Raw genomic sequence first — 230,686 nt, 5'->3', positions numbered from 1 at the left:
TAAGAAAAATTCAAATACCCCATTCTTTCAGAAATTTCCTTGCTGGCTGCGATCACTTGTTTCGCCATCGCTTTAAGCTTGTAAGAATTGATTCGTTGTTTTGGACCGACTACAGAAAGTGCTGCAATAACCTTTCCGGTATAATCATAAATCGGGGCGGCAATGGAATTAACTCCCTCGGACAATTCTTCAATGCTAACGGCATACCCATTCTCCCTTACTTTTTTTAAATGATCTCTCAGCTTCTCAGGATCCGTAATCGTATTTTTAGCAAAACGCTTTAACCCTTTAGATATAATTTTTTCGACCGTTTCATTTTCCGAAAATGCAATTAAAACTTTTCCAGAGCTCGTGCAATAAGGCGGATTGCGTCTCCCGATATGGGTTAAAAATCTTACGGGGTGATTGCACTCTACTTTTTGCAAATAAACAACTTCTAAATTGTCCAATACAGAAATATGGGCAGTTTCACCGGTTGCTTCGACCAGTTTATTTAGTACAGGCTGCGATTCTCTGTAAATATCCATATTGCTGAATAGCACGCCGCTTAAAGATAAAATGGATAATCCCAATCTGTATTTCTTCGTTTCTGAATCTTTATAAACAAATCCTTCACTTGCCAACGTCTTCATTGTCCTGCTGACTGTGCTTTTATTTAATCCTAGAGAATTGGATAAATCGCTTATTTTTTTTTCTGGCTCTTCCATTGTAAAGCTTTTCAATATTTTCAGCGCATTTTTGATGGAAGAAAGCTGATTTTTCTCGTCTTTTCCATTCAATGTACACCCTCCCCCTCTACATCAATTTTCTTTATACGAGAATATATCAAATATATGAACAACTGAAAAGTAAAAAATTAAATATTTCGATATTTTTAAAAATTTTTATATTTGTTGCATATATAGCAATTTAGAAGTTGAAAGTGCAACATAGGGAAACTACCATTAAAGTCACAGTTGAAATTTATGATGATATTCGGGAGGGTGAATCATGCCAATCAACTCAAACGGAACGATTAACTGCTTGCATTTTATTAACGGACAATTTGTTGAATCCGATAACAAAAGGACCTTTGACAATATTAATCCTGCAACTGAGGAAGTAATCGGAACAGTCGCTGAAGGAGGAAAAAAAGAAGTCGACTATGCCGTTTCCGCTGCCAAAAGGGCTTTGAACGGCCCTTGGAAAAACATAACATTAACGGAGCGTTCAAAAATTTTGCGGCGCATTGGCGATTTAATCCAAGAAAGACAGGATGAGCTGGCACGATTGGAATCATTGGATACAGGAAAACCGCTATCTCTTGCAAAAAAAATTGACATTCCCCGTGCTGCCTATAACTTCCACTTCTTCGCTGACTACATCATTTCGATTACGAATGAAGCTTATCAGCAAGATGATCAGGCCATTCATTATGCACACAGGCGCCCAGTCGGAGTAGTGGGAATTATCAAGCCTTGGAATTTACCTCTTTTATTATTGACTTGGAAGCTGGCTCCATGTTTAGGAATGGGCAACACAGCTGTTATTAAACCTGCAGAGTGGACTCCTTTAACCGCTACTGCATTAATGGAAATTTGCAAAGAGGCCGGTGTTCCGGACGGAGTTGTCAACCTTGTTCATGGCTTCGGTCCAAACTCCGCTGGGGCAGCAATTGCCGAACATCCTGACATTGACGCCATTTCCTTTATCGGTGAACCGGGTACAGGAGCAGCCATTATGAAAGCAGCATCTAATTCCTTGAAAAAACTTTCATATGAATTGGGCGGCAAGAATCCAAACATTATTTTTGCCGATTCAGATTTAGATGAAGTCATTGAAACTACCATCAAATCAAGCTTTATTAACCAAGGCGAAGTTTGTCTTTGCGGTTCAAGAATTTATGTAGAGCGCCCAGCTTATGAAGAGTTTTTAGAAAAATTTGTAAAGAAAACAAAAGAATTAAAGATTGGCGATCCATTTGAAAATGGCACAGATGTCGGCGCACTCGTAAGCAAGGAACATTACGAACGCGTCAACAGCTACATCGACATAGCCAAGCAAGATGGGGCAGAAATTTTAACAGGCGGAAAGCGTCCAGACGGATTAGATAAGGGTTATTATCTCGAACCTACAATCATAACTGGTTTGGATCGAAATTCCCGCTGCGTACGGGAAGAAATATTCGGCCCAGTTGTAACTGTCTCTCCGTTTGACATGGAGGAGGAAGTTATAGCCCAAGCCAATGATACACATTACGGATTAAGCGCAACTATTTGGACAAATAATTTACGGCGTGCACACAGGGTGGCACATCAAATTGAAGCAGGCATCATTTGGGTCAACACCTGGTTCCTGCGTGATTTACGAACGCCGTTTGGAGGAATGAAGCACAGCGGAATTGGCAGAACGGGCGGCATGCACAGCTTAGATTTTTATACAGAGCTTTCAAACATAACGATAAAGCTATAATTTAAGGTGCCGTTGAAACATAAGGAGTATGTTAAAATAGCCTGCTTACCAAATCATTCTGTCTGAATGAGAAAGGAAGGAAAAAATGTTAACAACGAAAATTGCCAACTTTGCCAATCAACTGCAGGAAGCTGAAGCTTTAAACAGGGCGACAGATCCTCTTACTTCCGTTGATCCGAATCTGACTGCCGAAGAAGCTTATCTTATACAACTGGAAAATATAAAAAGAAAGGTCGATCAAGGTCAAAAAATTGTCGGAAAAAAAATCGGTTTAACATCTTTAGCAATGCAAAAGCTGCTTGGAGTCGATGAACCGGACTATGGACATTTATTAGATTACATGGTCGTTGAAAACGGCGGAAGCATTTCCATGAAAAAAGTTTTGCAGCCGCGAGTAGAAGCTGAAATTGCCTTCATTTTAAAAAAGGAGCTTAAAGGTCCAAACGTAACCGCTTTAGACGTGATCTTAGCAACTGACTATATTGTTCCGGCATTAGAAATTGTCGACAGCCGCATTAAAGATTGGAAAATCAAGCTGGCTGACACCATTGCCGACAACGCTTCATCCGGATATTTCTTATTGGGAGGAAAACCGGAAAAAATAGAAAATGTTGATCTCGAATTAATTGGAATGAGCTTGACAAAAAACGGGGAACTAGTCAATACCGGTGTCGGCGCAGCAGCATTAGGCAATCCGGCAAACTGTGTCGCATGGCTCGCCAACAGGCTGGCTGATTTTGATATTTCATTACGTCCCGGAGAAATCATTTTATCAGGCGCTCTATCCAGAGCCGCTGATGCACAAGCTGGAGACGTCTTTACGGCGCGGTTCGCTCATCTCGGGCATGTAACTGTATCATTTACAGAATAATAGATTGAAAGGAGAATTTTATGAATAAAGTAAAGGTTGGAATTTTAGGGTCCGGCAACATCGGAACAGATTTAATGTACAAAATCCGTCGATCAGATGTGTTGGAGCTTACAACGGTCATCGGAATTGACCCCTCATCGGACGGATTAAAAAAAGCAAAAGATTTCGGATATTACACGATTGATACCGGCATTAAAGGTTTTTTAGAAAATCCCGATCTAGCGGATATTCTATTTGATGCCACCTCCGCAAAAGCTCATATACGCCATGCAAAATTGCTGAAGCAAGCAGGGAAAAAAGTTCTTGACTTAACACCTGCTGCCGTCGGTCCGTCTGTCATACCTCCTGTAAATATTGATAAACATTTGGATGCCGACAACATTAATTTAATTACATGCGGAGGCCAAGCGACGATTCCGATCGTTCATGCCATCAACAAAGTTCAGCCTGTCAAATATGCAGAAATTGTGGCAACGATTTCAAGCAAAAGCGCCGGTCCCGGAACTAGAGCAAATATTGACGAGTTTACCGAAACGACAGCGCGCGGAATCGAGGAAATCGGCGGCGCTAAAAAAGGGAAGGCTATCATTATTTTAAACCCTGCTGAACCGCCGATTATGATGAGAGATACGATATATTGCCTTGTAGAAAATGATTTTGTCGATCAAAAAAGGATTACTCAATCCGTCAAAGATATGGTGGAAGTAGTCCAATCTTATGTACCGGGCTATCGCTTAAGACAAGAACCTCTCTTTGACGGAAATAAAATAACAGTTTTTATCGAAGTGGAAGGCGCTGGAGACTATTTGCCGACTTATTCAGGCAATTTGGATATCATGACAGCCGCAGCAGTGAAAGTGGCGGAGGAATGGGCGAAAAATATTACTTCTAAAGTGAATGTTTAAGGAAGGAGTGAATATCGTGGGAGAACGTAACATACTGATTACTGAAGTCGCTTTAAGAGACGGCAGCCACGCGATTCGACATCAATATACTGTGGATCAAGTCGTAGCCGTCGCAAAAGGGTTGGATGATGCCAATGTACCTTATATTGAAGTTTCGCACGGAGACGGTTTAGGTGGCTCATCTCTGCAATACGGACTTTCTTTAACAAATGAAATGGAATTGATCGAAGCCGCTGTATCTACTGTCACAAATGCCAAAATTGCTGTTTTGCTTTTGCCGGGAATCGGGACAATGAAAGAATTAAAACAAGCTGCACAGCTGGGGGTAAAAATGGCGAGAATCGCCACTCATGTAACAGAAGCGGATATTTCAGCACAGCATATTGCTTTCGCAAAAGAATTAGGATTGGAAACTGTCGGTTTTTTGATGATGGCCCATATGGTCCCAACAGAAAAACTGGTTGAGCAAGCAAAGCTTATGGAGAGCTATGGAGCTGATGTTGTATACGTTGTCGATTCAGCTGGCGCCTTTCTGCCGCATGAAGTAAAAGAAAGGATTCAAGCTTTAAAAAACAGCTTGTCAATTGAAATCGGATTCCATGGCCATAACAATCTTTCCCTAGCAATGGCCAATACATTAGCAGCCATTGAAGAAGGAGCGACGCGGATTGACGGAAGCATCCGCTGCTTAGGCGCCGGTGCAGGCAACACTCAAACGGAAGTATTAATCGCGGTGCTCAACCGTTTAGGAATCAACACCGGAATCGATTTATACAAAATTATGGACGTAGCCGAAAACATAGTAGCCCCCATTTTGGAAAAGCCGCAAGAAATTACAAAAGATGGACTAATACTCGGATATGCTGGAGTATATTCAAGCTTCCTGTTGCATGCGCAAGCTGCCAGCAAAAAATTCGGAATTGATTCGCGCGACATATTAGTTGAGCTTGGCAAAAGAAAGGTTGTTGGCGGTCAAGAGGATATGATTATTGATGTAGCTGCTGAAATTTCAAAACAAAAACAAACGGCACATACTTAAGGAGGATGCAGCAAATGGCTGGCGCAGATATAAAAAAAATTGCTGACTACTTAGTAACAGCGGAAAAGGAAAAACGTGAAGTAAAAAAGGTAACGGCCTCATTAAAACCGGATTTGTCCGTCGAAGAAGCCTACGCCATTCAACAAGAGATTGTCAATATGAAAATAAATGAAGGTCACCGTATCATCGGTCCAAAAATGGGTTTGACAAGTTTTGCTAAGATGAAGCAAATGAAGGTCAATGAGCCTATTTACGGCTATGTATTCGATTATATGGTGATCAATAACGGCGGAGCATTGCCTTTTCATGACTTAATCCACCCAAAAGTGGAGGCGGAAATCGCTTTTGTATTAAAAGAAGATATTGAAGGACCTGGTGTCAATGGTGCACAGGTGCTTGCGAAAACAGATTACGTGATGCCGGCTCTTGAGATCATCGACAGCCGATATGAAAATTTTGATTTTACGCTTCCTGATGTAATCGCTGACAATGCGTCAACATCCCGGGTTGTATTCGGAACGTCTTTGAAAAAGCCGGAAGGATTAGAACTTGATTTAGTTGGATCGACTCTTTCCATAAACGGCGAAATAAAAGAGTTAGGAGCCGGAGCCGCTGTGCTTGGCCATCCTGCCCATTCCGTCGCTCTGCTTGCCAATATGTTATCACGAAAAGGACAAAAGCTGCGTGCAGGTGATGTTATTCTAACAGGAGGAATCACGAGCGCCGTCTTGATAAACAAAGGCGACTATGTCACAGGAAAATTTGACGGATTGGGCGAAGCAAGCTTCCATGTTGTTTAAATAGCGGAAGAAAAAAATTTCTTACCTGATAGGAGGGATGACATGCCTTTTGTTACTATTCAAATCATGGAGGGCAGGCCGCCAGAGAAAATAAAGGAGTTAATTCAAAATATAACAAATACTGTATCGGAAACGCTCGATTCACCAAAAGAAAACATCCGCGTTTTAGTGACAGAGGTGCCAAAAACCCATTGGGGAATTGCGGGCAAACCCGCATCTGAAGTAAGAAAATAATTTTAAAGGAGGAGAAGTAGCTATGACGATTGAGCTGGCTTTGTTAGCGCCTCATGTGCCAAGCATGTGCCATTTTGACCAAGTCCCCGACTTTCAAAAGGATATGGCCATTGAGATGCAAAAGATGTCAAAGACAATTTATGATTTAAAACCGGATGCCATCGTTCTTGTTTCCTGCCATTGGCCGTCGACTTTTTTCCATTATGTTGATTGCACTCCTGTCCATAAGGGCATTTTAACCGCTTTTGAATGTCCTGATTTAATTCGTGATGTTCCATATGAATATCCCGGAGATAAACAGCTTGGTGATGAACTAGTAAAAATCGGTCAAGATGCTGGACTGCAAGTTGTAGGAATAGACGACCCTTACTATGTTTGGGATTACGGAACGGTTGTGCCTCTTAGATACCTTGTGCCGAATGAAGACATACCTGTTGTGAATTTGTCCGTGACGATGGCTGCCACTTTAGATGAAACGTATAAATGGGGACAGCTGATTGCAAAAGTATTAAAAGAAAGCGAAAAGAAAATTGTATTTGTTTCAAGCGGCGCACTTTCCCACAATTTAGTCCGCGGCAGACACAATAAACCGACCGCTTCAGAACATGCACTAGATAAACAATTCATTAGTTATATATTAAACAAAGAATATGATGCAGCCTATCAAATGCTTCCTCAATACGCCCGTCTGGCAAAGGTAGAATCAGGAGGAAGACATCTCGCCATGCTATTAAGCATGCTTGAAGACGATGACCAACCGAAATATTGGGCAGACGGCCAATCTTCCGGCAGCTGGAACGCACTGATCACATTTGAGAAAGTAAGTCAGCCGGCAGCCCCAAAAGTTAAGAACTAACATTCAATCAATAATAAAGAAACATGCCGTCGTTTAAAAAACAACAACGTTTTGAAAAAAAATATTTTGAACCTCCTGTTTTGTAAGCGTTTACTGTTATTTTATAAGGCTATTAGAATTGGAATATTCCCTGAAATGGCATCTTTTTTTGCCTAGTTTCAGCAATTCTCTTAAAATCGCATCATATAAAAAATGTTGCGGGGCTGTCCAAAAAGTCAGGATTAACTGACTTTTTGGAGCCCCTTCATTTTAGGAACTTATCGGACAGGTCATTTTTTCTATCTTGTTATATCCTTCAGAAGTCTATGAAGGACTTTTCTTATGCTCTCTTTCTGAATTCGGTTCTTCAAAAGTTTTATGACAGACATTCAGCACATACAATTGCTTCTAGTTGCCTTCATGCCTCTATGAAGGACAGGATTTTTTTGTCCTTCACAGTAGTATTGCTCCAAAATCCTTCATTTTAGGAACTCATCGGGCAGCCCATTTCAGAAAAGTTATAACTACATCAAATATCTGCTATCAGAGAAAAATAGCAAGCTGTCAGCAAAGCTGATAGCCTGTTTCGAGAATCCGCAATTCATAAACATCGTTGCTTTTATGACAGCATAAATAACATTTCTGAAAAAGGAGTCTGCCGCTCTCAGATCTCTTCCCGAACTGAAAAAGTTAAACAGTAATGATAGTTGCCGAAAATAACATATTTAAAATAAAAGAACTACATTTCATTCTTTATCTCAGATAAAATACGGTACGAATGCACGCGAGCCGAATGGTCGTATATATATGAAACAACCATTATTTCGTCTACCTGAGTGTCATCCAAAAATTTTTGAAGCTTCTCTTTTATTGTTTGCTTAGATCCAACAAACGAAAAATAAAGCTGATGGCGTACCGCTTCTTTTTCAAATTCATTCCACTCTCCATCCATGCTTTCAACAGGAGGCTGCAACAATCTAGAAGTTCCTCGGATCACGCCCAAAAACATTTGATACAAGCTGGTTGCAAGATACTTCGCCTCTTCATCGGTATCTGCTGCCACGACATTCACACACGCCAACGCATACGGCTCCTTCAAATGTTCTGACGGCTGGAACTGGTCACGATATATTTTCAGTGCTTCATATAAGTGATTCGGTGCAAAATGACTTGCAAACCCAAAAGGAAGTCCAAGCTTTGCTGCAAGCTGAGCGCTATACGTACTTGATCCAAGCAGCCAAACAGGAACATTTAATCCCTCACCAGGAACTGCGCGTACATATCCTTTCCGCTTCTCTTTCGGAGCAAAATAATTGATGAGTTCTTGGACGTCGTTTGGAAATTCTGATACTGACCCATGTAAATTTCTTCGCAATGCCATGGATGTCACCTGATCTGTTCCAGGAGCACGTCCTATCCCTAAATCAATTCGACCTGGATACAACGACTCTAATGTCCCGAATTGTTCAGCAATCACAAGAGGAGCATGGTTCGGAAGCATGACGCCTCCAGATCCTACACGAATCGTTTTCGTACCTCCTGCAATATAACCTATTAATACAGAAGTAGCTGAGCTTGCGATGCCCTCCATATTATGGTGCTCTGCAAGCCAATAACGTTTATATCCAAATCGTTCAACATTTTGCGCAAGGTCTAAACTGTTTTTGAATGTGTCAGCCGGCGTTTTCCCTAATAAAACAGGAGCCAAATCCAAAACTGAGAATTCAATCTCTTCCAGTCTTTTTTTCTGAGAATTCGTCATTTTTTCAACTCCTTTTAAACTCTCCTTATAAGGATTGTAAAAAACTGTTCAATGGTATTACAAGGAATTTGCCTGCCGCACAACTTCTCACGGTGAAAAATGCTTTGTGATTTTTTTTGGTTCATTGAAGTCTAACGTGAAAATCTGTCTTTTCCCATAAACGTTGAAAAAACACTTTTAAGTCTCGCGCTTTCAGTTTTCCAATGCTTCTTCTGTTTTAAAGTTGAAATGTTGTTTGTTATACGCTTCCCTGACAAGCAAAACTCTCCTTGTAAATGATCAGCCACTTAAAATTGCGAATGTCCTCTTTTACAAAATAAAACCTCACACCTACTATAAAAAAGAAGTGTGAGGCTTATTCATATAGTTCATCGAAATGGTTATATCTAGAGTTTTTAAAGTTTGGCAGAATAAGTCTTTAAAACATTGTAAAAAACAACAGATTTTTTGAGTAATTGGTCATTTATTCATTAATTCATAATTATTCTAACAGCGTTACAGACAATTGACCTACCGACTCATCCATTCATCATTATCCTAAATAGGCAGTAAAGTTCTTACAGATTTCAGACTCCAAATAAAAATGCATTGCTGGTTTGATTTATTTTCTTTCATTCTCATTCCAAAGATTCAACGGCAATTCTAATAAAATTTTTGCCACTTGGTCGCGGGCGATATTATTAGATGGAGCCATTGGGATTCCTGCCCGGGCATCGCGGTAAAGCCGTTCAAAAGGTCCTTCAATATAGCCATAACCGCCCGCTACATCCATCGCAATTCGTGCAGCAAAATCTGCTGTTTCGGATGCTTTCACTTTAAATTCTATGACTTCGGATGCCAATGAGCTTATAGGTTGCCCTTCTGCCAGCAATTCATCATAATGTCTTGCTAAATCTATCTGCCATGCTTTTAAACCTGCAATTCTTATTTTCACTTCTGCCAATTTTTCACGAATGACTTGATGGTCAGCCAAACTATTATTAAATCCTTTGTTAACTGCGTTCTTAACATGTTTAACAGCCAGTTCTAGTCCACCTTGGGCAACACCGAGCCAAACAGATGCAATACCCAGTATATAAATAGGGTTTGCGCCTTCATCCATGATTTCTCTTCCTAACCCTTCGTATCCCACTAGATCGCGGCCGCTTACTTTTATATTGTTAAACGTAATTGGACCACTGTGGCTTCCTCTTACACCTAATGCATTCCATGGCTTTGCAACTATACCGTCATTATGGCCGTCAACGATAAAGAAGCTAATGTTACTAGGGTCGTCAGAATCAGGTGTTCTCGTTTGCAAAATATAAAAATCTGCTTGGCCTCCGCTTGTCGTAAAGGATTTTTCAGCATTAATGATATAATCGCTGCCATCGCGCTCAGCCTGGCTTAAGCTAAACCATACATGACCTCTTGTAGCTTTTTCACTAACAGCAAAGGTTCCGATCGCACCATCTCTGATAGGGAGCAGCCACCGTTTCTTTTGATCATCGTTTCCATATAAAACAATTACTTGTGCTGCTCCAACATGCATGGCATATACTAAAGCTGTTGACGCATCAACTTTCCCGATTTCTTCAGCCACGATGGAAAATCCTAAATATCCTAAATCTAATCCTCCCCATTTTTCAGAAAATGTTACTGAATTCCATCCTTCTTTCGCAAGGGCTAACAAACTTTCACGCGGGAACTCCCCACTCTTGTCAATTCGTTCAGCGCTTGGTTTAATGACTTCTTCAATAATTGGCTTAACTTTCTCCCTAATTTCCTCAATAAATGCTCTTGAATACTTTTTGTTAATTGTTTCATAGTTACTCATTTTTAAACGCTCCTTTTTATATATAAAATTTTTAAAACATCCTTAAAAGTAAACCTCTCTTATTGGAAGATCTGTACCGTTCACGACGTAGTCGCCAATAGCTCTAGCTTTGTAAACTGTTGGATTATGCGAAGCAAGAGTGCGAATATTACGCCAGTGACGGTCAAGATGTTTTGATTGTCTCGTTGCGGATGCCCCTCCAACCTCGAAAAGAAGCGTCGAGGCCTGTAAGGCAAGTTGATCTATTATAACCTTGGCCTGTGCAGCTCGCAGGGAAGCTTCATGGCTCAGAGAATAATCGATCACTCCATTAACTGCTGTTTTCAAAGCAGCATCAATTGCATCTGCGGCAGCTAGGACAATAGTTTCTGCGGTAAACGCGCTGCTTGAGAGCTGTCCAATGACATGCTGAAGTTGCGGATCTTGTCGAGGTGTATCCGCAGCAGCAAAACTGAATGTCCGTGATCTTCCATGAACTAAAGTTTTAGCGTCTGTCACCACATTCCGCAAGATGCCCGCTATCACTCCATGCAAATAGAGCTGCAGAAAAGAGTTGAAAGGCGTTTTGGAGCCATCAATATATGTTATTTCATCTTGATTGACATACACATTGTGAAGACGTGTAGTACCGCTTCCTGTCCATTTTTGTCCGATGCCGTCCCAGTCATCTTCAATGATGACACCTTCACGATTTGTCGGAATTATTACCGATGCAGGCCTTCCTTCATGAGTTGATGCCGTAACAACTACCCAGTCTGCATACAGTGTGCCGGTACTAAAGTATTTTTTGCCATTCAATAGGAAGCCTTCACCATCCGGTGATAAAGTTGTTTCAAAAACCAAATTTCCAGCATTATTTGATGAAATTTCAGCAGAAGCATTGCCGATGATTTCTCCATTGGCTACTCTTTGCAGCCACTTTTCACGGAGTTTTTCATCCGTAAGCAGCAAAAATTTCTCCACTTGGGAAAAGTGTGAACGAAGGCTGTGTGCGACATCTGGATCAGCTTCCGCTAAACGTATTAAAATTTGAAAAAGATCACGAATATTTGCACCGCTGCCGCCAAGTTCAACAGGTAATCGCAATGCACCCAATCGAGATTTTCGGATTAAATCAAAGGCATAATATGGATGATCTTTACTCCCAGTACTTCTGCGTTTTTCAGCATCTTCTGCAATTGCAGCAATTAAGTATTCTAATTCTGGTGAATCAACTTTTACTGGGCTGGTAAAAGTTAGAGAATTTGATTCATCTTTATTTTTGAAGTTAATCCTTTGATTTAATGGTTTTTGGCTTGACATTCATCAAACACTCCTGTTTTGTTTTTTAAATTTACCAACCACATCTTTTTCGCTGTATTACCGCAAAAAATAATGTGAAAGTTCAAACGTTCAACTGTTTCATCAATCCGTTTGTTTTACACCGCAGCTTACACCACGATTGTTTTGATTCAGGAAATGGATGTCCATTTACCAAGCTCTGATGTTCATCATTAGAATACTTAAGTCCACCATCCCGTAAGAAAAGATTGCTCCAACAGCTTTTCACAAATTGCCATTAAAGGAAAAGACAGCATAACCATTCTCTGATTTCAAATTTGTCAAAGTGTGAAATCGATTCTTATGCTAGATTTTTAAAACACTAGCACCGTTTCCTCTGGATTACTTTCTATATTTGCTAAATAAATCCTCATCTGGACTATGATCCGTTGGTAATGGAGGCTCATCTGACAATGCGGATATCTGTTCTCTTTCACTGGCAGTTAAAGGGATTTCTGCCCCAGCAATCGATAGGGCCAGTTGTTCCGGATTACGCGCTCCTATAATTGGAGCAGTTACAGCAGGATGATGTAATACCCATGAAACTGCTAAAGAAGCAGGATGATATCCAAATTGTTTCGCCAGCTCCGTAAATTGATGTGCAACAGTAAAATAATACTGATGACTATATCTTTTCTCATAATTCTTTTGTTCTACTAATCTTCCTTGCTCCGGCTTGTTTGTACTGTTATATTTTCCGGTTAATAAGCCTCCGCCGAGCGGACTGTAAGTTATGGCACCTAATTGCTCTGATTGAGCTAACGGAAAAATTTCTACCTCCGCTTGCCGTTTTACGAGATTATACATCGGTTGAATTAACTCAAATCGTGCTAGCTGTTTTCTTTCAGATATTCCTAGAGCTTTTGCAATTTGCCAGGCAGCCCAGTTACTTACAGCGGGGAATAAAATCTTCCCTTGTTTTTGTAAATCATCTAAAGCTCTAACGACTTCTTCAATATCTGTATACTCGTCAAACAGATGAACAAAATAAAATTCAATCCGATCAGTGCCCAATCTTTTTAAACTTTGTTCAACTGATAAAAAAAGATTTCTTCTCGATAAACCTCCGCTATTTAAATCTTTGCCTGTAGGCAAGCCTGCTTTAGAGGTTAAAACAATCTCATCTCGATGACCGGCAATACACTTTCCAAGAATTTCTTCAGCACGTCCATCATTATAAACATTCGCTGTATCAAAAAAGTTTATCCCGGCTTCTCGACATTGCTTATACATCATAATGGAAGTTTCTTCATCTGCAATGCCGCCGAATGACATTGTTCCAAAGCATAAATTTGAAACATGAATGCCTGTCCTTCCAACTGTACGAAATTCCATTATTACCTCCAACATTATGAGCTGAAGGAGAAGCAAACTTTAAAATTGTTAAAAATTCCGATATTTTGCGCCTGTATGATCATCTGGCAGCAGCTTTTTCCCTGTACCAAACAGTTTCTCCCTCAGTGTTCCTTTCTCGTATTCTTTTTTATAGATTCCACGTTTTTGCAGCTCCGGAACAACGAAATGAATGAACTCTTCAATGCTTCCAGGCGTTATAAGATGTGCAAGATTATACCCGTCGATTCCAGTTTGTTCGATCTGGAATTGAATGCTGTCAGCTATTTCAACGGGATTGCCGACTAATACATTACTCCTTCCGATCGTTTCAAACTTGTTTAACACTTCTCGAACAGTTAATTTTCTTGGCGCATCTTTCGTTAATGAAGCAGCTCGAGACTGACCATGTTCCGTATGCTTATATTCAAAAAAAGCGTCTTTATCTTCATATTTAGATAAATCATAGCCTGTTGAACCGCTATATTGAGCTTTTGCCGCTTCAGCACTCCACAATCGATTGTATTCCTCATATTTTAATTCAGCTTCTTCTGTCGTTTCTGCCACAATGACATTTAAAAACGTAAATGCTTTAATATTATCAGGATTCCGTCCGTATTTTTCAGCCCGTTCTTTAATATCTTGAATATAAAATCTTAATTTTTCGGGCGTCGACCCGCCAACAAACACACACTCTGCATGCTTGGCGGCGAAATCTCTGCCGCGTTCAGAAGAACCTGCCTGAAAAATAACAGGTGTCCGCTGTGCAGAAGGATATGTTAAATGCGGGCCTTTTACGCTGAAATACCGCCCTTTATGGTTTATTTCATGAACCTTTTCGGGATCAAATAAAATTTCATTTTCCGCATCGCCAACAAACGCATGCTCCTCCCAGCTGCCTTCCCAAAGCTTATAGGAAACCTCCATAAATTCATCGGCAATATCATAACGCTCGTCATGTTTAACAATTTCTTTATGGCCGTAGTTTTGCGCAGCATTTGGCAAATATGAGGTGACAACATTCCAGCCAATTCTGCCGTTTGTAAAGTGATCTAATGTGGAAAAACGACGTGCATTTGAAAACGGATGTTCATACGTTGTGCTGACCGTTACTACAAATGACAAATGCTCTGTAACAGCTGCCACCGCTGGTACAATAAAGGCCGGATCATTTAGCGGAACTTGAACGCCGTCTCGAATCGCAGCATCTTTACTATTTTGATAGACATCATACACTCCTGCTACATCTGCAAAGAAAATGGTGTCAAACTTCCCTTTTTCCAACAATTTCCCTAACTCAATCCAATAATGTAGATCATTATAATAAAGATGACGTTTATTTTGAGGATGCTTCCATAATCCGTGAGAATTATGCATAGCTCCTGCCATATCAAAAAGATTTAATATTATCTGCTTTGCCATATTTCTCACTCCAGCATCTTTTCAAAAGTACAAATTCCGATTCTATCAGTCGATTGTCATCAAATTCAAATGCAGCCTTGCTCGCAAATAAACAATTCCTTTCTTATGTTATTCTTTTCCTTGTTTTATATTTTCAACTAAGCGATCTAATTCTTTTTGCAGTTCTGGTACTGGCACCTTTGTGACAATGCTTGCACCCTTCGTATCTTCTTCTACTGCTTTAGCTACTTCTTCTGTCTGATAAATTTCCGCAATGGTCTTATATGCCTCATTGTCTTTATTCTTTTCTAAAGTGGCAAAAACGTTAACATACGGCAGTGTATCTTTGCTGTTTGGATCATCATGAAAAATGGCATCTGCTAAAGTGTAACCGGCTTGACCAGCTATTCCGCCATTGATAATAGATGCGGCTACATCAGGCAGCACTCTAGGAGTCTGTTGGGCAACGACTTCTACTATTTCAATATTTTTTGGATTTTTAACGATATCTTTTACTGTTGGATAAAGACCGACATCTTCCCTTAACTCAATTAATCCAGCTTGCTGCAGAACCTTTAGCCCTCTGCCTAAATTAGCCGGATCATTTGGAACCGCAATTTTTGAACCATTTGGGATCTCGGATACATCTTTATATTTTTCCGAATACAATCCTAAAGGAGCAACAACAGTTGAGCCAATCGGCACAATATTCACATTATTTTCCGCGATAAATTGACTTAAAAATGCAAGATGCTGGAAGGCGTTCACATCTACCTCGCCATTGACAAGTGCAGTATTTGGCAGCACATAATCGGAAAATTCGACATATTCTACCTTAATATTTTTTTCTAACGCTTTTTTCTTAATGATGTCCCAATACTGTCCATCTGATCCGGTAATCCCCACCTTAACAGTAACGACTTTTTCTTTTTTATCACCAGATGCTGAATTGCTGTTGCAGCCTGCCAAGAGGCCAATCACCAAAATTGTTACTAGTAAATGGAATAGTTTGATTTTCATAAAATAATAATCCCCCTAATATATGATTGATCTATCTGCGTAAAAAGAAACGTGAAAGCATGTTGCCAATAAATTGAGCAATTTGAACAAGAATAATTAATATGACAACCGTAACAATCATGACGGATGTATCAAACCGCTGATAACCATATGTCATCGCAAGATCCCCAAGGCCCCCTCCGCCGACCGTTCCAGCCATGGCGGAAAAATCAATAAGTCCTACGGTGATAAATGTAATTCCTAAAATTAAAGGCCCTAATGCTTCGGGGATTAGTACCCCAAATATTATTTGAATGGGTGATGCCCCCATCGCCTTTGCAGCCTCGATAATACCTGGATCAATTGAGACTAAATTATTTTCTACCACCCTGGCAATGGCAAAAGCTGCAGCAATGGTCATCGGAAAAATAGCCGCTGTCGTTCCAATTGTAGTTCCCACAACGAATCGCGTAAGCGGACTGATGGCAACTAAAAATATGATGAACGGTATAGGTCGAATAATATTGATTAATAAATTCAAAAATGAAAAGATGAATCTATTTTCTAAAATATTGCCTTTACGGGTGACAAATAGCAGTAGTCCCATGATAATTCCTAAAATACTAGCAAAAATCAATGTGAAAATGACCATTGTAATCGTTTCACCTGTTGCTTGAAGTATTCTAGGCCAAAACGTCGTCCAATCAACTTTCACCGTTTGTGACCTCCCTTACTTCAACTATCTCTGTCAACTCTTTTAATACTTCTTCAATTTGAGAATCAGCTCCAATGAATTCCACGATTAAATTGCCAAACAATTGATTTTGAAGTTCATTGATGCTTCCGTAAATGATATTAAAGTGAATATTATGTTTAGCTGTTAATGTCGATAATATAGGTTGACTCGCAGTGTCTCCTGAAAATACAATTCGATAAAGCTTTCTTTCATGATCCTTCCTTAACTTTTCAAGCAAGCTCGAAGATAATTTTTCATTTACAACCGAACTGATAAAATTTTTCGTCGTTTTTTCTTGAGGATTTGAAAATATATTAAAAACCTCACCCTCTTCAATGATTCTCCCGTTTTCCATAACCGCTACGCGATTGCAAATTTTTCGAATCACGTTCATTTCATGTGTTATTAATAAAATCGTAATATTGAATTCTTCATTCACTTTTTTCAATAGATTTAATATTTCATTAGTGGTTTCTGGATCTAAAGCCGAGGTAGCCTCATCACATAACAGAATGTCTGGTGAAGTTGCAAGCGCTCGTGCAATCCCTACTCTTTGTTTTTGACCTCCAGACAACTGTTCTGGAAATTTGTCAGCTTTGTCTTCAAGACCAACAAATTGTAATAGCTCTGTAACTCGTTGATGGATTTCCTCCTTCGATTTATTCTCCAATTTTAAAGGGTAAGCAATATTGCCATATACCGTGCGAGAATTAAATAGATTAAATGTTTGAAAAATCATTCCAATTTTTCTTCTTAATTGCCGCAGATCTTTCGAAGATATGGAATTCAAATCATAATTATCGACTATAATATTTCCTTTTGTCGGACGTTCGAGTAAATTCACTAACCTAAGCAGTGTACTTTTTCCGGCTCCGCTAAAGCCGATGATTCCAAAAATGTCGCCTTTTTTAATGTGAAGCGAAACATCTTTTACAGCTTCTACTTTTTTCCCACCGGACTCGTATATTTTGCTAACTCTCTCTAGCCTAATCATCAATTTCCTCCACCAACCGAAAATTTATCCAAATCTATATACAATATCCCCTTTGTTCAAAACGTTTAATGCGGGAACTACTCGAGCGTTTGGGGATGGTGCTTCTCCCATCTTAACTCTTTATGTTTAATTTAATTTGTTTAACTTGGAAAAATGGCGATGAACCATAATACTTTGACACATTTGTGCAATGCAAAAAATTTTTTTCCTTGTCATATTGTGAAAAAGAAAGGCCTTAATTTCATTTTTCATGAAATTAAGGCCTCTGGTGTTCCAGTCAGCAAATATTATGCACTTTTCTGCTCAGCAGCAGAAAATGCTCCCACAGTCTCCAGCATCCTCCTATTTAAATTGCACTTCTTTCAAACTATTTCGATATTCTTCAATCACGGATTTCGAAATTTGACTCACGACCATGTCATTTAAAGGAGGATTATATAAACCACACTGAACATCCCTAAAATGTCTTTCTAATGGCAAATCTTTCGATAACGAATGACCGCCTGCGATTCTCATAGCCAGCTCTACTATTTTGATCGCATTATTACATACTGTATATTTTGTAATAGAGACTTCATTGCTTAACTTATCTCGAACATGTAAATTTCGGTCCCATTTTTCAGCTAAACCGTATAACAGGTATCTTGATACAGCGATTAAAATTTCGATTTCTCCAATTTTATCCTGAACATGCGGCGCCTCTAGAATAACATCTCCTAGACTTGGTGAAAATTTCTCAGCCGCATACTTTAAAATAAAATCTCTGGCAGCAATCGCAATCCCTAAATAAATGGCTGGCAACTGCAGCGTGTAGGCACTGCTGTTGCCCTTAAAGCGGTTGTTCTTCCCCTTGTCAATGTAAGACAATAACGCCTCTTCCGGCACAAACACATCATGCAGTTCGATATCATGGCTGCCTGTTGCTCTCATTCCCAAAACATTCCATGTATCTATCAATTGTACCGAATCATTTTTTTTAATTAAAAATTCGGCCGTTTTATCTTCTTCTTCGACATATGCCAAAATCGTAAAATGCGACACAATTGGCGCCAATGTTGCAAATGCCTTTCTTCCTGAAATGATATATCCGTCTTTCGTTTTTCTCGCAATTGTTGATGGGGTTCCGCCTCTTACAATATTGCCTGATGTCCGCTCCGTGACAAAAACATTTAATAATGAACCTTCCTCAACGGCCTCTCTGCATATTTTCGCAAAAATTTCTTCTTTCCAAGGCCGGAAATCCCTAAGGCTAAAGAATGCCATTAAGTGCCATCCTATCGCCAGTGCCGTAGAACCACAGGCTTTCGCTAATCGTTCTTGTACAAGCAAAATTTCATATAATGAAAGTTCTTCACCGCCATATTCTTTAGGGATTGTTAGCTTATGATAACCCTCTTTTTTCAGGATTTCGATATGCTCAAACGGAAATTCTCCTGTTTCATCATATTTATCAGCTGTCTGTCGAATTTTCTCTGCAATGCGCTCCGCATATTCTACGAGCCTTGCATCTCGTTCATTTCGAATCGTCTGATTGCTTGCGTTAAAATCCATTGTGCATCCTCCAATAAAATCCTTAGAAGTAAACCTCTCTTATCGGAAGCTTCGTACCATTCACAACATAATCGCCAATAGCTCTTGCTTTGTAGGCTATCGGATTATGGGAAGCAAGTGTGCGAATATTGCGCCAGTGGCGGTCAAAATGCTTGGATTGTCTCGTAGCTGAAGCGCCGCCAACCTCAAAGAGAAGTGTAGCTGCTTGTAATGCAAGGTGATCGATAATAACTTTCGCCTGAGCAGCTCGCAGGGAAGCCTCATGACTTAAATCAAAGTCTATTTCTCCATTAACCGCCTCATTCACTGCTATGTCTAATGTATCTGCGGCAGCCAGCACAAGTGCTTCTGCGGCAAACGCGCTGCTTGAAAGCTGCCCAATAATTTGCTGAAGCAGCGGATCAGCCGCTGGCGTATCTGCCGATGCAAAAGTAAAGGTTCTGGATCTTCCTTGAACTAAAGCTTTAGCGTCTGTCACCACATTCCGCAAAATACCCGCTATCACTCCTTGCAGATAGAGCTGTAAAAATGAATTGAAAGGCGTCTTCGTCTCATCAATAAATGTTACTTCTTCTCGATTGACATATACATTGTTTAAGCGTGTTGTACCGCTTCCTGTTAATTTTTGTCCGATACCATCCCAGTCATCTTCAATGATGACGCCATCACGATTTGTCGGAATAAACGCGGAAACAGGTTTTCCTTCAGGGGTTGATGCCATAACGATTACCCAGTCGGAATATATGGTACCGGTGCTAAAATATTTCGTACCGCTTAATCGGTACCCTTCGCCATCTTGAGTCAAAGTTGTTTCAAAAATCAAATGACCAACATTTTTTGATGAAATTTCCGTAAAGGCATTCCCAATAATATCTCCTTTTGCCACGATTCCCAACAATTGCTCACGTCGTTCTTTATCCGGATTTCGAAGTATTTCTTCTACTTGCCAATAATGGGCACGAAGGCTGTGCGCCACATCCGGATCGGCTTCAGCTAAACGGATTAGGACATAGAAAAGATCACGAATACTAGCTCCTCCACCGCCTAGTTCAACAGGCAGACGTAAAGCACCCAATCGAGATTGCCGAATTAAATCGAAGGCATGATAAGGCAGTTCTTCACTGCCGGCATTTCTTCGTTCCTCAGCGTCTTTAGCAATTACATCAATCAATTGATCTAATTCAGGCGAATCAACTTTTACCGGACCGTTAAAAGTCAAAGAGCTTGCTTCATTTAATTGATTTTGAATTGACATCTTTTATGCACTCCTTTAATCGTATTTTAAATTTCACTATTCACATCTTTTTAGTAATATTTATTTGTAAAAAAAAGAGCCAAACAGCAATTACAAGCACCTCAGATCAATTTACAGGGCTTTTCTCTGCAAATGCACCTCGGTATTTTGCAGCAGGATGACGCTCATTGAGACGATCTGTCCCAAACAATTTGCGCCGCAATGTTCCTGGCTTTCCATATCCATTGCGCGCTAAACCGCGCTTTCGAAGCACAGGCATGACTTGATCAATAAATTCTTCATAGGAACCGGGAATCGTCGCATTGATGACATTGATGCCGTCAACACCTGCATCCCTCCAAAGCTCAAGCTGGTCTGCAATCATTTCAGGAGTGCCGACAATACGGTTTGTTTTGCTCCTGAGCCTAGCAAGATCTCTAACTGTAGGAGTCCTTCCCGGCGTGCTTTGCTTTAGCCATTCATATGTGCTTCTGATCCCTTCAGTTTTGATATCTTCCAATGGAGTATCTAAAGTAGCATTCCCTAAATCAATTCCCATCCCCCCAGCGGAATGAGCGATCATCATATCGAAATCAATCTTATTTTCAAGTTCATATTCTTTTTGCCGAGCTTCTTCCTCCGTCTTTCCGACCACAAAGTACAATCCCTGATAAAAGTGGATATCCTCACTCTTTCTGCCATTTTCAACCGCCAACCTTCGTGTTTCATCGATCAGCTTGCGGGCATTTTCAGGATCAGGTGCTCCAATGAAGATCGCTTCAGCATTGCGAGCCGAAAAATCTCTGCCAGTAGGGGACGAACCAGCTTGAAAAAGCAACGGTGTGCGCTGCGGTGATGGAGCCACTAAGTGCGGTCCTTCCACCTTGTAGCGCTTGCCGACATGATGAATTTTATGGACTTTCGCCGGATCCGCATGAATTCCGCTTTCACGGTCCTGCAAAAGCGCTCCTTCATCCCATGAACCTTCCCAAAGCTTATATAAAACATCAACATATTCATCCAGCCACTCATATCGTTCATCATGCGGAACTAAGCCGTCATAGCCAAAGTTGCGAAAGGCATTTGCTGAGTAGCTGGTAACCATGTTCCAGGCAATTCGTCCTTTGGTGATGTGATCTAATGTTGATACACGGCGTGCAAAGTTAAAGGGAGGTTCTTGAACCGGAGCCGCCGTAAAAGCTAAGCCCAAATGTTTTGTATTTACTGCAAGTGCTGAAAGCAGTACCATTGGGTCATTACTAGGTACTTGCAAGCCATTTTCAATATGGAAATCCCATCCTCCTCGAAAGTCATTGTACAGCCCGACGACGTCGGCGAAAAAGATGACGTCAAAACCTCCCTCATCCAGCCGTTTCGCTAAAGAAACCCAAAGATTTACGTCATTAAAGTTAAGCTGATGACCTTCTTGATCACGCCACATCCCGTGAAGAATGTGAGAAGGTGTATTCATAACAAAAGCAGAAAATGATAATGGCTTTGTCATATTCCCTATATCTCCATTTATCCTAAAAATTTGTTTAACCAAAAAAAGAATTCATTTCATAAACGACTTAAAGGACTTATGAATCCGCAGCAAAATTGGCAACAAGTCAAATAAAGATGATGCAAAAGTAATACTGACTAACGACTAACCTACAGTTTCTTTTTTTCAAGGCTGATCATATGAAGTTCAAAGCTTCTTTTGATACAAAAAAGTAAGGTTAATCCTGCAGTTGATAGCTTAAATTTCTATATTTAGCTCCAATATGGTCTTCCGGTAAACGGGACTGGCCTTTGCCAAACAATTTTTCCCGCAAAGTTCCTTCTTCATATTCTTTTTTCACGACTCCACGTTGTTGAAGCTCCGGAATGACAAGATCAACAAAATCTTTAAAAGTTCCCGGCGTTATTGCATAGGCGAGATTAAATCCATCGATATCCGTATCTTCAATCCATTCCTCAAACGTATCAGCTATTTGCTTTGGTGTTCCGACTACTACAGGACCCATTCCGCCTATTCCAGCAAAATTCGCCAGCTCGCGGACAGTCCATTTTTTATTTGGACTTGCTTTCGTTAATGATTCGAGCACTGATTTGATGGCGTTAGTATCAATGTATTCAATTTCTTGATCAGGATCATATTTTGAAAAATCAACACCTGACCAGCCGCCTAATAAAGAAAGGGCCCCTTCATAGCTGATATATTGCGATAATTCTTCATATTTCGCCCACGCTTCCTCCTCCGTCCGCCCAACAATCGGTGTGAACAAAGCGAATACTTTTATGCTTTGCGGATCCCTGCCAAATTCAGCAGCCTGGGCTCTTAAATTTTTAACATATGAAGCGATAGGCTCTTTTCCTGGCATCGAAACAAATGTGCACTCAGCATGTTTTGCTGCAAATTGACGCCCTCTCGCTGAAGCGCCTGCTTGATATAAAACAGGTGTTCTTTGCGGCGACGGCTCGCACAAATGAATGCCTGGCACATTAAAATATTTGCCGTGATGATTTATTTCATGAACTTTCGCTGGGTCTGTGAAAATTTTTCTATCTCTATCTTTTATAACAGCATCGTCTTCCCAGCTGCCTTCCCATAATTTATAGCAAACTTCCAAATATTCTTCCGCAATATTATATCGTTCTGAATGGAGGAACCGATCGCCAATATCGATGTTTTTCGTTCCGCTTTCCAAATAGGAAGTAACAATATTCCAGCCTACTCGGCCCTTTGTTAAATGGTCTAAAGTCGACATTCTGCGTGCAAATGTATATGGATGCTCAAATGTTGTAGAGCATGTGATCCCAAAGCCTAAATGCTCCGTTGCATGCGCCATTGCAGAAACAAGTAAAATAGGGTCATTGACTGGAACTTGGGTTGCTTCACGTACTGCTGTTGTTTTATCATTTCCATACACATCATAAATGCCGATTACATCTGCAATAAATAATCCATCGAACCGCCCTTTTTCCAGTAATTGCGCCAGCTCAACCCAATATTCAATATCTTTATATCGGTATGACTGATCTTCAGGATGCACCCATAATCCCGGAGATTGATGCGCCACACAATTCATATCAAAAGCGTTTAAATAAATTCGCTTTTTCTTCATATGATTTCCTCCCGACTAACCGTAAATTTGACATTGTAGTTTAGTTATCATTCCATGGACCGATAATGTCTGTGATTCTATATATCAAAACTGAAATGGAGTGGGATCATTTTTGAAAGGTACGTGTCTCTTTCTCAAATACTTGTTGTTACATCTTTTTCTTCGTTTTATTTAAAGGTTTATAACGAAAAAAAACAGAGACTATCTTTGCAAGTACGAAACTTGCGATGATATGTCTCTGGTCGTCCAGTCAACATGATACATTTGATCGTATGAAATTTTTGCTAAAGTAATATATTTCCCTATACAAAGGTAAGTTTTTTTTGGTTGGAATCAACGGCAGCTTAAGCAATTTATTGGCGACAGTTCTGGCACCATTATTTTCCATCTCCGTGAGCAGGATGAAACATCCTTTCTGTTCGGTGCAAACAATATATAAATCACTATTTTAATTGTTCAACTTTTAACCGGCTTAATAGATCATTCAATGATGTTTGTAATCTCGATTCTATTTCCGCATCAATAAAAGTAACCTGATCTTCGTGATAGCCAATTTGAGAATCTACGAAATACACTCCTTTTAAAATCTCCTGGCTGCCTAACACAGAAGCAATCGGCTTAATAGCATATTCCAATGTTAAAAGATGAGCTGCTGTTCCGCCGGTAACCACTGGGAGAACAACTTTATCAACGAATCCTTTTTCAGGAATGAAATCTAACAGGGCTTTTAACACCCCTGGATAGCTTGCTTTATATACAGGACTTACAATAATAACTGCCTGTGCTTGTTCAATCTGTGCTAAAACCTCTTGAATTTTGGGGCTGTTGAAGTTGGCAAATAAAAGATCTTCTGCCGGCAGGTCACGAACTGAAATGGTAGACGCATTCAGCCCTTCAGCCTTGATCCTTTTTTCTAAATAAGCTGAGATAGCTAAGCTTCTTGATGGTTTAGATGGACTTCCGGAAATAATCACGATATTTGACATAATGTCATCACCTTTCTTCAATTAAATTCGATCGTTTATACATTAAGAATACGGTGTAATCTCAGGCAATTTACCGTTAAGAGCCCATTCTCCGATATCACGGATTTTATATTCAATGGGATCATGCAACGTGTGAGTCCTTACATTTCGCCAAAAGCGGTCAAACCGATATTTTCCTAAAGTTGCCCTTGCCCCCATTACTTCAAACATACGGCTGGTAACCTCTAAAGCTGCTTTTGCTGTTGCAACCTTTGCAGTCGCAATGATAATTCCACACTCTCCACGTTCCTTTTCTGTTAATGCCCTTTCTTTATCCCATGCTTCTTGCAGAGCATTTGAAGCGTCTTGGGCCAATGCAGCTGCAGCTTTTAACTGCACATATAAATCTCCATACTGGCGAATCGTATATGGATCGCTCGTCGCCTGATCTACTTTAGAGGTCAGCCAAGGACGAGTGATATTTTTCGTATAGTTTTTCGCTTCTTCAAATGCTCCCTCCGCAATTCCAAGAAGAACATGAACTAAAATGGTTTGAGCAGTATGCGTCCTTATAGTAGGGAAAAAGCTTTCAGGTTCTTGTTCATAGAAATTTAATATCTCTTCTTCCTTCAGCAGTACATCTTGAAAAACAACAGTGCCGCTGTCCGTTTGCCGTTGGCCGAAGCTATCCCAATCATCATTAATGATTATTCCTGTCCGATTAGTAGGAATAACGGCAATAACAGGGCGATCTTGATTTGGACTTTTAGCTGATATAAGCAGCCGCTCTGAATCTTTAGCACCCGAGCAAAAGCTTTTTTTCCCAATTAGCTTTAACTGATCCCCTTCTCGCTTTACGAGCAAGCTTTCATCAAGAGGATTATAGGTATTTCCCCAAAACAAATTATTTTCAGCCGTTTCCTTATAATACTTCTCTTTCTGCTGAGGGGAACCGAATAGATGTACGGATGTCAAGCATAAGAAATGATAGCCGAATAAGTGAGCCAATGACCCGTCTACTTTTGCCAGCTCACGCGTAATTTGCAGCACAGCTTTCCAATCCTTCCCCAGTCCGCCTAAAGACTTCGGGATGATAAGTGAAAGTAATCCGCTTTTTCTAAGCAGGTCACGTTCTGCTTTTGCTGTTCCTCCTCGTTCATCCCTTTCAATTGCAGTTTTAGCAAACTCTTTTGCTAACTGCAAAGCTGTGTCAAGGTAATGACCTGTTCCTTCTGCAACACTCATTCATTAGTTACCCCTTTGTCTTCTTTATCTAAATAATGTTTGTGATTAATAGTTTACTGACATAATCGTTCTATTGTTCCATTATTTCATTCATAAATTGATGAAGCTTCTTTGAAAGACCTCCGTTTCCAAAACGGATATATTTGCGTTTTTTAAAATCTACATCTTCTCTTTTGACAAATTCCAGAAAAGCTAAAATATAAATTCGACGATGAATAATAGAAACGACTCCATTTGTATAAAACCAATTGTCAATCGTATTGAAAACACCTTTATTTATCCGATAATTCTTTTGGCACCAAAGGAAAAATTGTAAATCCGGCAAATTCAAATATTCATTTTCTCGCAAAGATTTTTGTTTTTCCGCTTTATAATCCAATATGTTCACATAACTATTTGCCACCGCTAATCCACCTTTCCATGTTTGTAAAAAAAGGAAAGAGACTCTCATTTCAAGAATATGATCTTGAATTGAGAGCCTCTAGTTGTCCAGTCAGCATTCATCAAACTATTTTGTTTATAACTAAATTAATACATATTATTCCTATATGTCAAGTATTATTTAAAGAAAGAGACTCCTCATTTCTTGATGTTGAATGCCCAACATCATTCGTATTCATTTGTTAGTTGTTCCGAAAGCTTACTCATTTCGAGTCTTATGCTTCTTTATATTAGTTGGCTAGGATTCCCTCCAATTTTGCTTCTTTTTCTCTTACGAGCGGAATGACTTTTTCACCAAAGGCTTTTAAGTCTTCATCGTAATGTAAAAATCCTGTCAAAACAATATCGACTCCTATTTTTTTCAGCTCAATGATGCGATCCGCCACTTGTTCTGCCGTTCCAATCAAACCTGTTTTGAAACCGTCATTATATTGCACAAGATCTTCGAAGGTGGATTCCGCCCACATTCCTTCACCTTCAGGAGAGGCTTTCCCTGCGAATTTCACTTGACTTTCAAAGCCTTCCACAGCTTCTTTATCTGCATGTAAAACAATATCTTTTAAAACTTGTTTTGCTTCTTCTTCTGTATCACGAACAATCACGAAGCCATTAACACCGAATTGGATGTTTCTTCCGTTCGATTCAGCCAATGATTTCACATGATCAATTTGCTTTTTCAGATTTTCCAGCGAGTTTCCATTCATGAAATAAACATCTGAAACTCGTCCAGCCATTTCTCTTGCTGCTTTCGAGTTTCCGCCTTGGAAAATTTTCGGGATATTAATAGGTTTAGGCTTTAATGGCGCTTCATTTATACGATAAAAATCTCCTTTAAAAGTAGTGGTTTCCTTTGTCCACAAATCTCGTAGAACCTGTATAAATTCTTCAGACCGTCGATAACGTTCATCATGGTCTAACCACGGTTCCCCATAACCGATAAATTCATTTTTAAACCATCCGCTGACAATATTAATTGAAGCACGGCCATTACTGATATGATCAATCGTTGAAATAATTTTTGCTATGACACCTGGATGCCATAGGCCGGGCAGCACAGCTGTAATAATGTTTAATTTTTTGGTACTAGCGGCAAGTGCAGAAGCAAGCGCAGCGGCTTCTAATTGTTTTTCAGCTCCGTAGCTGGCGAAAAATCTTGTTTGCAGCAGGACGTAATCAAAACCATTTTCTTCAGCTATTTGTGCATAACGTTTGTTATCCTCAAATGACCAGCCTGTTTTCTGTGGCAGATTAGAGATCACAAGCCCTCCACTAACGTTTGGCGCCCAATAAGCAAATTGTAAACCCATTGATTTTCCCTCCTTAAATTTTAATAAAAAAGGCTCATATCAGATCCTAATATTAGGAACTGATATGAGCCTCTGGCGGTCCAGTGGGCAACCGGATAAAAGTAAAAGATTTAAGTATGATATTAATTCCATTATTCCTATTTGTCAAGTATGTTTTTAAAAATTTCGACTTTTCTTGCTAGTTTTATTAGATCAGTCCTTAGAATTAGACATGAGGGAAAGGCAGAATGGAAAATGGGTCATGGAGCGAAAGGGAATATGATTATATATAATGGAGCAGGGAAATAAATAATTCTTTCTTGGAAAGCGTGGAGGATCGGTCAAAAAAAAAAAGCCGAAGGAGCTTTCTCCGACAATTTTATTATGTAAAAATAACAAAAAAACAGTATTGATGGATATTCAAGATTAAATGTCTAATCACAAGCCTTTTTCCATCATGATCAAGTCCTGAGGACAAAAACAGTTTCGACAAAGCATAAAACATAGAAAAGATGAAACCAATAATTGGTCTCATCCTTTTCTTTATAACGGCATTGGTGTGTCTGTCGGGTTCGCATAGCCTTCTTTGTATTTTTCAACTATATATTGGCGAATTTCTTTTACCGTTTTTCCATCTTGCTTCATTTTGATTGCTTCTGCTGCAATTTCTAAGCAGACGTTGCAGCGTGTTCCATGGTCATCCCATACAACAGAACCATTTTGATTTACTTGCTTAACAAAACAATTTAGACTGCTCCGATGTCCGGCATGGTCGCCGCAGCCACAATAACAAGGAATCCATTGCAGCAGCTCCATTGATTTTCCGGCTGCTTGATAGATGATTTGAATGTTTTCGCTATATTCATTTAAAAAGGTCGGCAGTTCATCCCTTGAAGCAGTTGTTTCCCACAAGTCGCCATTCGGCGCGTGCTCCATGGTTGATTGTTCTTTATTTGAACTGCAAGCAGAAATGATTATTGTAATAAATAGTAATACCAATAATTGTTTGGCTTTCACAACGTCACACTTCCTTTTATAAAGTGTAATGAAATCCTTCTTTTCTGTTCATCAACTAATCACAAATTGCATTCAGCTGCCGAACATAGAACCATCTAGCGGCCGATGTTACCCTTACAATATATATTCCTATTTCCCTTCCTTAAAGTTTTTCTCTCAATTAATAAAGTCTAATGAACGGCATACATCTTCAAAGCTTCTGATATCATTCCATTATATTGTAAAGGGGATACTTCTAGCAGCTGCTAAAATATCCTTTATTTTTAAATCCGAACTTGCGAAGGGTGGATAGACTTTAACCTCTACAAAAAAAATACCATAATCACTAAATAATAAAAAGAATCTTCCTTTACTTTATAAAAAATTGTCAATGGTCAAGTTTGATCAAAAAAAGGAACCTTCCTTAAGAAAGTTCCTTTTTTATAGCTTGCAAAAATTCAAACTATTCTTTCTATTATTATAATAGAACATTTTACGCTCTAACAGTTGATTTGGCCTGAACCCTTCCGACAATACCTGTAATAATAATGACAATGATCGCTGGAATAAACCAGCCGAGTCCTTGATTATAAAATGGCAATACTTGTTCATAGAACGAAACAATCGGTACCATCCATCCGAAATAATCAATTCCAAGTGAATTACATAATGATTTCAAACCATCAAAAATACTAATTAAAAATGTAACTCCAGTCGTTGAAGCATATACAATACGAGCATGATTGAAAAACGGCGACAAGAACGTTAATAACATCAAAACAATCGCAAGCGGATAGATGAACATTAAGACAGGGATAGAAAATGAAATAATGTTCGTTAATCCAAAGTTTGCTATTACAAAAGTAAGTAAGCTAAAGAAGACAACCCACGTTTTATAGCCGATTTTCGGAACCAACTTATGAAAATATTCAGCATTCGCCGTTATTAAACCAATGGCAGTCGTTAAACATGCAAGAATGATAATAATAGCCAGCATAATTAAGCCGAATGTGCCAAAATAGTGTGAAGCCGCTTTGCTGAGAACTGGTCCGCCTGTTTCAAAAATTCCGAAAGCTTCTGTACTTGTTGCTCCTAAATAAGCAATTCCTATATAAATCAGTGCAAGCAGTGAAATGGCAACAGTTCCTGATTTTGCTGTAGCTTTCATAATATCTTTTTTTGATGTTACACCTAATTTGCGAATGGCATTGATCACAATAATGCCAAATACAAGTGATGCAAGGGCGTCCATTGTATTATAGCCATCTATAAAGCCTTGAGCGAACGCATGAGTTTTATACACTCCTTGCGCTGAACCAATATCCCCAATAGGATTCACAACTACCATAAATAAAAGTATGGCAAGAAGAATCACAATTCCAGGCGCTAGAAGTTTTCCAACATTATCAACAATTTTAGCCGGATATAAAGAAAACCAAAAAGTCACAGCAAAAAATAGCAGTGTATAAATAAGCAATCCAACCTGATGAAATTCCTCTGCAACAAACGGCGCAATACCGACTTCATACGCAACAGTTCCAGTCCGCGGTGCTGCAAAAAAAGGACCAATTGTTAAATAGAGCAATGATGTGAGAAAGACGGCATAAGTCGGATGAACTCTACTAGAAAGCTCTTGTAAATCACTGCTTCCAGAAAAACTCATCGCAATAATCCCGAGGAACGGCAATCCGACTCCAGTAATAATAAATCCAGTCACAGCAAACCACAGATTCTCCCCGGCATTTTGTCCAAGCTGAGCTGGAAATATTAAATTCCCCGCCCCAAAAAATAGGGCAAACAACATAACACCAATAACAGTAAGTGATGAAAATGATAGCTTGTTATCCTTATCCATAATTATTGATCCCACCATGAGAAATTTTTTAAAATTAATTTATTAAAATAATTTACATGATTCGTACAATAAGTCGTATTATACTATTTTTTTATGAAAATTTCAATGAATTCATATACTTATAATACGTACATTCACTTGAAAAAAACGCTTGAAGCAGGCGAAAATGAACGCCCGCTTCAAATAATCGTAAGTCATCATCGCTTATTCTTTAAAATCTTGCTTCAATCTTTAGCCGAACAAAACTATATTCTTATTTTTTGTCTCAAATAATAAAATTTGCAGGTCTTTTTAACCGGAACATTATTCTTATAAAAAGTTTAGCCTCCATAATAGAAACCGGTTTCTTTCAATGTTAGCGGATCGCCTTCCCGATGCACGCCGGCATTGATCACTTCACCGACGTAAATATAGTGGTCACCTTTTTCTATTTTTTCCACCACTTTACACTCAAAAAAGCTCAACGCATCTTTAAAAATCGGGCATCCTGTTTCTTCCGTATAAAATTCGTATCCAGCCAGCTTGTTTCCTTCCGGTTCAATGGATCGGAAAAAGGCAGTAACCATGTCCTTCTGACCCGTCTCCAAAATATTGACGCTAAATACTCCGCTTTTGGCAATTTGTTGTTGTGAACGTGTACCCGCTTTTGCGGCAACTGCAACTAAAGGCGGTTCAAAAGAGGTTTGCGTCAACCAATTTCCAGCAAATCCATTGGCACCGTTTTCATCTTTCGTTCCGACAATGTACAAGCCATATGTAATTCCACGTAAAGCCGTTTTTTTCGCCTTTGCATCCATGTTGAGCATCACCTTCCTTTGAAAACAATTTTTTGGATTGTTTTGGTATTTCCTTTAGCTTCATTTTAGGCAAACGATTAAAATATGTCCAGTTTCAGCTTATAGTTTGCCTAGAATATCGGCCAATTGTTCCATACTGCTTCCAATTTTCTCATAACGGCTTAACTTAAAGTGTCATATCATACAATAGATGAAAATCAGCCTATTAACATATGAAACGCTGGTATGCGGCGGGCATACCAACGCAGAAGGTGATCTGATGCTTTTAAGGCTTAACGGTACTCATTGTGTAAGTCTATATTGTATGAAAATTAAAGCAGCTAATATTTAGATTCGTTCAAAATGTTTAATGTCACTCCATCACCAAAAATATCTCCATTGATCAACAATTCTTCCCATTGCCGAATCAGCCAATATACCGATAAAAATCGCAAACACGATGGAAAATATAGCAACATAGATAAAAAATGAGTATAAAGGATCTATTCCTTTTGAATATTTCGTTAGCAGTACACTTATCAAATAATATGGAATTAAAACGATCGCAAGCAAAAGTGAAATGATCAGCACAATGTTTCCATAAACATGGGATTTTAACAAAACTAGCAATAACGCGATAAGCGAAACAATGATCGCAGTGGTAAGATGTGCTCCATATATAGCTGTTACCTCTTGAAAAGATGCACTTGATCCAAACAATTTATTAACAATGAACATACACAATAACACGAGCGCAACAATAAGAAAAACAAATATAAAAACATGAAAAAATACCGAAATATACGAAGGTCCATCATAAAACTCATTTATCAGTCCTTGAGTACCATGAATTGCCGATTTAAATAGATTGCGGACAAAAACGCTAACCGTTAGTGTGACAATGAACACAAATAAAATAATGCTGATAAAGCCATTCACCCATTCATTTTTTTCTTTGCCAAAAATGGATGACGGATGTTTCAAAAAATGAACGAAATAGCTTCCATATACTTTTGACTGCTTTTTAACCTTTTCTACATGTTCATTCATTTGCGTGGAAGCTGCTTGGCCATAAGACGGTTGGGGATTTCTGTTAATTGAAGCCTGATCCCCGCCGCCTCCTGCTGTTTCTTGTAGATTTGGATCATTATTCAATTTTGCCCCGCATTTCCCACAAAAATTTCCTTTTTCTTGTTCATTTCCACATTGATGACAAATCATTTTCCTCTATTGGTCCTCCTCTATTGATTGGTATATCATGGGCAGCCGCCTACAATCGGCTTGCCCAAACATTGAATGAAGATCTTCTACGAATTTAATTGAATCACTGTTCCTTTGTATTCATCCAATTTTCGATCAGTGTTTTATGCTCCTTGCTTCCAACTGTTTCTTTCGCATATTGCGGATCAACGATCGGATTTTGAATAGTGGATAATTTATGGATTAGCACTCTTGTCACCGCTTCGTTGATGCGCTTTTCTTGAATTTTTCCGTCTTTCACTGCTTTCACTAAGCCATTATAAACCTCCACTTGATGCTCATATTCATGGCAAACAAGCAGCAAATCCGCTCCGGCATTAATCGCTTCGATTGCCATATCTTCATATGAATAATATTTATTTACTGCGCCCATTTCAAGATCATCCGTGACAACAATTCCTTTATACCCCAGCTTTTCCCGAAGCAGCTTTTGAATCATAACAGAAGATAAACTTGCTGGTTTGCTAGGATCATAACTTGGATATTTAATGTGAGTCATCATAATGAAGAATTGATTGTGATCTGTATTTTCAATGAGCTTTTTAAATGGATAAATATCGGAATTCTCCAAATCCAATTTGTCCGCTTTTACAGAAGAAGTGTCAATATGCGGATCAACACTGCTTCTTCCGTTGCCGGGAAAATGCTTGAGCGTTGCTGTAATCTTCGCTTCATGCAATCCTTGAACCACTTTTGCACCATACGTATAGACCGCTTCCGGATTTGTACCAAAAGATCGGCTGTCAGTCTCTGACAAATCCAAAACGGGTGCAAAATTTAGATGAAATCCCATGGCAGCCAATTCCCTTCCGTTCAGAAGAGCAATATCGTACACCGCTTTTTCATTTGCAGCTTGCCCTAGCTTCTGTTGGGACGGGATGGGAGACACTTTTTCTCTCATCCGCAAAATGTCTCCCCCTTCTTGGTCCACTCCGATCATAAGCGGCACTCCAAACCGCTTTTTCAGCGCGAGCCTTTGCAAAGAATTATTTAATTGCGCAACTTGTTCCGGAGTCTCCATGTTGCGGTCAAACAAAATGACAGAACCGATATGTTTGTTTACGATTAAATCGGTTATTTCCTCGTCTTTTTCCGTGCTTTTAAAGCCCACCATCAAAAGCTGGCCGACCTTCTCGCCCAAAGACATATCATCCACTATTCTAGCTGCTTTTTCTTCGACCGTTTCTTCTTTCTTATCGTTTTTTTCTTCTTGCAAAGCTGCAACATTACCCGCTTCTTTTACTTCCGGTTCTTCATGCTGGTCTTGAATCTTTGTTTTTTGATTTTCCTGAAAGAGCGGCAATTTCGGGATTGATATAATGGCAAAAATACTCAAAATAAATATGGCGAAAATGAGAAGCAAAGATTTCCATTTCATTCCGTTCTAGTATTTAGCTTTTTAATTTCAGGCGTTGCTAATTTCCAGCCGTCTGATTCCTTCACTAAATACCATTTCCCTCCCCATTCTTGTACTAATGTGGAGCCGTCGTCCTGTTTGTCATAAGAAGTTAATTGAAAACTCACTGTCGCTTGATCATTTTCTATACTTTCCACACTTACATTCGTAACTTCATTTTTAAAATTGTTTTTTAGCCCTTTAGACCATTTTTCATAGCTAATTTTACTGCGACGGCTTGAGGAAAACATTGCATATGCAGTTTCGTAGTCACCGCTTGAGATACTAGTATAATGGCTCATAATCACATTTTCGATCTCCGATTGTTCATCATGATAGTCTTTTAATGAATCTCCAACATCTTCGAAATCTTCCATTGGAATTTCTTGTTCAAATAATAGATCAATCGTTTCCCCGGCTTCTTTAATTGTCTTTTTATTGCTTTTCACCGTACCATCAGCAGTTTTTATTTCGGCATGAAGCGTCATCGAACCGTCTGTTGCAACTGGTCCAAACTCTTCTACATCCGAAATTTTTAAACCTGTGCTCTTTCCATTGACGAATAAAGTGGCATCTTCAATATTTGAATATAAATATACATAATCTCCAGTTAAATCAAAATTTATGTACACTTTATTTTCTTCTGCATCACTTGGCGAAACTTCTTCCACTTGCTTTACGTCTGCGTATTCTCCTTTGTATACTGCTTGCACTTTATGATTGATTGGCAAAAACGGCCCGTAAGTCCGTTCTTCGTCTTTTTTTATAGGTTCATATTTTTTTCCATCTATGTAAATATGGCTATCATGATTTGCCGTTACGACAATATATAAATTTTTAGGTATGAGTGCATAATAGTCAAAAAATAACCATTTTTTTCCTAATTTATTGATCGAAATATCTGCATCTGTATGCTCAGGAAATGCCCCTTTTTCATAAATAACGGCTTCTTTATGCAAGCTATTTTTCAGTTCAGAAAATTCCGATGGGTTCATTTGATAATGGTCAATTAATTGTTTGGCCACTTTTTCATCTATTTTTATATCCGATTGCTTCGAGTTTAGTAAATGAGCCACTTTTTTTGCATCATGATTGTTGATCGCTAGAATAAAATTTTCCGCCAGTTTTGTCGGTTTATAGACCGATTTTACAATAAAAAATGAACTTGCAATTACTAAAATTAATAGAACTCCAATACTTGCAAAAATCTTAGATTTTTTCGTTGCCAGCACCGGTCTTCTTGATCCTGATCCCTCCCCTGCCTTCATTACATTTTGCGATTGTACGGCGTTTTGTGATTCTACGACTTTCGCGCCGCAATTCGTACAAAATGTTTGATTTTCTTCTAATCGGTGTCCGCATTGTTGACAATAGTTCAACGATATCACCTGCTTTCTTCATAAAATTCAAGGAGATTATATCATTTCATAAGGCTTTTGATAGATTTTCTGAATAATTAGACATTAAAACAAACAGCACTCTTCTTAGAGGTTTTTCAAACATTTTTTAAGCTTCTATCAATCGGAGTAGAGACTTTAAACAAAAGGGTGTTATATTTGCCCCTTTTTTCATTAAGTATAGTAAAACCCCCGACTGAGTTGAAATTCATACATTTTACTTATATAAGAAATTTTGTTATAATATTTATTAGCAACCAGTAGGTTTGAGTGCTAACAATATACACCACTTTCATTTTTCATTCATCCATCTGTTATGAACTTCATAATCATAGACTAATGGAGGGATGACAAATGAAAACATTACTGTTAGCTGGTGGTTTAGGAACACGTTTACGCCCATTAACTGAAAATTTGCCGAAACCGATGGCACCCATTGCTAACCGGCCATGGCTCGAACACCTCATCACTTATCTTCGCGATCAAGGAATCAACCAATTCGTAATAGCCTCACATCACTGTTCAGATGTCATAAAAAATTACTTCGGAGACGGCAAACGTTTCGGTGTAGACATTGAGTACTCTGATGAAACACATCAAATGGGAACAGCAGGAGCTATCAAAAATGCTGAAAGATTTTTGAAGGAAAGATTTCTTGTTGTAAATGCCGACATTGTTCACTTGCCAAACTTGATTCCTCTTCTTGAATTTCATGAACAAAGCGGCGGGATCGCCACAATTGCACTGACGGAAGTAGATGACCCTTCTTCTTACGGTGTCGTTCAACTGGACGATTCCAGCCGGATTTTGCGTTTTGTTGAAAAGCCTCGTCGTGAAGAAGCACCATCAAATTTGATCAATGCTGGTTTGTACATTCTTGAACCAGAAGTAATGCGCTACATTCCAGCAGGACGTGAAGTTTCTATCGAACGTGAAACATTTCCCACCCTTATTCAAAAAAGCAAAAGTGTATACGGAAAAATAAGCAGCGGTTACTGGTTTGATATGGGAACACCAGAACGTTACCGGAAAATTCATTGGGACGTTCTTGAAAATCGGAACCCGTTGCCTACTCGCGGAAATCAAGTTCAACCGGGCGTTTGGTTAGGAAAAGACACCAAAATCGGATCTGGCGTCCGCTTTATCCCTCCTGTTTTAATCGGGGATAATGTCGAGGTAGGCGATCAGTCAGTAATTGGCCCGTTTGCAGTGATTGGTGATCATTGCCGCATTGGCTCCAAAGTGCATTTTTCAAACTCTATTCTTTGGGATCAATCAAGCATAAGCGATAATATTCGTGTCAACAACAGTATTATGGCTTACAAGACATTCTTAAATGAAGGTAAAGTGTACGACAACTTGATCTTGAACCAATATGAGAGGGTGATGCAAGCATGAGTCGAATTGCATATGTCAGCACATATCCTCCGCGCCGCTGCGGTATTGCTACCTTCACTGAACATGTATTTACAAACGTAAGCGCTGCTGGCAAACGCGGTAATCGTGATCCAATCATTGTACTTTATAATGAAAATGATGACAGAAATGTATATGAAAATAATCCGAGATTTTGGCCTTTGCCAATGCAAGATCGTTCAGCTTATGTGAAGATGGCCAAACGGGTCAATCGAAGCGATATTTCTGTTGTAGTTTTGCAGCATGAATTCGGCATTTTCGGCGGTGAAGCGGGAGAGTACATAGTCGACTTTGTACGCGCATTAAATAAACCGCTCGTCACGACGTTTCACACGATTTTCTCTGATCCTAAGCCGCCATATCGGCAAGTCCAGCAGGAAATCGCCGATTTAAGCGACGCTATAGTCGTCATGAACCGCAAGGCTGTCTCTTATTTAGTCCGAGCGTATAATTTGCCCGAAAATAAAATTATCTACATTCCACATGGATCGCCTAAACCTCGAGATAACGAGCGGGTTCAGCTTCGCCGCCAGCTGGGATTTGAAGGCAGAAAAGTATTGCTTACATTTGGATTACTGAATCGCGGCAAAGGAATCGAGTCTCTAATTTCAGCCCTCCCAGAAGTTGTCCGTGAAGTACCGGAAACGTTATATATTATCGCGGGACAAACGCATCCTGAAGTGAAAAAGCGGGAAGGAGAATCATACCGTGAAGAGCTGCAAAACATGATTCGTCAGCTCGGATTAGAAGAGAATGTCCGAATGATTGACCGTTACTTTAATGAAGAGGAGCTCGTCTCCTACTTAACAGCGTGTGACCTATATGTAACTCCTTATCCGGGCTTGCAGCAAATCACAAGCGGAACGCTGGCTTATGCCGTTGGAATAGGTCGTCCGATTCTCTCCACGCCATACGAGCATGCGCAAGATTTATTAAAAGGCTGTGAAGAACTGCTTCTTCCGTATGGCGACATCAAAGCATGGGAACAGCGATTAAAAGAGCTATTAATGGATGACAATGCATTACACCAATGGGAAAATCGAATTCGGCAGATTGGAAAGGCAACCCATTGGCCAACTGTCGGGATGCAATATTTGAAGCTGTTTGCCAAAATCGGCGAAATGGACTTGGATGAGAAGGGTGTGAAAGAGCCGAACGAAAGCGTGGTGAAACACGTTGCCCCAACCAAATATTAATTTTGATCATTTGGAACGTTTAACTGACGATACAGGGTTGATCGAGCATTGCCTCGGCCGGATTCCGCGCCGTAAAGAAGGATATTCAACAGACGACAATGCGCGCGCCCTTTGGCTATGTATTGAATGGATAGAGCTTCTTCAAGATGAACCGTCTGAATTGAAGAGACTCTACGGAATGCTTGATCGGTATTTAGCCTTTTTGCTTTGGGCTCAAAGGGATGATGGATGGTTTCATAATAACTTTTATTATGACCGAACACCTGAATCGGAAACTCGTTCTGAAGATTGTCTTGGTCGATCAGTTTGGGCAGTGACAATGGCCTATTTAAAACTTAATGACAATGCCCGCCGCTATGTGGCAGCAGAAATTTTGCGCAATGCCCTTTCTGCATGCCGCAAGCTTCGTTTTGCCCGCAGCCAAGCATGGGTGCTGGCCAGTTGCAGCAAACTGCTCATGGAAAAGAAAAACAGCATTTCCTCTCTTGAAATAGCAGAAGATGAACTTAAACAATTGGCAGAAACATGCGAACATAGTTTATTAACAGCATACAAAGAGCACCGAACGGAAGATTGGCATTGGTTCGAAAAACAAATGACATATGCCAATGGAATTTTGCCTTGGGGATTATTTTTATCCTATCGATACAACCGTCGCAATGAAACATTGCGAATTGCCAAAGAGAGTCTTGATTTTCTCATCGAAAAGATGGGCGGATTCAACAGCTCCTCCATTCGTCCAATCGGCAACCGGGGTTGGTGCAGTCGCCACAATCGCGCCGACTGGGATCAGCAGCCCATCGATGTTATGAAACTAGCTTTAGCTGCAAACGAAGCTTATCATATTTTGGATGATTCTGCTTACTTACAAGTTGTACTGCGCTGCCGAGACTGGTTCTATGGCGGAAATGACCATCACATTCCTTTAGTCGATCCTAGCGATGGCAGCTGCTGTGACGGTCTGAACTCCGATGGCCCTAATCAAAATCGGGGCGCGGAATCAACTCTTTCCTATTTAATGACTGAAGCTTTAGCACATCCGCTAAAATTGGAAGTATTCGAAAAGATTTAATAAAAAATCTTTTTTTCAGTTGTTCAAAAAAGTGCAGCCGCCTTTTCCTCTATTCTTCGGACGATATGGCGATTGCATTGGGGAGATCATCATCTCCCTAATTTTTTTGCTGTTTTCTTTTCCTCCAAGTTATTTCCTCGAGCTGGATCTGAAAACGTAAATGAATTTTTTGTTATTCCACAACCTTTTGCAATTTTTTTAAAATGTTCATCCAGCCATGATTCATCCGTTCACGAACAACAGAGCTTTTTTCATTTACTTTAGGCAGCACATCGTCAGGATGCTTCCATCCGCTGTGAATAAGAGTAAATTCAGTTTTATCCCCTAAATCCTTCAAAATAAATGAAACAACCCAGCCTTCTGTATCCCATGTGAAAGAGAGGCGGTAAGGCGGTTCAAGTTCTACCACTTTACATGGAGACGGCCCGAAAGGAGATTGCAGATGGAATTCATGTCCCAGCTTTGGCTGAAAATCATTTGGCATGAACCATGACGCAATCCCCTCTGACGTAGCCGCCGCCTCCCAAACTTTTTCAATTAAGGCTTCTAATACAATTGATTGATGAATGTCTTGTAATGGATTTTGATGATTTTTTTCCATAGTCTTGCTCCTTTTTACATCATTTAGTTTCAAATTATATGAAACCACAAGGTATTATGTCAAATGCACTGACTCATGAAATAGAAATTCTTAGATATAAATGAAAAAAACCGTTCCGAACTAGAACGGTTCTTTATATTTGTAAACGCTATCATTTTTTGTATTAATTTCAAAGGATCATAAAAACAAATCTTTATTAATGGGCAAATTATTTTTCTCGCAATAAGTTAAGTAATGATCGATAAACCAAAATACATCTACCGTTTCAATGATACGGTCTTGATCATCGAGAAATTCAAGCGGTCCGTTTAAATGAAACACAGTTTCCATCCCTTCGTCGGAAACGAGTGTATGTGTCCTGCCCGGACTTTCTCGAATAAAATCTCCCGGTTTTGCGATCCAGTCGTATTCTTTGTAGTACCAGCTTCCTTTAATTACATAACCAGTGACAGGACCTCGGTGGCGATGCCTGCCAAGTGTACCGCCAGATTCAACACGAAGAACATTGACGGAAGTATTGCTGCGAATATCAAAAGACAAATGGCGTATCCAAACGTTTTCTACAAACGGGACCCATGGCGAAGTTTCTAAAGAAGAATGAATATAACCTTCAGAAAGTGCAAATTGGTCTCGCCTCACATCTATTCTTTTTTCCACCTGTACATAATGATCCACAATATCCCCCCGCACCTTTTTATTTTTCTTTTAAAACAAGGTGAAAAAATTCACTAAATGTATATGATTTCTTCATCCAAATATGACAAATTCTTTTTAGTCTAGAAGAAGGAAAGGTACTGCTAAAATTTACAATAATTAACATATTTGGTTATAATCTAATATGAATAAAAATTATTCATCTTTATCATTTCATTTAGTTCATTTTCTCCCCTGCTTTATGGGCATATGCAAAAATAAAGATCAAAACAGAGGTGAAAGCAAATGAGAATAAGCTTAAAAGCAAAAATGTTGTGCGGATTTCTTTTGCTGAACAGTCTGCAGCAGGAATTGAACAAACATCTGCCGCATCCGAACAGACGAACAGCTCGATGGAGGATATTTCAGTAAATTCCATGAAGTTGGCAAATCTGTCAGAAGAGCTCAACGGGTTCGTTCAACAGTTTAAACTATCTAACTAATTTCTAATACCAATTATTTCAAGCTGGTCGAATACGTTTCATGCGAATGGCATGCCAAAATACAAAAAAAGGACAGCCTTTGATTAAAGAGGCTGTCCAAAAATCCGTAAACGCCCAAGCGATCGCGCTTTATTTTCCTTGTACGACGGCTTCAATTGAACTTCGGCGCCAGCAAATGATCCATTCCCGCACTGTTTAAAAAAGTTACGGGTTGGAATCAATTTTCCCAACGAGAATAGATTTTTACAAGCCTATTCATCTTGTCACTTCGGTCTAAAAAAGGTGAGAAATAACAACAGTTCTTAGCGTTAACTAGACGACTTGGATTTGGCCAGTTTCGTATTTTTCAATGACTTGTTTTGCCAAAAGACAGTAATAAAAAGTGTAAACACTAATAAAATGCATCCTAAAATGAAAGGATACAAAATTTGAATATCATATAATATTCCCGCCAACATCGGCCCCAATATATTTCCTATACTCATATAGGCGTTGTTTAACCCCATGGCAAAGCCTTGTTCATTTCCAGCCATCTTTGAAATAAGAGTGTTCAAAACAGGACGCAAGATGGATGTTGCAAGAAAAATCAAGAGGGTGATGACAAAAAACAGAGAATAGCTGTCGGCAAACAATGAAAGGAAAAATCCAATTGCAACTACGCCTAAAAAGAAATTTAAAACGGCTCCTTCCCCAAAGCGGCCGACAAGCTTATCGACCACAAACAACTGCACAATCACACTTATCAGTCCAGTTAATGTAACCATCCAAGCAATTTCTTGCGGTGTTGCCCCAAACTGATCATCCATATATAACCCGATGACAGATTCATAAGCCATTAAACCAAAGCTCATAACAAGAGTAATAATCAACAGCATAAAATAAGGCTTATGAGCGGACGAAACCAATTTTTTTAACATCGGCTCATCATTGATTTGCGTTTTTTGTTCCGAGGTATGTTGTTGTTCAACACTTTCTTTTAAAACTGTTAATGAAAAAATAACAGCAGCTAAAGAGACGATCGTTGCAACAAGAAAAGGCATTTTCAACCCAAAATCAGCAAAGAAACCGCCAACCCCTGGTCCTATTACAATCCCAAGCGACATGGCTGCTGATATGAAACTGTTGCCTTTAGCCCGCTGCTCAATTGTCGTAATATCGGCAATATAAGCAAAAATAGCGGGTACCAGAAGCGCGGAGCCTATCCCTCCGACTACACGCGAAGCGTACAGCCACCAAATGGAATCAAATGCGTAAAAGATAAACATAGAAACAGTTAAACCGATTAATCCTAAAACAATCATTTTTTTCCGTCCATACTGATCTGTCCATTTCCCTGCAATTGGAGAAAACACAAGCTGGGCTCCTGCAAATATTGCGACCATTAAACCAGCTGCCGTACCGCCTTGACCAATGGACTCCAAATAAGCAGGCAATATGGGGATAATAATGCCGAAGCTTCCAATAGTTATAAACATGTTAATCATTAAAATAATCATTTTTCTCCACTGAGACATTGACATAGTGAGTACCTACGCTTTCTTCCGGTCTATTTCAAGCACATAGAAAACCTGCTATTCCGTTTTCTGGACAGCAGGTTTATTCTACAGGCATACTGCGGTGATTTGTATTTAGCATTTTCAAACACATACTAATCCTATCCAGAAAATATATTCGCTTCCTTAAAAATGCAGCTTAAAGATAGAATTAGTTAGTCATATCCAAACCATCATCCTTCCGCTTTTTTACAGATTTATAATATCTTATAACATCAAACAAATCAAATAAAAATTTAAATTCAATGCAGGCAACATAATGCTGAAAAGGGAAAAAACAGAAATCCCGACCGAGAGCCTGAGGAAAAAATCCGAGCGTTGAAAAAGAAACTCGGCATAGACGGTACGAATGAAAGCAAAATGATGTGCCATCAACATAAAAACTAACGTATATTATAATCAATACAGGCATTTAAACTTAGCAGACGCACTATCCGGCATGCTTTAAGATCCGCTGTCTTTCATTCTACTTGAAGTAAAATGTATTCGCTTAGAATTTGAAGATCCAGCGAAAACTCAAAAGGGCAAAATACATGTGGTTTTGCATGATACCAACTTTTTCCCCGTTTTGTTCGGGGGCTGTCTATGATAATTCATTTGATGAAATAAAATCCTCTGAAATTGATTCATTTGAAACGAATTTTTAGCACATAAAAAAACCCCCTCAAAGTTGTGAGAGAGTTTAACCCCTTAAACAAACGTTTGATTAAAACCCTGCATGACTTAAAGTCCCAGCAAACTTACCTCCATAAACAGCACTCTCATCAAATTTTGTATTTGGTCAATATTATCGTTTCATGGGCATGTTTGGACAATTTTATTATCGACATTTAAAATGAATATCCTACATGTTTTCATCTTCATCAAACGTTTAGATGCCCCACGATGAATACCTCCCTGCCTTAATCTAAAAATGCCTTCCGCAATTTCTTCTTTTGTTAAATTTCCATATCCTAAAATAATTTTGTTTTGATGGATTCCTTTTTGAATAGCATGAACTTCTACAGGATAAATTTTCACTTTATGCTTCTTCATTATTTCATTTACTACTTGATTAAAAACACGATGTTTTGAAATTGCGACTAAATGCAAACCGGTGGAATCGCCAAAAATTTTAACTGTGTCGCCAAATTGTTCAGTCAAACATTTTTTTACATAGTCACGCCGCGCTTTATATATTTTTTTCATTTTCCTGTTGTGGCGCTCTAAATGCCTTTCATCAATGAAACGCTTTATAACTGAAAGGGCTGAGGTGAAGGAAGTGGCAAGGTCTTCATATGGATTTGAGTTTATACAAAAACCGTAGCGTAAATCGCTAATCGCTGGATGGATGATAAGGCTTACCGGTTGCTGAAACGGACATCCTGTATCAAAAGGCTAATAAGCATGAAACTTGTATCAATAATAAACAGCTCTTGCACCTATACAAGCTGTTATGAAATCTTTATATTAAATTTTCAAAAATTTATAACAAAATGACAATTTATTTCTTACTTCGACATTATCGCTATGCTAAATTTTAAACAGTTATATTTTATTCCAATAATGACCATTTTTAATTGGAAGGAGATGGGATTATGGAGAAGCAAAAAAAACAGTGGGAGCCAACAGCTATCAAGGAACTGAAAAAGCCAGCAGGCACCTCGATTGTGAAAGCGGCTGGATGTATGAGCTGCTGGGCCTCAAAAAGTATCTCGATGACTAGAGTCTGCTGGCTCCCACATCCGGCAATGCGCCTGCTATAACCATTATATTCAAAAGGATTGCAATGGAGCAGTTTTTTAACTGCTCCCTAAAGTAAAGGAGTAGTGGCAGTGAAGCGCACCCATCCAATGTCATATATATACAGATTTGAGAAACAAAGTTAGAAAACGTGTCGAAAAAAAATTTTTTGACACCCCTGAAAATGGCTACAACCATTGATATATCAACATTTATAGAGGGAGGATTTTATGTCAAAATTGTTAGAAACGGCAACTAACACTTCACCAGAATTTGCGATCCACTTCCAACCTCATGGGGCCATTTTGCTTGACAGAAAAAGCATGTTCTATTTTAGACTTAGCGGCAGGGGAACAGAATTAGCTTTAATGCTTGCCAAAAATAACAGTGTTCAAAAAACGGCAAGAATTTGGGAGATTCTTTCAAAAGAAAAGGTAAGTGAGGAAGAATTAAATAACGAGCTAGATTCACATCCATTTACATCAGCGTGGAAAAAAGGCCTGCTAAATCACCCTTTGATGATCACCGGATCTACAGAGTACTATTTGCCAATCAGCTGCACCCTTCAATTAACAAATATGTGCAATTTGAAGTGTCCTTTCTGTTATGCAAGCTCAGGAAAACCGTATCCAGATGAACTATCATCTTCCCAATGGATAAAAGTGTTGCAAAAACTCGCATCTCACGGTGTAGCTGACATCACCATTACAGGCGGAGAAGCAAAGCTAACAAAAAATTTCTTGAAAATCATTGCCACAGCCAGTTCTTTATTTACGAACGTCAACCTTTTTAGCAATGGCCTAAATTGGCGCGACGATGAGATTGAACTGATCAGCCACTTGGGAAATGTCAGTGTCCAAATAAGTATAGATGGAAACAGCAGCACCCATGACAAGTTAAGAGGGAGAGAAGGAGGATTTTCCGAAAGCTTGAAAAATGCCGAACGTTTTGCTCAATCATCGGTTCCCGTCCTCATTGCTATGACTGTTAACCAACTCAACTACAAAGAAGTTTATGAAGTAATCGAAAAATCGGTGGAAGTTGGCGCAGTTGTATTTCGTGCGGGTCAAACTATTCCCGTAGGCAGAGCATCTGAATATCAAGACATGACAAGCGAAATGAAGGAGAAAGTAAAGCAGCAGTTGGCAGACGCCAAAAAAAGATGGAGTGATCAAATCATTATTATGGATTGGGAAGACCACCATCAAAATGATAGTCTTACAGATTTCTGCACGCCGGGATTTTTGTCATGGTATATTCGTGCGGATGGACAAGTTACACCTTGTCAAATTGAAGATACATCCCTTGGAAACGTCTTAAAAAACAGCATGCAGGAGATCGGTTCACCGGAAAGGCTAATGCAAGCGAAGCGACTTGCTAAACAATGTAGATGTATAGGAAAGATAGAATTACCTGAAGCCGATTTGCCTTTTACCATTCAAAAAGAAGCTGAGGTTAAACCATGATGACGACCATCATCCATTTATTATGGATCATCCTTCCTATTGCAGGAACCTTTCTGTTTTACAAATTCAAACCAAAAACGTACGAATCGCTATTATTACATAAAAAAGAAGCTCGGGAATTGGCAGTGCAATTCATTAAACGGTATTCCGGCATTGATGTATCAGATTGGGATTTTTATGCGATGTATTGGTACGACCGAAATACCGTCAATATGCTGCATCACCTAGGATTGTTAAGCAAAGTTCGCCATATTTTATATCATTGGGGTTTAGTCGAATCATGGAGAATTAGATTCGTTCGAGAAAACCGATCAGTCATCATTGGCATCAATTCAAATGGAGAAATTACGTTTTACACCGCGAACCTGTCAAAGAAAGAAATGGCGAAACATAAAGGCGCTTTTTCCTCTCCGGAACAATTAAAAAAAGAGCTTGCCGTCTCAGATAATGGATTATGGGCTGCATCTCAATTCACAGGTGCAGGCAGAAAAGAAGAAGACTTGGAAAATATTGAAACGTACTGGTATATTGCCGAATCTCAACCAGTAAGAATGAAAATAACGGTTGAAATCCATAACGGGCAAATATTCTATATCGGTTCAGAACAAGAGATATTGACAGAAGACATCGAAACAGCGGTTAAGAAAGAGCAAATGGAATCTACCTTAAATATGACGGGAGTATTAGCGTCATGCCTGGCCGTTATTGCAGCGATCATCATCCTTATCAACCTTCGCCAAAATGCCGGCATCACTGCAAGCATCTTGCTGGGGGCGGTTCTATTCTTTTGTAACATCATAACAATAAAAGAAGACATTCAACTGAGCATCGTCAATACTTATGATTCCCGCCTCAGCATAAAAACGGTTTATGCTCTTGGAATCTTATCGGCAATTTTAGCAGGATTGGCCACAGGTTTCGTCGTATATATATGTTCATTGGCAGGGCACTCTTTGAGTAATGTTCTCCAAATAGCTTTTTTTGATAATGCTGTATGGCAGTTTTTCGTCGGCTTAAGTGTCGGCATCGGCTGCTTAGGTTTTTTTTCAGCAATTTTTTCATGGCTGGAAGAGAAAAATTGGCTGCGAATTTCTCCCGAGTTGTCCAATCGTACCATTTACTTGTCAGGCTTTACATTTAAACAAGGATTAAGCATCGGCCTGCAAAGTTCCATTGCAGAGGAAACAGTCTACCGTTTGTTGATCATTCCGACGATATGGTGGTTGAGCGGCAATTGGGCTTTGGCGATCATCATTTCCTCCATTCTATGGGCCATTATGCACCAAGGAACAGGATTTCATCCCAGATGGATCAGATGGATCCAATTAGTGATCTTTGGCATTATACTGGGATTCTTTTTCATCCAGTTCGGTTTTCTGTCCTCCTTAACCATTCATTTTATTTACAATTTTATTCTTGTCATGAAGCCGCTTTGGGATTACACTTTCCAGAAAAAATTGAAGGCCAGTGAAACCTTCAAACAACCCTCAGTATAACAATGGAGGAGAGGCATGAAGATCATCCAAGTAACCAATTTGAAGAAAAAATATCGTAACGGTGATGGTGTAGAAGATATAACTTTTTCCGTTCATTCAGGAGAAATCGTAGCCTTATTAGGGCCAAACGGGGCAGGTAAAACAACAACCATTAGGTGTCTCGCTGGATTATACACCCCTGATGATGGGACGATCAAAATTGCGGGGCATTCCCCTGGTACGGTTGAAGCGCAGCAATCCGCTTCGCTAATTCCGGATCACCCATATTTGTACCCTACCTTAACCGTAGCGGAACATTTGCAATTTCGCGCCAGAGCCTTCAAAGTTGAAAAAAAAGACCTTCAAAAAAAAGTTTATGAAGCTTTAAAAGCGGTAAATATTGAATCGTTGGCGGATCGATTAAGCGGGCAATTGTCAAGGGGACAAAAGCAAAGGGTTATTTTGGCTGGCGCCATTATACAAAACGCTTCTATATATATATTGGATGAACCAACAATCGGTTTGGATATTTCTTCCAAACAATGGCTTGCCAACTGGCTTGTCCGTAAATCAAAACATCATAGCGCCATTCTCATATCCACCCACAGCCTCGAATTTGTATTGGAAACGGCTAATAGAGTGTTATTAATTCGAGAAGGCCGTATTGTAAAAGAAATGGCCGTACCAAAAAACAACGAAGAATATCCAGCCTGGAAGCAAGAAGTCATACGCAGTTTAGGGGATTGGTCAAATGATTAATATTTGGTCATTTTTGTTCCTTCAAGCGAAAAGAGAAATCGATAGCCAAAAACACGGGATAAAATTCTTTCTGTTCATTTTTGTTTTATTTATATGGTTTTTTCTGTTTCAACTTGAATGGGGGGCTAATTCCAGAAGTTGGGACATTGCCTATACAGGATGGATTTGCTCAGGAATTTTTATTGTCATGACCATTTTTGGGCTGCTTTCCAACCGCATACCTGGGCTCATGCAAGACGTCATATGGCTTTATACCGCCCCTTATTCTTTCACTAAAATCGTTTATTCCATATTATTATGGCGATTGTCTTGGAAAGGGTTGCTCTGTCTTCTCTCAGGAATCACAGCTGATGCCGTTTATTTTTTGGCAGGAAATCCATTTGGCCGGTTAACAGCACAATCAATCCGATTACTTTGTCTCATTGTTTTATTAGAATCATGGATAATGGCTATGTCCTGTGCCAGAACTGTAAAAGGAACAAAAATTGCTTTCTCCTTTGTTGCCTTCATTCTCACCGTTATATATGGTATTGCTCTCTATGGTTCTTTTTTTCAAGCCAATGAATTGATTTGGCAGAAGTATATTAGCCACCATATCGGCTTTATCGGCTATTTATTTACAAACAGCTTTTTGCTGCAAGGGTTTCTTGCCTTTCTAATCATGATCGCCCTTTCGTTCATGATTATTCGAATAACAACGAAAAAATCGGAATGCAAAGAAAAATTGGTAAAAGAAGCTGATTTTTGGGCGGAGTTTCAAGATCATCAAACCGATTTTTTTAAAAACAGCCTGAAAGAGATGCACACATGGTGGGGGCTGAAAGGATTAAACGGTATTTTTTCTTTCCTTTGGCTCGAAATATTGCTTGCCAAGAAATACATTTTTTTTCATGCTACTCATTTGTTTGTTCTTCTCATCTTAGTTCCCGTTTTCATTGCAAAAAACATTTATTGGTTTTATATTTTGGTCGTTTTAACAATCGGAGCTTTTTTCAGCAGTTCCTACTATTCAGGATTAATTAGACATGCAAAGTCTGGAGATCTTTTTTTGCTGCCGGGAAAACTATGGAAAAAAGCATTGCTGCTGGAAGGCTCGAATACCGCTTGGATCTTTCTATTTTATCTTTATTGCGTGGGTATGTGGCATTTCCATTTCAACACTGCTTTTACAGATTTCCTTTCATTTAGTTTGTACGGGCTTGGAGGATACATGCTCATGCTTTCCATCCGCTGGGCGGCATTTGTTAGAACATATAAAAAAGACCCCTCTCTCAGCCTGATTTCATACTATAAAAATTTTGCTTTCATTTGTATGGGGAGCACCCTTTGTTACATCCTTTTGTTTTTTCTTTTCAAAAACCTTCTTTTCTATTGGCTGCCTCTTTTCATGATCGTGTTAAGCACGATTTTATTCTTATCTTTCTATCAATATGAACGTTGAATCAGAAGGGATTTAATACTTTTTCTTAAGGAGATGAATTTTCATGAGTTCAAATGAAATAATCTCTCAAGCCTTAACGAAACTAAAAAGCAGCGATGAAGCAACGGTATTTCAAGGAGTGAAAGAGCTAAAAAAAACGGGAAAAGCCGCTGTCCCAATACTCATAAAAGCCTTAAAAGATGAGAAATCCCTCCGAATGATTTCATCCGTTGTGCTGGGGGAATTTGGTGCAGATGCAAAGGAAGCAGTTCCCGAACTCGCTTCGCTTTTAAAAGATGACGACGAAGATATAAGAATGTCAGCTGCTTTATCCTTAATGAGAATCGGACATCACAGTCTGAACGCCCTCGTTGAAGTTGCACGAAATACAGAAGGAAAACCGCGTTTTTGGGCATCATGGGCAATCTCCTTGATCGATCCGTCTAAAATTGAACCTCTTATGTTGAAGTGTCTAAAAGAAGAACTGGATAAGCCGTCCGGAATGGTCAGTCCTTTTGCCGCGGAGGAAGCAATTGGTAAAATTATCGCTATGCAACTAAAGGATCAATGAGGAGGAACAGCACATGGATTTAATACAAACAATGACAAAAGACTTGCCGTGGCTGAACGTTCCAAAAAATGGCCATGATTTTCCATCATCCAATCGGCTTTTGTTTTATTTTTGGTCAATTAGCTGCCCGTATTGCAGTGAATTAACGGATCAGTTATTAGAAGAAACAGTTAATCTTGAAACCTTTCATGTCATTGCCGTTCATGTACCTTATACAGCTGAAGAGAAAGCGTTGGAGCTTGTGAAAACACGAGTAGAGGAAAAAAAGATTACAATTCCTGTAGTTTTAGATCAAAACTATGCAATCGCACAATCTTTTGGTATTCAAGGAATCCCTGCTTTTTGCCTAGTCAATCAACAAATGAAGAAAGAATTATTAACAATGGGAGAGGAAGGTTTTCACAAAATGATGAAAAAAATTAAACAGCTAAAGTAAAGTCTTACCGCTTTTTCTTGACTTTTTCACTGTAAAAAGAATCGGTTTACCTTTTTAAATATTTCTCTATTAAAATTTATGTTCAACATTCCGTTAACATTTTTCTTGGAGCAATAAATTGAGAGAAAAATTTTTTTGGTTCCTTTTGAAGTTCATTTATTTGCCTTTTGGAATAGTGTCTTTATTCTAAAATCTCTTTTATTGTACATGATCCGATAAAACAGCAGCTAATCTATTAAGACCATCAAAAGGAACCTTTCCATATTCTGTTTCATTTTGCGCCCCTAAGTTTAAATGAAATTTTTTGAGGCTGTTGGAAATGCTATTCCCCAACTCGATGTACTTTTTAATGATAATGCATTCCAATTGCTGGTGAACATAAATTGGAGCGCCGCTCATTCCTGATGTAACATAGGCACTATGAGTTATTGTGTTATGATCAATTTTTCTTATGGAGCCGGTACTCTGTACATATCCAGGAGAAAACAGCTTGTTTAAATTGTTCTTTTAATGCATCGTTTCCGCTTTCTCTTGGATCAAAACGCTTAATAGAAAAAGAGTTCAAGACTAGATTCCGTCCTTCCTGTAAATTTGCAAGCTTTTTCTCCGCTATTAGCTGAATTAAAATATTTCCTACAGCCGTTGCTTCAGAGGGACCGGCAAAAACCGTTTTTCGGCTTACAGCAGCGGTCATTTCGTTTATGAAATCATTTTGCGAGCCGCCTCCGACAATATATAATGAATCGATTGTTCTGCCCGATATACTTTCAATTTCATCAATTGACAAGGAATATAGTATAGCCAGATTTGTAAATACACATCTCGCAATTTCTCCTGTTGATTGCGGCACAGGCTGAAGCGTTTCCCTGCAATATTTCTGAATTTCTTCTACCATATTGTCCGGATTAAAAAATCGCTGATCGTTAAAATTGATAAATTGTTTGCACGGAGGCGCCTTTCTTGCCTCATCAACCATTTGGGCAAAATTGTAATCTTTCGTTAAATGTCTTCTCACTTCTTGAATAATCCACATGCCCATAATATTTTTTAAAAAACGGTATGTCCCAAACACTCCCCACTCATTTGTATAATTGTAAAATAATGATTTTTCTGTAATGATTGGCGCATCCGATTCAATCCCAATCAAAGACCAAGTTCCGCTGCTTAAATACGCCCAATTTTTTTCAGCAGCAGGTACTCCTGCAACTGCGGAAGCTGTATCATGAGAACCGACTATAATCACTTTTGTTTCGGGCAGATCGTAATCAGGAAAATATTCGTTTCTGACATATCCGAGCATGTCCCCGGGGTAAGAAAACGGCGGAAACTGCTCACGCTCAATTGACAGCAGCTGAAGCAAATCTTGATCAAAATCTTTTTCTTTCACGTTTAAAAGCTGAGTACAAGATGCGCTTGTCACTTCCGTCACTGCACATCCAGTCAGTTTGTATCCTAAGTAATCAGGAACTGTCATAATCATTTTCGTTTTTTCAAGATTTTCTTTTTTTTCTTCATATAACTGGTATAAGGTGTTGAAGGATAAAAACTGAATGCCTGTTTTTTCATATATATCTTTTTTGGAAATATGCTTCGTAATCTTCTCAATCGTCCGTTCTGTTCTTTTATCTCTGTATGCTATGACCTCTTGCACCCTTTTTCCTTCTTGATCGACCAGCACATAATCTGTAGCCCAAGTATCGATTCCAAGTGTACACCTTTTCACTCCCAATGTTTTGGCATATGCCAATCCCTTTACAATTTCCGTCAGCAAATGATCAATATCCCAATAATACGTTCCATTTCGTTCCGTAAAACCATTGGCAAATCGGTGTATTTCTTCAATTGTCAATTTTCCATTTTTTATATCCCCTATGACAAGCCGTCCGCTTGATGCACCGATGTCAACTGCGATATGTGTCATTTTATCCCTCCTAAAATTCACACAATCTATGAAGCTGCTAAATGTTTCGCTTAAAAATTAGGATAGCGTTCCATAACTAGACATTTTCTTGCTGCTCATGCAGCAGGTCAAAATCTGAGTAAACATTTGTAAACAACTTTTCTTCCATTCTTCAAAAAATTCATTGGCAGTAACCATTAAAAAAATTTTCCCTTTCCACAAAGCAAGAAAAATCTCTTTACGTTTCCTGCCAATAAAAATATTGATATTTTAGCCTTCACTTTTTTATTGCAAGGCAAAGAACTTACCGGATCTGCAAAAATAGCAATACTTTCTAAAATAACGAAACCCCTCTCCAATTGCAAAAATGTGAGAGGGGTAATCTCTTTAACGAAAATTAAAAGTCATAGTCTTTAGCATTATCCTTTGTAAAGTCTGTAGGCGGTCCCATAATGACCGTTTTACCATCCTCCCAAACTTCCACTTCTCCTACACCATCTATATTTTGGCCGTTTTCAGGCTTTTTGCCATCAACAAGATCTTTAGCTAAAGCGACTGTCAAATATCCTAATTTGTCAGGCTCCCAAAGGATTGCTACATCTAATGAGCCATCCTCTAAAAATGGAGCTGAATCCTTCGGAAGTGCTGTTCCGACAACAGCGATTTTGTCTTGAAGACCTTTCTCTTGAATAGCTTGAGCTGCGCCAAGAGGAGCAGGAGTTGAAAATGCCATAATCCCTTTAAGGTTCGGATATGATTTAATTAAATCAAGCGTTTTTTGGTATGCCACTTGCTGCTTTTCATCAGTCGCAATTTTATCTGTTACTAGCTTTATTCCTGGATAATTTTCTTCAAGCTCCTTCTTCGCTGCATCGATCCATGAATTTAAGTTTGCTGCCGCAAGACCACCTGTGAGAATGGCGATTTCCCCTTCTTCAGTCCCCATTTGTTCAATTAATGATTTCGCGATATGACGGCCATAAGCTTCGTCATCAATTTGGTGGACAGAAAGTTCAACTAAAGATTGATCTGCTGGTGTATCCCAGTCCATCACGATAATTCCTTTATCCTTCGCTTTTTGTAATACAGGCGATAATGCAGCTGCATCATTCGGTGCAACAGCAATTACATCCACATCTTGACTAATTAAATCTTCAATCACCTTAACCTGCTGGGCAGCATCTGCCTCTGTTGGACCTGTATAAATCACTTCGACTCCAAGATCTTTTCCCGCTTGAATTGCTCCTTTTTCAGATGCATTGAAATAAGGAATGCCAATTAGTTTAGGAACAACGGCAATTTTGATTTTTCCATCGCCCCCGCCAGCCTCATCTTTTCCATCTTTAGATGAATTTGAATTCCCCCCTGCACCCTGCTGAGAAACACATCCTGCAAGAAGACCAAATACAAGCAATAAAGCGACAAATAAACCTGCAATTTTTTTCATACTGTTCCTCCTTGTAAATTTATAGTTTATAAATCTTTTAACCAATTAAAGAAAAGTCATTATGCTGTTTCTGCAAGCTTTTTTTGCTTGTTTTCATCAGCCTTTACTTTAATAAAGTTAATAATTAACACCGCGATTAAAATAACCCCCATAATCACTGTCACAATCGGTCTCGGCACTCCCATTAGATTTAAGCCGCTGGATATCATTTGAAAAATCATAACTGCATATAACGTGCCGATCACTTTCCCATAGCCTCCTTGGATTTCAGTACCGCCAAGAACGGCTGCTGCAACGCTTTGCAATAAATAGGATGATCCAAGATCAACTTTTACTGTGTTATATCTTGATGTCATGATGATAGAAGCAATTGCCGCTAACAAAGCACTATATAAATACACCTTCATTAAAACCTTGCTGTTATTAACCCCTGAAAACAAGGATGCAACCGGATTGCTTCCAACCATATAAACTGATCTTCCCCATACTGTTTTATTCAGCAGTACGGAAGTCAAAATAGCGACAAAGAGAAAGATTATAATCGAAAGCGGAATGAGCCCCAGATAATAACCATTTCCAATCAGCGTGTACTCAGGGCTGAATCCGGATATTGAATTTCCTTTTGTAATGCTGAGAATAAGCCCTTCAAACAATACCATTGTCCCAAGGGTTACAAGAATCGGTGATACTCCGATCTTGGCAATAATAAATCCATTCATAAAACCGCAAAGAAGTCCAACTGCAATGCCTCCTAAAATCGCAATGATTATCGGATATCCATTGCTTGATAATATCGCAATTGCTACCCCTGCCAGCGCTGCCGTATACGTGATCGACAAATCGATTCCGCCTGTTACGATCACCACCATCATGGCTAAAGCAAACAAACCGAACTCAGGCAGCTGAAACATCATATTTGTCAAGTTATTGCTTGATAAAAATCCCGGAACACTTATGCTCATCAAAACAAATAGACCGATGGCAATGAGTCCGAGTATATTTTCTTTTGAAAGCGTAACCTGTTTCATCCTCTCCCCCCTTATGCTTCCACTTCAATTTTTGAAAGCTGCTTTTGCGAGCGTTTATATTGAATATGGTCATACGATACAGCGATTAATATAATTGCCCCTGTAAAAACCTTTTGCCAGAAAGTATCAATTTTCGCTAATATTAATCCATTTTGTATAATTCCTAGCAGAAGAACACCTAATATCGTTCCAAATATTGTTCCGCGTCCTCCCATTATATTGGCTCCTCCCAGCACCACTGCAGCAATAACCATTAATTCCAAGCCAATCATTCCGTTCGGATCTACCGCTTTTGTATAAGAAGTTTGAGCAATCGCAGCAATCCCTGTTAAAAAGCCCATATAAGAAAAAACAAATATTTGAACTTTGCTGTAGTTAATTCCGACTCGGACAGCCGATTCTTTGTTTCCGCCAATAGCCATTACTTCGCGGCCGATTAATGTATATTTAAGAATGTACCATGTCAAAGCTGCTGTAATGATAAAAAGCCAAATAATAATGGATATTCCAAAAACAGAGAAATTCGAAAATTTCAAGAAAACAGTTGGGAAGTTGCTGCTGTTCAAGTATTGGCCGTTTGTAATATACAGAACAAGTCCGTTAATAATACTCATCATCCCTAAAGTAACGACAATCGCCGGAATTTGAATTTTTGCAACTAAAATTCCATTGATGGAGCCTAACAGCACTCCGAAAAGCGGAGCAATGACAAAAATTAACACAATGGTCAGTGGGCTATCAGGCAAAAACATCATCGTCTTGCCCAAAACGACACATACCGCGCTTGTCACTGCTGCAACAGATACATCAATCCCCCCTGTAATGATGACAAGCGTCATTCCAATAGCCAAAATGCCTAATACTGCATTTCCTTTCACAACATCCAACAAATTATCTGCTGTTAAAAATACCGGGCTAATGAAGGCCAATATGATGCATAGAAGTAAAATAATGACAGCAACGCTCATTTCTTTTGATTTTAAAAACGCTTTCATAATTGTGCCTCCTCGCGGACCTTACCCTTTTGCCCAAGCAATGCAAGGTTCATGATGCTTTCCTGTGTCGCTTCATGAATCCCGAGTTCGCCTGCAATTCGTCCATGGCGCATAACGATAATGCGATCGCTAACAGCAAGCACCTCAGGAAGTTCAGAAGAAATCACAATGATTCCCATTCCATTTGCCGCTAATCCTCTTAAAAGCTTATGGATTTCTGACTTGGCACCGATGTCAATTCCGTTAGTCGGCTCATCGATAATCAAAATTTTAGGATTTGTTGACAGCCACTTTCCTATGACTACCTTTTGTTGATTTCCGCCTGACAAATCGCCGGCAGCCCTGTATGGCAGCGGCGGTCTGACATCTAATGATTGTATATAATGCTCAGCTAATTCTATTTCTTTTCTTCGATTAATCAGCAAAAATTTATTTTTTAATTTTTTCAACACAGGAAGCGAAATATTGTTAATGATTGATTGTCTTAAAATAAGCCCTTGCGTCTTCCGGCTTTCAGGAATATAAGCAATTCCTTTTTTTACTGCCTCTTCTGAAGACTTGATCACAGTCTTTTGACCGTTAATGATGATGTCCCCTTTGTAAGGACGATTAATGCCAAAAATAGCTTGCGCCAGCTCGGTGCGACCAGAGCCTACTAGCCCTGTAATTCCAAGAACCTCCCCTTCCCTCAGTTCAAATGAAATATCTTTGAAATTTCCTTCTTTCGCAAGGTTTCTTACTTCAAGCAATGTTTTGCCTGAGGCTGCCTTTTCTTTATTTTTTTCATATAAAATTTTCCGGCCAACCATTAACGTAATTAGTTTTTCTTCTGTTAATTCATTTGCATGATACGTACCGACATATTTGCCATCTCTTAGAACGGTGAATCGATCAGAAACTGTAAACAGTTCTTTTAATTTATGGCTTACAAAAATAATTGAAATCCCTCTTTTTTTCAAAGAAAATATAACTTCGTACAGCTTCTCTACTTCACCGGCGGAAAGTGATGATGTCGGCTCATCCATGACGATTAATTTCGCATCAAACGCAAGCGCCCTCGCTATTTCGACCATCTGCTGCTGGGCTATGCTCAGTTTTTCTACCGGTGTTGAAACATCAATCTCAAAATCAAGCTCTTTTAAAGCCTTTTTGGCCGTTTTTTCCATAAGAGCCCAATCAACTTTTTTCCAAGAATGCTTATCGCTGTCTCTTCCTATATAAATGTTTTCTGCTACCGATAAATTCGGAAATAAGCTTAAGTCCTGGTAAATAATTGATATGCCGCGCATAGTGGCATCAATTGGTCTTCGTATTTTTGCTTCCTTTCCTTCAAAGAAAAACTGGGCTCCTGGATCAGGCTGATAAACTCCAGCTAGTATTTTAATGAGTGTGGATTTACCGGCGCCGTTTTCTCCAATAAGGGCATGAACTTCCCCTTTCTTTACTTCAAGCTTCACGTCATCTAATGCTTTTACACCAGGAAATGTTTTGCTGATATTTAACATTTGAAGCAAGTATTCACTCATGCTATCACCTTATTTCTAACCAGTTGTTATTCCATTTTCTTTACAATATTGCTTTACTTCCTCAAGTGTCGGAATGCCGTCTTGCGCACCCTTTCTAGTTACTTTGATGCCGGAGACAATAACAGCAAATTTGGCAGCTTCCTCTAATGTTTTTCCATCAGCAATTGCGCATGCAAGAGCCCCGGCAAAGGAATCTCCAGCTCCAACCGTATCAATAGCTTTTACCTTTAACGGCGGTATGAATAAAGTCTTGCCTTCATCATAAAGCACGAGACCGCTTCCGCCCATTTTAATAATGCTCTTTTTCATTCCAAAATGAAGGTGGAAATGCTCTGCTGCTTTGATTGCGCTTTCTTCTGAATCAGCTTTAATGCCTGTCAATGTATAGGTTTCCTGTAAATTCGGCGTTATAATGTCGGCATACTGGAGAGCCTCGAGTACTATGCCTTCTGCAGGAGCCGGATCTAATATAACAAACATCCCTTTTCGTTTTGCTGCTTTCATCGCCTGGATAACGGCTTCAACAGGTATTTCCATCTGAATGAGAAGCACCTTGCTGTCCTCAATTGTATGGATCCTTTCCAATATATCTTCAGCGGTTAATGAATCATTTGCGCCTTTTATCACGAGCATTGTGTTTTCAGCTGATGAATCAACTGTAATTAAGGCGCTGCCTGTAGGAACGTTCGGCACTATTTTGATTAATGTCGTGTCGACACGGTTTTGTACTAGTCTTTTTGTTAGTTCGGCACCAAAAGCATCTTCTCCGATCGCACCAATCAAATAAACTTTTTTTCCAAGCTTTGCACAAGCTGTTGCTTGGTTGGCGCCTTTTCCTCCACTAAACAAAACCATGCTGTTCCCGAAAACTGTCTCACCATGGCTCGGATATTTGTCTGTCATCGCAACAATGTCCATATTAATGCTGCCAACTACTGTAATTGAAGACATATTAATCCCCCGTTTTTACCTTGGCTGTTCCTTCAATAAATTGACGAAGATGAATAACAGCATCATGAAGAGACCCTTTGGATTTAAACAAGCTGGATGTGCCGCAAACGAGCATTTTTGCTCCATTTTCCAAAACTTTTGGGATCGTTTCATAACCTATATTGCCGTCAACTTGAATCAAAATATTGTAGCTTTCTTTTTCAATCAATTGATGAAGTTTCTTGATTTTGTTATACATCGTCGGTATGAATTTTTGACCGGCAAAACCGGGGTTCACTGTCATCAATGTGACATAATCAATCACATCCATCACATATTCAATCGATTCAATTGGAGTGGAGGGGTTTAAGGCCACTCCCGCTTTTATGCCTTTAGATTTGATCGTTTGCAAAACGCGCTGCAAGTGAATAGTTGATTCAATATGAACCGAAATCATATCCGCACCGGCATCAGCGAATAAATTTATATGCTCCTCCGGCCTCATAATCATGAGATGAATATCTAACGGCTTATCCGTTGCCGCACGGATGACGTTGACCATATCCGGCCCCATCGTAAAATTCGGAACAAACGAACCGTCCATAATGTCAATGTGAAAAAAATCGACCCCGGCCTGATCAAGTTCTTGCACATCCCTTTTTAAATTTCCCATGTCTGCACACATTAGCGACGGTCCTATCATCGTCACTGAAAATTCCCCCGTTTTCACAGATAAATTCAAGTGTTATCTTTTTATAAACATATTAATGAAATCACTTACTTATGGATAGGGGGTAAAATTCGGATTGGTGTGACAATATTCAGTAAATTTTAAAAAAATAAAAAACGTACTGGAAACAAATTCAGCACAGCTGCCGATACAAAGTTCGGTATGTGCCAACCGTCTTCAGTACGTTCTTTTAAAAAGGTTTCAAGTATTTTTGTATTTCAACGATCAGTTTTCAACGCCTTCAGTGCGTCCTTTTAAAAGCTCCCCCGTTTTTCCCTGTATTGCGACGGTAATAAGCCGGTCCATTGTTTGAATAATCTGCTGAAATATTTTGCATCTTGATATCCGACATGAACAGCTATATCATAAATTTTCATTTCCGTAGCAGCCAATAATTGTTTCGCCTTTTGAATTCTCGCATTCGTTACATAATCCAGAACTGTTTCTCCTGTCTGATTTTTAAAGTATTCGCAAAAGTAGGTTGGGTTTAAATGAACATGGTCCGCAATACGTTTAATGGTAATATTTTCGCCAAGATTAGAATGAATCCATTCTTTTGCTTTAACAATTGGGTCAATTGTATTTTTCCGATAATATTCTCTCATTTTTCTAATTTTCATGATCCAGTTAATCATTTCCTGTCTCAAAACAGAAAAGGAAGCCGGTTCATCCGTAATCGAAAACGCCTCGCTAAGCAGTGTAGGAAGCTCGCTAATCCCATCATCCTGTATCCATTGGTTTATGACCCGGATGCACAAATAACGAACAGATTCTTGAAGCAAAAAAGGAGAGGTCATTTTTTTAAGCTCGTCAAAAAATGAGTTGATTGCTGTTAAAACATTTTGCTCTTCATATTTCATTGCTTCAACCGTTTGTTCAGCCCATTTGTACACTGCCGGCGGAACATCCATAATCTTATTATAGGTAAGGTGCTTTAAAGATTCCGTTTTAAAAAGCTTATTCCCCCCTTGAATCATCCTATATTTCATTGCCTCTCGCAGCTCGTTCTTCACATCCACTAACATTGATAAATCCACAAATGACTGTCCTAAAACAATCGATGCCGTAAAAGGCGTTGTCCTCTGAATGGTTGTTTTGAGCGACAAACAGCTTTGTTCAATTTTCGCTTCTTCCCCGTTATAAATAAGCACCCAATACGAATATTGGTTGTTTTTCCAAATCCAATTGCGTTCCTTTATAAACGATTTTCGAATCGATTCTTTGATGGTGACATCCCATTTCTTCCATTCATCCTTATTTTCGAAGCCGTTTCTAGAAAACGCATTATCTATACCGATATAAAGCAAATTATACTTTCCATCTGGAAAATCACGTGTCCAGTCCAAATACGACACATCCATATTTTCAACTGCCGTTGTATCGCTTAATAATTGGATTTGCTTTTCATACGTCAATTTTGTTTGAATTTCTTCAGCCTCTTCGATTAATCTTTTGTTTTTCTTGTCAGTTACTATAAGCTCCTCTGCTTTTTGTAAGTGGGATTCAAAATTCTCTCGATCTATCGGTTTTAAAATGTAATCAATTGCCCCTTCCCGCAGCGCTGTCTGGACATATTTAAAATCATCATACCCGCTGATAATAATGGAATAAAAGTTATACCCTTTTTCTTTCAGTAGACTAATTAATTCCAATCCGTTTATAACCGGCATTTGCACATCGGTAAATATAAGATCGAAGGCGCCAATTTTTTCATGAATTTCTCTAAAAGCTTCATCTCCGTCTGAGAATACCCCGCAAATGTGCCAGTTTGGCCTAAACTTTTTAATTAGTCTTTCCAGCCCCTGTCTAATCCGCGGCTCGTCATCGACAATTACAACCTTTATCTGATCCGTGATCATTAATCACCTCCTCCTTTCAAAAGAAGCTGGTTTGCTTGATAGGCGTTTATTTTTGGTATTCGAATTTTAATCATAGTACCTTTATTTACGTGACTAGTAATCGATAATCTGTAATGATCCCCAAAAATCATTGTAATTCTGGCATTTACATTGATAATTCCTATGCCGGAATCCCTTCCTAACATTGGATCAGCCATCAATCTTTCATTTAACTCTTCCAGCTTTTCCTTGGCGATTCCAGGACCGCTGTCCAAAACAGTTAAAATGAGGTCCGGATGCTCTTCACAAACTGAAATTTTCACTTTTAGTTCTCTCTGTTTTTCAAGTCCGTATTTGATTGAGTTTTCAATGATTGGCTGCAGCACAAATTTAGGAATATAGTATTCTAGTAATTTCTCTTCTTTTTCAATTTCAAAGTGCAGTCGTTCTTCAAACCGGAACTTCTGTATGCGTAAATAATCTTCAATATGCTGCAGTTCATTCCGTATCGTGACTAATTTATCTTTGTTATTTAAAGAATACCGAAGCATTCTTCCAAGCAAAGTCAGCATTGTTACAACATCTTCTGTTTTTTCTTCTTCGACCGACATGCTGATTGTTTCTAATGTGTTATACATAAAATGAGGATTAATTTGAGATTGCAATGCATATAATTCAGCTGTTTTTTGTTTAAGCTCTACATTATATTTCTGCTTAATCAGCTCTCGAATTTCCATCAGCATTGAATTAAAGCTTTTAGCCAGCTGCCCGACTTCATCATTTGAATGAACAGGTATATTAATGCTTAAATCTCCTTTTTCAACTTCCTTCATCATTTTGCTTAAATTATTTAAAGGACGGGTTACATTCATTGCAAAAAATATGGAAATGGCGGTCGTTATTAAGGCAAACGCTATGAAAATGAGGATTGTCACGTTTCTTACTAAATCCGTTGTTTCTGTTAAATTTTTTATTGGCATGCTATGAGCCATCACCCACGGCAATACACTCGACTCATTTAAGCTAACCAGCAGGCGCTCGCCGTGCTTTTTTATAGTAAAGCTGCCGTTTAAAATTGGATATTTGTCAATTCTCCTATCGACTGTGCCGATTTTGGAGCGATCTGAATGATATATAATCATTCCGTCCTTCGTCATCATCCATACTTCCGCATCTTTTTCATGCAGCAAATCCTTAGCGAACTGCTCTATGAATGTTACATCTACCACAATATATATTGTTCCCAGCTTTTTTCTATTATCGAAGTCGGTGATTTCTTTTATTAGCATAAAATAGGAAGGAGACCCTTCAAAAGTTAAGTTAATTTGACTTGATAACACTACTTCCATACTTCCAACTTTGCTTAAAGAATTCAAATATGGCAACGAACCGTCATGAAAGCCAAAATTCTCATAAGGTAAAGTAGTGCTTGAAAAAACACGGTTCTTCGATATAAGGAACACTCCTAAAATATTGTCTGTGTGGTTTCGCAAGTATGTTCTTGTTAAATAGCTTTCAACAATATACTTATCTCGGAGTCTTTTAGATTGAGTAGTTTCTTCCGATTCCCGTAATATTGTCATCACATCGCTCGAATTATACACTAGGTTTGGAAGCGCTTCCAATTTCCTGATTTCATTTTCGATATTATTATTCACTTGCTTTAATAATCGCGGAGTGTATTTTCCGACTTCTTTCTCGATAGAGGATGTATACTGCGAATACGCTAAAAGACCAAGCAAAGCCATTGGAATAACAGTCAGCAGAACATAGGAAATAATTAGTTTATGTGTTAAAGACAAAGATTTTCGGCTTGAATCGTTTCTTCTCTTAAAAATCATATTGATCCACATTCTCTTTTGTAAAATCGATTGGCTGTCCCATAATCACCATGTCGCCGTCAAAACTAATATTCCCTATATTCTCCACAAACTGTCCATCATACGGCAAATCCTCCAACACTAAGTTTTTGGCTAACGCAATGGTTAAATAACCGAGCTTTTGCGGACTCCATAATGTGATGGTTTGCAGCACATCCTCTTTCAAATATGGTCTTGTCATGTTCGGAGTCGATGTTCCAACAACTTTAATGTCTCCAGATTTTCCGTAATCCTTTAACGCCTGCGCAATAGCAGGCGGGTTCACTGTCGATATACCAATGATCCCTTTTAGATCATCGTATTTTTTTAATAGGTTAACTGTTAAATTGTAAGCTTTGTGAATATCTTCATTCGCATACTCCACATCGAGCAGCTCTAATTCTGGATAATATTCTTCTTGCTGCACCTTTAACCACCTAATCCAATTGTTTAAATTCGCAGCAGTCGGCGAGCCGGTCAAAATAACGTATTTCCCCCTTTCTCCCATTTCTAATGCTAAAAGATCCATAATATGTCTTCCCATTTGCTCGGCATCGACCATATTGACAAAGAAGTCACGATATTTTGCGTCTGTGTCTGCATCCCAAGTGATGACTTTTATCCCTTTTTCACGGGCCTGCTGCAGAACCGTACCCAATTTTTTCGGGTCATTTGCTGAAACAGCAATCACATCTACTTTCTGCTCTATCAGCTTATGAATAACGGCAATTTGTTCCTCTGCGGTTGCCGCAGAAGGCCCTTTATAGATGACTGTAACATTCAAATCCTTCGCTGCTTCTAAGGCTCCTTCCTTTGCTGCTAAAAAATAAGGAATATTAGCGATTTTAGGAACAAGTCCAATGACAATCTCATGTTCATGATTCCTGTTGCTTTCATGATTCATTTGTTCAGTTGGTTTATCTACATAAATAACCTCATATTCTTTTGATAAAGAGCAGGATGCCAAAAGGAACAGGAAAAAAGCAAGGGCGAAAAACTTAAACGTTTTGTTCAATTTTCTCCATACCTTTCCGAAAAGGAAATTTTTTTAAGATCGATTTGATGCTTATCGGAAACTTCCTGCTTCAAAGAAGATGCAAAATACTGTTCCATTGAATAATGGATGCCTTTCCTTTACCGTAATATTCAATAATAGAAACCCCTGTATTGTCCATTTTTATTTTGCGGTAATGCGAAAAAGGTAATCCAAACCATTGCGTTGCAGCAATACGGTTTACTGTGTTATGAGCTACAACAAGCGCATTTTTATCTGGATATGTTTTCGATACCTCTTCAAAAAAAGATTGGATCCGATTATAAACTTGACTTGCAGATTCTCCCGTTTCCCCGGCAAAACACTCTGCCGGATTCGTTAACCAATCTGTCCATGAATCCTTATGTTCTCTCTCAATCATTTGTACCGTTTTTCCTTCCCATTTCCCGAAGTCAATTTCTACAAGACGCTGATCTTCAATAACTGGCAAACCAAACTCTTTGCTTATAATTGCAGCTGTTGCCGATGCTCTTACTAGAGTTGAAGAAAAGACCGCGTGAAACTTTACGTGCTTCAGCGCTTTAGCTGATGCTTCCGCCTGCTTAATCCCTTGCTCTGACAGTGAAACATCCGTCCTTCCGCAATATTTGTTGCCATCCCGATTCCATTCCGTTTCTCCATGGCGTAAAAGGAAAAATCTTGTCACAGCACAACTCCTCTCTTTTTAAGTGCTTGAATAAAGCGTTCATATCCTTCTTCATATTGTTCACTTATATGTTCTTCAAACATCACCTCTTTTTCTCTTTTCAGCATGTTCTCCCCGGCATCTTGAATACTTCCAAAATATGAAGATGCCGCAACAATCGCAGCCCCAATAGCACCGTCGCTATGCTTCATTTTAATAATAGGCTTCTTTAAGACATTGCTCCGTATAGTCAGCCATACATCACTGCTGCTTCCTCCGCCTGCTGTAAAGACAGCCCTCACTTTCTCGCTTGACAGCTTTTCAATCATCTCGTAAGCCATTCTTTCAAGATAGGCAACACCTTCTAAACGGGAAATAAAGAGCTGTTCTTTTGTCAAACCTGGTTCGTCAAAGCCTTGTATGTCAGGAAATGCAAAAGGAAAACGCTCTCCCTTTTGCCGGAGCGGATACGAAATCCACCGGCTTGGGAAATATTCATATGCTTTACTATTTAAATAAGCTAATTCATCTTTTGAATAATCAATTGAAATCCAATCTCCCCCTGTGTTGCTCGCACCGCCCGGCATCCAATATCCATCTGGATGGCGATGGTTATAAAGTATTCCCTTCTCATCTATTATTGGCTCGTATGTAATCCCTTTTATTACTAAAGTTGTGCCAATTGTCGTGTTCCAGTTTCCAGGTGATAATGAACCGGATGCGAACTGCGACGCACAACCGTCAGTCAGTCCGAGTGTAACGCTTACATTTTCCGGCAACCCTGTTTCCTCCATACATTCCTTTGACACATTCCCGGCAAAAGTCCCTGAAGGCAATACGATTGGAAGTGATTTAACAGGTATTTTTAAAGTTTTTTCAATATATTCCGGCCATTTTTCATTATTTAAATCATAGCCGCTTTTAAATGCACTCGTATAATCGGTTATTCCCCATTTTCCCGTTAATTTCCCGATAATATAGTCAGTAGGATGCGCCCATAAACATACATCCTTTGCTATTTGCGGAAAATGTTTATGGAACCAAACAATTTTCGGCAAACCATACGAGCTGGAAAATGCCGTATAATGCCCTGCTGCAAAGGCAGCCTCTCTGCAAAGCGCTGCCTCAGATTCTGACCTGCTGTCGCTGTACATTAAGGCATTGTATAGCGGTTCATATTGTTTATCAAGGGGAATTACAGTACCTGATGTGGAAGTGACAGACAAGGAAACAACTTGATTAAGAATTTTTTGCTCCTTCAAACTATTTGCTACTTGTCGAATAGATTCACCGGTATGCTGCCACCACATAAACGGCGATTGCTCCATTCTTAACTCGTTTCCTTTCGCCAAGTTAAAAGTTACAGTACTGGCTGCATAAATAGTTCCGTTATAACCGATTGCAATTGTGCGAATGCCCTGTGTTCCAATATCAATTCCTATAAAAATTGGCTGCGATTTGTTCATTTCATCAACCTCTGCCACACATTTTTTTCTCTTTCTATTATCTACTGATGCTTCGGATGCTAAAGCTATTAAGTGAAATTGCCGAATCTAGCACTTCCTATATTTACTTTATTTTCTCCATTAGGAGTGAAGCTTTCCTTAATCCACGAAGTCTTTATAATTTTTCAGCTCTTTTAATTCACTGATCGGCTAATTTGAGCAGCAAGGGAATTCATACTCTTGCCATATTTACGACTACTGTCTCTTAGTTAATACTTCCTCCTCATATTTTTGAATTTCTTTTAACCATTCTTCTCTTACAGGAACATTCATTTTCTCACAATAATAATCCCAAATTGCACCGAAAGGATAAGTTTTAAATTCCTCCATAACCGCCAATCTTTCCGTAAAGTTTCCCTTTTCTTGCAATTGCTTTAAATATTCATGCGGCATAAGCATTGCATATAATAAAGCTTTAATCATATTACGCGTTCCAATGACCCATGCAGCAAGACGATTGATGCTGGCATCAAAGAAATCAAGTCCGATTAAAACCTTATGCAGCGCATCATTGCGCACGATTTCAAGCGCTATTTCACGCAATTCATCATCCAAAATCACGACATGGTCGCTGTCCCACCGAACCGGTCTCGATACGTGTAAAGCAAGCCTGTCGCTATAAAGCAAAATCGATGAAATTTTATTTGAGACTGTTTCAGTAGGATGAAAATGACCTGTATCTAATAAATATATTTTATTATTTTGTAAGGCGTACCCTAGATAAAATTCATGCGAGCCGACAACAAAAGACTCAGATCCTATTCCAAACAATTTGCTTTCGACTGCATCCAAATTATATTTCTCATTGATCTCTACACTAAAAATTTTATCCAATGATTCTTTTAATCGCTTCCTTGGAGTCAATCGGTCGCTTGGAATGTCCTTATAGCCGTCCGGAATCCATATATTTGTTAAGCATGGTGTTCCAAGCTCCTTGCCAAAGTACTCACCGATTTTTCGGCTCCTAATACAGTGGTTGATCCAAAATTCTCTAATTCCCGGATCAGGATGAGACAACGTCAGTCCATCTGCTGCTTTTTCATGCGAAAATAAGGTAGGATTAAAATCCAGCCCTATACCAATTTTTTTCGCCCAATTAACCCAGTTTTCAAAATGTTTCGGTTCTAACTGATCTCTTTCCACTTTTTCACCATTTGTTTCTGCATAAATGGCGTGTAGGTTGACACGATGTTTTCCTGGAATTAATGACAGCGCTTTCTCTAAATCCTGCCTTAATTCTTCAGCATTTCTTGCCTTTCCCGGATAATTTCCTGTTACATCAATCCCCCCTGAAAGCTCGCTTGCATCTGCTTCAAATCCTTTTACGTCATCACCTTGCCAGCAATGGATAGAGATTGACGCTTGCTGCAAGTTTTCTAATACTTCTTCAATATTTATTCCCCATTTTTCATAGACTTGCCTTGCTATCTCAAAAGATTCTTTTATAACCATAAATTATCCATCTCCTTTAGTAAACTAGTACTTTTTTCTAATACATTATGAATGTACCTTATGCTGTTTTTATGAACTGTTATGAAAATTTAGAAATTTTAAAGTAAACGGTTTCAATTTTCTTCACTAACTGTCGTACATTCCTTCACCTTTGGACAAATTAAATTCTTTAGCTTGATAAATGCCAGCGTCGGCGCCAAGGAAAGGGGGAAGAGTTCATGACATCTTTTATTTTCGCTTTTTGCATAAATATAAAAATATTCCAAACATACTAGTTGGTTTTTACTGTAATTTCAATTATATAATACTTTTGTTTGTTATTGAATATATTTTTTTATTTTTGTTCTTTATGTTATTTCCTACCTCTGTCCTAATCAAAGAGGTGAACGCAACTTTAGCATCAATTTTTGAATTTTTGACAGACGCTCAGCTTATTTCGAACTTCTTTACAAATCTTATTTCCCGCTTTAATTGCTAGAATTTTCATTATATAATGAAAATAACATTTTTTCAGGAGGGTACATAATGGAAGGATTCCGTTTTTCACACCGCCTGCGGGTGCGCTACTCAGAAATTGACGGACAAAAAATTGTCTTTAACGCCCATTACTTGACATATATTGACGTTGCGGTTATTGACTATTTTGAGGAAGTGTTTGGGCGGGATCTCGAGGAGCTTGCCCAAGAAAATATATTTGATATTGCAATGGTCAAATCAACGCTGGAATATAAAAAGCCAGCCCGTTTTAAAGATACGCTTGAGATCTGGTGCCGAACATCACGAATTGGCGGCTCTAGCCTGACAATGGAGTTTATCATCACAAAAGCGGGAGAAAAAGACCCGCTGGTTCAGGCTGAAGTGATCTATGTCAATTATGATGCCGCCGCTGGAAAATCGAGAGCGATTCCTGATTTCGTCCGTCAGCGAATTAAAGAATACGAACCGGCAGTCAGCCTATAAACGAAATACAAACGTTTAGACCTATAGCTGACTCCTTGCGCCCTTCAGACAGGGGGTCAGTTTTATAAAACTTTATCTGGACTTTTTGGAGCATTTAATAAAATCACCCCGCCAATGATCAATACTAGACCAACTAATGTAATAATATTAAATGGGTCCCGCCATACTAGAACACCAATTAACGCTGTAAAAGCTGTCCCCAGCCCCGACCAAATCGCGTAGGCCAAGCTTAGCGGAACTGTCTTAAGACATAACGACAAACAATAAAAAGATAATCCATAACCAACTATAACACCAATGGAAGGGAAAAAACTTGTAAATCCATCTGACAATTTAAGCATTGTCGTACCAAATACTTCGCTGATAATAGAAATTCCTAATGCGATAAAACCTTTCATACAATTGCCTCCTCTCTCATCGTTAATGAGAACTGCTGAGTTTCAAAACAACCACTCCACAAATGATTAGAACTAAGCCTAAACATTTTTTAAGATCAATACTTTCTTTATAAAAGATAACACCGACTAATGCAGTTAAAGCCGTACCGAAGCCTGACCATATCGCATAAGCCGTACCAAGCGGTATTGCTTTTAGAGATAAAGATAAGAGATAAAAAGCTGCGCCATACCCCATTACGACTCCGATGGAAGGAAACAACTTTTTAAATCCATTTGATACTTTCAGCATTGAACTTGCAAATACTTCACTTATGATGGCTACTGCCAAAATTACATATTCCTTCATGTGAATCCTCCTAAAACTTAACGGTCCTTCGCACTTTTGTCCTTTGATATAACAATTTGATAGTCTTCGAAAAATACGTTTTGACTGACCTGATAAAATCCAATCCATCGCTTACTCACAGTCATGCACGCAGACTCTCGTCTTTTCACCAGCAACTAGTACAAAATACTAGGAAAAATCATGTCCGCAACATTACGTGGAGAAGAGTTAGAAAAAAAGGAATTCCAGAAAGGTCCAAGGAGATTTTTACAATGGATCTAACGTCTAATCAATAAATGGATCCCCTTGAAAATGGCCACCCACACTATAAATGGTAAGTTCATCGTTTGATGAACTTGAACTTCGTAATCATACATTTCTAAAAGATTTTTAAATATCGAAGAAATTTTGTTCGCTGTCAGAATGACCTCTTTTCCATTACTAATCGTTATCGTTTTAAATGCAAGAGTAGAGTTTATATGAAAGCTGTTCTAGCTATAAATCATTCGAAGCTCTTTAAAAATAGATTTTTTCTTATGAAGTGACAAATTTTTAATTCGTACAATTTCTTTTCCGTCTGGTTGAAGCACAACAAAGGCGTTATGTATGAAATGTTCTTTTGTAGATATTGCCTTATATTCTTCTTTTCCAGAAAAAAACGAATACTTTCCAATTGGAAAGCTCCATTTAGGATGAAGCAACACTTCTTCATCAGTCTGTATTTCACGGATACGAGTTTTCGTTAAATCCATAAATGAATCTTTAAAAATAAACGAATAAGTCATTTTTTCTCTCCATCTTTGTCAAATCCTTTATACTGCTTCCCATTAATTGAAAAAGAATTTCCTTCTACGCATATTTTATCACAGGTTTTCATCATTCTTTCTTCCTCTTATCTATCCACCTTCTCCCCCCCTCACCCTTCGACTCCCATACAGCTACAAGGCTTCGAGAGAATAGAAGATATCATCAATTTTCCACAAAAGAAGAAGCCGAACATGCGCCTGGTGATCAAGTTCGACTTCTTGGACACTTTTTTAAACATGAAAATAAAGATCCGCACTGCGATGCATATCGAGCTATCGCTTCCCGTTAGTGGTACTCGGAAGCATTCGCTGGCTTTCCAGCATCCTGTACTTCTCCGATATATCGCTAGGCATCTGGCTGTGAGCCATCAAGATCATAAAAACTATACACTTGCGCGAGCTGACCGCTTGACACAGATTGACCGTTCCAGCGAGCAACCTTCGGATCACCGGCTAAAGCGGCCGACAAAACGCGGCGTTTCCGAGATGATGAATTGGGGTTCCTTTACAAGGGCATCACGCCAGTTTTCTTCTGTCATACCATAGTGATCAAGCATAATTTCAGAACGCATCCAACCCGGAGTCTGCTACGGCGGTGCATTGATATGGTAAAAGCTTATGGACTAAAGACTTTGCCATACGATGACAGACATCTTGGCTAGATCGTAGAACAGTGATAAACGGTAGTTTTTCTCGTTGTATTCTGCCGTGCCATCCGTTATCTCAACGACCAGCCCGTTCTTATTTCGGATTAACAGGGGTAATGCAAAGTGGAGCGTCAAATACTCTATCTGCAGAGGCATCAAAAGAACGTTTCATCGTTAAGGTTATTGTAGATGTACTAACCATTCTCATCACCCTTTACAAAATAATGAATTTGTTGCAAATACTTTATTTTTTCTCCTTTTTTGCTTTATTCAGCTCATGTTCAAGAACGTCAAACTGTCTGTTCCAAAAACATTCATAAAATCGAAGCCATCTGTAGAAGTAGAAAACGATTTGGAGGTAAGACGACAAATATGCGTTCGTCCTTGCACAGTCCTTTCAAGCAGGGCTGACCGTTCTAATGTTTTGATATGCTTAGCAAAGCTGCTAAAGACATATCAAAAAGGTTCCGCCAATTCCCATACTGTTCGGTCATGAGAGGCAAGTAGACGAATTATTTCTCTTCGCGTCAGATCAGTTAGGCTTGAAAGATGTTGTCTAGTAAGTATAGAACTTGAATTTATTCAACTATTAGTTTAACTATTTCTGTACAGTAATTACTTTTAAGTTCAGATGCATGATAGTAATTCTTTTTTATATCCTGCCCGTTAAAACCGGATATTTTTCTGTACAATCATGGGGCTGTCCAGAAAGTCAGATCCCCATTGAAAACAAAAAATCATAAACACCGATATATCAACGTTTCTAAAACATTAATGGGGGCGTCAATAAGCCGTAAAAACGAATTATTAGACACCCCCATCACCTATTTTGTTAAATTTCTCCTTTTTAGCAGGTGAAACGCTTATAAGAAGTGAATTCATTATATGAGAAAAAATGGCAGATAGCATATAAGGAGAGATATAATGAAATTTTTTACAAAAGAATGGTATGACAAAATGCAGAAGGCGCACCTGCTTACAATTCCCGAGTCTGATGAAGAATGGATGGATTTTATCAAAAGCTTTGAAGAAGACGGCGAGGATGTTTACGACTATTTGCGGCAAGATCTTGAATCTATTAAAGACGAATTATTGCAAACATTGCCGGAAACATTTCATCCCTATATTCTGAACGGCACCATTAATCAGCCGACACTGCCAAAGGAAGTGCGGGACGAACTCATCATTTGGTTGAAGGCTAAAATTGAGGAATGCGAAAAAGTGTTAGATGAAGCGAATAATCATTTTGAACATATTCGCGAAAATCTGCCGGAAGAGCTGATCAGCATTTTGGAAGATGGATTACATGACGCAGAATTACAATATATCCATCGCGATTACGATGCACTCAGATTAACGTTAAATGGGGAAGGCAGTTTCAGCAAGGGGGATGCCATCGTTATTGAGATTACTGGAATCAAGGAGGAACAATCCGAAATACCTTTAACACCAGGTATGTTTTGGCTTTATGAAGAAGGGGATCTTAATAACAAAAGCTTCATCTTAAGTGTTTTATTTGACAATCCGATGACGGAATGGAAGGTAGCTGCAAAACAATTTTCCATTACCCATTTTTATAAAACACAAATTTTTCACCACGATCAGGAATTTGAGAAGGAAAATCATAGCCGCCATAAAGCAAAAAAAGAGAGACATAGTCTTCCTTACAAACTGCCGGATCAGTATGCGTCTTTCGTGACCGCTTTACACGAAGGAGAAGCGGAGAAAATGTATTTTTTAACGGAAAAGGAAGCTATAGAAATCGACCGCTTTTTATCTCTTGAGGAATTGAAATTAGAAGGCAGCGTCATCCCGATTGCAGTTTGTACCAATGGAAATATTGTCCTTCACCTTGAAACTCAGAAAATATTTTATCTTGGTGCAAATACAGAGGAGCTAGCTGAAAGCTTTGAAAAATTTTTAGAAGGACTTTATTCAAAACAATTCGTGGATGAAATGCCCCTATTATCAGAGCCGTTACCGACGGAAGAATTGGAAAGCGCACTGTTCAGTGAAGACTTAGAGCTGATCATACGTGCATGGAACACCATTGTTCAAGAACCAGAAAAACATATACCATTAATAGAAAAAACTCTCCCATATTCTTTACAGCATGAAAATGAAGAGATACAACTAATCGGTGAAGTGTATATGGACCATATTCTTTCCTTCAACATTTTGTCTGAGCAATTCATCAATAAACTGAGAAAAAGCACTTAGGAACGAATGCTAAAAAGGCAAGGCTCTTTCTAAATGATCCTGCTCCATACCCCATCGAATGAATTTGTACAACAAACTTATGGTTCCGGGGCTCATGACCTTTTCACCGCTTCTACTAATCGAGTAGGAGGGGGTGACTAACCCCCGACCTCTCACACCACCGTACGTACCATTACTTCTGCCTTCACGGCTCGGGGCTTTCACCCTAGAGATTATTACACTCTGCCGGGCGTACAAAAATAGCAGCACAGACTTGGCCGTAGTCTGTGCTGCTAATCTTAATATGTTTTATTTAAAACAGATTTGGGGTGTGCTAAAAGTACGTTTTATTTGTTGATCAGTTACTATTTATTTTAAGTAGCAAGTGTCAAGTAATCTACTAATAGACAGCGTCCCGATTATTTCAAACTGCGGTTCAAGAAAGCTTTCGTTCGTTCAAACTTCGGGTTTGTAAAAATCTCAGTCGGAAGTCCGGATTCGATGATTTCCCCGTTGTCCATGAAAATGACTCGGTTTGCAACCTCCTTGGCGAACCCCATCTCATGTGTCACCACAATCATCGTCATGTGCTCTTCAGCCAGCTGCTTCATTACTTGCAGTACTTCGCCGGTTAACTCCGGGTCCAAGGCGGAAGTAGGTTCATCAAACAGCAGGATTTCAGGGTTCATCATAAGCGCACGAGCAATGGCGACTCTTTGTTTTTGACCGCCCGAAAGTTTTGCAGGATAAGCTGATGCCCGATCGGAGAGCCCGATTTTCTTCAGAAGTTCTGTGCTGCGTCGTTCAATTTCCGCATTTAACTCCTTCTTTACTAGCTTAGGAGCAAGTTCCAAATTTTCTTTAACCGTGAGGTGAGGAAAGAGATTGAAATGTTGGAAAACCATTCCCATCTTAGAGGTGATCCGCTTAATCTCCTGCGGTTTTGAGTAAATCCCGTCCTTCACCAAATAATCCCCGGATATACAAATGCTGCCTCCGTCAATTTCCTCAAGATGGACCAGGCTACGGAGCATTGTACTTTTACCAGAGCCAGATGGTCCGATCACAGCAATTACGTCGTTCTTGTTAACATCAAATGTTATCTGTTTTAATACATCCAACTTGCCATATGATTTTTTGAGGTTGGATACTTCAATGAGAACCACACTCACTACTCCTTTTTAATCAAATTTGAACCGTCGTTCGAGCCACTTAAAGAGAACAGTTAATAAGAGCGTCATGATCAGATAAATAATACCTGCGATGAAGAAAGGCACGATTGTAAAATCACGGTTCACAGCAGTCTGTGCATAGTGTAATAATTCTGGTACGGCAACAGCATAGAGCAGTGCGGTATCCTTAACTAGTGTAACCGATTCGTTAGCGACGGCAGGAAGTGCGATGCGGAACATTTGTGGAAGTATGATTCGCGTCATCGTCTGCCATTTATTCAAGCCTAGGACTTGTGATGCCTCATACTGACCTTTATCAATAGCCAGCAAACCGCCGCGGAAAATCTCGGCAAAATATGCAGCATAGTTCAATATAAAACCCAAACAAGCTGCGACAAAGCGGTCTAATACCAAATAATCTCCGATCACAGGGATCATCGGCAGTCCAAAACATATAAAAAGCAGCTGAAGCAGCAATGGGGTGCCCCGCATCACATATATATAAATCTGTGTAAGCCACGATAAAGGCTTAAACCTGCTTCTTACAGCAAGTGTTAGTATGAAGCCGAGCGGAATTGACAACACAATGACGATCAAAAACAGGAGAACCGTCATCTGTGCGCCTAGCAGCATCGGCTTAATGATTGAGTTGAAATAATCTACGGACATGAAAGAATTCCTCCAACAGCAAAACAGGGTTTCTCAAGGAAATCCAAGTTTGGTCTATTTTACTTTAATACCTTATTTTCACCAAACCACTTTTGCGAGATTTCGGCGGCAGTGCCGTCCTCATTCAGCTCATCGAGAGCTTTTTGCAGTTTATTCAGCAGTTCCTCATTACCCTTTTTAACACCAATTCCATATTCTTCTTGTGCAAGGGATTCATCGAGCAGTTTATAAGTATCTTTTTCTTTCGACATGTAATATTTAATGACAACTTCATCAATCACTACTGCATCAACACGTTTTAGCTTTAGATCCTTCAATGCCAGAACATTGTCGGCATACTCCGTAACCGTCTTGATTTTCGATTTAATCGGATTTTTATCCAACGCATCGGCTGCAGAAGATAGAGATTGAAGACCAACCACTTTGCCTTCTAGATCATCAAGTTTAGAAATGTTTGAATCAGCAAGTGTGACCACAACTTGTGCATTTTTCATATAAGGCTTTGTAAAAAGAACCTTCTTTTTGCGCTCCTCCGTAATGGTATACCCGTTCCAAATGAGATCGATCCGTCCGCTGCTTAATTCAGATTCTTTTGTTTTCCAATCGATCGGCTGAAATTTTACCTTTGTTCCCATTTTTTCGGCAGCTGCCTTGGCGTAGTCAATGTCAAACCCTACAATTTCATTATTCTCATCCCGGAACCCCATAGGTGCAAATTTATCATCTATTCCAATTACTAGCGTTTTGTCTTTTTCCTCCGATTTGGAGCATCCTATCAGGAGCGAGAATAACGCTGCCATAGTTAGAATAAACATTGCTAATCGTTTCATACTGTAGATAACCACCTTTAATTTATTTTCATTTTGTTTTTAACCTATTGCATGTCCAAAAAATTTAAATGTCCCCCGCTACTAATCACAATTAAACCATCCGTAAATGTATCTGCAATAGTTCGGACAACATTTGCATCAAATAAGCTCAAAAAAGCAATAACGATAATTGCTATAAAAACGCATCTATGAAGATATCTGCGAGTGTACTTTAATTCGATAATATATTAGAGTAATAAATTAACATAAAATAAAAATAACACAACATAAAAATGAATGTCAATGGATATTTTTAGTTCATTAGCATACTAAAGTATTTGAGAATCATAGTTTTCTATACATATAATTGTATGTTCAATGTTTGATTTGCTTTTTAAATCTCCACCATAAAATCAGGGCTCGAATGACTTGATCGATTACAATGGATAGCCATACTCCTGCTATTCCTAAATTTAATTGGATGCCCAATACATATACACCTACAATACGAATGACCCACATGCCGACCGCTGTACTGTACATGGGGCTTTTTGTATCTCCTGCTCCTTGTAAAGCTCCAGTCAACACCAATCCCATAGCTAATGCTGGTTGGGCAAAAGCATCAATTCTTAATGCCGTAGTAACCATCTCAATAGCCTGTTTATCTGTTGTAAACCAAGTCGCAAGCCAAGGAGAAAGGAAAAACAACAGAACACCTATTATAGACATAAATAACATGGCGATATAAGTCGTCAGCATCCCATATGTATAAGCCTCTTTTTCAAGCTTTGCCCCAATATGCTGCCCTACAAGTGTTGATGCTGCCGCAGCTAAGCCATATCCTAGCATATAGGAAAATGTTTCGATATTCCCGGCAATTGTATGAGCTGCATACGTTTCCGTTCCAATTCGAACAATTAATCCAAAGTAAAGCACTTGCCCTAAACGCATAATTAAGCGTTCAATTGCTGCAGGAGCAGACAGCCTCAAAATAGGCAATGTGAATTTCTTTATATCCAAAGAAGATTTCTGAAATAAAGAAAATGATATAGACGATTTTTGAATGTAATAATAAAGAGCGATGGCTCCCAGCACTCTTACAATGACTGTCGCCCAGGCTGCTCCTGCTAAGCCCAACCCGTGAAATCCCAATAAACCAAAAATGAAAAAGTAGTCCAAAACGATATGGATGATATTAATCCACCAGCTTACTTTCATCGGTGTTTTTGTATCGCCAGCAGCTCGTAAAATACTTCCAAAGATAAACATTAAAGAAATAAAAACAGACGGGACAGCTACAATCCGAAAATAAACAGAGGCGTCTACTAAAACGCTTGGTTCTGCTCCCATAAGACGAAGTAAAGGTTCTGTGAAAAATAAGGTGATAAAACCAAAAAATAAACCTATAAAAAAAGAAAGAATGGTTGACTGCTTAGCAACGGCTTTTGCTTGGCCAATATTACCAGCACCGACATGACGTGCGATCAAAGAAGAAGCCCCTACTCCAACTGCCATGAAAATGGCGATATATACGGCTAGAACAGCATTTGCCACGCCTACTGCTGTGACTTCGTTTAATCCTAATTTTGATACAAAAAGTGTGTCTACAAATCCTACCACTGTTTGCAAAATATTTTCGATCATGGCAGGAACAGCTAATGCTAGGATGATCTTTATTTTTTGTTTTGTTGATCGCTCCTGACTGATACCCTCTGGAATCATCAAAAAATTTAATCCCCTTATCGAATGAAATTCTCTAATGCTTTTTTTAAATCGTTTAATACTTGTTCCTCATTTCCTTGATGAACAGCATTTACTAGACAATTCTCCATATGATCAACAAAAATTACTTTTGCTGCATTATCTAACGCTTTCCTTACAGCCGCAATTTGCAGAAGAATTTCAGGACAGTCTCTTCCTTCTATCGCCATTTCTTTAATGGAACGAACATGTCCCTCAATTCGCGCTAATCGATTAATGACCTGCTTGCGATATTTATGTTCATGATTTTGATGATGGTGGTTTTGACACATATTTCATTCCTCCTTATTATAATAATATCCCCCTAGGGGGGATATGTCATTTTAAAATTTTTTCACCTTTTCAAAATATAAATATGCTGTTCAATCATAGTTAACATAATAGTCACAAAAACCCCTTTAGGCTACAAGTGGTTTCTTATTGATGTAAACTTCGTTGATATTTACGTGCAACCAAGCACATCTTATATCTGCATAGAAAAAGCTGGATTTTAATATAGGGCGATATTGTGAGAGCAACTTTGTAAAGTATACAGTCCTATGATCACTCTTCACAAAACATACTAAGATTAGTATGTTTTTTTGTCATAGAAAAACTCCCCTAGTGAAGGGGAGCATATATTTTAAGACAGCCTTTACTTTTTCTTAAAAAATTATTATATCCATTCTTTTTGTTAGGATTATTGTTTTGCGCCAAATGATGACTTATTATGAGCGGGCCATGTTGCCCGTTTTTTATTTGTTGCAATGATGTAAACGGCGGCAACTGCGATCAAGACTGCAATCAAGGAACCGAGATTAAATATTCCCTTTTCGGAGTACCATGCAATCGAGTATCCAATCGAACCAGCCATTAAAGCATAATACGTAAATGGGAGCAATGTTTTTCTAATAACTGCTCCTTCTTTTCCTACCAACCCGACTACTGCCGAAGCAGCGACGACATTGTGTACACAAATCATATTCCCAGCCGCACCACCTACCGCCTGAAGGGCAACAATCCAAGTGGGATCAACACCAATTTGGGAACCTACATTATATTGAAATAAAGAAAACATCATATTACTGACCGTGTTGCTGCCAGCTATAAAAGCGCCCAGTCCACCAATAAATGTGGAGAAAAAGGGCCAATAATTGCCCGCCAGCGCTGCTACTCCGTTCGCCAATTCAATTGGCATTTGATCATAACCTGCAGCACCGCCGCCTGAATTTAAAAACACTTGAACCATTGGAACGGTAAAAATTAGCGCGGTTGAAGCTGAGATCATCGTTTTCCCTGAATGCATCCAAGCACGTTTGTATGCGCTTCCATTCATACCGTGAATAAAAAAGGTAATCAGTGACGCAACAATAAAAATTGTTCCTGGTGAATAAAGCGGTTGAAAGCTAGCCGTAATATTTGTTCCAAACATATTCCGAATCTCAATCGTCCACGCTTGCAGCCATCCGCCGATCGGAAGCGATTTCAACCTGGTCGCCACTAAAAACAGGCCAACTAAAATATACGGAGTCCAAGCGCGAATCATGCTCATCTTGCCGTTCTTGTGTGCGATATCTTTAATCTCAATTTTTCCTATCCAATCCGGATCCCATTTAGACTTTTCTTCAAAATCCCATACTTCTTCTTGAGATGGAATTAAAAAACCTTTTTTCGCAGCGGCAATAACGATTGCTAATCCGACCAAGCCGCCAACCATGGAAGGAAATTCAGGGCCAAGGACATTGGCAACGATGAGATATGGTATCGTCATTGTAAAAGCCGCAAACAAGGCAAATTTCCAAACTTTAATTCCTTCAGAAAACGACTTGTTTTTTCCAAAAAATTTGGTCATTAGGGCTACAACAAATAATGGAACAAGAGTGCCCGTTATCATATGAAGAATAGCAACTTTCGCTCCAATCAAAGTGACCAACGACAGCAAGTTATCAGTAATCGTTGCATCAGCGGATAATCCTGATTGTACGCCGACAAGAATCGGTGTGCCGACAGCACCGAATGAAACGGGTGTGCTTTGAATGACCATGCCCGCCACAACGGCTGCCATCGCTGGGAATCCCAATCCTACTAATAATGGAACAGCAACTGCAGCTGGCGTACCAAAGCCTGCGGATCCTTCAATAAACGAACCAAATAACCATGCGACAATAATTACTTGAATGCGCCGGTCTGGAGAAATATCGGTGAACCCTTGCCGGATTGTTTTAATTCCCCCACTTTCTTGCAAAGTATTTAAAAGCAAAATGGCGCCAAAAATGATGTACAATAGTGTAGCAGCTACAACCAAACCATTTATGGAGGCAGCTATTACATTGGCTGCTGATACTTTCCAAACAAAGAGCGCAAGTATGACGGCCACAACATATGAAATCGGCATCGCTTTGCTAGCTGACCATCGAAACCCAACCAAGAAAATTCCGACGATTAAAATTGGAAGAAGCGATAAAAAAGCCAACAATCCAGTACTCACAAGAGATTTTCCCCTCTCTTATTCAAAATGTAATTCACCCACATGAATGGAAAATCATAGTACACTCATTATATCTTTTATTTTTTTAATTATCAATATTTTCTGAATTTTTTATCATTAACTAATTCCTTTGTTATGCAATAATCAAACCCTTGCCCTATTTGAAAAGTTGGAGCGAAATCAATTCAAATAAGGCGAAGGTATTACTCAAGCATATTCAACAAAACCAAGCCGAGCAGAAATTTGCTTTCCTATTTCAATCATCCGCGGCTGAAGTTGTTTGAGCCTCTCATCTGTCATTCGAATGGTTGGTCCTGATACGCTCACGGCAGCAATGACCTTCCCCAAATGATCAAAAATTGGGGCGGCAATACAACGAATCCCATATTCGTTTTCTTCTAAATCTAGTGCATATCCTTGTTGTTTAACTCGAATGAGCTCTTTCAAAAATGCATCCTTATTCGTAATCGTATTTTTCGTATGCATCGGCAACCCTTTTCTGTCAAGGATGTCTAAAACGACACTTGACGGCAAATTGGCGAGAATGGCCTTTCCTACAGAGGTGCAATGCATTGGGGCACGCTTTCCGACTTTTGAATGCATGCGCAGCGTTTCATTTCCTTCCAATTTTTCAATATAAACGACTTCTCCTTGGTCATAAACAACCAGATGGATGACTTCGTTCGTCTCATTTTCTAATTTTTGCAGGAAAGGTTTTGCTTCTTTGCGAAGATCAATCGATTCTAATAGCTTCGAACTGATTTCCAAAAATTTATACCCCAGTTTATATCGTCCTGTTTCGGAATCTTGTTCAATATAGCCGTACCGGGCAAGTGTAGATAAGATTCGATACACGGAGCTTTTGTTGATATCAATCTGATTGGCAATCTCTGTGACGCCTAAACCTTCTTTTTTTAAGCTGACAAGTTGAATAATGTCCAACGCCCTGCTTACAGACTTGACCATATTGTCCCTTTCCACAGCCGTTCACCTTCTAAAATCTTGGCGGAATTTGCTAGAGTGCAAATTCCGCCATATAAATTTTCTTGATTCCCTTATATTATGACAGGAAGAACAAAAACTGCCAAGTTCTTTCTGTTCCATTATTCACTTTATCATTTGAATACTAAGATTGTTTCCTTCATAACGTGTTAACACGTTTTTTTGCAGCAACAACGGTATTTTTTAATGTGCCGATTCCTTTCATTTCACATTCAATTACATCTCCTGCTTAAACAAAATCGGCTCCAACCGGACTTCCTGTTAAAAGGACATCACCGGGTTTAAGTGTCATGACAGATGATAAATAGGAAATCATTTTCCGAATGGAAATAATCATTAATTCCGTTGAACTATCTTGTTTTTTAACACCGTTCAACTTTGCTTCAACATGAATGCGAAATGTATCAAGTTCTGTTTCAATGACAGGGCCAAGGGGGGGAAATGTGTCAAACGATTTACCGATTGTCCAATGGCCATCTTCATGGAAAACTGCGGCGCCGTTACGTCGTTGCCCACCGTGTACCCAAATACATAATTCAATGCTTCTGATTCCGGCACCATTTTCGTTTGTTTACCGATTACAATTGCCAGCTTAGATTCAAACTTTACCCTGTCTATTCCCTCTGGAATAACAATCTGTTCTTCAGGACAAATAACGGATTTTTATGAACTTCCAGCGCCTTTTCCCGAAGGTTTTTCATACATTCAACTCCTTCATAATAAAACTTTTCATTCATAACCAAAGCCGCGCAACTAAAGATTTTGATCGGTTTTTGTGCATGGAAGATGTAGCTTTTAAATAGAAGGCACCCTTTGGTAGGATGCCTTCATGATGAGAAGTTATTGTTTTACAGCATATTTTGCTTTTGCTTCAAGACGGCGGCGATGCAAAATCGGTTCTGTGTAGCCGTTAGGTTGATCATAACCTTTAAATACGAGGTCACACGCAGCTTGAAATGCGACGGAACGGTCATAATCTTTTGACATCGGGCGGTAGCCAGGTTCATTTTCATTTTGCTTGTCGACTATTTTCGCCATCCGCTTAAGTGTTTCAAGAACTTGTTCTTTCGTAACAATGCCGTGATGCAGCCAGTTTGCGATATGCTGGCTTGAAATCCGCAACGTTGCCCGGTCTTCCATCAAAGCAATATTATTAATATCCGGAACTTTTGAACAGCCGATTCCTAACTCCACCCAACGAACAACATATCCTAAAATTCCTTGTGCATTATTATCTAACTCTTCTTGTATTTCTTCAGGGGTCCAATTCGGGTTTTCTGCAACCGGAATTTGTAAAATTTCATCACGGAGATCTTCAATCGTTTCAGCCAATTTGTTTTGGACATCTGTTACATTTACTTGGTGATAATGGAGAGCATGCAATGTAGCCGCTGTTGGTGATGGCACCCACGCAGTATTGCCGCCTGCTTTTAGATGGCCAATCTTTTGCTTGAGCATTTCCGCCATCATGTCCGGCATTGCCCACATGCCTTTTCCAATTTGCGCACGGCCTTGGAAGCCGCTTTGTAAACCGATATAGACGTTTGAGCGTTCATAGGCTTGCAGCCATTGAGATGTTTTCATATCATTTTTCCGAATCATCGGACCTGCTTCCATTGATGTATGGATTTCATCGCCAGTTCGGTCCAAAAACCCTGTGTTAATAAATACAACACGATCTTTTACTTCCCGAATACAAGCTTTCAAATTCAAAGTTGTGCGCCGTTCCTCATCCATCACACCAATTTTCAGCGTATTCCGTTTTAATCCCAGCAAATCTTCGACGCAGTTAAATAGCAGGTTGGCAAACGCCACTTCCTCAGACCCGTGCATTTTAGGTTTTACAATGTAGATCGAACCTTTCCTGGAGTTTTCAAATTTGCCATTTCCTAAAAGGGAATGTTTAGCAATCAAACTTGTTACAACCGTATCCAATATTCCTTCTGGGATCTCTTCTCCCTCTCCAATGAGCACTGCACTATTTGTCATCAAATGCCCAACGTTACGAATGAGCATAAGTGAACGACCTGGGAGAGTAAACTTTTCTCCTGTTTTGGATGTGTATGTTCTGTCAGCATTAAGCGTACGTGTAATCGTTTTATCGTTTTTTGTAAAAGTAGCTGTCAAATCTCCTTTTATGAGGCCAAGCCAATTGCGATAAACAAGCACTTTGTCTTCCGCATCCACTGCCGCCACAGAATCTTCGCAATCCATAATCGTTGTAACAGCCGCTTCCAATAGAATATCTTTAATTCCCGCATCGTCATTTTTTCCAATTGGATGGCTTCGATCGATCTGGATTTCAATATGAAGACCGTTGTTCTTCAATAAAATGGCAGATGGTTTATCCGACTCTCCTCTGTAGCCTACGAACTTTTCTCTTTCTTTAAGAGCGGTTGTCTTGCCATTCATTAAAGTGACAAGCAAATTCCCGTCTTCAACTGCGTATTGAACAGCGTCGCGGTGGAAATGTTCTTGCAACGGCACTACTTCATCAAGGAAGTTTTTCGAAAAGGCAATGACTTTTTCCCCGCGAATCGGATTATACTCTCCTTTTCGTTCAGCCCCATCTTCTTCGCTGATGACATCCGTTCCATAAAGAGCGTCATAAAGGCTTCCCCATCGGGCATTGGCGGCGTTAAGAGCGTACCGTGCGTTATTAATCGGCACTACTAACTGCGGCCCGGCTTGTAGAGCAATTTCGTCATCGACATTTTCTGTTGTAATCTTAAAGTCTTCCACTTCTTGTTCTAAATAGCCGATTTCCTGCAAAAATGATTTATAGGCTTCAAAGTTGAATTTGTTGCGATGTTCTTTGTGCCATTCGTTGATTTTTTGCTGGATTTCATCACGACGCTTAAGCAAATTTTTATTAATAGGTGTCAGTTCATAAACAAGGTTCTCAAACTGAAGCCAGAATTCATCTTTTTCCACACCGCTTCCCGGCAATGCTTCATTGTTGATAAAATCATACAAATTTTCAGCTACTTTCAAATTGCCGACTTTTACATAGTTTGTTTTCATGGGCACAATTCCTCCTTTAAATGTTGTTTGTTATTACGAAACACTGTTTCGTAATAGTTTAAAAAAGGATAACATGATGATGGAATCATTTCAATAATTTTCTTAAAATTCTTTTTTATGATGCTGTAACAGATTTCCCCTCTTTTTTCACTTCCAAACAACGTCCCGGAGTTGGGAAGAGCTTCCCGGCATTTAATAAATTTTTCGGATTAAATACTTCCCGAATATCCGTTTGCGCCGCTATTTCTTCGTCGCTAAAAATGAAGCGCATCTCTTCTCTTTTCTCGATCCCTACTCCATGTTCACCTGTAATCGATCCGCCGGCATCTGCACATGCTTGCAAACAGGCGCTGCCAGCTTTTAATGCCTTTTCTGTTTCGCCCGGTTTTCTGGCATCAAAAAGTACAAGCGGGTGCAGATTGCCATCGCCAGCATGAAAGATATTTGCGATGCGCAGACCATACTCTCGACTGATTTCGTGAATTCTGTTTAACACTTCGGGTAATTTGCTGCGGGGAATCACACCATCCTGAACTAAATAATCAGGAGAGATCGCCCCCATTGCGCCAAATCCAGTTTTGCGGTTTGCCCACCATCTAGCTCTTTCCTCTTCACTTTGTGCCACTTTTACTTCTCGAACATGATTTCTCTTGCAAACTTCTAAAATTTGATGGATTTGCTCGTCTATACCTGCGGATATTCCATCCACTTCAATGAGCAAAAGCGCTTCAATGTCTTTTGGATGGCCGACAGGAAACGCTGCCGCTTCAACCGCTTCTATTGCTATTTGATCCATCATTTCAAGGGCTGCTGGTACAATTCCGGCAGAAATAATGTCCGATACGGCTTGACTGCCATCCGCAACGTTGTCAAAATAAGCAAGCACCGTTTGCTTTGCTTCCGGGTTTTTTAAAATACGAACCGTTATTTTCGTCACAATTCCTAAAGTTCCTTCTGATCCTGTTAAAAGTCCCAATAAATCATAGCCCGGTGCATCAGGTATTCCATCCTTGCCTATTTCAATGACTTCGCCATTTGGCAATACCACTTCAAGCCCTAAAATGTGATTTGTCGTCACACCATATTTTAGACAGTGTGCACCGCCCGCATTTTCACCGACATTTCCGCCGATGGTGCAGCAATATTGGCTTGATGGATCAGGCGCATAATAATATCCTTTGTCCGAAATGGAGTTCGTCAGTTTTAAGTTGACAAATCCAGGTTCCACTACTGCACGCCTGTTTTCAAAATCAACGCTTATAAGGCGTTTCATTTTTACAAGACTAATGATTACTTCCCCATTCAACGGGATCGCCCCGCCGCTGAGACCAGTTCCGGCGCCGCGGGCAAGGAACGGCAAATCATGTTCGTGGCAATATTTCACAATTTTTGCGACTTCTTCTGTATTATTCGGGAAAACGACTGCCCTCGGCAAACGACGATGAATGGTAAAGCCATCGCAATCATAAGCTAATAAATCTTCTTTTTTATACAAGATGGAACGGTTTCCTTCAACAATGTTTGCAAGGTTTTTTATATGTTTGTCATTTGTTCTTATCCCTTTTAGAGACATTCCTCTCCCTCCTTTAGGCGATCTTCTTTTTGGTACGCCCAATCCAGCAGCTGTACGGTATGAACAATTTTTTGATTTCTTCCGTTTTTTTGAACACCCATCGCCATCTGCAGCATACAGCCGGGGTTTCCCATTACAATCATTTCTGCTTCTTTAGGAACATTCTTCATTTTGCTATCAAGCACTTCTTTAGCCATCTCCGGATTTGTTATATTGTAAATGCCAGCACTGCCGCAGCATCGGTCGGCATTCGCCATTTCAACCATTTCGACCCCAGGTATATCAAGAAGAAGGCTGCGAGGTTCGTCACGAATGCCCTGTCCATGAGCTAAATGGCATGCATCATGATAGACAACACGAGCCTTGATTTCGGCGATGGGCCTTTTATAACCAGTGTCATAAAGGTATTTTGAAATGTCTTCCACCTTTTTTGAAAATGTTTCAGCTTTTTGGCGCCAAACGGGGTCTTCACGGAACAGCTCCGGATATTCTTTTAACATACATCCGCAACCGGCAGAATTTACAATTACTTTTTCAGCATGTTGGAATGCTTCAATATTTTGTTTCGCTAATTTTCTCCCCATTTCCCGGTCGCCTGCATGAACATGAAGAGCCCCGCAGCAAGTTTGATTTTGCGGAATCATAACGTCATTTCCATTTCGAGTTAACACGTTAATTGTTGCTTCATTAATTTCGCTGAACATGACATCCATTACGCAGCCAGTTAAAAACGCAACCGTACTCTTCGTTTCTCCTTTTGCTTTAATGACTTTTTCATGTTTGTACTTTTTCCGCACAGGCTTTTTCACTTCCGGCATGATCGCTTCCATTTCGGCTAAATGCTGCGGTATGATATTGATCAGCCCTGTTTTACGGACAAACGTTTGCATGCCGCTTTTTTGATACAATTTCAACACATTTCCTAACGTGTACAAGCGATTGTGGTGCGGAAACAAACTATGCAAAAACAGATGGCTGACCGCCTTTCTCCAGCCTTTTAACGGCATGGCTTGGCGAATTTGACCGCGCGCTTCTTCTATCAATCCCCCTACATCGACGTCCGCAGGACAAGCGGTAGTACAAGCGCGGCAATCAAGACAAGCAAAGACAGGATCCATAAAATGTTCGTTCACTTCAAGCTTTCCTTCTGCGACTGATTTAATCAAATGGACGCGTCCGCGGGGAGAATGCTGTTCCTGACCCGTGATCTCATAAGTGGGGCACGATTCTAAACACATACCGCAATGGACACAATCCGCCCATTTGTTTTCATCAGGCGGATCACTCCAAAGGTAATTGCTGAAGCTGTTGGTTTGACAGGCTGGTTCTTTGATAAGATCACTTTCATTTAATCCCATATTTAAATCCCTCCCACAAATCGCTTCGGATTGAGAATGTTGTTCGGATCAATCTTTGTTTTGATTCCTTTGAAAAGAAAGAAATATGGCGGATTTTCCCCCCAAACCTCTATTTTCTGGCGTAAAATAAACGGCAAATGTTTAATGACTGCATACCCATTGAGCTCTTTGACAAAATTCCTTAAATGCTGAATTGCTGAAATGACGTTTTCGCTGCCGCCTCTTAAAACGATTTGACACAATCCGTGGCCTAATCCACCGTGGGCTTCGATAAGCAAATTGTGCGTATCCTGTAATAAATGGCTTTCCCTAATAACTTTTAGGACATCTAAATTGACAACTCCGATTTTCAATACTGCTTCAGTCTCCCCTGTCTGATTAGACGCCCTGCCATTCGGGCTGATTGTATAAAAAGATTGCCAAAACTTGCGCGCTTTCTCTTGAGCAAGAATGGTCATTTTCGTTTTAGGAGGCTGAATGCTTTTTAGAAAAGATTCTTGGTAATGAACCGAACTTTCATTATCTTCAAAACTAATGGCCAATGTATAAAATTTTTCACCCGTTAGCTTTTCAGCCAAAGACGGACTTATCAGTTCCAGTGAGACAGGTTCCATCTGCGAATCTAAAAACGCCGCGGCAAATGATCGCATTTCAGCAAAATCTCCTTCTGTAAATGATAAAAGAACATTGCTTTCATATTTTGGCAAAGGACGGAGTTTTAAAGTGATTTCCGTCAAAACCCCCAAAGTGCCCATGGAACCGACAAAAAGTTTGTTCATATCATATCCGGCGACATTTTTCACGACCTTTCCGCCTGTTCGGATGACCTTGCCATTTGGATAAACAACTCGAAGCCCGATGACTGCATCTCTGGCGGATCCATATGCCAAACGTTTGGGACCGCTTTCATTAGCGGCGATAATACCGCCGATGGTCGCATAATCCGGCCAAGCAGGATCTAGAGATATTTTTTGGTTATGTTCTTCTAAGTACCGCTGCAATTCTTGAAATGGTGTACCTGCTTTCACTGTTAATGTCATATCTCCCACTGTATGCTCGACGATTCCTTTTAGATTTGCTAAGGAAAGCAAAATATCAGCCGAATCAATTAGACCGCCAAACCCCCGCTTTGTTCCTCCGCCCACAATAGAAACGGTTTTCCCATTTTTGTTTGCATATTGCAAGATGCGTGAAATTTCGTTTTCAGTTTTTGGATAGACTGCGACTTTTCCGCCATTTCCAAGTGGATGACCTTCATTTTCCTTTACTTCCATTTGACTTTCGGGGAAAACATCTTTTAATTCTGTGTACAACTCTCCTTGGAGCAAATCAAGCACCCCCTATGTTTTGTAATAAGAAACATCGTTTCTATAAATCGCAAAAGAACAAGCGTTTTAAATCATTTTCTTTCAATCGACTGCAACACTTCTCTTATTACACATATTTGATATGTTATATGTTTACAATTATTAAAACACTCTTATGAAGATTTTTCAATGAATTTTTTGAATTTACAAAAAAATAAGAAAAAGGAAATTCTATTAAACTTGCCGTTCGTCAAGATGATCTGATGTATAGCCACCCTATCTTTTTTCTCCCTGCCAATATCCTATCAACGAAAAAAAGAGACTGAATTGAAAAAAAATTTTTTTATGGTCTTTTCCAAACAGTCTCTTTTGAACAAAAATTATTTTGTATCTGGAAGAAATATGGTACAAGCGGCAGCGGAAAATCTTATTGTTCAGAATAGTCCGAAATGAGAGCCTTCGGAAAAGAAATCCAGTTCTTGGGTAGAATAACGCTTAAAACAACACTTAAACACGCATGCCTGGAAGTTCAAACGTTAGCTGTTTCAAAAGTACAATATATGTCATCGAACAACAGCAGCAAATTAATTGGATATTTAACAGCTGTTTATGGTTTCCACCCGTTTATACTAATGAAGAAAGGAATTAGAATACTACACAAGAAAATCCCAATCCCTACACCACTATAAAACAAACCGTTAAATATTTGCATATTTTGCTTTTTCAATACTTGAAGCACTATACTAGAAACTAAGACAAAGACTACACCGCTGCTAAGGCCTGAAAAAAACCTGAAAAGGTACCAAAATATATGATTACTGACCATTCCCATGAGCAGAGTCGTAAAAATGTTCAAAGCTAAAAATATCTTTAAATAAATTGATTCATATCTTCTCAAATTAAAAAAGCTAACAAATAAAGTTCCAGCCAAATTTCCAGCCATCGATTTAGTTATATTCAAGTAGGGGAGGATAGGGGTATAAGCAAATCTTCTGATCCCCATTACAATAATCAATGCAATAATACCGCCGCATAAAGTAAGCCGCGGTTTCATAGTCATCCTTTTATTAATGGGAAGTTACTTATAATTTCTTCTATTTGATTGATGATTGTTTCGATCAGTTCGGCGGCATGCAAATTTTTGCTTAGTCGAGGATTTTGCCCGCACCAAAGCGACATCCACTCTTTATTTTTCTGTTTTGCAGCTTCTGACCGGATATCTTGGGTGAGCATATTTTGAATCGGATAAGCTGGCAAAGCATCTTCATGCTCTTTCATTTTGATGATAAATTCATTTTTTAATCCCCTTGCTGGCTTGCCGCTGAATGCTGAAGTGATTACTGCCTGTTCTTCGGTACCGTTTAATATTGCTTCTTTATGGAGTTCATTTGCTCCGCTTTCTATACAGGTAAGAAAGGCTGTTCCCATTTGAACAGCTTGCGCTCCCAATACAAGAGAAGCTAAAACTCCTCTGCCATCCATGATACCGCCAGCTGCAATAATAGGAATTGAAACATGATCCGCTACTTGCGGAATAAGGGCCATTGTTCCGATCATTGAATCATCAAAGGATCCTGCAAAACTGCCCCTATGCCCCCCAGCGTCACTGCCTTGAACGACAATCATATCCATCCCAGCCTCTTCATTCAATATGGCTTCTTTTACTGTTGTGGCTGTTCCAATTGTGACAATACCATTATTCTTTAATTGATGAATAATTTCTCTCTGAGGAATGCCAAATGTGAAGCTGCAAACGGGTACTTCATATTTTAAAACGATTTGAATTTGTTCATCAAAAACAGAAGTGTTGATTTGCGGAACATCATTCTTTTTTTCGATCCCTAACATTTGGCGGATAGGTTCCAGCAGTTGATTCGCTCTTTCAATTTCTTCTTGAATGACTGCCGGATGTTCAGGAACAAACAGATTGACACCAAATGGTTTTGAAGTCAATTCCTTTATTTTTTGAATATCCGACTCCAATTTTTCCGGCGTCATATAACCCGCCCCTATCATCCCTAGACCACCTGCATTGGATACAGCAGCAACAAGCTCGGGAGTCGTGATCCCTCCCGCCATTCCCGCTTGTATAATCGGAATTTTAATTGATAGTTTGTCTGTTATTTTTGTATGATTCCACATGCCATGTTCCTCCTTGCCTTTTATATAACTCTTTCCGTCAAATCTATAGGTTAACAATACAATAATCATAGCTGTTGGCATTCAATTAATAATGCCATTCATACGATTTGGTCAGCAGCAGAAAAAACGATCACCCAAAACTTAGTGAAACATCAGTTGCCCGGCTCTTTTATTTCTCTTGTTCCCATCCTTCCATCCTAAAATTCACATTATTGGACTGAAATCATGTTGTTCATTCAAGCTGCTTCTACATTCATCTGAAATTGACTTGTATAAAGATGAAAATTTATTTTTTTAATATTTCGCAAATTGTCTTCTATAAATAGTTTATGACCCCATTTTGATGGTGTAAAATAGAAAAAAATGATAATTGTTGTTATGAATCAATTTGAGTGATGGGGGAGAAATAATGTTTGAGCTACAAGATTTAAGAATCATTGCAGCAATAGCAAAAAATAAGGGGATTACAAAGGCTGCAAAAGAGCTTGGATATGTACAGCCCAATGTTACGGCTAGACTAAATAAATTAGAAAGCTGTTTAGGTTTTCCATTATTTATAAGAACCAAAAAAGAGGTTATTCTCACACCGAACGGCAAAGTCTTTCTTAACTATGCTAATTTGATTTTAAATTTGTGTCGCGAAGCTGAAAAAGCAATGAATAAACTGGCAATCCCCGATGGAGAATTAAACATAGGCTCCATGGAAACAACCTCCTATGTACGTCTTCCCCACATATTAAAACAATATTCAGCTAATTATCCTAACGTAAAAATTAAATTGCAAACCGGTACCACAAAAGAATTAATAGATAAGGTCTTACATCATGATATAGAGGGTGCATTTGTTGCTGGACCTGTTAATCATCCGGATCTTATCGAAAACGTTATTTTTAAAGAAAGACTGGTACTTATCACCAATACTCCTGACAATCCTCTTAAAAACAAGGAATGCACTTTAGTTGTATTTAAAGAAGGGTGTTACTATCGAGAAGTGTTTACCAGAATCATGAACGACTATCATATAACGATTCAAAATGTAATAGAGGTAGACGCCGCACAAGCTATTTTAAATTGTGTTCGTGCAGGAGTTGGAATTTCTTTGATTCCCGAGTCTATGTCAAAATTAACAAAAAGTCTATACACATATCCCATTGATAAGGACTACGTAAACGTAGATACTGTGTTTATCACTCGTAAGTCACTTGCCAAAACATTAGCTTTTAACAAATTTGTTGAACTTTTAACTCTATAAAAATGAAGCAACAAGTTTTTTCAAGAAAATCATGAATGATTGAATTCATAAAATAGCTTTCTTTTCTTTTGATAAGTGACTCCTTTCCTCTTTCGATTTCAAATTTTTCGGTATTTTTTCTTTTTGTCAGATCCAATAATTTTTACGTGCTAATTGTTATTTGAAAAACTGTCGAGGACCGTGTTTCAGAATCAATGGGGTTTCTGTTTTTCTTCACAGCGGTAAAATGGCCACATCATGCGGGAGAGGGAACATCTCTTAAATATCTATAGCTTATCAGCCTATTGAAGTAAGCAAAAAATTTTAGATGGATGAAATTTACAAACCTTGCAAAACCTTTTAGAGATTGTATTAACATCTTTTAATTCGAATTTTTAATTAATTGGATCAGCTGTTCATATTTTACAGTGTGATCAACACAACTTTAATTTTGCCTCTCCTTTTGTACCAATTTTTACCTAAATCAGTATTTGTGAAATGCAGCTTCATTTTCTAATCTCGAAAGGAAATTCTCACAAATTTCCTATTTCCCAAATATAATCACCACTCTGAACAAAATTTATGGTAATATATTGAATATTGCAGCATGTTTATTTTACATTTTAGCTACTGCACTATTTATCGCAATAAGAGGCAGGATACTGCCACTCTAATAGAGTAAACGAAAGTCAAGAAGCAATAAATAGACAATAAAAGGTTTGTTTCACTTTTCTCATAGTCACAGCAAAATCGTGATGCTCATCCAATAGCGAAACATTTTAAAAACATGGCTTGTACTCTATATAACACCTTGTCCATGAATCTTTGGCATTTTTCTCGATGGATGGCAAGCGGTTGAAGTCTAGACTTGCCGCTATTTTTGTATTATCAAAAATTGAGGTGCTTGTCTCGTTTTTTTTGTGCACATTTTCACAAATAAATTCAGTTTGACTTGTTACATTAATCTTTGAAGCAAGGTTTCACTTATATTTTTTACACTTTTTCAACTGTGCCTTGCTTGTAATACTTGAACTTTGTTATTTTTTCTGTTCTTAAACAAACCGTGCCTTCATTACATCTGTCAATTTCCCAGCCGGTTGTAATAGAAATTGGCTGATTTCTCGGAGTATTTATTCGCGATTTTGCCTTACATGTTTGTAACCAGTAGGGCAGGAAAACTTGAATTAAATAGTTTATCTATAGGTTTATTTGATCATAATAACGGAAGTAAGGAAAATGATTTGAACATTTTTCCTTTGTATCATTCAACAAATTGAACGTCTAAATTTGTCGTTTTATACAAAAAGAAATTGAAATATAGTATGATAAAATTTATTCAAATCTAAATGTAAGCGTCACAATTTGATTATCAAGAGGAGTTGCGGGGAATAATAACTTAAATTTTTCGATCATGAAATCTGACATATGATGACCTTCGCAACAGATCATTGAAAGGGATTTCATTTATAAACTTAAGGAGGAACGATCATGGAAAATCAGCTGCAAAGAGGTTTAAAAGAAAGACATATTACACTGATTGCATTAGGTTCTGCAATCGGAGTCGGGCTGTTTTTAGGATCTTCAAGCTCAATCAAGCTGGCAGGTCCCGGTATAATGTTATCCTACCTTTTCTGCGGAATCATTTTATTTTTCATTTTAAGAGCGTTAGGAGAAATGGCTGTCCATCATCCCGTTGCCGGTTCATTCAGCCAATACGCCAATGATTATCTTGGTAATCTGGCAGGATATATTACAGGGTGGAATTATTGGTTTGTATGGGTCATTACTTGTATGACCGAGCTGACAGCCGTTGGAATCTATATGGAATTTTGGTTTCCGGAGGTTCCGCGATGGATTTGGATTCTGGCAGCATTAATCATCATGATGAGCTTTAACTTTCTTCAAGTCAGTGCTTACGGTGAGTTGGAATTCTGGTTTGCCCTAATCAAAATTATTGCGATTATCTTTATGATTATTATTGGCTTAGCCATGATTTTGTTCGGATTCGGCAATAACGGAGTTCCTACAGGAATCAGCAATTTGTGGGAGCACGGCGGCTTTCTTCCTAACGGTCTTGAAGGTGTCTTAATGTCATTTCAAATGGTTATGTTTGCCTTTCTAGGAATCGAAATGATCGGCGTAACAGCCGGTGAAGCAAAAGATCCGGAAAAAACGCTGCCTAGAGCCATTAATTCTACTTTACTTCGTATATTAATTTTTTATGTGGGTGCGCTGTTTGTCATTTTGTCCATTTATCCGTGGAATGAAATCGGGACAAGTGGAAGCCCCTTCGTTTTAACCTTTGACAAAATCGGTATCCCGGCCGCAGCAGGCATTATCAACTTTGTCGTTTTAACCGCTGCCCTTTCCTCCTGTAATACAGGAATTTTCAGTTCGGGACGTATGTTATACAACCTTTCCCATAATGGACAAGCTCCGAAGGCATTTGGCACATTAAACAAAAAAGGCGTTCCTTTTAGAGGGGTTATGGTTACATCAGCCGTTTTATTATTCGGAGTTCTGCTTAACTATTTAGTACCAGCTCAAGTATTTACTTGGATTGCATCTATCTCAACATTTGGCGCTTTATTGACTTGGTTTATTATTTTATTAGCACAATGGCGATTCCGAAAATCGATTACACCTGAACAACAAAAAAATATCAAATTTAAAACCCCGCTATACCCGTTATCCACTTTCATTGCAGGGGCGTTTCTCATATTTGTCGCAATTCTGCTCGGCTACTATCCAGACACAAGAATCGCCTTAATAGTCGGTCCGCTTTGGGTTGCCATTTTAGTCATTGCATATTACGCTGCCAACTTGAATAAAAGACAAAACGAAGCTGAAGTGAAAGAGACTTGATCGTTTTGGACAGCGGTTCGCTATCGGATATAGTATTTTCAAATGCTTATAAGTTGTTCGCTATCGCCAACCCCTTATCAATAGTTAAACATATTAAGATTAGTAGGGGCTGTCTAAAAAGACCATTTTAAGGTAAAGTACACCAAAATTAAAGCTCTAAGAATGCTGTAGCAACAACATTCTTGGAGCCTACTTTTTTAGATTTTGGGACGTAAATACCACTTTTCGGTCCGCTCTTTTTCGAAAATGATACACTATTTATAACAAAATAAAATGATTAAAGATAGAATCGAATTTTTTCAACAGAGAGGCTGTCCAGAAAGATTCACAATTTGGCTGCAACTTTTTCTTTCCAAGAACTCGCTGTCGTTTGAAGGACTTGATTGAGCTCCTCAATGTTTCTTCTACCTTCTGTTCTCATCCATTCTCTTCCTTTTTTTTCTCCTTCATTTGCAAATACTTTTACACCACTTTTCCAAGTTGCCCGTCCGCATAACACACCGTTAAATGTAGAGCCAGCTTCTTTAGCAAATTTTAACGTTTCCTGAAACAACTTCGCAGAAACGCCTGCGCTTAAGAAGATAAAGGGTAATGGGGTTACTTCGCTTTGTTCTTTGAAGAAACGCAGTGCTTCTTCACGTGAATACACAGTTTCTCCTTCGGAAAATCCTTCTACGAAATTCATATTTACCGGAACTTCTACTTTAAGGACATCCACATGATATTGTGATTTTGAAAATTCCTTCATTGCTTCAATGACTTTGTAAGGTTTCACCTTGGCATACTCTATTCCTTTTTCATCTTGGATAGCAGCATCATAAGTTACGATTTCAAGAAAAAAAGGAATATCTTCCGCCATGCATTCAGAACCAATCCGTTCAATGTAGACATGTTTGTACTCATTAATTTCCGCATCTTCATCTACGTCATAATAAAGCAAAAATTTTACGGCATCGGCTCCCTGTTCCTTTAAGCGTTTGACGGACCACTTATCAAGTAAATCTGGCAGGCGACCAGGTTGAGAGGCATCATATCCAGTTTTTTCATAGGCAAGAATTAAACCTGCATGTTCATTCCTTTTTCGGGATGCTGGCAACCCGTATTCAGGATCGAGTAATATCGATGTAGAGAAAGGGGTTAACTCCGCAGAAACGATTTCTTTAAACTTAATTATATCTTCATCGCCAGCTGATGTGTTTCCATGTGAAGCAATCATTTTTTTCAAAGAACCCCGTTGATCTATGGCTAATGCGCCAATAATATGATTTCCATTGGATAAACGTTCGAGTGCCTCAATTTTAGAGCGACTTAATGTAAGCATGAGTACCTCCTGTTTAATTCTCATTCATGTTATAGAGAAGTTTTATATGTTTTGAATCCTTTTCTATCATTTTTTGGAAAGGCTGTTCTTTATCTTCTAATTTGAATTCTCCGGTGATTAATGGCTGTACATTTATTTCTTTTTCAGCCATATATCTTATCCCACTTTCCCACTCATAACCAGGAAACGGGCTGCTGTAAGACATCCATGAACCTGTTATTTCTAATTCACCGCGGAGAATTTTCTCAAACACTTTTGGCGGAAAGAGGATGTCTTTGGTACATGTGCCAATATAGACGACTTTCCCTCTTTTTTTAACAAATTCAACAGCTTGAACTTGAGTCAACGCACTACCTGCTGTTTCATAAACGATTTCAGGCAGGTCATGAGTAGAAAAATAATCTTTTAAAGTTTGTTCCTTCGGATTAATCACTACATCTGCCCCGATTTGCTTTGCTATGCTGATCTTATGCGGATTTAAATCCACTACAATAATCTCTCCTGCACCTTTGGCACGGAGCGTAAGCAATGTAAGCAATCCGATTGTACCGGCCCCTAAAATTAAAACTTTGGCTCCTGAATGAAGATTGACTCGATCTACTCCATGGATAGCAACTGTCAATGGCTCAACCAGCGCAGCCTCTTTTAATGAAAGATGGTTTGGGATTTTTATACAATTCCTAGCCGGCACCTCAACATATTCTGCCATTGCACCGCTCTGTCTTGAGCCAATAAAACTGTAATGGGTACACATCGCAGGCTCCCCTTTTTGACAAAATTCACATTTTCCGCAAGGTACAAGAGGAGCAACCGCTACGCGGTCTCCACGACTTACAGATGTTACGTTTTCACCCACTTCCTCCACAATACCGGAAAATTCATGCCCCAATATTTGTGGAAATGAATGAACTGCGCCATTAAAATATCTCGGAAGATCTGATCCGCAAATACCGCAATAAGCCACTTTAATAACGACGTTTCCTAATCCAGCACGTGGTTTCTCCATTTCTTCCAGACTAAAAGTTTTGACATCTACTACACTTAGCGCTTTCAATTTGACCACTCCTAAAAGTATCTTGGGTGCTTATTTAATTATTATTCTCATCTGAATAGATGGTTTTCTTCTTATATTTCATAAATGTGTACCCGAAACAGAACGCATAAATGAGAAAGATGATAAAGAATCCTATTCCCATTTCCAGGCTAAACCCTTTGGCTAGCAAATAGGTAATGGGACTTCCTGATTGGTCTAGAGATGAAACACGTTCTCCGACATCCACCAAATTTACACTTTGCCCTAAAGCGGTTTGCAACGATATCATTTGGTTTGCAATCCAAATCGTAATAAACATAATAATGGAGCCGGAAATAAGTGTTCTAAAGAGGTTTCCTTTGTGAATTGCTACCGCCATCGCCACAAAGAAACCGATCGTTGCGAGATCACCGAAAGGTAACACTTGGTTTCCGGGAACAATAGCAGCAATTAAAACCGTCAACGGAACAAATAGCAAACTAGCTGATATGACTTGGGAATCTCCCAGCAGCAAAGCAGGATCCAAGCCGATTTTGTAGTTGCCGCCGCTAAATTTTTTGTCAAGCATTTGTTTGGCAGCATCTGAGATAGGTAATAAGCCTTGCATAATTAATTTTACAACCATTGGCATAAGCACCATGACACTGGCCATTTGTACAGCTAATTGCAGCGCTTGGCCGACAGGATACTTTGCTAATAATCCAATAACAAATCCAAGTATGGCACCAATGATGGTTGGTTCACCAAAAACACCTAATTTTTGTTCTATTTTTTCACCGTCAATTTTAATTTTGTTTATTCCCGGTATCTTCTCGATTAAATCATCAATTGGCGATGCAATAACTCCCATATATGCTGACGTTCCGTGCGGTATTGCAATTCCTTCCAAGCCGAAATAATTATCTGTGACTTGACCAAACATATCCCCCAATTTATAGGCAATAATAGCATGGACAATAATACCAATAATGCCGAAAGTGAAATTGTCGGTTGCCACATATACAATCGCCCCTGTAAAAGCCATATGCCAAATATTCCAAATATCTACGTTAACAACTTTTGTCATCCGTAAAAGAAGCATCACGATGTTAACAGCTATGGCAATCGGGATCGCAATTAATCCCATAGCAGAAGCCCATGCCATAGGCGATGTGCCCGGCCATCCTAAATCAACAACTGACAGCCCCAAATTGAAATTGTCTGCCATTGCTTGAGCTGCAGGTCCCAAGTTTTTATTAAGCAAATCAACGACTAGCCCAATTCCGACAAATCCGATTCCAATTGTTAAACCAGAGCGTAATGATTTACCGACACCTTGCTTTAACAGCAAACCAATTATAAAAATAATGATCGGCAGCATGACGCTAGCACCTAAATCAACAATATATTGGATAACAGCCATGTCAAATCCCCCATTTGGCAAGCATTTATTTAAGAATATCTAAAATTTGCTGTTCTGTTTTTTGAACGTTTACTCCTGAAATAAACGCCACTCCATGAACAACTGGGACGCCGAAATCTTTCGTTACTCTTGCAGTAGTAACGATTAAATCGGCTCCATCTTTTTTAGATTCAAGCTCATTCATTCTGCATTGTATAATTTCTGCATCTATATTTTCCTTTTTTAATAATTCTCTAATTTTTTCGGCAGCCACAGTAGAAGTTGCTACAGCTCCACCGCAAGCAACAATTATTTTCTTTTTCATATAAATTACCTCCATCCATTTATTTATAAAAATTTTTTAATGATCGTTTCCATCTCATCGGAATTTTTGCTATTAAACAACCCTTTGATAAATTCTTCTTTTTTGATCGAATCGATAAGCTGCCGCAAGGTTTCCAAATGTTTTTTTCCGTCTTTAATAGCCATCAAAATGACGATGTGGATGTCAATGATATTCTCATCGCTTCCCCCCATTTCAGCAAATGTTACCGGATTTTTTAAAGTTGCAAAAACTAATCGATCTTCATTAACTAGAGTTCCATCTGTATGAGGTATGGCTACTCCAGGGTTCACTGGTAAACCAGTGGGATATTCTTTTTCTCTCTTTAAGAGTGCTTCAATAAAACCATCCTTTACAATTTTATCCTCCATAAGAGCCTGTCCTATCGTTTCAAATAGTTCTTTTTGGTTGCTAACATCTAAATCTTTTATAATATACTTGGAATCAATCATCGTTTTCCTCACCCCCGGATGCTCCTTTTGCAATCACTACCTCAACATTATGCTTTAATATTTCCGATTTAATTTCTTCATCAATATCTTTATCAGTGATAATAATATCTACATCGGAAAATGTAGCAGTCTGGTTAAAAGCGGTTGTTCCGAATTTACTATGGTCTGCAAGAATAATTTTATTTTGGCAGTGTGACATCATTTCTTTGGAAATTTCAGTTTCTCCAATATGGTGATTCGTAATACCGCTAAAGCTGTCAATACCTCCGCAGCCAAAAAAACCAATATCAACATATATGTTTTTTATATTGTTTGAGGCAAATGGTCCATAAAGGGAATCTTCATTTTTTCTTACCATCCCCCCCAAAATCACTAAATTAACTGAATCACTCCGCAACAATAAATTAACGATTGGAATTGTATTCGTGACAACGGTGATATTTTTTAATTTTAATAATTCCTCCGCCAAGAGGTACGTTGTTGTACCATAATCGAGATAGATAATATCGCCGTCTTCAACATGTTTAGCTGCCTCTTTTGCAATGGCTCTCTTGGCTTCTAAATTTTTTGTTTTCCTTCTTTCATAATCTGATTCTTGATTAGGCAAATCCAAAACAGCTCCGCCATGAATTTTTTTGATTAATCCTTCTTTTTCCAATTCGTATAGATCTTTTCGAATTGTTTCCCTAGTTACTTTCAACATTTTGCTTAAGCTCAAAATCTTTACTGCTTTCTTTTCTTTAAGAATTTCAATTATTTTTTCTTTTCTTTCTGCTGCATTTAGCAATTTATCACCTGCTTTCCTGTAACCGTTTTCTATATCATAAGCCAATTTAGTCATAATCGCAATACTTTTCTTTGCATTTTTTTGCTTTTTTGATTAAAAAACCAATATTTTATTTGCATTTAGCCTTAATATATTGCTATTTTTCTTTGCAATTGCTAATATACTGATATAAGGAGAGTGTATTCCATGATCCATTTAATTTGTCCCAATCCGGCTATAGACCGAACACTATTAGTCAAAAACTTTTCTCCTTCCACCCCAAACAGACCATTTGAGGTGAAGGAATTCCCTGGTGGAAAGAGCTTCAATGTGGCATATGCTATAAAACAGGAAAATCCAATGGCCGAGGTTTGCATTCATACGATAATCGGCGGACATAATGGTAAATATCTATCTGATTTAGCCAAAAAATGCAAAGTAAATCTTGTCATTACAGAAGTTATGCAAAATACAAGAGTCTGTAATATTGTTGTAGATACGGAGAAAAAAGTAATCTATCCCATTTATGAAAAAGGTTTAAGCTTAACAAATGACATTTTGAAGACATTTAGCCAAAATATTGCAGCAAACGTTAAGGATAATGACATTATTGTATTTTCCGGTTCATTGATGAAAGGTATGCCTGACAATTATATTGCAGAGATTTCAAAAAAGTTAAAAAAGAGAAATGTCAAAATTTTTGTTGATACAAGCGGAAAACCTTTAGTAGAAGCATATAAAGAAAAACCATATATGATAAAAATCAATGACGAAGAAATTATGGATCTATTTCCGAAAAAAAAACTCAACACTATCCAAGACTACCATCAATTATTATCAGGTCAAACTAACATACCGTTTTTTATTATTACTTTAGGAAAAAAAGGTGTTATTGCCAAAATGGAAAATGAATTTTTTTATTTAAAAACAAAAGAAATAGAAGCGAAAAATCCAGTTGCATCTGGTGACTTTTTTTTAGGTGTCTTGACTAATTGCATTGATCAAAATATTCCGTATGAGGAATCACTGAAATTAGCAATTTCTTATTCAGCAGCCAATTGTTTAAACTGGTATCCAGAAGTAAGAAAAGAGGATGTTAAAGCAATTTATTCAACAGTGAAGGTGGAAAAATTGCCAAAAAACCCTTTGTCTTAATAAAGAGATAAATTTATTACTGCAAAGTTCTCTATCACGTAGCGAACAGATGAAAGATGTAAGATGGCTGGCAATCCAGACAAACAGAATCATGTTGAATATAAAACAGCAATTTTTCAGGAGACTGTCCAAAAAGTTAGGATTAACTGACTTTTTGAGCCCCGAGTGTAAATTAGCACATTATTTCAGAATCCCTTTTTCCAATTATTTCGGACGGATTCGGAAATAATGCGAATTATTCCAGATTTTGCAGATTATATCCGAACGTTTGCATATTATTTTGGATGATCAACTAGAATGAGGATAGAGTGGGATGGAACACAGCAGAGGCCGATCGGCCCCTGCTGTGTTAGTACCCCATTTCTTCGGCTGCCATACGCACGATATCTTCGTCAATCATATCTTTTTTCCATTGAGCGCCGTATAACAGGCAAGTAGTGGCGAGGTTGTTGATTGATCTGCGGCGATGGCCTGAACCCACCATAGGGCTCGTATGTATATGTCAACAAATGGCGAAACAGATTTAGAGATTAAGAGTCTTGAAGATTTACCAAAATTCAAACAACTAATGGAGCATTTGAAGATGAAAATAAATAAAAGTCAATTAGCAAGAGATCTGGGTGTAGATCGGAGAACCATAGATAAGTATTTAAAAGGGTTCGTTCCTAAACGGACACGAAAGAAGACTTCGAAAATTGATGAGTATTATGAAACGATCGCAGCCCTCCTTTCGGAGGATTCCAAGCAGTAATTTTATTATCGCCGTGTACTATGGCAGTACTTAAAAGATAATCATGGATTGGATTGCACAGCATCCACTTTCCGGGCATATATGCGGAAAAGCCAGAGTTTAAAGCTCTTTGAGGAGGACAAACGATTTCCTTCTCCAAAAGGTACTGCACGATTTGAAACACCGATAGGAAAACAAGCACAATTAGATTGGAAAGAGAGTATTCCTTTTGAAACAAAGGATGGTCAATTGGTTGAAATCAATGTAGTCGTATTAATTCTTTCCCATTTGTTTATTGCAAAATAAAAATACAGAGTTCTGCAACAAAAAAATGCAGAACTTGATTGCATAAAAAAAGGTTTGCCAGTTCCCAATATCCCCTCTACATGTTTAGGTTGTGTACAGACTTAAACAGGTGGAGGGAAAGAAAGGATGCTAGCAATGCCTGCAGTTAATTATATCAAACATTTAAGAGAAAACGAAGACTTGTCCATAAATGAAATTGCAAGAAAAACAGGACATAATTGGAGAACCGTGAAAAAATATGCGGATGGTGATTTATCTGAACAAGAAGTTGTGAAGAAAAAACGTGGAATAATGTATGAAAAAGGGTATGGAGAAATAGTGGATTGTTGGTTAGAGGAGGACATGAAACTAAATCGAAAAGATCGGAGAACAAATCTAGCGATTTTTGAGCAATTGAAAGAGGAATATGGGTTCGAAGGTTCGTATCGAACTGTCTAGAGTACCCTCCGGGTGAGGCACAGGGTGATTTTGGGAACATGACCACTGTGAAAGACGGGGCTTATAAAGACGTGAAAACGTTGATTTTAAGCTTTTCATACAGCAATGCAGCGTTTGCTTATCCTCTTCCTTTGAAAATACAGAGTGTTTTTTAGAAGGACTAAAACAACTGTTTCACCAAGCAGGAGGAATTCCAACGTATTTGAGAATGGATAATCTAGCTGCCGCCATTGTGACGGTAGGAAAAGGAGACCAATGGGAGTATACGGATGCCTTTCTACGGTTCCAAGCGCATTATGGGTTTAAAGTTCAACCGTGTAATCCGGCCAGTGAACATGAAAAAGGAAACGTAGAAAGAAAAGTCAGTTATGTACGGAATCACTTTTTTGTCACGGCTCCTATCATGGAGGACTTCAAACAACTAGCTGAGTGGCTGAAAAAGAAGATGATCGAAGATCGGAAACGCCTGCATTATGAAAAAGGTGTCAGCATCGAAGAATTATGGCAAGACGATCAAAAGAAGCTAAAAGTGTTGCCATTAAAAGATCTTCCAATCTTTTCAATCGATACAGTCAAAGTAAATAAATACGGTGAGATTAAGGTCGATGGGGAAAAGTTTGTGATTCATAAAGTCCGGATCAAGCAGTCCTTAGTGATGAAGAAAGAATGGGACCGATTTATCTGTTTTACCAACGATGGGGAAATAATTTTCCAAGAATTCCGTCCGTATATGACGCCCATATTATCGCCTTCACAGGAGAAAGTTATCGTTTAAGAAACGCCCTTTCTTCTGTGAAGAAATCAGATTCCAAATAATAGAAAATGAGCTTGCAAGCCTCTGTAAATTTTACTGCAATTATCTGTATTTTTTGCTTGCAAAAACAACTCAGCAAGCTGATTGACACTTTCATATGTTTGTTGTAGTACCCTTTTCATCCATTTCCGTTCAGAAAGAAACCCTCCTAAGGCTTCACGGCTTCTCATCGCTTCTTCTCTTTTCTCTTTATCAGGCGGTATATACCATACTCCATTGCCTGAAGGAGCCGTCGCCCCGCTAGTGCCGCAATAACCTTTATCCACCAAGATAACCGTTGCCCCGTTTTTTTTGGCTGATAATGCAGCCCAAGCGCCGGCAGGCCCTCCACCTATAACAAGAACATCTGCTTTAAAACTTACATCATATATTTGATTGATTAATTTTTCAGAATGATTGAATGCCATTTTATCCATCCCCTTTTCATCATTTAAAATCGTTTTTACTTTTTTAAACTCAAATTCCCATAAAAAATGAAAAGAGACTTCCATAAAATGAAGGAAGTCTCCAGTCGTCTGGTCAACTCATACTAAATCCCGTAATTTTCACTAATTGATCCACTTTGGAGCTGCTGTTTTCTGTAAAGCCAAACCTTTCCTTGCTGATGAGCTGCCCGCTTTCATACCGTCTTATTTCAAATTAAACATATTTATTTACTTTGGTTTTAACCAAAAAGAGCCGCTGTCCTCTATGTGACAGATGAAAATCTTTCTGCATCATCCTATAAAGAGACATGATGGTTATCACCAATTAAAATCAAGCATTTTCACAATCCTCTTGTTGTCACCTCAAATTGTTTAATGAACCTGTTATTTCGCAACAGCCGATTTGATATCTCCTCCGAATGGGCTAAGGAATGTCTTCTGATGAGAAGTATCCTTTTTATCAATTGGAAGTTTCGGGAATAATAATTCCGCTGTTCTATAGGCTTCTTCTAAATGCGGATAGCCTGAAAGAATAAAGGTCTCAATGCCTAAATCAGCGTATTCTTTCATACGGGCAGCAACCGTATCAGGATCTCCTACTAGCGCCGTGCCCGCACCGGTCCGTACCAATCCAACACCGGCCCAAAGATTTGGACTCACTTCTAATCTTGTACGATCACCTTCATGCAAACTCGTCATTAAGCGCTGGCCTTCAGAATCCATCCGCTTAAATACTTTCAACGCCTGCGCAATAGTTTCCTCATCCACATGTTCAATGAGCTTATTGGCAGCTTCCCATGCTTCCTCTTCTGTTGGACGGACAATGACGTGCAGCCGGATGCCGAATTTTACTGTTCTTCCTTGGGCAGCAGCGTACGCCCTCATTTTATTAATTTTTTTCTCCACTTGTGCCGGTGGTTCTCCCCATGTTAAATAGACATCGATATGCTTTGCCGCCACCTTCATCGCAGCAGGTGAAGATCCTCCAAAATATAGCGGCGGATATGGTTTTTGAACTGTCGGGTATGGCAATTGCCCACCTCGAATTCGTAAATAGTCTCCTTCTAAATCAACTTCTTCTTCTGTAAATAATTGACGCCAAATGGTTAAAAATTCATCTGTTAACTCATATCGTTCATCGTGATCTAAAAACACACCTTCTCCTGCAAGCTCGACCGGATCTCCGCCAGCCACCACATTAATTAATAACCGACCGTCAGAAAATCGATCCAATGTCGCCGACATGCGTGCTGCAAAGCTCGGTGACATTAATCCTGGCCGCACCGCTACAAGATACTTTAAATTTTTTGTTACGGGTGCAAGCGTTGAAGCGACAATAAAGCCTTCTTCACATGTTTTTCCTGTTGGAATTAACACGCCGCTATAGCCTAAATCATCGACAGCCTGTGCAATTTGTCTGCAATAGTTATAGGTTGCAGGACGTGAACCTTCTTGATGATTTAATTGACGAAAGTCGCCATTTGTGGGAATAAACCAAAAGATTTCCATTTATAATTCCTCCTTGAATATGGACGATTAAATATGTCTTGAGGTGCTTAAAATAAAAAAGGAGACTCCCTTAAAAATGAAAGGAAGTCTCCAGTGGTCTGGTGGACTAATGATTGTAATCACTTCATCAGCTTGCTATTGGACTTTATCATGTATCCATGCAAGATATGCTCAGATTTCCAATCAGTGATTATTTTGCTTCTTTTGCTGGTATGCTCTAAGGTTAAAGAATCGCCCAATTGATAAACAAATAAATCCAGATAGCTTTGCAAATTCGCTGTTCGACATGAATGAGATATTCCATTTCAAAGGGAACGGAACGTCTGAATGTATTTCCGAAAATTACGCAACCGAAACATAGTATTCCTAGTTGATTACTAGATATTATATAGCTTGGATTTTTGTTTTGTCAATAACCAATATTTGTTTTTTTAATGTTGCACAAGCAAAAACGCAACAAGCCGAATAATCAATACGTGTTTTTTAAGGGAGAAAATGCACTTCTCCAAAAATACTTGGCGAATCGTATTAAAGTTTGTTTTGCCGGAAGCAATGTATGAGACTCAAAGAGTTAAACACTTATGACTCTTTCTCAATTGTTCAACTTGATCCTTTCATCGCTTCAGGAGATTCTCCTGTGTTTCTATTGCTCTTCCTTGAGCTAATGGGAAATAGAGCTATTGCCGTATCACCGATTTTTTAGATTCAAGTGTTAATGATGTTTTATCGAATGAAACTGAAATTCCTTTATGATTCACCGTTTCATTACCACGAGGAAAGCGTATTTTTCAAATAAAAATATCGTTCCGTGATAGAAGGAAGGACTAAAATTGAAGATGCAGTTTTTTCAATTTCGATCCAATTCGAACCTGTTACACTAATGTCATTATTTATTTGCACCTACCAAAACGGATAGTTCGCTTGTAATGTTATGAAAAATTTATAGAGAAAAGTACAACCGAAACCAAACAACAAAATTCCGGCAATAATCGAAACAGTCATTATTGCTTTTTTATTCATTGCTTTTCGTGTAACCGAAATGATAGTAAGAAGTATAATGTCATGTACCAATATTCCTGATAAGATTCCTAATGCAGTAATAAAAAAATCAGCTGTATTCGCTTGAGAAAATGAATCTGTCAACACTACACCAAAAATTGATATCCAAAAAATTAAATTACTTGGCGAGATTGCAACAAATATACCATTTCGATATGTTTTTCCAATCGATTTATAAGTTGGTTCGCCAATCATTGTCATATCGTGATTTGCATTTTTTATCGAATCATAAGCTAAATAAAATAAAAAAACAGCGCCTAGCAGCCATAATGGAATTTGTATTAAAGGGGCCGATAATAGGGGAGCCAATCCTAAATAAATGGCAATAATTAAAAGAAAATCAACTGTCATCCCGCCTAACCCCACCGCCCAACCATGTAAAAAACCATGTTTAATCCCTTGTTTAGTCATTTCAATTGTGATGGTTCCTATCGGTAAAGCAATCGTTAACCCCATTAAAAAGTATTTCAAATATATTTCCATTTATATAGCCTCCTAACTTATTTTGAAAATAATTTTTTGTTTATAAGGAACAGTTTTTAAAAAATAAATATGTCAGGCAGGACAAATGGAAAAGTTAACCTTTTTATTGTAATGATACTGACTCGGTAACGTCAATAATTTTGTATAATGCAAGATAAATAAAGTACCTCTGATGGAAATTTAGAATAGAGGGCTGTTTTCTTCACACAATGCGGCTAAATTTTAAGTCTCCTGTATGGCCTTTTGCAATAATGGTTCATTGCAACATTTACCAAACATTTGCTGAAAGACTTCCTTTGCTTCGGTACTCCTCTCTACTTTTGCTCTGCCCATTTTTCATGAAAGTCTTATATCATCAAATATACAACTTTTCCCCACGATTTCTAAACTGCTCAAATGCCCATCGGTTTCAACTATTTCCGAATTTCTTTCGATCGAATTGATCGCATAATGTACGTTCCAAACCCTGCTTGAAAAGTCCATAATATTCAAGTCGTTCCACGATTGCACCTTTCTCTGGAACTTACTTGACCAGTTGGTTCAAAGAAAAATGAAAGAAATAGCAGTTCCTAAAACGCAGGAAGAAAGATGTGATTTTTTTACATTCGACTCAAAGTCGAAGTAAAAAAAATGTTCAGACACATCAAGGGTGATCTGCAGATGATCCTTGCAGGAGGGCGAGTTTGGAATTGTGGCAATAGTTCACAGCATCCTGAAAATATGGGTCCGCATTTTCAACTCAGACAAGAATCGAAAAATTACAAAAGCCAGCGGAGAAAAACAACTATTTTTCTCTACTGGCTTCATTTTAGAATTTATCGGACCGTTCCTGTACTTCTCATTTGCATAATAAGGCCTATTGAAGAATTGTGTTTTTGCTTTTATTACTAGTTGAAAAGGTAATAAAAATCCAAATTATATTTGACATAATATATAAAACGGAAAGACATAATAAAGCATATAATATCATACTAGTTGTAGAAGTAAATATAAATAAAATAGTAGTAAATATAACAGCCATCCCTATTAGAAGACCTAAGCCACAGAGTGCAGCCATTACATACTTAAATGCATCAACCCCTAAACTGTAAATAATTAAAGGGATTGCATAAGATATAAGAATGAGAACTATAGACATCCACATACCGATGTCTCCAAATTGATTGACATTAGGTCCTGAATTAGATATTGGAGAAAGTGAAGCCAATACAATGATTGAACAAAGAATGGTTGCTGAAATTGCGCTTACAATAATAATTTTAAGTTTTTTATTCTTATTATCCAAAATGAACATTCCTTTTTAGTTTTATGTAGTCATTTTCCCTTAGCTAATTGATAAAATGCTAAAAATTAAAAAACAAAATGTTTAATGCCCCTTGTTCTAGTTGAACAATAGAGCTCAACTATAAATTGTCGTCAGCACCTATGTCTTAGTAAAAATCCATTGTATCCTCGAAGAAGAAGCATATCGTTGCGTAATTTTTATAAGGGAGTATATCATTCGATGTTTTACTGATAATGTTTATTCAAAACTTTCCTAAATTTTTATCATTTTTATTTGCATTTCATGCTTTGCTATGATTATCTCATTAAAATAAAACACAGTCTTTTAGAGTTATTTCCATTTTACTCCATGACATATGTTTTTTAAACAAAAGTTTAGATACTAATAAAATTCATGTTAATGTTGTTATTTATGTTCTTAATGAAAATTAAGTTTGTTTATAAATATCAAACAAATATTGAACCGTAAATAAAAAAGAATCCATTTGGAAAAAAGCTTGATCAAATGGATTCTTCCATCAAACATAAAATTGTTTTTTTTTAAAAGAATAATCATTCTTCTGACCGTTAATACGCTTTTTTATTAGTTTTCATCAAAAAAATCACCAAAATCCATGCCAGCTAAATCAAAATTCTCTTCGTCCAAACCTATGGCCTCTGCCGCATCTTCTAACATTTCATCTACACCGAGGTTATCCATTAGTTCATTTAATACCATACCACCTAAAACACCCATCGCCAATCCTCCAACCATGCTTCCAATGCCGCTTGCCATACTGCCTTTATGATGAGGCTGATAGGTAGGATAGGTAAAAGGTTGTTTATACAATTCCGGTTGCTGGACTGCTTCTGCAATATATTTTTCGAACGAGGACACCAGCTTGTCTTCGTTCTCTACTATTTCTTTAGTCAAAACAAATTCTCGTTTCGCTTCGATTTTTCCATAGCCAGATCGACATTCCACTTCCATCCAAACTTTGACTCCTTCTTCTACATAAGCAAAACGAATTTCTAATTCATGAACTTTGTCTGCGAATAACTGTGTCGGAAAAAATTCAAATTCTTGGCCATATTGATCAAGCTTTCCTGAAGTAGATTTTTCTCGGAAGCCTAAACGGGAAAGAGCATGAAAAATGGATTGAATCTCTTTCGATGCTCCAATGGTGATATAATCAATATCTGTCCGATCTACGCCTCCCTCAATATCAAGATGGGTATCAAAATAATAAGATACAGGGCCTCTAGATAAAGGCAAGGCTTGCGGAATTCGATAATTAAATGGGATGCGTTTTTCTTCTTTTTTTGAAATTACAAATGATCCGTTTAAAGGAATCCTCTCAACCTCCCGTGAAACAGACTGGCCATTCTTTGCTCTAACAGTCATCATGAATTGAACTGCCAACTGGTTGATCTGTTGATCTACTTCGCCTCCCTTAATGACAACTTCTCCTTGTACTACTTCACCAATCTGATAAGGACGATTTTCGAATTGTAAATCTACTGTCGCTGCTCCCTTGCCGAATTTCGCTAAAAATTTTTTAAGCATTTTTGAAATTCTCCCTCCATTTATTTAAAAATTTTTCTTTCTAAGGAACGACATCCCATTCCACTTATTTTAAATTTTAATGATACTGATTCGCTTGAGATATGCGACCATTAGAAGGAGTGAACTCAATTTAGAGAGCTTCGTTTAAATGAGTTTGGCGGATGACAGATTTTTATTTTCGCCGCAACTATAAGCACGTTTTGGGGATTACAGTATTCCCCTGTGGGTTGAAATATCGAAACCTTTTGGCAGACTTTTTTGTATTCTACTAGCGGGGGATCTTGTCGCCAATTCTTATTATGATTAATCTTCTACTAGAACTGGCGAGCCTTTATCAATTTTAGTAATCTCAATCGTTTTAATATGGTTCCCGGCCATTTCCACTACGTGAAAGGTGTACGGTCCAAATTCAATACTTTCCCCTTGTTTAATATCATAACGCTCAGTTAACATCCATCCGCCAAGTGTATCTACATCCGTTTCTTCAATTTTCAACCCTAACCAATCATTTATCTCGCTAATTAAGATGCGGCCATCAACTAAGGCTCGATCATGATTTATTTGTTGGATGATGGGTTTTTTATCTTCATCAAATTCATCTTGAATCTCACCGACAATTTCTTCAAGAATATCTTCAACTGTGACCAAACCGGATGTACCGCCATATTCATCATATAAAATCGCCATGTGTATTCGTTCTTTTTGCATTTTCAGCAACAGATCATGGATTGGAATGGATTCAATGACTTGAATAATTGGACGGACAAAATCATCTATGGATTTTTCGGTATTTAAGCTATCGTAAGAGGAGATTTCTGTAAATACCTCTTTGATGTTGATAAGGCCAATAACATGATCTTTATCTCCGTCAATTACCGGATATCTTGTAAATTTTTCTTTTTTGACGATTTCCAAGTTTTCTTTAATGGTTTTATTTTTATCAAGTGCAACAATTTCTGTTCGGGGAACCATGATTTCTTTTGCGATCCGGTCATCAAACGTGAAGATGTTATTCACATATTTGTATTCCGTTTGGTTAATCTCGCCGCTTTTGTAGCTTTCAGATAAAATAAGCCGCAGCTCTTCCTCTGAGTGTGCAAGCTCATGTTCGGAAGCTGGTTTTAAGCCAAATAAACGGATAATGCCCCTTGCAGAACCGTTTAATGCCCAAATAAATGGATACATGATTTTATAAAACAAAACTAAGGGTCTTGCTGTTAATAATGTAATAGCTTCTGCCTTTTGAATGGCTACCGTTTTCGGAGCCAATTCTCCAATCACGACATGTAAAAATGTAATCGCAGCGAAAGCAATTCCAAATGACAGTATATTAGACACATATGGGGAAAAATCCATTTTTTCAAAAACGGGGTGAAGAAGATGCTCAACAGTCGGTTCTCCTAGCCAGCCTAAACCTAATGCTGTTATGGTGATTCCAAGCTGGCACGCTGATAAATATTCGTCCAAATTGGAAATGATTTTTTTAGCTACAACAGCATTTTTATTTCCTTCCGAGATAAGCTGATCAATTCTTGAAGATCGGACTTTTACAATGGCGAATTCAGAAGCGACGAAAAATGCTGTGAAACCAATTAATACAGCAACCATAAATAAATTAAATATTTCCAAACTACGGCCGTTCCCCTAGAAAAAGGAACGACTTACACCTCCTAATAACGAAATGTCAACAGTAATTATGCTTTTTTCACTATTCCCTTGTATAGATCTCTCTTTATCATCCTAAAAACATGATTAATGATTGTAATAATGCCATCGTCTGTGGAGACAATTGATTCGAAATCTTTTTCTTACATTCATCATCCAATTTGCCTAAAAGATCATGAATTTCTTTAATTTCATCCTCCAATAATTTCATATGTTCAGCAATTGTTTTGGCTTGTTTAAGAATAAGTTCTTCCTCTGCTGCTGTTTTTTTTCTATGCAACTCTAGCCTCTCTTTTATCATGTCTAATGAATAATTCAGTTTTTTGTAATGGTCAATTAATTTTAAATCCTCAAGAGCAGATGAATCATAATATCGATAATTCGATTTGGACCGTTCTGCTTTAAGCAAGCCTAGTTTTGTATAATAATCGATTGTTCTTTTAGAAACATTTGCTATACTTGCTAGTTCACCAATTTTATAGACGACCCCATCCATCTATACCCCCTTTTTACCCTTCTAATAAGATCATATTATAATCAAACTGTACAGTCAAACGTTATACTTTGACCTTCACAAAATTGTAAATTTTTATACAATTATTCTTCTGATCAGACTTACATTACACAAAATTCTTGAAGGTACCCTGGAAAGCGTCTATTCTCTTTTCTGTTGTTTTTATTCTTGATCCATTGTTCTCAATAGTGAAAGAAATATCTAATCTTTAGTTTTCTCTTTTATTGCTTAGAAGAATTAAATAGTCCTGTACTGGATTTTTGGTCAAACCAAAACAGAAGTAAAAGAAAATGCTGACTTAGCAATAAGATCTTCCATAAATGAAATAGAACAAGATGCGAAAAACAAGATTAAAAATTTAATTGATCCTATATTTTTGGATTATATCCTTTACCTCACCATAAAATTGTTTTTTAATCCCCAGACTCCCTTAATACTTTCCACTCTTTGATTACTTCTCCCACCTCATTTATTTCATTTAGCATTTGCTTAACCCTACGTAAGCGGAAATCTTGGGCAGACTCAACGACTTCCTCAATAAATGCCTTTGTTTTTGGCATTTTGTCCAACTTTTTTCTAATAATGATCTCTCTCCAATCAAATATCCCACCTTTCCAGAGGATGAGACAACCTTGCAGGTCCTGTCTGAACCGGATCGGCCAGCAACGTCGACTTCCTACATATAGCTTTATCGTACCGGTCGCGGGGATACACCTATCGTCTTATACGATTACCAGCAAACCCGTTCAGGCAAGCACCCACGCATTTTTTTTGACGGCTTCCGGGGATATTTGCATGTGGACGGGTATGCGGGTTATAACGTCCTCCCCGATGTGAAATTGGTCGGGTGCTGGGCCCATGCCCGCCGCAAATTCACAGAAGCCCTGCAGGTACTGCCTGAATCGGCGAGCACTTCCACCGTCAAAGCAAAGGAAGGTCTGGCCTATTGCAATAAACTTTTTGAAATTGAGCGCAAGCTTAAAAGATGCAAGTCCAGAGGAGCGCTATCAAGCACGGCTGGAGCACTGCAAACTCGTGCTTGAGGCTTTTTTGTCATGGCTTAAAGAGCAAATGCCGCGCGTACTGCCAAAAAGCGCACTTGGCAAAGCGATCAAGTATTGTCGTACCCAATGAGAGCGGTTGGAGACATTTTTAGAGGACGGCCATTTGGAGATCGATAATAATCGCGGGGAACGGTCAATTAAACCTTTTGTGATCGGTCGCAAAAACTGGCTCTTCAGTAATACGTCAAAAGGAGCAAGGTCCAGTACGATCATCTATATAGTGTTGTGGAGACAGCCAAGGAAAATTGGAGCGAGTTGGATTCATTCAACTACCTTGCTACCTGTTTCAAGAGCTTACCAATATAGATACGACAGATAAAACAAAATTAGCTAAATTCCTGCCATGGTCACCGACGCTTCCGCAGGAATGCCGTGTTCCTAAAAAATCTAAATAAAGCATACATGAAATCCCCATCTGAATACAGGTGGGGATTACTTTACGCATGAATTGGTAAGCGGGAAATTAAAACGAAACATACTAAGATTAGTAGCACAGACCACGACCATGGTCTGTGCTACTATTTTTTTTTAGTAGAAGTGGAGAATAGGTCGTGACAGCCCCAGAACCTTGAGTTCGTAGTGAAAAACTGGCCTACTTCACTGCCCTTATAAGAATCGGTTTCAGTATGTTGGATCCTTGAGATCGTGTATAAGAAAAGGGAATCGATAAGGTGAAGTGAAGACTTCTACATACTTTAGCTATTTTGAGAAAACGTGAGGAACTGATTTAGCAGATGGTTGTTCTTTCAGAAGAACGAAATGAATATCAAATATTAATCAGTATTCCTGGTATAGGGAAAAATACAGCCGTTCGTTTGATTTAAGAAATAGGCGACATGACACGCTTCGAAAATCATAAGCAACTCAATGCCCATGCAGGAATTGATATAAGGCGTTTTCAATCAGGCACATTGTTTTACAAAGATAAAATCAATAAGCGTGGCAACAGTCATCTGCGCAAAATCCTTTATTTTACGATTCAAAATATGATCCGCCAACGACGCTTTGGACACAATCATTTTGTAGAATACTACGACAAATTAAAAACGCAACCCTATAACAAATGTCATAAAGTTGCGTCCATCGCATGTGTGAATAAGTTATTGAAGTGCCTCTTCCACCTTATTACACACAATTTAACGTACAATTACGAAATCGCTTCAGTATCTTCGTAATTGTGTAGGAAAAGTATAACATAATGGGCCTAGCGAAAAAAAGCAAAAATCGCTAGGTCTATTTGGTATGCGAAAATCTTTTTTTGGCGGAGGGGGTACCCCTTCCACCAAAAAAAGATTCATTATCTCAAATAACTATTGACTGTAGATGAGCAAATTCACTAACATAAATTTACATCCGAACAAAAAAGGAGACATGAACCCGATTCCTTGATTAGAATAGATGTGTCACCAAACCATTCTCAAGGAGGTTCATGTCTCATGAATAGACTACCACATCACCAAGGAATCGACAAGTTTTTCGCAATGTTGGGGCTGGCCCTTTATTTCTCTAAGCCGGTCATGAAGCATCTCGTTCATATTATCGATGCGCTGACAACGAAAGGATTTGTGGGAACCTTGACCGATCTGCATCATGAGAGCTTTCATCCCAACCATCGAACGACACTGAGCCATTTTTTCACGAAAAGCCCTTGGGATGAAGAAATCTTGCTTCGCAAACTCCAGCAGTGGATGCTTCGTCATGTGGAACGAACGGCCAAGCGAAAGAATCACCCCATTTTTGTTTCGATCGATGATACGATCTGCCGAAAAACGAAGCCTTCGTCACAGGCGAAACACGCTATTGAAGGGTGTAATTGGCATTATTCTCACGCGGACAAAAAGTCGATTTGGGGACACTCTCTCGTCTGGCTCATGGTTCATACGATGACGCAAGCCTTTCCCTTTGCGTTTCGCCTCTACGACAAGGCGGATGGGAAAAGCAAGGGTCAATGGGCCATCGAGATGCTTTCTTCTTTGGATGTGCACGGTTCTGTTTATGTGCTGATGGATTCTTGGTACCCATCGAAAACACTCGTGGAAGCCTGCCTGAAAAAAGGATTCCACGTCATTGCGATGCTCAAGACGAATCGGGTTCTTTATCCAAAAGGCATCGCCATCCAAGCCAAACAGTTTGCCCGCTATATCGAACCGAACGACACCCATCTCGTCACGGTGGGAGAAGAGCGTTATCGCGTGTATCGCTACGAGGGAGCGCTGAAAGGTCTCGATGATGCCGTTGTGTTGTTGGCTTGGAAAGCCGATCAGCCGATGACACCTGAACATCTTCACTGCGTCTTGAGCACCGACCGGGAGCTAAGCGATGAAGAGATCTTGCGCTACTATGCCCAGCGTTGGTCGATCGAATGCTTTTTTCGACAAGCGAAAGACCAGCTGAAGCTCGATGGGTACCGCGTTCGTCAACGTCGGGCGGTGAAACGGTATTGGATCTTGGTGCAACTCGCTTATGTGTACAGTATGGTCGAATCCAACAGCGATTTCTCTACCGGGCTTGACTTCCTTCGAAAGAAGAAAGGACATAGCCTCGTGGAGTTTATTTACGATGCAGCGAAACAAGATATTCCCATTGATGTCGTTAAAAAACAGCTTCATGTGGCATAAGGGGTACTCCGTTTGTCTCTTTTTACATGGTAATTATTGTAATGAAAATTGCTCAACTACAGTATTGATAAACCTCTTGACTAATCGTAAGAAGGGGGTGTCTAATAAGTCGATTTTCCGGCTTATAGACGCCCCTTTAATGTTTTAGAAACGCTGATATATCAATACTTATGATGTTTCTTTCAGTGGATTTTGACATTCTGGACAGCCCCTTAATCATTGAGAAAATTTTGATTTTGATATTAAAACCTTTGCCTTTTTAAAGTATGCACAAATTTATACCGATCCGCCCGGTATGCTGATTTTACAAATTCGAATGGCGTCCCGTCATGAAGATAAGAGGTTCGTAATATTAACAATATCGGCGATCCTTTTTCGATTTGCAAATGCTTTATCTCTGACTCCTTGGCAATTGATGCTTCAATTTGCTGGAATGCCTCGCTGATCACCAGGTTTAATTTTTCTTCGATATAACTGTAAAGGGATTGATGGATAATTTCTTCCGTAAGCCCTTTTACTAGATTGGCCGGAACATAAGTAGTTTCTAAGGCCATCGGAACGTCATCCGCAAGACGGACCCGTTTGATTTCATATACGGGAGCGTTTTTCTTTAGCTTTAAATGGCTGGCTGTTTCCAAGCCGGCCGGAATCACTTCAAAGGATAATAACTTGCTGCTTGGTTTCATTCCACGTTCGAGCATATCTTCTGTAAAACTGGTCAGACCATGGAGCCGCTGTTCCACCTTTTGTTTGCTAACGAATGTTCCACGGCCTTTTTGTCTGTACAAATACCCTTCGTTTACAAGATTGTTGATGGCCTGGCGGACTGTCATCCGGCTGATTTGATAGCGCTCCGCGTATTCCCGTTCTGAAGGAATTGCTTGATCCGGCTGCAGTTCACCATTTTCAATCTGTTTTTTTATAAATTCTTCCAGCTGATAATATATCGGAATTGGTGATGATTTATCAATCATTGAAAACTCTCCTTGTTGTGAAGCTAAACCAATTGCAATGCATCTTTGTCCGCAATGATTGTCACATTGTTATGAAGCTTTAGTAAGGATGCCGGGAAATCTTCATTTACTTCGCCATTTACTAGTCTTGCAATTGCTTCTGCTTTTGATGTGCCTGATGCTAGTAAAATAATTTCCTTGCTTTCCATGATCGTTGCAATTCCCATTGTGATCGCATGAGCAGGCACGTCTTCTATAGAAGGAAAAAATCGAGCATTTGCTTTTCGTGTACTTTCAGTTAGTGCTACGACATGAGTGCGGCTTTTAAACGAAGTCCCCGGTTCATTGAAGCCGATGTGACCGTTATGGCCGATTCCCAAAAGCTGAACGTCCACACCGCCAAGTTTTTGAACGACGCTCTCAAATCGTGAACATTCGAGTTGAAGATCTTTCGCCATCCCGTCCGGAATGTAAGTCTGTTCATGCGGGATATCAATATGGTTGAACAATTGTTCACACATGAAATAATGATAGCTGTTTGGATCGTTTCGGTCGATTCCGCTGTATTCATCAAGATTGACGGTTGTGACTTGTTTATAAGTTGTTCCGTTCGTTTTGTGGTCTTCAATTAATTTTTTATAAACGCCTATAGGAGTGCTCCCGGTCGCAAGTCCAAGTGTTATTTTTGGATTGATCCTTACCTTTTCAATGATTTTTCTTGCAGCCATATGGCTCATTTCATCATAATTTTCAGCTTTTATAATATTCATTTTACTCAGTTCTCTCCTCCCTTTTTATATGCTAATTTTCCGCGGCAGAAAGTCGTAAACACTTCATTGTTTTCATCAAGAATGACGATATCAGCGTCTTTTCCGGGTGCCAAGCTTCCTTTACGGTCATAGACACCCATTTGTTTCGCCGGGTTTACGCTTGCCAACTGAATAGCTTCTAAAAGTGAAATCCCTGTGAATTGTATCATATTTTGAATCGAATCTTTCATTTTTAAAATGCTTCCGGCGAGGGTTCCGTTTTCTAACAGTGCTTTCCCATCTTTTACGGTCACATCCTGGCCTCCGAGGTCATATGTTCCATTTTTTAAACACTTCGCCCTCATAGAATCTGTAATTAAAATCATTCGGTCTGTTCCTTTTGTCTGCAAAGAAAGTTGAATCATTTCAGGACAGACATGAATTCCGTCTGCAATGATTTCGACCATCAATTGTTTCAGTAGAAGAGCTGCTCCTGCGATTCCGGGCTCGCGATGATGCAGTCCTCTCATTCCGTTAAATAAATGGGTGACATGTTTCGCGCCGGCATCCACAGCCTTTACTGTTTCTTCGTATGTCGCATCCGAATGGCCGATTGAGGCAACGACTCCGGATTGATCCAGATAACGGACAAACTCCAAGCCGTTTTCTTGTTCAGGTGCCATCGTTACAAGTTTTATCCCGTTTTCAGCCAACTCTTGCCATCGTTTAAAAAGGTCAATATCCGGCGCGAGTATATGCTCGACAGGCTGAGCTCCGGCCCGTTTTTCATTGATAAACGGCCCTTCAAGATGAATGCCGAGAATTTCAGCTTCTCCGGCTTCATTATGATGTTTCCGGTAATTTGCAACGTTTTTTAAGGCATCTTCAATGCTCTTTATTTCCTGTGTAATGGTTGTTGCTAAAAAGCTTGTCGTTCCTTCAGCCGGAAGAATGCCCGACATCGTTGATAATGCTTCTGTCGTTGCGTCCATCGTATCTGCTCCACCCACTCCGTGAATATGAAGATCGATAAAACCGGGAACTGAAATGTATTCTTCTGGCAATTCAATAACCTGTATATCTTTGCTCAGACTGGGAAGGCTGTCTAAATTACCAATATCAATAATTTTGTTACCTTCTATATAGATAAAGCCTTTATTTATGATCTCTTTTTCTAGTGCCACTTTTCCGTTTTTTAAAAGAAGTCGGTTCATAGACTTCATCTCCATTCTTTTGCAGATCTATAGATGGTTAGTAAGGAATTTATGTTAAAGAATAAAATCCCTCAATTGCATTCCGCAAATAACCGGAATGCTTTTCTAATAGGTTTATGACATCGTTTCCTTTTAAGCCAGTTACAATTTGTAAAATAGCCGCTTTTGTATTGTAGTTTTGTTCAGCTAGAGCCTTTTTAACTTCCTCTGAATCCGCACCGGTAGCCATTTTAACAATATTTTCAGCCCTTTTAAACAACTTTTCATTCTTCATTTGGACATCAACCATTAAATTACTGTATACTTTTCCCATCTTAATCATAGAAGCTGTTGAAAGCATATTAAGAACAAGTTTTTGTGCTGTTCCGGCTTTCATTCTTGTAGAGCCTGTTATGACTTCAGGACCAACAATCGGGGCAATCGTATATTTTGAGATTTTTTCCATTTTTGAGTCCCTTGTACAAACAACAGAAACAGTTAAGGCTCCTACTTCATTTGCATATTGTAATGCTCCTATTGTATATGGGGTGCGGCCGCTTGCAGCAATTCCAACAACTACATCTTTTTGAGTTAAATGTAAATTCCTTAAGTCATTACTACCTTGCTCCAAATCATCTTCCGCTCCTTCGATGGCTTCGGTTATTGCTTTTTTCCCTCCGGCAATCATTGCGATGACCATATTCGGATCCGTTCCATAAGTAGGAGGGCACTCAGATGCATCAAGGATTCCAATTCTACCTGAGGTTCCGGCCCCAACATAAATTAACCGTCCTCCTTTTTTAAAGGAATCAATAATCAGATCAACGACTTTCGCAATGACTGGAATTTCTCTTGCGATGGCATTTGGAACAAGTGTGTCTTCCTGGTTAATTACAGAAATGATTTCTTCGGTAGACATCAAGTCAATATCCATTGTTTTCGGATTACGTTGTTCCGTGTTTAATTTTGAAATATTCATATTCAATCCCTCACCATAAATTGAAATTTTCCTCCGGCTTTTATGAATGATAGAAGGGGGAGATCCTCTTCGATAACATGTCCAATTACATTTACACGATCATCTTTTGGCAAATCATGAATGGTAATTTGCAGTTCTCCTGCATAGCGTCCATATAATTGATTATCAATGGTAATCGTTCCTTTCTTCCGCTCCATCTGATTTGATGGTGCAATAAGTACAGTACCTTTTTGAGCATAGGAACGGGATTCAACTGAACGAATTACATCCCTGGCTGGATCCATTCGATTTGTATGGATCTGGTTAAATAATTGCTTCTCGATTCGGTCATTAATAGGCTTCATTCTTAATGGAATCATACCGTTTCCGATAATTGATAAGCGATTTAGAGTATCATTTGTAACAGAAAGATCGCCAATTAGAACCTTGTCTGTATCGTATGAATGGAATAATTCAGCTGCAGCAGTAACAGGTGATGCGGTCCTGTGCTTTTCCAAGGTCGGCAATCCGGCATAGACAGGTCCCCGCATCTCTTTATCTCCCGGGATAAAGGCTACTGTTGTGAAACCTTTCGATTTTAAAAACCGGTTTCTGTTCATGAGAAAGTTAGTGTCTAATCCAGTTTCTGGACGGGGGTAAAAATTGTGCCACGCTTCGACATTCTTAACGATAAGCCCTTTGTTTATCAAGATGTCAATTTCCGTCTCTGATACGGTGCTTGCATTAATACCGACTTTCATTTTTTTCGAAAGCTCAACAATCTCCTCGGATGTAAATCCATAATCAACACGGATTCCCGTCAGTCCCCATTGAACCAATTCATCCAACGACTGAAAATCCAGACCGAGATAGCCTAGAGATTTCGGGGAAACGTCTGCGAAAAGCTCCATGTTAAACTTTTTCGCCAAGCTTCCTAAATCTTTGAGAAGATATAGGTAAGTGTTTGGATCATCCTCAGGAATATGAAGGGATGTAAAAATAGAACGCAATCCCAGAGATGCTGCTTTTTCAATCCATTGAACGTTCTGTATTGTCCGTTCTTCACTTAAATAAATGGAGATTCCGATCATATGATCACCTCATTATAGTCAGAATTTTACGAAAATGAATCAATACGGAAAGAAGGAGGAATTATGTATCCTCCTTCAAAAAATAAGTTTATCAGCTAGATATTTTTCGCCATTTCTTCTTTAAATCCAAATATCCAGGTAAAAATAAATCCGAAGAAATAAGCAACGAGTAATCCTAACAGATAAAGAATAATTTGATCCGTGTGTACAAGGAAAGCTAACGGAATTCCCGAGACTCCAATTGCGATGGTGGCAATTTTAAAGAATGCCTGAAATGCCCCGCCGACGGCTGCCCCGAGACAAGCTGTTAAGAATGGGCGTCCGAGAGGCAGGGTTACACCGAAAATTAAAGGTTCGCCGATTCCAAGAATTCCAACTGGAAGACCCCCTTTAATTACTTTTTTCAAACGTTCATTTTTCGTTTTAAAGTAAATTGCAAATGCGGCACCAACTTGGCCGGCTCCGCCCATGGCAAGTATCGGGAGTAGAGGGTCATCTCCGATTTTATTGATCAATTCCATATGAACTGGAGTTAGACCCTGATGCAAACCTGTTACAACAAGAGGAAGGAATGTTCCGGCGAGAATAAGCCCTGCAATTATTCCTCCCATATCAATAAGCCCTAAAAGCCCTTTTGTAATCAAGTCAGATATAAAGCCGCCGATAGGCTGCAGGACGATCAGTGTTACGATACCGGTAATGAGTAAAGCTAGAGTCGGCGTGACAATGATATCTACAGCTGAAGGGACAAATTTGCGGATCCGCTTTTCGAGAAACGCGATAAATGCAGCTGCAAGCATGACTCCAATTAAACCGCCTCTTCCCGGCACCAGTTCTTCTCCGAATAATGTAATGTTGGCAAGTCCAGGGTTAATGATTAAAATACCTGCCGCACCGCCAAGAGCAGGAGATCCTCCAAATTCTTTTGCAGTATTAATTCCCACAAAGACACCGAGGTAATTAAATAATCCCCATCCGATAAAGTTTAGTATCTGAATAAGGATTGATTCAGGATCTGCACCTGAACGGACAATTACATTTGTTATTCCAGCAATAAGACCAGAAGCAACAATTGCAGGAATTAATGGAATAAAAATACTGGCAATTCTTCGTAAAAATAACTTGAAAGGAGTTGCGTTTTTCTCTTTCAATTCAGCTTTTGTTTTGGCTGCCAATCCTTCAAAGGGATTATTGTTTTCATCGTCAATGTTCCTTATATTTTGACCTGTTAAGTCTGAAACCTCATTCGCAACCTTAGTGACAATTCCGGGTCCAAGAATAATTTGTAATGTTTCTGCTTCAACTACGCCCATGACACCATCAACATTTTTTAACCCATTGAGGTTTACCTTTTCGTAATCAATAGGTTTAACTCGGAGACGAGTCATGCAGGAAGCAAGATCAGCAATATTTTCCGTTCCACCTAACTGTTCTATAATTTCTTTGGCCAAACGCTCTTCTTTACGCACAGCTTTTCCCCCTTATTGTAAGGATAATCATTTAAATAATATGAATCCGTTTACAATTTCATGTTATCAGCTATTAGTATAGTTGTCTAGACCATTCCAAAAATATTTATCTATCAAACTAGAGCAAAAAGCATTCTAACAATTGGATACTGTATATAACGCAATGAGCAGTAAAAACGAAAAGGCACTGTGTTTTGATGAAAATTTGGTTCAGAGTGAAAAATGCTAAAATAAAAAATGATATATTGGATTGCTGTGATAAAGGAGGTTAAAAGGTTGCCAAAGGTACGAACGAGAGACATAATTGAAAAGTTTCAATTAGAGCTCATCAGCGGAGAAGAGGTGATTAACCGCCCGATCACGACGAGTAATATTTCTCGCCCCGGAATTGAAATGGCCGGGTATTTTGATTATTATCCAGCAGAGAGAGTCGGTGCAGTTCGCAGCCATAAGCGAATTTCCCTTGTCAATTCCTCATGACTTTTTTTTGGACATGAACAAAATATTGATTGGAGAAAAAAAGTTGTTTAATCACTTCAAATTCTGGAAATTCTAGTGATATAGAAAGCACTTACGAAACCTCCTTATGTTTGTGTGGTAGCTAACATTATTGCCAGGTTTTCGTAAGTGTTTTCTTCTTTTTTGCCAAAATCACAAAAAGTGGTGATGAATTATACTTATCTTCGGGATATATATTTATTGACAATTACTATGAAATAATATAAAGGAGTGGAATCAAAAAAATGATAATTAGTAGAGAACTAAAATCTAATTCACTTGAAATTTGGAAAATTGAAATACCCGACATAGAAAGTACAAATTTTTTGATTATTGAAGATAAAAAGAGGCCAAGTACATTGAAGGACTATTCTTGGCTTAGTGAAACAGATAAGCAATTTTTTGAGCCGAGAGAAAACTATATAAAGGTTCAATTTATTTCAAATAGAAATATAGAGGAATTAAACATAGAACATAGTGAAATAGCAGCGTTAACCGAAAATTTATTAGGTCATGTAGCACAAGCATATTGTAGTTGGAACTTAGATTTTTTATTTAACATGAATCCAGATGATTATATTCGAGAGGTATTAGAAACATATGGGATTGATAGAGCTGATATTTCAAAATTTAAATATCTTTCCCAGGACTAAAAACCAATTTTAATGGGTTATTTCAATGTTCTTTGGCTTCATCACTTCATTACCTTTGTAAATTGGAGAACCCGATACTTGGATATATTGGGGTTTATTGAAAAAAATAATGACGAAAATAAAATTACAGATGAACAATTACAGACTTTGATAAAAGCAGAAGAAATAAAGAGTCCTATCTTTTACGGAAACGAAGAGAATCAATAGACTTTATTGTATCGAAAAAGAAAATATGGTTCATGTCATGGAAAGATAAGGTTCTTGGGCTAATCGTTCAGCATTTTTGGGATCCGAAAAATACACCAACTTAAACTTTTTAAAAGAGCTTTCCATCATGTTTCAGTTGTGATTTCGGCTTTGGCTGTTCTATCTTCTTCAATTTATTATAACTCATCAGCAAAGATGATATGATTACTTACAATTACATTTTGTATGTGACTAACTATTTAAGTCAGAAGACATAAAAAGTTCTCTTCTAGCTAGATAAAATTTGGTTGGCGAGCCAAAATACTAGGAGGGGCTTTTTTATACCTCGCTTAAAGCTTTCCGAAAACCATACACCGCTGTGCGTATGGTTTTCATTTAATTAATGATCAAAACTGTTATTAAGAGCCGCATTATTAATATCCGCATACAGAATCGATTCGGATAGATGTACGTATGAAAAAAAGAGGATATATGCTCTTGAAATTCGAACATATATCCTCGGATTCATATACACTTACAACGCCTAAGCAAGTGCCAAAAGCCAGATGTTATTCTTTTAAATGGTACGGAAGCGTTGCAATGACGATGTCTTTTTTCAGGATCAAAAAGAATCTTAAAAAGATCGCTGTTTGGTTATGAAGTAAAGTATGCCACCATTTTTTCACAATAAATTGAGGCATTAAAATAGTTATGGTTGCTCCTTTTGTTTCTTTTTCTACTTTATTAATGTAATCCAATAATGGAGAAAGGATTGTCCGATAAGGTGAATAAATAATTTTCAGCTCGATATCTGGATACAACTTATACCATTTGTCGCGTATTTTCTGTTCTTCTTCTTCGGCAAAAACAATTGTAATGGCTGTAATATCGTCTGAAATACTTTTTGCATATTGTACAGATTGATCAACGACTTTACTAATGCCTGAAATCGGGATGATCACCTTTGGAGTCACAATTTCTTTTGTTTCAGTCCGATCACTTTTATCCAATTTTAATTGCTGAGCTAATGTTTCATAATGAGCATGAATTTTGTTAAACAAGACAACGATTAATGGAATGGCTACAATCACTAACCATGCACCGTGTGTAAATTTCGCTATAACGGTAATGATCGTTACTAATCCTGTAGCAATTGTTCCAGTGATAATGATCGACAATGTGGCCATATTGCTTTTCGATTTTTCTTTCCATATTTTTTTAATCATACCGTATTGACCGATCGTAAAGGAAAGAAATACTCCGACTGCATACAGCGGGATCAGAGAATGTGTTTTACCATGGAATATGATAATTAAAATGATCGCTAAAATACTTAAGAGAATAATTCCATTGGAAAACACCAAACGATCTCCGCGCGCTGCTAAACTTCTCGGCAAATAACGGTCAGTAGCTATAATCGAAACAAGCTGCGGAAATCCGGCAAAACTTGTATTCGCAGCTAATACTAAAATTAACATGGTGATCATCTGAAAAATATAAAATAATATGCTATTGCCAAAGACGTGACTTCCAATTTGAGAAATGACAGTCTTATGTTCGGCTGGAGTCACTCCAAAGCCGGCACTTAAAATTGTAATACCTAGAAACATGATGCCTAACAGTAAAGACATCCATCCCATTGTAATTGCAGCATTTTTGGAACTGTTAGGTCTAAACGATGGCACACCGTTGCTAATGGCTTCCACTCCTGTCATTGCTGAACAACCGGATGAAAAAGCCCTTAATAAAATAAACACTCCGTATCCACTAGCGAAGAAATGTTCAGGTGTAGCGTGATTTGCATAATTAAAACCATGCCATCCTTCATTATATAATTTCCATCCTCCTGCAATAATGAGAACTAGTACTGAAATAATAAATAAATAGGTTGGATAGGCAAATACAGTGGCTGATTCGGTAATTCCCCGCAAATTTAAAATCATGAGCAATAATACAAGAGCGATGGCTATTTCCACCTTCCAAGTAAGCAAGGCTGGAAAAGCAGAAGTAAGAGCCGCAACGGCTGAGCTAATACTAACCGCAACCGTAAGAACATAATCAATCATTAATGCTGCGCCTGCTACTAGGCTTGTGGTGGTATTGATGTGGTCTCTTGCCACTACATAAGCTCCGCCTCCTGATGGGAAGGCATAAATGATTTGTCTATAGGATAAAGTCACAATGACTAAAAGCCCTACAATCGCCAAAGCTATGGGTAAGGAATAAAAAAACACGCTGGTTCCTAATATCATCAATACTAATAATATTTCTTCTGTTGCATACGCTACGGAAGACAATGCATCCGAAGAAAATACTGCCAATGCTTTCCATTTTGGTAATTTTTCATGTTTCAATCGTTTCGTTTCCATTGGCGAACCGATGAATAACCGTTTCAAATAAGCCATTTTCAAGAATCCTTCTTTCTTAAAAGTATTAGGCTTTTTCCTCTCTTATAGCTTGATGAACTGTATGGACTTTTATGTGCATCTTCATAAACATAAAAAACCACTGAGGATGTACTCAGTGGCCAAAAAGACATCATTCAACTTACATCCCTCCCAAAACGCTTACGAGGTTAGCTGTCGGATTAGGACTATGAGAGTAGCCCCTCCTTTTTCAAGGATTCACCCCAAGTAACAAAACGTTACAAAATGGTTCCCCCGCTCCTTAAAAGGATTCAGCGATTTAATCATATTCAATTTTACAGAAATTATCTTACTCAGTTTATGAAAAATTGTAAAGAGACAAATAATCGTTGCCATGTAAATGGGTAAGGCGTTAAAACTTTTATATCGCCCTGATTTTTAAACAATTATTATATATTTTTAAACAGTTTTATTATTCGTGTACAAAATTATCTAGTTTTGTAAAAAATTTCGATTAAATTTACTGAATAAAACATCAATGCTTCTTTCCAAGTTCCGTAGGTTATGAGTATAGGCTGTATCAATAGTGGTTTATTTGGCACTCACCCCTCTTATAAAATAAAAAAAGAAACCTTGAAAGAGTGTCGCACACTCATTCAAGGTGTTTATAATTACTTATATTGTACGGTTCCTAAAAATCTAAACTGATTTTTTTCATTGACATTTCCATTATATTGAAAGTTATAAAGTAAAATAACTGAGTTCGCTTCTTGATTTAAACGCTCACCGCAAAGCTCTATAAATTTTGGAATTATCTCCTCATCATAAGAAAAACCTTCAAGTAGAACACGTAAATCATTCGATGGTTCATCATAGAATTCTACTTCTCTAAAATCTTCATTATAGTAATCAATGTTAAAGTCTTTTTCAAATTCGGAAGGTAGTAAATCTCCATCTTCTGTATAACTATTCAAAATATAGTTTTGAAGATCCTTATATGACTTAGAGTTGCCAATAAATAATGATACAAACCCTTCCTTTTCCATATATTTCATACTCCTCCTTAGCTTTTTTACGGTCTAAGACTTTCCGGTAAAGATTCCACTCCACCTTCTAGTCTATAATTAGCCCAATTTTGGAGTCGTCTCTTAAATGTTGCATAATCTGGTGAAGAATCAATAATCTCTAACAATTCATTATGAGCTTTCGTAGAACCCTTCCCGCCATGAACTCCTTTTGGATTAACAAACTTCACATCTTCTATAGCAGTTCTTAATTCCTTAATTTGTTCTGCTGTTATACCCCACCGTTTAAAAGTAGGAGCTCGAGATACTAAATGCCACTCATGAAATCCACCTGGATGTCTAAGTCTACTTTCAATGGCTTTTCTTAACCTAGGGTCAGACCATACTTTATCAAACTTATCAGGAGCTAGTGAATTAAACCATCTATTAAATTCACCATTCTTTACAGATGGAACTGAATTAAGATTAACAGTACCCTTAGTGCCAAGTTCAACGCCATCGTTGCCTGCTTTACCTTCGCCTAGAAGATTTAACCCCGTCTTCTCACTCAGATAAGCTCGAACTTTATTCTCCAATCCATTGGTGTTTTCGGGCGGAACTTTAACGTTCCCAATCCCTTCCATGGCCAATCCCATTTGCCGGCCAGGGATTGAATTTTTCAGATTGGTCAGGGCGTTGTCTACGAACCGGCCGGCTTTCAGTGCACTGTTTGCGCTTTTGTTTTTCAAATGGTGCGGGATTTCTTTTGCCAAGCTTTTAGCATTTCTAATGCGGGGGAATATGCCATTTTCCGCACGAACCACCATATCCCGGACAAATGATTTGGACTGCAAGCCCGTTTTCGTCGCTAATAATTTTAGATCACTGGCTTCTCTTAGATGGGAGAAACGGGCGGCGCTGCTGAATGTGGAAAGCCCCTTTACGCCAGGGACGATATCCAATGGAGAAAGGACACCACGAAATACTCGTTCGTCTGTTTTCAACTCTCTCCCTGAAATCCAGTCTTTTCCGGAAACGGCTGAACTTAATTCCAGTGTACCATAAGCTGCCCCCAATGCCATCCCTGCTGGCGGACAAATGAAAGAAGTGCCTACTATGACAGCAAGTGCTGTTATTTGCCCCCAAAACTCTTTGTTCATCTGCCCGTCTTTGATCGATTCATACTGGAAAGCTTGGGAATTCAATGCTTTCTGTATATATTCTTGTTTCGAAAAATTTGCTTTAGGGTTCAGTTCTTTCCATGAAGCGTATTCCCGTTCTACCAACTTAGCATAGTAGTTGCTGCCACTGAACAGATCTTCTAGTCCAACTTCCGCTTTCGGCACGTCGATTGTTTGTTGCGTGCCGTATGCTCCGGGAGCGACGACCGTTTTTTTGGCGCCAATGTGATTTTTCGTTTTGATCTTTGATATGGATAAGTTGTGCATCGCTTCCACAAAAGCATCGATCTCTTGATAAAACAGATCATCGATGGTGCGGTCAACAATTTCTCCGACACGGCTGCTAAAGCGGTGCAAGACGAGATAATCTTCATATAATTGTTGATATTGTTTTTTTCGGTCTGTGTGGGTGAAAGAGATGACACCATCTGTGTCATATTTGGCGATGTCTGCTTGAACGTCTTCGAGAAGATCGTTTAGATCTTTTAATTTATCAATCATGCCTTTGCCCCATACACCGAGACCGACCAGATCGCCAATACCTTTCTTCGTCTTTTCCCATTCAGAAGGGATATACTTGACATCCACTGCCTTTATGCCTCCGATTGAAACGAAATGGATTCCAATATGTGGAATAGCTGTCTGTTTCATTATATAAGAGAATAATGGAAGTTTTGGTAAATTGAAAGAAAAAAAGGGAATTTTAAGTAAAAAATACCATTCGTTTTTCAGATCATGTTCTTATTTTAGATCGTAGGAACCGATCGAATAGACCTAAACCAATTTTTCCAAAATTGAATGAGAAGGGAATGAGCCGGATGTTTACTTTATTAAAACAGATGGGTCAGGTAAAATGGTTGATACAACATGGATTTCATTGTCGGCAGGCAAACTTTGAAATCTGTTTTAAACGGAAATAAAAAAGAGTCGTCGACCCCCAATCGTGCAAAAATCCCCGGGGATCGACGACTCTTTCAAATCTTTATTGAGCCCAAGCAAATCAAAGATTTGATAAAAATTCCCCTTTTCGTTAAAATAAAAATAACCAGTCAAGCATTAAAAATTGAAATGCTTATTTAACAACGTTTTTTTGGGTTTTTATCTTAACTATGAGGAATTGAAACGATGTCTAAAATAGATTCGAATGCAGCCCTAATTGTTTTTATCTTAACTATGAGGAATTGAAGCGAGATCGTAGAGAAAACTTTCTTCCCGTATCTCCAAGTTTTTATCTTAACTATGAGGAATTGAAACCTTACATGAATAATTAATAGAAGAAGTATTCGTTCCACTTTTGAAATGAGGGATTTAAACGTTAGTTACATCTAGATCCTTAAGTCTCAACATTCTTTTGCAATACTTATTTTCAAATTTCGATTCTATACCGTGAGAAACAACACAGGAAAAAGACCAAGAAAGTCTGAGATCTCATCGGTAAAGGGATTATAGAGATTTTAGGCAGAAGAAAAAGAAAGTCTGACGGAAAAGCCTCGGAAAAATCTTCGGATTGCTTACTTATACTCGATATTTGCATCTTTGATCAATCTTTTATATGTTCCACTATTCCTAAAATCCTTCTTTAAGTTATCACCCTATAAATCAACATTTCACGTTGTTTCTCTGACATTTCATTTAAGCACGCTTCTCGTTAGAGAATCCATGTCAAGCCCTTGATGGATAGATCACATACATATATGTATATTTATTCAAAATTTTGATAAAGATATACTGCAACACTCTGTATTTTTTTCTTGCAGAAAACAAACTAAACTTTTTGAGCTAATAATAACTTTACAAAAATTTTATAAATCACCGTAAAAAAGATTAAATGAATTGTTTACTTTTTCCTGACTTTTTAAAGATTTTTACTATATTTTTCTCTTTTCTAAACAAAATAAGATTGAATTGTAAGTTAATAGAAAAGAAAGGAGAAAAGGAGAATGGATGAAAGAGTTTTAGAGGTTCAAAGATGACTGAATAAAACCTATGGCGGTAGAGCTGGTTTTAATGAAGTGACTGAAGACGGAATTACTGGATGGGAAACGGTTTATCGCTTAATCCGGGCACTACAATTGGAAATGACAATTGTTTCTTCCAACGGCAATAAAGGAAACTGTTCTCCAATATCAATGATGAAAATCAGAATATTCAGTTAAATAAAAGTGGTTTCGTTCTAAATCTGTGCTGTTATTCGTTTTAATTCCCTTTAAACGAGCAGAGCGATCTAGTAAAGGTCGTCTTGAATGTTTAACCAATGCCAATATCAAAACCTATACTTGAGCCACGATCTACTTTAATCAGCTTTAAATGTTCTTCTTTTGGACATAAAAACACCCCTTTAGACAATCATAATCTAAAGGGGTAAAACTGTGCAATTTTTTATAAACGGTATGACTTTATTCAAAGCCACATATCCACTGCCCAATTGCTTTATTCGACTGTTACGCTTTTGGCTAGGTTGCGTGGTTTGTCGACGTCGCAGCCGCGGTGAAGAGCAGCGTAGTATGCAATGAGCTGCATTGGAATGACGGCAACAAGCGGTGTTAGATCTTCATGAACTTTTGGCAAGATGAAACGGTCATCGTCTTCTTCAAGTCCTTTCATGGAAATAACGCATGGATATGCACCGCGGGCAACAACTTCTTTTACATTTCCGCGAATGCTTAAGTTTACATGCTCTTGGGTTGATAAAGCAATGACCGGTGTTCCGTTCTCAATTAACGCAATGGTTCCATGCTTTAACTCGCCGCCGGCAAATCCTTCCGCTTGAATGTAGGAAATTTCTTTTAATTTGAGCGCGCCTTCTAAGCAGACGTAATAGTCAACGGCACGGCCGATAAAGAAGCAGTTTCGAGCTGTCAAAAGATAGTCCCGGGCAATTTGTTCCATTTCATCCTTTTGGCCGCATAGTGTTTCCATTGCATTCGAAATAATGGCAAGTTCTTGCAATAGGTTAAAATCAAGCTTGATTCCTTTTGTTTCAGCTGCAACAGCTGCTAAAATGGCAAGAACCGCAATTTGTGCTGTATATGCTTTTGTAGACGCAACCGCAATTTCAGGCCCGGCATGAAGCAGCAGCGTATAGTCCGCCTCACGGGAAAGAGTTGAACCCGGAACATTTGTTATAGTTAATGCTTTATGTCCAAGCTCCTTCACTTGAACAAGCACTGCACGGCTGTCTGCCGTTTCTCCGCTTTGTGAAATGAAAATAAACAGCGGATTATTTGATAAAAGCGGCATATTGTATGAAAATTCACTGGCAACGTGCACTTCTGTCGGTACTTTTGCCCATTTTTCGATTAATTGCTTTCCTACAAGCCCTGCGTGATAGCTCGTTCCGCACGCTATAATATAAATGCGGTCCGCTTCATGAACAGCTTGAACAATTTCTTGATCAATTTTTAATTGATCGTGTTCGTCTTGATATTTTTGAATAATTTTACGTATAACAAGCGGTTGTTCATCAATTTCTTTCAACATGTAGTGAGGGTATGTTCCTTTTTCAATGTCGCTTGCATCAAGTTCAGCAGTATATGGAGCGCGTTCTATTACGTCCCCGTTTAAATTTTTGATTGTCACTTGATCACGAGTGACAATAACGATTTCTTTATCCATTAATTCGACAAATTGATTTGTTACTTGCAGCATTGCCATGGCGTCTGAAGCAACAACATTAAAGTCTCCGCCAAGTCCCACAAGAAGAGGGCTTTTGTTTTTCGCAACATAGATCACGTCTCGGTTATTTTCATCTAATAGAGCGATCGCATAAGATCCCTTCAACAAGGATAATGTTTGGCGAAATGCTTCTTCGACACTTAAACCTTTGTTGACAAATTGTTCAATTGTTTGAACAATAACTTCCGTATCCGTTTCACTTTTTAATTCAACATTTTGTAAATACTCACGCTTTACTTGCAAATAGTTTTCAATGACACCGTTATGCACAAGTGTAAAGCGTTTGGATGCGCTTTGGTGAGGATGCGCATTTTCTTTGCTAGGCGCTCCATGAGTAGCCCACCGTGTGTGGCCAATTCCGATGGAAGCTGAAACATTTGCGTCCACACCTTCACGAAGCTCCGCAATGCGTCCTTTTTCTTTAAATACATATGTTCCTTCTCCGTTTAATACTGCAATACCTGCAGAGTCGTAGCCTCTGTATTCTAATTTTTCCAAACCGCGCAATAAAATTTCCTTGCAGTCTTGTTGTCCGATATATCCTACAATTCCGCACATAGTCTTTAGTTTCCTCCCCATTTAAAGGGGACAAAAGAAGCCTGAACAACTGGGGACAGATCTCTTTCCAGCCATCAAAGCTTCTCTGTCCCCTCACACATGTTTTGTAAAATGTATCCCGTTATGTCACAGTCTTTTTGTGCAAAGAGTCGCCTCTTTGTTTTAAGACGTGACTTTACGGCTGTACGGGAAGGCAACCGGGAGGCATCCGCCGAAACTTCGATAAACCTCCTCCTCGTCAACTAAGCAGATGTCCGCTCCTGCTTAGTCCAGGCGCTTTACAATAAAAAATTCTCTAACTGCCCACCTTTCTATTCTAGAATGTGCTAAAACAATTTATATATTACAATATGGAAAAGCAGTTCGTCAATTCATTTCTGTCTTTCCATATTGTATTATATGATTTCAAGCGTTTTCTCGATACAATGAATATTCAATAAAGAAAGGGAGCTTGCCTCCCCACAACCTCCTGAAAGTAGCCGGCATCCGCCAGCTACTTTCAGATAAAAATCGAAAAATAAAAGCAAGTGGAGAAAAACGCATTGTTTTTCTCCACTTATTTATTTTAGAGACTTATCGGACAGCCCCCGTCTCTTCATCATTCAACGCCCATTTCCGCTTTGATGACTTCCACAATTTTTTTCACGTACCGCTGGCATTCATCTTCCGTCGGCGCTTCGGCCATTACACGAACGAGCGGTTCTGTTCCGGAAGGACGTACGAGAATTCTTCCATTTCCGTTCATTTCTTTTTCTACTTCTTCTATAACAGCTTTTACTTTTTCATTTTCCATGACAGCCTGCTTGTCCTGCACCTTTACATTGATCAAAAGCTGCGGGAATTTTTTCATTTCACTCGCAAGTTCAGAAAGCTTTTTGCCTTTTGTCTTCATTATGTTGACAAGCTGAATCGCTGTTAAAAGACCGTCACCCGTCGTATTGTAGTCAAGAAAAATAATATGTCCGGATTGCTCTCCACCTAAATTGTAGTTGTTTTTCTTCATCGCTTCGACAACATAGCGATCGCCGACAGCGGTTTGAACGCTTTTTAGTCCATTTGCCTCCAAAGCTTTATAAAAGCCTAGGTTGCTCATAACTGTCGATACAACAGTGTCCCCGTTCAGCATTCCCTGCTCTTTTAAATATTTGGCGCAAATAAACATAATTTGATCCCCATCAACAATTTTTCCGTTCTCATCAATGGCAATCAAACGGTCCCCATCACCGTCAAACGCTAAACCTATATCTGCTTCTTTTTCTTTCACAAATTCCGCTAACGTTTCTGGATGAGTAGACCCAACCCCATCGTTAATATTCAGACCATTTGGAGATGCACCGATTGTCGAAACATCTGCATCCAAGTCGGCAAAAAGATGTGTAGCTAGTGATGATGTGGCTCCGTGCGCACAGTCCAAAGCGATATGTAAACCAGTGAACTCTTCGTCAACCGTCTGTTTTAAATATTGCAAGTATTTTTGTACGCCTTCAAAATAATCGCTCACTTGCCCCAGATCAGAGCCGGTCGGTCTAGGAAGGTTATCTTCTTCTTGATCGAGCAGCGCTTCAATTTCTTCTTCTTGTTCATCGGAAAGCTTAAAACCATCAGGGCCAAAAAATTTTATTCCGTTATCTTGAACAGGATTATGCGAAGCGGAGATCATGATGCCTGCTTCGGCTCCTAATGCCTTTGTCAAATAAGCAACACCTGGTGTGCTAATGACTCCAAGCCTCATTACCTCGGCGCCAATGGAAAGAAGCCCGGCAACTAAAGCACCCTCAAGCATATGACCTGAAATGCGGGTATCCCGGCCAATCAACACTTTTGGTCTATTTTTATCTTTTGTTAACACGTACCCGCCAAAGCGTCCTATTTTAAACGCTAATTCAGGAGTGAGTTCACTGTTGGCAACTCCTCTTACTCCGTCTGTACCGAAATATTTTCCCATGAATCATCGCTCCTTTTAAAAAATATCACTTAATTTGAAGCTTCTTCAGCAGACTTTTTCTGTTCAGATGGTTCAACTGAATCGTTATTTTCTTCTATTTGATTTCTTCTTTCATTATCTGCTTCTTCCAACGAGTTTTCTTTATTGGATAAGCGAATCTTCACTTTTTCACTCGATAAAACTGTCGAGAGGTTGTAACGGTTTTTGGCCTCCACATTTACTTCATGTTCTCCTTCATCTAACCCTGCAACATTCACATACAATTCGATATCAGATTCTTTTACGTTTTTCAAAACACTGTCTTTTCCTCGCAAAACAACATCCAGCTTTCCTGTATCCGGATCAATAAATTCAATTTCCTGATCGTTTCCTAAACCGATGACTTTGATCGGCACCTGTTTAAACGTCTTTTCTTCTCGTTTTTCAATATCTATTTTAATTTGAACTTTATTCGGGACAACGTTTGTCACTCCATCCGGAGCCGGAACATCAGCTTCAACTGTCGCATTTTCTTTGATTTTGCTTAAGTCGACAGATACATCATCAATAGACTCTATTTGCTCTAGCACATCCTTTGGACCATAAATTGTCACTTGGCTAGGGATCGATTGAATCGATGATATGCTCAGTCCATCAGAAAGCTTTCCTGTTGTTTTGATTTTTAAGGGTACAGATTTCGATTTCGTTGGGCTTTCTACCGGCACTGTTACGGTAACCGCTGACGGTTCGATTGTAACAGGCAGGATGTTCCCATTTGCATCGTATACTGCCACTTTTGACTTCTGTACAACTGTTCCATCAGCACCTTCCAAACTTACTGTTGCTTTCACAACAGCTACAGCATCAATATGCTCTTTTGCGCCTGTAATTTTTACACTGTCCGGTTTAACAATCGGACGCTCCGCAATGTAGCCTTCCTTCATTTTGTTTTTATTAATAACATCCACTTCAACCGGAAAATTTTCAGATACCTTTTCATGAATACCTACTGTAATGACAGCCGGATCAATGTCAACCTCCAATTGGTCAGACAAGTTTTTATGTTTCAAACGGACACTGTGTGTGCCAACGGATAAATCCGTTAAATCTGCAAAAATTTCAAAGTCCTTGACTTGTTTTGTCGTAGTGACAATACTTTTGGGCCCTTCAATCGTAACGGTGACGGTTTGGGGAATACCGGTGACAACAAATGCACGGTCGTCATAGTATACGTTTACGGGCACATCTGTAATTGTAGCTGTTTCGGTTGTGGATGGCGACTGAAATATATTGTATTTTTCTTCATTATTCGAAGCAGGCGATTCTATATTCACTGAAGCATATAGCATGAGCGCTAGCAACAATGCAATGATGCGCATAAACCAGTTGCTATTCATTAATTTATCCATTCTTTTTCACCCTCCATTGCCAGCGGCTAGAGGAAGCAGCTTTCGTACGGTTAAACTCAGCCAAGAGCATCTCCTTTAACGTTTCTGGAGTTAAATGTCTATGCAGCTCACCATCCTTGGCAATCGATATACCGCCTGTTTCTTCAGAAACAATGATAGTTATACTATCGGTTACTTCACTAATTCCCACTGCAGCACGATGGCGTGTGCCCAGCTCCTTCGATATAAATGGGCTTTCGGAAAGCGGCAAATAACAGGCAGCAGCGGACACTTGATCTTTTTGTATAATAACTGCACCATCATGTAAAGGGGTATTGGGGATAAAAATATTAATTAATAGTTCAGCAGAAATATGGGCATTTAGTGGTATACCGGTCTCAACATAATCCTCCATTCCTATTTTTCGTTCAATCGAAATGAGAGCACCGATTCTCCTTTTCGCCATATACTCAACAGCTTTTGCTATTGCTTCGGTCATGTTTGTTTGCCCATCATCTTCCTGGCTAGCTGCCCTTGCAAATAGACGCCCCCTTCCTAATTGCTCAAGGGCTCTGCGAAACTCCGGCTGGAAAATAATGATGATAGCCAAAAAACCCCAAATCAACACTTGGTCCATTAACCATTGCAAAGTATTCAAGCCTAAATATTGGCTTAACACTCTAACGATAATGATTACGATAATTCCTTTTAAAAGCTGAACAGCTTTCGTTCCACGAATCACCATAATCAATTTATAGATAACGAACCAAACGAGGAGAATATCAATGACATCTATGAGGTAATGCAAAAGAGAAAAATCCCCTAAGGTCATATTGTTTTCCTCCAATAGTTCATCAAATCGCGATTGATCTATTCTAATCAAACTTCTAGGTTTGAAAATCTCTCTAATCAAAATTCCACTTTATTATATCATAACTTTTCCTAAATGCACTTAAACATAAAAATAGACCATCCTACTAAAGATGGCCTATTGTTTAAAAACCTCTGACAGAGTCGATTTTACTTCATACCACAGCCACTCAAACAATTCGTTTATTTCCTCAACCTCTCCGGTAACTTGACCGGCAGAAGCCAAATATTGGTCTCCGTTAATCACCGTTACATTTCCTTCAACTTTTCCTTCTATTTTAATATCACCGTTTTTAACAGTAATATCACCTTTCACCGTTTCTCCTTCAGGCACAATAACAGTACGGTTGTCAACAACCAAATTATCATACTTTGTTACGCTGAATTGGCTTTCTTCATAAGAAGCAAATAAACTTCCAGTCATTAGAATAACAAATAGTGCAGCGGCTGAAAAGAAAGGATGATTTCGGAACCAGCGTCTAGTTGAGACCGTACGCTTTTCTTTCGGCAGTTTTTCTAACACCTTTTGCGTAAAATCTGTCGGTGCTTCAACATGTGAGATACTCTTGACAAACGCTACAGCTTTTTCCAATTCTTGATAATGTGCCTTGCAATCCTCACAAGATTGCAAGTGTTTTTTTAACTCACGGCCTTCATCCTCATGCAAATCCCCGTCCAAATACTTATGGATCATCTCCTCTACATGCTTAGGACATTTCATCTTACTCACCCCAATCACAAATGCCTTAATTGTTTGCGTAAAGCCTCCCGTCCCCGGTGTATTCTTGTTTTAACTGTTCCGACTGGAAGTTCCAATATCTCTGCGATTTCTTGCAAGGATAGCTCCTCAATATATCTCAATACGATGACTGATCGATATTTATCCGGCAGTTTTAAAATTTCTTTTTGAATCGTTTCTTGCAGTTCAATTGCTTCAACTTCTTTTTCAGGCATTGCAATATCAGATGATACTTGGGAGTACATTGTTAAGCCATCAGTCCCCGCAACTTCTGCATCTAAATAATAGTCCGGCTTCTTTTTCCGAATACGATCAATCGATAAATTGGTTGCAATCCGATAAATCCATGTAGAAAATTTTTTGTTCATATCAAATGAATGGATGTTCATATACACTCTTATAAATGCTTCCTGTGCTATGTCCTCAGCTTCATGGACGTTTCCCAGCATTCGATAACAAAGTTGAAAAATTTTATCTTTATATAATTCAACAACTTCTGCAAATGCATTTTGGTCGCCTTTTTTAATTTGTTTGATCTTTTTATTTATAAATTCTTCCATTTTTCTACCTCCGCAGTTGCGGGTACATCATGATACGAATTCGTTCCCCAAAGGTTTCATTTTTTTATAAATCTATTCTAGCAAATTTTAGGAATTTATGTTTTCATCTGCAAGAAAAATTTTTTCCTTTTGTAGCAAAAACCTTTCTTATTCCCATTTCTGGGCTTTTTATAAAGAAACGTCCAACTTGTCATAATGAAAAATGACATTACAAATTTTTTCAGAGGGGTTGCACCTCACGCCGCGTTAGGTATTATGATCACAATAGGTTTATAAAGATAAGTGTTTTGGGGGCGATGTTAAAGTGAAGGAAGAGTCTTACTTTACGATTGGCGAATTTTCTAAAAAGACGGGAACAACAATCCGAACATTGCATTATTATGATCAAATTGGACTGCTCAAACCGAAAAAAAATCCTCGTTCTGGACACCGATTATACTCTGCTCATGATGTATTGACACTTCAAAAAATAGTCAGTCTTAAATTTTTAGGATACAGTTTAGAACAAATCAAAGAGTTAATTAATGAAACCAACTTCGATTTAAACTTAAAGGAAACTTTACAGTTCCAAAAAGAAGCGCTTGAAGAACGAAAGGAACATATTGAAGAAGTGCTCAAAGCCATTAAACGAATTCTCACGATTTTAGAAGAAGAAAAAGAAGTGGATAGCAATGTTTTAATGAGTCTTATTCAGAGCATACAAACAGAAAAAGAACAGCGCAAATGGTTAGAACATTATACGTCAAAAGAAGTAGCTGAAAAGCTTTTTGATCAGCCTGAAGAGGTAATGATCTCCCTTGACAAAGAATACATCCAATTATCCCAAGAAACAAAAAGATTGGCAGGAAGACCTGTCGATGATCCTGAGGTAGAAGCGTTAGTCGAAAAATATATGAAAACAATATTAGAATTTATCGGAAAAGAATTAATTAGTGCTATCGGGAATTTAGATGAAGCTGAAATTAAAACTATTGAAAATAAATTGCCATCTCCATTTACACAGGAGGAAGAGGAGTGGCTTCAACAAGTGATGGAACATTATGCGATGAAAGCTGGGCTTCTCCAAGATGAAAATATTGACCGACTTTAGCAAATAAAAAAACTTCACCTCCCCTTTTCCAATTGGGGAGGTCATTTTTTATCTTTGAATTACAGGATGATGGATATTCATTCAGCTCCCATTTTCCCGAAACCTTCCCCAAATTTTATCGAGTGAAGTGTTCCACCGGAAGCCCAATTATCTCTTTCATATTCATCGAAAACTACTGTAACCCATTCTTCTTTCACGTTTAGTATTTGCGCTGCTGCTTTTGTTATTGCCTCAGTAAACTGCTGTTTCTGTTCTGCGGTTCTTCCTTTAGCCAGCTTTACGTTGATAAAAGGCATCGAATCACAACTCCTTTAAGCCGTTTGAATTTATAAATGGTGTCGAAATTTATTCGTCCTCATCCGGATCTGTGCTATTTCAAAAAATGAAACAAGACAGAAGTTTGTCGATATACTTCGTCACAACACCCGTAAAAACCTTTGCTGGGCAGTCATTGTATGCAAAATGGTTTACACAAATCATCCTCTACAGCAACAATCTTCTGGAAAAGAGACTAATTTTTAAAATCAACAAAAAATCATTTAGGTCATGGTTCCATTTCGGAACAACCGCATTACTAATACTAAAAGGAAAAATACAATTCGCCTTCAATGGTATATCCAAATTTAAAAGGCTGTTATGGGACTAAAAAGGCGAATGCTCCTACATATAGTCTATTACATTATTTTGAGATTCAAAAGCGAGGATTAGATATCGAAGGATTAGTAACATTTCAAATAAAAAATCCTGACAATTTCTTGTCAGGAATTAAGTTCATCTTATTTTATAAAGTTTTCCCCGTTGAATTTAAAAAGCGGAAGACGGGACTCGAACCCGCGACCCCCACCTTGGCAAGGTGGTGTTCTACCACTGAACTACTTCCGCACAAATGGTGAGCCATGGAGGATTCGAACCTCCGACCCTCTGATTAAAAGTCAGATGCTCTACCGACTGAGCTAATGGCTCGTAAAGTCTCCTAATCCATTTTAAAATTTGTCAGATGTCCCTTCCTCTTCCTGATTTTTCGAGGATGCTGGATGCGTTGGGACAACTCGCTGCTTATTCGACGAGGCTTCGCCCTTTGTAAAATCTAGTTAAATCTTACTTTCTATCTAACATTTTTACAAAAAAAAGAACAGACATGAACTGTCTTTTTATAATAAATGGCTGGGCTAGCTGGATTCGAACCAGCGCATCACGGAGTCAAAGTCCGTTGCCTTACCGCTTGGCTATAGCCCAATATCACCATTCATCTCTTGACTAATTATATTGTACCAATAAAAAAATCACTTTATACAACATTTTGTTGTTTAATGTGATTTCAATGTTTCATAACATTCTTCGGCATGGTGGAGGGGGACGGATTCGAACCGCCGAACCCTAAGGGAGCGGATTTACAGTCCGCCGCGTTTAGCCACTTCGCTACCCCTCCGATTATTAAAAATGCCGGCGAGAGGAATCGAACCCCCAACCTACTGATTACAAGTCAGTTGCTCTACCAATTGAGCTACACCGGCGCAATAAATACTTTAAATCACACTCAGTTTTTACCTTTGTTTAAATTGTTATGCCAGCCTCATTAAACTTGCTTAAGAAAAGCTTGTTTAGTACATGGTGGAGGATGACGGGATCGAACCGCCGACCCCTTGCTTGTAAGGCAAGTGCTCTCCCAGCTGAGCTAATCCTCCATGGTGACCCGTACGGGATTCGAACCCGTGTTACCGCCGTGAAAGGGCGGTGTCTTAACCACTTGACCAACGGGCCAATAACATCATTAGCAAAAAGACAAATTAAATTATATATAACAATTTACTTTTTGTCAATTATAAAATCATTTTTCCTTCACAAGTTTTTTATTAAGCAATCGACGAGTATTAGTATAGAGGAAAAATGGTTTATTGTCAATATGAAGATTGAGCCAAGCATTTGCAGGAGGGATTCTATAATAAACGCATACAAATGATAAAGATAACCCCAAAGTAATTCCTAGTCCTACTTAATCTCTTCAATGCTTGATGGATAAGGGTTTTCACTTTATTTTTTAGGTACATGGACGGGTCACGTGTGGCTTCGTTTATTGTTCTCGTGATCTTTTCGATGTATTGTTTGAATGGGCTTCTTGAGATTTTTTCCATCTTTCTACTTGTCCAATAAGCGTTTTGATGACTAACTTTTTCTAATGCTGCCACCAAGGCCGTCATCATCGCACCGGTACCTTGATCCACCCAGTTCCGCCCATTTTCAAATGTTTCGCAAACACACTCATCGTTCTTTCTGTACTCCCCATTGGACGCATTCCGGTCATGTCTATTCCTTTTTCTCTCAGCTATTTCTGGATTTGCTATAAAAAACCTCCTTATATCTATTCTTGAGGAGATTATCTCATAATCTTACAGAGTCTAGAAGATTGGCTAAATTTGACGCTTACTTTTAAGGGAAAACATTCCAAAAAAGGTTAAAATTATAAAAATCAGAAACAATTCTGAGAGATCTGACGTTTTAATAAGTAGAAAGTCCTTCACAAGAAGTTATAACTGATATTTCGAATTATCCAATGTTTTTCTTAAGGCAACGGGCGTGAAGAGAGGTGTAAAAAGGTGCGTTATGAAAAAATACGTGTACTATTGATTGAGAAAGACAAAGATGAGTTGTTAAAAATTTGCTCTAGCGTTAAAAATGAGACCGACATAGAAATAGTAGGAGTCACGTGCGAGCTGAAATGTTTAAGTGATTTTATTAACCGTTTACATGTGAACATTGTACTAATGAATATCAGATTAGTAAAAGATACAGAAAAAGTCAAAGTAATAAAATCTGTTACTGAAAAAACAAAAGCACAGCTGATTATTTTAAATGATCAGATTGACAATCGATTGATTTTTGAAGCTTTTATTGCCGGGGCAATCTGTTACATAGACAAATCCTATAATCATATTCCAAATGTAATACGCTTAGCGTATCAAAAATGGTCACTTAAAAGTGCTTATGTTGAATCTGTTATCCGTAAGGAGTTTTGTCGCTTAAGACAACTAGAGATCCACTATATGAAGGAGAGATTAACACAAACAGAACAAAAAATATTAAAGCTGATCGCTGAAGGCTATAAGCAAAAACAAATAGCAGAAATATTAATGGTAGAAATTAATACAATAAAAAAGCACATTACTAATATTTTGAAAAAGACAGGGGAAAAAAGAAGCAAAGAAGCAGCCCGAAAGGCCCGGGAATGGGGGTTAATTTAAAAGGTGGCAAGAAAATTTGGGACTTTTTTCAAATGTGGATTCTACTCTATCATAAGTTTAGGTGATCACCGTTCTGTATTTTTAGAGAATGTGAACTGTAAAAACAGGTAGCTAGCACCTTACTCGAAGGATTCTCGCAGGAATTCAGGAATTTTAATGCGGAAAAACGAGGAGGGTTTTATGTGAAAAAAAAATGGTTAAAAATTGCTTTAACTTCTATTCTAGCTGTAGGAGCATTAGTGCCTGTTGCATCAGCTGCTAACTACAAATTTCATTTTGATGTGACAACAAACTTTTTAACTGGACGTGCTTATACTAACTATGCATGGAAATTTACAGATAAAGAGAATCCAGTTGTTAAGATTACTAGTATAGATTCGAATTGGACAGCAGGAGTAAGAATGGAAAATTCGGAAGGTGCGAAAAGAAGTAGTAATCTTTATACTAAAAAGGCTGGTAATTACACATTAACAAATAATGGAGCTAAGGCCAGTTATAAGTACCGTTTGAAAATCTGGAAAGAAAAAGGAGGTAAATTTGACCGCTTTACGATGAAAGGGAAATGGAATCCAGATACGTATTAACTTAACTCTTTCAATTTCGATTCCGTAGCATATCGCATTTCTGCAATATAGAAATGCGATATGCTTTTAAAGTAGTTTTGATAGTTATCAATCAGAAAGCGAGTGAAAGATGATGCTCTTACTGGAATTAAAAAGGGGTTTATTGAATAAGCGCATGTTAGTTTCCTGTATGTTTGCTCTTGTATTAATATTTTTGACAGCTTATGACAGGTATTTGTATGATGTTTTATTTTTTGACCCCGAAGCTCCTGATATACGAGGTAATCATCAAGCGATTCAAGATATTTTAGGTGAAATACACAACAAATATAATATTTGGGAGAGCAGTTTTTCATACATAGGTATATTTTTTCCTTTAATTGTTGTGTTTCCATATGCCGCTTCCTATTTAGAAGAAAAGAATCAGAAGTTTCATTACTTTATACAAACAAGGAAATCTTTTGACCATTATGTTAGGAACAAATTCTTGGCCGCCACTTTAACTGGGGGGCTTGCTATCTTCATCCCAGAGTTTATCTTTTACGCTATAATTTCTATTTTTTTTAATAATGATGCCGATTCCCCCTATCGACAACTGCAGGAAGAAGGCATATTCTACACATTGTTCAACACACAGCCTGAATTGTATATTTGGATCAAATTTTTAACGCATTTTTTGCTTGGGGCGTGTTTCGCCTGTATCGCTTTATGCCTTTCCACCTTCGTCAAGAAGAAAGCAATTGTATACGTTGGGCCATTTCTGATTTTCGGTATTTGGGAGATCACCGCAGGAGCCATTCTGGATCAATATCAGTTTTCTCCATCCACCTGGTATGATTTATGGCCTGAAGTTTCGCCATTCTATGTATACGGGTCAATGATCACGATTTTGATTACAGGTTATGTAATTTTTATTTGGAGAACGAGACGGGTGAGAATTGATGACTAATGCCAATCCCCTGAGCACTAAGACCATTCTTTTAAACTGTATGAAACACAAAGTGAAGCACGTAGTTCTGACTCGAAAAGCTGTTTTGTTTGTATTGCTCGTATGTTTAGCAACTTTTCTGGCCAATAGCAAATTAGAGCATATTGACAACCGTTTCCTCAATATGTGGGATTTAATCTTCGATATGCTGTATCATCCTTACTACCAATTGTTCTTGTTTTTGCTGTTCTTCCTGTTTGTGTTAAGTGATATTTGCGATGATCGGCCGATAACTCTCTATGTTCTGCTGCGTTTAAATAAAAAATCGACTTGGTTACTTTCCAAAATATTCCTAATACTTTTAATAAGTACACTGTACACGCTCGTATATCTTTGTATTATTACTCTAATTTCTCTTTTATTATACGGTTATAGCATCCATTGGAGTCCAGGATCCTCCAATCTTTACCACGGGGAGCTTATTGGGCATATACAACCAGTTACTGGTTTTATTCTGTTAGCTATACGATATGTCTTAAGTATTTGGTTTCTCAGCATCCTATATTTGTTTGTTTATGCGTCAGCAGATGGTTATCGCATCGTCAAAGCAGTATCGGTGACGGTGATGCTCCTTGTTATTAACCATTTATTTGCTTATAGGTTTTTTGTATCGTATGCTCCGTTTTTGTATATCCATAACGGTTATCTCGTGACGCTTAGGCTGAATGAAAACGGATTCCAATCGGCAATGGTGTTGAATGCAGCAGCCGTTTCTCCTATAGTTTTAATGCTTCTCGTCTTGTGGATGAGAAAATCAAAGCTGGAATTTGGGGGATCTTGAATATGATCAGAGAATGGAAAGCCCTTGTTCAGTTTAATATGCGCTACTTTACTTATCATCAGTGGCTTCTGGCGATCGCAGTGTTCGTCATCTCTAATTTGGTCACACTTCTATATTATGGAGATCTTGTCTCATCCACTATAGATGCATTCATCTTCCACTTTGCCGTGTTCGAGGGGGCGGATATTTTAACGATCATTCATACATTGCTCCCTTTTTTCGTATTAGCGTATATTGTTGACTTATACATGGAAAACAATTTTCATGAGAATTTACTGTATACTTTGCTGCGGATATCTAACAGGAACGCGTGGGCATTGGCCCATTTGACCGTCTTATTTGCCATTCATGTTGTGTACCTATTTTTTTATTACAGTCTGTCCTGGTTCATTTTGCATTCTATTTATAAGTCAGGTGATATTACAGTCCAGTATTGGGCAGGTAAATTGTCGTCAAAAGATGTATATTCACAATGGTTATTTCTATTCCTTTCATGGATTATCCAGCTAATCGGCTCTTTTAGTATTAGTTTGTGGCAAGTATATATCAACCTCCTTACCCAAAAAAGCGGTTACGGGTACTTCTCTGCTGCTTTAATGTACATCATTCCTTTCATTTTTGGGAATGTGAATCTATGGCTTGGAAGCCATGGCAGACTTGTAAACTATGACGTGTTGGCTCCAGGTAGCGGGAGTCATTCAATCGCTGGTTTTGTCTTTTTTCATGTTTTATGGATTCTTCTGTTCATTTATTTGTCGTATCGCGTTATGACGCGACGTTAGATTGCTGAATTTTCAAGGAAAGGTGATAAACTATGGCAGTTGTATTGCAGGTAAGGAACTTGAGCAAAACATTTAAAAAGGAGAAAGTATTTAATAATATAAATCTTGATATTGAAGAAGCAAAGATTTACGGGTTTGTCGGGCATAATGGGAGTGGTAAATCAGTTTTCTTTAAGATACTTTGCGGCATTTTACTCCCAGACCAAGGAGAAATTAAAATTTTTGGAAATATTTTAGGGAAGGATATTGACTTTCCCACTGAAGTTGGTGCTGTTATCGAGACACCAGGATTCTTGTCCGATTACTCCGGATTTAAAAATTTAAAATACTTAGCTTCTATACGCAATAAGATTAGTGATAAGGAGATTATAGAAGCAATCCAAAGTGTCGGTCTAGATCCGAACAGCAAGAAAAGTGTGAAAAAATATTCTTTAGGTATGAAACAAAGATTGGGTATCGCACAAGCAATTATGGAGAAGCCGAAAATACTCATACTAGATGAACCAATGAACGGTCTGGATAAAACAGGAGTCAAACAGATAAGAGAATTGCTGTTGTCATTGAAAAAACAGGGGACAACCATCTTATTGGCGAGTCATATCAGTGAGGATATTCACATACTATGTGATAAAGTGTACGAATTTGATAATAAAACACTTGTGGAAGTAAATAAACTCTAGATTTCACTTAATCAGTCATTCCGAAAAAGGGTTGAATTCATACGTGCTACTTGAAGCACTTGAAAAGACAGTTCAATGGCTAAACGGCAGATGTCACCGAATTCTTTGGAACTCAAGTCAAAACGATTGGCATTTCCTAAAATTCGTTCGATAAACTTGCCAATTTCACGTGTACTCATGTCATTTTGATACATCTTGATGATCGCTTCCTCGAGCCAGCCGGTATGGCGTTGGTAAGGGGGAACAAATGCGTTTGAAATTCTCCGTTCCGGTGATCCGACCTTATTGTGTATCTGGATTTCGTTAATAGTAGCCGTTTCTCATATTCGATGTTCCAGCTTGTTCAATCTCGAGGAAATGTTTCATTTCTTCCCACATTAATCAGCTCTAATTTTTCATTCACAAACTGACGAATGGCACTTTCCTGTTGATTAGCCCAGTCACCATTCGGTATTCTTTTAGACATAGGTAGGGTTCTCTGGAATATTTGGCCAAATCAGAAAATACCCTACCTTATGCTTTACACAAAATTTTATACATCATCCTTTTGGCCGACATAAATTTTATCGAGGTCTTTTATATTTTTTTAAAAATAATATAAAAGATCTTATTGCCGTCAAAATGTTGTTGAAGAATGATATAAAAACAAAAAAAGGCTCCCTCGCACATCGAGAAAACCTTGTTATTTCAACGTTTTTCATCAAAGCTTCCAACCGGGCTCGAACCGGTGACCTCTTCCTTACCATGGAAGTGCTCTACCAACTGAGCTATGGAAGCATGGCTCCGCAGGCAGGATTCGAACCTGCGACCGTTCGGTTAACAGCCGAATGCTCTACCACTGAGCTACTGCGGAATATTTTAATAAACCATATTTTGGTTCACATACAGCTCAATCAGTATATCAAAATGACTTCAAAAGAATGTACTCTTGTATGGTTCTCTACAATAAGCCCAGCTTTCAAAAAGAATTTAAAGGCAGCCTGGCAGCGTCCTACTCTCACAAGGGACAAACCCTCACTACCATCGGCGCTGAAGAGCTTAACTTCCGTGTTCGGGATGGGAACGGGTGTGACCTCTTCGCCATTGCCACCAAGCAGCCTTTTCTGTTTTCCTTCCTGTTGTCAAATGACATCGGAATGTCATTCTTTCAAAACTAGATAACGTTTCTTTCACGAATAGATGCTCCTACTTGGTTAAGTCCTCGATCGATTAGTATCCGTCAGCTCCACGTGTCACCACGCTTCCACCTCGGACCTATCTACCTCGTCATCTTCAAGGGATCTTACTCGCGTTTAGCGATGGGAAATCTCATCTTGAGGGGGGCTTCACGCTTAGATGCTTTCAGCGCTTATCCCTTCCGCACATAGCTACCCAGCGGTGCCCCTGGCGGGACAACTGGTACACCAGCGGTGCGTCCATCCCGGTCCTCTCGTACTAAGGACAGCTCCTCTCAAATTTCCTGCGCCCGCGACGGATAGGGACCGAACTGTCTCACGACGTTCTGAACCCAGCTCGCGTACCGCTTTAATGGGCGAACAGCCCAACCCTTGGGACCGACTACAGCCCCAGGATGCGATGAGCCGACATCGAGGTGCCAAACCTCCCCGTCGATGTGGACTCTTGGGGGAGATCAGCCTGTTATCCCCGGGGTAGCTTTTATCCGTTGAGCGATGGCCCTTCCATGCGGAACCACCGGATCACTAAGCCCGACTTTCGTCCCTGCTCGACTTGTAGGTCTCGCAGTCAAGCTCCCTTCTGCCTTTGCACTCTCCGAATGATTTCCAACCATTCTGAGGGAACCTTTGGGCGCCTCCGTTACCTTTTAGGAGGCGACCGCCCCAGTCAAACTGCCCACCTGACACTGTCTCCCGCCCCGATCAGGGGCGCGGGTTAGAATGTCAGTACAGCCAGGGTAGTATCCCACCGTCGCCTCAGCGCAAGCTGGCGCTCACGCGTCTCTGGCTCCTACCTATCCTGTACAAGCTGTACCCACATTCAATATCAGGCTGCAGTAAAGCTCCACGGGGTCTTTCCGTCCTGTCGCGGGTAACCTGCATCTTCACAGGTACTATAATTTCACCGAGTCTCTCGTTGAGACAGTGCCCAGATCGTTACGCCTTTCGTGCGGGTCGGAACTTACCCGACAAGGAATTTCGCTACCTTAGGACCGTTATAGTTACGGCCGCCGTTTACTGGGGCTTCGGTTCGCACCTTCGCTTTTCGCTAAGCGCTCCCCTTAACCTTCCAGCACCGGGCAGGCGTCAGCCCCTATACTTCACCTTACGGTTTCGCAGAGACCTGTGTTTTTGCTAAACAGTCGCCTGGGCCTTTTCACTGCGGCTCATCATGGCTTATCACCTTGATGAGCACCCCTTCTCCCGAAGTTACGGGGTCATTTTGCCGAGTTCCTTAACGAGAGTTCTCTCGCTCACCTTAGGATTCTCTCCTCGCCTACCTGTGTCGGTTTGCGGTACGGGCACCTCTCACCTCGCTAGAGGCTTTTCTTGGCAGTGTGGAATCGGGAACTTCGGTACTTCCTTTCCCTCGCCATCACAGCTCAGCCTTCCGGCAAGCGGATTTGCCTGCTTGCCAGCCTAACTGCTTGGACGCGCACATCCAGCCGCGCGCTTGCCCTATCCTCCTGCGTCCCCCCATTGCTCAAACGGTGAGGAGGTGGTACAGGAATATCAACCTGTTGTCCATCACCTACGCCTTTCGGCCTCGGCTTAGGTCCCGACTAACCCTGAGCGGACGAGCCTTCCTCAGGAAACCTTAGGCTTTCGGCGGAGGGGATTCTCACCCCTCTTTCGCTACTCATACCGGCATTCTCACTTCTAAGCGCTCCACCGGTCCTTCCGGTCCGGCTTCGATGCCCTTAGAACGCTCTCCTACCGCTGACACCAACGGTGTCAACCCGCAGCTTCGGTGATACGTTTAGCCCCGGTACATTTTCGGCGCAGAGCCACTCGACCAGTGAGCTATTACGCACTCTTTAAATGGTGGCTGCTTCTAAGCCAACATCCTGGTTGTCTAAGCAGCTCCACATCCTTTTCCACTTAACGTATACTTTGGGACCTTAGCTGGCGGTCTGGGCTGTTTCCCTTTTGACCACGGATCTTATCACTCGCAGTCTGACTCCCAAGGATAAGTCATTGGCATTCGGAGTTTGACTGAATTCGGTAACCCGATGGGGGCCCCTCGTCCAATCAGTGCTCTACCTCCAAGACTCTTCCCTTGAGGCTAGCCCTAAAGCTATTTCGGAGAGAACCAGCTATCTCCAAGTTCGATTGGCATTTCACCCCTACCCACACCTCATCCCCGCACTTTTCAACGTGCGTGGGTTCGGGCCTCCAGCAAGTGTTACCTTGCCTTCACCCTGGACATGGGTAGATCACCTGGTTTCGGGTCTGCGACCTCGTACTATTTCGCCCTCTTCAGACTCGCTTTCGCTGCGGCTCCGCCTTTCGGCTTAACCTTGCACGAAATCGCAACTCGCCGGTTCATTCTACAAAAGGCACGCCATCACCCGTTAACGGGCTCTGACTACTTGTAGGCACACGGTTTCAGGTTCTCTTTCACTCCCCTCCCGGGGTGCTTTTCACCTTTCCCTCACGGTACTGGTTCACTATCGGTCACTAGGGAGTATTTAGCCTTGGGAGATGGTCCTCCCTGCTTCCGACGGGATTTCACGTGTCCCGCCGTACTCAGGATCCACTCGGGAGGGAACGGAGTTTCGACTACAGGGTTGTTACCTTCTCTGACGGGCCTTTCCAGACCTCTTCGTCTACCCCGTTCCTTTGTCACTCCTTAATCGAGTGTCCTACAACCCCAAGAGGCACGCCTCTTGGTTTGGGCTGTTCCCGTTTCGCTCGCCGCTACTCAGGGAATCGCTGTTGCTTTCTCTTCCTCCGGGTACTTAGATGTTTCAGTTCCCCGGGTTGCCCTCCATACCCTATGGATTCAGGTATGGATACTGCCCCATTACGGGCAGTGGGTTCCCCCATTCGGACATCTCCGGATCGACGCTTACTTACAGCTCCCCGAAGCATTTCGGTGTTTGTCCCGTCCTTCATCGGCTCCTAGTGCCAAGGCATCCACCGTGCGCCCTTTCTAACTTAACCGTTTCTTCCTAACATGAGCGATCTATTCGTGAATGTCTTTCCGTTATCCAGTTTTCAAAGAACAATGCTTTTTCTTTCAATGAGCTCCCTTGCTGCTTGAGTTGCTTCGAGCCGAACATCCGATCCTTCGAATGGGCTCTCGCATAGGAGCAATGCTTCCAATATTCATCAAACTTATGGTGGAGCCTAGCGGGATCGAACCGCTGACCTCCTGCGTGCAAAGCAGGCGCTCTCCCAGCTGAGCTAAGGCCCCAGGATGGTCTTATTTATGGTGGGCCTGAGTGGACTTGAACCACCGACCTCACGCTTATCAGGCGTGCGCTCTAACCGGCTGAGCTACAGGCCCATCCTGTATTTTTTTATTCAGCTTCTATTCGCTGGGAAATCGACTTTGCGAATTCACCAGCAAACGGGGAAGGATGTGATCCTTCAAAACTAAACAAAACGGAAAAGCGTACCCTATTTCAATGTATATATCCTTAGAAAGGAGGTGATCCAGCCGCACCTTCCGATACGGCTACCTTGTTACGACTTCACCCCAATCATTTGTCCCACCTTCGGCGGCTGGCTCCCGTAAGGGTTACCCCACCGACTTCGGGTGTTACAAACTCTCGTGGTGTGACGGGCGGTGTGTACAAGACCCGGGAACGTATTCACCGCGGCATGCTGATCCGCGATTACTAGCGATTCCGGCTTCATGCAGGCGAGTTGCAGCCTGCAATCCGAACTGAGAGTGGTTTTTTGGGATTCGCTCCACCTCGCGGTTTCGCTGCCCTTTGTACCACCCATTGTAGCACGTGTGTAGCCCAGGTCATAAGGGGCATGATGATTTGACGTCATCCCCACCTTCCTCCGACTTTTAGCCGGCAGTCACCTTAGAGTGCCCAACTGAATGCTGGCAACTAAGGTCAAGGGTTGCGCTCGTTGCGGGACTTAACCCAACATCTCACGACACGAGCTGACGACAACCATGCACCACCTGTCACCCTGTCCCCGAAAGGGGAACGCCCTATCTCTAGGGTTGTCAGGGGATGTCAAGACCTGGTAAGGTTCTTCGCGTTGCTTCGAATTAAACCACATGCTCCACCGCTTGTGCGGGTCCCCGTCAATTCCTTTGAGTTTCAGCCTTGCGGCCGTACTCCCCAGGCGGAGTGCTTAATGCGTTTGCTGCAGCACTAAAGGGTGGATACCCTCTAACACTTAGCACTCATCGTTTACGGCGTGGACTACCAGGGTATCTAATCCTGTTCGCTCCCCACGCTTTCGCGCCTCAGCGTCAGTTACAGGCCAGAGAGCCGCCTTCGCCACTGGTGTTCCTCCACATCTCTACGCATTTCACCGCTACACGTGGAATTCCGCTCCCCTCTCCTGCACTCAAGTTCCCCAGTTTCCAATGGCCGCTCGCGGTTGAGCCGCGAGATTTCACATCAGACTTAAGGAACCGCCTGCGCGCGCTTTACGCCCAATAATTCCGGACAACGCTTGCCACCTACGTATTACCGCGGCTGCTGGCACGTAGTTAGCCGTGGCTTCCTCGTCAGGTACCGTCAAGGTACCGCCCTGTTCGAACGGTACTTGTTCTTCCCTGACAACAGAGCTTTACGATCCGAAGACCTTCTTCGCTCACGCGGCGTTGCTCCGTCAGACTTTCGTCCATTGCGGAAGATTCCCTACTGCTGCCTCCCGTAGGAGTCTGGGCCGTGTCTCAGTCCCAGTGTGGCCGGTCACCCTCTCAGGTCGGCTACGCATCGTCGCCTTGGTGAGCCGTTACCTCACCAACTAGCTAATGCGCCGCGGGCCCATCCTGCAGTGACAGCTAAAAGCCGCCTTTCAACCGAAAACCATGCGGTTTTCGGTGTTATCCGGTATTAGCTCCGGTTTCCCGAAGTTATCCCAGTCTGCAGGGCAGGTTGCCCACGTGTTACTCACCCGTCCGCCGCTAACCTAAAGGAGCAAGCTCCCTTCGGTCCGCTCGACTTGCATGTATTAGGCACGCCGCCAGCGTTCGTCCTGAGCCAGGATCAAACTCTCCAAAAAAAGTTTGTCACCAAATGCTCTTTTAGAATCAACAGGCACGCTTTTCGTTTTGTTCAGTTTTCAAGGATCATATAACTACTTCGACGAAATAACATTATAACAAAACAATTGTGTCCAGTCAATGTTTTTTATTTTTCCACAATGACTTTCATAATATATCATGGCGTCAAAACGTTTGTCAATACATTTTTTAAAACACTTAACAAACAGCGACGATTAATAATATATCAACTTTAAACTATTTCGTCAACACCTTTTTAAAATTATTTTTAATTCTCCATCCTTATTCATAATTAAAAGTTCAATTCATACAATTTTACAAGATAAGGACAAGGAGGAGCATCAATGAACCGTTTTTACATCATCCATATTAAAAAAATCAAACAATTACTTTTTTTAATCATAATCGCTTTTTTTACTGCTGTCTTTATGTACTTTCAAACAATACCAAATATCCCGGTTTTCACTACAAAGAACGGGCCGAAAGCAATTTATAAAGGAGACGGAAGCGGTAAAAAAGTTGCCTTGACATTTGATATTAGCTGGGGAGATGAAAAAGCAATTCCAATTTTAAATACTTTGAAAAAATATGGACTAACCAATGCAACATTTTTTGTATCCGCCTCATGGGCCGAACGCCATCCTGAAGTAGTCAAAAGAATTATCGATGACGGTCATCAGCTCGGCAGCAAAGGATATGCTTATAAAAACTATACTGAGTTGGACACTAACGAAATTAAGCGTGATTTATCTTTAGCCCAGCATACATTTCAAAAGCTTGGTATCAAGGATATAAAATTGCTGCGGCCCCCAACCTGCCAATTCGATCAAAACGTTTTAAATATTGCTGAACAATATGGATTAACTGTCGTCCATTACAGTGTAAATTCAAATGACTGGCAAAACCCGGGAGTCAACAAGATTATCCAAAATGTTACGAAACACTTAAAACCAGGTGATATTATCCTGCTTCACGCATCAGATTCAGTTAAACAAACTAACCAAGCGTTGCCGGCGATTATTCAACATTTGAAACAAAACGGCCTTAAAAATGTAACCGTACAAGAATTAATTGAAAACAGCAATGCAAGAACGAAAGAACTATCATTCAAATGAAAAGAACTTTGGAAGTAAATTCAAACCAATCGTTTTCAATATTTTGGAAATCAATAAGCATTTTAAAGAGCTATAAGGAAAACTCCTTCAGCTCTTTTTTGCTTTTGGCGAGTCATTTGTCATTTTCGGCAAAATCAACAATTGGTAAGCATTGCAAATTAAAATTGGAAACAGCATTAAATACAGCCAATCTCTATCATTGACACGAAGGGCCGGCATCCACTCAATCACTGAAACAACAACCATAAAAAACAATGCAGGGACAAACGCATCTTTATTCGTCTGTTTTTGCTTAAAATAAGCAATTACAGCAGAAAACAACAAAATGACAACAGCTACTAAAATATACGGGACAATGGAATCTCCAGTTTGCGCAAAAAATTGATATCGAAAATAAACTAAATCAAACAACACAAAAATGATTAACAAGATTTGAACAGAGTTCCATAACGAAACTGAGCGAAAAATGCCTAGGCCAAACCTGTGCACAGTCAAATAAGCGAAAAAGCCCATTTGGCTGATGATGCTGAAAATAAAACCTACTCCGATCAGCCAAAACAATACTGCAACAATTTCAACAATATTAAAAGACAAAAACAATTTTTCATACTCGCTCCATCTTAAGATAAAACCAACAATACTTGTCGCAACTCCACCTACAATGAGAGTAGAAAGGAAAAATCGTACCCAATTTCGGCTTTTCACTGCCAACCCCTCCATATTTCGTAAAATATCATATGATTTTATCAATCCAACTTGTATATTACCATATGGCAAAACTTTTTTCGCATAAAAAACAGTTGGTTTCTCAACATAATGGTAGAAGTTATTATTGAAAGGAGCTAAATGAAATATGAGAGGTAGAAATTGTTCGCTCCTCATCATGATGCTTATATGGATGATCGTTGCAGGATGTGCGGATCGGCAGCAAAGTGAACCAATGAATTATGATGAAACAAAAAAAATGGTTGTAGACATATTAAAATCTGACGAAGGAAAAAAAGCCGTTCAAGAAATTATGAAAGATGAAGAAGTTCAACGAAACCTCATTTTAGATCAAAAAACCGTCAATAATACGATTGAAAAAGCGTTAACATCAGAAAAAGGGAAGGAATTTTGGAAAAATACATTTGAAGATACAAAATTTGCGGAAGGATTTGCGAAAACATTGCAAACAGAACATGAAAAAGTGATCAAACGTTTAATGAAAGATCCGGAATATCAAGGAATGCTTATGGATGTGCTGAAAAATCCTCAAATGGAAGAAGAACTATTGAAGGTTTTAAAAAGCAAAGAATACCGCCAATATTTACAGCAGCAAATTACAGATGTTCTATCAAGTCCGCTCTTTCAACCGAAAATTGAGGAAGCGCTATTGAAGGCTGCTCAGCAAGCTCAAAGTAAACAACAAGGCGGGGGCAGCTCCGGAAACGAAGGCGGGGGCGGAGGCCAATAGACCTCCTCTCCCTTCCTTTACTTTTCTGTTATCTCAATCACTTTTCTTGCTATATCTAAATAAATTTTCCCTATTGGATGGTTTTCATTATAAACAGACGGAGCAAAGTCCTCTTCATCCCAGTCCGGCTGCTCAAGCGGAATTTGCCCTAATAGAGGGACCTGCAAATCCTCTGCAAGCTTCTGACCTCCGCCTTTCCCAAATACATACTCTTTTTGGCCTGTTAATTTACTTTCAAAATAGGACATATTTTCAATAACTCCTAAAATTTCGTGCTCCGTTTTAATGGCCATTGCACCAGCCCTTGCAGCAACAAATGCAGCTGTTGGATGAGGCGTAGTTACAATGATTTCTTTACTAGTTGGAAGCAATGTATGCACATCTAATGCAACATCACCTGTACCAGGAGGCAAATCAAGGAGTAAGTAGTCCAACGATCCCCATTCAACTTCTTGGAAAAAGTTATTCAGCATTTTTCCGAGCATCGGACCTCTCCAAACAACAGGCGCATTATCTTCAACAAAAAAAGCCATTGATATGACTTGCACACCAAACCGCTCAACTGGAATAATTTTATCCCCGCGAACGATCGGCCGGTTCATGATCCCCATCATATCAGGAACGCTAAAGCCGTAAATATCTGCATCAATAAGACCAACTTTTTTTCCTAGACGAGCAAGGGACACAGCCAAGTTGACAGATACGGTTGATTTGCCGACCCCGCCTTTTCCGCTTGCTATTGCAATAAAGGTTGTTTTTTCATTCGATAAAATGGAAGGGCTTGTACTATCAGAATAATACTTTTGGACAATTTCCTTTGGAAGCTCCGAAAAACGCAGCCCAACAGTCTCGGCACCCGCTTGTTTAAGCTTTGCAACAATTTGCTGCTGGAGTGTTAACTGCTCGCTTGTTCCCGTTTTGGCAATTGCTATTTTTAAACTAATATGTTTTTTTTCGGGCTTGATTTTTATTTCTTCAATCGCATTCAATTCTTTTAAAGATTTATGTAAAAATGGATCTTCCAACTGTTCGACAATGGACCTTACATCTTCTTCCCGCATCGTATCCACAACCACCTTTTTTCCATAAGACTTTTAATAGTATATAGTATAACACATTTCCAACAGTCCATTGAAAATAGATGCCTGAGAAGAATCCATTTATTCCGGTATTTGCTGTTCATTGGAAAAATAACGCAAAACCCCGTTGTAAATGGCGGCTGCCACTTTTTTCTGATATTCTTCAGAAGCAAGAAGCTCTTCCTCAGAAGGATTGGATAAAAACCCCACCTCCACAAGCGCACCCGGTTTTTTTGCATGCTTTAGTAAATAGACACCGCTTATTGGCTTTGCTTTTCGATCTGTATTTCTTAAATTTTTCCTTAATTCATCTTGGATAAATTTCGCAATAGCTTCATTCTCCTGATATTTTCCGTCATAAAATGTTTGCGCTCCCCTCCATTTTGGAGATGGAATAGCATTTAAATGGATGCTTAAAAACAAATCGGCGTCTGATTCATCAATTAGGCGAACGCGCTTTCGAATATCTTCTGATTTTCTCCGGCTATATCCGTGTGTATCGTCCGAAGCCAAATCTTCATCTTTTTCTCTTGTCAATAACACTAACGCTCCCTGCTCTTGTAAATAATCTCGAGCAATATTGGCAATTTTTAAAGTTATATCTTTTTCCAGCAGTTTTTTTCCTACTGCTCCTCCATCGGGACCTCCGTGACCGGGGTCTAAGTAAATGATTTTTCCTGATAACGGAAGATTCCATGATTTCCATGAATTGAAAAGGGAGAATTGATATTGAATGATAAATACGAGAATTAGAAACCCAGCAATAAACAGTGCCCATTTCAGCTTTTTTTTCACTCCGCATCCCTCCTGCTCGTCCCTTCAATTCAATATATGGAAAAGCATAAGGATTTATGATTACTGCAATTTTAATTTATATCTCTTTTTTCCAGCCGATTCCCACCAGAAAATTGGCGCATTCAAAATTTAACTAATCTGCTCAAACTCGTCATTCTCCCCAACAGATAATATAGCTGTAGAAGCCGTCAACTTTCTGCCATACAGCTGTTTGTGCTTTAATGATAAATCGCCTTATCACTGTTCGGTCCTAGATATGAAGTTTAAATTGGGGGCAATTAGGGATAATGGAATGCTTCACTTGAAAATAAAATTGTATGTCTGATTCAGTTTTTTTACAGCGCTTTTTTTTCAAAAAGAAACATTTTAAGAGTATAAAAAAAAGCTCCCGCAAATATGGGAGCTAAGATGAATGTTGCGTTTCAGTTATAACGAGACCGATCAGGCTGGCACGGTCAATTTTATTATTTATATTTGACGGTAACTTTCGTGCTTTTTCCTACATTTCCAGCCTTATCTTTTGCATACACTAGGAGAACTGTTCCGGCTTTTTGTTTTTTGATTGAAACGGAGAAATTTCCGTTTTTATTCGCTTTGCCCGAACCGATTACTTTCTTTCCTGCTTTGACATACACCGTTGAATACGCCTCTGCTTTTCCTGTCACCGAGGAAGATTTTCTTGTCACTTTGTTCACTTTAGGAGCACCCGGCGGTATTTTATCGAGTACCGTCACTTTTCGCGCCGGACTCACATTCCCCGCTTTATCCGTCGCTGTTACGTAAAGAATTGTTCCGGCTTTTTGAGCCGTTTTTAACGAAATTGCGAATTTCCCATTTTTATCTGTCGTGCCGGTGCTCAATACTTTGCTGCCGGCCTTTATTGTTATTTTTGATCCTGCCTCCGCTGTCCCTCTGACCGTTTTATCTTTATTGCTGACCGAATTTACACTCGGAGTACGCGGCGGTGTTTTATCAATTACCGTCACTTTTCGAGCCGGACTCACATTCCCCGCTTTATCCGTCGCTGTTACGTAAAGAACTGTTCCAGCTTTTTGAGCTGTTTTTAACGAAATCGTGAATTTCCCATTTTTATCTGTCGTGCCGGTGCTCAATACTTTGCTGCCGGCCTTTATTGTTATTTTTGATCCTGCCTCCGCTGTCCCTCTGACCGTTTTATCTTTATCGCTGACCAGGTTTACGCTTGGAATGCTAGGAGGCGTTTTATCCAATACCGTCACTTTTCGAGCCGGACTCACATTCCCCGCTTTATCCGTCGCTGTTACAGACAAAATCGTACCAGCTTTTTGCGGTGCCCGTAATGGGACAGAAAACTTGCCGTCTGATCTAGACGTTCCTTTTCCTAATTCTATTGTTCCTGATTTTACCGTTATCGTTGCACCCGCCTCCGACGTTCCTGTCACTGCTTTATCTGAATCTTTCACTTCATTGACAGCAGGTGCTGTCGGCGGCGTTTTATCAACCACCGTTATTTGAACCGACTCGCTTTTATTTCCCGCCTGATCCCTGGCATATACGCTTAATACAGTCCCAGCTTTTTGTTTACTGATGGAAATGCGAAAAGATCCATTATTGTCAGCTGCTGCAGAGTTCAATATCTTTGAACCAAGCTGGACATAAACAGTAGTTCCTGGATCAGACAGCCCATTTATAAATGTATCCCGATCACTTACCGGGTTTACTATCGGTTTGCTTGGAGGAGTGGAAGGCTTATTTTCCTCTACATCAAAAAAAGTATAAGTGATGTCATCTCCTTTAGATGCAGGAACAGTTTCATTACCAACAGCCCGTTTTACTATGGCTCCGCCGCCCCGCAAGCTGGCGGATTCTCCCGAAAATATTTTTGGAATTAATGAATCAAAGCCCTCTTCACCATTAAAACCATATATTCCCGTATCTTTCTTCAGTAAAAGGGCGGCGCGGAAGTTCGTCATCAATTTTCCAAATGTAAGGGTAGGGTCGATATATTTTTTCGCTACATTCTCTACTGCTTTATAATCATTATGAGTATCTGTTAAAATCTCTTTGAAAATCTTGTTTCCTTGATTCGCTTGAATTCTGACATATTGTCCAAAAAGATAGGACAAGGAATAGTTAGACAAAGTGTCGCCATTATCATCCCAATACAATAATGAATGACCATTTGTAATGGAGGTAGAAATATTGTAGTAATTAATGGTATTCATTAAAGGTTTTCCAGTATACATGTGTTCAGCTGCCATTGACAAAGCTTCATCTAGCCATGTATCCATTTGGGAGCCATTTTCTATAAATACATTTTGGTTAAAATTCACCATATGTTGAAATTCATGTGCCAATGTTTCGTATGCAGCACTTACATCCTTTTCCGTCCCTGTTCCCATTAAAGGATACGTATCAATATAAAAAATCTCTGATTTGTTGGAGTATGGAATATCATGCAAATCTCCTCCATAAAAGTAACCAGCAATATACCCCCCTAATCCTGCAAAACCATCTTGTATATCATAACAAAGAATGTGAATTTTCCCGTTTCCGTCCACATCGGATTCGCTGGCAAAATTTTGTGTGATGAGCGGATAAATTTTTTGATCAAATTCTTGCCCTAATTTTTGCGCATCAGCTTCTGTAATTTGATTATCATAAACCCATACGTTCGTTTTTGTACCTGAATACAGCAGCTTGGTGCTAATTTGTTTATCTTCATTGGTCGTAAAATCATGCACCCAAAATGTCTTAGTATCGCCAACTTTATTGAGAAACTTTTTGGAGAGAGATTTTTGTTGAAGTTTCTTGTCTTCATGTTTCTCCGTATCAAACGGTCTAATTACATCCAGTTTATAAGCATTCAATCCTATTTTTTTGTTTATCGTATATTGATCATTATTAATCTTGAACGCTCCAGTGTCTTGAGTATTATTCACGTCTACGGACTCGTTGCTGATTAATACGTATTTATTTCCCTCGGGTGCTGTTTCTGAATAAAAAGGATTCCGCACCTTAAATGTTGTTACATCGGAATAATATTCACTTTCTTTGTCAGGAAAAACACCTATTCTTAAATAAATATAAGGTTGATCGCTATAAATGGACTTTAAAAGCTGTGCAATGAGGTAGGCCTCATATACTCCATATGTATCGTACTCGACATATCCAAGGAATTTCAATGTTCCTCCAATATCTTTATAAAATTCTATTCCAATATAACTGTCTTTTTCTATATTTTTATCTGAATTATACAGAATTTCAATGTCCATCGAGTCGTTCATATCGTAAATACGTTCAAATGTAATTTCATGATAGACATTTTTCGAGTCCAACAGCCAGCCAACAATTTCTCCCTCCTGAATTAATGGATAATCCGCCGGATTTGTAGATTGTGTTTTTTCCTCTTTGTGTTGTTTCTTTGGTCCTGAACTTTGCTGGAATGTCGAAATTATTTCCTTTCTGCTATCACTTCTTTCCTGTGCAAAACCGCTAGCTGGCACCAATAATAAAAAAATAAGAACAAGGCATAACGACTTTTTCAACCAACCCATTTCTCCACCTCTTTATTTATAAAAAATTGATAGAAATATTATAATGGATGATTTTGTATAAGGCACTAAAATTTTTTGAACAGTCACAAAAGTTTTAAGCCTATTCGCCTAAATGAAAAGTGCTAATAAAATCTTTGTGGTAAAGAGAAAAGAAACGTGTCAAAGCTCAGCAAAAAAAAGACAAATAAAAAATAAAAGCCGATTTCCTCACCTGCGTTACACAATAGGGGGGTTGCTCGGCAAATGATAAAAGCTTTTTCTCTCTGCGAAAATCTGGAATCGTTGAAAAGACGTTCATATCGAGATGAACATTTTGAAAACCGCAATTTTTGTTTTTAAAAGTTTTTATAACATAGCCACAGTGCATGGATGTCGCCCAAATTGTCCTTACGAGTAATATTTCACATAGGAAATAAAAAACCATTTTGCTTCATTCTTCCTTGCAAAAAATAAGCAGCACTGCCAATAAATCCTGAACTTTTCCTTTTTGAAATAAAAAAGCCAATCAAAAGGCGAATTCAGCAATGGCCCCCGTCAAATCATTTTTTCACAAGCCGTTTTTAGGCATAAAAAAAGCCCGTTCCAACGAAGTTGAAATGAGCCATGCATGAACTGCTTTTAAAGCTTTAGTTTGTATCTCTTTTTTCCAGCTAAAAACCCCTCTTCCCACCAATAATGAATAAAGTGCTGGCATGTCAAATAGATGGATTCCATAACAAAATCATCATTTGATTCCCTTGCCAAATAAAGAATATTGTCAAATAAATTGTTAATAAGCTCTTGTTCTTCCTGTATACAACGTGTATTGGCCTGCTCCATCGATTCCCCGTAATATCCGAACCGGCTGTAGGCCGCTCCCAACAAAAAAGATTCAATGGCCGAGTGGACACACTCTTCTTCCATTGCAGTTTTATGGAAGCGTTTTTGAAAAAAAGGATTAAACCATTCATCAATCATATTTTTCAATTTGCGAATTGGGAGATCTTTTAACATTTTTCGCTCAGTGAGAAGCTTTTTTTCCTGCCGTCTTTCATTAAAGTCTGTAATTACATTCATCAAAATCTCCTCCTTGTTTTTATTTTTTTCAGTTCACGCTGTTCCATTCAACCACTCCTTTCCAATTGCAAATAAAAAACCACAACGATTTGTTGTGGTTTAAGGTTCGAATCATTAACGTTTTGAAAATTGCGGTGCACGGCGTGCTCCTTTAAGACCGTATTTCTTACGCTCTTTTACGCGAGCATCTCGAGTTAATAAGCCTGCACGCTTTAACGTTCCGCGATATTCTGGATCAGCTTGTAAAAGTGCACGAGCAATTCCGTGGCGAATAGCGCCTGCTTGACCAGTGAAACCGCCGCCTCTAACATTTACTAGTACATCATAATTGCCAACTGTCTCTGTTAAAACAAGCGGTTGTTTAATATCTTCAATCAAAGCTTTTGTTGGAATGTAATCTTCAATGTTCCGTTTATTAATTACGATACGGCCTTCACCAGGAACTAACCGAACACGGGCAACAGAGCTTTTGCGACGACCGGTACCGTAGTATTGAACCTGTGCCAAAATGATAACCTCCTTATTAAATTATCCGCGAAGTTCATAAACTTCTGGTTTCTGTGCTTGATGAGGATGTTCGCTTCCTCTGTAAACATGCAATTTTTTAAACATTTGGCGTCCAAGGGAACCTTTTGGAAGCATTCCGCGAATAGCAAGTTCCAGCATTTTTTCAGGATAGTTGTTTCGCATTTCTAATGCAGTTCTTGATTTTAAACCACCAGGATGCTGGCTGTGGCGATAATAAATTTTGTCTGTTAATTTTTTTCCAGTTAATTCAATTTTTTCAGCATTAATAATAATTACGTGGTCACCTGTATCTACATGCGGTGTAAACGTTGGTTTGTGTTTTCCGCGTAAGATAGATGCAACTTCGCTTGCTAGACGTCCTAAAGTTTTGCCAGCTGCATCAACAACATACCATTTGCGCTCAACTTCATGCGGCTTTGCCATAAACGTTGTACGCATTGTTTTCCCTCCTTAATCGTTCATGTCGAAAAGTCTATTTCAAAAACACGATTATTTTCCGGGGCTAATCGTGGGGCTTGAAATACATACCATATGTTATCTTATCTTTTTAAGATATGAATGTCAAGAAAATGTTACACCTGGATTAGTTGTCATAATAAACTTTCCAAAGATATAGACCGCATCCAGAAACTGTTTTCCCGGCTCTTGATCTATCTTTGGCTGCGATAATTTGTTTTATTTCTTCTGGCTTGCGCTTCCCTTCTCCTACCTCAATCAATGTTCCGACTAAAATGCGAACCATATTGTAAAGGAAGCCGCTTCCGACAAAACGGAACGTAATTTCATCTCCTTCTTCCCATATATCTGCTTCATAAATAGTTCTCACTTTATTTTCCGTTTCTGTTTTAGAAGAGCAAAAGCTTGTAAAATCATGTGTTCCAATAATGAAACGGGAGGCAGTTCGAATCGTTTCAATATTTAACGGATTTGGAAAATGGTATGCATAATGACGCCGGAACACATCTCGATGAAAACTGCGATACAAACGGTAGCGGTATTCTTTCTTCTTTGCAGAAAATCTAGCATGAAAATCTTGATCGGCAAGCTCTGCATTTTGAATGGAAATATCTTGAGGAAGCAGCGTATTCAAAGCAATCGGCCATTTTTCCATCGGAATTTTGAGACTTGTATCAAAATGAAATACTTGGCCAACAGCATGCACGCCGACGTCTGTTCTGCCGGAAGCAGTAATTTTTATCCGCTCCCCTTTGTGGATTTTCATTAATGCTTCCTCAATCTCTCCTTGTACTGTCCGGAGGCCGGGCTGGCGCTGATAACCGCTAAATCCTGATCCATCATACGAAACTGTGCATTTAATCCTCATTTTTAAAACTCCTAGGCACGCAATAGTAATAAAATAATTGATAACAGCAGGATAGAGGCCATCATAATGGAATCAATCGCTCCCCATTTCAGCTGCCTGATTTTCGTACGTCCTTCACTTCCGCGATACCCCCTGGCTTCCATAGCGGTAGCAAGCTCTTCCGCCCGCTTAAAAGCGCTGATGAAAAGTGGTACAAGCAAAGGAACGATTGCTTTTATTCGCTCTTTTACAGGCCCTGATGTAAAATCTACCCCTCTTGCCATTTGCGCCTTTAAAATTTTTTCTGTTTCCTCCAGCAGAGTCGGTATAAAGCGAAGAGAAATAGACATCATTAATGCTAGTTCATGGACAGGAAGTTTAAATTTTTTAAAAGGCTTTAACAGACTTTCCATTCCATCCGTTATTTCGATAGGCGTTGTTGTTAAGGTCAATGTCGTTGTCATAAAAATTAAGAAAATGAACCGAAGAGAGATAAAAAACCCTTGCCGCAAGCCTTCTTCATAAATGGAAAAAAAGCCGAAGCGGAACAGCATGTCCCCTTCTTTTGTTACTAAAATGTGCAGCAAAAATGTAAACCCAACGATCCATATAACAGGTTTTAAACCGTTCCATAAGAAAGAGAACGGAAGCTTCGTCAGCAAAATAATGATGAACGTAAATAATCCTAATAAAAAGTAAGTGATTCCGTTATTGGCAAAAAAGACGATAAAAACATATAAAAAAATCGTTAGCAGTTTTGCACGGGGATCCATTCGATGAATGACTGTGCTGCCAGGAACATATTTTCCGATGATGATATTATCGATCATATACGACACCTTCTTTTAAAAGGGCTTCAATGAAATCGGCCGTTTCCTCTAAAGTCAATGGCTTGTCTTCAACCGTTAAAGAAAATTTTTCTTCAAGCTTCATGACAAATTTAATTGATTCCGGCAAATCGAGCCCAAGCTGCTCCAGTTCCCCAGTCAACCGGAATATTTCCTTTGGCGACCCTTTCATCTTTAATTCCCCTTGGTGCAAAACGGCAATTTCATCAGCGTACTTGGCTGCATCTTCCATGCTATGCGTTACTAATATTGTTGTTAATTTTTTTTCTTTATGGAGACGATAAAAAAGCTCCATGATCTCATTTCGGCCTTTTGGATCCAATCCTGCAGTCGGTTCATCTAAAACGAGCACCTCCGGCTCCATCGCTAAAACACCTGCAATCGCCACTCTTCGCATTTGCCCCCCGCTTAGCTCAAACGGGGATTGATGAAGGATTTCTTCTCCTAGACCGACTAGCGGCAGCACTTCTTTTACCTTTTTTTTCGCTTCTTCAAACGATGCGCCAAAATTCATTGGACCGAATGCTATATCTTTTTCGACGGTTTCTTCGAATAATTGATGCTCTGGGAATTGAAAGACAATTCCGACCTTTTTTCGGATAGATTTCAAGTTTTTCTGTTTTTCTCCTGCCTTAATCAGCCGGTCTCCAAGTTGAATAGAGCCTTTCGTCGGCAAAAGCAGGCCGTTTAAATGCTGCAAAATCGTTGATTTTCCCGATCCGGTATGCCCAATCACGGCCAAATATGTTCCTTCATGGATATCCATATTGATATCACACAAAGCGAGCCGTTCAAAAGGAGTGTTCATTTGGTAACGATGTTCTAATTGTCGGATTTTAATGTCCATAATTCGTCCACCAGGCTTTCTACATTAAGGTGTCGCGTCGCTAAAGGCACTCCTTTTTCAAGAAGCCGTTTGCTCAGCTTGTAAGAAAACGGAAGATCTAAACCGATGCTTACCAGCTCCTCTTCCAAGCGAAACACTTCTTTCGGAGTTCCCTCCGCAAATTTTTTGCCTCCATTCATTACAATCATCCGATCTGCTTTGGCCGCCTCTTCCAAATCATGGGTGATGGAAATGACCGTCACAAGCCCTTTTTCTTTCAATGACCAAATGGTTTCAATTACTTCCCGGCGTCCAATTGGATCAAGCATTGAAGTCGCTTCATCTAAAACAATAATGCTTGGTTGAACAGCCAAAACGCCTGCAATCGCGACCCGCTGCTTTTGTCCGCCGGAAAGATGATGAGGCTCCCGTTCTAAAAATTCATTCATTTTTACAATTTTCGTCGCCCATTCGATTCGTTTTACCATCTCTTCTCTCGGTATACCTATGTTTTCCATACCAAAAGCGACATCGTCTCGTACAGTGGCGCCGACAAATTGATTATCTGGATTTTGAAACACCATTCCAATCCGTTTTCGAATATCCCAAATGGTTTTTTCTGATAATGTGATTCCTGATACAGTAACGGTTCCTTCGTCAGGCAGCAGCAGACCGTTTAGCATCCGGGCCAATGTTGATTTCCCTGATCCATTGTGTCCGACGATGGCCAGCCATTCCCCTTCATACACATCAAAGGAAACATCCGTTAGTGCAGGCTTTTCACTTTCTTTATTATAGCGGTATGTTACATGTTGAACTTGAATGATCGACCGTTCCACAGATGCCCTCCTCCCGCCTCAAGTACAGATGAAGTAAACGCGAATATCATGTCTATAATATGAGATGCAGAGGCTGCCAAAAGAAAATCAATCCGCTTTGTAAAGTACTTGAAGATAAATAAAAAAGGGCATAGATGCAGTCATTACAACTGTCCCGCCCTTGAAGTTCATTTATATCTAAATTACACGAATTCAATGATAACCATTGGTGCTCCGTCACCACGGCGAGGACCCATTTTCAAAATTCGTGTGTAGCCGCCTTGACGATCTTGGTAACGTGGTGCCACTTCATCAAATAATTTTTGCAATGCATAGAAAGGTTTTTCTTTTTCCTTTCCGTCTTGGCCCGAAACTGTCACAGTTTTCGCAACCTCATTGCGAATAAACTGTGCTGCTTGGCGACGAGCATGCAAATCACCACGTTTACCTAAAGTAACCAGCTTCTCTACAACAGCACGAAGCTCCTTTGCACGGGCTTCAGTCGTTTCAATTCGTTCGTTAATAATTAAGTCCGTTGCTAAGTCACGGAGCATTGCTTTACGCTGCGCACTAGTACGTCCTAATTTTCTATAAGACATGTGATGTTCCCTCCTTTGTTGGAAGTTGATCTATATAGACTTTGAAAAATCAGTTAATCGTCTTTTCGTAAACTCAAACCAAGGTCTTCTAATTTTTGTTTTACTTCTTCTAGCGATTTGCGTCCTAAATTACGCACTTTCATCATGTCCTCTTCTGTTTTGTTCGCAAGTTCTTGAACTGTGTTAATACCTGCACGTTTCAAACAGTTATAAGAACGAACAGAGAGGTCAAGTTCCTCAATCGTCATTTCAAGCACTTTTTCTTTTTGGTCCTCTTCTTTTTCAACCATGATTTCAACATTTTGCGCTTCATCTGTTAAGCTAACGAAAATGTTTAAGTGCTCCATCAAAATTTTAGAGCCAAGTGCGATAGCTTCCTTTGGACCGATGCTTCCATCTGTCCAAACATCAATTGTCAGCTTATCATAATCTGTCACTTGACCAACCCGTGTATTTTCCACTTGATAAGAAACTCTAGAAACGGGTGTGTAAATCGAATCGATTGGGATGACACCTATTGGTTGATCTTCCCGTTTATTTTCTTCAGCCGGGCTGTATCCTCTCCCGCGCTTCGCCGTCATTCTCAGCCGCAAATGAGCATCTTTCGCAAGAGTTGCAATATGAAGATCAGGATTTAATATTTCAACATCGCTATCGTGAGTTATATCTGCTGCCGTAATGGGCCCTTCACCTTGTACGTCAATTTCTAGCGTCTTCTCTTCTTCTGAATAAATTTTCAGAGCAAGCTTTTTTAAATTTAAAATAATCGTTGTAACATCTTCGACGACACCATCAATTGTAGAAAATTCATGGAGGACGCCGTCAATTTGAACAGATGTTACAGCGGCACCAGGGAGTGAGGATAATAGGATACGACGTAAGGAGTTACCCAAAGTTGTACCATATCCACGCTCAAGTGGCTCGACAACGAATTTCCCATATTTCGCGTCATCACTGATTTCAACCGTTTCGATTTTTGGTTTTTCAATTTCAATCATTCTAAATAAAACCCTCCTTCAAAACGTCGAAACCCCGGCTAGACAAAGAAGAGAAAACGCGTCTAACCGAAATTCCCCAATCATAAAGTCCCGAATGTGCACAAACAACATCTTAATAAATGCTAGAATCTATAACTGTATCATAACCCATTATTGACAGGGTTACAAAATATATACAGATAAATTACACACGACGACGTTTTGGCGGACGGCATCCATTATGTGGAACAGGTGTGACGTCTTTAATAGATGTCACTTCAAGACCTGCTGCTTGAAGAGCACGAATCGCAGCTTCGCGGCCTGCGCCAGGTCCTTTTACAGAAACCTCTAATGATTTCATTCCGTGCTCCATAGAAGCTTTAGCAGCTGCTTCAGCTGCCATCTGTGCAGCAAACGGAGTTGACTTACGAGAACCTTTAAATCCTAATGCACCGGCACTTGACCAAGCAATTGCATTGCCGTGCACATCAGTAATAGTGACAATCGTGTTGTTAAAGGTTGATCGAATATGTGCGATGCCTGTCTCAATATTCTTTTTTACGCGGCGTTTGCGAGTATTTGTTTTACGAGCCATTTACAGTTAACCTCCTTTACTTATTTTTTCTTGTTAGCAACCGTACGGCGCGGTCCTTTACGAGTACGTGCGTTATTTTTCGTATTTTGGCCTCGAACAGGCAAACCACGGCGATGTCGGATACCACGGTAGCAGCCAATTTCAATGAGACGCTTAATGTTTAGAGAAACTTCCCGTCGAAGATCTCCTTCCACTTTATAAGTGTCGACAATGTCACGGATTCTTCCTAATTCTTCTTCTGTTAAATCACGAACACGAGTATCTTCGGAAACTCCAGCTTCAGCTAATATTTTTTGAGCTGTTGAACGACCGATTCCGTAAATATAAGTTAAAGAAATGACAATGCGTTTATCGCGTGGAATATCTACACCAGCAATACGCGCCATAATATGAGCACCTCCTTCAAAAATTAACCTTGTTTTTGTTTATGTTTTGGATTTTCGCAAATAACCATAACTTTTCCTTTTCTGCGAATGACTTTACATTTTTCGCATATAGGTTTCACTGATGGTCTTACTTTCATGTTTATCCAACCTCCTTAATAATCCGGAGTGCAAATTATTTATATCGATACGTAATTCTTCCGCGGGTTAAATCATATGGTGATAATTCAACCGTTACTTTATCACCCGGCAAAATACGAATAAAATGCATTCTAATTTTTCCAGAAACATGAGCCAGCACGGTATGACCATTTTCCAACTCTACTTTAAACATCGCGTTAGGCAACGTCTCAACAACGGTACCCTCTACTTCAATGACATCGTCTTTCGCCATTCAATTGTCTCCCTTCCTCAAATCAGTAACTTGTTCATTGACAAATCGGCTTATTGCATATCGAAGTTTGCCATTTGTCACACGGCCAGTTTCCAATATACTGTTCTGAACTTCCGGAGATACGCAATCAAAAAATTCAAGATGATGGATGTTTTTTTTCTTTGGAGAATGAAACTTTCGCTTTTCTCCATCGGCAATCAATACGAATCGATCATCGAGAATTTTCACGACAATCGCATATTTGCCAGCTTCTCTCCCTTTCGTAATCAAGACAAACTGACCTATTTGCGGACTCGACTCAGGATCACTCACGCACATCACCTTCACTTAGGGTGTTGTTAAAATTTCATAACCTGTATCAGTAATGGCAATTGTATGTTCAAAATGAGCACACATTTTGCCATCTACAGTCACGACAGTCCAATTATCAGCTAACGTTCTGACATAACGGCTTCCCGCATTGACCATAGGCTCAATCGCTAAAACCATACCGGGCTTCAGCCTTGGCCCTTTGTTCGGTGGACCATAATGCGGAATTTGAGGATCCTCATGCAAGTCTTGCCCTACGCCATGACCTACGTATTCACGAACAATGGAAAAACCGTGAGATTCGACGTAAACTTGAATGGCATGAGAAATGTTCGAAAGTCTTCCCCCTGGTTTTGCTTCTTCTAATCCTTTATATAAAGATTCTTTTGTAACATCAAGCAATTTCTGTGTTTCTTCGGAAATTGTACCGACAGGATAAGTCCATGCAGAGTCCCCGTGATAGCCGTTGTATTTCGCACCAATGTCAATACTAATAATATCTCCATCACGCAATACACGGTCTCCAGGTATTCCGTGAACAAGCTCTTCATTCACGGAAGTGCAAATACTGCCGCGAAAACCATTATACCCTTTAAATGAGGGGATTGCATCATGTTCACGTATAAACTTTTCAGCAATACTGTCCAGTTCTTTTGTTGTAATACCAGGCTGAATATATTTCTGGAGTTCTTGGTGAGTTAAAGCAACAATCCGTCCAGCCTCGCGCATAATTTCAATTTCGCGCTTTGTTTTGCAAATAATCATTCACCCAAGCCTCCAAGCAAGTTGCAAATATCTTCAAATACTTTGTTAATCTCTTGCTGACCGTCAATATTTTTCAAATAGCCTTTAGATTTATAGAAATCAAGCAGCGGTTTCGTCTGCTTCAAATTCACTTCCAAACGGTTTCCAACGGTTTCAGCGTTATCATCAGCTCGTTGATATAAATTTCCTCCGCACTTATCACAAATTCCTTCTTCTTTTGGCGGATTGAATACAAGATGGTACGTTGCACCGCAATTTTTGCAAATTCTTCGTCCTGTTAGCCGTTCCATTAAAATTTCTTGGTCAACATGAATGTTGATAACATAATCAATTTCTTTATTAAGCTCTTTTAAAATTTGCTCCAAAGCCTCCGCTTGAGCAACGGTGCGCGGAAAACCATCCAATAAAAAGCCTTTATCAGTATCATTCTTGCCTAATCTTTCCCGAACAATACCAATCGTAACTTCATCCGGCACTAATTCGCCTTTATCCATATAAGACTTCGCTTGTAACCCTAACTCGGTTCCATCTTTTATAGCTGCTCTGAACATATCTCCTGTTGAGATATGCGGGATGTTGTATTTTTCAACAATTTTTTCAGCCTGTGTTCCTTTTCCTGCCCCAGGCAGCCCCATTAATACTAAATTCATGGACTCTCCCCCTCAAACGCTTTTCGAGGGAATGGGACATTCATCGCCCCACAACCTCTTATTTCATAAAACCTTTGTAATGACGTTTGACAAGCTGGCTCTCAAGCTGCTTCATAGTTTCCAAAGCGACACCGACAACGATCAAGAGACTTGTTCCACCTATTTGTGCTGAAGAAGGCAAGTCAGCAAATTTTATAAAAAAGACAGGAAGTATTGAGACAACTGCTAGAAAAATAGAACCGACAAATGTTAAACGGTATAAAATTTTCGTTACGTACTCTTGTGTACTTTTTCCTGGTCTTATACCCGGTATATAGCCGCCTTGCTTCTGCAAATTTTCAGCCATTTGCTCCGGGTTCACTTGAACAAATGTATAGAAATAAGCGAAAGCGATAATTAATGCAACGTAGATGATCATCCCGATAGGTTGCGTGTAATCAAATGTTTTTTGAATCCATCTTGTTACATCATTTGGTCCAAAGAACGATGCAATCGTAGTGGGGGTAACAATAAACGATACTGCAAAAATGACTGGAATGACTCCAGCAGAGTTAACCTTCAATGGGAGATGCGTTGAATGTCCCCCAACCGGACTTCTACCTGCAAGCCGCTTTGCATACTGAATCGGAATTTTTCGGAATGCTTGTTGAACGAAAATAACAGCTACAACAACTAATAAAACGGCAAGAACAAGCAAAACGACAGTTACAATTCTTAAAAATAGCTGATCGCCAACATCCGCAAATTGTTGAGCATAAATTTGGTTTACTGCCGTTGGAATGCCGGCAGCAATCCCAGCAAAGATAATAATAGAAATACCGTTCCCAACGCCTTTTGCGGTAATTTGCTCACCAAGCCACATTAAAAAGGCTGTTCCCGCAGTTAAAACAAGTGCGATCAACAAATAGTTTCCAATGCCAGGGTTTATGATTAACAGACCGCCGGCCATATTATTAAAGCCATATGACATTGCCAGCGCTTGAATAAATCCTAAAATAATTGTTAAATAACGCGTGAATTGGGCAAGCTTTCTGCGGCCTACTTCACCCTGCTTCGACCACTCTGTAAATTTCGGTACAACGTCCATTTGCAGAAGCTGAACAATGATTGAAGCAGTAATGTAAGGCATAATCCCCATTGCTAAAATGGAGAAGTTTTGCAATGCCCCGCCTCCAAAAATGTTCAAAACGCCAAATACGTTCAATTGGTCTTGTGCTTTTAGTACGTCTGCGTTCACACCCGGGACAGGGATAAAAGTGCCGATCCGGAAAATTACCAGCATAAGAAGGGTGAACAAGATTCGATTGCGAATGTCACCCACGCGCATAAAATTGGAGATTGCCTTGAACATTAAATCACCTCAGCAGAACCGCCGGCGGCTTCAATTGCCTCTTTTGCTGAAGCAGAAAATTTGTGTGCTTTAACCGTTAATTTTTTCTCTAATTTACCGTCTCCAAGCACTTTAATACCTGCTTTCAGTTTGCTTACAACACCTGTTTCCAAAAGAAGCTCTGGAGTAATTTCCGTACCGTCTTCAAAACGATTCAATTTGTCCAAGTTCACAACTTGATATTCTTTGCGGTTAATGTTTGTAAACCCACGTTTTGGCAAACGACGGAATAGAGGAGTTTGACCGCCTTCAAATCCAGGGCGAACTCCACCGCCAGATCGGGCATTTTGTCCTTTTTGACCACGTCCAGCAGTTTTTCCATTACCTGAACCAATACCGCGACCAACACGATTCCGCTCTTTACGAGAACCTTCTGCCGGTTTTAATTCATGAAGCTTCATAACCTTGGCACCTCCTTATTTGATTATTGTTCTTCCACTTTCACGAGATGTGACACTTTATTGATCATTCCGCGAATTGCCGAATTGTCATTATGAACAACTGTTTGATGCAATTTCCGCAAGCCTAATGTTTTAACGGTTATTCTTTGGTCTTCAGGACGACCAATTACACTCTTTTTGAGGGTAATCGCCAATTTTTTTGCCATTGTCTTTCCCTCCTTATCCTAACAGTTCTTCAACCGTTTTTCCACGAAGTTTAGCAACATCTTCTACACGCTTCAGCTGCTTTAACCCGTCAACTGTTGCCCGAACCATATTAATCGGTGTATTGGAGCCTAAAGATTTAGATAAGATATCGTGAACACCTGCTAATTCAAGTACTGCACGGACAGGTCCTCCAGCGATAACCCCCGTACCTTCAACAGCAGGTTTCAAGAGAATCTTTCCTGCACCGAATTTACCGATTACTTCGTGTGGAATGGACGTACCTACAATTGGTACTTCAATTAAGTTTTTCTTTGCATCTTCAATTGCTTTGCGGATAGCATCAGGAACTTCTTGCGCTTTACCAGTTCCGAAACCTACATGACCGTTTTTGTCTCCGACAACAACAAGAGCAGCAAAACGGAAACGACGGCCACCTTTTACTACTTTTGCAACACGGTTTACGGTAACAACACGTTCTTCAAGTTCAAGTTTGCTTGGATCAATACGACGCATCACTTTTCCCTCCTTTGTCGATTAAAATTCAAGGCCAACTTCGCGAGCTGCATCAGCTAAAGCCTTCACACGTCCATGATATAAATATCCACCACGGTCAAACACAACAGATTTAATACCTTTTTCAAGCGCACGTTTTGCAACAAGTTCGCCGACCTTTTGAGCTGCCTCTACATTCCCAGTTGATTCCAAGTTAAGCTCTTTATCCAAAGTAGAAGCACTCACAAGCGTTTGGTGATTTGTATCATCAATCACTTGAGCATAAATGTGCTTGTTGGAGCGGTATACGTTTAAACGCGGGCGAGCGGCTGTACCGGAAACCTTTGAACGCACGCGTGCATGTCTAGTTTTGCGAACCGCATTTTTACTAGGTTTTGTAATCATCTACGTCACTCCTTTCTTTCTTTATGCGGCATTACTTAGCAGTCTTACCTTCTTTGCGGCGCACATATTCTCCTTCATAGCGGATGCCTTTTCCTTTATATGGTTCAGGCGGACGAACCGCACGAATATTTGCAGCGACTGCGCCAACACGCTCTTTATCTGTACCTTTAACGACGATTTTTGTTTGAGAAGGAACGTCGATTTCAATGCCTTGTTCAGGTTCATATTCGACTGGATGAGAGTATCCGACATTCAATACTAGTTTTTTTCCTGATTTTGATGCACGGTATCCGACCCCGATCAGTTCTAAACTTTTTTCAAAGCCTTTGGAAACACCTTCAACCATATTGGCAAGAAGGCTGCGAGTCGTCCCGTGAAGAGCACGGTGCTCTTTATTGTCAGATGGACGAGTAACAGTTAATACTTGATCTTCAACTTTTATATCCATATCTGGATGAAATGTACGGGTTAATTCTCCTTTTGGTCCTTTTACTGTTACTGTATTTCCATTAATCGTAACAGTGACACCTGAAGGAATTTCAAGCGGTTTTTTCCCTACACGTGACATGAATGACACCTCCATTTCGTGTTAAAAAATTACCAAACGTATGCGAGCACTTCTCCGCCTGTTTGCTTCGCGCGTGCTTCTTTATCAGTTAAAACGCCTTGAGAAGTCGAAACGATTGCTATTCCTAATCCATTCAACACACGTGGCACTTCATTAGCTTTTGCATAAACGCGCAAGCCTGGTTTGCTGATTCGTTTAAGGCCAGTTATAACACGTTCGTTGTTAGGCCCGTACTTTAAGAAAATGCGCAAAATACCTTGTTTATTATCTTCAATATATTCATAATCGCGAATAAACCCTTCACGCTTCAAAATTTCAGCAATTTCCCGTTTAATTTTGGAAGCAGGAACTTCCAGTTTTTCATGACGAACCATGTTCGCATTGCGAATGCGAGTAAGCATATCTGCAATAGGATCTGTCATCACCATTATAAATAACCTCCTTCCCATTTATCGATACTACCAACTAGCTTTTTTCACGCCAGGGATCTGACCTTTGTAAGCAAGTTCACGGAAACAAATACGGCAAAGCTTAAATTTGCGGATGACTGCATGCGGACGGCCGCAGCGTTCACAGCGTGTGTATTCACGCACTTTAAATTTTTGCTTGCGTTTTTGTTTCGCAATCATTGACTTTTTAGCCACATTTTCGCCTCCAATCTAAATTAGCGATTATTTTGGAACGGCATGCCGAACAGAGTTAATAGCTCGCGAGCCTCTTCATCGGTTTTTGCTGTTGTAACGATTACGATATCCATACCTCTTACTTTATTTACTTTATCGTAATCAATTTCTGGGAAAATAAGTTGTTCTCTAATACCAAGCGTATAATTGCCGCGGCCATCAAATGATTTTTTAGATACACCACGGAAGTCGCGCACACGTGGTAAAGAAACGGAAATCAATTTGTCAAAGAAATCGTACATACGCTCTCCACGAAGCGTAACTTTGCAACCGATCGGCATTCCTTCACGAAGCCGGAAGCCGGCAATGGATTTTTTCGCACGAGTCACTACAGGTTTTTGACCAGAAATGAGAGTTAATTCTTCAACAGCACTGTCCAGCGCTTTCGCATTTTGGACTGCATCACCGACGCCCATATTGATGACAATTTTTTCGATTTTAGGAACTTGCATAACAGATTTATAGTTAAACTTGTTCATTAGTGCAGGTATGATTTCTTTTACGTATTTTTCTTTAAGGCGGTTCATAAATAGACCTCCCTTCCAAATTATTTATCTAAAATTTCACCTGATTTTTTTGCTACACGCACCTTTTTGCCGTCCACAATTTTATAACCGACACGAGTCGGTTCACCTGTTTTTGGATCTAATGGCATTACATTTGATACATGAATAGGCGCTTCTTTACTGATAATTCCGCCTTGTGGATTATCTTGAGAAGGCTTCGCATGTTTTTTCACGATGTTCACGCCTTCCACAAGCACGCGGTTCTTTTTCGGATATGCTGCAAGGATCACGCCTTGTTTTCCTTTATCTTTTCCGGCGATCACCATTACTTTGTCACCCTTCTTAACATGCATCGATTACACACCTCCTTGGTAAGCCAAACTCATAATTAAAGTACTTCTGGAGCAAGAGAAACGATTTTCATAAAGTTTTTATCGCGAAGTTCACGCGCAACCGGTCCAAAAATACGAGTACCTCTCGGGCTTTTGTCTTCGCGGATGATGACGCATGCGTTTTCGTCAAAACGAATGTACGAACCGTCAGGACGGCGCACACCACGTTTTGTACGCACAACAACAGCTTTTACTACATCACCTTTTTTAACAACGCCTCCTGGTGTTGCTTGTTTAACCGTACCGACAATAATATCACCGATATTTGCTGTTTTACGACCAGATCCGCCAAGAACTTTAATTGTTAACAATTCACGTGCACCAGAGTTATCAGCAACTTTTAAACGAGATTCTTGTTGAATCATGTTCGTGACCTCCCTTCGGAATTTTTTTCATCCGAACCAAATTAAATAATAACTGCTTCTTCTACAATTTCAACTAAACGGAAACGTTTTGTTGCAGATAGCGGGCGAGTTTCCATAATGCGAACGATATCGCCGACTTTCGCTTTGTTTTGCTCATCATGAGCTTTGAACTTTTTAGAATATTTCACGCGTTTTCCATAAAGCGGGTGTTTTTTATAAGTTTCAACAAGAACAGTGATGGTCTTATCCATTTTATCCGACACGACGCGTCCAGTATAAACTTTGCGCTTGTTGCGTTCACTCATTTGGCAAACCTCCTCTCACGATTATTTGTTTGCAGCAATTTCTCTTTCGCGAATAATAGTTTTCATTCTAGCAATCGTTTTGCGTACTTCACGGATGCGGGCAGTATTTTCAAGCTGACCAGTCGCAAGCTGGAAGCGCAAGTTAAACAATTCTTCTTTTAAAGATTTCACTTTTTGTTCAATTTCGGCAGTGGTTAGATCACGAATTTCTTTAGCTTTCATTTGATTCACCACCAATTTCTTCACGTTTTACAAATTTTGTTTTGATCGGTAATTTATGAGATGCAAGACGCAGTGCTTCACGTGCAACTTCTTCAGAAACACCCGCAACCTCGAACAATACTTTGCCCGGCTTCACTACGGCAACCCAGCCTTCAGGTGCCCCTTTACCGGAACCCATCCGTACTTCTAAAGGTTTAGCCGTGTATGGTTTAGACGGGAAAATTTTAATCCAAACTTTTCCGCCACGTCTCATATAACGCGTCATCGCGATACGTGCTGCTTCAATTTGTCTGTTGGTGATCCAAGCAGGCTCAAGAGCTTGAATGCCATATTCACCGAAATGAACTTCAGTGCCGCCTTTTGCACGTCCGCGCATTTTCCCGCGATGTTCTCTACGATATTTTACGCGTTTAGGCATTAACATAATTATTTGCCTCCTTCCTCATTGTTCTTTTTAGCTGGAAGAACTTCTCCACGATAAATCCAAACTTTTACGCCCAATTTTCCGTACGTTGTATCCGCTTCTGCAGTTCCGTAATCGATGTCTGCACGAAGAGTATGAAGCGGTACCGTTCCTTCACTGTAATGTTCAGAACGTGCGATATCTGCACCACCAAGACGGCCGGATACCATTGTTTTAATACCTAATGCACCTGCGCGCATTGCACGTTGGATCGCTTGTTTTTGAACACGACGGAACGAAGCGCGGTTTTCTAGCTGACGTGCAATATTTTCCGCAACAAGTTTTGCATCTAAATCAGCTTTTTTAATTTCTAAAATATTAATGTGCACACGTTTGCCAGTTAGTTGGTTCAAAGCCTTTCTTAAAGCTTCGACCTCTGTACCACCTTTACCGATAACCATTCCTGGCTTAGCTGTGTGGATAGTGATATTTAAACGGTTTGCCGCACGTTCAATTTCAATGCGGGAAACGGATGCATCGCTTAAACGTTTATTAATGTATTCACGAATTTTGAGGTCTTCATGTAACAGGTCTGCATAATCTTTTTCTGCATACCATTTCGATTCCCAATCACGAATGATGCCAATTCGAAGACCGACTGGATTTACCTTTTGACCCACTAATTATCCCTCCTTTTTTTCCGAAACAATGATCGTAATATGGCTTGTGCGTTTGTTGATTTGGCTCGCTCTACCTTGTGCACGTGGTCTAAAGCGTTTCAAAGTTGGTCCTTCATCAACATAAGCCTTTTCAATATATAAATTGTTTCCGTCCATGTCATAGTTATGCTCTGCATTTGCAACAGCCGATTTTAACACTTTTTCAATAATTGGTGAAGCAGCTTTAGGTGTATGGCGAAGAATGGCAATTGCCTCACCAACTTGCTTTCCTCGGATCAAGTCAATAACTAAACGAGCTTTACGAGGAGCAATTCGTACTGTTCTCGCAACAGCTTTAGCCTGCATCCTAAAATCCTCCTCTCATATTAGCGTTTTGTCTTCTTGTCATCGCCGGCATGGCCTCTGTAAGTACGAGTTGGAGCAAACTCTCCAAGCTTATGTCCTACCATGTCTTCAGTAATGTATACCGGAACATGTTTTCTTCCATCATAGACCGCAATGGTATGACCGATGAAAGATGGGAAAATAGTTGAACGGCGAGACCAAGTTTTGATGACTTGTTTGCTTCCAGTTTCATTTAATTTTTCGATTTTTTTCATTAAATGATCATCGCAGAATGGTCCTTTTTTTAAGCTACGACCCATAATGTTACCTCCCTTCGTGATTGCGCTACGGTTCTGATGAACCGTAGAACAACCCCGTTATTTTTTACGACGGCGAACGATAAATTTATCGGATTTGTTTTTCTTTTTGCGAGTTTTAAACCCAAGAGTCGGTTTACCCCAAGGCGTCATAGGAGATTTACGACCAATAGGTGCTTTTCCTTCTCCCCCACCGTGCGGGTGATCGCTAGGGTTCATAACAGATCCGCGAACTGTTGGACGTTTGCCTAACCAGCGGGAACGTCCTGCTTTACCAATATTAATTAATTCATGCTGCTCATTCCCTACTTGGCCGACAGTGGCACGGCAAGTTGCCAAAATCATGCGGACCTCACCAGAAGCTAAACGAACTAATACATATTTTCCTTCTTTACCAAGCACTTGAGCTGAAGTACCTGCAGAACGAACCAATTGTCCGCCTTTTCCTGGTTTTAATTCGATGTTATGAATGACAGTACCTACTGGGATATTTTGAAGAGGAAGTGCGTTTCCAACTTTAATATCAGCTGTAGGTCCTGACATTACTTCCATTCCTACTTTTAAGTTTTTAGGAGCCAGAATATAGCGTTTTTCTCCGTCAACATAGTTAATTAATGCAATGTTTGCGGAGCGGTTTGGATCGTACTCAATAGTAGCAACGCGTCCTGGTATTCCATCTTTATCGCGCTTAAAATCAATAATACGATATTGACGTTTATGGCCTCCGCCTTGATGACGAACAGTTAGCTTACCTTGGTTGTTGCGTCCTGCTTTTTTATGAAGCGGAGCAAGCAACGACTTTTCCGGCTTGTCAGTAGTGATTTCAGCAAAATCAGATACTGTCATGCCGCGGCGACCGTTAGAGGTTGGTTTATATTTTTTAATCGCCATCTCAGTTTCCCTCCTTCACTTTCAAAATTATGCTTCGAACAATTCGATTTCTTTGCTGTCTGCCGTTAATTTCACGATTGCTTTTTTACGGCGATTTGTCAAACCGCTGAACCGGCCAACACGTTTAAGTTTTCCTTTGTAATTCATAATGTTGACTTTTTCAACTTTGACATCGAAAATTTTTTCAATAGCGTCCTTCACTTCTGTTTTGTTTGCTTTCACATCTACTTCAAATGTATATTTTTTGTCAGCTACTAGATCCATTGAACGTTCAGTGATGATGGGGCGCTTAATAATATCTCGAGGATCCTTCATTATCCAAGCACCTCCTCTACTTTTTCCACCGCTGCTTTTGTAATAACAAGTTTATCATGGCTCAACACATCCAACACGTTGATTCCATTAGCCGTAACAACTGTTACACCTGGAATATTGCGTGCAGACAGGATTACATTTTCGTTTTCGTCTCCTGTTACAATCAGCGCTTTTCTGTCAACGGAAAGCCCTTTGAGAATTCCAGCCATTTCTTTCGTTTTTGGAGCTTCCAACACTAAATCTTCTAATACAACAATATTGTTCTCTTGAACTTTAGAAGATAAAGCTGATTTGATTGCTAAGCGGCGGACTTTTTTCGGTAATTTGTATGCATATGTGCGAGGTGTTGGTCCAAATACTGTCCCACCTCCGCGCCATTGAGGTGAACGGATGGATCCCTGACGTGCGCGTCCTGTACCTTTTTGACGCCATGGCTTACGGCCACCGCCACTAACTTCAGAACGGTTTTTTACTTTATGAGTGCCTTGTCTTTGAGAAGCTCTTTGCATAATGACAGCTTCAAATAATACGTGTTTATTCGGCTCAATACCAAAAACAGAATCATTTAATTCGATTTCGCCAACTGCTGATCCGTTTTGGTTATATAACGTAACTTTCGGCATTTTTCCGTTTCCTCCTTTCCTGTTGAAATTACTTCGCTTTTACTGCAGATTTAATAATAACTAATGATTTTTTCGGTCCCGGAACATTCCCTTTGATTAAAAGAAGATTGCGTTCAGCATCTACTTTTACAACTTCAAGATTTTGAACGGTTACGCGTTCACCGCCCATTCTTCCAGGAAGTTCTTTTGATTTAAAAACACGGTTTGGTGCAATGGCTCCCATTGAACCAGGACGACGGTGGTACCGTGAACCGTGAGACATTGGGCCACGTGATTGTCCGTGACGTTTAATCGCACCTTGAAATCCTTTCCCTTTAGAAATACCTGTCACATCAACAAGTTCCCCAGCAGAAAAAATGTCTACTTTAACCTCTTGACCAATTTCATACTCGTCTACATTAGCACCTCTAACTTCACGAATGAAGCGCTTAGGAGCAGTATTTGCTTTTGCAGCGTGACCTTTTTCCGGCTTGTTTGCAAGCTTTTCACGCTTGTCTTCAAAACCTAGTTGAATAGCATCGTAGCCGTCTGTTTCAACAGTCTTCTTTTGAAGAACGACGTTTGGGGATGCTTCAACTACAGTAACAGGAATTAATTCACCGTTTTCTGCAAATACTTGCGTCATTCCAATTTTTCTTCCTAAGATTCCTTTGGTCATGAGTCACACCTCCTAAATTTCAAATGTTTTAATCTATCGTTACAGTTTAATTTCAATGTCTACACCAGAAGGCAAATCTAAACGCATTAACGCATCAACCGTTTGCGGTGTAGGGTTGACAATATCGATTAAACGTTTATGTGTACGCATTTCAAATTGTTCACGAGAATCTTTATATTTGTGCACTGCTCGAAGAATTGTATAAACTGTTTTTTCAGTCGGTAGCGGAATTGGACCAGAAACATTTGCTCCCGAACGTTTTGCAGTTTCTACAATTTTTTCGGCAGATTGATCAAGGATTCTGTGATCATACGCTTTTAATCGAATTCGAATTTTTTGTTTTGCCATTATTTTCCCTCCTTTTCGCCTACTTTCCATAGACAATTCTCCACGAGAATTTCCTGTACGCCCGCCATGGCAAAGCGGCCGGGTGTATCAGCAACCTCCCGCTTCATCGCAGTCAAAGACCAACGTTATACATTATATAAAAAACAGGTGTCTAATGCAAGAAAAATTCAGGATTTCCTATAAAATTTAGTGTTGTTTCTTTAAAAGTTAAAGCGTTGCAGACTTCATATTTATAATAAAAAAAGCGAGCCTATTCGACTCGCTTTTTTCAATTAGTCAAGGATAGCTGAAACAGATCCTGCACCTACAGTACGACCGCCTTCGCGGATAGAGAATTTCGTACCGTCTTCAATCGCAACTGGAGAAATGAGTTCAACAGTCATTTCAACGTTATCTCCAGGCATTACCATTTCTACGCCTTCTGGAAGAGTGATAATTCCAGTTACGTCTGTAGTACGGAAATAGAATTGTGGACGGTAGTTAGAGAAGAATGGAGTATGACGTCCACCTTCTTCTTTAGAAAGAACGTAAACTTGTGCTTTGAATTTTTTGTGCGGTGTGATAGAACCAGGTTTTGCTAAAACTTGACCGCGTTCTACTTCGTCACGTGCGATACCGCGAAGTAAAGCACCGATGTTGTCTCCAGCTTCAGCTTGATCAAGAAGCTTACGGAACATTTCAACACCAGTAACAGTTGTTTTCTTAGATTCTTCAGCTAAACCAACGATTTCTACTTCGTCACCAACTTTTACAACGCCGCGTTCTACACGACCAGTTGCAACTGTACCGCGACCAGTGATAGAGAATACGTCTTCAACAGGCATCATGAAAGGTTTTTCTGTATCGCGTTCTGGAGTTGGGATGTATTCGTCAACTGCGTTCATTAATTCAATGATTTTTTCTTCCCATTCAGCATCTCCTTCAAGTGCTTTAAGCGCAGAACCTTTGATAACAGGTACATCGTCGCCAGGGAAGTCATATTCAGAAAGAAGGTCACGAACTTCCATTTCAACTAGTTCTAATAATTCTTCGTCGTCTACCATGTCGCATTTGTTTAAGAATACAACGATGTAAGGCACACCTACTTGGCGAGATAAAAGAATGTGCTCACGAGTTTGCGGCATAGGACCGTCAGCAGCAGAAACAACTAGGATAGCGCCGTCCATTTGAGCAGCACCAGTGATCATGTTTTTAACATAGTCTGCGTGTCCAGGGCAGTCAACGTGTGCATAGTGGCGGTTGTCAGTTTCGTATTCTACGTGTGCAGTTGAAATCGTGATTCCGCGTTCACGCTCTTCTGGAGCACCGTCAATTTGATCATATGCACGAGCTTCAGCTTTACCTTGTTTTGCAAGAACAGTAGTAATAGCTGCAGTCAAAGTAGTTTTACCATGGTCAACGTGGCCGATTGTACCAATGTTAACATGTGGTTTAGAGCGTTCATATTTCGCTTTAGCCATAAGTAATTTTTCCTCCTTAAAAAAATATGTTTCATTTTAAATAAATATATAGAATACTTGGAGGCGGCGCAAGTGCATCCGCATCCAAGGGCTACATAAGTATTTATACTTGAACAATGGTTGAAAATCAATTATTCGCCTTTATTTTTTTTGATAATTTCTTCTGCAATGTTTTTAGGCACCTCTTCGTAATGATCGAAGTGCATCGTAAATGTACCGCGTCCTTGTGTATTGGAACGAAGTGCGGTTGCATAACCAAACATTTCAGCAAGTGGAACCATTGCTTTTACAACTTGTGCATTTCCACGTGCTTCCATTCCTTCCACACGTCCACGGCGTGAAGTGATATCACCCATGATGTCTCCCATGTACTCTTCAGGTACAATTACTTCAACTTTCATAATTGGCTCAAGGAGTACCGGGTTACATTTTTGAGCAGCATTTTTAAGGGCAAGTGAAGCGGCAATTTTAAACGCCATCTCACTTGAGTCAACATCGTGGTAAGACCCATCAAAAAGTTTAGCTTTAATGTCAATTAACGGATAGCCTGCAAGCACACCGTTTTGCATAGCATCTTCCAAACCAGCCTGAACCGCTGGGATGTACTCGCGTGGAACGACACCACCGACAATTGCGTTTTCGAATTCAAATCCTTTTCCTTCTTCATTTGGACTGAATTCGATCCAAACGTGACCGTATTGTCCGCGTCCGCCTGATTGACGTACGAATTTACCTTCAACTTGTGCGGATGAGCGGAATGTTTCGCGATACGCAACTTGTGGCGCACCGACATTACACTCAACTTTAAATTCACGTTTCATACGGTCAACGATAATGTCAAGGTGAAGTTCGCCCATACCGGCAATAATTGTTTGGCCAGTTTCCGGATCCGTATGCGATTTGAATGTTGGGTCTTCTTCAGATAGTTTTTGCAATGCTGTTGACATTTTGTCTTGGTCTGCTTTTGATTTAGGTTCAATCGCAACTCTGATAACAGGCTCTGGAAACTCCATCGATTCTAAAATAACCGGATGGTTTTCATCACATAGAGTATCTCCAGTTGTTGTATCTTTTAAACCAACTGCAGCAGCAATATCACCTGCATATACCATTGGAATTTCTTCGCGGTGATTCGCGTGCATTTGTAGAATACGTCCAATCCGTTCACGTTTACCTTTTGTGGAATTGGATACGTATGAACCGGAACTTAATGTTCCTGAATATACGCGGAAGAAAGTTAATTTTCCTACATATGGGTCTGTCATTACTTTAAACGCCAATGCAGCAAATGGTTCATCGTCGCTTGATTTGCGAACTGTTTCTTCCTCTGTATCAGGGATGACGCCTTTTATCGGTGGCACATCGATTGGCGATGGCAAGTAATCAATTACCGCATCCAGCATTAGCTGCACGCCTTTGTTTTTAAAAGCTGAGCCGCATAAAACAGGATAAAACTCAACGTTACAAGTACCTTTACGGATAGCTGCTTTAAGCTCGTCAACGGAAATTTCCTCTCCTTCAAGGTACTTCATCATCAATTCTTCATCAAGCTCTGCAACTGCTTCAATCAATCGAGTGTGCAGCTCTTCTGCTTGTTCTTTATACTCGTCTGGAATTTCACGAGCTTCCGAACGCGTACCTAGATCATCCAGATAGTAATATGCTTTCATTTCCACAAGGTCAATGATACCTTCAAATTGATCTTCTGCTCCAATCGGGAGCTGAATAGGGTGTGCGTTAGCCTCTAAGCGATCGTGAAGTGTTTTGACAGAGTATAAAAAGTCTGCGCCGATTTTATCCATTTTGTTAACAAATACAATGCGCGGCACTCCGTATGTTGTTGCTTGGCGCCAAACTGTTTCCGTTTGCGGCTCAACACCAGACTGAGCATCAAGAACTGCAACTGCTCCGTCTAGGACTCTCAAAGAACGTTCAACTTCAACCGTGAAGTCTACGTGCCCTGGCGTATCAATAATATTGATCCGATGTCCCTTCCATTGAGCTGTTGTAGCGGCAGATGTAATGGTAATACCGCGTTCTTGTTCTTGCTCCATCCAGTCCATTTGGGAAGCTCCTTCGTGAGTCTCCCCGATTTTGTGAATGCGGCCTGTATAGAACAAAATTCTCTCAGTTGTTGTCGTCTTACCAGCATCAATGTGCGCCATAATACCGATATTGCGAGTTTTTTCTAAGGAGAACTCTCTTGGCATCGGGTAATTTCTCCTTCCTTCATGGGTATTGATAAATATTATGTTTATTACCAGCGATAATGTGCAAATGCTCTATTCGCTTCAGCCATTTTATGTGTATCTTCACGCTTTTTCACTGCCGCACCTGTGTTGTTTGCTGCGTCAATGATTTCAGCCGCAAGACGTTCTTCCATCGTTCTTTCACCACGAAGGCGGGCATAGTTTACTAACCAGCGAAGACCCAAAGTTGTGCGGCGTTCAGGACGAACCTCTACAGGTACTTGGTAGTTTGCGCCCCCTACACGGCGTGCACGAACTTCTAATACTGGCATAATATTTTTCAATGCTTGTTCAAACACTTCCATTGGATCTTTGCCAGTTCGTTCTCTCACGATATCAAATGCATTGTAAAGAATTTTTTGCGCTTTGCTTTTTTTACCGTCAATCATGATTTTATTAATCAGACGAGTTACTAATTTTGAATTGTAAATTGGATCTGGTAGTACGTCACGTTTTGGTACAGGTCCTTTACGTGGCATCACTAAATTCCTCCCTTCATTCTGTATTTATTATATTATCTTTTAGTTTTTAGGACGTTTCGTTCCATATTTGGAACGGCCTTGCTTACGGTTTTCAACTCCAGCTGTGTCAAGAGCTCCGCGTACGATATGATAGCGGACACCAGGCAAGTCTTTTACACGTCCGCCGCGGATTAGCACAACGCTGTGCTCTTGCAGGTTATGTCCGATCCCCGGAATATAAGCTGTTACTTCAATTCCGTTTGACAAGCGGACACGTGCATATTTACGAAGAGCTGAGTTTGGTTTTTTAGGTGTCATTGTTCCAACACGTGTACATACTCCTCGTTTTTGCGGCGAAGATAAATTTGTTTGTTCTTTTTTGAAGCTGTTGTATCCTTTGTTTAACGCAGGAGATTTTGATTTTACTACTTTGCGCGTGCGGCCTTTTCGCACTAATTGGTTAATTGTAGGCATATACATTTCCTCCCTTCAAACGTTTTTTCAAACCCACACATCCAGGCGGTTCATAATTTGGTAAAAACAATTGTTTTTGCAGAAATCTACAAAAACAATGTTTATTTTATAATTGCAACAGCTGCCGCTCCAACTTCTATTCCGCAAGCTTTTCCGAGCTTCTTCATAGAATCGACCTTAATTAAAGGAACTTCTTTCTCTTCAGCCAGCTGAACCACTTTGTTTGTCACTTTCGGGTCAGCATCCACTGCAATGATAACTTCCTTTACAGTGTCATTTTTCAGAGCTTTCACTGTTTGCTTTGTACCAATAATAATCTTTTCAGCCTGTGCTACTTTTTCATAAGACATATTTCATATCCTCCAAAGTGACAGGTGATATTTACACACCTTGATAATATTAACATTGGAAAAGATGGATGTCAACTGTGCATTTTACGGCATCCATCTTTTCCCCGACAATTATTCAACCGAAATCGTTTCGTCAACGGATTTTTTATTCATGACCGGTTTTATTTTTCTATAGAGCTGCATTCCTGTTCCAGCCGGAACAAGCTTACCGATAATAACATTTTCCTTCAAGCCTAACAGTTCATCCCGTTTTCCTTTAATGGCCGCATCCGTTAATACGCGTGTTGTCTCTTGGAATGATGCGGCAGACAAGAAGGACTCCGTTTCAAGCGATGCCTTTGTAATACCGAGCAATACCGGACGTCCTGTTGCAGGGCGTTTTCCTTCCAAAAGCACCTTTTTATTTGCTTCTGTAAATTGATGAACGTCAAGGAGTGTTCCCGGCAGAACATCCGTATCGCCGGAATCGATGACACGGACTTTCCGCAACATTTGCCGCACCATTACTTCAATATGTTTATCGCCGATTTCCACACCTTGCATTCTGTACACTTTTTGCACTTCACGAAGCAAATATTCTTGAACGGCTAAAATGTCTTTTACTTTCAACAATTCTTTTGGATCTATTGAACCTTCCGTAATTTCTTGGCCGCGTTCTACACGGTCCCCCACAGCTACTTTTAAGCGGGCGTTAAATGGCGCCGTGTATGTGCGTGTTTCCACTTCACCGCGGACGACAATTTCTTGCTGCTTATCTCTCACTTCATTAATTTCAGCAACTACCCCGTCAATTTCTGAAATAACCGCTTGCCCTTTTGGATTACGGGCTTCAAACAATTCTTGAACACGCGGCAAACCTTGGGTAATGTCGTCGCCGGCAACCCCACCGGTGTGGAAAGTACGCATCGTCAGCTGTGTACCCGGCTCTCCGATCGATTGAGCAGCGATAATTCCTACCGCTTCGCCTACTTCGACATCAGTGCCGGTAGCCAAGTTCCGTCCATAACATTTTTTACATACACCATGTCTTGTATTACATGTGAATGCAGAGCGAATCCAAACTTCTTCTATCCCTGCATTGACAATTTGAGCTGCTATGTCTTCGGTAATCATTTCATTTTCCCTGACAAGCACTTCGCCCGTTTCAGGATGAATAACCGATCTTCTTGCATATCGTCCGATAATCCGTTCCTCGAGTTTTTCGATAACTTCTGAACCGTCTTTCAGCGCTCTCGCTAAAATTCCTCTGTCTGTTCCGCAGTCTTCCTCACGAATAATCACATCTTGCGCAACATCTACAAGGCGGCGTGTTAAATAACCGGAGTCAGCAGTTTTTAATGCTGTATCTGCCAGACCTTTTCTGGCACCATGGGTCGAGATGAAGTATTCTAACACTGTCAAACCTTCTCTAAAACTCGATTTAATCGGAAGCTCAATAATTCGTCCAGCAGGGTTAGCCATCAGTCCGCGCATTCCCGCAAGCTGTGTGAAGTTAGATGCATTTCCGCGAGCTCCTGAATCGCTCATCATGAAAATCGGATTCCGCTTATCTAATGAATTCATCAGCTTGCTTTGAATGGTGTCTTTAGCAGCACTCCAAATAGAGATAACACGATCGTACCGCTCATCTTCAGTGATTAATCCGCGTCTGAATTGCTTCAAGACATTGTCAACTTTAGCTTGCGCCTCTTTTAAAATTGCTTCTTTTTCCGCCAACACAACAATATCAGAAACACCGATTGTAATTCCGGCTTTAGTCGAATATTTAAAGCCTAAATCTTTTAAGCGGTCAAGCATCTTCGATGTTTCAGTAATATGGAATCTCTTAAAGACTTCGGCAATAATTTTTCCTAAAATTCCTTTTTTAAATGGAGGAATGATTTCTTGGTTTTTAATGTGCTCCCGCACATCTACCTGTGCCGGATCAACAAAATATTTATCAGGCGTGCATTCTTGAATGTTCTTAGTTGATGGCTCATTAATATACGGGAACGAATTCGGCAGTATTTCGTTGAATATTAATTTTCCTACCGTTGTGATCAGAAGCTTTTTATTTTGTTCTTCTGTAAATGTTTCGTTCTTTAAGGAACCGGCATGTACTGCAATTCGTGTATGCAAATGTACATGGCCGTTTTGATAGGCAATGAGCGCCTCATCAGGATCTTTGAAAATTTTCCCTTCTCCGATCGCTCCTTCACGTTCCATTGTTAAGTAATAGTTCCCCAACACCATATCTTGTGAAGGCGTAACAACCGGTTTTCCGTCTTTCGGATTTAAAATGTTTTGAGCCGCAAGCATTAACAGCCTTGCTTCTGCTTGTGCTTCTGCCGATAACGGAACGTGAACAGCCATTTGGTCACCGTCGAAGTCAGCATTATAGGCTGTACATACCAACGGATGTAGACGAATGGCACGCCCTTCGACTAACGTCGGTTCGAACGCTTGGATTCCTAATCTGTGCAAAGTCGGTGCCCGGTTAAGCAGAACCGGATGTTCTTTAATGACTTCCTCCAACACATCCCAAACTTCAGGATGGACGCGTTCAATTTTCCGTTTGGCGCTTTTAATGTTATGTGCCAGCCCTTTTTCAACAAGCTCCTTCATGACAAAAGGCTTAAAGAGCTCAAGCGCCATTTCCTTTGGCAAACCGCATTGATACATTTTCAGATTTGGGCCGACAACGATAACGGAACGTCCAGAGTAGTCAACCCGTTTTCCTAACAGGTTTTGACGGAAGCGTCCTTGCTTTCCTTTCAGCATATGAGAGAGTGACTTCAGTGGACGATTTCCCGGTCCAGTAACTGGACGACCACGGCGTCCATTGTCAATAAGTGCGTCAACAGCCTCTTGAAGCATCCGTTTCTCATTTTGCACGATGATACTTGGCGCTCCAAGATCCAACAGTCTTTTTAAACGATTGTTTCGGTTAATAACACGGCGATACAAATCGTTCAAATCGGAAGTTGCAAAGCGTCCGCCATCCAATTGAACCATCGGCCGCAATTCAGGCGGAATGACAGGAAGTACATCCAACACCATCCATGAAGGGTCATTTCCGGAATTTCTGAATGCCTCCATCACTTCAAGGCGTTTAATCGCTCTTGTGCGCCGCTGGCCTTGAGAAGATTTAAGCTCTTCTTTTAACGCTTCTACTTCTTTATCAAGATTGATATCTTGCAATAATTTTTTAATTGCTTCCGCACCCATTGATGCTTGGAAGGCATTTCCGTATTTCTCGCGGTATGTGCGATACTCTTTTTCAGATAAAAGCTGTTTCTTTTCAAGTGGTGTGTCCCCAGGATCTGTCACGACGTAAGAGGCAAAATAAATAACTTCTTCCAATGCTCGAGGTGACATGTCAAGAACTAGTCCCATACGGCTTGGAATCCCTTTGAAATACCAAATATGAGAGACAGGGGCAGCAAGTTCGATATGCCCCATTCTCTCCCGACGCACTTTTGCTCGCGTAACCTCAACACCGCATCGATCGCATACTACGCCTTTATAGCGAACCCGTTTATATTTTCCGCAGTGGCATTCCCAATCTTTTGTCGGACCGAATATACGTTCACAAAACAAACCGTCTTTTTCAGGCTTTAAAGTACGATAGTTGATCGTTTCTGGTTTTTTCACTTCACCATATGACCATGAACGAATTTTATCAGGTGAAGCAAGACCGATGTGCATATACTCAAAATTATTTACATCCAGCAAGGGGCCTACCTCCCTTTTTATCTTCCGTAGCAAAAAATTCCTTTACTCTTTGGCAACTGCATCTTTTTCTTCTTTATCAACAATTTCCTCTTCGATTGTATCAGTCGTTAAAGAGAGGCCATCTGACTGGGTGGAATTTACCTCATCTTCCAATTCTCTCATTTCGATTTCTTGTTCATCGCTTGAGAGAATTTTAACATCCAGTCCTAAGCTTTGAAGCTCCTTAATTAATACTTTGAAAGATTCAGGAACTCCAGGTTCAGGCACATTTTCGCCTTTTACGATTGCCTCGTATGTTTTTACACGACCGACAACATCGTCTGATTTTACAGTAAGGATTTCTTGCAATGTATATGCTGCTCCATAGGCTTCTAAAGCCCAAACCTCCATTTCTCCGAACCGCTGTCCACCGAACTGTGCTTTACCGCCGAGCGGTTGCTGTGTAACAAGCGAGTATGGACCTGTGGAACGAGCATGCAGTTTATCGTCAACCATGTGCGCCAGTTTGATCATATACATGATTCCGACAGACACGCGATTATCGAAAGGTTCCCCAGTGCGGCCGTCGTAAAGGACCGTTTTCGCATCACGAGCCATCCCAGCTTCTTCAATTGTTGACCATACATCTTCTTCTGTCGCACCATCGAATACCGGAGTTGCAACATGAATGCCCAGCTTCTTAGCCGCCATTCCTAGGTGCAATTCCAATACTTGCCCGATGTTCATCCGGGAAGGTACTCCTAATGGATTTAACATGATGTCAACTGGTGTTCCATCCGGCAAAAACGGCATGTCCTCCTCAGGGAGAATTCGGGAAATAACCCCTTTGTTTCCATGGCGGCCTGCCATTTTATCCCCTTCAGAGATTTTACGCTTCTGTACAATGTATACACGCACCAGCTGGTTGACACCTGGAGGCAGTTCATCTCCGTCTTCACGGTTAAACACTTTTACATCAAGAACAATACCTCCGCCCCCATGCGGAACACGAAGTGATGTATCACGAACCTCACGTGCTTTTTCTCCAAAAATAGCGTGCAATAATCGTTCTTCAGCAGTCAGTTCTGTAACTCCTTTTGGCGTTACTTTCCCAACAAGCAAGTCGCCGTCTTTAACTTCTGCTCCAATTCGGACAATGCCTCGTTCATCCAAGTTGCGAAGAGCGTCTTCTCCGACATTTGGAATATCACGAGTGATTTCTTCCGGACCCAATTTTGTATCACGGGATTCAGACTCATATTCTTCAATATGGATGGAAGTATAGACGTCTTCTTTTACAAGACGCTCGCTCATGATGATGGCATCTTCATAGTTATATCCATCCCATGTCATAAAGGCGACAAGTACATTTCGGCCTAAAGCAAGCTCTCCCTTTTCCATGGAAGGACCGTCAGCTAAAATTTCGCCTTTCTCGACTTCGTCTCCAACAGATACAATTGGGCGCTGATTGTAGCACATTCCTTGGTTGGAACGGACGAATTTCAACAATTTGTACTCGTCGAGATCACCTTTAACCTTTTGGCCGTCCACTTCTTCATAACGGCGAACTAAAATTCTGTTGGCTTCAACTCGTTCGACAACGCCTGCGTGCTTGCAGATGACAGCTGCTCCAGAGTCTCTAGCCGATACATACTCCATTCCGGTACCAACAATAGGCGCTTCTGGTTGAAGCAAAGGAACAGCTTGGCGCTGCATGTTCGCACCCATTAATGCACGGTTGGAGTCATCGTTTTCCAAGAACGGGATACAAGCTGTTGCTGCTGATACAACTTGCTTAGGCGAAACGTCCATGTAGTCGACACGGTCTTTTTTCACCACTATGTTTTCCCCGCGGAAACGGGCAACAATATTATCTTCTAAAAACGTTCCATCCTCCGCTACTGGCACGTTAGCCTGAGCAACAACATAGTTATCTTCTTCGTCAGCTGTCAAATAGTCAATTCGGTCTGTTACCTTCCCTGTTTCAGGGTCAACTCTTCTATACGGCGTTTCAATAAAACCGAAACGGTTTACTTTTGCATATGTTGATAATGAGTTAATCAATCCGATATTGGGACCTTCAGGCGTTTCAATTGGACACATGCGTCCATAATGGGAATAATGGACGTCGCGAACTTCAAAGCCTGCTCGTTCACGTGTGAGTCCGCCAGGTCCCAATGCAGATAAACGGCGCTTATGCGTCAGTTCTGCAAGAGGATTTGTTTGATCCATGAATTGGGACAATTGGGAGCTGCCAAAAAATTCTTTAATGGCTGCAATTACTGGACGGATGTTGATTAATTGCTGCGGAGTAATCGTATTGGCATCCTGAATGGACATTCTTTCCCTCACAACACGCTCCATCCGTGAAAGTCCGATTCGGAACTGGTTTTGCAAAAGCTCCCCTACCGAACGAAGACGGCGGTTTCCTAGATGGTCAATATCATCTGTATTTCCTACTCCATATAGCAAATTAAAGAAGTAGCTGATGGACGCAATAATGTCTGCTGGCGTAATGTTTTTTACACTTTCATCAATGTTTGCGTTGCCAACAACGTTGAGAATTTTTTCTCCATCCGGATCGTTTGGAGCATAAATTTTAATAGATTGGTACGTGATGTCTTCATCAACTACTCCACCATCAGGAGTAAATTTTTTAAAACCTATTCCTTTTTCAAGGTAAGGCAAAATTTTATCCAGCGTTCTTCTATCAATAATAGTTCCTTTTTCAGCAATGATTTCTCCAGTTTCAGGGTCGACTAGAGTTTCTGCTAATCGTTGATTAAAGAGTCGGTTTTTAATATGAAGTTTCTTGTTAATTTTATATCTGCCGACACTTGCTAAATCATATCTTTTTGGATCAAAGAAACGGGAGATCAATAAGCTTTTTGCGTTTTCAACTGTTGGCGGTTCACCAGGACGCAGGCGTTCGTAAATTTCAAGAAGCGCCTTTTCTGGGCTTTCGGTATTGTCTTTATCCAACGTATTTCTTAAATATTCATTTTCTCCGAACACATCGATGATTTCTTGATCAGAGCCAAACCCAAGGGCACGTAAAAGAACCGTAACTGGTAATTTGCGAGTGCGATCAATGCGGACATATATAACATCTTTTGCATCTGTTTCGTACTCTAACCAAGCGCCACGGTTTGGAATGACGGTAGCTGTAAAGCCCTTCTTACCGTTTTTATCAATTTTGTCGCTGTAGTAAACACTAGGTGAACGGACTAATTGGGAAACAATTACTCGTTCTGCGCCATTGATCACAAATGTGCCGGTTTCCGTCATAAGCGGAAAATCGCCCATAAATACATCTTGATCTTTCACTTCGCCTGTTTCTTTATTAATTAGGCGCACTTTTACCCGCAGCGGGGCAGAATAAGTAACATCGCGTTCTTTTGCTTCTTCAACGGAGTATTTCGGTTCACCTAAGCTGTAGTCAATAAACTCAAGCGAGAGGTTACCAGTGAAATCTTCGATAGGAGATATGTCTTGAAACATTTCACGAAGACCCTCATCAAGAAACCACTGATACGAAGAGGTTTGGATTTCAATAAGATTAGGTAATTCCAACACTTCTTTAATACGCGCATAACTTCTGCGTTGGCGGTGTCGTCCGTACTGAACTAGTTGACTTGTCAACTGAGTCACCCCTCAAATCAGCATAATAATATCTTGTAAATAGCATTCCATGTTTTATATAATAAAATAAATACTATTACAAGTAAAAAGAAAAAGGATTTTCTTTATGAAAAAAGAAAACCACTGCGCAGAAATAGTTGATTTTATTATTTTTCCCTTAATGGATTGGTTCTATACATCCAAGAAAAAATTTAGCTACAAATGGAAATTAATATATTGGCATTTTATAATGTTAACATATCCTGGATTGCAGGTCAATCTTTTTTTGCTTTAAAAATATAATACCCTTTTTTTCTCTCTGCCACTTCTACCGAACGAAACAGAGTCTCCAGCTTTTGTTTAGCGGAAGGAGCCCCCTGCTTTTTTTGGATAACGATCCAAAGCTCTCCATGGTCTTTTAAATGATCAAAGCTTTTTTCAAATATATGATGGACGACTTGTTTTCCAGCCCGAATGGGAGGGTTTGCTAAAATAGCAGCATACCATTTCCCTTCCAGCTTTTCAAACAAATTGCTTTGAAACACACGGACATTTTGAATGTTGTTTATTCGAGCATTCAGTTCTGCAAGTTCGATTGCCCTTTCATTTATATCGATCATATCAATCATTCTATCGGGTTCCGATTTTGCAATTGACAATCCGATCGGTCCGTATCCGCAGCCTACATCCAAAATATCTCCTGGAATTTCGGGAGCAGCGAAAGTTTCAATTAATAGCTGCGTTCCAAAATCAACCTCCCGTTTTGAAAAAACTCCGCGGTCGGTCATGAACGCAAATGGATGATTTCTCAACGTGCACTCAATTTTTCTCCTATTGCTTTCCACTTCCGGTTTTTCCGAAAAATAATGTTCGCTCATTTTCTGCACCCCTTTTTTAGGAGTATTTTCTACGGGCAGAAATTCATACATAAAAGAAAAGCCCGCCAATGAATCAGCGAGCTTTTCTATTTATTTAACAGCTTTTACTTAACTTCAACTTCTGCTCCAACTTCTTCAAGTTTTGCTTTAAGTTCTTCAGCTTCTTCTTTAGATACGCCTTCTTTTAATGGTTTTGGAGTGTTGTCAACTAATTCTTTTGCTTCTTTTAAGCCAAGGCCAGTGATTTCACGAACAACTTTGATAACTTTAATTTTTTGTGCACCTGCATTAGCAAGAATAACATCGAATTCAGTTTTTTCTGCAGCAGCTTCACCGCCGCCAGCGCCACCAACCACAGCAACAGGAGCAGCAGCAGTTACGCCAAATTCTTCTTCGATTGCTTTTACTAAGTCGTTAAGTTCAAGAACAGTCATTTCTTTTATCGCTTCAATAATTTGTTCTTTTGTCATTTGTTTTTCCTCCTTATGTTTTAAATTGCTAATAGTTTAATACGAAAATTTGCTTTAAGCGCCTTGCTCTTCTTTTTGATCTGCAACTGCTTTTGTTGCAAGTGCAAAGTTGCGAATAGGAGCTTGCAGTACAGAAAGCAACATAGAAAGCAAGCCTTCGCGAGATGGAAGGTCAGCAATCGCTTTAATTTCATCAACTGTTGCAACATTGCCTTCGATGACGCCAGCTTTAATCTCAAGCGCTTCATGCTCTTTTGCAAAATCATTCAAAATTTTAGCAGGCGCCACGACATCTTCAGTGCTAAATGCGATAGCGTTTGGACCAGTCAGCACTTCTTCTAATCCAGAAATTTCTGCTTGTTCAACAGCACGGCGAGTTAACGTATTTTTGTAAACCTTGAACTCTATATTTGCTTCACGAAGTCTTTTGCGCAATTCCGTTACTTCCGCTACATTAAGACCGCGGTAATCTACGATAACAGTAGAGACGCTTTCACGGAATTTGGCTGCAATTTCTTCAACGATCTGTTTCTTCTTTTCAATTGCGCTGCTCATTTGTTTACACCTCCTGCAAATTGAAAATGAACACTTATACCGCCGGTGAAATGAAATACCTCCATGCCCGCAGACATGGAGGTATCGTACAAATAAGCAAACGTTCCGCTTAATCTATATCATACACCTCGGTAGGATATTAAGCCTTTCGGCACCTACTGTCTACGGTATAAATGAATTCTATTTAATTACACAACATTTTTATTTTACTAAAATACACCCTGCTTGTCAAACCGGTTTATTATTTCACGACAAAGCTGGAAGGATCTACTTTAATTCCAGGGCCCATTGTAGACGTTACAGAAACGTTTTTCATGTAAGTGCCTTTTGCCGCTGCCGGTTTTGCTTTTAATAGCGCATCGTAGATTGTTGTAAAGTTTTCAACTAATTTTTCACTGTCAAAAGAAGTTTTTCCGATTGGAACATGAACGTTCCCAGCTTTATCTACACGGTATTCAACTTTACCAGCTTTAATTTCTTTGACAGCTTTTTCAACTTCAAATGTTACCGTTCCTGTTTTAGGGTTCGGCATTAAACCTTTAGGACCTAAAATACGTCCAAGTTTACCGACTTCACCCATCATATCAGGGGTAGCCACAACAACATCGAAGTCAAACCAGCCTTGTTGAATTTTATTGATGTAGTCGCTGTCGCCAACATAATCCGCACCAGCAGCTTCCGCTTCTTTTGCTTTTTCCCCTTTAGCGAACACTAATACACGTTGTGTTTTACCTGTACCGTTCGGCAGCACAACAGCCCCGCGGATTTGCTGATCGTTTTTACGAGGATCAACGCCAAGGCGGAATGCAACTTCAACTGTCGCATCAAAGTTTGCGATATTCGTTTTCTTTACTAATTCAATTGCTTCTTTTACGTCATAAGCTTTTGAACGATCAACAAGCTTTGCAGCTTCTAAATATTTTTTACCTCTTTTTGCCATATCATTTTCCTCCTTATGTGGTTTTAGCGGAATAACCTCCCACGAATAAAGGTTGCGAACTTGAATAAACAAACTCGCAACCTACTACACCAATGCATATTGATTAGTCTTCGATCACAATGCCCATGCTTCGGGCTGTGCCTTCAACCATACGCATTGCTGCTTCAACGCTAGCTGCATTTAAGTCAGGCATTTTCGTTTCGGCAATTTCGCGAACTTTATCGCGTTTAATTGTTGCCACTTTATTACGATTTGGTTCACCAGAACCTGATTCAATTCCAGCTGCTTTTTTCAAAAGAACGGCAGCAGGCGGAGTTTTCGTAATAAATGTAAATGAACGGTCTTCAAATACCGTAATTTCAACAGGAATAATTAAGCCAGCTTGATCAGCCGTGCGAGCGTTGAACTCTTTACAGAATCCCATGATATTAACCCCAGCTTGACCGAGAGCAGGTCCTACTGGCGGCGCAGGATTAGCTTTACCTGCAGGAATCTGCAATTTCACGATTTTAATCACTTTTTTAGCCACGAGACACACCTCCTTAAGTCCGTGATGTGGTAATAGGGTAAAACCCTCCCACTCATGCAACATCCTTCTTTATATGAATGAGAGAAAGATTAATGCATCATTCAGTCTCTTTCAGAGACATATCGACTTAAGAAATATTACCATTTTTAATTAATGATTTCAAGTTTGTTTTTCTACATTTTACAATTTGGAAACTTGGGAAAAATCTAGTTCAACTGGTGTTTCACGCCCAAACATATTGACGAGAACTTTGACTTTTTTTCTATCTGTATCGATTTCTTCGATAACGCCCGTGAAATTAGCAAACGGGCCGTCATTTACTTTTACCGTTTCTTTTAATTCAAAATCAACTTCCACACGAGCCTCTTCTATTCCCATGCGTTTGAAAATTGCCTGTACTTCTTCCGGCAAAAGCGGAGTTGGTTTAGATCCAGACCCTGCAGAGCCGACGAATCCGGTAACTCCGGGAGTGTTGCGAACCACATACCATGAATCATCCGTCATGATGAGCTCTACTAAAACATACCCAGGGAAAACCTTTTTTTTCGTCACTTTTTTCTTTCCGCTTTTCATATCCATTTCTTCTTCTTCAGGGACGATCACACGAAAAATTTTGTCCTGCATGCCCATTGACTCTACGCGTTTTTCTAAATTCGCTTTTACTTTATTTTCATAGCCGGAATATGTATGCACAACATACCAGTTCTTTTCCATATCAGAGGACCTTGTCCTTCCCTCCCCATTTCATTTTTAGGCAATGAAAAAACCCGTTTACCGGGTTTACTGACGGACTTATGAATAATATCTATTATATCATGGATAAAAGGCTTTTATTCAAGAATAAGCCTTAATAACTCAGAAATTCCTAAGTCGACAATAGCAAAAAATATAGCAAAAAAGGCTACCGTTGTAATGACCGTAATCGTATAGCGAACCAATTCCTTTCTTTTCGGCCAGCTGACCTTTTTCATTTCTTTTACGACATCTCGAAAAAATCCAGTCAAGCGCTGCATTTGTTTACCTCCAGAAATCCAAGAATCGTGCAATTTACTTTGTTTCCCGATGAGTGGTATGAGCTTGGCACGTTTTACAAAACTTTTTGATTTCCAACCGTTCTTCGGTCGCCTTTTTCATCGTTGAATAATTTCGGCTGCCGCATTGAGAACAAGCTAGAACTATTTTTTTTCTCATATTACACCTACCGATACTTACTCTATTAAACAGTAACATAATGGCAATTTTTATGTCAATGAGTTATGAAGTAAATTCCCTCAGCTCTAAGTATCTTTCTAGCTTTCTTTTCACCCGCTGCAAGGCATTGTCAATAGATTTTACATGCCTGTTTAATTCTTCTGAAATTTCTAAATAGGAACGACCTTCCAAATAAAGGGACAACACTTTCCGTTCAAGATCAGATAATATTTCCCCCATTTTCAATTCTATATCATCAAACTTTTCCTGGTTAATGATGAGTTCTTCTGGATCCATTACTTTTGCTCCAGATATTACATCCATCAGTGTGCGATCTGACTCTTCATCATAAATGGGTTTATCCAATGAAACATACGAGTTTAGAGGAATATGTTTTTGACGGGTAGCAGTTTTAATGGCAGTAATCATTTGGCGGGTAATGCACAACTCGGCAAATGCCTTAAAGGAGGTAAGCTTGTCCTCTTTAAAGTCACGAATCGCTTTATATAATCCAATCATCCCCTCTTGAATTATATCCTCACGATCCGCCCCGATGAGAAAGTAGGATCTTGCCTTGGCCCGCACAAAGTTCCGGTATTTTGTGATCAAGAAATCCAATGCAGCGCTGTCGCCTTTGTGGACGAGCTCTACAATTTGTTCATCTTCAAGCTTCTGCAATTTTTTTATTTTTTCCCCCTTGTTGTCTTGAACACTCATGCAAATCACCCCGACCGCGCATACAATTATTAGAAATATTATACTGCAAGATTTCCATAAACGTCAACTTATGTCAAAATTACGATAAATCTCCTCTTCTCCATTTTTCGAACCTTTCGGCAACTTCATAAGAAAGGCGAATTTTCGAAGCGGGGCGCTCGCCCTGAATTTGCTGAATTTTTTTTCGAATGCTTTCTTCAATAGACACCACTTCGTTATATAGCTCGCGCGCCGATTTTCTCAAAGCTCCCTGGGAAAAAATCGTCCATTGTTCTATATAGTCGGATGTTGCTACATAAATTTTCGTCTTAATATTTTTTAATGTTTTGGCCAGCTTTTCAATCCGTTCATCAGCGGTTTCATTTTCTCTCGTGAAAATTATTTCCACGCGATTATCCAAATATTTTTTTTCAATTCCTTTCACTAAATGAGCATCAAAAACGACAATCACCTTCATCCCCGTGTATGCTTGATATTCGGCCATCTTGTTGATCAGGATCTTCCTTGCATCCTCCAAATTGTTTTCATCTTTTAATTTTTGCAGATCAGGCCAAGCACCAATAATGTTGTATCCATCGACTAATAAAATATCCATTGGCTACTCTCCTGATGGCCGCCGTTTACGAAAAACTTCATACATTAATAGACTGGCAGCAACGGAGGCGTTCAAAGAAGTAACATGACCAACCATCGGGATTTTCACAAGGAAGTCGCACTTTTCTTTTACTAAGCGGCTGATTCCTTTCCCTTCACTGCCGATTACTAATGCAACGGGCAGTTTCCCGTCAATTGTCCGATAATCGTCTTCCCCTTTTGCATCAGTGCCGTAAATCCATATACCTCTGTTTTTCAGCTCGTCAATCGTGCGTGCCAAGTTTGTCACACGGACTACGGGAACATATTCAATTGCTCCCGTTGACGTTTTTGCCACTACATTGGTTAAACCGACCGCCCGGTTCTTTGGAATAATAATGCCGTGTACTCCAGCAGCATCAGCTGTTCTCATAATCGAGCCGAGATTTGCCGGATTTTCAATTTCATCTAGAATCAGAAAAAAGGGCGCTTCCCCGCGTTCGTCAGACAATTTGAACAAATCTTCAAAATCCGTATACTTATATGCAGCAACTTGCGCAATGACTCCTTGGTGGCTGCCCGAAACGATCTGATCGAGCTTTTTCTTTGGAACGAATTGAACTGCTACCCCTTTATTTTTCGCCAGCATTATAATTTGCTGCGCTTGTTTAGTATATGAATTTTCCGCAATAAACACTTTGTTAATATCCCTGTTCGATTTCAATGCTTCGATAACCGAATTCTTCCCGTATATATATTCATCCGCCACGTTCAACTCCCCCTTTCTCGTATGTTGCAGCGATTGCAGCATCTATGACGTTGTTTAGCCGATCTTGATCACCTGTTAAAAAAAGATAGCCGATTAAAGATTCGAAAGCCGTGCTGTATCGGTATGTTTGTACATCGGTATTTTTCGGCACCGTGTTTGATTTGGCATTTCGCCCTCTTTTCATTATTTCCAGCTCTTCTTCATTGAAAAAGCCGTTGTCAGTTAATGTTTTTAAAATCGCTGCCTGCGCTTTGGCCGAAACAAACGACTTCGCCAATTTATGAAGCTGGCCCGGTTTGACAGTTCCTTTTGATAACAGATGATGCCTGACAAATACTTCATATACAGCATCGCCCATATATGCTAAAACAAGACCATTAAGCTGCCGTGCTTCTTTTATTTTTTCAAGCTCAATCATATTTATCCTCTTTTCCATCTTGTTCCTTGAGGCGTATCTTCCAATATAATGTTCATTTCCTTGAGCTGATCTCGAATTTTGTCGGCTAAAGCAAAATTTCTTTCTTTTCTAGCTTGATTTCGCTCGTTTATCAGCCTTTCAATGTCTTCGTCCAGCAGCTCTTGAACATCAAATGTCAAACCTAATACATCGCCAAATTCATTAAATAGCTGCAAAAATGCCTTAATTACTTTTTCGGAGGTGTTTTTTCTTTCCAAATAATAGTTTGCATTTTTCACTAAATCGAAAATGACAGATATAGCATTCGCCGTATTGAAATCGTCGTCCATTTCATGAATAAATTCCTTCTTTAGCCGGCTGATTTCTTCCAGCCATTTTTCATCATCATCAGTGAGATTCGCACTACTTTCCAGCCGATGCTTTAAATTGATATATGAGGTGCGGATTCTTTCCAATCCGTTTTTTGTACTATCCAAAAGTTCTTTCGAATAATTGATAGGATGTCGGTAGTGTACAGACAGCATAAAAAATCGAAATACTTGTGGGTCATACTGCTTTAAAACGTCTTGAACAAGAATAAAATTTCCGAGTGATTTAGACATCTTCTCATTGTTGATATTAATATAACCGTTATGCATCCAATATTTCGCAAAAGGTTTGCCGGTAAGCGCTTCGGATTGTGCGATCTCATTTTCATGATGCGGAAAAGTTAAATCTTGGCCGCCTGCATGAATATCAATTGTATCCCCTAAATATTTTCTTGCCATTGCGGAGCATTCAATATGCCAGCCAGGACGTCCTTTTCCCCAAGGGCTATCCCATGAAATTTCCCCTTCTTTTGCTGCTTTCCAAAGTGCAAAATCAAGCGGATCTCTCTTTTTTTCGCCAATTTGTATTCTGGCACCGGCATGAAGCTCATCTATTGATTGATGCGAAAGCTTTCCGTATTCCTTAAAATACCGTGTTTTATAATACACATCTCCGTCGACTTCATAGGCATAATTTTTGTCAATGAGAGCTTGGATGAATTCAATGATTGTCTCCATATTTTCCGTTACACGAGGATGAACATCCGCTCTTTTGCATCCCAGTGCATCAATATTAGAAAAATAGGCCTTAATAAATCGTTCTGCAATTTCCGGAACCGTTTCGCCCAAATCATTTGCAGCTTTAATCAATTTATCATCCACATCGGTAAAATTCGACACATATTTCACATCGTACCCTCTGTACTCCAAATATCGACGAACTGTATCATATACAATGGCTGGTCTAGCATTTCCGATGTGAATATAGTTGTAAACGGTAGGACCGCAAACATACATCTTTACCTTGTTGTCCTCTAAAGGAATAAATTCTTCCTTTTTCCTGGATAATGTATTATAAATTTTGATACTCATTGAACGCCCTCCTTTTTTTTCAGATTATCTAATTCTGCCTTTAATTTTCCTATTTCTTTTTCAAGCTCTTTTAATTTATCTGAAATAGGATCCGGCAAATCTCTATGATTTAAATCTTTTCTCACCCTTTTCCCGTTTTGCACAACAACTCTCCCCGGAATGCCTACAACAGTCGAATTATCCGGAACATCGCGCAAAACGACAGAACCTGCGCCAATTTTCGAGTTTTCTCCAATCGTAATAGATCCTAATACCTTCGCGCCAGCTGCAATGAGAACATTATTTTTGATGGTAGGATGCCGTTTCCCCTTTTCTTTACCTGTTCCGCCTAATGTAACTCCTTGATATACAGTAACATTATCGCCAATTTCACAAGTCTCGCCAATAACGACACCCATGCCATGATCGATGAAAAAACGACGACCGATTTTGGCACCAGGGTGGATTTCAATTCCCGTGAAAAAGCGGCTTATTTGCGAAATGACCCTGGCGATAAAGTATAATTTCCGTTTGTAAAACGCATGCGCCAACCGATGAGCCCATATGGCGTGAAGGCCTGAATAAGTTAAGATCACTTCTAAATAAGATCTCGCAGCAGGGTCTTGGTCAAAAACGACTTCCACATCTTCTTTTAATATTTTCCACATATTTTTCTCCCTCCCATAAAAAGTAATCATAATACCCTACTGAAAAAGAAATGCGCCTCTGTATAGATACAGAGACGCAAATAAGCGCGGTTCCACTCTGTTTAGGGAAAAGTATAGCTTTTCTTTTCCCTCAACTTTAACTCTTATAACGGTGAGTCTCCGCTTTTGTCTACTCCCGCTGGTTTCGACAAAAGACTCGAAGGGGCATTTCAGAAAGCGCGTACTTAAACCTCTTTCAGCCAAAGGAGGTTCTCTCTGAAAAGCCGTTTGCTTTCTTACTTCTCCTTCTCAACGTTTTTCCGTCATCTGTTCATACATACTATATTACAATTTTTTTAAAAAGTTAATCTAGTGCTTTTTCCAGCCTTGTGATAATCTTTTCTTTTCCTAAGAGCTCAAGGGCAAGCGGCAGCTCAGGACCGTGTGTCTGCCCGGTCGTCGCAACGCGAATCGGCATGAACAATTTTTTCCCCTTTTGACCTGTCGCCTTTTGAACTGACTTAATCGCTTTTTTGATTTCATCTGCTTTGAAATCTTGAATTGCTTTCACTTCTTCCAAAAATGCGCTTAACACGGAAGGAACTTGTTCTTCTTGAAGCACAAGCTTTCCTTCTTCATCGACCTCTATCTCTTCCTTAAAAAACATTTCGCTTAATTCGACAATTTCTGCACCGTAGCTCATTTGCTCTTGATACAGGGAAATGAGACGTTGCACCCAATCTCTTTCATCTTCTGACATATTTTCACTGATGCGCCCGGCTTTTACAAGGTGGGGCAGCGAAAGGTCGACTACTTTTTCGAGATCAAGCTTTTTCATGTACTGATTGTTCATCCATTTTAATTTCAGTGTATCGAAAACAGCAGGTGATTTTGATAATCGGTTTGGATCAAAAATTTTAATAAACTCTTCTTTGCTGAAAATCTCTTCTTCCCCAACAGGAGACCATCCTAACAAACCGATAAAATTAAAGAGCGCTTCAGGCAAATACCCTAATTCAGCATATTGTTCAATAAATTGAATGATGCTCTCATCACGCTTGCTTAATTTTTTTCTGTTTTCATTGACGATTAACGTCATATGACCAAAAACAGGCGGTTCCCATCCAAAAGCTTCATAAATCATCATTTGCTTCGGTGTATTGGAGATATGGTCTTCTCCGCGCAACACATGACTGATTTCCATTAAATGATCGTCGACGGCGACGGCAAAATTATAAGTCGGTGTTCCGTCTTTTTTCACGATGACAAAATCCCCAAAATCATCGGACTCAAAAGAAATATCTCCTTTTACGATATCGTTCCATTTATATATTTTTCCTTTTGGAACCCGGAAACGAATGCTTGGTTTCCGTCCTTCTTTTTCGAGTGCCTCTTGCTGTTCTTTAGAAAGGTGCGCGCATTTCCCTGAATATCTTGGCATTTCACCGCGATCGATTTGCGCTTGACGCTCGTTTTCAAGCTCCTCTTCCGTACAATAACATTTATACGCCAGGTCTCTTTCCAAGAGCTCTTCATAATATTTTTTATAAATGCTTGTCCGCTCCGATTGTCGATAAGGACCGTAATCTCCGCCCTTGTCTATGCTTTCGTCCCAATCAATTCCAAGCCATTTTAAATAAAAAAGCTGGCTTTGTTCTCCTCCTTCGATATTCCGCTTCTGATCGGTATCTTCAATTCGAATAATAAATTTCCCATTTTGGCTTCTAGCGAACAAATAATTAAATAATGCAGTGCGTGCGTTTCCAATATGTAAATGCCCCGTCGGACTCGGTGCATAGCGAACCCGTATTCCATTGTCAGCCATATTTTGTCCCTCCAATAATCAAACCGTAATTCTTTAAAATATTGTACCACCAAACCATTGATGTTCAAAGATTACTTTTTCTTTTGCAATAAAACGATTGACTGTGCAGCGATTCCTTCCCCGCGTCCTGTAAACCCAAGCTCCTCCGTCGTCGTTGCTTTAACATTCACTTGGTCAAGTTCAGCCTCCAAGAGCTCCGCAATTCTAGTACGCATTTGATGGATGTAAGGCGCCATTTTTGGTTTTTGAGCAATAATTGTACAATCCGCATTGCCTAATATATAGCCTTTCTCCTTTACCAAGTTCCATACCTCTTGAAGCAATTTCGCCGAGTCAATATCTTTATATGCAGGATCCGTATCAGGAAAATGCTTGCCGATATCTCCTTCTCCAATCGCTCCCAAGCAGGCATCTGTCAATGCATGAAGAAGAACATCAGCATCAGAATGTCCAAGCAATCCTTTTTCATAAGGAATGTTGACTCCACCGATCACAAGCGGTTTTCCTTCCACAAGCTGATGAACATCAAAACCTTGTCCAATCCGAATCATTCCCTTTCCCCTCTTTCACTCTCTAAAATCGCACGGGCAAAAATCAAATCTTCAGGGGTTGTAAGCTTTATATTTGAATAATCCCCATGTACAATACAAACTTTTTCGCCAATTCTTTCTACAAGACTTGCATCGTCTGTTCCTACAAATTGATCCCTATTGGCCGCTTCATGAGCTTTTAATACGATGGAAAGACGAAAAGCTTGTGGCGTTTGAACTGCCCACAAGCTAGAACGTTCAACAGTATCAATGACTTCCATATTGCGAACCCTTTTCACAGTATCCTTTACAGGAACGGCTACGACCGCTGCGCCCTCTAAATGAGCCTTTTCAACAAGCTGATGAATGGTTTCCCTGCGAATGAAAGGCCTTGCACCGTCGTGAATTAATATTATACCATCTTCTTCAACAGCTTTTAACCCGTTGTAAACACTATATTGGCGTTCCTGTCCTCCGGGAACTAGTTTTTGCACTTTTTTTATTTTATATTTTTTCAGTAAAGAAAGAAATTCTTCACGCTCTTTCTCGTTTATGACTAGAACAATTTCGGTGCATTGAGGATCTTTTTCAAACACCATTAAAGTATGAACAATCACAGGTAAAGAATTAAGTTTGATAAACTGTTTATTTTTTCCTGCCCTCATTCTTTTCCCTTGCCCTGCAGCTGGTATGACAACCCGATATTCCATCTTCTTTCTCCCTTATTACAATGCTTTTTCCAGCAGCTTTGGCTTTGCAAAAATCATTCGTCCGGCAGATGTTTGAAGAACGCTTGTAACGAGAATATCAATATTTTTCCCGATATAGTCCCTTCCGTCCTCGACAACAATCATCGTGCCATCATCAAGATAAGCAACACCTTGGTTATGCTCTTTTCCATCCTTAATTACTTGGACATTTAACTCTTCCCCTGGTAGTACAATCGGTTTTACCGCATTGGCTAAATCGTTGATGTTCAAAACAGAGACGTTTTGGAGCTCACATACTTTATTTAAATTGAAATCGTTTGTGACCACAACGCCTTGAATGATTTTTGCCAGTTTTACAAGCTTGCTGTCGACTTCTTGTATATCTTCGAAGTCGCCTTCCCATATTTCCACTTTAATGTCCAGCTCTTTTTGGATTTTATTTAAAATATCCAGACCTCTTCTTCCTCGATTTCTTTTTAGCACATCTGAAGAATCCGCTATATGCTGAAGTTCCTCCAACACAAATTGAGGAATAATAATGGTCCCTTCTAAAAAACCTGTTTGACAAATATCTGCAATCCTGCCATCTATAATAACACTTGTATCTAATATTTTTAAGCTTTTCTTTTCAACATTTTCCTCTTCTTCTTGAGAGGCTTTCTTCTTGCTGATTCTTGCTGTAATCGAAAACAAGTTCAACAGTTCGTCGCGCTTTTTATATCCGATTTGAAAACCTAAATATCCTAAAATTATGGTTAAAAAGATCGGAACAATGTTATTGATAATTGGGTATGGAAGTTCAGATAATGAAATTCCAATTAAATAAGCAATAATCAGACCAAAAATTAATCCTAAACTGCCAAATAATACATCCGTAACCGGAGCTTTCACTAATTTCTCTTCTATAAATTTTATCCAATTCACCACATAATCCACTAGCCAGAAGGAGGTTATATAAAATAAAATTGCACCTAATATCGCCAATGTATATGGTGTCATCAGAAATGGAACATCATCAAGACTTAAGAGAAATAATAATTCCGGTATAAACAAAACACCTAACGTTCCGCCAACAAAAAAGAAAAATATTTGAACAATTCGTTTTAACATACCTCCACCTCCTTTATTTCATTATATACACTTTCAAACCTTTCAAACATCTAAAAACAAGGATTGTAAAAATATTGATAAATTACTGTAAAGGATGTGTTAGAGCTCCCTTGCAATGTTATACTGATCTTGGAGGCGCCTTAATCCTTCCTTAATTTTCCTCGCCCTAACTTCACCTATTCCTTCCACTTCATCAAGCTTTTCTACGGTAGCATTTGCAATTTGTTTCAAATTTTCAAAGGTTGTCACTAAATTTTCAATAATAACGGAAGGAAGCTTTGGTATTTTATGCAAAAACCGGTAACCTCGAGGAACAACAGGTTCATTCATATTGGTAAAATGGGGATATCCGAGCAGCTTCAATAAAACCGCATCATCTAATAATGCTGAGCTGGACAATTCTTGCAGCTGCTTTAATACAGGAATAGGATCATTCAGCCGCTCCATGCTGTAATCTTTGATAAGCAGAGCCGCTTCTTTTTCAATATCTGCTAAAAGCTCGGTCATCTGAAGCTGAATCAGCTGCCCTTCTGTACCGAGTTCGTAAATATAATTAATAATTTCACTCTTAATTCGCAGCACCATTTCTATTCTATGTAAAACTTGGATCACTTCGTCGATCGTGACTAAATCTTCAAACTCTAAAGATCCTAAATTATTAATGGATTGGTCAGTGGCAGATTTATACTTTTCCAACGTCCGCAAAGCTTGATTGGCCTTCGTCAAAATGACGCCGATATCCCTCAAAGCATAGCGGGAATTGCCAAAATATAATGTGACGACATTTCTTCTTTCAGAAATAGCAATTACGAGATTTCCTGTTTGCTTTGCTACTCGTTCAGCTGTTCTATGCCTCATGCCTGTTTCTCTTACCTCTATGCTCGTATCCGGAACGAGCTGTGCGTTTGCGTATAAAATTTTTTGCCCTGAGTCGCTTAAAATAATGGCTCCATCCATTTTAGCTAGTTCATATAAATAGGCGGGGGAAAAAGGGCAATTGATATAAAATCCCCCGTCTACAATTTGTTTGATTTTTTCGTTATATCCTACAACAATTAGCCCCCCGGTCTTTGCGCGCAGCACGTTTTCAATTCCTTCCCGGATTGGTGTGCCTGGGGCTACAAATTGCAAGATTTCCTTAAGCGATTTTTCTTGTTTCATAGCTTATCCCCCTATTGCAAGTTCGAGCGCTTCTGAAATGTTTTGCACACCGACAATTTCTATATCTTCCGGCCATTTCCAACCGCCCAGATTGGCTTTCGGTAAAAAAATCCGCTTAAATCCCAGTTTGGCAGCTTCTTGTACACGCTGTTCAATTCGTGAAACCCTTCTAATTTCTCCTGTTAAACCAACCTCACCTACAAAAACATCATAAATGTTCGTCGGAACATCTTTAAAGCTTGAAGCTATACTGATGCAAATTGCCAAGTCAATTGAAGGCTCGTCTAATTTCACCCCGCCGGCAACTTTTAAGTAGGCATCTTGGTTTTGGAGCAATAAACCAACACGTTTTTCCAATACCGCCATCAACAAAGAAACACGATTATGATCAATCCCGTTTGCCATCCTTCTTGGGTTTCCAAAGCTTGTCGGGGTGATTAAAGCTTGTATTTCGACTAGAACAGGTCTTGTCCCTTCCATGGAAGCGACTACTGTTGAACCAGATGCCCCTTTTGCACGCTCTTCTAAAAACACTTCTGACGGGTTGAGCACTTCTTTAAGACCTGTTTCCTTCATTTCAAAAATTCCTATTTCGTTAGTGGATCCGAACCTGTTTTTAACTGCCCGTAAAATTCGGTACGTATGGTGTCGATCACCTTCAAAATACAATACAGTATCAACCATATGTTCTAAAATGCGCGGCCCTGCAATTGTGCCGTCTTTTGTTACATGACCGACAATAAAAATCGGAATTCCTTTTGTCTTTGCCAATCTCATTAATTCAGCCGTACATTCTCGAACCTGAGATACGCTTCCAGGAGCAGAAGCAATTTCACTGTTATAAATCGTTTGAATGGAATCAATGATGACAAAAGCCGGTTCAGTTTCCATTATGGATTGAATGATGATTTCTAAGTCCGTTTCAGAAAGCACGAAAAGTCTTTCGCCTTTTACCCCGAGTCGGTCGGAGCGAAGTTTTGTCTGTTTTAAAGATTCTTCTCCCGAAATGTATAAAACATCGTTCCCTCTCTCTGCCAGCTGTGAGGAGACTTGCAATAAGAGAGTGGATTTTCCAATTCCAGGATCCCCTCCAATTAAAACGAGAGACCCTTTTACAATTCCGCCTCCCAATACGCGGTTAAACTCATGAAGTCCTGTAAGCATTCTAGGTTCTTGCGCAGCTTGGATTTGATGAATTGGAGAAGGTTTGCTGACAGTGGATGATTCGGAATGACTAAAAGCAATGCGGTGTTTTCCCTTTGGCTTGATAACTTCTTCAACCATTGAATTCCATGCGCCGCACCCTGGACATTTTCCCATCCATTTCGGCGATTCATATCCGCACGATTGACAAATATATTTTGATTTGATCTTTGACATTCGGTTATTCCCCACTTTGTTCAATCGATAAACGACAATATAATGAAAGAGAGGGGCATACGTGAAGCAGTATGCCCATTGGATTATTGAACCTTTTCTGCAGTTTTTACGACAAATTCATTATTTTGCACGTCCAATACAACTTTTTGACCTTGCGAGATCGTGCCTTTCAATAATTCCTCTGATAAGCGATCTTCGACATATTTTTGAATCGCTCTCCGCAACGGACGTGCTCCATATTCTAAGTCAAAGCCCTCTTCAGCCAGCTTTTCTTTTGCACGATCCGTTAATTCGAGTTCTATATCCTGTTCTTTTAATCGTTTTGTCAGCTGATCCGCCATCAGCGAAACAATTTCTTTCAAATGTTTTTTCTCTAAAGAGTGGAACACAATAATTTCGTCAATCCGGTTCAAAAATTCAGGACGAAATGCTTTTTTCAGTTCATCCATCACTTTGTTTTTCATATCTTTATAATTTTCATTTTCGTCTTGAACATTAAAGCCGACATATTTATTCCGTTTTAATTCGCTTGCCCCTACATTTGAAGTCATGATTAAAATCGTATTTCGAAAATCAACGGTGCGCCCTTTTGAGTCTGTGAGTCTTCCGTCTTCAAGCACCTGCAGCAAAATGTTAAACACATCTGGATGAGCTTTTTCAATTTCATCCAATAATACGACTGAGTATGGCTTGCGGCGCACTTTTTCCGTCAATTGTCCTCCCTCTTCATAGCCTACATATCCAGGAGGCGAACCAACGAGCCTTGACGTAGAATGCTTCTCCATATATTCTGACATATCGATTCGAATCATAGCATCTTCGTCACCAAACATTGCTTCAGCTAATGCACGGGCTAATTCCGTTTTCCCTACACCTGTCGGTCCTAAGAAGATAAATGAACCGATCGGACGCTTCGGATCTTTTAAGCCTGCACGTGCCCGTCTGACAGCTTTTGCGACTGCAGTGACAGCTTCTTCTTGACCAATAACGCGCGAGTGTAAAATTTCTTCGAGATTCAAAAGCCGCTCTGATTCTGTTTGGGCAAGTTTAACAACCGGAATTCCCGTCCAGCTTGAAACAACCATTGCAATATCCTCTACGGTCACTTCAGAATTTTCTTGACCTTGTTTTTCCTTCCATGATTTTTTCGTTTCCTCTAATTCCTCTCTGAGCCGCTGCTCTGTATCTCTTAATGAAGCTGCTTTTTCAAATTCTTGGCTTTGGACTGCAGCTTCTTTTTCTTTTCGCACTTCTTCTAATTTTTGCTCCAATTCCTTTAAATTCGGAGGTGTTGCAAATGAACGAAGACGGACTTTGGAGCCTGCTTCATCAATCAAGTCAATCGCTTTATCAGGCAGGAACCGATCGGAAATATACCGATCTGAAAGTTTAACAGCAGCTTCAATCGCCTCATCGGAAATGGATACCCGGTGGTGTGCTTCATATCGGTCTCTTAATCCTCTTAAAATTTGAATGCTCTCTTCAATGGACGGTTCGTCGACTTGGATTGGCTGGAAGCGCCGTTCAAGTGCAGCATCCTTTTCAATATATTTACGGTATTCATCCAAAGTTGTTGCCCCAATACATTGCAATTCTCCCCGAGCCAAAGCAGGTTTTAAAATGTTGGAAGCATCAATTGCACCTTCCGCCCCGCCTGCGCCGATCAGTGTATGAAGCTCGTCAATAAATAAAATGATGTTTCCTGCTTGGCGAATTTCATCCATTACCTTTTTAAGGCGGTCCTCAAATTCCCCTCTATATTTTGTGCCAGCTACAACTGTTCCCATATCAAGGGTCATAACGCGCTTATCTCTCAAAATTTCAGGAACCTCATTATTCACAATTTGCTGAGCAAGTCCCTCTGCTATGGCAGTTTTCCCAACACCAGGTTCACCTATTAAGACAGGATTATTTTTTGTTCTTCGGCTCAAAACCTCGATGACACGCTGAATTTCTTTGCTTCGGCCGATGACTGGATCAAGTCCGCCCTCCCGTGCAACAGCCGTTAAGTCCCGCGCAAGACTATCAAGCGTCGGAGTATTTGCGTTTGTCATCGAACTTCCTTGGTGGCTTGAGGATACTTCGTTGCTGCCTAACAACTGTAAAACTTGCTGACGCGCTTTGTTCAAGCTTACTCCGAGATTGTTTAAAACACGCGCAGCAACTCCCTCGCCTTCTCGAATTAATCCCAATAGGATATGTTCTGTTCCGACATAAGAATGTCCTAATTTTCTTGCTTCATCCATTGACAGTTCAATGACTTTCTTTGCTCTCGGTGTGTAATGGATCGTTTGCGAAATTTCTTGTCCCCGTCCTATCAGGCTTTCCACTTCATTTTGGATTTTTTCTGGACTTAATCCTAGAGCGTGAAGCGCTTTAGCGGCAATTCCTTCTCCTTCGCGCACGAGCCCAAGCAATATGTGCTCTGTGCCGATATTGTTATGTCCGAGTCGTACAGCTTCTTCCTGAGCTAAAGCAAGCACTTTTTGCGCCCGTTCCGTAAATCTCCCAAACATCATTGTTCATCATCCTCCCTTTGCTTCCTTTCTAATTGAAGCCTTTCACGAATTAATGTTGCCCTGCGAATATCCCGTTCATTCGGCCGTAGAACTCCTCCTGAATATTGTTGCAGAAATCCGGGCTGAATTAAAATCATAAGCTCATTTAAAACACTGCGTGGAACATTTTGAATAATTCCCAGGTCAATTCCTAAGCGCACATCTGATAAACATTGAATTGCTTCTTTCGATGGAATAATCCTGCTGTATTTGAGAGTGCCGTAGGAACGATATACACGGTCTTCTAGATGATGCGGATTCGTTTTATATAAAGCATCTCTTGCAGCCCGTTCTTGAGCAATTAATTGCCCGACAACACCTATTAAATCATCGACAATATCATCTTCTGATTTGCCTAGCGTAATTTGGTTCGAAATTTGGAATATATTACCTATCGCTTCACTTCCTTCTCCGTACCGACCTCTCACAACCAATCCTAATTGATTGATAGCAGGTATAATTTGGTTAATCTGCTGTGTTAAGACAAGTCCTGGAAGGTGCATCATCACGGAAGCCCGCAAGCCGGTACCGACATTTGTTGGACAGCTAGTTAAGTAGCCCCTATGTTCATCAAATGCATAATCTACTTTTTCCTCAATCCAATCGTCAAGATTCATTGCCATTTTCAACGCTTCTTTTAGCTGAAGGCCCGGGAACAAACATTGAATTCTAATATGATCCTCCTCGTTTATCATGATGCTCACTTCTTCGTTTTCAGATAAAAGGCACCCTCCAAGTGCTGATTCTTCCATTAAATAAGGACTAATCAAATGCTTCTCTACAAGTACGCGTTTTTGAATAGGCTGAAGTTCATTCATTTTCAGCAGCACGAATGTCCCTAAACCGTCAAACACTCTTTGTGAAAATGATTCTTCAAATGTATTTAAAATAACCAAGGCTTCTTCATTCGACATAATGGTAGGAAAGCTGATATTTTCTATATTTCGCGCCAATCTGACTCGGCTGCTCAGCACAATATCGGAATCAGGTCCTTCTTGATTCATCCAAGGGCTCATGGCTGAACGAATAAATTTTTGAAAGGACATGTCATACTCCCCTTTCGTTCCGTCCATTTATCTTCGCTTCAATGGACCGAATTTCATCCCGAACTTGAGCTGCTCTTTCGAATTCCTCTTTCGCAATTAATTCTTGCAGTTCCTGTTTAAGCATTTTCAGGCGCTTTTTCAAATGAATACTTCCACCGGTCCGTTTCGGTACTTTACCGCCGTGAGTTGTATTCCCGCCATGAACACGTTTTAAAATCGGGGTAATTTGGTGATAAAACGTTTTGTAACAATGGGAGCACCCGAATTTACCAATTTTCGTAAATTGATCAAACGTCATATTACATTTCTCACATTGAATGACCTGATTTTTCTTGAAAACATTTTGCCCTTGGCTGCTAATGGCGCTGTCCATATTTAATAATCCGGACAATAAGTTGTTTATAGAAAAGCCTGGATTCATATTGAATATGAATACATCACTTTTTTCCTGTGCACATTTTTCACATATATGCACTTCAGTTTTTTCGCCGTTGATGATTTTTGTAAAGTGGAAAGTAGCGGGCCTTTCATGACATTCTTGACAAATCATCGTCCATCACATCCTCACTTGTATTTTAACGAGGTGAGCATCGCCTTCATCATCCTTGCCCTCAATTCGTCTCGATCAGGCAAATCAATATATAAAACAGACCGATCAATTACGCTCAACATAATTTTCGCTTCTCTTTCTGAAATAACCTCTTCATCAGCCAATCTCAAAATAATATCCTCCGCCGACGATTGTGACAGCCTTTTACCAATGGCATTTAAAATTTGATTGATCAGCTGGATACGGTCATTGATTCGAATTTTCATAATTCGGATATAACCGCCTCCACCCCTTTTGCTTTCGACAATGTAACCCCGTTCAATTGTAAAACGAGTGTTGATCACGTAATTGATTTGCGATGGAACACATTGAAATTTATCCGCAATTTCACTTCTTTTAATTTCAACAATTTCTTTTCCGCTTGAATCTAATACATGCTTTAAATATTGCTCGATAATATCAGATATATTCCGCACCTCGAAAAACACCTCCTTCAACTTTTTGATTGGAATTGCAAAACGCTCAAGAAATGTGCAATATCCTTGAGGGATAGGAGGCAAGATGTTTACGTAATGCTTATTTCCTAAACGATAACAACTAGTCACTTGACTTTGACTATATTTGACCTTAATTATAATATAAATTTTTTTTTGTGTCATTTCAACAAAAAAGCTCACTAATAATATTGCCATTTACAATATGGAAAAAACCCGCTCTTTAAAAAACTTTTTTAACTTCTTGAAATTTCAATAATTCGTTTATGATTTCAGGCATTTCATCTTTTGGAAGGCCAATTTCAAGTAAATATGAACGCTTCGCATGTTTAGTTTCTTTTGGCTTTGACAATGTAAAATGAATTTTATAAACAGAAATATTTAATTGTTCAAGTTTCCGAGTAAATTCCACCAAATCATCTTCTGGAAGATTAACTTGTATCCATTTTTTGCTTGACTTCTCAGCAAAAAAAGCCTCCACCTTATTGAGAAAGATCAAACTCAACAATACAATCAAGGTAGAAAAAATCGCCAACGGATACATTCCTGCCCCAACAACAAGGCCAAGTCCTGCAACAACCCAAATCGAGGCTGCCGTCGTTAATCCTCTTACCGTAACCCCTCTCACTAATATCGTTCCAGCACCTAAAAAACCAATGCCGCTAATGACATAAGAAGGAATTCTTGCTGGGTCAAAACGAATATTTTCATAACGATCCATATATTCTTCAAAGCCATAAAGAGACAGCAGCATCATCATGCAGGAGCCGACACCAACTAACAAATGCGTGCGAAAGCCTGCTGGATGCCGTTTAAATTCTCGTTCAAGGCCAATAAATCCACTTAAAATGACTGCTAAAACAATGCGAATCAACATAATTTGCCATTCCTCAGGCATTATCATTCCTCCTTACCATCCAAATGACTTTTTCTGTTTTGGCCATATATGAATTTTGAAATGATACAGTATTATACTTTCCCATTATATGCGATGAACAGTGCTCAATATTCAATTGTTCTTGAGTATGAGACTAAGAATGATATGAAACAAAAAAGCACTTTTAGAGCTGGCTTTAAAATCAAACGAAGCTTTCACTGCTCATATGCTTCAAGAATGGAACAGTTTATGTTTCTGAAGTAACGATCAATTAATTATACTCCGATTGAAGGTTTTAAAGAAAGCGAGCTTGATTGCAATAGATGCGGAGGATCTTCAGAAGAAGCGAGCTCTTAGTTGTTCGTAAATTTGTCGTTTTTGTTCGTTCTGTTTTAAGCTGTTTTGTTTGTTATATATTTCCATTTACAAGAGGATAAAAGAGGCTTGAGCTTCTCAAACCGCATTGCAGCGAATAATCGTTTCGTCCATACTTTTTTACATGGATAAGCAAATCTCGCCTCAATCGCTTTTCTCAGATTAATTAAAACGGTTTGCATCATTCAAATCAATTAAAGATGTTTTTGTAACAGCAAAAATATCCATTTCGGCTTTCGACAATTTTCTCGAAAAATTGGCTTTTAGACTGTCATTTCTTAATTTTTCATTTTATGATCATAACGGAAAGTATTGCAACGGAAAAACATCACAAAAAGCTAAAAAAGAGGCCGATTCCTCCACCGCCTTCGCTATACACGAGAGGCGGCGGTCATATCGGCAATAAAATAAGATGAAAGGTATTTATTCTATGTCACGATTAATAATTTTAGGCGGATCCAGGTTTTTAATAACGGGCTCTCTAGACTTTATATCTGCATACGTATTGATAATTTCCGGATCATAAATAATTTGCAGCCTAGAAGGCTTGCCTATTTGGTTTTGTGCACCTTCAAAATAATCGTTATTCGTAATTTTTTGCGCCCCACTAAAATTTTGATTGCTGGCCCGTCCTCTTATCGCATTTAAAACAATGCGCCTCGCTGATATTCCTCCTTCTATTCGAATATTTGACCCCACTCCAAACATTTCTAATGCTTGTTCTGAATAGAAAAACCCTTTAATATTACTAGGTTCATCCTGGTTAACGCTATTATTTCTAATGTTTATATTTCCTTTTGCAAAAATAATTAACGAACCGTTTTGGCCTAATCCATTGATGCGCGAATATTCAATCGTCACATCTCCCATTACGTACATAATTGAATTAAATTCCGCATCAGCCCCTTTAATCGTCAGATCACCGTTCACAAATATGGGGCCGTCCACCCGAATTTTGTCATAATTATTTGGGTTGTACGAATCAGACCCGTTGCCAATTGTTAAATCTTTCTCTATATAGGCCCCCTCCTTAAAGGTGGTCTGTCTGAATTGATTATTTGAATTGCGAATTGTTAATGAACCTGCAGTGGCAAAGCTTTTAAAAAGATTATTCCCAGTAAATGTGTAATCTCCATCGTATTTCTGATTACACCATAAAAAACATTCATCATGACTCGCATAAACTTTGTCATTAGGCCGATTTTGGTTTGAGATTATTCTATTATTAGCTTTTATGATCGTTACACCGGGAGAATTATGTTTATAATAAAAAACCGATTTTTGTGCAGGAATTTGAATGTCATCACGGATCGGCTGCCTTTTTACAATAACCGGGGCTTGCCGATTGTAAAAAGCATCATCAATACGATCTGTTAGCTTTGTATAAGAACTTCCAAAATTAGAAGTTGTAATATGTTGTCCATATGGAGGGGTATGATTAAAGGTAAAAATATTTCCGCCAAGTATTAAGTTTGCGTTTGCTTTTCCTTGTGTTGGTAAAATGCTCGGGTAAACGGACGCAATCCATTTCTCACCACTTAAAAATGCATATCCGCGGTTCGTTATGATTAAATTCCCGTCTACCTTCATATCCCCTGTGATTGAAACCCCGCCGTGCAAAAACATATTTCCTTCACCAGGTATACAGGCATTTGGAGTTTTACATAATTTGTTGGCACCGAGCGCATAATGTAATGTCTCCAAAACAGATTGTGCACCAATTTCAACTTCTGAAATAACCGTTTTTTCCTTGCCATCAACAAATCCTCTGCTTAAAAAGGTTATCTTCTTCTTTAGCGGGTTTTCTTCACCATTTTCTATTACATTTTCTATATTTCGTATATATACTCGATATTCACCAGTTGCGCCAGTATTGTGAACACTATTTATCACGTCTTTATAGCGATTTAAAATCGTATTTAATTTCGTTATAAACTCGCTGCGGGTGATTCCTTCTTCTCCTAGTTCATTTTTCAAATCGCTTTGAATCTGATTCGTAATATGTTCAATTCCTTTATTGGCTAATTCACGAGCTTGAACATAATCCTCGCTTGTTTGATTTCTTTTCACTCCAGATAAAGCAACTGTCAAAACGGAAACAGACAAGACTGTAAATAGTAAAAAGATCAACATGGTTAAGATCAAGGAGTATCCTTTCTCATTCATTAAGATTTTCATTATTTTGCACTCCTTTTCGATCATTAATAATGCTCACAATACTTTTGAGTTTCATTGTTTGCTGTGTTTTAGCAGATTGTAAAACTAACAAAATTTCAAACACATCTTCTCGTTCAGTTTCTATCAATTTTGATTCGCGAGAAAGCACGATATTTCCGTTTGTTAACGACAATTCTTTGTTATTAATCACTACACGTGAATGTTCATGATCAAAACCAATTTTGCTGCCGTCATTTTTGATCAAAAAGTAATTCCCGCTTGGATCCGGCAATTTCCGCTCCTTAATCTCACTAACCTTTAACACAAACAGCTCATCAATTAAATGGGCGAGTATATAATCTGCTTCATCGCGCAATGCTGCTTCTTCCATAGCACGGTCATATGTTTTTAATCCGCTAAAAAGAACAGAGTAAGCGATCAGTCCGATAACAGAACCCAATAAAACCACTGAAAGAACTTCTACTAACGTAATTCCTTTACTAGAGGATATGATTTTTTTACTCATAGCTCACATACCCTTCAACCTTTGAAGTAATGGGTGTTTTTGAATTTTGTAAATTCACTTCAACAAGTACATTCATTAATCGAATCGCTTTTTCATTAGCAGTTTGACTGACCGTTACTTGAACTGCATACGTTTTATTATTTATAAGTGGAGAAAACAAAAGTTCACATTCATCGGGATCTGGACGGTTCGAGCAGCTGTCAGAAGTATAAACTTGCGGCTGATTAAAGCGATCATTATCTGGTTCATCAATATAAGAAAAAGGATTCATCTTAATTCTTTCCATTGTTGATTTCGCCAGATGAATTGCCACTAATTGATCATTGTTTACTACAGTTGTTTTATTTGTAAAAACAAAAAGATTAAGAAATGCCAAAATAATGATGGAAAGAATGACGAGAGAAATTAGTATCTCCACAAGTGTAAACCCGTCCATTTTCTTCACAATCTTCATTTTCATAGAATATTCACCCATTTTTTTAAATATTAAGTAATAGTCGCAATGGCTGTAGTGAATTGGAACTATATCCTCTGAAATTGGACTTTTTAACTAAAAAACCATTGTCTTAAACGAATCATAATAATAGAATGTAAGTATATGGAACATTTTTACTAAATCCGTAAAAATTTTTCTCTCCAAAATTTGCTATGATTATACAAAAATACATTATTTATTACTTTTATTTTACTTCAAAATAAAGCCTTTTAGACTAAAAGAAAACAATATTTTTACTATTTATTCAAATTTTTACATTTTATTGTGGATGAATTGCTGTAATTTTGCTATTATTATACAAAATATTTCATCTTCGTTGCTTTCATTTTACTCCAAAATAGGTCTTTTTAACTAAATAAAGCTGTATTTTTTACCTATTTTGTAAAATTTTATATTTTTACTGGCTGAATTAGACAAATCAATTGTACTTCTTCTTTTACTCATACGATAAAGAAACAAGCTCTAAGGAACTGGAGCCTTGCGCAATCAACCGCGCTTCTAAAAGATCCCGAATATTGGCATTGAAATGAAAAGTCAACCTTAGTAATATATATTTATTTGCCGGTTTCAGTCTTCTAAGCTTGATCAGACAAATGATACATAGAAAGGCAGGTTCTTTATGAGCAGGATGAAAAGGTTAATGGCTTTGTTTTTTTCTTTCATAATCGCTATATCAGCTGCGACCATTAGTTTCGGAACTCCCCATATCGCAAACGCTGCCTTTACAATTCCTGATGGTTCTACAGTCGGAGGAATTGATGTCGGTGGAATGACTGTTGATGAAGCTAAAGACATTTTATCAGATAAGATCAATGAGTGGAAAAATCAAAGTGATATGACGATTGAATCACCCACGGAAATATTAACCATTCCATCTGAAGATATTCAGTATGACCTGAATCAAACGATGGATCAATTGCTCGAAAAAACAAAAACACCGTGGTATGCCTTCTTTATTAAAAAAAAATCAGTTGATCTGCCGTTGGTTGTAAAAGTGAATATAACGGATGAAGAACTTTCAGAATGGCCGAACCATATTGATAAAGTCAAAACGATAAACAACGTTGAAACAACGGCCTCTTATTTAGGAGAACATAACATTCAAGCGGTTTTAACAGAAGCAAACGAACAAAATGATGTAATTGCTGAAGCAAGCTGGAATATTCCGAAAGACTATATCTTTTTAGATGAGTTAGTAGAAGAATTAAATGGAAAAAAGATAACACCTGGAAATTCATTTTCGTTTTTGCAGCAAGTGGCAAATGAGGTGAGTTATTTTAGGGAGGATGATGGAAATTTCGTCGTTTCTATGCTGTATTCTTTGCTCCTGCAAACAAATGTAGAGATTATTGAGCGCCATTCGCAGCGAGTGATTCCGGTCTATTCAAAAGCAGGGATTGAAGCAAAAGTCAGTCAAACAGATGATAAAGATTTCGTCGTTTCAAATCCTGGACCTTATATATACACAATTCAAGCTGAAAAAAACGGGTCAAAATTGAAAATGGCGATCTTGTCCGCACCTCAAAAAACAAAATATCAATACAAAATTGAAAATAAAGAAGATATTCATTATCGCACCATTTATCGTTATAAAAAGGATTTACAGCCATGCTGCAAGCGCGTTATACAAAACGGTGTAAATGGTCAGCGAGTGGAAGTATACCGAGTGTCAGTAGCCGAAAACGGCGCGGAGCTTTCCCGTGAGTTGATTAGCACTGATTTTTACTTGCCTGTACCTGAAATCATTTTATTAGCATTACCTTCTTCTGAAAATCAAAATAATAATGCGAATAGCGAAAATGACCAAACAAATACGAATAATAGCCAAGCGGATCCTAGTAATGCAAATCCTGATCATTCAACAAATACGGACCAAACGAAGCAAAAGGATATAAATACGGACAATGGTACCGACGGGACTGAAAGCATGGGGCAAGACCGTTTTCAAGACGAAGAGGAATTTGAAAAGCAATTAATGGAGGAAAGTGTGGAGGAAGAGCCGGAATATGTGAAATAAGGGCAACGCCCGTTAGCGGAAAAAATCTGAATGAATTCGATAAAGCCAGCATCTTTGGAGGTGAACGGAAATTGTCCAGAAAACGTTTAGGAGACTTGCTTTTAGAAGCTGGGCTCATTACAAATGAACAATTAAACCAAACATTAAAAAATAAGTTACCGGATGAAAAATTAGGGGATGCCCTGCTGAGAGAAGGCTTTATTACCGAGCAGCAGCTGATTGAAGTATTGGAATTCCAATTAGGAATACCGCATATCAATATTTATCAATATCCAATTGATCAAGATGTTCTTCAATTAATTCCAAAAGAGCTGGCAAAAAGGCATTATGTGATGCCAATCCGAAAAGATAAAAATAAACTTTTTGTTGCAATGGCGGATCCGATGGACTATTTCGCTATAGAAGAATTGAGAATGGCAACAGGATGCCATATTGAACCCGCTATTGCGACAAAAGATGAATTATATCGAACGATCACAAAATATTATGATCTTCAAGAATCGATGGAAGAGATCATGAGTGATCTTTCACCAAAGGATTCAATGGATGAAGCAAAAGTAACGGATGAAGATTCTCCTGTTGTTCGTCTTGTCAACCAAATCATTGCCAACGGTCTTGCCCAGCGTGCCAGTGATATCCACTTTGACCCGCAAGAAACGGACGTAAAGGTCCGCTACCGGGTCGACGGCATTTTACGTTTAGAGCGGTCACTGCCAAAACATATGCAAAATGTCATCATTGCCCGGATTAAAATTATGGCAAACTTAAATATTACAGAAAATAGATTGCCGCAGGACGGCCGAATTAAAACAACGATTAATTTTAAACCGGTGGATATTCGTGTCGCCACGCTGCCGACAATTTTTGGCGAAAAAGTCGTGATGCGGATTCTTGATTTAAGCAATGTATTAAACAGTGTGGAAAAAATCGGTTTTACAGATGAAAATTTGGAAAAATTTATTACTATGCTAAATCAGCCAAATGGAATAATATTAATCACTGGACCTACAGGATCCGGGAAGTCGTCGACATTGTATGCTGCTTTAAATCAGTTAAATTCAGAGGATATAAATATCATCACGGTTGAAGATCCTGTCGAATACCAGATCGAAGGAGTCAATCAAATTCAAGTAAATGAAGATATCGGCCTGACATTCGCCAATGGGCTTCGCTCGATCTTACGCCAGGATCCGGATATTATTATGATCGGCGAAATTCGTGATACAGAAACAGCACAAATTGCCATTCGGGCGTCACTTACAGGTCATTTAGTATTAAGTACTCTACATACGAATAGTGCAGTTGCTGCTTTAACGAGATTAATCGATATGGGTATTGAACCGTATCTCATATCGTCTTCAATCATTGGCATTGTAGCCCAGCGTTTAGTTCGACGAGTGTGCCGGGATTGCCGCGAAATCGTCCGCCCGACTGAAAGAGAAAAAGAAATTTTTGCGAATAGAGGCCTTGAAATCGAGACGGTTGCAAAAGGCAAAGGCTGTCCAAGCTGCAACATGACCGGCTACCGCGGGCGCCTAGCCATTCAAGAGGTATTGCCGATCGATGCGGAGATTCGTGAACTCATCATGAATAATACGTCAACTTCTTATTTGCAAAATTTTGTGCGGGAAAAAGGATTAAAATTTTTAATCGATGACGGTTTGCTGAAAGTAAAAGAAGGATTAACGACAACAGAAGAAATTTTACGCGTCGCTGTCCTCGAGTAGGAGGTGGGCTTCATGTCATACAATATATCAGATTTACTTAAAAAAGCTTTTACGGATCATGCTTCAGACCTCCATTTAATTGTCGACTCTCCTCCGGTTTTTCGCATAAACGGCGAGCTAAAGCCTTACGGAGACCATTCATTGTCTAAAAACGACACGGAAAGAATGGCGAAAGAGCTTATTCCGGAGATGATGTGGGATACGTTCGAGCAGCAGGGCGAGCTTGATTTTAACTATGAATTAGAGGGAATTTCACGGTTTCGATTAAACGCTTTTCGCCAACGCAATCATATAAGTGTCGCGATCCGAATTATACCGACGAAGATCCCAACGATCGCAGAGCTTAAATTACCTTCCATTGTCGAGAAATTGATGGAAAAGCCCCAAGGGTTAATTCTCGTCACGGGACCAACCGGTTCAGGTAAGTCAACGACATTGGCAGCGATGATCGATTATATTAATCGAAACTATTCCAAACATATTATTACATTAGAAGATCCAATAGAATATATTCATTCCCATAAGCGATCCATTATCAATCAGCGGGAAATTGGTTCAGATACGAAAAGCTTTGCAAACGGACTGCGCGCATCTTTAAGGCAAGACCCGGATATTATTTTAGTGGGGGAAATGCGGGATCTTGAGACGATATCGACAGCTATTACTGCTGCTGAAACAGGTCATTTAGTGCTGGCCACATTGCACACAAGCAGTGCAGCCCAGACGATCGACCGGATCATAGATGTGTTCCCGCCCCATCAGCAAAGGCAAATCCGCCTCCAAGTAGCAAACGTTTTGCAAGGAATCATATCACAGCGCCTTTTTCCGCTAAAGGACGGATCCGGGAGAACGGTTGCGACGGAGATTTTAATTAATAATCCTTCCATTGCAAACTTGATTCGCAATGAAAAAATTCATCAAATCCACAATGTTTTGCAAACGAATAGAGCTCAAGGAATGCATACATTGGAAATGTCCGTTCAAAGCTTATTAAGTTCAGGAAAAATTTCTTACGAAAGCGCCATGCCATATATCAATAAAGGTGATGAAAATGGCTATCTATAAATATGTCGGTCGTACGAAAACAGGACAGCTAAAGAAAGGTACGATTGATGCACTAAATAAAACAAATGCGATAGCAAAATTAAGAGAACAAGGAATAAGCCCCCGTGAGATCAATGAAGCAAAAGGCTTGATCTATAAGGAAGTATCGATTGGCAGACCTGTGAAAAACCAACATTTTGTCATTTATTGCCGGCAATTTGCAACACTGATCCGTGCAGGAGTTTCTATTGTAGATTCAACGAATATTTTATCAAAGCAGACGGAAAGCAAAGCATTGGCCAAAGTATTGGCTGAGATTGAAACGGAATTGCGGACAGGAAATGCTTTTTCAGATGCGGTGAGCAAATATCCGAAAATTTTTCCGGCCATTTTTGTCAATATGGTTCGCGCCGGGGAAGCCAGCGGGAGTTTGGACGAAACATTGGACAGGCTGGCGGCTTATTTTGAAAAGCAATACGATTTGAAGAAAAAAATTCAATCAACCCTTGCTTATCCAATCACATTAATCATTATCATCATTGCAGTTGTTGTGTTTCTGATGCTAACGATTGTGCCTAAATTCACCGAAATTTTTGCCCAATTTGACAGTGAACTGCCTGCCATTACGAAATTCGTAGTTGGCGCAAGCCATGTAGTTCAAAACTTTTGGTGGATTGTACTTCTTGTCTTATTAGCAGCGATTCTTGCTTTCAGCTTGTTAATGAAGAGCAATAAAACCTTTTATTACGCTGTCCATGTTATTTTGTTAAAAATGCCCGTTTTCGGCAAATTGCTGCAAAAATCAGCTATTGCAAGAATGACGCGGACATTATCATCCCTTTTTTCTAGTTCAGTGCCGATTTTACAAGCTTTAACTATTGTCGAGCGGGTTGTCAACAATCCAGTCATTGGAAAAGTCGTGTTGGACGCACGTGATAGTTTAGAAAAAGGAGACCGCTTATCCGAACCGTTTAGAAAAAGCTGGGTAATCCCGCCGCTCGTCACCCATATGACGGCGATCGGCGAAGAGACTGGTTCATTAGATTTCATGTTAACCAAAATAGCTGATTTCTATGAAGCGGAAGTTGACCGCAGCGTTGAAATTTTGAAATCGCTGATCGAACCAATTATGATCGTCATTTTAGCCTTTGTCATTGGGACAATTGTTCTTGCCATTATGATTCCTATGTTTAGCATTTATCAGCAAATGTAAATAGATGACGAAGCTTGCAGCATTTTCGTATATAAAGCACCTAAAAGAAACGTATTGTACTAGATTCCAAAAAATCCCTTTAGGAGGTGGTCAAGAAATCGAGTTAATAAAGTTTGCGGGAACATGACAAGCGCTTGCCGTTTTGCTTTATGAAAGTAAATTTAGGAAAACTAAAAACAAAGGAGGAATATGAAATGAGAAAACATGTAAAACTTCTCAAAAAAGAAAAAGGGATGACATTAATTGAGCTATTGGCTGTTATTATCATCATTGCAATCATACTAGCTATTGCAATCCCGATTATCGCAAATGTCATTGGCCAGTCTAGAGACCGGGCTACTGTATCAGAGGCATTAAATATTATTTCAGCTGCAAAACTAAAACATGCACAAGAAGGTGGTAATGATCTGCCTTATACTGCCGATGAACTCGCAAGGTATATTGATATTGATACAGATGATGATGATGATTTTGAAGTTTCATATAACGGCACTACTTGGTCAATTACTGATCATCCTGCAAATAGTATAAATGGTGTTGGTAATCCTGCTACTGAAGGACGATTACGAGCTTTCTTAAATGAAGATGATTAAAGAATCCTTTTCGTTTTAACTTGGAACATGTAAACATAATAATTTGCCTGAATACTTTCTATCAAAAGCTGAAGTATTTCTCTTTTCCAAAATATTTGGTCACAGGAGGGTTCGCCTATGCTCACTTTTCTTTCGGCTAAAAAAACAATCAACTTAGTCATCGATGATTACGCGCTTCGGATGGTGGATCATTCCGGCGGCGATTTAACAAATATTAAACATTTCAAAGAAAAGTCTATACCGAACGGCCTGCTAGAGCATGGGCGAATTCTTGATGAGATGGAGTTTTATCATTTTATGAAGGAAACCGTCAAAGAGTGGGGAATCAAAAGGCGGAATGTCCAGTTTTATGCGCCTGATTCCCTTGTCATTATGAGAAAGGTAAAGTTTCCTGCTCATTTAAAAGATAAAGAAATCAACGGCCACTTTATTATGGAATTAGGACATACACTTTATCTTCCATTTGACAATCCAATCTTCGATGTATCACCATTGCCTGGAAAGGCTGATACACAAGAACGGGAAGGGCTTCTTTTTGCCGTTCCAGAAGATGAAATGAGAAAATATACGGAAATTTTGATTGATGCAGGACTGAAGCCAGTAGCTGCTGATATTCGTTCAATTGGCGTATATCGGTATTTCCAATATACATATATGACAAAAAACACAGATGAAGCATATTTATTTTTTGAGTTGAATTTAAACTCAATCATGATCAGTATTTTTTCGGAGAACCAGCCTGAATTTTTAAGATTTCAAGATTTAGATATTCAAATGAAGGATTGGACAAGCTACCAATACGATGATGATCTGCTCACCTGGACGTATAATGGAGACGAAGCGCAATTTTTAGGTTTAATTGATGATCAAATAATGGAATTGGAGCGGATTATGAATTTTTACCGCTACTCCATTCATAAAGGTCAGAAAGCTGTATCGAAAATTATGCTGTTAGGAGATTTTCCAAACCTAGATTTGATTAGAAAAAAAATAGAAGATCAATTTCAAATTCCCGTTACGATTTTAGATGCTTACCTTTCTCCTGAAAAAATGGATAAAGTTCCTCGTCATTTTATACCTGCTTTAGGGCTTGCCTTGAAAGGGGGAAGTTAAGTGATCCCTGAAATAAATTTATTGCCGAAATCCGAAAGACAAAGTTCGACGGTTTTGATTATTTTTATCTCTTTTCTTGTTATTTGGCTAATCTGTTTATCGATCATTGTTTATCAATATATTCATACGAAAAATGAGAAAGAACTGGCCGATACGAGAATTGAAAATTTAAAAATGGATAAGGAAATTTTAGAAACTCAAGTAGAAAATCAAAAAAATGGACAATCAGGCAGCTTAGAAGAAGCGGTCGCTAAAGCAGAGGAATTGACCGCACCTACCTCACATCTCATTGAAGAATTGCTGGAATTGCTGCCAAATCATAGCTATTTAAGCCATTATGAATATGAAAATAAACAATTGTCGATCCAAACCCAATTCGAATCATTGGATGTTGCCGCATCTTATGTTTCAAAGCTTGTCTCTTCCCCTCTTTTTACAAATGTAAGGATCAAAGAAATTAAAACCTTCACATTTGAAGAAGCTTCAGAGGAACAAGTGGATGAAGAAATGTTCAAGGAGATTCCGAGATATGATGTGAATATTATTCTTGAGACTCATTCTTCGGCGTTAGAGGACGAAAACGGGGGTGAAGAAGATGAGTGATTTCCTCCAAGAAAGGAAAATCTTTTTTTATTGTTTAATCGTTTTACTGTTTTTGCTTATTGGCGTTGTGTATATGTATACGGTAAAGCCTTTGAAAGACGATGTTGCGCTTGCACAGTTAGATGCCAATCAGCTTGAAGTGGAAATGAAGCAATTGGAAGCACAATTGAATAAAAGTAAAACGGATAAGGAAGAAAATACTGCTCAATTAGAGAAAAAAATGCCGTTAAGCCGCAATATGGACCAGCTGCTGCTTGATTTACAGGAAGCGGAATACGTCAGCGGCAGCCAAATCCAGAACATTTCCTTTAAAGATGAGCAAACGCTGTCTGAATCGGAATTATTATCGGAAAACAATAAAACAGATACGAACAATACGAACGAAAATAAGGAGCAAAATGAATCAACCGAAATGGAGTCTGCAACTAATCAATCTGAAAATGAAAGTGCAGATGCTCCGTCTAATCAAAGCGAAAACCAATCAGCTTCGAACGAATCGACAGAGAAAGAAAAATATAAAAACGTAAAACTAATTACCTTTAATCTGTCGGTTGTTTCACCAGATTTCAAGCATTTTTTACAATTCCTACAAGAAATAGAAAAATTGGAGCGAATCACCCGAGTGGACGTCCTTTCATTCACGAAACCGGGGGAAAAGGAGCTTTTAGAGGACGAAACGAATCAAACCATTACAATGGAAATTCAATTAACTACTTTTTATTTTGATTCAGCAGATAAAAGTCATTCATCAGAAACAAATAAGGAATCGCAAAATGGTAAAAACAGCCCTAAATACTAATGTACGAGGAGTTTGGCAATGGTTTTCGTTTACCTTTTTTTCTTTGCTATCGGAATCATTTTCGGGTCTTTTTTTAATGTTGTCGGTCTTCGCATCCCGAAAAAACGCTCAATCGTTCAGCCGAGGTCGCACTGCCCGCATTGTGGCCATTTCTTATCCTGGTATGAATTAATACCCATCTTTTCATATGTGCTTCAGAAAGGAAAATGCCGCAGCTGCCGTGTTCCGATTTCGGCTATTTACCCAGTGATGGAGCTGTTTACAGGTTTACTATTTGTTTTTAGTTTCTACAAAATTGGATTTAACGAGGAGCTTTTAGTAGCACTACCCTTTGTTTCACTCCTGATCATTATTACGGTGAGTGATTTATCTTACAAATTGATTCCGAATCGAATTTTAATCTTTTTCTTCGTTCTATTTGTTCTCCTGCGGACCTGGATTCCGCTTCATCCTTGGTATGATTCGATAATTGGAATGACTGTCGGTTTTATCCTTCTTTATATCATTGCCATTGTAAGCAATGGCGGAATGGGAGGCGGAGATATTAAACTATTTGCTGTTTTAGGATATGCTTTAGGTCTTAAAGGAGTTTTATTAGCTTTTTTCCTGTCTACCTTAATTGGTGCATTATTTGGTCTATTTGGCATCATCACGAAACAATTAAGCCGTAAATCGGCAATACCATTCGGACCTTTCATCAGTATTGGAGCCGTGCTTTCATATTTTTATGAAACGGAAATTTTCCATTGGTATATTCAGTTAATCATATAATGGACAAAAGAGAACAGGTCTGACTTTTCTTTTCTTTTGATATGAAGCAAAAGTATTTTTAACAGCTAGCCTAGCGAGCTAAACGGCCTTTTCAAAATCTTTACAATGGTGATAATGCCATCCATAACAACGATAAATGTTAATTAATCGGTTACACGCTCTCTTTTCTTGTTGAATATATAAACACTCAAAGCTTGCAGAAGGAATATATACGCTAAATATATGGCAATGGAAAATACTATGTTATATCCCTTATCAATTCCCGAAGACGGCAAATGGAAATAAGAAGAAATATCTAAATGATTGAATATAACGTAATCAAAAACAGCAAATTTACGCAGAAATGCAAAAACCGCAATTTTGGCAATCTCCACAACAAAAAGCATGGAAAAAATAAAAATATACTTTTTGAATAGAACAGCCAAAAACATAGATCATGTTACATAAAAAATTGCGGTATAGGACTTCGCAATAAGTAATAACAATGCATGATAAAAAATATCATGATGAAATCCATAAAGTATGATAACGATTATGCTAGTCGATAATACAATGATTCCGTTGCAAATAAATACGAACAAATAAGAAGCGTATATTTTATGTAAAATCATTTTACGGGTGCTTTTATTTTTTTCAAAAACTCCATCTTTCATGATTGAAGCAGCAGAGCAAAAAATATAATATAGCAAGGCAATGAGGGCAATGATATCGACAGAGAAGCTTTGGAAAATCAATGACTCCGATTCTTCCGATAAAGCATCCTGTACAGACTTCATATTCTCATTGCTAAGTATGAAATATTGCAGTCCGCATCCTATCATGATTGCAGCAAGTATAACATAAATTGGTTTGTGACGAGAAAAATACATTTTTATTTCATTAACCATTTTCATATCCTCTCATATATTTTGCCAAGTTCCTCTGGAAAACAGGCAATGATGATGCGAACGACTTTTATAGTGAATTGAAATTAATGAATAAAACTAGAGCATTTATTACGATTAAAAACATACACAATAATAGCGCCTTTTTGGAATCGATGATATTTTTTTTAACAATGATGAATATATATATTACGTTTACAATAATCGTTATGAAAATTTTTGCGTATATATTCGTTGAAATATTGTAAACATACTCTTGATGAATAAAGTTTGTGATAATGATCGTAATGGAAAATGGCAAATATCCAATCATTAAATAAAAAAAGCTTGAAAATATGGATGGATATTTCTGCGGTTTAAATAATAGTATGATAAATCGATAGATAAAAGCTTGAAAGAAAAGAAAAACAATCGAAAAGATCATTATGACAAAATTTAGGAATACAAACATGATTTCTTTCGTTTTAAAAATGTTCTTTTCATAGATTACACTGCCTTGATTCATGATCATGTATTGACTGATAAATTGTATGGATAATAAATACCAAAGCGTAAACAGTATTAATAATATTTTTTCATTTGCTTTTAATTTAACCATTTATGTCCCCCCAGAAATTCAAAAGCATAATATTCCACTATGGCTGCAACAAAGTAAACAGCTATCATTGTCAGCAATAACATACAAACAGCCTTGACATTTTCTTTGTTTATTTCTTTTTTTAACACAGTTTTATAAAAATCTTTCATTCTTTTCGAAGCGATGATACATATGATCCATCCTACTATTTCTATCGGCGCATGGAAAATTAAAGTCATGAAAGTTTTATATACGCCAAAGAGCTCTATGCCAAAATATATGTTTAACCCTAAAAAAAATGAATTATATAAAATAATCGGATAAGATATGAAACTTGTTAGCAGAACTAACATAATGCCGATTGAGGCGTTATTGAAAAAAATATCAATAAAATTTAGATCGAGAGCTTCCCTTTTTAAATCGACTTCTAATAATGCGCCAAAGAAGAATCCTGCCAATAAAAAACCAAATATAAGCAGAGGAATTTTCATGAACTCTTCCCTTTTTATGACGAACTGACGATTCATTTATACTGCTCCTGTTCTAAACCTAAATACTGAAATATATTTTTTTTATAACTTTGAGTATTTACGTTTGTAATCTGCTTAATCGTTTTGCTATCTTCCATCACAATGCACTGCTTAGTGTACCTTTCGATATCATGAAAATTATGGGTAGTGATGATAATTGTGAAGTTAAACTTATTTTTTCTGAGCAGCTCTTTAAAATTCATTTCAGATTTATAATCTAAACCGTTAAATGGCTCATCAAATATTAAAATATCTGCATTGGACATAAATCCCATTAATATAATCAATTTTTGCTTTTGCCCTAAAGAAAGACCCTTTAACTTGTTCGGTAAAAATTCTTTAATATTCAATACTTCAAATTCGTTTAATAGTTCTTCAAGCTCTTCTTTATTTTTATTATGAATTCGTGAATGTAACTCGAGAAACTCTTGTGCTGTCAACTCATCAAAAACTAAATATTCAATATCCAAGTAAACGATTTTCTTATTACGATTTAGGCTCCTAACAGAAGCATTTTCCGTTTTGATTATATTCGACAATATTTGCACGGTTGTAGTTTTGCCCACGCCATTAGGCCCGACAATGGCTGTCACTTTATTTTCAGGTATTGAAAAAGATATATGATCTAAAATTTTTTTCTCCCCTATGCTATACGTTAAATTTTTAATTTCTAACATTTATTTTTTACCTCACTTATGTAATTCGTCAAAAAAGCTCTTCCTCCAATAATGCGCCAATATTGACACACAAAATAGTATGACGGAAACAAGCAGCAACATCGTTGTAGCTAAGCTGGAGCTCTTTATGCTGCTACTGTTTACAAGAATGCTAATAATGGCACTGGGAACAAACGCTATTAATAATACGTTGGATAAACCTTTTTTTGTGTGTATAAACAAATTAGGCAATTCACTTTTCTTCAATATTTTTCTCGTGATTAAAATGATTAGTTCATCTGCCTTAATGTCTAATATGTATACAAGCATCAGCAGGAAAGCATAAATATATTGCTGATTTAAAATGAGATAACAGAGGTGAAATAGTAAAACGGGCAATAATAAGAAGAAATTATTTAAGTTAATATTCATCATAAACTCAGATTGAATTTTTTTGTCTAAAGACTTTAAATAAAACAAATAATAACCATAAGTTTCCATAGTTAAAAAATCAATAAATTTGATTTTTACAAAAAGAGATGAAATTAAATAGGATATGATTATCAGTGATTCTTCGATATTGCTGATGAAAACAAACAAGCTGGATGTGATCTGTATCAAAGTCAAAAATATGAAGGGTATAAAAAATAGTTTGAAATAATGGATTAATTGTTTTTCCTGGAAAATTCGTGTAGTAGCTTTAATATATCTTAATAAAAAATAGTTAGATATTAACAGAATTAATAGAAAAGCCACCCATAAAAATAATAAAACCTCGATTTTATTGCTTGCACTCACGAAGCTAAAACCTGCTTTTTGCGATACTTCTTGAATGATTTGATAACTTAACAATATTACAAACATGAGACGAGCCATTTTTAAAATATTTAATATGTATTGAAATTCTGATATTTTAGCAAACAAAGAAAGATAAATGATGATACAGCTTAAAATAAATAAGATCAAAAAAAGTTGTTTATCTAAAAATGTATAATATATAAACTGTATCAGTATCCATGTATAAACGTTTTTAAAATTAGCAGTGATTACATAAAAAATAGACGGTATTAATCCATAAACTTTTTTAAATCCTTTTGGAACTTCAAATCTTAACAAATTTATAATGATAAATAATTCCATTAAATATTTTGCGATTAAAATTTCCCATTTATAGTCATTTAATATACGATGAATATGTACATTTTGAGAAGGGTCTAGTAAAAGAATAATCCCTAATAATAAAATATTTGACGCTGCATAAAAGTATATATAATATTTCGCCAGATACTTAAATTCAGGTAAAATTTTTTCAAATTTTTCATACAAATTGCTTTGATATGCTCTTAAAGCATTGATTGCAATAAGAAAAAAAATTCTTACATATGACATAGTCTGCACCTCATCAATAAAACCATAAAACGAAATTTAGAAACAATGTTCATTACGCGATGTTTATCTATTTTCTTAAATTTTTCCTAAAAAATAATGAAGCTGCTGAGCCATTGTGTAGCTGACCTCATATTTAAACTCTCCACTTTCTCTTCATCTGATCAATTAAATAATATTACCAAATATACCATTAATCAACCATATTTAGCGATTTATTAGAAATTCTCCCATTTTTTATGTTTCGATCGATATCGATAGTTTTATTTGCCCCCATCGCTATACACTTTTCGGATCATACTAACGGCTTCAAAGCACTATGTTAAGCAACACAAATAATTGCTTGACAACTGTTTCGAATATGTTAGCAGCTATTGATAATTTTTCGCATCCATACGTCCATGTCCATTTTTCATGGGCAATAAAAAAACCTTAGGAAT

211 protein-coding genes, 11 tRNA genes, 3 rRNA genes, 11 pseudogenes, 1 riboswitch and 2 other annotated features (1 of these 239 running past the window's edge) are annotated in these 230,686 nt (G+C 39.2%); of the genes and pseudogenes, 49 read left to right on the top strand and 187 right to left on the bottom strand.

The genetic code is table 11. The features are described 5' to 3' along the window. A protein-coding gene (locus RI196_RS01675) for an IclR family transcriptional regulator (protein WP_311066782.1) crosses the window boundary here: on the bottom strand, nt 1-779 show its 5' portion. The gene continues 1 nt to the left of window position 1, outside the view; 779 of the gene's 780 nt are visible here — the first part of the coding sequence; the start codon lies at nt 777-779; only part of the stop codon is in view: it crosses the left edge, with 2 bases visible at nt 1-2. Nucleotides 780-990: 211 nt separating this feature from the next. On the opposite strand from RI196_RS01675, the gene RI196_RS01670 reads away from it, so the two are divergent. The 7 genes from RI196_RS01670 to RI196_RS01640 all read left to right on the top strand — a co-directional run bounded on the left by RI196_RS01670 (nt 991) and on the right by RI196_RS01640 (nt 7,156). Continuing rightward, nucleotides 991-2,451, top strand: a complete 1,461-nt coding sequence (locus tag RI196_RS01670; protein WP_063388380.1) for an aldehyde dehydrogenase — start codon at nt 991-993, stop codon at nt 2,449-2,451. Between the two features lie 85 nt (nt 2,452-2,536). Next, entirely contained in the window at nt 2,537-3,322 is a 786-nt protein-coding gene (locus RI196_RS01665; protein WP_063388381.1) for a 2-keto-4-pentenoate hydratase, read from the top strand. A gap of 20 nt (nt 3,323-3,342) precedes the next feature. Then, the gene (locus RI196_RS01660; protein WP_066247144.1) at nt 3,343-4,227 is read left to right on the top strand and encodes an acetaldehyde dehydrogenase (acetylating); all 885 of its coding nucleotides are present in this window, start codon (nt 3,343-3,345) and stop codon (nt 4,225-4,227) included. Next, complete coding sequence (dmpG, locus tag RI196_RS01655; RefSeq protein WP_063388383.1) at nt 4,220-5,266, top strand: 4-hydroxy-2-oxovalerate aldolase; 1,047 nt, start codon at nt 4,220-4,222, stop codon at nt 5,264-5,266. Before RI196_RS01660 ends, dmpG begins: the two co-directional genes overlap by 8 nt. Before the next feature lie 14 nt (nt 5,267-5,280). Then, the gene (locus RI196_RS01650; RefSeq protein WP_066247147.1) at nt 5,281-6,066 is read left to right on the top strand and encodes a 2-keto-4-pentenoate hydratase; all 786 of its coding nucleotides are present in this window, start codon (nt 5,281-5,283) and stop codon (nt 6,064-6,066) included. Between the two features lie 42 nt (nt 6,067-6,108). Continuing rightward, complete coding sequence (locus tag RI196_RS01645) at nt 6,109-6,300, top strand: 4-oxalocrotonate tautomerase (protein WP_066247150.1); 192 nt, start codon at nt 6,109-6,111, stop codon at nt 6,298-6,300. Between the two features lie 22 nt (nt 6,301-6,322). After that, nucleotides 6,323-7,156, top strand: coding sequence for a DODA-type extradiol aromatic ring-opening family dioxygenase (locus tag RI196_RS01640; protein WP_066247153.1), 834 nt, complete (start codon nt 6,323-6,325; stop codon nt 7,154-7,156). 718 nt (nt 7,157-7,874) lie between these two features. On the opposite strand, the gene RI196_RS01635 is transcribed toward RI196_RS01640, so the two are convergent. The 22 genes from RI196_RS01635 to RI196_RS01530 all read right to left on the bottom strand — a co-directional run bounded on the left by RI196_RS01635 (nt 7,875) and on the right by RI196_RS01530 (nt 34,989). Beyond that, nucleotides 7,875-8,897 carry an LLM class flavin-dependent oxidoreductase gene (locus tag RI196_RS01635; RefSeq protein WP_063388387.1) on the bottom strand — a complete coding sequence of 341 codons (1,023 nt, stop codon included), beginning with the start codon at nt 8,895-8,897 and terminating at the stop codon, nt 7,875-7,877. 601 nt (nt 8,898-9,498) lie between these two features. After that, nucleotides 9,499-10,713, bottom strand: a complete 1,215-nt coding sequence (locus RI196_RS01630; protein ID WP_066247155.1) for an acyl-CoA dehydrogenase family protein — start codon at nt 10,711-10,713, stop codon at nt 9,499-9,501. Nucleotides 10,714-10,755: 42 nt separating this feature from the next. Then, nucleotides 10,756-12,015, bottom strand: coding sequence for an acyl-CoA dehydrogenase family protein (locus RI196_RS01625; RefSeq protein WP_082829366.1), 1,260 nt, complete (start codon nt 12,013-12,015; stop codon nt 10,756-10,758). A 360-nt stretch (nt 12,016-12,375) separates the two neighbouring features. Beyond that, a complete protein-coding gene (locus RI196_RS01620; RefSeq protein ID WP_063386547.1) occupies nt 12,376-13,368 on the bottom strand; it encodes an aldo/keto reductase in 993 nt (330 codons plus the stop codon). A gap of 48 nt (nt 13,369-13,416) precedes the next feature. Further along, complete coding sequence (locus RI196_RS01615) at nt 13,417-14,787, bottom strand: LLM class flavin-dependent oxidoreductase (protein ID WP_066247158.1); 1,371 nt, start codon at nt 14,785-14,787, stop codon at nt 13,417-13,419. A gap of 108 nt (nt 14,788-14,895) precedes the next feature. Continuing rightward, nucleotides 14,896-15,786 carry a MetQ/NlpA family ABC transporter substrate-binding protein gene (locus RI196_RS01610; RefSeq protein ID WP_063386546.1) on the bottom strand — a complete coding sequence of 297 codons (891 nt, stop codon included), beginning with the start codon at nt 15,784-15,786 and terminating at the stop codon, nt 14,896-14,898. Between the two features lie 31 nt (nt 15,787-15,817). Continuing rightward, nucleotides 15,818-16,480: a methionine ABC transporter permease gene (locus tag RI196_RS01605; protein WP_066247161.1), complete on the bottom strand. Its 663-nt coding sequence runs from the start codon at nt 16,478-16,480 to the stop codon at nt 15,818-15,820. Then, nucleotides 16,470-17,495 (bottom strand): methionine ABC transporter ATP-binding protein, encoded by a 1,026-nt coding sequence (locus RI196_RS01600; protein ID WP_066247164.1) that lies wholly within the window; start codon nt 17,493-17,495, stop codon nt 16,470-16,472. The genes RI196_RS01605 and RI196_RS01600 overlap by 11 nt, the downstream gene beginning before the upstream one ends. 342 nt (nt 17,496-17,837) lie before the next feature. Further along, entirely contained in the window at nt 17,838-19,046 is a 1,209-nt protein-coding gene (locus tag RI196_RS01595) for an acyl-CoA dehydrogenase family protein (protein WP_066247166.1), read from the bottom strand. 22 nt (nt 19,047-19,068) lie between these two features. Next, nucleotides 19,069-20,301, bottom strand: a complete 1,233-nt coding sequence (locus tag RI196_RS01590) for an acyl-CoA dehydrogenase family protein (protein ID WP_066247169.1) — start codon at nt 20,299-20,301, stop codon at nt 19,069-19,071. Nucleotides 20,302-20,407: 106 nt separating this feature from the next. After that, on the bottom strand, nt 20,408-21,784 hold the full coding sequence (locus RI196_RS01585; protein ID WP_066247172.1) for an LLM class flavin-dependent oxidoreductase: 1,377 nt from the start codon (nt 21,782-21,784) through the stop codon (nt 20,408-20,410). Between the two features lie 217 nt (nt 21,785-22,001). Further along, complete coding sequence (locus tag RI196_RS01580; RefSeq protein ID WP_066247175.1) at nt 22,002-23,390, bottom strand: LLM class flavin-dependent oxidoreductase; 1,389 nt, start codon at nt 23,388-23,390, stop codon at nt 22,002-22,004. A gap of 443 nt (nt 23,391-23,833) precedes the next feature. After that, nucleotides 23,834-24,376: an NADPH-dependent FMN reductase gene (ssuE, locus tag RI196_RS01575; RefSeq protein WP_063386539.1), complete on the bottom strand. Its 543-nt coding sequence runs from the start codon at nt 24,374-24,376 to the stop codon at nt 23,834-23,836. A gap of 42 nt (nt 24,377-24,418) precedes the next feature. After that, nucleotides 24,419-25,600 carry an acyl-CoA dehydrogenase family protein gene (locus RI196_RS01570; protein WP_144596896.1) on the bottom strand — a complete coding sequence of 394 codons (1,182 nt, stop codon included), beginning with the start codon at nt 25,598-25,600 and terminating at the stop codon, nt 24,419-24,421. Between the two features lie 70 nt (nt 25,601-25,670). Beyond that, entirely contained in the window at nt 25,671-26,003 is a 333-nt protein-coding gene (locus tag RI196_RS01565; protein WP_242009271.1) for a hypothetical protein, read from the bottom strand. A gap of 268 nt (nt 26,004-26,271) precedes the next feature. Then, nucleotides 26,272-27,348, bottom strand: a complete 1,077-nt coding sequence (gene sfnG / locus RI196_RS01560; RefSeq protein WP_063386537.1) for a dimethylsulfone monooxygenase SfnG — start codon at nt 27,346-27,348, stop codon at nt 26,272-26,274. 522 nt (nt 27,349-27,870) lie between these two features. Next, on the bottom strand, nt 27,871-28,344 hold the full coding sequence (locus tag RI196_RS01555) for a PCYCGC motif-containing (lipo)protein (RefSeq protein WP_311066781.1): 474 nt from the start codon (nt 28,342-28,344) through the stop codon (nt 27,871-27,873). Nucleotides 28,345-28,816: 472 nt separating this feature from the next. Then, complete coding sequence (gene brnQ / locus RI196_RS01550; RefSeq protein WP_063386535.1) at nt 28,817-30,178, bottom strand: branched-chain amino acid transport system II carrier protein; 1,362 nt, start codon at nt 30,176-30,178, stop codon at nt 28,817-28,819. Between the two features lie 320 nt (nt 30,179-30,498). Beyond that, nucleotides 30,499-30,975: a flavin reductase family protein gene (locus tag RI196_RS01545; RefSeq protein ID WP_063386534.1), complete on the bottom strand. Its 477-nt coding sequence runs from the start codon at nt 30,973-30,975 to the stop codon at nt 30,499-30,501. Nucleotides 30,976-31,335: 360 nt separating this feature from the next. Then, nucleotides 31,336-32,175 (bottom strand): DUF6574 domain-containing protein, encoded by an 840-nt coding sequence (locus RI196_RS01540; protein ID WP_311066780.1) that lies wholly within the window; start codon nt 32,173-32,175, stop codon nt 31,336-31,338. Between the two features lie 103 nt (nt 32,176-32,278). Then, nucleotides 32,279-33,592, bottom strand: a complete 1,314-nt coding sequence (nagZ, locus tag RI196_RS01535) for a beta-N-acetylhexosaminidase (RefSeq protein ID WP_311066779.1) — start codon at nt 33,590-33,592, stop codon at nt 32,279-32,281. Further along, nucleotides 33,589-34,989, bottom strand: a complete 1,401-nt coding sequence (locus tag RI196_RS01530) for a zinc ribbon domain-containing protein (RefSeq protein WP_158640151.1) — start codon at nt 34,987-34,989, stop codon at nt 33,589-33,591. Before RI196_RS01530 ends, nagZ begins: the two co-directional genes overlap by 4 nt. 372 nt (nt 34,990-35,361) lie before the next feature. On the opposite strand from RI196_RS01530, the gene RI196_RS01525 reads away from it, so the two are divergent. The 3 genes from RI196_RS01525 to RI196_RS01515 are packed head-to-tail and all read left to right on the top strand — an operon-like array spanning nt 35,362 to nt 38,691. Beyond that, entirely contained in the window at nt 35,362-36,405 is a 1,044-nt protein-coding gene (locus tag RI196_RS01525) for a nucleotidyltransferase family protein (RefSeq protein WP_063386531.1), read from the top strand. After that, a complete protein-coding gene (locus RI196_RS01520; RefSeq protein WP_063386530.1) occupies nt 36,402-37,619 on the top strand; it encodes a glycosyltransferase family 4 protein in 1,218 nt (405 codons plus the stop codon). Before RI196_RS01525 ends, RI196_RS01520 begins: the two co-directional genes overlap by 4 nt. After that, complete coding sequence (locus tag RI196_RS01515; protein WP_063386529.1) at nt 37,600-38,691, top strand: hypothetical protein; 1,092 nt, start codon at nt 37,600-37,602, stop codon at nt 38,689-38,691. The genes RI196_RS01520 and RI196_RS01515 overlap by 20 nt, the downstream gene beginning before the upstream one ends. A 172-nt stretch (nt 38,692-38,863) precedes the next feature. Here the strand turns inward: RI196_RS01515 and RI196_RS01510 are convergent, their stop codons facing one another. Both RI196_RS01510 and RI196_RS01505 read right to left on the bottom strand, forming a co-directional pair. Continuing rightward, a complete protein-coding gene (locus tag RI196_RS01510; protein ID WP_066250478.1) occupies nt 38,864-39,292 on the bottom strand; it encodes an SRPBCC family protein in 429 nt (142 codons plus the stop codon). 177 nt (nt 39,293-39,469) lie between these two features. Then, complete coding sequence (locus tag RI196_RS01505) at nt 39,470-39,967, bottom strand: 2,4'-dihydroxyacetophenone dioxygenase family protein (RefSeq protein WP_207225788.1); 498 nt, start codon at nt 39,965-39,967, stop codon at nt 39,470-39,472. 254 nt (nt 39,968-40,221) lie between these two features. On the opposite strand from RI196_RS01505, the gene RI196_RS01500 reads away from it, so the two are divergent. Continuing rightward, the gene (locus RI196_RS01500; RefSeq protein ID WP_130157517.1) at nt 40,222-40,428 is read left to right on the top strand and encodes a hypothetical protein; all 207 of its coding nucleotides are present in this window, start codon (nt 40,222-40,224) and stop codon (nt 40,426-40,428) included. A gap of 308 nt (nt 40,429-40,736) precedes the next feature. On the opposite strand, the gene RI196_RS01495 is transcribed toward RI196_RS01500, so the two are convergent. Both RI196_RS01495 and RI196_RS01490 read right to left on the bottom strand, forming a co-directional pair. Then, on the bottom strand, nt 40,737-41,948 hold the full coding sequence (locus RI196_RS01495; protein ID WP_130157519.1) for an MFS transporter: 1,212 nt from the start codon (nt 41,946-41,948) through the stop codon (nt 40,737-40,739). 828 nt (nt 41,949-42,776) lie between these two features. Further along, nucleotides 42,777-43,169 (bottom strand): aminotransferase-like domain-containing protein, encoded by a 393-nt coding sequence (locus RI196_RS01490; protein WP_242513800.1) that lies wholly within the window; start codon nt 43,167-43,169, stop codon nt 42,777-42,779. A gap of 389 nt (nt 43,170-43,558) precedes the next feature. Between RI196_RS01490 and skfA the strand changes: the two genes are divergently transcribed. The 7 genes from skfA (at nt 43,559) to RI196_RS01455 (ending at nt 49,830) form a co-directional block, all read left to right on the top strand. Beyond that, nucleotides 43,559-43,726: a sporulation killing factor gene (skfA, locus tag RI196_RS01485; RefSeq protein ID WP_063386524.1), complete on the top strand. Its 168-nt coding sequence runs from the start codon at nt 43,559-43,561 to the stop codon at nt 43,724-43,726. A 207-nt stretch (nt 43,727-43,933) separates the two neighbouring features. Then, on the top strand, nt 43,934-45,169 hold the full coding sequence (gene skfB, locus RI196_RS01480; protein ID WP_117017014.1) for a sporulation killing factor system radical SAM maturase: 1,236 nt from the start codon (nt 43,934-43,936) through the stop codon (nt 45,167-45,169). After that, complete coding sequence (locus tag RI196_RS01475) at nt 45,166-46,665, top strand: CPBP family intramembrane glutamic endopeptidase (RefSeq protein WP_232515641.1); 1,500 nt, start codon at nt 45,166-45,168, stop codon at nt 46,663-46,665. Before skfB ends, RI196_RS01475 begins: the two co-directional genes overlap by 4 nt. 15 nt (nt 46,666-46,680) lie before the next feature. Next, nucleotides 46,681-47,403 (top strand): ABC transporter ATP-binding protein, encoded by a 723-nt coding sequence (locus RI196_RS01470; RefSeq protein WP_117017012.1) that lies wholly within the window; start codon nt 46,681-46,683, stop codon nt 47,401-47,403. Further along, a complete protein-coding gene (gene skfF / locus RI196_RS01465; RefSeq protein ID WP_311066778.1) occupies nt 47,396-48,844 on the top strand; it encodes a sporulation killing factor system integral membrane protein in 1,449 nt (482 codons plus the stop codon). The genes RI196_RS01470 and skfF overlap by 8 nt, the downstream gene beginning before the upstream one ends. Before the next feature lie 43 nt (nt 48,845-48,887). Continuing rightward, nucleotides 48,888-49,394 (top strand): HEAT repeat domain-containing protein, encoded by a 507-nt coding sequence (locus tag RI196_RS01460; protein ID WP_063386519.1) that lies wholly within the window; start codon nt 48,888-48,890, stop codon nt 49,392-49,394. A gap of 13 nt (nt 49,395-49,407) precedes the next feature. Continuing rightward, complete coding sequence (locus RI196_RS01455; protein WP_094244947.1) at nt 49,408-49,830, top strand: TlpA disulfide reductase family protein; 423 nt, start codon at nt 49,408-49,410, stop codon at nt 49,828-49,830. Nucleotides 49,831-50,269: 439 nt separating this feature from the next. On the opposite strand, the gene rhaB is transcribed toward RI196_RS01455, so the two are convergent. The 13 genes from rhaB to rhaA all read right to left on the bottom strand — a co-directional run bounded on the left by rhaB (nt 50,270) and on the right by rhaA (nt 66,719). After that, nucleotides 50,270-51,751, bottom strand: a complete 1,482-nt coding sequence (gene rhaB, locus RI196_RS01450) for a rhamnulokinase (RefSeq protein ID WP_311066777.1) — start codon at nt 51,749-51,751, stop codon at nt 50,270-50,272. A 376-nt stretch (nt 51,752-52,127) separates the two neighbouring features. Then, nucleotides 52,128-53,177 carry an autoinducer 2 ABC transporter substrate-binding protein gene (locus RI196_RS01445; RefSeq protein ID WP_094244946.1) on the bottom strand — a complete coding sequence of 350 codons (1,050 nt, stop codon included), beginning with the start codon at nt 53,175-53,177 and terminating at the stop codon, nt 52,128-52,130. Between the two features lie 59 nt (nt 53,178-53,236). Then, nucleotides 53,237-54,205: an ABC transporter permease gene (locus RI196_RS01440; RefSeq protein ID WP_311066776.1), complete on the bottom strand. Its 969-nt coding sequence runs from the start codon at nt 54,203-54,205 to the stop codon at nt 53,237-53,239. Nucleotides 54,206-54,216: 11 nt separating this feature from the next. After that, nucleotides 54,217-55,200 carry an ABC transporter permease gene (locus tag RI196_RS01435; protein WP_311066775.1) on the bottom strand — a complete coding sequence of 328 codons (984 nt, stop codon included), beginning with the start codon at nt 55,198-55,200 and terminating at the stop codon, nt 54,217-54,219. Then, nucleotides 55,197-56,726 carry a sugar ABC transporter ATP-binding protein gene (locus tag RI196_RS01430; RefSeq protein WP_063386513.1) on the bottom strand — a complete coding sequence of 510 codons (1,530 nt, stop codon included), beginning with the start codon at nt 56,724-56,726 and terminating at the stop codon, nt 55,197-55,199. The genes RI196_RS01435 and RI196_RS01430 overlap by 4 nt, the downstream gene beginning before the upstream one ends. A gap of 15 nt (nt 56,727-56,741) precedes the next feature. Further along, nucleotides 56,742-57,677 (bottom strand): ribokinase, encoded by a 936-nt coding sequence (rbsK, locus tag RI196_RS01425; protein ID WP_311066774.1) that lies wholly within the window; start codon nt 57,675-57,677, stop codon nt 56,742-56,744. A gap of 1 nt (nt 57,678) precedes the next feature. Then, the gene (gene rpe / locus RI196_RS01420; RefSeq protein ID WP_311067313.1) at nt 57,679-58,359 is read right to left on the bottom strand and encodes a ribulose-phosphate 3-epimerase; all 681 of its coding nucleotides are present in this window, start codon (nt 58,357-58,359) and stop codon (nt 57,679-57,681) included. A 281-nt stretch (nt 58,360-58,640) separates the two neighbouring features. Then, a complete protein-coding gene (locus tag RI196_RS01415; protein WP_311066773.1) occupies nt 58,641-60,245 on the bottom strand; it encodes a response regulator transcription factor in 1,605 nt (534 codons plus the stop codon). Further along, the gene (locus RI196_RS01410) at nt 60,245-62,065 is read right to left on the bottom strand and encodes a sensor histidine kinase (protein ID WP_311066772.1); all 1,821 of its coding nucleotides are present in this window, start codon (nt 62,063-62,065) and stop codon (nt 60,245-60,247) included. The genes RI196_RS01415 and RI196_RS01410 overlap by 1 nt, the downstream gene beginning before the upstream one ends. Beyond that, nucleotides 62,055-63,098, bottom strand: coding sequence for an autoinducer 2 ABC transporter substrate-binding protein (locus RI196_RS01405; protein WP_311066771.1), 1,044 nt, complete (start codon nt 63,096-63,098; stop codon nt 62,055-62,057). Before RI196_RS01405 ends, RI196_RS01410 begins: the two co-directional genes overlap by 11 nt. 70 nt (nt 63,099-63,168) lie before the next feature. Further along, nucleotides 63,169-63,783, bottom strand: coding sequence for a histidine phosphatase family protein (locus RI196_RS01400; RefSeq protein WP_311066770.1), 615 nt, complete (start codon nt 63,781-63,783; stop codon nt 63,169-63,171). Next, nucleotides 63,780-65,246, bottom strand: coding sequence for an FGGY-family carbohydrate kinase (locus RI196_RS01395; protein WP_311066769.1), 1,467 nt, complete (start codon nt 65,244-65,246; stop codon nt 63,780-63,782). Before RI196_RS01395 ends, RI196_RS01400 begins: the two co-directional genes overlap by 4 nt. 216 nt (nt 65,247-65,462) lie before the next feature. Then, a complete protein-coding gene (gene rhaA, locus RI196_RS01390; RefSeq protein WP_094244941.1) occupies nt 65,463-66,719 on the bottom strand; it encodes an L-rhamnose isomerase in 1,257 nt (418 codons plus the stop codon). A 525-nt stretch (nt 66,720-67,244) separates the two neighbouring features. On the opposite strand from rhaA, the gene RI196_RS01385 reads away from it, so the two are divergent. Next, entirely contained in the window at nt 67,245-67,679 is a 435-nt protein-coding gene (locus RI196_RS01385) for an acyl-CoA thioesterase (protein WP_311066768.1), read from the top strand. Between the two features lie 62 nt (nt 67,680-67,741). On the opposite strand, the gene RI196_RS01380 is transcribed toward RI196_RS01385, so the two are convergent. The 4 genes and pseudogenes from RI196_RS01380 to RI196_RS01365 form a co-directional block, all read right to left on the bottom strand. Then, nucleotides 67,742-68,077, bottom strand: coding sequence for a DMT family transporter (locus RI196_RS01380; RefSeq protein ID WP_311066767.1), 336 nt, complete (start codon nt 68,075-68,077; stop codon nt 67,742-67,744). Between the two features lie 22 nt (nt 68,078-68,099). Next, nucleotides 68,100-68,423, bottom strand: coding sequence for a DMT family transporter (locus RI196_RS01375; RefSeq protein ID WP_130158505.1), 324 nt, complete (start codon nt 68,421-68,423; stop codon nt 68,100-68,102). Between the two features lie 470 nt (nt 68,424-68,893). Next, nucleotides 68,894-69,187, bottom strand: a complete 294-nt coding sequence (locus RI196_RS01370) for a hypothetical protein (RefSeq protein ID WP_311066766.1) — start codon at nt 69,185-69,187, stop codon at nt 68,894-68,896. Nucleotides 69,188-69,554: 367 nt separating this feature from the next. Then, nucleotides 69,555-69,987, bottom strand: a pseudogene (locus RI196_RS01365) (SDR family oxidoreductase); the annotation flags it as partial. 792 nt (nt 69,988-70,779) lie between these two features. Between RI196_RS01365 and RI196_RS01360 the strand changes: the two are divergent. Next, on the top strand, nt 70,780-72,075 hold the full coding sequence (locus tag RI196_RS01360) for a DUF4085 family protein (protein ID WP_311066765.1): 1,296 nt from the start codon (nt 70,780-70,782) through the stop codon (nt 72,073-72,075). A gap of 398 nt (nt 72,076-72,473) precedes the next feature. Here RI196_RS01360 and RI196_RS01355 read toward each other — a convergent pair whose 3' ends face one another. The 14 genes and pseudogenes from RI196_RS01355 to RI196_RS01290 all read right to left on the bottom strand — a co-directional run bounded on the left by RI196_RS01355 (nt 72,474) and on the right by RI196_RS01290 (nt 89,338). Then, nucleotides 72,474-73,220 carry an amino acid ABC transporter ATP-binding protein gene (locus RI196_RS01355; RefSeq protein ID WP_063386500.1) on the bottom strand — a complete coding sequence of 249 codons (747 nt, stop codon included), beginning with the start codon at nt 73,218-73,220 and terminating at the stop codon, nt 72,474-72,476. 15 nt (nt 73,221-73,235) lie between these two features. Continuing rightward, nucleotides 73,236-73,895: an amino acid ABC transporter permease gene (locus tag RI196_RS01350; protein WP_063386499.1), complete on the bottom strand. Its 660-nt coding sequence runs from the start codon at nt 73,893-73,895 to the stop codon at nt 73,236-73,238. Between the two features lie 59 nt (nt 73,896-73,954). Further along, nucleotides 73,955-74,725, bottom strand: a complete 771-nt coding sequence (locus RI196_RS01345) for an amino acid ABC transporter substrate-binding protein (RefSeq protein ID WP_063386498.1) — start codon at nt 74,723-74,725, stop codon at nt 73,955-73,957. A 354-nt stretch (nt 74,726-75,079) separates the two neighbouring features. Beyond that, nucleotides 75,080-76,426, bottom strand: a complete 1,347-nt coding sequence (locus RI196_RS01340) for an MATE family efflux transporter (protein WP_063386551.1) — start codon at nt 76,424-76,426, stop codon at nt 75,080-75,082. Between the two features lie 17 nt (nt 76,427-76,443). Next, complete coding sequence (locus tag RI196_RS01335) at nt 76,444-76,737, bottom strand: metal-sensing transcriptional repressor (RefSeq protein WP_063386497.1); 294 nt, start codon at nt 76,735-76,737, stop codon at nt 76,444-76,446. A 407-nt stretch (nt 76,738-77,144) separates the two neighbouring features. Then, nucleotides 77,145-78,932: an L-lactate permease gene (locus RI196_RS01330; RefSeq protein ID WP_311066764.1), complete on the bottom strand. Its 1,788-nt coding sequence runs from the start codon at nt 78,930-78,932 to the stop codon at nt 77,145-77,147. A 207-nt stretch (nt 78,933-79,139) separates the two neighbouring features. Continuing rightward, complete coding sequence (locus tag RI196_RS01325; protein WP_063386495.1) at nt 79,140-79,913, bottom strand: IclR family transcriptional regulator; 774 nt, start codon at nt 79,911-79,913, stop codon at nt 79,140-79,142. A 160-nt stretch (nt 79,914-80,073) separates the two neighbouring features. Next, nucleotides 80,074-80,594: pseudogene (locus tag RI196_RS01320) on the bottom strand (fumarylacetoacetate hydrolase family protein); the annotation flags it as partial. Between the two features lie 180 nt (nt 80,595-80,774). Then, nucleotides 80,775-82,958 (bottom strand): malate synthase G, encoded by a 2,184-nt coding sequence (locus RI196_RS01315; protein WP_311066763.1) that lies wholly within the window; start codon nt 82,956-82,958, stop codon nt 80,775-80,777. A 115-nt stretch (nt 82,959-83,073) separates the two neighbouring features. Continuing rightward, entirely contained in the window at nt 83,074-84,531 is a 1,458-nt protein-coding gene (locus RI196_RS01310; protein WP_311066762.1) for an FAD-binding oxidoreductase, read from the bottom strand. Further along, complete coding sequence (locus RI196_RS01305; protein WP_311066761.1) at nt 84,522-85,889, bottom strand: (Fe-S)-binding protein; 1,368 nt, start codon at nt 85,887-85,889, stop codon at nt 84,522-84,524. Before RI196_RS01305 ends, RI196_RS01310 begins: the two co-directional genes overlap by 10 nt. A gap of 2 nt (nt 85,890-85,891) precedes the next feature. Continuing rightward, nucleotides 85,892-87,163, bottom strand: a complete 1,272-nt coding sequence (locus RI196_RS01300; protein WP_311067312.1) for an FAD-binding oxidoreductase — start codon at nt 87,161-87,163, stop codon at nt 85,892-85,894. A gap of 640 nt (nt 87,164-87,803) precedes the next feature. Further along, nucleotides 87,804-88,250: a YbfB/YjiJ family MFS transporter gene (locus tag RI196_RS01295; RefSeq protein WP_311066760.1), complete on the bottom strand. Its 447-nt coding sequence runs from the start codon at nt 88,248-88,250 to the stop codon at nt 87,804-87,806. 2 nt (nt 88,251-88,252) lie between these two features. After that, nucleotides 88,253-89,338, bottom strand: a complete 1,086-nt coding sequence (locus RI196_RS01290; RefSeq protein ID WP_063386490.1) for an NAD(P)H-dependent flavin oxidoreductase — start codon at nt 89,336-89,338, stop codon at nt 88,253-88,255. Between the two features lie 409 nt (nt 89,339-89,747). Here RI196_RS01290 and RI196_RS01285 point away from each other — a divergent pair, with 409 nt between their 5' ends. Continuing rightward, nucleotides 89,748-90,590, top strand: a complete 843-nt coding sequence (locus RI196_RS01285; protein WP_063386489.1) for a LysR family transcriptional regulator — start codon at nt 89,748-89,750, stop codon at nt 90,588-90,590. Nucleotides 90,591-92,057: 1,467 nt separating this feature from the next. Beyond that, entirely contained in the window at nt 92,058-93,434 is a 1,377-nt protein-coding gene (locus RI196_RS01280; protein WP_063386488.1) for an amino acid permease, read from the top strand. Nucleotides 93,435-93,759: 325 nt separating this feature from the next. Here the strand turns inward: RI196_RS01280 and lacD are convergent, their stop codons facing one another. The 6 genes from lacD to RI196_RS01250 are packed head-to-tail and all read right to left on the bottom strand — an operon-like array spanning nt 93,760 to nt 98,805. Next, nucleotides 93,760-94,755: a tagatose-bisphosphate aldolase gene (gene lacD, locus RI196_RS01275; protein ID WP_066250387.1), complete on the bottom strand. Its 996-nt coding sequence runs from the start codon at nt 94,753-94,755 to the stop codon at nt 93,760-93,762. A 13-nt stretch (nt 94,756-94,768) separates the two neighbouring features. Further along, a complete protein-coding gene (locus RI196_RS01270; protein ID WP_066250383.1) occupies nt 94,769-95,809 on the bottom strand; it encodes a galactitol-1-phosphate 5-dehydrogenase in 1,041 nt (346 codons plus the stop codon). A gap of 34 nt (nt 95,810-95,843) precedes the next feature. Beyond that, entirely contained in the window at nt 95,844-97,190 is a 1,347-nt protein-coding gene (locus RI196_RS01265; RefSeq protein WP_066250380.1) for a PTS galactitol transporter subunit IIC, read from the bottom strand. Nucleotides 97,191-97,215: 25 nt separating this feature from the next. Then, nucleotides 97,216-97,494 (bottom strand): PTS galactitol transporter subunit IIB, encoded by a 279-nt coding sequence (gene gatB, locus RI196_RS01260; protein ID WP_066250377.1) that lies wholly within the window; start codon nt 97,492-97,494, stop codon nt 97,216-97,218. Nucleotides 97,495-97,517: 23 nt separating this feature from the next. Then, nucleotides 97,518-97,976 carry a PTS sugar transporter subunit IIA gene (locus tag RI196_RS01255; protein WP_199757324.1) on the bottom strand — a complete coding sequence of 153 codons (459 nt, stop codon included), beginning with the start codon at nt 97,974-97,976 and terminating at the stop codon, nt 97,518-97,520. Continuing rightward, nucleotides 97,957-98,805, bottom strand: coding sequence for a DeoR/GlpR family DNA-binding transcription regulator (locus RI196_RS01250; protein ID WP_082829562.1), 849 nt, complete (start codon nt 98,803-98,805; stop codon nt 97,957-97,959). Before RI196_RS01250 ends, RI196_RS01255 begins: the two co-directional genes overlap by 20 nt. A 132-nt stretch (nt 98,806-98,937) precedes the next feature. Between RI196_RS01250 and RI196_RS01245 the strand changes: the two genes are divergently transcribed. The 4 genes and pseudogenes from RI196_RS01245 to RI196_RS18700 all read left to right on the top strand — a co-directional run. Then, nucleotides 98,938-99,885 (top strand): 1-phosphofructokinase family hexose kinase, encoded by a 948-nt coding sequence (locus RI196_RS01245; RefSeq protein WP_066250371.1) that lies wholly within the window; start codon nt 98,938-98,940, stop codon nt 99,883-99,885. A gap of 493 nt (nt 99,886-100,378) precedes the next feature. Beyond that, nucleotides 100,379-100,903, top strand: a pseudogene (locus RI196_RS01240) (IS21 family transposase); the annotation flags it as partial. Between the two features lie 144 nt (nt 100,904-101,047). Beyond that, nucleotides 101,048-102,092 (top strand): annotated as a pseudogene (locus RI196_RS01235) (IS21/IS408/IS1162 family transposase); the annotation flags it as partial. Then, a pseudogene (locus tag RI196_RS18700) lies at nt 102,086-102,175 on the top strand (ATP-binding protein); the annotation flags it as partial. The pseudogenes RI196_RS01235 and RI196_RS18700, both read left to right, overlap by 7 nt. Here RI196_RS18700 and RI196_RS01230 read toward each other — a convergent pair. The 7 genes from RI196_RS01230 to RI196_RS01200 all read right to left on the bottom strand — a co-directional run bounded on the left by RI196_RS01230 (nt 102,161) and on the right by RI196_RS01200 (nt 110,640). Further along, the gene (locus RI196_RS01230; protein ID WP_066250364.1) at nt 102,161-102,664 is read right to left on the bottom strand and encodes an FAD-dependent oxidoreductase; all 504 of its coding nucleotides are present in this window, start codon (nt 102,662-102,664) and stop codon (nt 102,161-102,163) included. The pseudogene RI196_RS18700 and the gene RI196_RS01230 overlap by 15 nt on opposite strands. Nucleotides 102,665-102,982: 318 nt before the next feature. Further along, nucleotides 102,983-104,107, bottom strand: coding sequence for an FMNH2-dependent alkanesulfonate monooxygenase (gene ssuD / locus RI196_RS01225; protein ID WP_063386476.1), 1,125 nt, complete (start codon nt 104,105-104,107; stop codon nt 102,983-102,985). Between the two features lie 900 nt (nt 104,108-105,007). Beyond that, a complete protein-coding gene (locus RI196_RS01220; RefSeq protein ID WP_311066759.1) occupies nt 105,008-105,649 on the bottom strand; it encodes a LysE family transporter in 642 nt (213 codons plus the stop codon). 856 nt (nt 105,650-106,505) lie between these two features. Then, nucleotides 106,506-106,934, bottom strand: coding sequence for a DUF5391 family protein (locus tag RI196_RS01215; protein ID WP_311066758.1), 429 nt, complete (start codon nt 106,932-106,934; stop codon nt 106,506-106,508). A gap of 582 nt (nt 106,935-107,516) precedes the next feature. After that, nucleotides 107,517-108,479 carry a sporulation protein gene (locus RI196_RS01210; protein WP_063386548.1) on the bottom strand — a complete coding sequence of 321 codons (963 nt, stop codon included), beginning with the start codon at nt 108,477-108,479 and terminating at the stop codon, nt 107,517-107,519. 303 nt (nt 108,480-108,782) lie between these two features. Then, nucleotides 108,783-110,108 (bottom strand): hemolysin family protein, encoded by a 1,326-nt coding sequence (locus tag RI196_RS01205; RefSeq protein ID WP_063386473.1) that lies wholly within the window; start codon nt 110,106-110,108, stop codon nt 108,783-108,785. Between the two features lie 106 nt (nt 110,109-110,214). After that, nucleotides 110,215-110,640, bottom strand: a complete 426-nt coding sequence (locus tag RI196_RS01200; RefSeq protein WP_063386472.1) for a MerR family transcriptional regulator — start codon at nt 110,638-110,640, stop codon at nt 110,215-110,217. A gap of 638 nt (nt 110,641-111,278) precedes the next feature. Here RI196_RS01200 and tnpC point away from each other — a divergent pair. The 3 genes and pseudogenes from tnpC to RI196_RS01185 all read left to right on the top strand — a co-directional run. After that, nucleotides 111,279-112,117: pseudogene (gene tnpC, locus RI196_RS01195) on the top strand (IS66 family transposase); the annotation flags it as partial. 336 nt (nt 112,118-112,453) lie between these two features. Next, nucleotides 112,454-112,897, top strand: a pseudogene (locus RI196_RS01190) (transposase); the annotation flags it as partial. Between the two features lie 261 nt (nt 112,898-113,158). Next, nucleotides 113,159-114,340 (top strand): IS701 family transposase, encoded by a 1,182-nt coding sequence (locus tag RI196_RS01185; RefSeq protein WP_063388773.1) that lies wholly within the window; start codon nt 113,159-113,161, stop codon nt 114,338-114,340. 242 nt (nt 114,341-114,582) lie between these two features. On the opposite strand, the gene RI196_RS01180 is transcribed toward RI196_RS01185, so the two are convergent. From RI196_RS01180 to RI196_RS01155, 6 genes are all read right to left on the bottom strand, one after another. Next, nucleotides 114,583-115,314, bottom strand: coding sequence for a GntR family transcriptional regulator (locus tag RI196_RS01180; protein ID WP_311066757.1), 732 nt, complete (start codon nt 115,312-115,314; stop codon nt 114,583-114,585). Between the two features lie 23 nt (nt 115,315-115,337). Further along, nucleotides 115,338-116,063, bottom strand: coding sequence for a glucosamine-6-phosphate deaminase (gene nagB / locus RI196_RS01175; RefSeq protein WP_311066756.1), 726 nt, complete (start codon nt 116,061-116,063; stop codon nt 115,338-115,340). A 5-nt stretch (nt 116,064-116,068) separates the two neighbouring features. Beyond that, nucleotides 116,069-117,256 (bottom strand): N-acetylglucosamine-6-phosphate deacetylase, encoded by a 1,188-nt coding sequence (nagA, locus tag RI196_RS01170; protein ID WP_311066755.1) that lies wholly within the window; start codon nt 117,254-117,256, stop codon nt 116,069-116,071. A 49-nt stretch (nt 117,257-117,305) separates the two neighbouring features. After that, nucleotides 117,306-118,214, bottom strand: coding sequence for an N-acetylmuramic acid 6-phosphate etherase (gene murQ, locus RI196_RS01165; RefSeq protein WP_311066754.1), 909 nt, complete (start codon nt 118,212-118,214; stop codon nt 117,306-117,308). 2 nt (nt 118,215-118,216) lie between these two features. Further along, nucleotides 118,217-119,284 carry a DUF871 domain-containing protein gene (locus tag RI196_RS01160; RefSeq protein WP_311066753.1) on the bottom strand — a complete coding sequence of 356 codons (1,068 nt, stop codon included), beginning with the start codon at nt 119,282-119,284 and terminating at the stop codon, nt 118,217-118,219. Between the two features lie 95 nt (nt 119,285-119,379). Next, nucleotides 119,380-120,753 (bottom strand): PTS transporter subunit EIIC, encoded by a 1,374-nt coding sequence (locus RI196_RS01155; RefSeq protein ID WP_311066752.1) that lies wholly within the window; start codon nt 120,751-120,753, stop codon nt 119,380-119,382. A gap of 276 nt (nt 120,754-121,029) precedes the next feature. Here RI196_RS01155 and RI196_RS01150 point away from each other — a divergent pair. Both RI196_RS01150 and RI196_RS01145 read left to right on the top strand, forming a co-directional pair. Continuing rightward, nucleotides 121,030-121,185: pseudogene (locus tag RI196_RS01150) on the top strand (HPr(Ser) kinase/phosphatase); the annotation flags it as partial. Nucleotides 121,186-121,496: 311 nt separating this feature from the next. After that, the gene (locus RI196_RS01145; protein WP_311066751.1) at nt 121,497-121,904 is read left to right on the top strand and encodes a hypothetical protein; all 408 of its coding nucleotides are present in this window, start codon (nt 121,497-121,499) and stop codon (nt 121,902-121,904) included. Between the two features lie 755 nt (nt 121,905-122,659). On the opposite strand, the gene RI196_RS01140 is transcribed toward RI196_RS01145, so the two are convergent. The 10 genes and pseudogenes from RI196_RS01140 to sigW form a co-directional block, all read right to left on the bottom strand. Further along, a complete protein-coding gene (locus RI196_RS01140; protein ID WP_311066750.1) occupies nt 122,660-124,495 on the bottom strand; it encodes an APC family permease in 1,836 nt (611 codons plus the stop codon). A 144-nt stretch (nt 124,496-124,639) separates the two neighbouring features. After that, a riboswitch (cyclic di-AMP (ydaO/yuaA leader) is annotated at nt 124,640-124,783 on the bottom strand. Between the two features lie 344 nt (nt 124,784-125,127). Then, on the bottom strand, nt 125,128-125,502 hold the full coding sequence (locus RI196_RS01135) for an immunity 22 family protein (protein WP_063386469.1): 375 nt from the start codon (nt 125,500-125,502) through the stop codon (nt 125,128-125,130). Between the two features lie 26 nt (nt 125,503-125,528). After that, nucleotides 125,529-127,229, bottom strand: coding sequence for a hypothetical protein (locus RI196_RS01130; protein ID WP_311066749.1), 1,701 nt, complete (start codon nt 127,227-127,229; stop codon nt 125,529-125,531). A gap of 1,483 nt (nt 127,230-128,712) precedes the next feature. Beyond that, nucleotides 128,713-128,975 (bottom strand): annotated as a pseudogene (locus RI196_RS18475) (hypothetical protein); the annotation flags it as partial. Nucleotides 128,976-129,071: 96 nt separating this feature from the next. After that, entirely contained in the window at nt 129,072-130,874 is a 1,803-nt protein-coding gene (glmS, locus tag RI196_RS01125; RefSeq protein ID WP_130158663.1) for a glutamine--fructose-6-phosphate transaminase (isomerizing), read from the bottom strand. A 598-nt stretch (nt 130,875-131,472) separates the two neighbouring features. Next, entirely contained in the window at nt 131,473-132,819 is a 1,347-nt protein-coding gene (gene glmM, locus RI196_RS01120; RefSeq protein ID WP_063388716.1) for a phosphoglucosamine mutase, read from the bottom strand. Between the two features lie 29 nt (nt 132,820-132,848). Beyond that, a complete protein-coding gene (locus tag RI196_RS01115; RefSeq protein WP_311066748.1) occupies nt 132,849-134,207 on the bottom strand; it encodes a CdaR family protein in 1,359 nt (452 codons plus the stop codon). Next, a complete protein-coding gene (cdaA, locus tag RI196_RS01110) occupies nt 134,200-135,018 on the bottom strand; it encodes a diadenylate cyclase CdaA (RefSeq protein WP_063388714.1) in 819 nt (272 codons plus the stop codon). Before cdaA ends, RI196_RS01115 begins: the two co-directional genes overlap by 8 nt. A gap of 156 nt (nt 135,019-135,174) precedes the next feature. Continuing rightward, nucleotides 135,175-135,777: an anti-sigma factor family protein gene (locus RI196_RS01105; RefSeq protein WP_311066747.1), complete on the bottom strand. Its 603-nt coding sequence runs from the start codon at nt 135,775-135,777 to the stop codon at nt 135,175-135,177. Between the two features lie 14 nt (nt 135,778-135,791). After that, on the bottom strand, nt 135,792-136,355 hold the full coding sequence (gene sigW, locus RI196_RS01100; RefSeq protein WP_063388712.1) for an RNA polymerase sigma factor SigW: 564 nt from the start codon (nt 136,353-136,355) through the stop codon (nt 135,792-135,794). Between the two features lie 304 nt (nt 136,356-136,659). On the opposite strand from sigW, the gene RI196_RS01095 reads away from it, so the two are divergent. Beyond that, nucleotides 136,660-137,445, top strand: a complete 786-nt coding sequence (locus RI196_RS01095) for a MerR family transcriptional regulator (RefSeq protein WP_130158666.1) — start codon at nt 136,660-136,662, stop codon at nt 137,443-137,445. Nucleotides 137,446-137,522: 77 nt separating this feature from the next. Here the strand turns inward: RI196_RS01095 and RI196_RS01090 are convergent, their stop codons facing one another. From RI196_RS01090 to RI196_RS18470, 10 genes are all read right to left on the bottom strand, one after another. Continuing rightward, nucleotides 137,523-137,741, bottom strand: coding sequence for a tautomerase family protein (locus tag RI196_RS01090; RefSeq protein ID WP_066251730.1), 219 nt, complete (start codon nt 137,739-137,741; stop codon nt 137,523-137,525). A gap of 514 nt (nt 137,742-138,255) precedes the next feature. Beyond that, nucleotides 138,256-138,327, bottom strand: a tRNA-Gly gene (locus tag RI196_RS01085). Between the two features lie 5 nt (nt 138,328-138,332). Next, nucleotides 138,333-138,408 (bottom strand) — tRNA-Lys (locus RI196_RS01080). Between the two features lie 198 nt (nt 138,409-138,606). Continuing rightward, nucleotides 138,607-138,681: transfer RNA gene (locus tag RI196_RS01075), tRNA-Gln, on the bottom strand. Between the two features lie 108 nt (nt 138,682-138,789). After that, nucleotides 138,790-138,874, bottom strand: a tRNA-Tyr gene (locus RI196_RS01070). 12 nt (nt 138,875-138,886) lie between these two features. Beyond that, nucleotides 138,887-138,959 (bottom strand) — tRNA-Thr (locus RI196_RS01065). Nucleotides 138,960-139,054: 95 nt separating this feature from the next. Then, nucleotides 139,055-139,130: transfer RNA gene (locus RI196_RS01060), tRNA-Val, on the bottom strand. A 1-nt stretch (nt 139,131) separates the two neighbouring features. Beyond that, nucleotides 139,132-139,206, bottom strand: a tRNA-Glu gene (locus RI196_RS01055). 176 nt (nt 139,207-139,382) lie between these two features. Next, nucleotides 139,383-139,667 carry a hypothetical protein gene (locus tag RI196_RS01050; RefSeq protein WP_311066746.1) on the bottom strand — a complete coding sequence of 95 codons (285 nt, stop codon included), beginning with the start codon at nt 139,665-139,667 and terminating at the stop codon, nt 139,383-139,385. Further along, the gene (locus RI196_RS18470; RefSeq protein ID WP_375338796.1) at nt 139,643-139,729 is read right to left on the bottom strand and encodes a hypothetical protein; all 87 of its coding nucleotides are present in this window, start codon (nt 139,727-139,729) and stop codon (nt 139,643-139,645) included. Before RI196_RS18470 ends, RI196_RS01050 begins: the two co-directional genes overlap by 25 nt. A 310-nt stretch (nt 139,730-140,039) precedes the next feature. Between RI196_RS18470 and RI196_RS01040 the strand changes: the two genes are divergently transcribed. The 6 genes from RI196_RS01040 to RI196_RS01015 all read left to right on the top strand — a co-directional run bounded on the left by RI196_RS01040 (nt 140,040) and on the right by RI196_RS01015 (nt 144,478). Further along, nucleotides 140,040-140,684, top strand: a complete 645-nt coding sequence (locus RI196_RS01040) for a response regulator transcription factor (RefSeq protein ID WP_311066745.1) — start codon at nt 140,040-140,042, stop codon at nt 140,682-140,684. Between the two features lie 182 nt (nt 140,685-140,866). Beyond that, nucleotides 140,867-141,268, top strand: coding sequence for a hypothetical protein (locus RI196_RS01035; protein WP_066251736.1), 402 nt, complete (start codon nt 140,867-140,869; stop codon nt 141,266-141,268). A 142-nt stretch (nt 141,269-141,410) separates the two neighbouring features. Next, complete coding sequence (locus RI196_RS01030) at nt 141,411-142,196, top strand: ABC transporter permease (protein ID WP_130158822.1); 786 nt, start codon at nt 141,411-141,413, stop codon at nt 142,194-142,196. A gap of 52 nt (nt 142,197-142,248) precedes the next feature. Beyond that, entirely contained in the window at nt 142,249-143,016 is a 768-nt protein-coding gene (locus RI196_RS01025) for a hypothetical protein (RefSeq protein ID WP_133309187.1), read from the top strand. Between the two features lie 2 nt (nt 143,017-143,018). Beyond that, nucleotides 143,019-143,798: a hypothetical protein gene (locus tag RI196_RS01020; RefSeq protein ID WP_311066744.1), complete on the top strand. Its 780-nt coding sequence runs from the start codon at nt 143,019-143,021 to the stop codon at nt 143,796-143,798. Between the two features lie 32 nt (nt 143,799-143,830). Further along, complete coding sequence (locus RI196_RS01015) at nt 143,831-144,478, top strand: ATP-binding cassette domain-containing protein (protein WP_130158826.1); 648 nt, start codon at nt 143,831-143,833, stop codon at nt 144,476-144,478. Between the two features lie 128 nt (nt 144,479-144,606). On the opposite strand, the pseudogene RI196_RS01010 reads toward RI196_RS01015, so the two are convergent. The 8 genes and pseudogenes from RI196_RS01010 to RI196_RS00975 form a co-directional block, all read right to left on the bottom strand. Continuing rightward, nucleotides 144,607-144,944: pseudogene (locus tag RI196_RS01010) on the bottom strand (transposase); the annotation flags it as partial. Between the two features lie 238 nt (nt 144,945-145,182). After that, nucleotides 145,183-145,255 (bottom strand) — tRNA-Thr (locus RI196_RS01005). A 1-nt stretch (nt 145,256) separates the two neighbouring features. Beyond that, nucleotides 145,257-145,331, bottom strand: a tRNA-Asn gene (locus tag RI196_RS01000). Nucleotides 145,332-145,456: 125 nt separating this feature from the next. Then, nucleotides 145,457-145,572 (bottom strand): 5S ribosomal RNA (gene rrf, locus RI196_RS00995). A gap of 95 nt (nt 145,573-145,667) precedes the next feature. Then, nucleotides 145,668-148,599: ribosomal RNA gene (locus RI196_RS00990) — 23S ribosomal RNA — on the bottom strand. Nucleotides 148,600-148,776: 177 nt separating this feature from the next. Beyond that, nucleotides 148,777-148,852, bottom strand: a tRNA-Ala gene (locus tag RI196_RS00985). A gap of 16 nt (nt 148,853-148,868) precedes the next feature. Continuing rightward, a tRNA-Ile gene (locus RI196_RS00980) sits at nt 148,869-148,945 on the bottom strand. 137 nt (nt 148,946-149,082) lie between these two features. After that, nucleotides 149,083-150,636, bottom strand: a 16S ribosomal RNA gene (locus tag RI196_RS00975). The 16S, 23S and 5S rRNA genes sit together here with 4 tRNA genes alongside, the layout of an rRNA operon. A 345-nt stretch (nt 150,637-150,981) precedes the next feature. On the opposite strand from RI196_RS00975, the gene pdaB reads away from it, so the two are divergent. After that, nucleotides 150,982-151,752 (top strand): polysaccharide deacetylase family sporulation protein PdaB, encoded by a 771-nt coding sequence (gene pdaB / locus RI196_RS00970; protein WP_063387199.1) that lies wholly within the window; start codon nt 150,982-150,984, stop codon nt 151,750-151,752. 87 nt (nt 151,753-151,839) lie between these two features. Here pdaB and RI196_RS00965 read toward each other — a convergent pair whose 3' ends face one another. After that, nucleotides 151,840-152,457: a KinB-signaling pathway activation protein gene (locus RI196_RS00965; RefSeq protein WP_063387198.1), complete on the bottom strand. Its 618-nt coding sequence runs from the start codon at nt 152,455-152,457 to the stop codon at nt 151,840-151,842. Nucleotides 152,458-152,605: 148 nt separating this feature from the next. Here RI196_RS00965 and gerD point away from each other — a divergent pair, with 148 nt between their 5' ends. Next, nucleotides 152,606-153,208: a spore germination lipoprotein GerD gene (gene gerD / locus RI196_RS00960; RefSeq protein WP_094244893.1), complete on the top strand. Its 603-nt coding sequence runs from the start codon at nt 152,606-152,608 to the stop codon at nt 153,206-153,208. A 17-nt stretch (nt 153,209-153,225) separates the two neighbouring features. On the opposite strand, the gene salA is transcribed toward gerD, so the two are convergent. The 76 genes and pseudogenes from salA to RI196_RS00580 all read right to left on the bottom strand — a co-directional run bounded on the left by salA (nt 153,226) and on the right by RI196_RS00580 (nt 216,297). After that, on the bottom strand, nt 153,226-154,269 hold the full coding sequence (gene salA, locus RI196_RS00955; protein WP_063387196.1) for an iron-sulfur carrier protein/transcriptional regulator SalA: 1,044 nt from the start codon (nt 154,267-154,269) through the stop codon (nt 153,226-153,228). A 99-nt stretch (nt 154,270-154,368) separates the two neighbouring features. Then, nucleotides 154,369-155,082 carry an N-acetylmuramoyl-L-alanine amidase CwlD gene (cwlD, locus tag RI196_RS00950; RefSeq protein WP_063387195.1) on the bottom strand — a complete coding sequence of 238 codons (714 nt, stop codon included), beginning with the start codon at nt 155,080-155,082 and terminating at the stop codon, nt 154,369-154,371. A gap of 464 nt (nt 155,083-155,546) precedes the next feature. Further along, nucleotides 155,547-158,618, bottom strand: coding sequence for an Ig-like domain-containing protein (locus tag RI196_RS00945; RefSeq protein WP_311066743.1), 3,072 nt, complete (start codon nt 158,616-158,618; stop codon nt 155,547-155,549). A 618-nt stretch (nt 158,619-159,236) separates the two neighbouring features. Further along, a complete protein-coding gene (locus RI196_RS00940) occupies nt 159,237-159,674 on the bottom strand; it encodes a DUF2521 family protein (protein WP_063387192.1) in 438 nt (145 codons plus the stop codon). A 114-nt stretch (nt 159,675-159,788) separates the two neighbouring features. Beyond that, a complete protein-coding gene (rpsI, locus tag RI196_RS00935) occupies nt 159,789-160,181 on the bottom strand; it encodes a 30S ribosomal protein S9 (RefSeq protein WP_063387191.1) in 393 nt (130 codons plus the stop codon). Between the two features lie 21 nt (nt 160,182-160,202). Then, on the bottom strand, nt 160,203-160,640 hold the full coding sequence (gene rplM / locus RI196_RS00930) for a 50S ribosomal protein L13 (protein WP_063387190.1): 438 nt from the start codon (nt 160,638-160,640) through the stop codon (nt 160,203-160,205). Between the two features lie 145 nt (nt 160,641-160,785). Further along, a complete protein-coding gene (gene truA, locus RI196_RS00925) occupies nt 160,786-161,526 on the bottom strand; it encodes a tRNA pseudouridine(38-40) synthase TruA (RefSeq protein ID WP_311066742.1) in 741 nt (246 codons plus the stop codon). A gap of 11 nt (nt 161,527-161,537) precedes the next feature. Continuing rightward, complete coding sequence (locus RI196_RS00920) at nt 161,538-162,335, bottom strand: energy-coupling factor transporter transmembrane component T family protein (RefSeq protein WP_063387188.1); 798 nt, start codon at nt 162,333-162,335, stop codon at nt 161,538-161,540. Further along, nucleotides 162,325-163,200 carry an energy-coupling factor ABC transporter ATP-binding protein gene (locus RI196_RS00915; RefSeq protein WP_117017135.1) on the bottom strand — a complete coding sequence of 292 codons (876 nt, stop codon included), beginning with the start codon at nt 163,198-163,200 and terminating at the stop codon, nt 162,325-162,327. Before RI196_RS00915 ends, RI196_RS00920 begins: the two co-directional genes overlap by 11 nt. Beyond that, entirely contained in the window at nt 163,176-164,018 is an 843-nt protein-coding gene (locus RI196_RS00910; protein WP_130156452.1) for an energy-coupling factor ABC transporter ATP-binding protein, read from the bottom strand. The genes RI196_RS00915 and RI196_RS00910 overlap by 25 nt, the downstream gene beginning before the upstream one ends. Nucleotides 164,019-164,200: 182 nt before the next feature. Continuing rightward, entirely contained in the window at nt 164,201-164,596 is a 396-nt protein-coding gene (rplQ, locus tag RI196_RS00905; protein ID WP_063387185.1) for a 50S ribosomal protein L17, read from the bottom strand. 53 nt (nt 164,597-164,649) lie between these two features. Continuing rightward, on the bottom strand, nt 164,650-165,594 hold the full coding sequence (locus tag RI196_RS00900) for a DNA-directed RNA polymerase subunit alpha (RefSeq protein WP_063387184.1): 945 nt from the start codon (nt 165,592-165,594) through the stop codon (nt 164,650-164,652). A 184-nt stretch (nt 165,595-165,778) separates the two neighbouring features. Next, entirely contained in the window at nt 165,779-166,168 is a 390-nt protein-coding gene (gene rpsK, locus RI196_RS00895) for a 30S ribosomal protein S11 (protein ID WP_063387183.1), read from the bottom strand. Between the two features lie 20 nt (nt 166,169-166,188). After that, nucleotides 166,189-166,554 (bottom strand): 30S ribosomal protein S13, encoded by a 366-nt coding sequence (gene rpsM, locus RI196_RS00890; RefSeq protein WP_063387182.1) that lies wholly within the window; start codon nt 166,552-166,554, stop codon nt 166,189-166,191. A gap of 23 nt (nt 166,555-166,577) precedes the next feature. After that, nucleotides 166,578-166,691: a 50S ribosomal protein L36 gene (gene rpmJ / locus RI196_RS00885; RefSeq protein WP_003156543.1), complete on the bottom strand. Its 114-nt coding sequence runs from the start codon at nt 166,689-166,691 to the stop codon at nt 166,578-166,580. A gap of 35 nt (nt 166,692-166,726) precedes the next feature. Then, nucleotides 166,727-166,945, bottom strand: a complete 219-nt coding sequence (gene infA / locus RI196_RS00880; RefSeq protein ID WP_003178377.1) for a translation initiation factor IF-1 — start codon at nt 166,943-166,945, stop codon at nt 166,727-166,729. Continuing rightward, nucleotides 166,923-167,263, bottom strand: a pseudogene (locus tag RI196_RS00875) (KOW motif-containing protein). Before RI196_RS00875 ends, infA begins: the two are co-directional and overlap by 23 nt. Nucleotides 167,264-167,272: 9 nt before the next feature. Beyond that, nucleotides 167,273-168,019, bottom strand: a complete 747-nt coding sequence (gene map / locus RI196_RS00870; RefSeq protein ID WP_117017136.1) for a type I methionyl aminopeptidase — start codon at nt 168,017-168,019, stop codon at nt 167,273-167,275. Then, nucleotides 168,016-168,669, bottom strand: coding sequence for an adenylate kinase (locus tag RI196_RS00865; protein ID WP_063387179.1), 654 nt, complete (start codon nt 168,667-168,669; stop codon nt 168,016-168,018). The genes map and RI196_RS00865 overlap by 4 nt, the downstream gene beginning before the upstream one ends. 58 nt (nt 168,670-168,727) lie before the next feature. Next, nucleotides 168,728-170,020: a preprotein translocase subunit SecY gene (gene secY, locus RI196_RS00860; protein ID WP_063387178.1), complete on the bottom strand. Its 1,293-nt coding sequence runs from the start codon at nt 170,018-170,020 to the stop codon at nt 168,728-168,730. Beyond that, nucleotides 170,020-170,460, bottom strand: coding sequence for a 50S ribosomal protein L15 (gene rplO, locus RI196_RS00855; protein ID WP_063387177.1), 441 nt, complete (start codon nt 170,458-170,460; stop codon nt 170,020-170,022). The genes secY and rplO overlap by 1 nt, the downstream gene beginning before the upstream one ends. 23 nt (nt 170,461-170,483) lie before the next feature. Next, nucleotides 170,484-170,666 (bottom strand): 50S ribosomal protein L30, encoded by a 183-nt coding sequence (gene rpmD, locus RI196_RS00850; RefSeq protein WP_311066741.1) that lies wholly within the window; start codon nt 170,664-170,666, stop codon nt 170,484-170,486. 13 nt (nt 170,667-170,679) lie between these two features. Further along, entirely contained in the window at nt 170,680-171,180 is a 501-nt protein-coding gene (gene rpsE / locus RI196_RS00845) for a 30S ribosomal protein S5 (protein WP_063387175.1), read from the bottom strand. A 21-nt stretch (nt 171,181-171,201) separates the two neighbouring features. Beyond that, nucleotides 171,202-171,564, bottom strand: a complete 363-nt coding sequence (rplR, locus tag RI196_RS00840) for a 50S ribosomal protein L18 (protein ID WP_063387174.1) — start codon at nt 171,562-171,564, stop codon at nt 171,202-171,204. A 31-nt stretch (nt 171,565-171,595) separates the two neighbouring features. Continuing rightward, nucleotides 171,596-172,132: a 50S ribosomal protein L6 gene (rplF, locus tag RI196_RS00835; protein ID WP_063387173.1), complete on the bottom strand. Its 537-nt coding sequence runs from the start codon at nt 172,130-172,132 to the stop codon at nt 171,596-171,598. 29 nt (nt 172,133-172,161) lie between these two features. After that, the gene (gene rpsH / locus RI196_RS00830) at nt 172,162-172,560 is read right to left on the bottom strand and encodes a 30S ribosomal protein S8 (protein WP_063387172.1); all 399 of its coding nucleotides are present in this window, start codon (nt 172,558-172,560) and stop codon (nt 172,162-172,164) included. Nucleotides 172,561-172,590: 30 nt separating this feature from the next. Continuing rightward, nucleotides 172,591-172,776, bottom strand: coding sequence for a type Z 30S ribosomal protein S14 (locus RI196_RS00825; RefSeq protein ID WP_063387171.1), 186 nt, complete (start codon nt 172,774-172,776; stop codon nt 172,591-172,593). A 20-nt stretch (nt 172,777-172,796) separates the two neighbouring features. After that, nucleotides 172,797-173,342: a 50S ribosomal protein L5 gene (rplE, locus tag RI196_RS00820; protein WP_063387170.1), complete on the bottom strand. Its 546-nt coding sequence runs from the start codon at nt 173,340-173,342 to the stop codon at nt 172,797-172,799. Between the two features lie 20 nt (nt 173,343-173,362). Further along, nucleotides 173,363-173,674, bottom strand: coding sequence for a 50S ribosomal protein L24 (rplX, locus tag RI196_RS00815; RefSeq protein WP_063387169.1), 312 nt, complete (start codon nt 173,672-173,674; stop codon nt 173,363-173,365). A 35-nt stretch (nt 173,675-173,709) separates the two neighbouring features. After that, nucleotides 173,710-174,078, bottom strand: coding sequence for a 50S ribosomal protein L14 (gene rplN / locus RI196_RS00810; RefSeq protein WP_063387168.1), 369 nt, complete (start codon nt 174,076-174,078; stop codon nt 173,710-173,712). 41 nt (nt 174,079-174,119) lie between these two features. Then, nucleotides 174,120-174,383, bottom strand: coding sequence for a 30S ribosomal protein S17 (rpsQ, locus tag RI196_RS00805; RefSeq protein ID WP_063387167.1), 264 nt, complete (start codon nt 174,381-174,383; stop codon nt 174,120-174,122). A gap of 21 nt (nt 174,384-174,404) precedes the next feature. Next, on the bottom strand, nt 174,405-174,605 hold the full coding sequence (gene rpmC / locus RI196_RS00800; RefSeq protein ID WP_063387166.1) for a 50S ribosomal protein L29: 201 nt from the start codon (nt 174,603-174,605) through the stop codon (nt 174,405-174,407). Next, a complete protein-coding gene (gene rplP / locus RI196_RS00795) occupies nt 174,595-175,029 on the bottom strand; it encodes a 50S ribosomal protein L16 (protein ID WP_063387165.1) in 435 nt (144 codons plus the stop codon). Before rplP ends, rpmC begins: the two co-directional genes overlap by 11 nt. A gap of 2 nt (nt 175,030-175,031) precedes the next feature. Then, nucleotides 175,032-175,688, bottom strand: coding sequence for a 30S ribosomal protein S3 (gene rpsC, locus RI196_RS00790; protein ID WP_063387164.1), 657 nt, complete (start codon nt 175,686-175,688; stop codon nt 175,032-175,034). Between the two features lie 3 nt (nt 175,689-175,691). Continuing rightward, nucleotides 175,692-176,033: a 50S ribosomal protein L22 gene (gene rplV / locus RI196_RS00785; protein WP_063387163.1), complete on the bottom strand. Its 342-nt coding sequence runs from the start codon at nt 176,031-176,033 to the stop codon at nt 175,692-175,694. A gap of 20 nt (nt 176,034-176,053) precedes the next feature. Beyond that, nucleotides 176,054-176,332: a 30S ribosomal protein S19 gene (gene rpsS / locus RI196_RS00780; RefSeq protein ID WP_063387162.1), complete on the bottom strand. Its 279-nt coding sequence runs from the start codon at nt 176,330-176,332 to the stop codon at nt 176,054-176,056. A gap of 57 nt (nt 176,333-176,389) precedes the next feature. Further along, nucleotides 176,390-177,220: a 50S ribosomal protein L2 gene (rplB, locus tag RI196_RS00775; protein ID WP_063387161.1), complete on the bottom strand. Its 831-nt coding sequence runs from the start codon at nt 177,218-177,220 to the stop codon at nt 176,390-176,392. 27 nt (nt 177,221-177,247) lie between these two features. After that, complete coding sequence (gene rplW, locus RI196_RS00770) at nt 177,248-177,535, bottom strand: 50S ribosomal protein L23 (protein ID WP_063387160.1); 288 nt, start codon at nt 177,533-177,535, stop codon at nt 177,248-177,250. Then, nucleotides 177,535-178,158: a 50S ribosomal protein L4 gene (rplD, locus tag RI196_RS00765; protein ID WP_063387159.1), complete on the bottom strand. Its 624-nt coding sequence runs from the start codon at nt 178,156-178,158 to the stop codon at nt 177,535-177,537. The genes rplW and rplD overlap by 1 nt, the downstream gene beginning before the upstream one ends. 28 nt (nt 178,159-178,186) lie before the next feature. Next, nucleotides 178,187-178,816 carry a 50S ribosomal protein L3 gene (gene rplC, locus RI196_RS00760; RefSeq protein WP_063387158.1) on the bottom strand — a complete coding sequence of 210 codons (630 nt, stop codon included), beginning with the start codon at nt 178,814-178,816 and terminating at the stop codon, nt 178,187-178,189. A gap of 39 nt (nt 178,817-178,855) precedes the next feature. Continuing rightward, complete coding sequence (rpsJ, locus tag RI196_RS00755) at nt 178,856-179,164, bottom strand: 30S ribosomal protein S10 (protein WP_063387157.1); 309 nt, start codon at nt 179,162-179,164, stop codon at nt 178,856-178,858. Nucleotides 179,165-179,436: 272 nt separating this feature from the next. Continuing rightward, nucleotides 179,437-180,624, bottom strand: a complete 1,188-nt coding sequence (tuf, locus tag RI196_RS00750) for an elongation factor Tu (RefSeq protein ID WP_063387156.1) — start codon at nt 180,622-180,624, stop codon at nt 179,437-179,439. 131 nt (nt 180,625-180,755) lie between these two features. Next, nucleotides 180,756-182,834, bottom strand: coding sequence for an elongation factor G (fusA, locus tag RI196_RS00745; RefSeq protein ID WP_063387155.1), 2,079 nt, complete (start codon nt 182,832-182,834; stop codon nt 180,756-180,758). 47 nt (nt 182,835-182,881) lie between these two features. Then, entirely contained in the window at nt 182,882-183,352 is a 471-nt protein-coding gene (gene rpsG, locus RI196_RS00740; RefSeq protein ID WP_063387154.1) for a 30S ribosomal protein S7, read from the bottom strand. Between the two features lie 42 nt (nt 183,353-183,394). After that, a complete protein-coding gene (gene rpsL / locus RI196_RS00735) occupies nt 183,395-183,808 on the bottom strand; it encodes a 30S ribosomal protein S12 (protein ID WP_063387153.1) in 414 nt (137 codons plus the stop codon). Nucleotides 183,809-183,909: 101 nt separating this feature from the next. Next, on the bottom strand, nt 183,910-184,158 hold the full coding sequence (locus tag RI196_RS00730) for a 50S ribosomal protein L7ae-like protein (protein ID WP_063387152.1): 249 nt from the start codon (nt 184,156-184,158) through the stop codon (nt 183,910-183,912). Nucleotides 184,159-184,269: 111 nt separating this feature from the next. Further along, complete coding sequence (rpoC, locus tag RI196_RS00725) at nt 184,270-187,872, bottom strand: DNA-directed RNA polymerase subunit beta' (RefSeq protein WP_117017138.1); 3,603 nt, start codon at nt 187,870-187,872, stop codon at nt 184,270-184,272. Nucleotides 187,873-187,914: 42 nt separating this feature from the next. Beyond that, entirely contained in the window at nt 187,915-191,493 is a 3,579-nt protein-coding gene (gene rpoB, locus RI196_RS00720) for a DNA-directed RNA polymerase subunit beta (protein ID WP_063387150.1), read from the bottom strand. 254 nt (nt 191,494-191,747) lie between these two features. Beyond that, entirely contained in the window at nt 191,748-192,350 is a 603-nt protein-coding gene (locus RI196_RS00715; RefSeq protein ID WP_311066739.1) for a class I SAM-dependent methyltransferase, read from the bottom strand. A 104-nt stretch (nt 192,351-192,454) separates the two neighbouring features. Beyond that, on the bottom strand, nt 192,455-192,820 hold the full coding sequence (rplL, locus tag RI196_RS00710) for a 50S ribosomal protein L7/L12 (RefSeq protein WP_063387148.1): 366 nt from the start codon (nt 192,818-192,820) through the stop codon (nt 192,455-192,457). A gap of 54 nt (nt 192,821-192,874) precedes the next feature. Next, nucleotides 192,875-193,375 carry a 50S ribosomal protein L10 gene (gene rplJ, locus RI196_RS00705; protein WP_063387147.1) on the bottom strand — a complete coding sequence of 167 codons (501 nt, stop codon included), beginning with the start codon at nt 193,373-193,375 and terminating at the stop codon, nt 192,875-192,877. Nucleotides 193,376-193,418: 43 nt separating this feature from the next. Then, nucleotides 193,419-193,561 (bottom strand) — a sequence feature (ribosomal protein L10 leader region). A gap of 55 nt (nt 193,562-193,616) precedes the next feature. Then, the gene (gene rplA, locus RI196_RS00700) at nt 193,617-194,315 is read right to left on the bottom strand and encodes a 50S ribosomal protein L1 (protein WP_063387146.1); all 699 of its coding nucleotides are present in this window, start codon (nt 194,313-194,315) and stop codon (nt 193,617-193,619) included. A gap of 103 nt (nt 194,316-194,418) precedes the next feature. Then, nucleotides 194,419-194,844, bottom strand: a complete 426-nt coding sequence (gene rplK, locus RI196_RS00695; protein ID WP_063387145.1) for a 50S ribosomal protein L11 — start codon at nt 194,842-194,844, stop codon at nt 194,419-194,421. A gap of 180 nt (nt 194,845-195,024) precedes the next feature. After that, nucleotides 195,025-195,558 (bottom strand): transcription termination/antitermination protein NusG, encoded by a 534-nt coding sequence (gene nusG, locus RI196_RS00690; RefSeq protein ID WP_063387144.1) that lies wholly within the window; start codon nt 195,556-195,558, stop codon nt 195,025-195,027. Nucleotides 195,559-195,674: 116 nt separating this feature from the next. Then, entirely contained in the window at nt 195,675-195,857 is a 183-nt protein-coding gene (gene secE / locus RI196_RS00685) for a preprotein translocase subunit SecE (protein WP_063387143.1), read from the bottom strand. A gap of 34 nt (nt 195,858-195,891) precedes the next feature. Then, complete coding sequence (gene rpmG, locus RI196_RS00680) at nt 195,892-196,035, bottom strand: 50S ribosomal protein L33 (RefSeq protein WP_082829425.1); 144 nt, start codon at nt 196,033-196,035, stop codon at nt 195,892-195,894. 63 nt (nt 196,036-196,098) lie between these two features. Beyond that, the gene (gene sigH / locus RI196_RS00675; protein ID WP_063387142.1) at nt 196,099-196,752 is read right to left on the bottom strand and encodes an RNA polymerase sporulation sigma factor SigH; all 654 of its coding nucleotides are present in this window, start codon (nt 196,750-196,752) and stop codon (nt 196,099-196,101) included. A 79-nt stretch (nt 196,753-196,831) separates the two neighbouring features. After that, on the bottom strand, nt 196,832-197,347 hold the full coding sequence (locus tag RI196_RS00670) for an NYN domain-containing protein (RefSeq protein WP_063387141.1): 516 nt from the start codon (nt 197,345-197,347) through the stop codon (nt 196,832-196,834). A 3-nt stretch (nt 197,348-197,350) separates the two neighbouring features. Then, the gene (rlmB, locus tag RI196_RS00665; RefSeq protein ID WP_063387140.1) at nt 197,351-198,136 is read right to left on the bottom strand and encodes a 23S rRNA (guanosine(2251)-2'-O)-methyltransferase RlmB; all 786 of its coding nucleotides are present in this window, start codon (nt 198,134-198,136) and stop codon (nt 197,351-197,353) included. Continuing rightward, entirely contained in the window at nt 198,084-198,512 is a 429-nt protein-coding gene (locus tag RI196_RS00660; RefSeq protein ID WP_066247904.1) for a Mini-ribonuclease 3, read from the bottom strand. The genes rlmB and RI196_RS00660 overlap by 53 nt, the downstream gene beginning before the upstream one ends. Before the next feature lie 2 nt (nt 198,513-198,514). Beyond that, nucleotides 198,515-199,912 (bottom strand): cysteine--tRNA ligase, encoded by a 1,398-nt coding sequence (cysS, locus tag RI196_RS00655; protein WP_311066738.1) that lies wholly within the window; start codon nt 199,910-199,912, stop codon nt 198,515-198,517. Further along, nucleotides 199,909-200,589 (bottom strand): serine O-acetyltransferase, encoded by a 681-nt coding sequence (gene cysE / locus RI196_RS00650; RefSeq protein WP_311066737.1) that lies wholly within the window; start codon nt 200,587-200,589, stop codon nt 199,909-199,911. The genes cysS and cysE overlap by 4 nt, the downstream gene beginning before the upstream one ends. Before the next feature lie 37 nt (nt 200,590-200,626). Continuing rightward, nucleotides 200,627-200,860 (bottom strand) — a binding site (T-box leader). 42 nt (nt 200,861-200,902) lie between these two features. Further along, a complete protein-coding gene (gene gltX / locus RI196_RS00645; RefSeq protein WP_311066736.1) occupies nt 200,903-202,363 on the bottom strand; it encodes a glutamate--tRNA ligase in 1,461 nt (486 codons plus the stop codon). A 71-nt stretch (nt 202,364-202,434) separates the two neighbouring features. Then, entirely contained in the window at nt 202,435-202,914 is a 480-nt protein-coding gene (gene ispF, locus RI196_RS00640; RefSeq protein ID WP_063387135.1) for a 2-C-methyl-D-erythritol 2,4-cyclodiphosphate synthase, read from the bottom strand. Further along, nucleotides 202,911-203,603, bottom strand: a complete 693-nt coding sequence (gene ispD / locus RI196_RS00635) for a 2-C-methyl-D-erythritol 4-phosphate cytidylyltransferase (RefSeq protein WP_063387134.1) — start codon at nt 203,601-203,603, stop codon at nt 202,911-202,913. The genes ispF and ispD overlap by 4 nt, the downstream gene beginning before the upstream one ends. A gap of 15 nt (nt 203,604-203,618) precedes the next feature. Further along, nucleotides 203,619-204,713: a PIN/TRAM domain-containing protein gene (locus tag RI196_RS00630; protein WP_311066735.1), complete on the bottom strand. Its 1,095-nt coding sequence runs from the start codon at nt 204,711-204,713 to the stop codon at nt 203,619-203,621. 99 nt (nt 204,714-204,812) lie between these two features. Next, nucleotides 204,813-205,874, bottom strand: coding sequence for a DNA integrity scanning diadenylate cyclase DisA (gene disA / locus RI196_RS00625; protein WP_066247900.1), 1,062 nt, complete (start codon nt 205,872-205,874; stop codon nt 204,813-204,815). A 3-nt stretch (nt 205,875-205,877) separates the two neighbouring features. Further along, a complete protein-coding gene (gene radA, locus RI196_RS00620; RefSeq protein ID WP_311066734.1) occupies nt 205,878-207,254 on the bottom strand; it encodes a DNA repair protein RadA in 1,377 nt (458 codons plus the stop codon). An 83-nt stretch (nt 207,255-207,337) separates the two neighbouring features. Next, nucleotides 207,338-209,773, bottom strand: a complete 2,436-nt coding sequence (gene clpC / locus RI196_RS00615; RefSeq protein WP_063387130.1) for an ATP-dependent protease ATP-binding subunit ClpC — start codon at nt 209,771-209,773, stop codon at nt 207,338-207,340. Continuing rightward, the gene (mcsB, locus tag RI196_RS00610) at nt 209,770-210,858 is read right to left on the bottom strand and encodes a protein-arginine kinase McsB (RefSeq protein ID WP_311066733.1); all 1,089 of its coding nucleotides are present in this window, start codon (nt 210,856-210,858) and stop codon (nt 209,770-209,772) included. Before mcsB ends, clpC begins: the two co-directional genes overlap by 4 nt. 1 nt (nt 210,859) lies before the next feature. Then, nucleotides 210,860-211,408 (bottom strand): protein-arginine kinase activator protein McsA, encoded by a 549-nt coding sequence (gene mcsA, locus RI196_RS00605; RefSeq protein ID WP_063387128.1) that lies wholly within the window; start codon nt 211,406-211,408, stop codon nt 210,860-210,862. A gap of 14 nt (nt 211,409-211,422) precedes the next feature. After that, complete coding sequence (locus RI196_RS00600; protein WP_063387474.1) at nt 211,423-211,884, bottom strand: CtsR family transcriptional regulator; 462 nt, start codon at nt 211,882-211,884, stop codon at nt 211,423-211,425. Between the two features lie 241 nt (nt 211,885-212,125). Next, nucleotides 212,126-212,800, bottom strand: a complete 675-nt coding sequence (locus RI196_RS00595; protein ID WP_242513753.1) for an MgtC/SapB family protein — start codon at nt 212,798-212,800, stop codon at nt 212,126-212,128. 777 nt (nt 212,801-213,577) lie between these two features. Beyond that, the gene (locus RI196_RS00590) at nt 213,578-215,332 is read right to left on the bottom strand and encodes a hypothetical protein (protein ID WP_311066732.1); all 1,755 of its coding nucleotides are present in this window, start codon (nt 215,330-215,332) and stop codon (nt 213,578-213,580) included. Further along, nucleotides 215,313-215,837, bottom strand: a complete 525-nt coding sequence (locus RI196_RS00585) for a hypothetical protein (RefSeq protein ID WP_066247892.1) — start codon at nt 215,835-215,837, stop codon at nt 215,313-215,315. The genes RI196_RS00590 and RI196_RS00585 overlap by 20 nt, the downstream gene beginning before the upstream one ends. After that, a complete protein-coding gene (locus RI196_RS00580; protein ID WP_157727882.1) occupies nt 215,830-216,297 on the bottom strand; it encodes a type IV pilus modification PilV family protein in 468 nt (155 codons plus the stop codon). Before RI196_RS00580 ends, RI196_RS00585 begins: the two co-directional genes overlap by 8 nt. A gap of 676 nt (nt 216,298-216,973) precedes the next feature. Between RI196_RS00580 and RI196_RS00575 the strand changes: the two genes are divergently transcribed. The 9 genes from RI196_RS00575 (at nt 216,974) to RI196_RS00535 (ending at nt 226,213) form a co-directional block, all read left to right on the top strand. Next, the gene (locus tag RI196_RS00575; RefSeq protein ID WP_311066730.1) at nt 216,974-218,350 is read left to right on the top strand and encodes a G5 domain-containing protein; all 1,377 of its coding nucleotides are present in this window, start codon (nt 216,974-216,976) and stop codon (nt 218,348-218,350) included. Between the two features lie 71 nt (nt 218,351-218,421). Then, nucleotides 218,422-220,077, top strand: a complete 1,656-nt coding sequence (locus tag RI196_RS00570) for a GspE/PulE family protein (protein ID WP_311066729.1) — start codon at nt 218,422-218,424, stop codon at nt 220,075-220,077. A 12-nt stretch (nt 220,078-220,089) separates the two neighbouring features. Beyond that, complete coding sequence (locus RI196_RS00565) at nt 220,090-221,142, top strand: type IV pilus twitching motility protein PilT (protein WP_311066728.1); 1,053 nt, start codon at nt 220,090-220,092, stop codon at nt 221,140-221,142. Beyond that, nucleotides 221,129-222,334, top strand: a complete 1,206-nt coding sequence (locus RI196_RS00560; RefSeq protein WP_066247885.1) for a type II secretion system F family protein — start codon at nt 221,129-221,131, stop codon at nt 222,332-222,334. Before RI196_RS00565 ends, RI196_RS00560 begins: the two co-directional genes overlap by 14 nt. Nucleotides 222,335-222,528: 194 nt before the next feature. Continuing rightward, complete coding sequence (locus tag RI196_RS00555) at nt 222,529-222,927, top strand: prepilin-type N-terminal cleavage/methylation domain-containing protein (RefSeq protein WP_311066727.1); 399 nt, start codon at nt 222,529-222,531, stop codon at nt 222,925-222,927. 117 nt (nt 222,928-223,044) lie between these two features. After that, nucleotides 223,045-224,040, top strand: coding sequence for a type IV pilus biogenesis protein PilM (gene pilM / locus RI196_RS00550; protein WP_311066726.1), 996 nt, complete (start codon nt 223,045-223,047; stop codon nt 224,038-224,040). Further along, nucleotides 224,041-224,643 carry a PilN domain-containing protein gene (locus tag RI196_RS00545; protein WP_311066725.1) on the top strand — a complete coding sequence of 201 codons (603 nt, stop codon included), beginning with the start codon at nt 224,041-224,043 and terminating at the stop codon, nt 224,641-224,643. Then, nucleotides 224,636-225,442: a hypothetical protein gene (locus RI196_RS00540; protein WP_311066724.1), complete on the top strand. Its 807-nt coding sequence runs from the start codon at nt 224,636-224,638 to the stop codon at nt 225,440-225,442. The genes RI196_RS00545 and RI196_RS00540 overlap by 8 nt, the downstream gene beginning before the upstream one ends. 18 nt (nt 225,443-225,460) lie before the next feature. Further along, nucleotides 225,461-226,213, top strand: a complete 753-nt coding sequence (locus RI196_RS00535; RefSeq protein ID WP_311066723.1) for a prepilin peptidase — start codon at nt 225,461-225,463, stop codon at nt 226,211-226,213. A gap of 434 nt (nt 226,214-226,647) precedes the next feature. Here the strand turns inward: RI196_RS00535 and RI196_RS00530 are convergent, their stop codons facing one another. The 5 genes from RI196_RS00530 to RI196_RS00510 all read right to left on the bottom strand — a co-directional run bounded on the left by RI196_RS00530 (nt 226,648) and on the right by RI196_RS00510 (nt 230,249). Beyond that, nucleotides 226,648-227,100, bottom strand: coding sequence for a hypothetical protein (locus RI196_RS00530; RefSeq protein WP_063387113.1), 453 nt, complete (start codon nt 227,098-227,100; stop codon nt 226,648-226,650). A gap of 67 nt (nt 227,101-227,167) precedes the next feature. Continuing rightward, complete coding sequence (locus RI196_RS00525; protein ID WP_063387112.1) at nt 227,168-227,695, bottom strand: hypothetical protein; 528 nt, start codon at nt 227,693-227,695, stop codon at nt 227,168-227,170. Continuing rightward, nucleotides 227,683-228,165, bottom strand: a complete 483-nt coding sequence (locus RI196_RS00520; RefSeq protein WP_311066722.1) for a stage II sporulation protein M — start codon at nt 228,163-228,165, stop codon at nt 227,683-227,685. The genes RI196_RS00525 and RI196_RS00520 overlap by 13 nt, the downstream gene beginning before the upstream one ends. Before the next feature lie 32 nt (nt 228,166-228,197). Continuing rightward, nucleotides 228,198-228,881, bottom strand: a complete 684-nt coding sequence (locus tag RI196_RS00515) for an ATP-binding cassette domain-containing protein (RefSeq protein WP_311066721.1) — start codon at nt 228,879-228,881, stop codon at nt 228,198-228,200. A 12-nt stretch (nt 228,882-228,893) separates the two neighbouring features. Beyond that, nucleotides 228,894-230,249 (bottom strand): hypothetical protein, encoded by a 1,356-nt coding sequence (locus tag RI196_RS00510; RefSeq protein WP_311066720.1) that lies wholly within the window; start codon nt 230,247-230,249, stop codon nt 228,894-228,896. Nucleotides 230,250-230,686: the final 437 nt, after the last annotated feature.

Source organism: Aeribacillus composti (genome assembly GCF_031760945.1).
GTDB classification, from domain to species: Bacteria; Bacillota; Bacilli; order Bacillales; family Aeribacillaceae; genus Aeribacillus; species Aeribacillus composti.
Note: the sequence above shows the minus strand (reverse complement) of the source record. Positions and strands in the feature narration are given on the sequence as shown.

Excerpts from the sequence above, each read along its gene's own strand:
- rpsE (WP_063387175.1), bottom strand. The coding sequence starts at position 171,180 with ATGCGTCGTATTGATCCAAGCAAACTTGAACTTGAAGAACGTGTTGTT.
- fusA (WP_063387155.1), bottom strand. The coding sequence starts at position 182,834 with ATGCCAAGAGAGTTCTCCTTAGAAAAAACTCGCAATATCGGTATTATG.
- rpe (WP_311067313.1), bottom strand. The coding sequence starts at position 58,359 with ATGATAGGACCGTCGCTAATGTGTGCAGACATGGGAAATTTAAAAAGG.
- RI196_RS01295 (WP_311066760.1), bottom strand. The coding sequence starts at position 88,250 with ATGAAACCGCGGCTTACTTTATGCGGCGGTATTATTGCATTGATTATT.
- gerD (WP_094244893.1), top strand. The coding sequence starts at position 152,606 with ATGAGAGGTAGAAATTGTTCGCTCCTCATCATGATGCTTATATGGATG.
- rhaA (WP_094244941.1), bottom strand. The coding sequence starts at position 66,719 with ATGGTTATAAAAGAATCTTTTGAGATAGCAAGGCAAGTCTATGAAAAA.
- RI196_RS01660 (WP_066247144.1), top strand. The coding sequence starts at position 3,343 with ATGAATAAAGTAAAGGTTGGAATTTTAGGGTCCGGCAACATCGGAACA.
- RI196_RS01580 (WP_066247175.1), bottom strand. The coding sequence starts at position 23,390 with ATGAAGAAAAAGCGAATTTATTTAAACGCTTTTGATATGAATTGTGTG.
- RI196_RS01250 (WP_082829562.1), bottom strand. The coding sequence starts at position 98,805 with ATGACTAAATTGGCTTATGATATAGAAAACGGTTACAGGAAAGCAGGT.
- pdaB (WP_063387199.1), top strand. The coding sequence starts at position 150,982 with ATGAACCGTTTTTACATCATCCATATTAAAAAAATCAAACAATTACTT.
- gltX (WP_311066736.1), bottom strand. The coding sequence starts at position 202,363 with ATGGCTGACAATGGAATACGGGTTCGCTATGCACCGAGTCCGACGGGG.
- salA (WP_063387196.1), bottom strand. The coding sequence starts at position 154,269 with ATGCGGGAAGAAGATGTAAGGTCCATTGTCGAACAGTTGGAAGATCCA.
- mcsA (WP_063387128.1), bottom strand. The coding sequence starts at position 211,408 with ATGATTTGTCAAGAATGTCATGAAAGGCCCGCTACTTTCCACTTTACA.
- rpsK (WP_063387183.1), bottom strand. The coding sequence starts at position 166,168 with ATGGCTCGTAAAACAAATACTCGCAAACGCCGCGTAAAAAAGAATATT.
- RI196_RS01380 (WP_311066767.1), bottom strand. The coding sequence starts at position 68,077 with ATGAAAGGTTTTATCGCATTAGGAATTTCTATTATCAGCGAAGTATTT.
- RI196_RS01350 (WP_063386499.1), bottom strand. The coding sequence starts at position 73,895 with ATGTCCGTAGATTATTTCAACTCAATCATTAAGCCGATGCTGCTAGGC.
- rlmB (WP_063387140.1), bottom strand. The coding sequence starts at position 198,136 with ATGCTGCAATCGCTGCAACATACGAGAAAGGGGGAGTTGAACGTGGCG.
- RI196_RS01635 (WP_063388387.1), bottom strand. The coding sequence starts at position 8,897 with ATGACGAATTCTCAGAAAAAAAGACTGGAAGAGATTGAATTCTCAGTT.
- rpsM (WP_063387182.1), bottom strand. The coding sequence starts at position 166,554 with ATGGCGCGTATTGCTGGTGTAGATATTCCACGCGATAAACGCATTGTC.
- RI196_RS01545 (WP_063386534.1), bottom strand. The coding sequence starts at position 30,975 with ATGGATGCAAAGGCGAAAAAAACGGCTTTACGTGGAATTACATATGGC.
- rhaB (WP_311066777.1), bottom strand. The coding sequence starts at position 51,751 with ATGACACATATCGCAGTTGACATCGGTGCATCAAGCGGACGGCTTGTC.
- rplP (WP_063387165.1), bottom strand. The coding sequence starts at position 175,029 with ATGTTAATGCCTAAACGCGTAAAATATCGTAGAGAACATCGCGGGAAA.
- skfB (WP_117017014.1), top strand. The coding sequence starts at position 43,934 with ATGTCAAAATTGTTAGAAACGGCAACTAACACTTCACCAGAATTTGCG.
- RI196_RS00540 (WP_311066724.1), top strand. The coding sequence starts at position 224,636 with ATGAGTGATTTCCTCCAAGAAAGGAAAATCTTTTTTTATTGTTTAATC.
- rpsQ (WP_063387167.1), bottom strand. The coding sequence starts at position 174,383 with ATGAGTGAACGCAACAAGCGCAAAGTTTATACTGGACGCGTCGTGTCG.
- RI196_RS01310 (WP_311066762.1), bottom strand. The coding sequence starts at position 84,531 with ATGTCTCTAAAAGGGATAAGAACAAATGACAAACATATAAAAAACCTT.
- rplJ (WP_063387147.1), bottom strand. The coding sequence starts at position 193,375 with ATGAGCAGCGCAATTGAAAAGAAGAAACAGATCGTTGAAGAAATTGCA.
- cysE (WP_311066737.1), bottom strand. The coding sequence starts at position 200,589 with ATGATTACTTTTTATGGGAGGGAGAAAAATATGTGGAAAATATTAAAA.
- ispD (WP_063387134.1), bottom strand. The coding sequence starts at position 203,603 with ATGGAATATCGGGTTGTCATACCAGCTGCAGGGCAAGGGAAAAGAATG.
- RI196_RS01460 (WP_063386519.1), top strand. The coding sequence starts at position 48,888 with ATGAGTTCAAATGAAATAATCTCTCAAGCCTTAACGAAACTAAAAAGC.
- rpmC (WP_063387166.1), bottom strand. The coding sequence starts at position 174,605 with ATGAAAGCTAAAGAAATTCGTGATCTAACCACTGCCGAAATTGAACAA.
- RI196_RS00575 (WP_311066730.1), top strand. The coding sequence starts at position 216,974 with ATGGCTTTGTTTTTTTCTTTCATAATCGCTATATCAGCTGCGACCATT.
- RI196_RS01135 (WP_063386469.1), bottom strand. The coding sequence starts at position 125,502 with ATGGAAAAGGAAGGGTTTGTATCATTATTTATTGGCAACTCTAAGTCA.
- RI196_RS01090 (WP_066251730.1), bottom strand. The coding sequence starts at position 137,741 with ATGCCTTTTATCAACGTAAAGCTGGCTAAAGGAAGAACCGCAGAACAG.
- RI196_RS00580 (WP_157727882.1), bottom strand. The coding sequence starts at position 216,297 with ATGAAAATGAAGATTGTGAAGAAAATGGACGGGTTTACACTTGTGGAG.
- RI196_RS01290 (WP_063386490.1), bottom strand. The coding sequence starts at position 89,338 with ATGTGGAATCATACAAAAATAACAGACAAACTATCAATTAAAATTCCG.
- RI196_RS01620 (WP_063386547.1), bottom strand. The coding sequence starts at position 13,368 with ATGGAATTTCGTACAGTTGGAAGGACAGGCATTCATGTTTCAAATTTA.
- RI196_RS01670 (WP_063388380.1), top strand. The coding sequence starts at position 991 with ATGCCAATCAACTCAAACGGAACGATTAACTGCTTGCATTTTATTAAC.
- RI196_RS00920 (WP_063387188.1), bottom strand. The coding sequence starts at position 162,335 with ATGATCGATAATATCATCATCGGAAAATATGTTCCTGGCAGCACAGTC.
- rbsK (WP_311066774.1), bottom strand. The coding sequence starts at position 57,677 with ATGTCTTCAATTACAGTAGTTGGCAGCATTAATATGGACATTGTTGCG.
- nagB (WP_311066756.1), bottom strand. The coding sequence starts at position 116,063 with ATGAATATTATAAAAGCTGAAAATTATGATGAAATGAGCCATATGGCT.
- RI196_RS00555 (WP_311066727.1), top strand. The coding sequence starts at position 222,529 with ATGAGAAAACATGTAAAACTTCTCAAAAAAGAAAAAGGGATGACATTA.
- RI196_RS01145 (WP_311066751.1), top strand. The coding sequence starts at position 121,497 with ATGATAATTAGTAGAGAACTAAAATCTAATTCACTTGAAATTTGGAAA.
- secY (WP_063387178.1), bottom strand. The coding sequence starts at position 170,020 with ATGTTCAAGGCAATCTCCAATTTTATGCGCGTGGGTGACATTCGCAAT.
- RI196_RS00520 (WP_311066722.1), bottom strand. The coding sequence starts at position 228,165 with ATGAAAATTCCTCTGCTTATATTTGGTTTTTTATTGGCAGGATTCTTC.
- RI196_RS01510 (WP_066250478.1), bottom strand. The coding sequence starts at position 39,292 with ATGGAAAAAAATCATCAAAATCCATTACAAGACATTCATCAATCAATT.
- disA (WP_066247900.1), bottom strand. The coding sequence starts at position 205,874 with ATGAAACAAGAAAAATCGCTTAAGGAAATCTTGCAATTTGTAGCCCCA.
- truA (WP_311066742.1), bottom strand. The coding sequence starts at position 161,526 with ATGAGGATTAAATGCACAGTTTCGTATGATGGATCAGGATTTAGCGGT.
- rplR (WP_063387174.1), bottom strand. The coding sequence starts at position 171,564 with ATGATTACAAAACCTAGTAAAAATGCGGTTCGCAAAACTAGACATGCA.
- RI196_RS01435 (WP_311066775.1), bottom strand. The coding sequence starts at position 55,200 with ATGAAAGCGTTTTTAAAATCAAAAGAAATGAGCGTTGCTGTCATTATT.
- RI196_RS01615 (WP_066247158.1), bottom strand. The coding sequence starts at position 14,787 with ATGGCAAAGCAGATAATATTAAATCTTTTTGATATGGCAGGAGCTATG.
- RI196_RS01015 (WP_130158826.1), top strand. The coding sequence starts at position 143,831 with ATGGCAGTTGTATTGCAGGTAAGGAACTTGAGCAAAACATTTAAAAAG.
- RI196_RS01665 (WP_063388381.1), top strand. The coding sequence starts at position 2,537 with ATGTTAACAACGAAAATTGCCAACTTTGCCAATCAACTGCAGGAAGCT.
- RI196_RS00915 (WP_117017135.1), bottom strand. The coding sequence starts at position 163,200 with ATGGACATTAAAATCCGACAATTAGAACATCGTTACCAAATGAACACT.
- rpsH (WP_063387172.1), bottom strand. The coding sequence starts at position 172,560 with ATGGTGATGACAGATCCTATTGCAGATATGCTTACTCGCATTCGCAAT.
- RI196_RS01105 (WP_311066747.1), bottom strand. The coding sequence starts at position 135,777 with ATGAAATGTCCTAAGCATGTAGAGGAGATGATCCATAAGTATTTGGAC.
- RI196_RS01210 (WP_063386548.1), bottom strand. The coding sequence starts at position 108,479 with ATGCTTAAAAAATTTTTAGCGAAATTCGGCAAGGGAGCAGCGACAGTA.
- RI196_RS00515 (WP_311066721.1), bottom strand. The coding sequence starts at position 228,881 with ATGTTAGAAATTAAAAATTTAACGTATAGCATAGGGGAGAAAAAAATT.
- ssuD (WP_063386476.1), bottom strand. The coding sequence starts at position 104,107 with ATGGAAATCTTTTGGTTTATTCCCACAAATGGCGACTTTCGTCAATTA.
- rplV (WP_063387163.1), bottom strand. The coding sequence starts at position 176,033 with ATGCAGGCTAAAGCTGTTGCGAGAACAGTACGAATTGCTCCTCGTAAA.
- RI196_RS00585 (WP_066247892.1), bottom strand. The coding sequence starts at position 215,837 with ATGAGTAAAAAAATCATATCCTCTAGTAAAGGAATTACGTTAGTAGAA.
- glmS (WP_130158663.1), bottom strand. The coding sequence starts at position 130,874 with ATGTGCGGAATTGTAGGATATATCGGACAACAAGACTGCAAGGAAATT.
- brnQ (WP_063386535.1), bottom strand. The coding sequence starts at position 30,178 with ATGGATAAGGATAACAAGCTATCATTTTCATCACTTACTGTTATTGGT.
- ispF (WP_063387135.1), bottom strand. The coding sequence starts at position 202,914 with ATGATTCGGATTGGACAAGGTTTTGATGTTCATCAGCTTGTGGAAGGA.
- radA (WP_311066734.1), bottom strand. The coding sequence starts at position 207,254 with ATGTCAAAGATCAAATCAAAATATATTTGTCAATCGTGCGGATATGAA.
- secE (WP_063387143.1), bottom strand. The coding sequence starts at position 195,857 with ATGCAGCGCTTGACTGGATTTTTTCGAGATGTCGTAAAAGAAATGAAA.
- RI196_RS01265 (WP_066250380.1), bottom strand. The coding sequence starts at position 97,190 with ATGGCTGTTATCCAATATATTGTTGATTTAGGTGCTAGCGTCATGCTG.
- gatB (WP_066250377.1), bottom strand. The coding sequence starts at position 97,494 with ATGAAAAAGAAAATAATTGTTGCTTGCGGTGGAGCTGTAGCAACTTCT.
- rpsG (WP_063387154.1), bottom strand. The coding sequence starts at position 183,352 with ATGCCACGTAAAGGACCTGTACCAAAACGTGACGTACTACCAGATCCA.
- RI196_RS00730 (WP_063387152.1), bottom strand. The coding sequence starts at position 184,158 with ATGTCTTATGAAAAAGTAGCACAGGCTGAAAAGATTATTATTGGTACA.
- RI196_RS00535 (WP_311066723.1), top strand. The coding sequence starts at position 225,461 with ATGGTTTTCGTTTACCTTTTTTTCTTTGCTATCGGAATCATTTTCGGG.
- RI196_RS01540 (WP_311066780.1), bottom strand. The coding sequence starts at position 32,175 with ATGATTTGTCATCAATGTGGAAATGAACAAGAAAAAGGAAATTTTTGT.
- rplF (WP_063387173.1), bottom strand. The coding sequence starts at position 172,132 with ATGTCACGTGTAGGGAAAAAACCGCTTGAAATTCCTTCAGGTGTCACT.
- rplW (WP_063387160.1), bottom strand. The coding sequence starts at position 177,535 with ATGAAGGATCCTCGAGATATTATTAAGCGCCCCATCATCACTGAACGT.
- rpsJ (WP_063387157.1), bottom strand. The coding sequence starts at position 179,164 with ATGGCAAAACAAAAAATTCGAATTCGATTAAAAGCGTATGATCACAGA.
- RI196_RS01520 (WP_063386530.1), top strand. The coding sequence starts at position 36,402 with ATGAGTCGAATTGCATATGTCAGCACATATCCTCCGCGCCGCTGCGGT.
- RI196_RS01340 (WP_063386551.1), bottom strand. The coding sequence starts at position 76,426 with ATGATTCCAGAGGGTATCAGTCAGGAGCGATCAACAAAACAAAAAATA.
- RI196_RS01345 (WP_063386498.1), bottom strand. The coding sequence starts at position 74,725 with ATGAAACGATTAGCAATGTTTATTCTAACTATGGCAGCGTTATTCTCG.
- RI196_RS00595 (WP_242513753.1), bottom strand. The coding sequence starts at position 212,800 with ATGCCTGAGGAATGGCAAATTATGTTGATTCGCATTGTTTTAGCAGTC.
- RI196_RS01415 (WP_311066773.1), bottom strand. The coding sequence starts at position 60,245 with ATGATCACGGATCAGATAAAGGTTGTAATTGTCGATGACGAGCCGCGG.
- rplD (WP_063387159.1), bottom strand. The coding sequence starts at position 178,158 with ATGCCGAAAGTTACGTTATATAACCAAAACGGATCAGCAGTTGGCGAA.
- RI196_RS00660 (WP_066247904.1), bottom strand. The coding sequence starts at position 198,512 with ATGATTGAGCTTGAAAAAATAAAAGAAGCACGGCAGCTTAATGGTCTT.
- RI196_RS01335 (WP_063386497.1), bottom strand. The coding sequence starts at position 76,737 with ATGTGTCAAAACCACCATCATCAAAATCATGAACATAAATATCGCAAG.
- rplX (WP_063387169.1), bottom strand. The coding sequence starts at position 173,674 with ATGCATGTTAAGAAGGGTGACAAAGTAATGGTGATCGCCGGAAAAGAT.
- pilM (WP_311066726.1), top strand. The coding sequence starts at position 223,045 with ATGCTCACTTTTCTTTCGGCTAAAAAAACAATCAACTTAGTCATCGAT.
- RI196_RS01645 (WP_066247150.1), top strand. The coding sequence starts at position 6,109 with ATGCCTTTTGTTACTATTCAAATCATGGAGGGCAGGCCGCCAGAGAAA.
- RI196_RS01585 (WP_066247172.1), bottom strand. The coding sequence starts at position 21,784 with ATGACAAAGCCATTATCATTTTCTGCTTTTGTTATGAATACACCTTCT.
- cdaA (WP_063388714.1), bottom strand. The coding sequence starts at position 135,018 with ATGACCTTAGGGGATTTTTCTCTTTTGCATTACCTCATAGATGTCATT.
- RI196_RS01375 (WP_130158505.1), bottom strand. The coding sequence starts at position 68,423 with ATGAAGGAATATGTAATTTTGGCAGTAGCCATCATAAGTGAAGTATTT.
- RI196_RS18470 (WP_375338796.1), bottom strand. The coding sequence starts at position 139,729 with ATGGGGAGTACAGAAAGAACGATGAGTGTGTTTGCGAAACATTTGAAA.
- RI196_RS01315 (WP_311066763.1), bottom strand. The coding sequence starts at position 82,958 with ATGAAAACAAACTATGTAAAAGTCGGCAATTTGAAAGTAGCTGAAAAT.
- RI196_RS01360 (WP_311066765.1), top strand. The coding sequence starts at position 70,780 with ATGAAATTTTTTACAAAAGAATGGTATGACAAAATGCAGAAGGCGCAC.
- RI196_RS01445 (WP_094244946.1), bottom strand. The coding sequence starts at position 53,177 with ATGAAAAAAATTGCAGGTTTATTTGTCGCTTTATTGCTTGTATTTGGT.
- rplA (WP_063387146.1), bottom strand. The coding sequence starts at position 194,315 with ATGGCAAAAAGAGGTAAAAAATATTTAGAAGCTGCAAAGCTTGTTGAT.
- RI196_RS00530 (WP_063387113.1), bottom strand. The coding sequence starts at position 227,100 with ATGGTTAATGAAATAAAAATGTATTTTTCTCGTCACAAACCAATTTAT.
- skfA (WP_063386524.1), top strand. The coding sequence starts at position 43,559 with ATGGAGAAGCAAAAAAAACAGTGGGAGCCAACAGCTATCAAGGAACTG.
- rplC (WP_063387158.1), bottom strand. The coding sequence starts at position 178,816 with ATGACCAAAGGAATCTTAGGAAGAAAAATTGGAATGACGCAAGTATTT.
- RI196_RS01385 (WP_311066768.1), top strand. The coding sequence starts at position 67,245 with ATGGAAGGATTCCGTTTTTCACACCGCCTGCGGGTGCGCTACTCAGAA.
- rplO (WP_063387177.1), bottom strand. The coding sequence starts at position 170,460 with ATGAAGCTTCATGAATTAAAACCGGCAGAAGGTTCTCGTAAAGAGCGG.
- RI196_RS01600 (WP_066247164.1), bottom strand. The coding sequence starts at position 17,495 with ATGATTAGGCTAGAGAGAGTTAGCAAAATATACGAGTCCGGTGGGAAA.
- rplN (WP_063387168.1), bottom strand. The coding sequence starts at position 174,078 with ATGATTCAACAAGAATCTCGTTTAAAAGTTGCTGATAACTCTGGTGCA.
- rplM (WP_063387190.1), bottom strand. The coding sequence starts at position 160,640 with ATGCGTACAACGTTTATGGCAAAGCCGCATGAAGTTGAGCGCAAATGG.
- RI196_RS00560 (WP_066247885.1), top strand. The coding sequence starts at position 221,129 with ATGGCTATCTATAAATATGTCGGTCGTACGAAAACAGGACAGCTAAAG.
- RI196_RS01230 (WP_066250364.1), bottom strand. The coding sequence starts at position 102,664 with ATGGAAGTCTCTTTTCATTTTTTATGGGAATTTGAGTTTAAAAAAGTA.
- RI196_RS01160 (WP_311066753.1), bottom strand. The coding sequence starts at position 119,284 with ATGATCGGAATCTCCATTTATTTAAGTGAAGAACGGACAATACAGAAC.
- RI196_RS01570 (WP_144596896.1), bottom strand. The coding sequence starts at position 25,600 with ATGAGTGTTGCAGAAGGAACAGGTCATTACCTTGACACAGCTTTGCAG.
- RI196_RS01180 (WP_311066757.1), bottom strand. The coding sequence starts at position 115,314 with ATGATTGATAAATCATCACCAATTCCGATATATTATCAGCTGGAAGAA.
- RI196_RS01650 (WP_066247147.1), top strand. The coding sequence starts at position 5,281 with ATGGCTGGCGCAGATATAAAAAAAATTGCTGACTACTTAGTAACAGCG.
- ssuE (WP_063386539.1), bottom strand. The coding sequence starts at position 24,376 with ATGTCAAATATCGTGATTATTTCCGGAAGTCCATCTAAACCATCAAGA.
- RI196_RS01410 (WP_311066772.1), bottom strand. The coding sequence starts at position 62,065 with ATGATTTTTAAGAGAAGAAACGATTCAAGCCGAAAATCTTTGTCTTTA.
- RI196_RS01185 (WP_063388773.1), top strand. The coding sequence starts at position 113,159 with ATGAATAGACTACCACATCACCAAGGAATCGACAAGTTTTTCGCAATG.
- murQ (WP_311066754.1), bottom strand. The coding sequence starts at position 118,214 with ATGAATATTTCAAAATTAAACACGGAACAACGTAATCCGAAAACAATG.
- RI196_RS01440 (WP_311066776.1), bottom strand. The coding sequence starts at position 54,205 with ATGAAACAGGTTACGCTTTCAAAAGAAAATATACTCGGACTCATTGCC.
- RI196_RS01610 (WP_063386546.1), bottom strand. The coding sequence starts at position 15,786 with ATGAAAATCAAACTATTCCATTTACTAGTAACAATTTTGGTGATTGGC.
- RI196_RS01455 (WP_094244947.1), top strand. The coding sequence starts at position 49,408 with ATGGATTTAATACAAACAATGACAAAAGACTTGCCGTGGCTGAACGTT.
- RI196_RS01245 (WP_066250371.1), top strand. The coding sequence starts at position 98,938 with ATGATCCATTTAATTTGTCCCAATCCGGCTATAGACCGAACACTATTA.
- RI196_RS01430 (WP_063386513.1), bottom strand. The coding sequence starts at position 56,726 with ATGAGTGAATACTTGCTTCAAATGTTAAATATCAGCAAAACATTTCCT.
- rplB (WP_063387161.1), bottom strand. The coding sequence starts at position 177,220 with ATGGCGATTAAAAAATATAAACCAACCTCTAACGGTCGCCGCGGCATG.
- RI196_RS01595 (WP_066247166.1), bottom strand. The coding sequence starts at position 19,046 with ATGGATTTTAACGCAAGCAATCAGACGATTCGAAATGAACGAGATGCA.
- RI196_RS00565 (WP_311066728.1), top strand. The coding sequence starts at position 220,090 with ATGTCATACAATATATCAGATTTACTTAAAAAAGCTTTTACGGATCAT.
- rplL (WP_063387148.1), bottom strand. The coding sequence starts at position 192,820 with ATGACAAAAGAACAAATTATTGAAGCGATAAAAGAAATGACTGTTCTT.
- RI196_RS01115 (WP_311066748.1), bottom strand. The coding sequence starts at position 134,207 with ATGGATAAATTAATGAATAGCAACTGGTTTATGCGCATCATTGCATTG.
- RI196_RS00900 (WP_063387184.1), bottom strand. The coding sequence starts at position 165,594 with ATGATTGAAATTGAAAAACCAAAAATCGAAACGGTTGAAATCAGTGAT.
- rpsL (WP_063387153.1), bottom strand. The coding sequence starts at position 183,808 with ATGCCTACAATTAACCAATTAGTGCGAAAAGGCCGCACGCGCAAAGTA.
- RI196_RS01525 (WP_063386531.1), top strand. The coding sequence starts at position 35,362 with ATGAAAACATTACTGTTAGCTGGTGGTTTAGGAACACGTTTACGCCCA.
- rpmJ (WP_003156543.1), bottom strand. The coding sequence starts at position 166,691 with ATGAAAGTAAGACCATCAGTGAAACCTATATGCGAAAAATGTAAAGTC.
- RI196_RS01630 (WP_066247155.1), bottom strand. The coding sequence starts at position 10,713 with ATGAGTAACTATGAAACAATTAACAAAAAGTATTCAAGAGCATTTATT.
- RI196_RS01285 (WP_063386489.1), top strand. The coding sequence starts at position 89,748 with ATGTTTGAGCTACAAGATTTAAGAATCATTGCAGCAATAGCAAAAAAT.
- RI196_RS01200 (WP_063386472.1), bottom strand. The coding sequence starts at position 110,640 with ATGGATGGGGTCGTCTATAAAATTGGTGAACTAGCAAGTATAGCAAAT.
- sigH (WP_063387142.1), bottom strand. The coding sequence starts at position 196,752 with ATGAGTGTTCAAGACAACAAGGGGGAAAAAATAAAAAAATTGCAGAAG.
- skfF (WP_311066778.1), top strand. The coding sequence starts at position 47,396 with ATGATTAATATTTGGTCATTTTTGTTCCTTCAAGCGAAAAGAGAAATC.
- RI196_RS00865 (WP_063387179.1), bottom strand. The coding sequence starts at position 168,669 with ATGAATTTAGTATTAATGGGGCTGCCTGGGGCAGGAAAAGGAACACAG.
- map (WP_117017136.1), bottom strand. The coding sequence starts at position 168,019 with ATGATTATTTGCAAAACAAAGCGCGAAATTGAAATTATGCGCGAGGCT.
- tuf (WP_063387156.1), bottom strand. The coding sequence starts at position 180,624 with ATGGCTAAAGCGAAATATGAACGCTCTAAACCACATGTTAACATTGGT.
- sfnG (WP_063386537.1), bottom strand. The coding sequence starts at position 27,348 with ATGGGTTTACAATTTGCTTATTGGGCGCCAAACGTTAGTGGAGGGCTT.
- RI196_RS01220 (WP_311066759.1), bottom strand. The coding sequence starts at position 105,649 with ATGGAAATATATTTGAAATACTTTTTAATGGGGTTAACGATTGCTTTA.
- nusG (WP_063387144.1), bottom strand. The coding sequence starts at position 195,558 with ATGGAAAAGAACTGGTATGTTGTGCATACATATTCCGGCTATGAAAAT.
- infA (WP_003178377.1), bottom strand. The coding sequence starts at position 166,945 with ATGGCGAAAGACGATGTCATTGAAGTAGAGGGTACCGTTGTTGAGACG.
- rpmG (WP_082829425.1), bottom strand. The coding sequence starts at position 196,035 with ATGAGAAAAAAAATAGTTCTAGCTTGTTCTCAATGCGGCAGCCGAAAT.
- RI196_RS00510 (WP_311066720.1), bottom strand. The coding sequence starts at position 230,249 with ATGTCATATGTAAGAATTTTTTTTCTTATTGCAATCAATGCTTTAAGA.
- RI196_RS01370 (WP_311066766.1), bottom strand. The coding sequence starts at position 69,187 with ATGACTTATTCGTTTATTTTTAAAGATTCATTTATGGATTTAACGAAA.
- RI196_RS01280 (WP_063386488.1), top strand. The coding sequence starts at position 92,058 with ATGGAAAATCAGCTGCAAAGAGGTTTAAAAGAAAGACATATTACACTG.
- RI196_RS01140 (WP_311066750.1), bottom strand. The coding sequence starts at position 124,495 with ATGGCTTATTTGAAACGGTTATTCATCGGTTCGCCAATGGAAACGAAA.
- RI196_RS01490 (WP_242513800.1), bottom strand. The coding sequence starts at position 43,169 with ATGAAAAAAATATATAAAGCGCGGCGTGACTATGTAAAAAAATGTTTG.
- RI196_RS01300 (WP_311067312.1), bottom strand. The coding sequence starts at position 87,163 with ATGGAAGTAAAGGAAAATGAAGGTCATCCACTTGGAAATGGCGGAAAA.
- RI196_RS00715 (WP_311066739.1), bottom strand. The coding sequence starts at position 192,350 with ATGAGCGAACATTATTTTTCGGAAAAACCGGAAGTGGAAAGCAATAGG.
- RI196_RS01020 (WP_311066744.1), top strand. The coding sequence starts at position 143,019 with ATGATCAGAGAATGGAAAGCCCTTGTTCAGTTTAATATGCGCTACTTT.
- RI196_RS00945 (WP_311066743.1), bottom strand. The coding sequence starts at position 158,618 with ATGGGTTGGTTGAAAAAGTCGTTATGCCTTGTTCTTATTTTTTTATTA.
- lacD (WP_066250387.1), bottom strand. The coding sequence starts at position 94,755 with ATGCTTACATTAAGTCGCTCTAAAATTGAGGCACTCGAACGTTTATCC.
- cysS (WP_311066738.1), bottom strand. The coding sequence starts at position 199,912 with ATGAGTATCAAAATTTATAATACATTATCCAGGAAAAAGGAAGAATTT.
- RI196_RS00630 (WP_311066735.1), bottom strand. The coding sequence starts at position 204,713 with ATGTTAAAACGAATTGTTCAAATATTTTTCTTTTTTGTTGGCGGAACG.
- nagZ (WP_311066779.1), bottom strand. The coding sequence starts at position 33,592 with ATGAAATGGAAATCTTTGCTTCTCATTTTCGCCATATTTATTTTGAGT.
- sigW (WP_063388712.1), bottom strand. The coding sequence starts at position 136,355 with ATGGAAGAATTTATAAATAAAAAGATCAAACAAATTAAAAAAGGCGAC.
- RI196_RS01475 (WP_232515641.1), top strand. The coding sequence starts at position 45,166 with ATGATGACGACCATCATCCATTTATTATGGATCATCCTTCCTATTGCA.
- rpmD (WP_311066741.1), bottom strand. The coding sequence starts at position 170,666 with ATGGCAAAAAAATTGGCGATTACCCTCAAAAAGAGTGTAATTGGTCGT.
- nagA (WP_311066755.1), bottom strand. The coding sequence starts at position 117,256 with ATGAACCGACTTCTTTTAAAAAACGGAAAAGTGGCACTAGAAAAAGAG.
- RI196_RS00590 (WP_311066732.1), bottom strand. The coding sequence starts at position 215,332 with ATGAAAATCTTAATGAATGAGAAAGGATACTCCTTGATCTTAACCATG.
- RI196_RS01640 (WP_066247153.1), top strand. The coding sequence starts at position 6,323 with ATGACGATTGAGCTGGCTTTGTTAGCGCCTCATGTGCCAAGCATGTGC.
- rplE (WP_063387170.1), bottom strand. The coding sequence starts at position 173,342 with ATGAACCGCCTTAAAGAAAAATACGTAAAAGAAATCATACCTGCACTA.
- mcsB (WP_311066733.1), bottom strand. The coding sequence starts at position 210,858 with ATGTCCTTTCAAAAATTTATTCGTTCAGCCATGAGCCCTTGGATGAAT.
- dmpG (WP_063388383.1), top strand. The coding sequence starts at position 4,220 with ATGTTTAAGGAAGGAGTGAATATCGTGGGAGAACGTAACATACTGATT.
- glmM (WP_063388716.1), bottom strand. The coding sequence starts at position 132,819 with ATGGGAAAATATTTCGGTACAGACGGAGTAAGAGGAGTTGCCAACAGT.
- rplQ (WP_063387185.1), bottom strand. The coding sequence starts at position 164,596 with ATGTCTTATAGAAAATTAGGACGTACTAGTGCGCAGCGTAAAGCAATG.
- RI196_RS01470 (WP_117017012.1), top strand. The coding sequence starts at position 46,681 with ATGAAGATCATCCAAGTAACCAATTTGAAGAAAAAATATCGTAACGGT.
- clpC (WP_063387130.1), bottom strand. The coding sequence starts at position 209,773 with ATGATGTTTGGGAGATTTACGGAACGGGCGCAAAAAGTGCTTGCTTTA.
- RI196_RS00525 (WP_063387112.1), bottom strand. The coding sequence starts at position 227,695 with ATGGTTAAATTAAAAGCAAATGAAAAAATATTATTAATACTGTTTACG.
- RI196_RS01590 (WP_066247169.1), bottom strand. The coding sequence starts at position 20,301 with ATGTCAATTCAAAATCAATTAAATGAAGCAAGCTCTTTGACTTTTAAC.
- rpsS (WP_063387162.1), bottom strand. The coding sequence starts at position 176,332 with ATGGGTCGTAGCTTAAAAAAAGGACCATTCTGCGATGATCATTTAATG.
- RI196_RS01625 (WP_082829366.1), bottom strand. The coding sequence starts at position 12,015 with ATGTCAAGCCAAAAACCATTAAATCAAAGGATTAACTTCAAAAATAAA.
- RI196_RS01495 (WP_130157519.1), bottom strand. The coding sequence starts at position 41,948 with ATGTCAATGTCTCAGTGGAGAAAAATGATTATTTTAATGATTAACATG.
- RI196_RS01305 (WP_311066761.1), bottom strand. The coding sequence starts at position 85,889 with ATGGGATTAAATGAAAGTGATCTTATCAAAGAACCAGCCTGTCAAACC.
- RI196_RS00670 (WP_063387141.1), bottom strand. The coding sequence starts at position 197,347 with ATGGATATTTTATTAGTCGATGGATACAACATTATTGGTGCTTGGCCT.
- RI196_RS00940 (WP_063387192.1), bottom strand. The coding sequence starts at position 159,674 with ATGAATGTAATTACAGACTTTAATGAAAGACGGCAGGAAAAAAAGCTT.